This is a genomic window from Streptomyces sp. NBC_00005 (genome assembly GCF_045160215.1).
Taxonomy (GTDB): domain Bacteria; phylum Actinomycetota; class Actinomycetes; order Streptomycetales; family Streptomycetaceae; genus Streptomyces.
Window position 1 is genome coordinate 2,663,433 of the sequence record NZ_CP108316.1, and the last position, 230,686, is coordinate 2,894,118.

General features: G+C 71.3%; 179 protein-coding genes and 3 pseudogenes (1 of these 182 running past the window's edge). 101 read left to right on the forward strand and 81 right to left on the reverse strand.

Annotated elements, in window-relative coordinates; genetic code table 11:
* Positions 1-1,473 carry the 5' portion of a glyoxylate carboligase gene (gene gcl / locus OG303_RS12630; protein ID WP_405867898.1) on the reverse strand. The gene continues 312 nt to the left of window position 1, outside the view, so 1,473 of the gene's 1,785 nt are visible here — the first part of the coding sequence; the start codon lies at positions 1,471-1,473; its stop codon lies off the left edge, out of view.
* A gap of 205 nt (positions 1,474-1,678) precedes the next feature.
* Between gcl and OG303_RS12635 the strand changes: the two genes are divergently transcribed.
* Positions 1,679-2,371 (forward strand): hypothetical protein, encoded by a 693-nt coding sequence (locus OG303_RS12635; protein WP_405867899.1) that lies wholly within the window; start codon positions 1,679-1,681, stop codon positions 2,369-2,371.
* A 28-nt stretch (positions 2,372-2,399) separates the two neighbouring features.
* Here the strand turns inward: OG303_RS12635 and OG303_RS12640 are convergent, their stop codons facing one another.
* Entirely contained in the window at positions 2,400-3,992 is a 1,593-nt protein-coding gene (locus OG303_RS12640) for an AMP-binding protein (RefSeq protein ID WP_405867901.1), read from the reverse strand.
* A complete protein-coding gene (locus OG303_RS12645; RefSeq protein ID WP_405867903.1) occupies positions 3,989-5,662 on the reverse strand; it encodes an AMP-binding protein in 1,674 nt (557 codons plus the stop codon). The genes OG303_RS12640 and OG303_RS12645 overlap by 4 nt, the downstream gene beginning before the upstream one ends.
* A gap of 112 nt (positions 5,663-5,774) precedes the next feature.
* On the opposite strand from OG303_RS12645, the gene OG303_RS12650 reads away from it, so the two are divergent.
* From OG303_RS12650 to OG303_RS12660, 3 genes are all read left to right on the forward strand, one after another.
* Positions 5,775-6,608: a response regulator transcription factor gene (locus OG303_RS12650; protein WP_405867905.1), complete on the forward strand. Its 834-nt coding sequence runs from the start codon at positions 5,775-5,777 to the stop codon at positions 6,606-6,608.
* A 177-nt stretch (positions 6,609-6,785) separates the two neighbouring features.
* The gene (locus OG303_RS12655; protein WP_405867906.1) at positions 6,786-9,593 is read left to right on the forward strand and encodes a helix-turn-helix transcriptional regulator; all 2,808 of its coding nucleotides are present in this window, start codon (positions 6,786-6,788) and stop codon (positions 9,591-9,593) included.
* A 206-nt stretch (positions 9,594-9,799) separates the two neighbouring features.
* Positions 9,800-10,591: a S1 family peptidase gene (locus OG303_RS12660; RefSeq protein WP_405867908.1), complete on the forward strand. Its 792-nt coding sequence runs from the start codon at positions 9,800-9,802 to the stop codon at positions 10,589-10,591.
* Positions 10,592-10,718: 127 nt separating this feature from the next.
* Here OG303_RS12660 and dmpI read toward each other — a convergent pair whose 3' ends face one another.
* Positions 10,719-10,901, reverse strand: a complete 183-nt coding sequence (gene dmpI, locus OG303_RS12665) for a 4-oxalocrotonate tautomerase DmpI (RefSeq protein WP_405867910.1) — start codon at positions 10,899-10,901, stop codon at positions 10,719-10,721.
* A gap of 103 nt (positions 10,902-11,004) precedes the next feature.
* Complete coding sequence (locus OG303_RS12670) at positions 11,005-11,871, reverse strand: LysR substrate-binding domain-containing protein (protein WP_405867912.1); 867 nt, start codon at positions 11,869-11,871, stop codon at positions 11,005-11,007.
* A 64-nt stretch (positions 11,872-11,935) separates the two neighbouring features.
* Between OG303_RS12670 and OG303_RS12675 the strand changes: the two genes are divergently transcribed.
* Entirely contained in the window at positions 11,936-12,583 is a 648-nt protein-coding gene (locus OG303_RS12675; protein WP_405867913.1) for a LysE family translocator, read from the forward strand.
* A 16-nt stretch (positions 12,584-12,599) separates the two neighbouring features.
* Here the strand turns inward: OG303_RS12675 and OG303_RS12680 are convergent, their stop codons facing one another.
* The gene (locus OG303_RS12680) at positions 12,600-13,721 is read right to left on the reverse strand and encodes a winged helix DNA-binding domain-containing protein (protein ID WP_405877225.1); all 1,122 of its coding nucleotides are present in this window, start codon (positions 13,719-13,721) and stop codon (positions 12,600-12,602) included.
* A gap of 280 nt (positions 13,722-14,001) precedes the next feature.
* Here OG303_RS12680 and OG303_RS12685 point away from each other — a divergent pair, with 280 nt between their 5' ends.
* Positions 14,002-15,162, forward strand: coding sequence for a magnesium and cobalt transport protein CorA (locus OG303_RS12685; protein ID WP_405867914.1), 1,161 nt, complete (start codon positions 14,002-14,004; stop codon positions 15,160-15,162).
* A 150-nt stretch (positions 15,163-15,312) separates the two neighbouring features.
* Here the strand turns inward: OG303_RS12685 and OG303_RS12690 are convergent, their stop codons facing one another.
* On the reverse strand, positions 15,313-16,371 hold the full coding sequence (locus tag OG303_RS12690; protein ID WP_405867916.1) for a cation diffusion facilitator family transporter: 1,059 nt from the start codon (positions 16,369-16,371) through the stop codon (positions 15,313-15,315).
* Between the two features lie 324 nt (positions 16,372-16,695).
* Between OG303_RS12690 and OG303_RS12695 the strand changes: the two genes are divergently transcribed.
* Together OG303_RS12695 and OG303_RS12700 are read left to right on the forward strand one after the other, a co-directional pair.
* Positions 16,696-17,520, forward strand: a complete 825-nt coding sequence (locus OG303_RS12695) for a hypothetical protein (protein ID WP_405867918.1) — start codon at positions 16,696-16,698, stop codon at positions 17,518-17,520.
* Positions 17,451-18,188: a DUF1775 domain-containing protein gene (locus OG303_RS12700; protein ID WP_405867920.1), complete on the forward strand. Its 738-nt coding sequence runs from the start codon at positions 17,451-17,453 to the stop codon at positions 18,186-18,188. Before OG303_RS12695 ends, OG303_RS12700 begins: the two co-directional genes overlap by 70 nt.
* 112 nt (positions 18,189-18,300) lie before the next feature.
* On the opposite strand, the gene OG303_RS12705 is transcribed toward OG303_RS12700, so the two are convergent.
* A complete protein-coding gene (locus OG303_RS12705) occupies positions 18,301-18,816 on the reverse strand; it encodes a hypothetical protein (RefSeq protein WP_405867921.1) in 516 nt (171 codons plus the stop codon).
* 227 nt (positions 18,817-19,043) lie between these two features.
* Between OG303_RS12705 and OG303_RS12710 the strand changes: the two are divergent.
* A pseudogene (locus tag OG303_RS12710) lies at positions 19,044-19,301 on the forward strand (ATP-binding protein); the annotation flags it as partial.
* Between the two features lie 116 nt (positions 19,302-19,417).
* Here the strand turns inward: OG303_RS12710 and OG303_RS12715 are convergent.
* The 5 genes from OG303_RS12715 to OG303_RS12735 form a co-directional block, all read right to left on the reverse strand.
* A complete protein-coding gene (locus tag OG303_RS12715) occupies positions 19,418-20,155 on the reverse strand; it encodes a DUF1963 domain-containing protein (protein WP_405867922.1) in 738 nt (245 codons plus the stop codon).
* Between the two features lie 197 nt (positions 20,156-20,352).
* A complete protein-coding gene (locus tag OG303_RS12720; RefSeq protein ID WP_405867924.1) occupies positions 20,353-21,135 on the reverse strand; it encodes an ABC transporter permease in 783 nt (260 codons plus the stop codon).
* Positions 21,132-22,124: an ATP-binding cassette domain-containing protein gene (locus OG303_RS12725; RefSeq protein WP_405877227.1), complete on the reverse strand. Its 993-nt coding sequence runs from the start codon at positions 22,122-22,124 to the stop codon at positions 21,132-21,134. Before OG303_RS12725 ends, OG303_RS12720 begins: the two co-directional genes overlap by 4 nt.
* 105 nt (positions 22,125-22,229) lie before the next feature.
* A complete protein-coding gene (locus OG303_RS12730; protein ID WP_405867926.1) occupies positions 22,230-23,087 on the reverse strand; it encodes a DUF4097 family beta strand repeat-containing protein in 858 nt (285 codons plus the stop codon).
* A gap of 65 nt (positions 23,088-23,152) precedes the next feature.
* Positions 23,153-23,683, reverse strand: coding sequence for a hypothetical protein (locus OG303_RS12735; protein WP_405867927.1), 531 nt, complete (start codon positions 23,681-23,683; stop codon positions 23,153-23,155).
* A gap of 278 nt (positions 23,684-23,961) precedes the next feature.
* On the opposite strand from OG303_RS12735, the gene OG303_RS12740 reads away from it, so the two are divergent.
* Positions 23,962-24,588, forward strand: a complete 627-nt coding sequence (locus OG303_RS12740; RefSeq protein ID WP_405867929.1) for a thiol:disulfide interchange protein DsbA/DsbL — start codon at positions 23,962-23,964, stop codon at positions 24,586-24,588.
* Positions 24,589-24,654: 66 nt separating this feature from the next.
* On the opposite strand, the gene OG303_RS12745 is transcribed toward OG303_RS12740, so the two are convergent.
* Positions 24,655-25,797, reverse strand: a complete 1,143-nt coding sequence (locus OG303_RS12745; protein ID WP_405867931.1) for a helix-turn-helix domain-containing protein — start codon at positions 25,795-25,797, stop codon at positions 24,655-24,657.
* Positions 25,798-26,145: 348 nt separating this feature from the next.
* Between OG303_RS12745 and OG303_RS12750 the strand changes: the two genes are divergently transcribed.
* The gene (locus OG303_RS12750) at positions 26,146-27,930 is read left to right on the forward strand and encodes an FAD-binding dehydrogenase (RefSeq protein WP_405867932.1); all 1,785 of its coding nucleotides are present in this window, start codon (positions 26,146-26,148) and stop codon (positions 27,928-27,930) included.
* Between the two features lie 27 nt (positions 27,931-27,957).
* Here OG303_RS12750 and OG303_RS12755 read toward each other — a convergent pair whose 3' ends face one another.
* Positions 27,958-28,623 (reverse strand): histidine phosphatase family protein, encoded by a 666-nt coding sequence (locus OG303_RS12755; RefSeq protein ID WP_405867933.1) that lies wholly within the window; start codon positions 28,621-28,623, stop codon positions 27,958-27,960.
* Positions 28,624-28,881: 258 nt separating this feature from the next.
* Here OG303_RS12755 and OG303_RS12760 point away from each other — a divergent pair, with 258 nt between their 5' ends.
* Positions 28,882-30,381 (forward strand): family 43 glycosylhydrolase, encoded by a 1,500-nt coding sequence (locus OG303_RS12760; RefSeq protein WP_405867935.1) that lies wholly within the window; start codon positions 28,882-28,884, stop codon positions 30,379-30,381.
* A 54-nt stretch (positions 30,382-30,435) separates the two neighbouring features.
* Positions 30,436-31,884, forward strand: coding sequence for a family 43 glycosylhydrolase (locus tag OG303_RS12765; RefSeq protein WP_405867937.1), 1,449 nt, complete (start codon positions 30,436-30,438; stop codon positions 31,882-31,884).
* A gap of 25 nt (positions 31,885-31,909) precedes the next feature.
* On the opposite strand, the gene OG303_RS12770 is transcribed toward OG303_RS12765, so the two are convergent.
* Positions 31,910-33,130, reverse strand: coding sequence for a cytochrome P450 (locus OG303_RS12770; protein ID WP_405867939.1), 1,221 nt, complete (start codon positions 33,128-33,130; stop codon positions 31,910-31,912).
* A 307-nt stretch (positions 33,131-33,437) separates the two neighbouring features.
* Here OG303_RS12770 and OG303_RS12775 point away from each other — a divergent pair, with 307 nt between their 5' ends.
* The 4 genes from OG303_RS12775 to OG303_RS12790 all read left to right on the forward strand — a co-directional run bounded on the left by OG303_RS12775 (position 33,438) and on the right by OG303_RS12790 (position 38,298).
* A complete protein-coding gene (locus tag OG303_RS12775) occupies positions 33,438-33,878 on the forward strand; it encodes an SRPBCC family protein (protein WP_405867941.1) in 441 nt (146 codons plus the stop codon).
* Positions 33,878-34,462, forward strand: coding sequence for a class I SAM-dependent methyltransferase (locus tag OG303_RS12780; RefSeq protein WP_405867943.1), 585 nt, complete (start codon positions 33,878-33,880; stop codon positions 34,460-34,462). The genes OG303_RS12775 and OG303_RS12780 overlap by 1 nt, the downstream gene beginning before the upstream one ends.
* A 50-nt stretch (positions 34,463-34,512) precedes the next feature.
* The gene (locus tag OG303_RS12785; RefSeq protein ID WP_405867945.1) at positions 34,513-35,796 is read left to right on the forward strand and encodes a lanthionine synthetase LanC family protein; all 1,284 of its coding nucleotides are present in this window, start codon (positions 34,513-34,515) and stop codon (positions 35,794-35,796) included.
* A gap of 180 nt (positions 35,797-35,976) precedes the next feature.
* Positions 35,977-38,298 carry a protein kinase domain-containing protein gene (locus OG303_RS12790; RefSeq protein ID WP_405867947.1) on the forward strand — a complete coding sequence of 774 codons (2,322 nt, stop codon included), beginning with the start codon at positions 35,977-35,979 and terminating at the stop codon, positions 38,296-38,298.
* Positions 38,299-38,310: 12 nt separating this feature from the next.
* On the opposite strand, the gene OG303_RS12795 is transcribed toward OG303_RS12790, so the two are convergent.
* The 5 genes from OG303_RS12795 to OG303_RS12815 form a co-directional block, all read right to left on the reverse strand.
* A complete protein-coding gene (locus OG303_RS12795; RefSeq protein ID WP_405867949.1) occupies positions 38,311-39,462 on the reverse strand; it encodes an XdhC family protein in 1,152 nt (383 codons plus the stop codon).
* Between the two features lie 49 nt (positions 39,463-39,511).
* Complete coding sequence (locus tag OG303_RS12800; RefSeq protein WP_405867951.1) at positions 39,512-40,969, reverse strand: NCS2 family permease; 1,458 nt, start codon at positions 40,967-40,969, stop codon at positions 39,512-39,514.
* A gap of 156 nt (positions 40,970-41,125) precedes the next feature.
* Positions 41,126-43,519 (reverse strand): xanthine dehydrogenase family protein molybdopterin-binding subunit, encoded by a 2,394-nt coding sequence (locus OG303_RS12805; RefSeq protein WP_405867953.1) that lies wholly within the window; start codon positions 43,517-43,519, stop codon positions 41,126-41,128.
* A 2-nt stretch (positions 43,520-43,521) separates the two neighbouring features.
* On the reverse strand, positions 43,522-44,106 hold the full coding sequence (locus OG303_RS12810; protein ID WP_405867955.1) for a (2Fe-2S)-binding protein: 585 nt from the start codon (positions 44,104-44,106) through the stop codon (positions 43,522-43,524).
* Positions 44,106-44,996 carry an FAD binding domain-containing protein gene (locus OG303_RS12815; RefSeq protein WP_405867957.1) on the reverse strand — a complete coding sequence of 297 codons (891 nt, stop codon included), beginning with the start codon at positions 44,994-44,996 and terminating at the stop codon, positions 44,106-44,108. Before OG303_RS12815 ends, OG303_RS12810 begins: the two co-directional genes overlap by 1 nt.
* Positions 44,997-45,340: 344 nt before the next feature.
* Here OG303_RS12815 and OG303_RS12820 point away from each other — a divergent pair, with 344 nt between their 5' ends.
* Both OG303_RS12820 and OG303_RS12825 read left to right on the forward strand, forming a co-directional pair.
* The gene (locus tag OG303_RS12820) at positions 45,341-47,014 is read left to right on the forward strand and encodes a PucR family transcriptional regulator (RefSeq protein WP_405867959.1); all 1,674 of its coding nucleotides are present in this window, start codon (positions 45,341-45,343) and stop codon (positions 47,012-47,014) included.
* Positions 47,015-47,244: 230 nt separating this feature from the next.
* A complete protein-coding gene (locus OG303_RS12825; protein WP_405867961.1) occupies positions 47,245-48,027 on the forward strand; it encodes a hypothetical protein in 783 nt (260 codons plus the stop codon).
* 87 nt (positions 48,028-48,114) lie between these two features.
* On the opposite strand, the gene OG303_RS12830 is transcribed toward OG303_RS12825, so the two are convergent.
* Positions 48,115-48,912 carry a GntR family transcriptional regulator gene (locus OG303_RS12830; protein WP_405867963.1) on the reverse strand — a complete coding sequence of 266 codons (798 nt, stop codon included), beginning with the start codon at positions 48,910-48,912 and terminating at the stop codon, positions 48,115-48,117.
* A 167-nt stretch (positions 48,913-49,079) separates the two neighbouring features.
* On the opposite strand from OG303_RS12830, the gene OG303_RS12835 reads away from it, so the two are divergent.
* The gene (locus OG303_RS12835; protein ID WP_405867965.1) at positions 49,080-49,928 is read left to right on the forward strand and encodes a (2Fe-2S)-binding protein; all 849 of its coding nucleotides are present in this window, start codon (positions 49,080-49,082) and stop codon (positions 49,926-49,928) included.
* Positions 49,929-50,242: 314 nt separating this feature from the next.
* Positions 50,243-51,286: a DUF2637 domain-containing protein gene (locus OG303_RS12840; protein ID WP_405867967.1), complete on the forward strand. Its 1,044-nt coding sequence runs from the start codon at positions 50,243-50,245 to the stop codon at positions 51,284-51,286.
* Between the two features lie 54 nt (positions 51,287-51,340).
* Here OG303_RS12840 and OG303_RS12845 read toward each other — a convergent pair whose 3' ends face one another.
* Complete coding sequence (locus OG303_RS12845; protein WP_405877229.1) at positions 51,341-51,793, reverse strand: ATP-binding protein; 453 nt, start codon at positions 51,791-51,793, stop codon at positions 51,341-51,343.
* 215 nt (positions 51,794-52,008) lie between these two features.
* On the opposite strand from OG303_RS12845, the gene OG303_RS12850 reads away from it, so the two are divergent.
* Positions 52,009-55,026: an alpha-mannosidase gene (locus tag OG303_RS12850; protein WP_405867969.1), complete on the forward strand. Its 3,018-nt coding sequence runs from the start codon at positions 52,009-52,011 to the stop codon at positions 55,024-55,026.
* A 21-nt stretch (positions 55,027-55,047) separates the two neighbouring features.
* On the opposite strand, the gene OG303_RS12855 is transcribed toward OG303_RS12850, so the two are convergent.
* A complete protein-coding gene (locus OG303_RS12855; RefSeq protein ID WP_405867971.1) occupies positions 55,048-55,506 on the reverse strand; it encodes a hypothetical protein in 459 nt (152 codons plus the stop codon).
* Positions 55,507-55,605: 99 nt separating this feature from the next.
* Complete coding sequence (locus OG303_RS12860) at positions 55,606-56,226, reverse strand: hypothetical protein (protein WP_405867973.1); 621 nt, start codon at positions 56,224-56,226, stop codon at positions 55,606-55,608.
* A gap of 214 nt (positions 56,227-56,440) precedes the next feature.
* Here OG303_RS12860 and OG303_RS12865 point away from each other — a divergent pair, with 214 nt between their 5' ends.
* Entirely contained in the window at positions 56,441-57,787 is a 1,347-nt protein-coding gene (locus OG303_RS12865; RefSeq protein WP_405867975.1) for a helix-turn-helix domain-containing protein, read from the forward strand.
* Between the two features lie 12 nt (positions 57,788-57,799).
* On the opposite strand, the gene OG303_RS12870 is transcribed toward OG303_RS12865, so the two are convergent.
* Together OG303_RS12870 and OG303_RS12875 are read right to left on the reverse strand one after the other, a co-directional pair.
* Positions 57,800-59,542, reverse strand: coding sequence for a pyruvate dehydrogenase (locus OG303_RS12870; RefSeq protein ID WP_405867977.1), 1,743 nt, complete (start codon positions 59,540-59,542; stop codon positions 57,800-57,802).
* Positions 59,543-59,606: 64 nt separating this feature from the next.
* The gene (locus tag OG303_RS12875; protein WP_405867979.1) at positions 59,607-61,298 is read right to left on the reverse strand and encodes a protein phosphatase 2C domain-containing protein; all 1,692 of its coding nucleotides are present in this window, start codon (positions 61,296-61,298) and stop codon (positions 59,607-59,609) included.
* Positions 61,299-61,818: 520 nt separating this feature from the next.
* Between OG303_RS12875 and OG303_RS12880 the strand changes: the two are divergent.
* The 3 genes and pseudogenes from OG303_RS12880 to OG303_RS12890 all read left to right on the forward strand — a co-directional run.
* A pseudogene (locus tag OG303_RS12880) lies at positions 61,819-62,082 on the forward strand (helix-turn-helix transcriptional regulator); the annotation flags it as partial.
* Between the two features lie 47 nt (positions 62,083-62,129).
* On the forward strand, positions 62,130-62,612 hold the full coding sequence (locus tag OG303_RS12885) for a DUF456 domain-containing protein (protein ID WP_405867981.1): 483 nt from the start codon (positions 62,130-62,132) through the stop codon (positions 62,610-62,612).
* A 76-nt stretch (positions 62,613-62,688) separates the two neighbouring features.
* Positions 62,689-63,057 carry a PPOX class F420-dependent oxidoreductase gene (locus tag OG303_RS12890; RefSeq protein WP_405867983.1) on the forward strand — a complete coding sequence of 123 codons (369 nt, stop codon included), beginning with the start codon at positions 62,689-62,691 and terminating at the stop codon, positions 63,055-63,057.
* Positions 63,058-63,270: 213 nt separating this feature from the next.
* Here the strand turns inward: OG303_RS12890 and OG303_RS12895 are convergent, their stop codons facing one another.
* The 7 genes from OG303_RS12895 to OG303_RS12925 all read right to left on the reverse strand — a co-directional run bounded on the left by OG303_RS12895 (position 63,271) and on the right by OG303_RS12925 (position 71,724).
* Positions 63,271-63,759 carry a methylated-DNA--[protein]-cysteine S-methyltransferase gene (locus OG303_RS12895; protein ID WP_405867985.1) on the reverse strand — a complete coding sequence of 163 codons (489 nt, stop codon included), beginning with the start codon at positions 63,757-63,759 and terminating at the stop codon, positions 63,271-63,273.
* Complete coding sequence (locus OG303_RS12900) at positions 63,756-65,162, reverse strand: DNA-3-methyladenine glycosylase 2 family protein (RefSeq protein ID WP_405877231.1); 1,407 nt, start codon at positions 65,160-65,162, stop codon at positions 63,756-63,758. The genes OG303_RS12895 and OG303_RS12900 overlap by 4 nt, the downstream gene beginning before the upstream one ends.
* Before the next feature lie 213 nt (positions 65,163-65,375).
* Positions 65,376-66,497, reverse strand: a complete 1,122-nt coding sequence (gene rsgA, locus OG303_RS12905; protein WP_405867987.1) for a ribosome small subunit-dependent GTPase A — start codon at positions 66,495-66,497, stop codon at positions 65,376-65,378.
* 207 nt (positions 66,498-66,704) lie between these two features.
* A complete protein-coding gene (locus OG303_RS12910) occupies positions 66,705-68,177 on the reverse strand; it encodes a cellulose binding domain-containing protein (protein ID WP_405867989.1) in 1,473 nt (490 codons plus the stop codon).
* A 362-nt stretch (positions 68,178-68,539) separates the two neighbouring features.
* Positions 68,540-69,874 (reverse strand): radical SAM protein, encoded by a 1,335-nt coding sequence (locus OG303_RS12915; protein WP_405867991.1) that lies wholly within the window; start codon positions 69,872-69,874, stop codon positions 68,540-68,542.
* A gap of 58 nt (positions 69,875-69,932) precedes the next feature.
* Positions 69,933-70,607, reverse strand: coding sequence for a pyridoxamine 5'-phosphate oxidase family protein (locus OG303_RS12920; RefSeq protein WP_405867993.1), 675 nt, complete (start codon positions 70,605-70,607; stop codon positions 69,933-69,935).
* 109 nt (positions 70,608-70,716) lie between these two features.
* Entirely contained in the window at positions 70,717-71,724 is a 1,008-nt protein-coding gene (locus tag OG303_RS12925) for a hydroxyacid dehydrogenase (RefSeq protein ID WP_405867995.1), read from the reverse strand.
* A 122-nt stretch (positions 71,725-71,846) separates the two neighbouring features.
* On the opposite strand from OG303_RS12925, the gene OG303_RS12930 reads away from it, so the two are divergent.
* The 13 genes from OG303_RS12930 to OG303_RS12990 all read left to right on the forward strand — a co-directional run bounded on the left by OG303_RS12930 (position 71,847) and on the right by OG303_RS12990 (position 88,132).
* Complete coding sequence (locus OG303_RS12930; RefSeq protein ID WP_405877233.1) at positions 71,847-73,100, forward strand: D-arabinono-1,4-lactone oxidase; 1,254 nt, start codon at positions 71,847-71,849, stop codon at positions 73,098-73,100.
* Positions 73,101-73,228: 128 nt separating this feature from the next.
* The gene (locus tag OG303_RS12935; RefSeq protein ID WP_405867997.1) at positions 73,229-74,476 is read left to right on the forward strand and encodes an ROK family transcriptional regulator; all 1,248 of its coding nucleotides are present in this window, start codon (positions 73,229-73,231) and stop codon (positions 74,474-74,476) included.
* Positions 74,477-74,487: 11 nt separating this feature from the next.
* Positions 74,488-76,332, forward strand: coding sequence for a glycoside hydrolase (locus OG303_RS12940; RefSeq protein ID WP_405867999.1), 1,845 nt, complete (start codon positions 74,488-74,490; stop codon positions 76,330-76,332).
* Between the two features lie 256 nt (positions 76,333-76,588).
* Positions 76,589-77,854 carry an ABC transporter substrate-binding protein gene (locus OG303_RS12945; RefSeq protein WP_405868001.1) on the forward strand — a complete coding sequence of 422 codons (1,266 nt, stop codon included), beginning with the start codon at positions 76,589-76,591 and terminating at the stop codon, positions 77,852-77,854.
* 20 nt (positions 77,855-77,874) lie between these two features.
* A complete protein-coding gene (locus OG303_RS12950) occupies positions 77,875-78,843 on the forward strand; it encodes a carbohydrate ABC transporter permease (RefSeq protein ID WP_405868003.1) in 969 nt (322 codons plus the stop codon).
* A complete protein-coding gene (locus OG303_RS12955) occupies positions 78,840-79,706 on the forward strand; it encodes a carbohydrate ABC transporter permease (RefSeq protein WP_405868005.1) in 867 nt (288 codons plus the stop codon). Before OG303_RS12950 ends, OG303_RS12955 begins: the two co-directional genes overlap by 4 nt.
* A gap of 25 nt (positions 79,707-79,731) precedes the next feature.
* Positions 79,732-82,602, forward strand: coding sequence for a glycoside hydrolase family 2 TIM barrel-domain containing protein (locus OG303_RS12960; RefSeq protein WP_405868007.1), 2,871 nt, complete (start codon positions 79,732-79,734; stop codon positions 82,600-82,602).
* Between the two features lie 89 nt (positions 82,603-82,691).
* Entirely contained in the window at positions 82,692-83,771 is a 1,080-nt protein-coding gene (locus tag OG303_RS12965) for an MFS transporter (RefSeq protein ID WP_405877235.1), read from the forward strand.
* Entirely contained in the window at positions 83,768-84,775 is a 1,008-nt protein-coding gene (locus OG303_RS12970; protein ID WP_405868009.1) for an ATP-binding cassette domain-containing protein, read from the forward strand. The genes OG303_RS12965 and OG303_RS12970 overlap by 4 nt, the downstream gene beginning before the upstream one ends.
* 1 nt (position 84,776) lies before the next feature.
* Positions 84,777-85,580 carry an ABC transporter permease gene (locus OG303_RS12975; RefSeq protein WP_405868011.1) on the forward strand — a complete coding sequence of 268 codons (804 nt, stop codon included), beginning with the start codon at positions 84,777-84,779 and terminating at the stop codon, positions 85,578-85,580.
* A 5-nt stretch (positions 85,581-85,585) separates the two neighbouring features.
* Complete coding sequence (locus tag OG303_RS12980) at positions 85,586-86,386, forward strand: ABC transporter permease (protein ID WP_405868013.1); 801 nt, start codon at positions 85,586-85,588, stop codon at positions 86,384-86,386.
* Positions 86,383-87,546 (forward strand): MFS transporter, encoded by a 1,164-nt coding sequence (locus OG303_RS12985; protein ID WP_405868015.1) that lies wholly within the window; start codon positions 86,383-86,385, stop codon positions 87,544-87,546. The genes OG303_RS12980 and OG303_RS12985 overlap by 4 nt, the downstream gene beginning before the upstream one ends.
* Before the next feature lie 16 nt (positions 87,547-87,562).
* A complete protein-coding gene (locus OG303_RS12990) occupies positions 87,563-88,132 on the forward strand; it encodes a hypothetical protein (protein WP_405868017.1) in 570 nt (189 codons plus the stop codon).
* Between the two features lie 5 nt (positions 88,133-88,137).
* On the opposite strand, the gene OG303_RS12995 is transcribed toward OG303_RS12990, so the two are convergent.
* Positions 88,138-89,409: an MFS transporter gene (locus OG303_RS12995; protein WP_405868019.1), complete on the reverse strand. Its 1,272-nt coding sequence runs from the start codon at positions 89,407-89,409 to the stop codon at positions 88,138-88,140.
* Positions 89,410-89,524: 115 nt separating this feature from the next.
* Between OG303_RS12995 and OG303_RS13000 the strand changes: the two genes are divergently transcribed.
* A complete protein-coding gene (locus tag OG303_RS13000) occupies positions 89,525-90,607 on the forward strand; it encodes an endo-1,4-beta-xylanase (protein WP_405868021.1) in 1,083 nt (360 codons plus the stop codon).
* Positions 90,608-90,944: 337 nt separating this feature from the next.
* The gene (locus OG303_RS13005) at positions 90,945-92,273 is read left to right on the forward strand and encodes a jacalin-like lectin (protein WP_405868023.1); all 1,329 of its coding nucleotides are present in this window, start codon (positions 90,945-90,947) and stop codon (positions 92,271-92,273) included.
* 97 nt (positions 92,274-92,370) lie between these two features.
* Here the strand turns inward: OG303_RS13005 and OG303_RS13010 are convergent, their stop codons facing one another.
* Positions 92,371-92,904: a kinase gene (locus tag OG303_RS13010; protein ID WP_405877237.1), complete on the reverse strand. Its 534-nt coding sequence runs from the start codon at positions 92,902-92,904 to the stop codon at positions 92,371-92,373.
* A 96-nt stretch (positions 92,905-93,000) separates the two neighbouring features.
* Between OG303_RS13010 and OG303_RS13015 the strand changes: the two genes are divergently transcribed.
* The 3 genes from OG303_RS13015 (at position 93,001) to OG303_RS13025 (ending at position 95,870) form a co-directional block, all read left to right on the forward strand.
* Positions 93,001-93,588, forward strand: a complete 588-nt coding sequence (locus tag OG303_RS13015; RefSeq protein ID WP_405868025.1) for a TetR/AcrR family transcriptional regulator — start codon at positions 93,001-93,003, stop codon at positions 93,586-93,588.
* Positions 93,581-94,384, forward strand: coding sequence for an alpha/beta fold hydrolase (locus OG303_RS13020; RefSeq protein ID WP_405868027.1), 804 nt, complete (start codon positions 93,581-93,583; stop codon positions 94,382-94,384). The genes OG303_RS13015 and OG303_RS13020 overlap by 8 nt, the downstream gene beginning before the upstream one ends.
* Positions 94,385-94,481: 97 nt before the next feature.
* On the forward strand, positions 94,482-95,870 hold the full coding sequence (locus OG303_RS13025) for a hypothetical protein (protein ID WP_405868029.1): 1,389 nt from the start codon (positions 94,482-94,484) through the stop codon (positions 95,868-95,870).
* A 14-nt stretch (positions 95,871-95,884) separates the two neighbouring features.
* On the opposite strand, the gene OG303_RS13030 is transcribed toward OG303_RS13025, so the two are convergent.
* From OG303_RS13030 to OG303_RS13040, 3 genes are all read right to left on the reverse strand, one after another.
* The gene (locus OG303_RS13030; RefSeq protein WP_405868031.1) at positions 95,885-97,837 is read right to left on the reverse strand and encodes a PE-PGRS family protein; all 1,953 of its coding nucleotides are present in this window, start codon (positions 97,835-97,837) and stop codon (positions 95,885-95,887) included.
* Between the two features lie 6 nt (positions 97,838-97,843).
* Positions 97,844-99,550, reverse strand: a complete 1,707-nt coding sequence (locus OG303_RS13035; RefSeq protein WP_405868033.1) for a DUF2264 domain-containing protein — start codon at positions 99,548-99,550, stop codon at positions 97,844-97,846.
* A 105-nt stretch (positions 99,551-99,655) separates the two neighbouring features.
* Positions 99,656-100,702 (reverse strand): rhamnogalacturonan acetylesterase, encoded by a 1,047-nt coding sequence (locus OG303_RS13040; RefSeq protein WP_405868035.1) that lies wholly within the window; start codon positions 100,700-100,702, stop codon positions 99,656-99,658.
* Positions 100,703-100,903: 201 nt separating this feature from the next.
* Between OG303_RS13040 and OG303_RS13045 the strand changes: the two genes are divergently transcribed.
* Complete coding sequence (locus OG303_RS13045; protein WP_405868037.1) at positions 100,904-102,583, forward strand: rhamnogalacturonan lyase B N-terminal domain-containing protein; 1,680 nt, start codon at positions 100,904-100,906, stop codon at positions 102,581-102,583.
* A 27-nt stretch (positions 102,584-102,610) separates the two neighbouring features.
* Here the strand turns inward: OG303_RS13045 and OG303_RS13050 are convergent, their stop codons facing one another.
* Complete coding sequence (locus OG303_RS13050; RefSeq protein WP_405868039.1) at positions 102,611-104,023, reverse strand: RICIN domain-containing protein; 1,413 nt, start codon at positions 104,021-104,023, stop codon at positions 102,611-102,613.
* 1 nt (position 104,024) lies between these two features.
* The gene (locus OG303_RS13055) at positions 104,025-105,134 is read right to left on the reverse strand and encodes a family 43 glycosylhydrolase (RefSeq protein ID WP_405868041.1); all 1,110 of its coding nucleotides are present in this window, start codon (positions 105,132-105,134) and stop codon (positions 104,025-104,027) included.
* A gap of 205 nt (positions 105,135-105,339) precedes the next feature.
* Between OG303_RS13055 and OG303_RS13060 the strand changes: the two genes are divergently transcribed.
* From OG303_RS13060 to OG303_RS13075, 4 genes are all read left to right on the forward strand, one after another.
* Positions 105,340-107,454 (forward strand): autotransporter, encoded by a 2,115-nt coding sequence (locus OG303_RS13060; RefSeq protein WP_405877239.1) that lies wholly within the window; start codon positions 105,340-105,342, stop codon positions 107,452-107,454.
* Between the two features lie 92 nt (positions 107,455-107,546).
* The gene (locus OG303_RS13065; RefSeq protein ID WP_405868043.1) at positions 107,547-108,506 is read left to right on the forward strand and encodes a DnaJ C-terminal domain-containing protein; all 960 of its coding nucleotides are present in this window, start codon (positions 107,547-107,549) and stop codon (positions 108,504-108,506) included.
* Positions 108,507-108,621: 115 nt separating this feature from the next.
* Entirely contained in the window at positions 108,622-109,542 is a 921-nt protein-coding gene (mmuM, locus tag OG303_RS13070; RefSeq protein ID WP_405868044.1) for a homocysteine S-methyltransferase, read from the forward strand.
* 115 nt (positions 109,543-109,657) lie between these two features.
* A complete protein-coding gene (locus OG303_RS13075) occupies positions 109,658-110,713 on the forward strand; it encodes a LacI family DNA-binding transcriptional regulator (RefSeq protein ID WP_405868046.1) in 1,056 nt (351 codons plus the stop codon).
* A gap of 25 nt (positions 110,714-110,738) precedes the next feature.
* Here the strand turns inward: OG303_RS13075 and OG303_RS13080 are convergent, their stop codons facing one another.
* The 7 genes from OG303_RS13080 to OG303_RS13110 all read right to left on the reverse strand — a co-directional run bounded on the left by OG303_RS13080 (position 110,739) and on the right by OG303_RS13110 (position 121,858).
* The gene (locus tag OG303_RS13080) at positions 110,739-112,325 is read right to left on the reverse strand and encodes a carboxylesterase/lipase family protein (protein WP_405868048.1); all 1,587 of its coding nucleotides are present in this window, start codon (positions 112,323-112,325) and stop codon (positions 110,739-110,741) included.
* A 110-nt stretch (positions 112,326-112,435) separates the two neighbouring features.
* Complete coding sequence (locus tag OG303_RS13085) at positions 112,436-113,704, reverse strand: alginate lyase family protein (protein WP_405868050.1); 1,269 nt, start codon at positions 113,702-113,704, stop codon at positions 112,436-112,438.
* Positions 113,705-113,732: 28 nt separating this feature from the next.
* Complete coding sequence (locus OG303_RS13090; RefSeq protein ID WP_405868052.1) at positions 113,733-117,077, reverse strand: alginate lyase family protein; 3,345 nt, start codon at positions 117,075-117,077, stop codon at positions 113,733-113,735.
* On the reverse strand, positions 117,074-118,606 hold the full coding sequence (locus tag OG303_RS13095) for a glycosyl hydrolase family 28 protein (RefSeq protein WP_405868054.1): 1,533 nt from the start codon (positions 118,604-118,606) through the stop codon (positions 117,074-117,076). Before OG303_RS13095 ends, OG303_RS13090 begins: the two co-directional genes overlap by 4 nt.
* Positions 118,607-118,656: 50 nt before the next feature.
* The gene (locus OG303_RS13100) at positions 118,657-119,517 is read right to left on the reverse strand and encodes a carbohydrate ABC transporter permease (protein WP_405868056.1); all 861 of its coding nucleotides are present in this window, start codon (positions 119,515-119,517) and stop codon (positions 118,657-118,659) included.
* Entirely contained in the window at positions 119,514-120,512 is a 999-nt protein-coding gene (locus tag OG303_RS13105) for a carbohydrate ABC transporter permease (RefSeq protein WP_405868058.1), read from the reverse strand. The genes OG303_RS13100 and OG303_RS13105 overlap by 4 nt, the downstream gene beginning before the upstream one ends.
* A complete protein-coding gene (locus OG303_RS13110) occupies positions 120,509-121,858 on the reverse strand; it encodes an ABC transporter substrate-binding protein (protein WP_405868060.1) in 1,350 nt (449 codons plus the stop codon). Before OG303_RS13110 ends, OG303_RS13105 begins: the two co-directional genes overlap by 4 nt.
* A gap of 498 nt (positions 121,859-122,356) precedes the next feature.
* Here OG303_RS13110 and OG303_RS13115 point away from each other — a divergent pair, with 498 nt between their 5' ends.
* From OG303_RS13115 to OG303_RS13155, 9 genes are all read left to right on the forward strand, one after another.
* Positions 122,357-123,370, forward strand: a complete 1,014-nt coding sequence (locus OG303_RS13115; protein ID WP_405868062.1) for a hydroxyacid dehydrogenase — start codon at positions 122,357-122,359, stop codon at positions 123,368-123,370.
* 165 nt (positions 123,371-123,535) lie between these two features.
* Positions 123,536-124,621: a LacI family DNA-binding transcriptional regulator gene (locus OG303_RS13120; protein ID WP_405868064.1), complete on the forward strand. Its 1,086-nt coding sequence runs from the start codon at positions 123,536-123,538 to the stop codon at positions 124,619-124,621.
* 263 nt (positions 124,622-124,884) lie between these two features.
* Positions 124,885-126,219: an ABC transporter substrate-binding protein gene (locus tag OG303_RS13125; protein WP_405868066.1), complete on the forward strand. Its 1,335-nt coding sequence runs from the start codon at positions 124,885-124,887 to the stop codon at positions 126,217-126,219.
* Between the two features lie 19 nt (positions 126,220-126,238).
* On the forward strand, positions 126,239-127,123 hold the full coding sequence (locus tag OG303_RS13130; RefSeq protein WP_405868068.1) for a carbohydrate ABC transporter permease: 885 nt from the start codon (positions 126,239-126,241) through the stop codon (positions 127,121-127,123).
* Entirely contained in the window at positions 127,120-128,034 is a 915-nt protein-coding gene (locus OG303_RS13135) for a carbohydrate ABC transporter permease (protein ID WP_405877241.1), read from the forward strand. The genes OG303_RS13130 and OG303_RS13135 overlap by 4 nt, the downstream gene beginning before the upstream one ends.
* On the forward strand, positions 128,031-129,620 hold the full coding sequence (locus OG303_RS13140; protein ID WP_405868070.1) for a family 43 glycosylhydrolase: 1,590 nt from the start codon (positions 128,031-128,033) through the stop codon (positions 129,618-129,620). The genes OG303_RS13135 and OG303_RS13140 overlap by 4 nt, the downstream gene beginning before the upstream one ends.
* A gap of 164 nt (positions 129,621-129,784) precedes the next feature.
* Entirely contained in the window at positions 129,785-130,828 is a 1,044-nt protein-coding gene (locus OG303_RS13145) for a LacI family DNA-binding transcriptional regulator (protein WP_405868072.1), read from the forward strand.
* Between the two features lie 227 nt (positions 130,829-131,055).
* Positions 131,056-131,688: a VOC family protein gene (locus OG303_RS13150; protein WP_405868074.1), complete on the forward strand. Its 633-nt coding sequence runs from the start codon at positions 131,056-131,058 to the stop codon at positions 131,686-131,688.
* A 124-nt stretch (positions 131,689-131,812) separates the two neighbouring features.
* The gene (locus tag OG303_RS13155) at positions 131,813-132,214 is read left to right on the forward strand and encodes a VOC family protein (RefSeq protein WP_405868076.1); all 402 of its coding nucleotides are present in this window, start codon (positions 131,813-131,815) and stop codon (positions 132,212-132,214) included.
* On the opposite strand, the gene OG303_RS13160 is transcribed toward OG303_RS13155, so the two are convergent.
* Both OG303_RS13160 and OG303_RS13165 read right to left on the reverse strand, forming a co-directional pair.
* On the reverse strand, positions 132,197-132,883 hold the full coding sequence (locus OG303_RS13160) for a DUF6597 domain-containing transcriptional factor (RefSeq protein WP_405868078.1): 687 nt from the start codon (positions 132,881-132,883) through the stop codon (positions 132,197-132,199). The genes OG303_RS13155 and OG303_RS13160 overlap by 18 nt on opposite strands.
* Before the next feature lie 10 nt (positions 132,884-132,893).
* A complete protein-coding gene (locus OG303_RS13165; RefSeq protein WP_405868080.1) occupies positions 132,894-133,868 on the reverse strand; it encodes an AraC family transcriptional regulator in 975 nt (324 codons plus the stop codon).
* Between the two features lie 80 nt (positions 133,869-133,948).
* On the opposite strand from OG303_RS13165, the gene OG303_RS13170 reads away from it, so the two are divergent.
* A complete protein-coding gene (locus tag OG303_RS13170) occupies positions 133,949-134,791 on the forward strand; it encodes an NAD(P)H-binding protein (protein WP_405868082.1) in 843 nt (280 codons plus the stop codon).
* A gap of 11 nt (positions 134,792-134,802) precedes the next feature.
* Here OG303_RS13170 and OG303_RS13175 read toward each other — a convergent pair whose 3' ends face one another.
* Positions 134,803-135,939 carry a YihY/virulence factor BrkB family protein gene (locus OG303_RS13175; RefSeq protein WP_405868084.1) on the reverse strand — a complete coding sequence of 379 codons (1,137 nt, stop codon included), beginning with the start codon at positions 135,937-135,939 and terminating at the stop codon, positions 134,803-134,805.
* 674 nt (positions 135,940-136,613) lie between these two features.
* On the opposite strand from OG303_RS13175, the gene OG303_RS13180 reads away from it, so the two are divergent.
* The 21 genes from OG303_RS13180 (at position 136,614) to OG303_RS13280 (ending at position 159,699) form a co-directional block, all read left to right on the forward strand.
* Complete coding sequence (locus OG303_RS13180) at positions 136,614-136,880, forward strand: hypothetical protein (protein WP_405868086.1); 267 nt, start codon at positions 136,614-136,616, stop codon at positions 136,878-136,880.
* Between the two features lie 38 nt (positions 136,881-136,918).
* Positions 136,919-139,357, forward strand: coding sequence for a Pls/PosA family non-ribosomal peptide synthetase (locus OG303_RS13185; RefSeq protein WP_405877243.1), 2,439 nt, complete (start codon positions 136,919-136,921; stop codon positions 139,355-139,357).
* A gap of 32 nt (positions 139,358-139,389) precedes the next feature.
* Positions 139,390-141,492 carry a non-ribosomal peptide synthetase gene (locus OG303_RS13190; protein WP_405868088.1) on the forward strand — a complete coding sequence of 701 codons (2,103 nt, stop codon included), beginning with the start codon at positions 139,390-139,392 and terminating at the stop codon, positions 141,490-141,492.
* A gap of 14 nt (positions 141,493-141,506) precedes the next feature.
* Positions 141,507-142,514, forward strand: a complete 1,008-nt coding sequence (locus OG303_RS13195) for a TauD/TfdA family dioxygenase (protein WP_405868090.1) — start codon at positions 141,507-141,509, stop codon at positions 142,512-142,514.
* Positions 142,511-143,566 (forward strand): 2,3-diaminopropionate biosynthesis protein SbnB, encoded by a 1,056-nt coding sequence (sbnB, locus tag OG303_RS13200; protein WP_405868092.1) that lies wholly within the window; start codon positions 142,511-142,513, stop codon positions 143,564-143,566. Before OG303_RS13195 ends, sbnB begins: the two co-directional genes overlap by 4 nt.
* A 36-nt stretch (positions 143,567-143,602) precedes the next feature.
* On the forward strand, positions 143,603-144,574 hold the full coding sequence (sbnA, locus tag OG303_RS13205) for a 2,3-diaminopropionate biosynthesis protein SbnA (protein ID WP_405868094.1): 972 nt from the start codon (positions 143,603-143,605) through the stop codon (positions 144,572-144,574).
* A 193-nt stretch (positions 144,575-144,767) separates the two neighbouring features.
* A complete protein-coding gene (locus OG303_RS13210) occupies positions 144,768-146,402 on the forward strand; it encodes an acyl-CoA dehydrogenase family protein (protein ID WP_405868096.1) in 1,635 nt (544 codons plus the stop codon).
* 401 nt (positions 146,403-146,803) lie between these two features.
* A complete protein-coding gene (locus tag OG303_RS13215; protein ID WP_405868098.1) occupies positions 146,804-148,093 on the forward strand; it encodes a GAF domain-containing protein in 1,290 nt (429 codons plus the stop codon).
* A 174-nt stretch (positions 148,094-148,267) separates the two neighbouring features.
* Complete coding sequence (locus tag OG303_RS13220) at positions 148,268-149,542, forward strand: hypothetical protein (RefSeq protein ID WP_405868100.1); 1,275 nt, start codon at positions 148,268-148,270, stop codon at positions 149,540-149,542.
* 17 nt (positions 149,543-149,559) lie between these two features.
* Positions 149,560-150,132, forward strand: coding sequence for a GNAT family N-acetyltransferase (locus OG303_RS13225; protein ID WP_405868102.1), 573 nt, complete (start codon positions 149,560-149,562; stop codon positions 150,130-150,132).
* A gap of 127 nt (positions 150,133-150,259) precedes the next feature.
* The gene (locus tag OG303_RS13230; RefSeq protein WP_309486338.1) at positions 150,260-150,343 is read left to right on the forward strand and encodes a putative leader peptide; all 84 of its coding nucleotides are present in this window, start codon (positions 150,260-150,262) and stop codon (positions 150,341-150,343) included.
* Between the two features lie 147 nt (positions 150,344-150,490).
* A complete protein-coding gene (locus OG303_RS13235; RefSeq protein WP_405868104.1) occupies positions 150,491-152,188 on the forward strand; it encodes a nitrite/sulfite reductase in 1,698 nt (565 codons plus the stop codon).
* On the forward strand, positions 152,185-152,373 hold the full coding sequence (locus OG303_RS13240; RefSeq protein WP_405868106.1) for a hypothetical protein: 189 nt from the start codon (positions 152,185-152,187) through the stop codon (positions 152,371-152,373). Before OG303_RS13235 ends, OG303_RS13240 begins: the two co-directional genes overlap by 4 nt.
* A complete protein-coding gene (locus OG303_RS13245; protein ID WP_405868108.1) occupies positions 152,370-153,077 on the forward strand; it encodes a phosphoadenylyl-sulfate reductase in 708 nt (235 codons plus the stop codon). Before OG303_RS13240 ends, OG303_RS13245 begins: the two co-directional genes overlap by 4 nt.
* On the forward strand, positions 153,077-153,652 hold the full coding sequence (gene cysC / locus OG303_RS13250) for an adenylyl-sulfate kinase (RefSeq protein WP_405868110.1): 576 nt from the start codon (positions 153,077-153,079) through the stop codon (positions 153,650-153,652). Before OG303_RS13245 ends, cysC begins: the two co-directional genes overlap by 1 nt.
* A complete protein-coding gene (cysD, locus tag OG303_RS13255; RefSeq protein WP_405868112.1) occupies positions 153,649-154,587 on the forward strand; it encodes a sulfate adenylyltransferase subunit CysD in 939 nt (312 codons plus the stop codon). Before cysC ends, cysD begins: the two co-directional genes overlap by 4 nt.
* Positions 154,588-154,589: 2 nt before the next feature.
* Entirely contained in the window at positions 154,590-155,924 is a 1,335-nt protein-coding gene (locus tag OG303_RS13260) for a sulfate adenylyltransferase subunit 1 (protein WP_405868114.1), read from the forward strand.
* A 231-nt stretch (positions 155,925-156,155) separates the two neighbouring features.
* Positions 156,156-157,268, forward strand: a complete 1,113-nt coding sequence (locus tag OG303_RS13265) for an aliphatic sulfonate ABC transporter substrate-binding protein (RefSeq protein ID WP_405868116.1) — start codon at positions 156,156-156,158, stop codon at positions 157,266-157,268.
* Positions 157,269-157,302: 34 nt separating this feature from the next.
* Positions 157,303-158,088, forward strand: coding sequence for an ABC transporter ATP-binding protein (locus OG303_RS13270; protein ID WP_405868118.1), 786 nt, complete (start codon positions 157,303-157,305; stop codon positions 158,086-158,088).
* Positions 158,075-158,953 carry an ABC transporter permease gene (locus tag OG303_RS13275; protein WP_405868120.1) on the forward strand — a complete coding sequence of 293 codons (879 nt, stop codon included), beginning with the start codon at positions 158,075-158,077 and terminating at the stop codon, positions 158,951-158,953. Before OG303_RS13270 ends, OG303_RS13275 begins: the two co-directional genes overlap by 14 nt.
* Before the next feature lie 5 nt (positions 158,954-158,958).
* The gene (locus tag OG303_RS13280; RefSeq protein WP_405868122.1) at positions 158,959-159,699 is read left to right on the forward strand and encodes a sirohydrochlorin chelatase; all 741 of its coding nucleotides are present in this window, start codon (positions 158,959-158,961) and stop codon (positions 159,697-159,699) included.
* Here OG303_RS13280 and OG303_RS13285 read toward each other — a convergent pair whose 3' ends face one another.
* On the reverse strand, positions 159,700-160,632 hold the full coding sequence (locus tag OG303_RS13285) for a phosphotransferase family protein (protein ID WP_405868124.1): 933 nt from the start codon (positions 160,630-160,632) through the stop codon (positions 159,700-159,702).
* An 11-nt stretch (positions 160,633-160,643) separates the two neighbouring features.
* A complete protein-coding gene (locus tag OG303_RS13290) occupies positions 160,644-161,633 on the reverse strand; it encodes an ArsR family transcriptional regulator (RefSeq protein WP_405868126.1) in 990 nt (329 codons plus the stop codon).
* 56 nt (positions 161,634-161,689) lie between these two features.
* Between OG303_RS13290 and OG303_RS13295 the strand changes: the two genes are divergently transcribed.
* Positions 161,690-163,009, forward strand: a complete 1,320-nt coding sequence (locus OG303_RS13295) for an MFS transporter (RefSeq protein WP_405868128.1) — start codon at positions 161,690-161,692, stop codon at positions 163,007-163,009.
* A gap of 7 nt (positions 163,010-163,016) precedes the next feature.
* Here OG303_RS13295 and OG303_RS13300 read toward each other — a convergent pair whose 3' ends face one another.
* From OG303_RS13300 to OG303_RS13315, 4 genes are all read right to left on the reverse strand, one after another.
* A complete protein-coding gene (locus OG303_RS13300) occupies positions 163,017-165,632 on the reverse strand; it encodes a fibronectin type III domain-containing protein (protein ID WP_405868130.1) in 2,616 nt (871 codons plus the stop codon).
* Between the two features lie 187 nt (positions 165,633-165,819).
* The gene (locus OG303_RS13305; RefSeq protein ID WP_405868132.1) at positions 165,820-166,446 is read right to left on the reverse strand and encodes a DsbA family protein; all 627 of its coding nucleotides are present in this window, start codon (positions 166,444-166,446) and stop codon (positions 165,820-165,822) included.
* A 55-nt stretch (positions 166,447-166,501) separates the two neighbouring features.
* Entirely contained in the window at positions 166,502-167,128 is a 627-nt protein-coding gene (locus tag OG303_RS13310) for a TIGR03086 family metal-binding protein (RefSeq protein ID WP_405868134.1), read from the reverse strand.
* A 25-nt stretch (positions 167,129-167,153) separates the two neighbouring features.
* Positions 167,154-168,173 carry a ketopantoate reductase family protein gene (locus OG303_RS13315; RefSeq protein WP_405868136.1) on the reverse strand — a complete coding sequence of 340 codons (1,020 nt, stop codon included), beginning with the start codon at positions 168,171-168,173 and terminating at the stop codon, positions 167,154-167,156.
* Between the two features lie 84 nt (positions 168,174-168,257).
* On the opposite strand from OG303_RS13315, the gene OG303_RS13320 reads away from it, so the two are divergent.
* Positions 168,258-169,118: a transglutaminase-like domain-containing protein gene (locus OG303_RS13320; RefSeq protein ID WP_405868138.1), complete on the forward strand. Its 861-nt coding sequence runs from the start codon at positions 168,258-168,260 to the stop codon at positions 169,116-169,118.
* Here OG303_RS13320 and OG303_RS13325 read toward each other — a convergent pair.
* On the reverse strand, positions 169,099-169,653 hold the full coding sequence (locus OG303_RS13325; RefSeq protein ID WP_405868140.1) for a DUF1697 domain-containing protein: 555 nt from the start codon (positions 169,651-169,653) through the stop codon (positions 169,099-169,101). The two genes, OG303_RS13320 and OG303_RS13325, sit on opposite strands and share 20 nt — an antisense overlap.
* A gap of 438 nt (positions 169,654-170,091) precedes the next feature.
* On the opposite strand from OG303_RS13325, the gene OG303_RS13330 reads away from it, so the two are divergent.
* A complete protein-coding gene (locus tag OG303_RS13330; RefSeq protein WP_405868142.1) occupies positions 170,092-172,347 on the forward strand; it encodes an MMPL family transporter in 2,256 nt (751 codons plus the stop codon).
* Between the two features lie 154 nt (positions 172,348-172,501).
* Here the strand turns inward: OG303_RS13330 and mgt are convergent.
* From mgt to OG303_RS13355, 5 genes and pseudogenes are all read right to left on the reverse strand, one after another.
* A pseudogene (mgt, locus tag OG303_RS13335) lies at positions 172,502-173,777 on the reverse strand (macrolide-inactivating glycosyltransferase).
* A 4-nt stretch (positions 173,778-173,781) separates the two neighbouring features.
* Positions 173,782-174,561 carry an ErmE/ErmH/ErmO/ErmR family 23S rRNA (adenine(2058)-N(6))-methyltransferase gene (erm, locus tag OG303_RS13340; protein WP_405868144.1) on the reverse strand — a complete coding sequence of 260 codons (780 nt, stop codon included), beginning with the start codon at positions 174,559-174,561 and terminating at the stop codon, positions 173,782-173,784.
* Positions 174,562-175,221: 660 nt separating this feature from the next.
* Positions 175,222-176,508 (reverse strand): ABC transporter substrate-binding protein, encoded by a 1,287-nt coding sequence (locus OG303_RS13345; protein WP_405868146.1) that lies wholly within the window; start codon positions 176,506-176,508, stop codon positions 175,222-175,224.
* Positions 176,508-177,341 (reverse strand): carbohydrate ABC transporter permease, encoded by an 834-nt coding sequence (locus OG303_RS13350; RefSeq protein WP_405868148.1) that lies wholly within the window; start codon positions 177,339-177,341, stop codon positions 176,508-176,510. The genes OG303_RS13345 and OG303_RS13350 overlap by 1 nt, the downstream gene beginning before the upstream one ends.
* Positions 177,338-178,273: a carbohydrate ABC transporter permease gene (locus OG303_RS13355; RefSeq protein ID WP_405868150.1), complete on the reverse strand. Its 936-nt coding sequence runs from the start codon at positions 178,271-178,273 to the stop codon at positions 177,338-177,340. Before OG303_RS13355 ends, OG303_RS13350 begins: the two co-directional genes overlap by 4 nt.
* A 280-nt stretch (positions 178,274-178,553) precedes the next feature.
* On the opposite strand from OG303_RS13355, the gene OG303_RS13360 reads away from it, so the two are divergent.
* Positions 178,554-179,426 carry a phosphotransferase enzyme family protein gene (locus tag OG303_RS13360; RefSeq protein ID WP_405868152.1) on the forward strand — a complete coding sequence of 291 codons (873 nt, stop codon included), beginning with the start codon at positions 178,554-178,556 and terminating at the stop codon, positions 179,424-179,426.
* Positions 179,427-179,448: 22 nt separating this feature from the next.
* Here OG303_RS13360 and OG303_RS13365 read toward each other — a convergent pair whose 3' ends face one another.
* The 4 genes from OG303_RS13365 to OG303_RS13380 form a co-directional block, all read right to left on the reverse strand.
* On the reverse strand, positions 179,449-180,174 hold the full coding sequence (locus OG303_RS13365; RefSeq protein WP_405868154.1) for a 3'-5' exonuclease: 726 nt from the start codon (positions 180,172-180,174) through the stop codon (positions 179,449-179,451).
* Positions 180,175-180,276: 102 nt separating this feature from the next.
* A complete protein-coding gene (locus OG303_RS13370; protein WP_405868156.1) occupies positions 180,277-181,515 on the reverse strand; it encodes an SAV2148 family HEPN domain-containing protein in 1,239 nt (412 codons plus the stop codon).
* A 103-nt stretch (positions 181,516-181,618) separates the two neighbouring features.
* Positions 181,619-182,938, reverse strand: a complete 1,320-nt coding sequence (locus OG303_RS13375) for a copper amine oxidase (RefSeq protein ID WP_405868158.1) — start codon at positions 182,936-182,938, stop codon at positions 181,619-181,621.
* A 54-nt stretch (positions 182,939-182,992) separates the two neighbouring features.
* Positions 182,993-183,802 carry a Tat pathway signal sequence domain protein gene (locus OG303_RS13380; RefSeq protein WP_405868160.1) on the reverse strand — a complete coding sequence of 270 codons (810 nt, stop codon included), beginning with the start codon at positions 183,800-183,802 and terminating at the stop codon, positions 182,993-182,995.
* A gap of 180 nt (positions 183,803-183,982) precedes the next feature.
* On the opposite strand from OG303_RS13380, the gene glgX reads away from it, so the two are divergent.
* Positions 183,983-186,112: a glycogen debranching protein GlgX gene (gene glgX / locus OG303_RS13385; protein ID WP_405868162.1), complete on the forward strand. Its 2,130-nt coding sequence runs from the start codon at positions 183,983-183,985 to the stop codon at positions 186,110-186,112.
* On the opposite strand, the gene OG303_RS13390 is transcribed toward glgX, so the two are convergent.
* On the reverse strand, positions 186,109-187,413 hold the full coding sequence (locus OG303_RS13390) for an MFS transporter (RefSeq protein WP_405868164.1): 1,305 nt from the start codon (positions 187,411-187,413) through the stop codon (positions 186,109-186,111). The two genes, glgX and OG303_RS13390, sit on opposite strands and share 4 nt — an antisense overlap.
* Positions 187,414-187,494: 81 nt before the next feature.
* On the opposite strand from OG303_RS13390, the gene treY reads away from it, so the two are divergent.
* Entirely contained in the window at positions 187,495-189,888 is a 2,394-nt protein-coding gene (gene treY / locus OG303_RS13395; RefSeq protein WP_405868166.1) for a malto-oligosyltrehalose synthase, read from the forward strand.
* A 231-nt stretch (positions 189,889-190,119) separates the two neighbouring features.
* Positions 190,120-191,370 carry a M14 family zinc carboxypeptidase gene (locus tag OG303_RS13400; RefSeq protein WP_405877245.1) on the forward strand — a complete coding sequence of 417 codons (1,251 nt, stop codon included), beginning with the start codon at positions 190,120-190,122 and terminating at the stop codon, positions 191,368-191,370.
* A 46-nt stretch (positions 191,371-191,416) separates the two neighbouring features.
* On the opposite strand, the gene OG303_RS13405 is transcribed toward OG303_RS13400, so the two are convergent.
* The 3 genes from OG303_RS13405 to OG303_RS13415 all read right to left on the reverse strand — a co-directional run bounded on the left by OG303_RS13405 (position 191,417) and on the right by OG303_RS13415 (position 193,906).
* Positions 191,417-191,833: an SSI family serine proteinase inhibitor gene (locus OG303_RS13405; RefSeq protein ID WP_405868168.1), complete on the reverse strand. Its 417-nt coding sequence runs from the start codon at positions 191,831-191,833 to the stop codon at positions 191,417-191,419.
* Positions 191,830-193,194, reverse strand: a complete 1,365-nt coding sequence (locus tag OG303_RS13410; RefSeq protein ID WP_405868170.1) for a M14 family zinc carboxypeptidase — start codon at positions 193,192-193,194, stop codon at positions 191,830-191,832. The genes OG303_RS13405 and OG303_RS13410 overlap by 4 nt, the downstream gene beginning before the upstream one ends.
* Before the next feature lie 160 nt (positions 193,195-193,354).
* Positions 193,355-193,906, reverse strand: a complete 552-nt coding sequence (locus OG303_RS13415; RefSeq protein ID WP_405868172.1) for an FHA domain-containing protein — start codon at positions 193,904-193,906, stop codon at positions 193,355-193,357.
* A 172-nt stretch (positions 193,907-194,078) separates the two neighbouring features.
* Between OG303_RS13415 and treZ the strand changes: the two genes are divergently transcribed.
* Positions 194,079-195,824, forward strand: a complete 1,746-nt coding sequence (gene treZ / locus OG303_RS13420; RefSeq protein WP_405868174.1) for a malto-oligosyltrehalose trehalohydrolase — start codon at positions 194,079-194,081, stop codon at positions 195,822-195,824.
* 76 nt (positions 195,825-195,900) lie between these two features.
* Positions 195,901-197,073, forward strand: coding sequence for an IS4 family transposase (locus OG303_RS13425; protein WP_405868176.1), 1,173 nt, complete (start codon positions 195,901-195,903; stop codon positions 197,071-197,073).
* 224 nt (positions 197,074-197,297) lie between these two features.
* On the opposite strand, the gene OG303_RS13430 is transcribed toward OG303_RS13425, so the two are convergent.
* From OG303_RS13430 to OG303_RS13450, 5 genes are all read right to left on the reverse strand, one after another.
* Complete coding sequence (locus tag OG303_RS13430; protein ID WP_405868178.1) at positions 197,298-198,239, reverse strand: aminoglycoside phosphotransferase family protein; 942 nt, start codon at positions 198,237-198,239, stop codon at positions 197,298-197,300.
* Between the two features lie 49 nt (positions 198,240-198,288).
* Positions 198,289-199,416: a M24 family metallopeptidase gene (locus OG303_RS13435; RefSeq protein ID WP_405868180.1), complete on the reverse strand. Its 1,128-nt coding sequence runs from the start codon at positions 199,414-199,416 to the stop codon at positions 198,289-198,291.
* Between the two features lie 126 nt (positions 199,417-199,542).
* Positions 199,543-200,160 (reverse strand): LysE family translocator, encoded by a 618-nt coding sequence (locus tag OG303_RS13440; protein WP_405868182.1) that lies wholly within the window; start codon positions 200,158-200,160, stop codon positions 199,543-199,545.
* 77 nt (positions 200,161-200,237) lie between these two features.
* The gene (locus OG303_RS13445) at positions 200,238-200,828 is read right to left on the reverse strand and encodes a PDZ domain-containing protein (RefSeq protein WP_405868184.1); all 591 of its coding nucleotides are present in this window, start codon (positions 200,826-200,828) and stop codon (positions 200,238-200,240) included.
* Positions 200,829-200,946: 118 nt separating this feature from the next.
* Positions 200,947-201,813, reverse strand: coding sequence for a LysR family transcriptional regulator (locus OG303_RS13450; protein ID WP_405868186.1), 867 nt, complete (start codon positions 201,811-201,813; stop codon positions 200,947-200,949).
* An 87-nt stretch (positions 201,814-201,900) separates the two neighbouring features.
* Here OG303_RS13450 and OG303_RS13455 point away from each other — a divergent pair, with 87 nt between their 5' ends.
* The gene (locus OG303_RS13455; RefSeq protein WP_405868188.1) at positions 201,901-202,635 is read left to right on the forward strand and encodes a glutamine amidotransferase-related protein; all 735 of its coding nucleotides are present in this window, start codon (positions 201,901-201,903) and stop codon (positions 202,633-202,635) included.
* 29 nt (positions 202,636-202,664) lie between these two features.
* On the opposite strand, the gene cyc2 is transcribed toward OG303_RS13455, so the two are convergent.
* Positions 202,665-204,824 (reverse strand): germacradienol/geosmin synthase Cyc2, encoded by a 2,160-nt coding sequence (gene cyc2 / locus OG303_RS13460; protein WP_405868190.1) that lies wholly within the window; start codon positions 204,822-204,824, stop codon positions 202,665-202,667.
* A 166-nt stretch (positions 204,825-204,990) separates the two neighbouring features.
* Here cyc2 and OG303_RS13465 point away from each other — a divergent pair, with 166 nt between their 5' ends.
* From OG303_RS13465 to OG303_RS13515, 11 genes are all read left to right on the forward strand, one after another.
* Positions 204,991-206,253 (forward strand): endonuclease/exonuclease/phosphatase family protein, encoded by a 1,263-nt coding sequence (locus tag OG303_RS13465; RefSeq protein WP_405868192.1) that lies wholly within the window; start codon positions 204,991-204,993, stop codon positions 206,251-206,253.
* A 136-nt stretch (positions 206,254-206,389) separates the two neighbouring features.
* Positions 206,390-206,860 (forward strand): hypothetical protein, encoded by a 471-nt coding sequence (locus OG303_RS13470; RefSeq protein WP_405868194.1) that lies wholly within the window; start codon positions 206,390-206,392, stop codon positions 206,858-206,860.
* 59 nt (positions 206,861-206,919) lie between these two features.
* Positions 206,920-210,054, forward strand: a complete 3,135-nt coding sequence (locus OG303_RS13475) for a tetratricopeptide repeat protein (protein ID WP_405868196.1) — start codon at positions 206,920-206,922, stop codon at positions 210,052-210,054.
* Positions 210,054-215,804: a CHAT domain-containing protein gene (locus OG303_RS13480; RefSeq protein ID WP_405868198.1), complete on the forward strand. Its 5,751-nt coding sequence runs from the start codon at positions 210,054-210,056 to the stop codon at positions 215,802-215,804. Before OG303_RS13475 ends, OG303_RS13480 begins: the two co-directional genes overlap by 1 nt.
* A complete protein-coding gene (locus OG303_RS13485) occupies positions 215,801-216,139 on the forward strand; it encodes a hypothetical protein (protein WP_405868200.1) in 339 nt (112 codons plus the stop codon). The genes OG303_RS13480 and OG303_RS13485 overlap by 4 nt, the downstream gene beginning before the upstream one ends.
* Positions 216,140-216,308: 169 nt before the next feature.
* Positions 216,309-216,779 (forward strand): nucleotide exchange factor GrpE, encoded by a 471-nt coding sequence (locus OG303_RS13490; RefSeq protein ID WP_405868202.1) that lies wholly within the window; start codon positions 216,309-216,311, stop codon positions 216,777-216,779.
* A complete protein-coding gene (locus tag OG303_RS13495; protein ID WP_405868204.1) occupies positions 216,776-218,920 on the forward strand; it encodes an Hsp70 family protein in 2,145 nt (714 codons plus the stop codon). Before OG303_RS13490 ends, OG303_RS13495 begins: the two co-directional genes overlap by 4 nt.
* Positions 218,917-220,845, forward strand: a complete 1,929-nt coding sequence (locus OG303_RS13500; RefSeq protein ID WP_405868206.1) for an Hsp70 family protein — start codon at positions 218,917-218,919, stop codon at positions 220,843-220,845. The genes OG303_RS13495 and OG303_RS13500 overlap by 4 nt, the downstream gene beginning before the upstream one ends.
* A gap of 58 nt (positions 220,846-220,903) precedes the next feature.
* Positions 220,904-222,280, forward strand: a complete 1,377-nt coding sequence (locus tag OG303_RS13505; RefSeq protein WP_405868208.1) for a hypothetical protein — start codon at positions 220,904-220,906, stop codon at positions 222,278-222,280.
* A complete protein-coding gene (locus tag OG303_RS13510) occupies positions 222,277-222,774 on the forward strand; it encodes a hypothetical protein (protein ID WP_405868210.1) in 498 nt (165 codons plus the stop codon). Before OG303_RS13505 ends, OG303_RS13510 begins: the two co-directional genes overlap by 4 nt.
* Before the next feature lie 48 nt (positions 222,775-222,822).
* Positions 222,823-224,931, forward strand: coding sequence for a hypothetical protein (locus OG303_RS13515; protein WP_405868212.1), 2,109 nt, complete (start codon positions 222,823-222,825; stop codon positions 224,929-224,931).
* 36 nt (positions 224,932-224,967) lie between these two features.
* Here OG303_RS13515 and OG303_RS13520 read toward each other — a convergent pair whose 3' ends face one another.
* The 4 genes from OG303_RS13520 to OG303_RS13535 form a co-directional block, all read right to left on the reverse strand.
* The gene (locus OG303_RS13520; RefSeq protein ID WP_405868214.1) at positions 224,968-226,326 is read right to left on the reverse strand and encodes a protein kinase domain-containing protein; all 1,359 of its coding nucleotides are present in this window, start codon (positions 226,324-226,326) and stop codon (positions 224,968-224,970) included.
* Positions 226,327-226,343: 17 nt separating this feature from the next.
* Positions 226,344-227,237 (reverse strand): protein phosphatase 2C domain-containing protein, encoded by an 894-nt coding sequence (locus OG303_RS13525; RefSeq protein WP_405868216.1) that lies wholly within the window; start codon positions 227,235-227,237, stop codon positions 226,344-226,346.
* Positions 227,234-227,893: a vWA domain-containing protein gene (locus tag OG303_RS13530; protein WP_405877247.1), complete on the reverse strand. Its 660-nt coding sequence runs from the start codon at positions 227,891-227,893 to the stop codon at positions 227,234-227,236. The genes OG303_RS13525 and OG303_RS13530 overlap by 4 nt, the downstream gene beginning before the upstream one ends.
* Before the next feature lie 191 nt (positions 227,894-228,084).
* Positions 228,085-230,577: a GTPase-associated protein 1-related protein gene (locus OG303_RS13535; RefSeq protein ID WP_405868218.1), complete on the reverse strand. Its 2,493-nt coding sequence runs from the start codon at positions 230,575-230,577 to the stop codon at positions 228,085-228,087.
* Positions 230,578-230,686 lie beyond the last annotated feature (109 nt).

Genomic DNA, 230,686 nt, shown 5'->3' on the forward strand with positions numbered 1-230,686 from the left:
CTGGAAGTCGATGTCGAACGCCCGCTGCGCCTGGCGGATCAGGCCGAGGTAGGAGTTGTTCACCAGGACGTGGACGTACGGGATCCTGTGCTGCGCCCCGACGGCCAGTTCCTCGATCATGAACTGGAAGTCGTAGTCGCCGGAGAGGGCGACCACCTGCGCCTGCGGATCGGCCTTCGCGACGCCCAGCGCGGCCGGGATCGTCCAGCCGAGGGGGCCCGCCTGGCCGCAGTTGATCCAGTGGCGCGGCCGGTAGACGTGCAGCATCTGGGCGCCGGCGATCTGCGAGAGGCCGATGGTGGAGACGTACCGGGTCTCCGGGCCGAAGGCCTTGTTCATCTCCTCGTAGACGCGCTGCGGCTTGATCGGGATGTCGTCGAAGTGGGTACGGCGCTGGAGCGTCGCCTTCCTCTCCTGCGCCGAGGCCGCCCACGCCGAGCGGTCGGGCAGCCTGCCCTGAGCCTTCAACTCCCTTGCCACCTCGACGAAGAGCTCCAGCGCGGCCTTGGCGTCCGACGCGATGCCGTAGTCGGGCGCGAAGATCTTGCCGATCTGGGTCGGCTCGATGTCGACGTGGACGAACTTCCGGCCGGCCGTGTAGACGTCGAGCTTGCCGGTGTGACGGTTGGCCCAGCGGTTGCCGATGCCGAGGACGAAGTCGGACTCCAGGAAGGTCGCGTTGCCGTAGCGGTGCGAGGTCTGCAGGCCGACCATGCCGGCGTTCAGCTCGTGGTCGTCGGGCAGGATGCCCCAGCCCATGAGGGTCGGGACCACCGGAGTGCCGGTCAACTCGGCGAACTCGACGAGGAGTTCGGCCGCGTCGGCGTTGATGACACCGCCGCCGGCGACGATCAGTGGGCGCTCGGACTCGACCAGGAGCGCGATCGCCTTCTCGATCTGGGCGCGGGTCGCGGCCGGCTTGTAGACCGGCAGGGGCTCGTACGTCTCCGGGTCGAACTCGATCTCGGTGAGCTGGACGTCGATCGGCAGGTCGATGAGGACCGGGCCGGGCCGGGCGGAGCGCATGAGGTGGAAGGCCTGCTGGAAGACGCCGGGAACCTGGGCGGCCTCCAGCACGGTGATCGCCATCTTCGCGACCGGCTTGGCGATCGAGGCGATGTCGACGGCCTGGAAGTCCTCTTTGTGGATCACGGCGGTCGGGGCCTGGCCCGTGATGCACAGGATCGGGATGGAGTCACCGGTGGCGGAGTACAGCCCGGTGATCATGTCGGTGCCGGCGGGACCGGAGGTGCCGATGCAGACACCGATGTTGCCCGGGTGGGTACGGGTGTAGCCCTCGGCCATGTGCGAGGCGCCCTCGACATGGCGGGCGAGGGTGTGGTTGATGCCGCCGGAGGCCTTGAGCGCCGCGTAGAAGGGGTTGATCGCCGCGCCGGGCACACCGAACGCGTTGGTGACGCCCTCGCGCTTGAGGATCTCAACTGCCGCGCGGGCAGCGGTCATACGTGCCATCGAGTACTCCTGCTTCGGCTGTCGGATTCGCACTCCCGTCGCGCCCCGCGGTGAGCTCTTCCGTGTCGACTTCCCTGACTGTCTCCGCCTCGAATACTTCCGTATTGCGGAAACTGTTTTCTACTATCTGGAAGCAATGTAAGTGGGTGGAGGAAGGCCGTCAAGAGACGGACAAGCGGGGGGCGGCTGGGGGACGATGTGAGCCATGTCCGAGAGCGTCTCGGTGCGCTGTCCGGCCTGCCGGCGCGAGCACCTCTACGCGGCGCCGTCGTATCCGTGCACCTGCGGGGCGCCCGTCGCGCCGCCGCTCGACCGGCACGGGACGGCGACGGCCGTCACCCATCGGGCCTGGGCGGAGGACTGGGTCACCCTGCGGTGCGGCTCCTGCGGCCGCCGGGACCAGTGGCCGCACCCGGAGCTGGGCTGCCCGTGCGGGACGGTGCTGCGGATAGCGGTGGCCGGGCAGACCGCCGCGGCGGCGGGGGGCACCAAGGTCGCCCAGGCCCCGCCGAGACGTCGCCCGCCCTTCCAGCCCGTCACCATCCGCACCGCCCGGGACGCGGTGACGGCCGCCGCCCTCTATCTGCGCTGGCTCGGCTACCGGGACATCCGACGGGCCGACCAGCGGCCCCCGTCCGGCATCGGCATCGCAGCCCGCGGCCTGCTGGCCCAGGTCGACCCGACCGTGCGCCCGGCCTCGCTGCGGGACGTGGAGTGCCTGTGGCTGACGGCCATGACGGAGTCGTCGGCCTGTGTCTACTTCTCCCTCGCGGGCTACGCCACCGACGCCCGCACCCGCGCGGACACCCTCGGCATGCCCCTGTTCGTCCTCGACCTCACGGGCACCCCGCAGCCGGTCAACCGCCTGGCGGACGAACTGGACGCCACCGGCGTCTGAACCCCGGTGGCGTCACGCACGGTCGCCCTCAGACGCCGTACTTCTCCCGCAGTTCGATCTTGCGCACCTTCCCGGACACCGTCATGGGGAAGGCCTCCAGGATCTGCAGCCTGCTCGGCACCTTGTAGTGGGCCAGCCTCCCCGCGCAGAAGGCGCGCACGTCCTCCAGCGTCGGCGGGTCGGCCGGGTCGCCGGGGATGACACAGGCGAGGACCTCCTCGCCGTAGCGCTCGTGCGGTACGCCCACGACCTGGACGTCCCTGATCTTCGGGTGGCCGTAGAGGAACTCCTCGATCTCGCGCGGGTAGATGTTCTCGCCGCCCCGGATGATCATGTCCTTGATGCGGCCGACGATCTCGACGTACCCGTCCTCGCGCATCAGGGCCAGGTCCCCGGTGTGCATCCAGCGGCCGGGGTCGACTGCCTCGGCGGTCTTCTCGGGCTCGTTCCAGTAGCCGAGCATCACGCTGTAGCCGCGGGTGCACAACTCCCCTGCGGCGCCCCGCGGTTGGGTCACGCCGGTCGCCGGATCGACGACCTTCACCTCGATGTGCGGCAGAACGCGCCCGACCGTTCCGGTCCGGTGCTCCAGGTCGTCGTCCCTGCGGGTCTGGAGGGAGACCGGCGACGTCTCGGTCATGCCGTAGCAGATGGAGACCTCCTCCATGTGCATCTCGGCGACCACCCGCTTCATCACCTCGACCGGGCAGGGCGAGCCCGCCATGATGCCGGTGCGCAGGGAGGACAGGTCGTAGGTGGCGAAGTCGGCGAGGTTCAGCTCCGCGATGAACATGGTCGGGACGCCGTACAGCGAGGTGCAGCGCTCCTGTTGGACGGCCTCCAGGGTGGCCTTCGCGTCGAAGGACGGGGCCGGGATCACCATGCACGCGCCGTGCGAGGTGGCGGCGAGGTTGCCCATCACCATGCCGAAGCAGTGGTAGAAGGGCACCGGGATGCAGACCCGGTCCTGCTCGCTGTAGGCGATCGACTCCCCCACGAAATAGCCGTTGTTGAGGATGTTGTGGTGGGAGAGGGTGGCCCCCTTGGGGAAGCCCGTCGTGCCCGACGTGTACTGGATGTTGATGGGGTCGTCGCAGGACAGTTCCTCGTACGGGACATCGGCGGCCCCTCGCCCGAGCAACGCCTCCCAGCTCGGGTCCCCGATGTAGACGGTCTCCCTCAACTGCGGGCACTTGCCCCGCACTTGCTCGACCATCGTCCGGTAGTCGCTCGTCTTGTGACTCAGGGAGGCGAACAGCAGGGAGATTCCTGCCTGGCCCAGGACGTACTCGACCTCGTGCGTGCGGTACGCCGGGTTGATGTTCACCATGATCGCGCCGATGCGGGCGGTGGCGTACTGGACCAGGACCCACTCCGGACAGTTGATCGCCCAGACGCCCACCCGGTCGCCCTTTGCTACCCCGCTCGCGAGCAGCGCAGACGCCAACCGGTCGACGTCCACGGCGAATTGAGCGTACGTCCAGCGGCGTCCGGACGGTACGTCGACGAGCGCCTCGCGGTCCGGCCAGGCGGCTACCGCCCGGTCCAGGTTGGCGCCGATCGTGTCGCCGAGCAGGGTCGTGCCGCTCGTGCCGTGCGTGTACGACGATTCAGAGGTCACCGGAAGTCCTCCTCGCGGTACTCCTGGTCCGAGCCCGCGGCCGTCGCCTCGCGCAGCTCGATACGGCGGATCTTGCCGGAGACGGTCTTGGGGAGGGAGCCGAACTCCAGGCGGCGGACGCGCTTGTAGGGGGCGAGGACCTCGCGGGAGTGCTCGAACAGGACCTTCGCGGTGTCGGGGCCCGGCTGCCAGCCCTCGGCGAGGACGACGTACGCCTTCGGGACGGCCAGGCGCAGTGCGTCGGGGGCGGGCACGACGGCGGCCTCGGCCACCGCCTCGTGCTCCAGCAGCGCGCTCTCCAGCTCGAAGGGGCTGATCTTGTAGTCGGAGGCCTTGAAGACGTCGTCGCTCCGGCCGATGTACGTCAGATAGCCGTCCGCGTCCCGCGACGCGACGTCGCCCGTGCGGTAGTAGCCACCGGCCATCGCCTCCGCCGTACGGTCCGGGTCGCCGTGGTAGCCGGTCATCAGGCCGACGGGCCGCGCCGACAGGTCGAGGGCGATCTCGCCCTCGGCGGCACCGGGCGCGCCGGTCACCGGGTCGAGCAGCTCGACCTTGTATCCCGGGCTCGGCCGCCCCATCGAGCCGGTCTTGAGCTCCTGCCCCGGGCTGTTGGCGACCTGGACCGCGGTCTCGGTCTGCCCGAAGCCGTCCCGGATGGTGACGCCCCAGGCACGCCGGACCTGTTCGATGACCTCGGGGTTCAGGGGCTCCCCCGCGGCCACGACCTCCCGCGGCGGCGTGCCCAGTTGGGTGAGGTCGGCCTGGATGAGCATGCGCCACACGGTCGGCGGGGCGCAGAAGGTCGTCACTCCCGCGCGGTCCATCTCGGACATCAGGCGGGCCGCGTCGAAGCGCGTGTAGTTGTGGATGAAGACGGTCGCTTCCGCGTTCCACGGGGCGAACAGGTTCGACCAGGCGTGCTTGGCCCAGCCGGGCGAGGAGATGTTCAGGTGCACGTCGCCGGGCTGGAGGCCGATCCAGTACAGGGTCGCCAGGTGGCCGATCGGATACGAGGTGTGGGTGTGCTCGACCAGCTTGGGCCGGGCGGTGGTGCCCGAGGTGAAGTACAGCATCAGCGGGTCGTCGGCGAGCGTGGGGCCGTCCGGCAGGAACTCGGCGGAGGCGGCGTACGCGTCCTCGTACGGCTCCCAGCCCTCCTCGGGCAGTCCGCCGACGGAGATGCGGGTGTAGGTGCCGGGGACGTCGTCGAACTTCGCGGTGTCCTCGGCCCGCACGATCACGTGCTTGACCCGGCCCCGCTCGACGCGGTCGCGCAGGTCGGCGGGTCCGAGCAGCGGGGTGGCCGGGATGACGACGGCGCGCAGCTTCATCGCCGCGAGGGCCGTCTCCCACAGCTCGGCCTGGTTGCCGAGCATGACGAGGATCCGCTCCTCGGCCTGCACGCCCAGGTCGCGCAGCCAGTTCGCCACGCGGTCGGAGCGGTCGGACATCTCCGCGAAGGAGACGCGGACCTCGCTGCCGTCCTCCTCGACGATGTGCAGGGCGGTCCGGTCGTTGCCGTCGGCGACGACGTCGAACCAGTCGAGCGCCCAGTTGAAGCGCTCGGGCCGGGGCCAGCGGAAACCCTCGTATGCCTGCGCGTAGTCCTCGCGGTGCTCCAGCAGGAAGTCCCGTGCACTGCGGAAGAGCTCCGTCGCCGTCGTCATCTGTCCTCCTCGTCACCGGACCTTGCCGGGCGGCTCTCTGCCATCGTGTAATCCGTGATGCAGGTCTCACTACCCCCGAACGGGGGTGTGCCCTGCAGGAAAGGGCAAGCAGGTGACAGCAGACGCGACCGGGGCGGTCGAGATACGCAACGCGTTGGTACGGCTGCGGCGCACGACCGGGCTCCCGGTCGCGTTCGGCGGGCTGGTGGAGCCGGGGCGGCAGCACGTGCGCATCAGCGAACTCAGCGGCACCGCGACACCCGCACTGAGCGGACTCCCGGTGACCTCGGGCAACGGCCTGGGCGGCCGGGCGGTCGCGCTCGCCCGGCCGTGCGCCGTGACGGACTACTCCTCGGCGCGGCAGATCAGCCACGAGTACGACATCCCGGTCGCCACGGAGGGGCTGCGTTCGATCCTCGCGGTGCCGGTCGTCGTACGACGTCGCGTGCGGGGTGTTCTGTACGGCGCCCTGCGCACCGCCCGGCCGCTCGGCGACCGCACTCTGGACGCGGCGATGGAGGCCGCGCGGGACGTGGAGCAGTCGCTGGCCGTCGGGGACGAGGCGCAGAGCCTGGTGGCGGCCGCCCGCGCCGAGCCGGCCCGGGATCCCTCGACGGGGGCCGCCTGGGAGCAGGTGCGGGAGGCCCACGCGGCCCTGCGGGCGCTGGCGCCGCGGATCGCCGACCCGGCGCTGCGGACGGAACTGCTCGGCGTGTGCGGGCTGTTGACCCCGAACACGCGGGCCGACGGGATCGGCCTGGCACCCCGTGAGCTGGATGTGCTCGCCTGTGTGGCCGCGGGCGCCACGAACGCGGTGGCCGCGGAACGGCTCGGCGTACGGGCCGAGACGGTCAAGGGATACCTGCGGTCCGCCATGCGGAAACTGGGGGCGCACACGCGCGGGGAGGCGGTGGTCGCGGCGCGCCGGGCGGGGCTGTTGCCTTAGCTGCCGGGGGGTCACAGCGGTGGCCATGGGGGCGCCTTGTCGGCGATCTATTCATTCATCAGCGCTTTGAATTTCCCCATGCCTAGCCGTTGTTATATCCCTCACGACGTCGTCCGTCCGAATTTCAAAGAGACATTGCCTAGAATTTGGCCCGGACACGACACTTGAAGGGGAGGGGTGACCGTGCGAGGGGACTTCAAGGAGCCCGCCAGATGCCGCCCCGACCTGGTCATCGGCCGGGAGGAGTTGTTCAGCGCGGCGCGCGAGCAGCTCGCCCGCGGCGGCAGTGTGCTGCTCCACGGCCCCGCCGGAATAGGAAAGTCGACCGCTCTGCGGGCATTGGTATCCGAATACGGGACAGCCACCCACACCGTGTTGCGCTGCTCGGCGACCGAGTCCGAATCCCATCTTCCGTTCCTGGCCCTCGCCGACCTGCTCGGCCTGGTCGTGGACGAGGTGTCCGACCGGCTGCCCGCCGCGCAGCGCACGGCACTGGAGTCGGCGCTCACGGGCCGCGGCGAGTCCACCCTCCAGCGGGACGGCCTCGCCCTGCGCCTGGCCGTCCTGTCCACGCTGCGCGCACTCGCCGCCGACGGGCCCGTCCTCGTCGTGGCGGACGACCTGCAGTGGCTGGACCCGGCGAGCGCGGAGCTCCTCGGGTTCGCCGCCCGCCGCCTGGGCGACACCGCGGTGCAACTGCTGTGCGCGGTACGCACGGAGGGGCAGGAGTACGACCGTCACCTACGCGCGTCGCCGCCCGACACCCTGGCCGTACGGCTCGGCGCGCTCTCCCGCGCCCAGGTGTCCACGCTGCTCGACCACCGCGGCTACACCGGCCTGCCGCGTTCCATCGTCCGCGACATCCACCGCACCAGCGGCGGCAATCCGCTCTTCGCCCTCGAACTGGGCCGCGCCCTGGCCGAGAACCCGACCCCGCCGAGACCCGGCGAGCCGCTGCCGGTGCCCACCTCGCTGCGCGCCTTGGTCCTCAACCGCCTGGAGATGCTGTCCGACGAGGCCCGCCGCACCCTCCTGGTGGCCAGCGCGGGCGCCCGCCCCACGCTGGCCCTGCTGCACGAGGCCGGCCGGGAGAACGCCGAGGCCGAGACGGCGCAGGCGGCCGAACTCGGGCTGCTGGCGACCGAGCCGGAGGGCCCCGCCGTACGGTTCGCGCATCCGCTGATCTCGGCCGCGCTGTACGCGGAGGCGCCCGCGCAGGAGCGGCGCGCCGCGCACGCCGCCCTGTCCACCGCGGCCTCCGACCCGATCGAGCGCGCCCGCCACCTCGCCCTCGCGACCACCGGCACCGACCCGGAGGCCGCGGCCCGTCTCGCCGAGGCCGCCGCCCTGGCCCGGGACCGCGGGGCCCCCTCGGTCGCCGCGTCGCTCGGGCTGCTCGCCGCCCGGCACACCCCGCCCGAGGACGAACCGGCCCCGGACCGGCGCCGGCTGGAGGCCGCGGAGGACGCGATCACCGCCGGCGAGGTGGACCTCGCCCGGGACATCGCCCGCGAGGTGCTGACCCGGGCCACCGCACCCGCGGACCGGGTGCGGGCCTGGATGGTGGTCATCGAGGCGGCCGGTCAGGCCCTCGGCGAGGTCGACACCGTCTACCCGCAGGCGCTGGCCGACGCCGGCGACGACCCGCGGCTGCTCGCCCTGGTCCACTACCAGCTGGCCTGGCGCGGACTGGTCGTGGAGGGCGACTTCGCGGAGGGCCGGGAGGAGGCCACGCACGCGGCGGAGCTGGCCGCCCGGGCCGGCGACCGCCGCACCGAGCTCCTCGCGCTCGCCTTCCAGGCGCAGACCGAGACCCTGATGGGCCATCCGGACGCACCCGCGACCATCAAACGCGCGCTGAAGGAGCCGCAGGACCCGGAGGTGGCCTGTCACCACAACGGGGCGGGCGCGACCCGCTACCGCTGGCTGATCATGAGTGACCAGCTGCCCGAGGCCCGCAGCACCGTCAACGCTCTGCTGCGCGAGGTGCGCAGGCGCGGCATGGTCGAGAGCGAGGTGCACTTCGTGCGCCTGCTCGCCGAGACCGAACTGCGCTCCGGACACTGCGGCCGCGCCCTCGACCTGGCCCGGGAGAGCATGCGGCTGGCCCGCGACTCCGGGATCGGCGAGATCCCGTCCGCCGTGCTCAACTCCCTCGCCGAGGCCTCGGGCGGGGACACGGACCGGGCGCTGGCGCTGGCGCGGGAAGCGGTGGAGCAGGCCGAGCAGGTCGGCGACCAGATGTACGTCTCCCGCGGGCTGACCGCGCTCGGCCACGCGCAGTTGGTCGCCGGGAACGCGGAGGCCGCGGTGCAGTCCCTGCGCCGGGTGCGCGAGCTGGAGCAGGGCCTCGGCATCACCGACCCGGCGCGCGGCCGCTGGCACGGCGACCTCGCCGAGGCCCTCGTCCGGATCGGTGCGACCGACGAGGCGCGGCAACTCCTCGACGTGGCGCGCGCACACGCGCTGCGGCTGGGGCGCGAGAGCGTGCTGGCCGTCCTGGACCGGGCCGAGGCACTGCTGCGGGCCGCGCGCGGGGAGCACGAGGCGGCCCTCGCCCAGCTGACGTCGGCACAGGACCGGCTCGCCAAGCTGGGGTACGGCCTGGAGGAGGCGCGCGCCGCGTTCGCGCTGGCGTCGCTGGGCACCGGCAGGCCGGGACCGACGTCGTACGACGAGGCGGCCCGGCTGTTCCGGCGGTGCCGGGCGCTGCCGTGGGTACGTCAGGTGGAGGCGGCCGCCGTCGTGAACCCGGTGGAACCGATCACCCCCACCGCCGCGTCAGAGGGCCTGGAGGGCCTCGCCGCGATGGAACGCCAGGTCGCCGCGCTCGTCATGGAGGGCGCGACCAACCGGGAGATCGCCGCGCGACTGTTCATCAGTGTGAAGACGGTCGAGGCGACCTTGACCCGGGTCTACCGCAAGCTGGGGATCCGATCGCGCGTGGACATCGTCCGTTTGGCGGCGGCACGGCGCGCGAAGTGACGACGCGCCAGGTTAACTGAACCCGACCGAGGGTTTTCCCTCACCCAACCCCCTAGGGGGTTCCCTCATTGGGAGCCGGGGGTTCCGGGTCCTAGCGTGAAGGGCGTGCCGCTCGCCCGGGCATACGGGGGTCGGTCCCGCGACCCCCGTGCACCACCCCCCACACCCGCGCGACCCCCCACCGGCAACCCCCACTGAGGAGACTCATGTTCGGGCTTACCCGTGCCAAGAAGACCGCCGCAGTAGTCGTGTCGACCGCAGCCGCGGCCGCCACCGCGCTGCTCGGCGCCCCCTCCGCGGCAGCCGCGCCCCAGCCCATCGTGGGCGGCACGACCACCACCACGACGGCCTACCCGTTCGTCATGCAGATCACCGACGCCTCGCAGAACCAGTTCTGCGGCGGCACCCTCGTCTCGGCCACCAAGGTGGTCACCGCCGCGCACTGCATGGTCGGCGAGAGCACCAGCGGCGTCAGAGTCGTCGGCGGCAGAACCTACCTGAACGGCACGAACGGCACCGTCGCCAAGGTCAGCAAGATCTGGATCAACCCGGCCTACACGGACGCCACCAACGGCGACGACGTGGCCGTGCTGACGCTGTCGACGTCCATGCCGTACACGACGGCGAAGTACGTCTCGTCCTCGGACACCTCGGTGTACGCGGCCGGCACCACGGCCCGCATCCTCGGATGGGGCACCACCTCGGAGAACGGCAGCTCCTCCAACCAGCTGCGGACCGCGACCGTCCCGATCGTGGCCGACTCCAGCTGCAAGAGCTCCTACGGTTCGGACTTCGTCCAGACCGACATGGTTTGCGCCGGATACTCATCCGGCGGCGTAGACACCTGCCAGGGCGACAGCGGCGGTCCCCTGCTCATCGGGGGCGTCCTGGCAGGGATCACTTCATGGGGCGAGGGCTGCGCGGAGGCCGGTTACCCGGGTGTGTACTCCCGGCTGACCACCTTCTCGAGCCTGGTGACCGCACAGGTCAACTCGTAGGACGAGTGCCCCGGAAGATCTCCTGAGTACCTCTCAGGTGAGAGACAAGGGGGCGTTGCGAGCTACCACGAGCAGCTCGCAGCGCCCCCTTTCCATGCACCGGCTTCCATGGACCGGCTTCCGTGCGCTACTTGTCGGCGGTCAGCTTGCCCGCGGCGCCCCAGCTGTCCGCGGGCACCTCGTGGATCCACACCTGCACGGTCTCGGCCGGGATCTTGTACGCGTCGACGAAGGCGTCGGTGACGCGCTTGACGAGGTCCCGCTTGAGCTCGGTGTCGCGGGGACCCTGCTGGACGGTGACGATCGGCATGACTGAACTCCCTTGAGTCGCAAGGCTCTTCGGTTCCTTGTCGGTGGGTCCAGTCCATCGCGTCGGGCCTTCGCGACCAAGAAGCAGACCGCGACCTCAGCGATCAGCTCTCGTGATCGCCGCAGGCCAGCAGCAGGGTGTCCAGGTGCGGCGGCGGGGTGTTGACGGGCACGGCCAGGCCCGTCGAGAGGGCGAGGCCCGGCGCGCGGAACGGCACGAAGGCGACGCGGGGGCTGTGCAGCAGGTGCGCGTGGGACGCGTAGATGACCGTCCACATGGGGCGGGTGCCGATCGTGGCGAGGGTGTCCTGCAGGGAGCCGCTCGCCGGTCCCGGCGGCGGCTCGAACCCGGCCTCATGACAGGCGCCCACCACCAGGTCGACCAGCGCCGGGTTGTTGCGGCGCTCCGTGAGGCTCAGGGGCAGCCCGGCCAGTTCCTCGACGCCGATCTCCGGCCGATCGGCCAGCGGGTGCGTGGCGGGGAGGGCGGCGACCAGGGGGTCGGGCCACAGGGGCAGCACGCGTACGCCGGCTACCGGCTCGACGGCCCGTACGAACGCGGCGTCCAGCTGCCCGCCCGCGACCCGGGCCAGGCGCTCGGGGGCCGGGAGCGAGAACAGCTCGACGGGCACGTCCGGCGCACGGCGGGCGAACGCGGCGAGCACACGGTCGAGATGGCTGCCGAGTCCCGTACTGGTGCCGATGCGCAGGCCGGGCGGCGGGGCGACGGCGGCACGGGCCCGATCGGCCGCCGCCAGCACCGCGCGCGCCTCGGGCAGCAGTCGCTCCCCCGCCGCCGTGAGCCGCACCCGGCGCGGAGTGCGGTCGAACAGCTCGGCGCCCAGCTCCCGCTCCAGACGCTGTATCTGCATGCTCACCGCGGACTGCACGATGTGCAGCCGCTCGGCCGCCCGTCCGAAGTGCAGCTCCTCGGCGACCGTCACGAAATAGGTGAGCTGCCGCAGTTCCATGACCCGACTCTAGAGGGGAGTCCCGGGCGGCTGTTTCAATGAGCGCCCGAGGGGAGTGATACGCATGGTGTCCACGGACCGGTACCTCGCCTTCGCCGCGATGTCCCTGCTGGTGATCGTGATTCCGGGGCCCAGTGTCCTGTTCGTCATCGGCCGGGCGCTCGCCCACGGCCGCCGCACGGCGGTGGCGACGGCGATCGGCAACGTCTTCGGCTCGTATCTGCTGGTGGTGGCGGTCGCGATCGGCATCGGCTCCCTGGTGGAGCGGTCGGTGGCGCTCTACCTGGTCGTCAAGCTGGCCGGCGCCGCCTACCTGCTGTACCTGGGCGTGCAGGCCGTCCGGCACCGCAAGGACCTCAAGGCATCGGCCATTCGGACACAGCCCACGGGACCGGCCCGCGGCGATCTGCGCACGGTGCTCGACGGCGCGCTCGTCGGGGTGACCAACCCGAAGGGCGTGGTCTTCTTCGCCGCCGTACTCCCCCAGTTCGTGGACCACTCGGCGGGCCACCTACCGCTGCAGATGCTGCTGCTCGGCCTGATCCCGATCTCGATCGGCCTGGTCACGGACACTCTGTGGGGCCTGACCGCCTCGGCCGCCCGCACCTGGTTCGCCCGCTCGGACCGCCGGCTGTCGATGATCGGCGGCGCGGGCGGGTTCGCGATGATCGGCCTGGGAGTGACGGTCGCGGTGACGGGCCGGGCGGACTGAGGGCCGGCGCGGCCTGCTACCGGATCACGGTCCCGAAGCGGATGTCGTACGACGTCCCCGGGTGCATGGTGGCGAGCATCCGCTCCCCTTCTTCTACGACCTCTGCCCGCCGGCCCTTCGTCAACGCATCGAAGGGCTCGATGACGAGCGCACCCTCTTCCAGCTTCCACACCCCCGCCAGGAAGCCGTCGACCAGGAAGGTGCAGTAGAGCATGTTGCCCACCCAGCTGCGGCCCCTGTACTCGGGCGGTACGACCCGGGTGCGGTCGGCGTGGGAGAGGAGCAGGTTGTCGAACTCGGGGAGGAAGCGGGGCGGGGCGGGGGTGTCGGCGTCGGGGCGGGGTGCGTCCGGCAGGTCGAAGAGTTCGACGCCGTTCTCGTCGCGGAAGGTGACGAGCTGCGGGCGGAGCCGCTCGAAGGCGTCACGCAGCCGGGTCAGGCCGGCCCAGGTCTGCATGTCCTTGACGGAGGCGGGACCGAAGGCGGCGAGGTAGCGCAGGACGGTCGCGTCCGGGGCCGGGGTCGGTTCGGCGGGGCGGCCCAGCCAGTGCTCGGCGGTGGTCAGGGCGACCTGGCCACTCCTGCCCCACAGTCCGCGCGGGGTGACCTGGACGAGCGGGAGCCTGCAGCGGGCGGCGATGCCGAGGGACTGCGGGTCGGCGTCCGGCCACTCGGCGATCAGCGCCTCGCGCAACTGCTTCATGGTGCGCGGCTCTGCCTCGACCAGCTCCCGTGCGAGCGTGGCGAGCCGGTCGAGGTCCACGCCGGCAAGTCCCGTACGGAAGTTGGTGAGTTCGCGGTCGCGGGCGGGCTGGACGAGCGGGCGCAGGATGAGGCAGTCGTCGGCGGTGTGGGTGTGGATGGTCGAGCGCATGGAGACGATGCGGACGACCTCGCGGTCCGCCATCAGCCCGGACAGCTCCTCGGGGCCGAAGCCGTCGAGGCGGGCGGCGAGCGCGTAGTACGGCGGCTTGACGTTCTGCGCCTGGAGCCCGAGAAGATGCCCGACGGCGGCCTTCGCGCCGAGCGACGACCGCTGCAGCAGCAGCTGCCGTTCGAGGGTGGCGCGGTTGAGGTCGCGGGTACTGAGCACGGGACCGCTCGCGGCCGCCTTCCTGGTCGTGCCCCGCTTGGTCATGCCCTGCTCGGTCGTGCCCCGCTCGGTCGTGCCCTGCTCGGTCGTGCCCCGCTCGGTCGTGCCCCGCTCGGTCGTGCCCCGCTCGGTCGTGCCCCGCTCGGTCGTACTCCGCTTGCTCGCACTCCGCTTCGTCATGCTGTGCACGCTAGCGAGGCTCGCGGACACCTTCTGTCCGCAACCCGCGCCGAATCCCGGACCCGCCCGCCGCCCCGCCACCGTTTGCCCCGTATATCCTGCCCGGGATCACGCCAGCCGCAGGTTCGACCCGGGAGGCAGCCGCATGTCGGAGCGACGCGCCCGTCCGGCCTCCAAGAACGCGAGGAAGTCCGCCTGGCGCCGCGCGCTGACCCCACCGCAGCCGCCGGCGTCGAAGAACCCGCCGCCCGCGGCCGACCCGGCGCCCCCGGAACCGGCGGAGGTGGCCAGCGTCGTCCAGGCGGCGCTGTACCGGGACGGCGTCCGCGTCTCCGCCCCGGCCACCCTCGCCGAGACCTTCCGCGAACTGCGCGACCAGCCGTCCGGGATGGCATGGATCGGCCTCGCCCGCCCCACCGAGAGCGAACTCCTCTCCCTGGCCGCCGAGTTCGACCTGCACCCGCTGGCGGTCGAGGACGCGATGGAGGCCCACCAGCGTCCGAAACTGGAACGCTACGGCGACACGCTGTTCGTCGTCCTGCGGGCAGCCCGGTATCTCGACGCCCCGGAGGAGGTCGACTTCGGTGAGCTGCACGTGTTCGTGGGACGCGACTTCGTCATCACGGTCCGCCACGGAGCCGCCCCCGACCTCTCCGCGGTCCGCCGCCGCATGGAGGAGTCGCCGGAGCTGCTGAAGCTGGGCCCGGAGGCGGTCCTGTACGCCATCCTCGACGCGGTGGTCGACGGGTACGTACCGGTGGTCTCCGGCGTCCAGAACGACATCGACGAGATCGAGACCGAGGTCTTCCGCGGCGACCCGGAGGTCTCCCGCCGCATCTACGAACTCTCCCGCGAAATGGTCGAGTTCCAGCGCGCCACCCGTCCCCTGGTCGGCATGCTGCACGGCCTGATCGCCGGGTTCTCCAAGTACGGCACGGACGAGGAACTCCAACGCTACCTGCGGGACGTCGCCGACCACGTGACCCACACCAGCGAACGCGTGGACGTCTTCCGCCAGGCCCTCACCGACATCCTCACGGTGAACGCGACCCTGGTCACCCAGCAGCAGAACGCGGAGATGCGGGCGCTGGCGGAGGCGGGGTTCGAGCAGAACGAGGAGATCAAGAAAATCTCCAGCTGGGCGGCAATTCTCTTTGCTCCCACGCTCGTCGGAACCATCTACGGCATGAACTTCGAGCACATGCCCGAGCTGGGTTGGAGCTTCGGATACCCCTTCGCCATCGGCCTGATGGGGGTTGTCTGCATCACCTTGTACGTCATCTTCAAGCGGCGGGACTGGCTCTAGATTCCTCGCACCTCGCTCAGCCCTCTGTCTTCGCCCGCATGAAGGCATCGTCCGGCCGGCATGACCGACTTCCGCCACCGCACAAGAGCGTGCACCCGCACGTCGATCACCGGGCGGCCACTTCCCTGGCAGGGGGCAACACCTGGCCCCTCAGTGTTCGTGCGGCTCGTCCCGGTGGACCGGGCCGTGGGGCTCCTCGCAGTGCCCCGCGTCCTCGGTGGGCAGGAGGTCGCGGTCACCGGGCAGGGCCACCTGCAGGACCGGAGCCGGAGCGTGGTCGACCTGGAGGGTGGTGTGGGTGATGCCGTAGTCGTGGCGCAGGAGTTCCTCGAGGTCGCGGCGGACCGCGTGGCAGTCGCCGCCGGGCTCGCCCAGGATGTGCGCGGAGAGGGCAGCCTGGCCGGAGGTGATCTGCCAGACGTGCAGGTCGTGGACCTCGACGACCGTCGGTTCGGCGACCAGCTTGTCGCCGAGGGCGTCCGGGTCGACGTTGGCCGGGGCCGCCTCGAGGAAGATCCGGCCGGACTCGCGCAGCAGCCCGTAACCGGCCTTGACCATCAGGGCGACGACCACGAGGGTGGCGATCGCGTCGGCGCGGGCGAAGCCGGTCAGGACGACGATCAGCGCGGCGATCGCGGTGCCGATGAAGGCGAACAGGTCGTTGAGGATGTGCTGGTAGGCGCCCTCGACGTTGAGGGAGGAGCGGTTGGCCCTGGAGAGGCACCAGGTCGCCACCACGTTCACGACGATGCCGGCGAGCGCGGTGGCGAGCATCAGGCCGCCCTCGACCTGGGGCGGGGAGACCAGCCGGCGCACCGCCTCGTACGCCAGCCAGGTGCCCAGCAGGAGCAGGCTCAGGCCGTTCGCCTGGGCGGAGAGGATCTCGGCGCGCTTGAGGCCGTAGGTGTAACCGCCCTTGGCCGGGCGGGCGGCCAGCCGCATCGCGATCAGCGCGAGGACGATCGAGGCGGCGTCGGTGAGCATGTGCGCCGCGTCCGAGATCAGGGCCAGGGAAGCGGCGATGACACCGATGACGACCTCGACGGCCATGAAGGCGGTGATGAGGGTGAGGGCGATGGCCAGCCAGCGGCGGTCGGCATCGGCCGAGACGCCGTGGGAGTGTCCTGCGTGTCCGCCGGCGCCGTGGTCGTGGCCGGACCCGTGGTCGTGTCCCGGACCAGCCTCGTGCTCGTGGCCGTGATCGCTCATGCTGACGCCTTCCCCCTGATCTCCTGCGACGGTGTGCTGCTCGCAGTGAAACGCACGGACACGCCCATCACCAAAGGCTGCACCGGTCACCGTTGTCATGTGCGATAACGGGTCTCTGACCTGGAGGAACGCGAGGAACTCGGTGGGTCCCGGACATCGCCGTCCGCGGCCACCCGTACGGCGACGTCGTCGCCGCTGCGACGCACGACAACCTGGCCGTCTCCGGCATCGAGGACCAGGGCGGGGACGCGGCTCCGCCGACCGGAGACCTCACCCCGGTGAACGGCCCCACCCACCCCGACGTATACGACAAGGTGAATGCCCGTGCCCTCCGCGACCGTGCCGCCTGATCACCTGACCGGGCACGAGCGACGTGCCGGAGCAGGCCGGGCCGGCCACGCGGGAGCATACGCGCGGGCCGGTCTGTTCGCCGGGCTCGGCACCGTGCTCGCGACCTTCGGGCACCACGCGGTCGTCGAAGGCACGGTGCCCTGGCGGCTGGTGGCCGTGTTGATCCTGGCGCAGTTCGCGGCGGTCTGGCCGCTGGCACGACGCCGCTACGCGTCGGTCGCCACCATCGCCTTCACCCTGGCGATGCAGGGGGTACTGCACCTCGCGCTGTCCTATACGGACGGCGACACCTCGATGGCCGTGCCACAGCACGCGATGCACACCGGGCGCATGGCCGCTGCCACCGGCGACGGCCACGCCTGGCATCACGCCGGGGCGGCAATGACGACGGTGCACACCGCTGCCGCGCTGATCGTGGCCTGGCTGCTGCACCGGGCGGACGTACGGATGAGGGCCGCGCTCGGCACACTGCGCACGCTGGCCGGGGCCGCCGCAGCAGCCGTGGCACAGGTGCTGCCGCGGCCGGTGGCCGACCCGGACCGCGCGTTGCCCCGGCTGCCCGAGCGTCGTCCGGGCGGGTTGTCGGCGGTGGCGGCGCAGGCACGGGAGGAGGTACTGGAGCACGCGGTGGTGCGCAGGGGACCACCGCGACGGGAGCACCTTCCGGTCCTTCACCGGTCCCGGCATCTGCCGGACCGGAATCTCCCGTACCAGCAAGGAGTTCCCCTGTGTCCACGTCCACCCACTCGCCGGCGCGTGCCGGCCGCCGTGTCGCTCTCGCCGGTGCCGTCGCCCTGACGGCCACGCTCGCCCTGGCCGCGCCGGCCGCCGCGCACGCGGAGGTCGAGGCCGACCGTCCCCAGGCCCTCGCCGAGAACGTCACCCTCAGCTTCGTCTCCGAGGCGGAGTCCGACTCGGCCGGCTTCGGCAAGCTGCGCGTCGTGCTCCCCGAGGGCATAGCCCCAGGGGACATCACACTCGACGAGGCCCCGAAGGGATGGAAGCTGGCGGCTACGAACGACGGTTACACGCTTGGCGGTCCGGCCCTGAAGGCCGGCGTCGACGCCGAGCACAAGATCAAGGTCCGGCAACTGCCGGACGAGAAGGAACTGGTCTTCAAGACCGTCGAGACCTACAGCGACGGAGAAGTCTCCCGCTGGATCGAACTGCCCACCGGCGGCAAGGAACCCGAGCAGCCCGCTCCGGTCCTGAAGCTGAAGGCCGCGGCCGCGGGCGCCAAGACGGTCAGCCCCGGTCCGACCGTGAGCGCGACGCTCAGCCCGGCCCCGTCGGCCACCGAGTCGGACGTCGCCGCCGCTGCCTCCGACACGGACGCCAGGACCGCGGAGGCGGACGACAACAGCTCGACGGGCGTCCTCATCGGCGGTGTCCTCGCGGCGCTGGCCGTCCTCCTCGGCGGGGCATGGTGGCTGGTGCAGCGCCGCAAGGCGTCGTCGCAGAGCTGACGTCTTCGCTACGTGTCCGCCGCCACGCCGGTCGGGGGACACAAACGGCGGGGTCTACCGGGGCGCGCCCGGCGGGCCCCGCCGTTTTCCGCTTCCGGTGAAGACGACGACGCTACGACGCGCTCGGGGACGCGGCGGGGCCGAAGCCCCTCAACTGCCGGATGGTTCCGCCGAGTTTGGAGCGGAACCCCTCGAGCATCTCGGGCTGGGCACTGACGATCCAGCGGGGCCCGACGAGGTACTTGCCCCCGTATCCGCTGGCGCTGTCCAGCCAGAGTTCCTTGTACTGGTCCTCGGGGAAGGTGGTGATGAGGTAGTCGACCTTCTTCGTATGGCACACGCCCTGGCGCAGTTCCACCGCGTTGATGCGGATCTTGGGCTTGCAGCCGGTCAGGTTGGCGATCACCTCGACCTTCGCGGGCGCCACAACCCCGGCCTCGGGAGCGGCCGTCACGGACATCTTCGCCTGCTTGCGCTCCGCGGCGGTGTCGTCCTCGCCTCCGCTGCACGCGCTGGCCAGTGGGAGCAGGGCCAGGCCACCGACGAGCGCGGCGCCACGCGCCAGGCGGGAAGTGGTCCGAGTGCGTCCGGTACGTCCGCCACGCCCGCGTGACTGCTGCTGAAGCACGTGCCTCTCCGTCTCCGTGTGTCCGCGCTGCTCTGCCCGCTTCGACGGACAGGCGTACGGCAAGGGGTACGGGTGAACGCCGGTGGCTGTTCACGCCGTATGGCACTGGCGGGCGGCACGATGCGAGGCGCCGGGGCTGATGCCACAGGTCACTGCTGCGGGGTCAGGTGCAGCAACTGATCCCGGATTCAGGGGTGTTCGACGCCGAGCAGGTGGGCGAGACACTCATGGACATCACGCCGGGGCTGCCCGGGCCCGGGACGGACAACTTCCAGCGCTGGCCGCCGTGGCGGCCACTCGTCGTGGAGATCGCCCGCCGCGTACTCGACTGCACCGGCGGCACTCTGGTGATGCCCATGACCGTCCTGGTCGGGCAGTACTGGTGCGAGATCAGCACGGGCCTCGCCCAACATGCCATTCCGGTACCGCACTTCGTCCTCCACGCCGACCAGGACACCCTCCGCGGGCGCATCGCGGGCGACTCTGCGGAGGCCGTCAGGAGCTGAGGTCGACCCGGTGAGGTGCGCACAGTCCAGCAGGCCGGCACGGAGTGGGTCACCGAAGGTCGCTCCCGAGGGGATGCGTTTCGGCTGAAGTCGCGTCAGCCGACCATGTCGTAACAGGCCCGGGCCTCGGTGAAGCGGCCGGCGGCCAGGTCGTCCCGGCGGATCACCCAGTAGACGATGCCCTGGTCGCCTTCGGTCAGATTCTCGCCGCCGACTTCCGCGAGCAGCACCCAGTCGCCCGGGCCGCGGTCGCGATCGTTGACGGGATCGTCGTTCCACTGCCAGGGGTAGCCGCCCAACTGCACCACTCCGCCCGTCTGCATCTCGCTGCCGGTATACCACCACACGGTGCCCAGCGCGCTGCCGTGCGGGAACTCCTCCGTGTCCGAGCCGCGGTTGGGCAACGAGGGGTCGAGCGTCACATGGAGGTCTCGGGCCGGGTGGACCTGCGGCGGCCACTCGCCGCCCGCGGCGCGTTCGGACACGGGCGTGCCGGCCGGGACGTAGACGAGCCGGGACCACTCGCGATCGTCGCCCCACGGGTCGTCGTCCGTGTCCGCGAAGAAGAGCAGCGTGCCGTCCTTCGGCAGCGGGAGGTCCGTCGCGTCGGGCGGGATGGCCGCGAAGTCGACCATGACGAGGAACGGCAGGTCCGGCACGGGCTCGTCCTCGGGCAACGGCGGCAGCCCGCCGATCCGCCCGGCCGGCGGGCTGCCGGGCGGCACGCATTCGGCGGTGTCCAGCGACACGCAGGGGCGGACCGTGCCGAGCCACCGCTCGACCTCGTCCTCCGGAAGCCCGTCGCTGCGGGCTCGGTCACGGAACGGTGTCATCGAATTCATTGCGCTCATTTCGCAGAAGCGTGCGGCTACCTCGGTGACGACTGTCGTGGCTTCGGCTCACATCGAACACCGAGTTGAGCGCCAGAGTAGCCAACTGGCCCGCCGATTCACGGAGTTCGCCGACTCAAGGGCGGGGTGCCCACTTCACCGTCGGTGAGTGGGCACCCCGCCCTTGAGCGTTCCGGTGTTCAGCGCTTGGTGGTGCTGTTGAAGAGCGAGCGCGACCAGACGTAGCCGACCAGGGCGATACCGACGCACCAGGCGAGCGAGATCCAGCCGTCGTTGCCGATCTCCGAGCCGGAGAGCAGGCCGCGCAGGGTCTCGGTCATCGGCGTGAACGGCTGGTACTCGGCGAACCAGCGCAGGCCCGGCGCCATCGAGTCGGCCGGCACGAAGGCGGAGCCGAGGAACGGCAGGAACTGGATCAGCAGCGGCTTGTTGCTCGCGGACTCGACGGTCTTGGAGATCAGGCCGAGCGCCACGGACAGCCAGGTCACCGCGAAGGCGATGGCCGCGAGGAGGCCGGCCGCCGCGAGCCACTCCACCGGGTTCGCGTCGGGCCGGAAGCCGATCGCGAGCGCGACCCCCACGACGAGCACCATGCTCACCATGGTCGTGATGACGCTGCCGATGACATGACCCGTCATGAACGACGAGCGCGTGATGTTCATGGTGCGGAAGCGGTTGATGATGCCCTCGGTCATGTCGGTGCAGACCGCGATCGAGGTCGACATCGAGCCGGCGGCCACCCCCATGATGATGACGCCGGGCGTCAGATAGTTCAGATACGCGTCCCGGCCGCCGCCCATCCCGGCGCCGATCGAGTCCCCGAAGGCGTACACGAACAGCAGCAGCATCATGATGGGCATCATGGAGGCGCCCAGCGACACGGCCGGATAGCGCAGCGCGTGCTTGATGTTGCGCCGCAGCATCGTCGCCGAGTCGTGCACGGCGTAGGTGAGGGTGCTCATCGCAGGGTCTCCTTCATGTGCAGTGCGGTGTCGGTGGCGCCGTCGCCGGTCAGGGCGAGGAACACGTCGTCGAGGTCGGGGGTGTGCACGGAGAAGTCGGCGGCGCGGATGCCGGCGGCGTCGAGCCGGTCGATCAGGGCGCGCAGCGCGTCGAGACCGCCGTCGCCCGCGACCCGCAGAGCGAGTTCCTCGTCGTCACGGGCCGCGCCGGGGAAGGCGGCGGCCGCGCGCTCGTACTCGGCGGGCTCGGTGAACCGCAGCCGTACGTGGCTGCCGGGGATCTGCGCCTTGAGTTCGTCGGCGGTGCCCTCGGCGACGATCCGGCCGCCATCGAGGACGGCGATCCGGTCCGCCAACTGGTCGGCCTCGTCGAGGTATTGCGTGGTGAGGAAGACGGTGACGCCGCCCGCTACCAGCGAGCGCACGGTCTCCCACATGGTGCGGCGGCTGCGCGGGTCGAGCCCGGTCGTCGGCTCGTCGAGGAAGATCACCTGCGGGTCGCCGACCAGGGTCATGGCGAGGTCGAGGCGGCGGCGCATACCGCCGGAGAAGGTCGCAGCACGGTTGTGCGCCACGTCCGCGATGTCGAACCGCTCCAGCAACTCCTCGGCCCGCCTGCGTCCTTCGCGCTTGCCGAGGCGCAGCAGGTCGGCCATGAGGAGCAGGTTCTCCTCGGCGGTGAGCAGGTCGTCGAGTGCGGAGAACTGCCCGGTGACGCCGATCGCGGCGCGCACACCGTCCGGTGACGTGGCGACATCGTGGCCCGCGACCTGGGCCTGGCCGCCGTCGGCCGCGATGAGCGTGGACAGGATCTGCACGGTGGTGGTCTTGCCGGCGCCGTTCGGCCCGAGCAGCGCGAACACGGTGCCGACGGGGATGCGCAGATCGATGCCGTCGAGGACGGTCTTGTCGCCGTACGACTTGCGCAGATCGGCGGTGGAGACGGCGGCGGGTGGCTGCTGACCGTTGGCCCGCCTGGGCGTGGGCATGACAGATGAAGGCATGGGGCCCTCCCGTTCGAAGGCTGAGGTGACTGGGGAATCGGAAGAGGTGAGGCGCCCTCCCGGGGGAGGGAGGGGGAGAGACGAGGTGACTCAGGCCTTGGCGCGGAGGACGTCGATGTTGCCCCAGTTGGTCCGTGCCCGTACCCGGACGGTGTCCTCGGTCTGCTCCGGGGCCTCGGACGTGGCGAGCCTGTTGCGCACCTGCCCGCGGTTGGAGCTGACCTCGAGCCAGGCGGCGGTGCCCTCGCGGATGCCGATCTCGATGGAGCCGTTGGAGGTCTCCAACTGGACGGTTCCCCGGGCGACTTCGGCGAGGCGCAGGAGGCCGTTGGTCGTGGTGCCGGTGACCGACGCCTCGGCGCGCGCGATGTCCATGGGGCCGTTGGCGCCGCTCATCCGCAGCTCGCCGGTCACGGTGCCGACGGTCGTGGTGCCGTGCGAGTTCTTCAGGACGGCGGGGCCGTCGACGATGCCGACGCGCACATTGCCGGTGCTGCTGGTGATCTCGGCCGTGCCCTCGACCCGGTCCACGGTGATCGAGGCGTGCGACGCGGTCAGCTTCAGCGGGCCGGTGGTGTCGAGGCGGACGTCGCCGGCCGTCACCTTCACACGGACCTCGCCGAGCCGGCCCTCGCCGATCACACTGGCCGCGGCGCCGGCCACGTCCACCTGCGAGCCCGTGGGCAGTTCGACCGTCACGTCGACGGCTCCGGAGGGCCCGATGAGACGGCGCCCCTTGGGCGTCCTGATGGTCAACAGACCGCTCGCGTACCGCACTTCGGTCTGTTCGGCCGCCCGTACGTCCTGGTCCTTCTTCGGGTCGCGGGGCTGCACCTCGACGAGGGTGTCGAGCCGGTCGGCGGCGATGAACCGGATGGATCCCGCGTCCACCTGGGCGGTGGCCGAGATCGGTTCGGGAGTGTCGAAGGGAGCGTCGAAAGAAGGCATGGCTGTCCCGTCCTCTTGGGTCTCAGGTGAAATTCCGGGTGAATTCGGGCGGGCGGGGCGCGCGGCTAGCGCACCCAGCCCGTGAAGCTCTGTCCGACGGTGCGGGTCTTCTCCGCCGTACGTGCCGTACGCGGCGCGGCACCGCCGTCGACCGCCGCCGACACGGCCCGCACCAGCCACGCGTTGACCGACAGGCCCTCGCGGCTCGCGGCCTCCTCGGCGCGCGTCTTGAGGTGGGCGGGCAGGCGCAGGTTGACGCGGGCGGTGCCGCCGTCGTCGCCGTCGGCGGGTGCCGGGGCCGGCGCCATGAGCGGCTCGGCGGGCCCGCTCACACCCTCGTACGCCTCGTCGGCCGCCGGCCGTGTCACCACGAAGTCGGGGTCGAGCCCGCGCAGCCGTACGTCGACGGAGCCCGGGGCGAGTTCACGGGTGATCTCGTCCATCGCGGCGGAGAGCACATTGAGCATCGTCAGTCGGGTCGCCGACTCCAGCGGAGCGGTGAGCCGCTCGGCCAGCTCGCGGGCTTCCTCGCCACCGGCTTCGGCGGCCACCGCGAGTTCGCGGCGGAGGTTGTCGACATAGGGCGTGAGGTCCATGTGCGCCATAGTGGCACCACTCTGGCGCCATACGCAAGCCCGTAAGGAGAGCAATCACGAACCGGGATCGCCATATACGTCTCGACCTGCGAAAACACGCCGACACCGAGTTGCGTCAACACGGTGCCACATGGAGCCTCTCCCCCCTCTGGCACACCCGGTGGCACCACGTGATGCCACTGTGGCCCATCCGTCGGACCGGAGCCGGGCGGGCCGATCGAGGGACATTGCGTGTGTCACCGGGGTCGGCCGAGACGCGGAGCGCAAGGGTGGCCGCCATGAAGAAGATGATTCGCCTGCTCGCGTTGTCGACCGTTCTCACCTGCCTGCTCGGCGCCGCCGCCACGGGACCGAAGGAGGGGGAGCAGTACTTCCGGCTCAAGCACCGGGTCACCGGCGTGGACGCCCGGCAGGTGGTGGAGGTGTTCTGGTACGACTGCCCGGACTCGTACAAGTTCGAGAAGCCGCTGGAGGCCTGGGCCGCACGGCAGAGTCCCGCGGTGAAGGTGGTGCGGATCCCCGCCGCCTGGACCGACCAGCCCGACCAACTCGCCTACGCCCGCCTGTACTACACGCTGGACCGGCTCGGCCTCGCGGAGCGGGAGGCCCTTCCGGTCTTCCATGCCGTGCGGGACCAGCACCGCAAGCTCACCACCGAGAAGAACGTCCTGGCATGGGCGGCCACACAGGGGCTCGACGTGAGCAGGGTCCGAGCCGCCTACAGGTCCAAGCAGGTCACCGATGCCGTCAAGGCGGCACCCGCTCTCCGTGAGCGCTACCAGGTGGTCGAAGAGCCCACCGTGGTAGTCGGCGGGCGCTTCCGCACTTCGCCGCTCCAGGTCGGCAGTGCTGCCGACACCCTCTCGGTGATGGACCACCTCTATCGCACCGCGGCGCACCGCTGAGCGATCGGCTGAGTGATCGGCTGAGCGATTGGCTGTGCGATTGGCGGCAAGGAGCAGGCGGACGGGTCAACCGTCCGCCTGCAGCCATGTGGTGAGGGCCCACCACCAGTGCAGGGTGTGCAGGGGGCCCGAAGCCCCGTCCGTGGGCAGGTCGGTGGGGGCGCCGCCGGTGATCTGCTGGAGGCGGCCGAGGCGGTAGCGCACGGTGTTGGGGTGGGTGGACAGGGCCGCCGCCGTCTGGTCGAGGCGACGGCCGGTGTCGAGGAACGTCCGTGCGGTGAGAGCTAGTTGGCGGTGGAAGTCGTCCGCCGGGTCCAGAGTGTCCAGCAGGCGGCGGCTCAAGTAGGCGCCCAGGAGCGGCTGTTCGGCCAGGGCGAGTTCGGCGGCGAGGTCCGTGAGGTCGTACAGACCGACCCGGCCTCCCGCCCTGCCGAGGTCGACAGCCCGCACGCACAGCCGGTACAGCGCGCGCAGTTCCGCCGCGGGAGCCGCCGGTGCCACGACGACCAGGGCGCCGGGCGCGATCGGCTCGGGCCCGGGCGGGCGGGGACAGAGCCCGGCGACGTGGCCGTCGAGGAGGGCCGAGACCGGCAGGGCGCCCGGGTGGGCCACGGTCGCGGCGAAGCAGTGGTGCAGGCCGTCGGCGCTCGGCCGGATGCCGGCCCGGGTCAACTCCTCGGCGGGCGGGACGACTCCGCCGAGGAGCAGTTGCCGCAGCAGCCGTCCGCGGCTTCCGTCCGGCTCACGCGGGGTGTTCTGTTCCGCGGCCCGGTAGCCGTTGACCACATGGCGCTCGACCGCGTCGCCGTACTCCTTCATGCGCAGGACCACCGAGAGGAGTGCCCCGTCGGGGACTCCGGCGGTGCGGCAGCGGTCCACGGCGATCTCCACGGCGCGGGTGAGCGCGGCCTGCACGCCCCGCAGCACGGCGGTCACCGTGACCCCCTGGACGGCACGGTCGGCGCCCAGCAACAGGGCGGCGGTGAAGTCCTGTTCGTCGACGGACTCGACGCGGTCGAGGGAGGTGAACCACGGGCCGGCCGCCAGGATCAGCGCGGTGACGTGCGAACGGGTCTCCGCCTCGCCGAGCAGGCCCAGTTCGGGTGACCGGGTCCGGGCGGCGCGGACGAGTTCCCCGCAGACGTCCGCGTCGTCGGCCATGTGCCGCAGGATGTCGGCGACCGGCTCGGGTCCGTGCACGACGGTCATGGGCCCCCTCCTGGCGTCCCCGCATGTCGCCGGGCCACAACGCGGCGGCCCTCGCGTTGACGCCCGGCCACTACCGCAAGGGCGTGACGAGCTGGTTTCCTGTGGGCTACCGACGGTAACAGCGCGGTTCTCGCAGGAACACCTTTGCACTCCCTTGACTTCTCCCTGTCCCTGCCCGCCCCGCCCCTCCTGCCCCGTCCTCTCTCGCCCCTCTCGACCTTCCCGTCCTCTCTCGCCGCTCTCACCTCTCTCGACCTTCCCGTCCCTCTCGCCTCTCTGTTCTCCCCTTTCTCCTTTCTCCGTCCCCTCCCATCCCATCCCCTCCCGTCCCCTCGCGGAAGGCAGTCCATGGACAACTCCGTTCCCCCTGCCGGGATCACCCGCCGCCGCGCGCTGACCGTGGCCGGCGGGGTGCTGGCCACGGCCGCCCTCGCCCAGACCTTTCCCGCCTCCGCCGCCGAGTCCCAGGACGCGGACGCGATCGTGGTGGGCCATGGTCTCGCCGGGCTCGTCGCGACCGCCGAACTCGCCGCCGCGGGACGCAAGGTGCTGCTCCTGGACCAGGAGCCCGAGGCGAGCCTGGGCGGGCAGGCGTTCTGGTCGTTCGGCGGGCTGTTCTTCGTCGACTCCGACGAACAGCGCCTGATGGGCATCAAGGACTCGAAGGAACTCGCCTGGCAGGACTGGCTCGGCGCGGCCGGCTTCGACCGCGGCATCGACGACGCGGGCGGGCAGGACCACTGGGCGTACAAGTGGGCCGAGGCGTATGTGGACTTCGCCTCCGGGGAGAAGCGGTCCTGGCTCGCAGGGCTCGGCGTGCAGTGGTTCCCCATCGTGGGCTGGGCCGAGCGCGGCGGCGGCCTCGCGGACGGGCACGGCAACTCGGTGCCGCGCTTCCACGTCACCTGGGGCACCGGACCGGCCGTGGTCGAGCCCTTCGAGAAGAAGGTCAGGGCCGCGGTGTCCGCCGGGAACGTCACCTTCAAATTCCGGCACCGCGTCGACGAGTTGGTGACGACCGGCGGTGCGGTCACCGGCGTGCGCGGCGCGGTCCTGGAGCCGAGCAGCGCCGCCCGCGGCAAGCCGAGTTCCCGTACGGTCGTCGGCGACTTCGAGCTGCGCGCCCCGGTGGTGGTCGTCACCTCGGGCGGCATCGGCGCCAACCACGATCTCGTACGGCAGAACTGGCCGGCCCGGCTCGGCACCCCGCCCAAGTTCATGGTCACCGGAGTGCCCGCGCACGTGGACGGCCGCATGCTCGCGATCACCGAGAAGGCGGGCGGGCGGATCGTCAACCCCGACCGGATGTGGCACTACACCGAGGGCCTGCGCAACTACGACCCGATCTGGCCGAACCACGGCATCCGGATCCTGCCGGGTCCGTCGTCGATGTGGTTCGACGCGAAGGGCCGCCGCTTCAACACGCCCGACATTCCCGGGTACGACACCCTGCACACCCTGAAGTCGATCACCGACTCCGGTTACGACTACTCCTGGTTCGTCACCACCCAGAAGATCATCGCCAAGGAGTTCGCGCTCTCCGGGTCGGAACAGAACCCGGACCTGACCAACAAGGACATCTGGAAGCTGCTCTCCCGGATCTGGCAGACGCCGGAGCCGATCGAGCGGTTCAAGGAGAAGGGCGAGGACTTCGTCGTCGCCTCCACCCTGTCCGAACTCGTCGCCGGGATGAACAAGTTGACGGGTGACGGCCTGATCGACCTCGCCGACTTCAAGCGGCAGATCGACGCCCGCGACCGGGAGATCGACAACCCGTACACCAAGGACGTCCAGGTGATGGGCATCCGCAACGCGCTCAACTACCCCGGGGACTCCCTCAGTCGTACGGCGTCGGCGCACAAGATCCTCGACACGAGCGCCGGTCCGCTGATCGCCGTACGTCTCAACGTCCTCACCCGCAAGACGCTGGGCGGCCTCCAGACCGACCTGTCCGGACGGGTGCTGGACTCCTCCGGGTCGCCCGTGCCCGGTCTGTACGCGGCCGGGGAGGTCGCCGGCTTCGGCGGCGGCGGAGTCCACGGCTACCGCTCCCTGGAGGGCACCTTCCTGGGCGGCTGCCTTTTCTCCGGCCGCCGGGCGGGACGCGCGGCGGCGGAGGCGACGGCGACGTGAACCGGGTGCCGGGCGGATTGCGGGAGCTCAGCGGTAGGTGAGCAGCCGGCGTCGGTCGCCGGTGAAGTGGGCGTGGTCGTTGAAGGTCAGCAGGCTGGTCCCGGAGCCGCCCATGACGAGGGTCGTGACGGAGGCGTTGACGACGACACGGTTGAGGGCGACCACTCCGGCGGCCGGCAGGGACAGCAGCGTGCCGCAGAGCGCGGCGAGCACGCCGCCCGAGGTGACGACGACCGCGTCGCGGCCCTTGCCGAGGGCCGCGGACAACTCGGCCAGCGCCGTGGCCGCCCCGCCCGCGAATGCCGTCCAGCCGGTGGGGCCCGTGTCGGTGGTGTCCTCGATCCACAACCCCAGGGCGCGGTCCAGGACTTCCTGCACGGCACGGGAGTCCGCCCGGCCGACCGGCGCGGAGTGAGGGTGCGGGTAGCGGGACGTCAGGGCATCGGGGTCGTACTCGTTCCAGCGCGGGTCCTCCAGCGAGGGCTTCTCGAAACCGGCGGCGTCGGCGAGGAGTTGGGCGGTGTCGCGCTGGCGGACGAGAGTGCCGGAGACGAAGTGCGGGTCGCGCAGACCGCGGCGGGCCAGTTCGCGGCCGACGGCGGTGGCCTGTTCGCGGCCGAGGGCCGACAGGACGTCGTAGTCCTGCGCGCCGAAAGAGGCCTGCCCATGGCGGACGAGGCAGATGAGCGGCATACGGATGTTCCTGCTTCCCGGCATGTCGGCGGCTGGTGCGGTGGATCGTCGAACGGCGATGTCGATCACGGTAGTTGACGGCGCCGCGACGTCGCGGTCGGCATCGTCCCCTCCATCAAACAGCCAAGCGCGTGCAAAGCGCGGATGACGAAACCGTTGACGGGGGCATGCCCGCACTTTTATCTTCTGGCCGGAATCACGAACTGCGTTCGAAATCACGAACGTCTAGTCGGGAAATACGGACAGGGACGGTCTCGTATGCCTCAGACCCACGCCAGCACGCGCCGCAGACCGCTCCTCCTCTGCGTGCTCGCCGTACTCATCTCGCTGGTGGCGGCGACGCAACCCGCGTCCGCGGCGGACGGCCGCCCGTACACCAACCCGCTCAAGTCGTCCAAGGGCGCCGACCCCTGGCTGGAGTACTACGACGGCAACTACTACCTGATCACCACGACGTTCACCGGCATCCTCGGCATGCGCAAGTCGCCGACGCTCGCCGGGCTCGCCACCGCGCCCAACGTCCAGGTGTGGTCGGACACCACCTCGACGCGCAACACCAACATCTGGGCGCCGGAGATCCACTTCATCGACGGCCACTGGTACCTGTACTACTCGGCCGGCCAGAGCGGCGTGGCCTGCTGCGACTCGCAGCGCACCCATGTCCTTCAGAGCGCGGGCACCGACCCGCTGGGCCCGTACACGTACAAGAACACGCTGACCGGGTCCAACCTCTCCCCGAACGGCTGGTTGATCGACGCGAGCGTGCTGCAGACGGGCGGCAAGCTGTACCTGGTCGGCAGCGGGTTCGTGAACGGCGGTACGCAGAGCCTGGTCATCGCGCCGATGAGCAACCCGTACACGCTTTCCAGCAGCACCTTCACCGTCATCTCCAGTCCGACGCTGGACTGGGAGAAGTCGGGCGCGCCGGTCAACGAGGGCCCGGAGCCGCTGTATCACAACGGCCGGACCTTCCTGAGCTACTCGGCGAGCTACTGCCAGACCGCCGACTACAAGCTGGGCCAGCTGGAGTTGACGGGTTCGGACCCGCTCAGCGCTTCGTCGTGGACGAAGAAGTCGACGCCGGTCTTCCAGCGCAGTGACGCCAACGGCGTGTACGGGCCCGGGCACAACGGCTTCTTCACCTCGCCCGACGGCACCGAGAGCTGGATCGTCTACCACGCCAACTCGTCCTCCTCCGGCGGCTGCGGCAACGGACGGACCACTCGCGCGCAGAAGTTCACCTGGAACTCGGACGGCACCCCGAACTTCGGCACCCCGGTCGCGCTCGGCACCTCGCTGCCCGGCCCGTCCGGCGAGGCGGCGGCGACCCCGACCTCGTACACCCTCGTCAACCGCAACAGCGGCAAGTGCCTGGACGTCGCGGGCGGTGCCACCGCCGACGGCACCAACGTCCAGCAGTGGACCTGCAACGGCGGCACCAACCAGAAGTGGAAGGTGGAGGATCTGGCCGACGACACCAACCGGCTGGTGAACGTGGCCACCGGCAAGGTGCTGGACACCGCCGACTGCTCCGCCGCGGACGGGGCCGACATCCGGCAGTGGTCCTGGCTGAACAACAAGTGCCAGCGCTCCCGGCTCGTCTTCACGGCGACCGGTGACTACGTCCGGATCGTGAACGAGAACAGCGGCAAGGTCGCGGACGTGGCCGACTGCTCCACCGCGAACGGCGCCGACGTACGCCAGTGGACCTGGCTGAACAACACCTGCCAGCAGTGGCGGCTCGTCCCCACCACCTGACCGTCCACGCGTATCCCCCTCGTTCCGAAACCTCGGAAAACTCGGAGAACTCCCTTGAGACGCAACGCCGTTCGCCTGCTGCTGGCCGCGCTCATGGCCGTCGCGGGCTGCCTCGCCGGACCGGGCTCCGCCGCCCACGCGGCCGTGCCCGACTCCCCCGCCGTGACGTACACCAACCCGATCGCGGAGAAGCGCGCCGACCCGCACATCTACAAACACACCGACGGCTACTACTACTTCACCGCGACGGTCCCCGAGTACGACCGCATCGTGCTGCGCCGGGCCACCACCATCCAGGGCCTGTCGACGGCCCCCGAGACCACGATCTGGACCAAGCACGCCAGCGGCGTGATGGGCGCGCACATCTGGGCGCCGGAGATCCACTACATCGACGGCAAGTGGTACGTGTACTTCGCCGCCGGGTCGACCAGTGACCAGTGGGCGATCCGGATGTACGTCCTCGAGGGCACCGGCGCCAACCCGCTCACCGCCACCTGGGCGGAGAAGGGCCAGATCAAGACCACCTGGGAGAGCTTCTCGCTCGACGCCACCACTTTCGTGGTGAACGGCGTCCGCTATCTCGCCTGGGCCCAGCGCAACCCGTCCGAGAGCAACAACACCAGCCTGTTCATCGCCAAGTTGGCCAACCCCTGGACGATTCAAGGGACTCCGGCCGAGATCTCCCAGCCCACGCTGTCCTGGGAGACCGTCGGCTACAAGGTCAACGAGGGCCCCGCGGTCATCCAGCACGGCGGCAAGGTGTTCATGACGTACTCGGCGAGCGCCACGGACGCCAACTACTGCCTGGGGATGCTCACCGCCTCCGCGACCGCCGACCTGACCGACCCGGCGTCCTGGTCGAAGGGTGCGCAGCCGGTCTTCACGTCGAACGACTCGACCTCGCAGTACGGCCCGGGCCACAACTCCTTCACCGTCTCCGAGGACGGAAAGTCGGACATCCTCGTCTACCACGACCGCAGCTACAAGGACATCACCGGTGACCCGCTCAACGACCCCAACCGCCGCACCCGCGTCCAGAAGGTCTACTGGAAGGCGGACGGCACCCCCGACTTCGGCATCCCCGTCGCCGACGGGGTCACCCCGCAGCGCTTCTCGTCGTACAACTACCCGGACCGGTTCATCCGCCACTACGACTTCCGCGCCCGCATCGAGGCGAACACCAGCCCGCTCGCGGACTCGCAGTTCCGGGTCGTGACGGGCCTGGCCGGCAGCGGCACCGTGTCGCTGGAGTCGGCCAACTACCCCGGCTACTACCTGCGTCACAAGAACTTCGAGGTCTGGGTGGAGAAGAACGACGGCACGTCGACGTTCGCCTCCGACGCCACCTTCTACCAGCGGGCGGGTCTCGCCGACTCGGCGGGCGTCTCCTACGAGTCGTACGGCTACGCGGGCCGTTACGTCCGCCACTACAACTACCTGCTGTACGTGCAGACTCCGAGCACGGCGACGGACAAGGGGGACGCCACCTTCTACCGGCAGTAGGAGGAACGCGCCCCGGCGGCCTTCCTCACCAAGTGAGGTGCAGGCTCTGCGGAGAACGGTGGATCATCGTCGGCCGCATGGTGACCGGACGGTCGTCCGCCAGGCGCAGGCCCGGCAGCCGGCGGGTCAACTCCTCCAGAGTCAGGCGGAGTTGCTCGCGGGCCGACTGGGAGCCGGGGCAGCCGTGCACGCCGAGGCCGAAGGCCAGGTGGCGTTCGGGGGTGCGGGTGATGTCGAACTCGTGGGGGCGCGGGTGGCGGGAGGAATCCCGGTTGGCCGCGCCGAAGGCGACGAACAGCGTTGCCCCGGCGGGGAGTTCGGTACCGGCGAGGGTGACCGGGCCGGTGGTGACCCGGCGGAAGCCCTGCAGGGCGCTGTCGTAGCGGGCGGCCTCCTCGACGGCCGCCGGGATCCGCTCCGGCTCCGCGCACAGCAGCTCCCACTGGCGCGGATGCCGGAGCAGGTGCAGAACGGTCGTGCCGATCAGGGCGGTCGTGGTCAGATGCCCGGCGATCAGCAGGTTCTGGAGATGGGCGACGAGTTCGTGGCGCTGTTCCAGGGTGAGTTCGCCCTCGCCCTCGCCTGCGACGGACCTGACGAGCTCCGTGCACAGGTCGTCGCCGGGCTGCGCGTGCCGTTCGCGTACGTACCGGTCGAGGATGCGCTGCATCGCGACCACGTCCTCGGCCGCGGCGACCTGTGCGTCCTCCTCCAGGGGGCGGAACAGGAGCTCCTCGGCGCGGTACCCGCCGTGCACGACGGCGGGCACATCGGCGGGGTCGAGGCCGACGATCCGGCCGATGACCTCACCGGGGAGCTGCTCCGCGTACGCCGACATCAGCTCCACCCGGCCGTCCTTGGCGAACGCGTCGACCAGGGCGGCTGCGCGCTCGGCGGCGTACGGCAGGATCGCCGTGACACGCGCCGGTGAGAGCCCGCGGACGATGGGCGCGCGCAGCTGCTGGTGGCGTGCGCCGTCGGCGGTGACGACGACGGGTCCTCCGCCGAACCCACCGCCGAGGACGGCGAGCGCCGCGGGTGCGGGCAGGACGTCGGGAGTCAATGAATTCGCGGACGAGAAGTCCTCGGTACGGCGCAGGACTTCTCGTACGTCGGCGTCGCGGGCGACCAGCCAGGCGTCGAGTTCGGCGACGTACGTCAAGCCTTCGGTGACTCGCGCCCGCTCGTAGTGCGGGTAGGGGTCGCGCTGCAACTCGTCGAGCCTGTCGTGCAGTTGACGGTCCACGGGACACCTTCCCGGCCGGCGGTGGTGCGGGGTCGGGCTCATGGTGCCGTACAGGTGTGCGGATGCGGTAGGGGGCTTCCGGGTGCGGTCGGAACACCTTGGACCCGCCTTCGCGGGCCGCTGTCCCTGCGATGACCTCGCGCCGGATACCGACCGCGCCCACGGCGTTCCGCACCCGCCGATCCGTATACGGCGGCCACCATCCGCCGTCCGGTATACGTCTCCTCGTGCAGGCCCGGCTGCGCCAAGTGCGTGACGCGCAGGTGAACACCCTTCTGAGCAGCCCGGATTCCCTACGATTCGTCACGTGGTCAACTTCCTGCTCGAACGCACGGCACCGCTCCCCCTCGACGAGGCGTGGCGCCGCCTCACGGACTGGCCCCGCCATGGCGCGGTGGTCCCGCTGACCCGCGTGAGAGTGGTCACGCCCCCGCCGACGCAGGAGGGCACGGTCTTCGTGGCCCGTTCGGGACTCGGGCCGCTCGCCTTCGAGGACCCGATGGAGGTCACCGTGTGGCGACCGCCGACGGACACCGAGGCCGGCCTGTGCCGGCTGGAGAAGCGGGGGCGGGTCGTCACGGGGTGGGCCGAGATCGAGGTGCGGCCGGGGCCGGGCGGGCGCAGCCGGGTGGTCTGGCGGGAGGAGCTGCGGGTCCGGCTGCTGCCGGGACTCTTCGATCCGCTCCTCGCCGGGGCCGCCCGGTACATGTTCGGACGTGCGGCGAACCGCCTTCTCCGGATGCCGTGATGCCCGTCGGCCGGGACCACTGGGAGGAACACTTCGCCGCCGGCAACGGCTTCCACCGCGCCGACGACCACGAGATCCGGCTGCTCGCCGAGGCCGTGCGCCCACCCGCCGGGGCCCGGGCCCTGGACGTCGGCTGCGGCCTCGGCACATACGCGGCGGCCCTGGCGGGTCTCGGCCTTCGCACCCTCGCGGTCGACTGGGCCGAGTCGGCGGTGGCGGCCACGCGGGACCGGTACGCGGACCTGGAGCCGCGGTTGGAGGTGGTCCGGCTGGACTTCGAGGACGCGGCGGCCGTGCTGCCGCGGGCGGCCTTCGACCTGGTGACGATGCGGCTCGTCCTCGCGTTCATGGCGGACAAGGAGGCGGTCTCGGAGCGCGTGCGCGGACTGCTGAGGCCCGGCGGTGCATGGGCGGTGACAACCCCCCTGGCCACGCGCCTGCCCGAGGAACGCCGGCGCATCGGGCTGACGGCGGCCGAGGTCGGCGGACTCCTGGACGGCTGGAGCCGGGGGCACTGGTACGACCTGGAGCCGGGCGGGCTGCGCGTCCTGGTGCTGCGGGTACCGGCCGACGGGTCCGGGTGACCCGCGGGGCGACCTGGGCGGGTGCTTCGGATCATGCAACAGTGAGCTCCATGACGGCAGTTGAAGGCACGGTCGTGCCGGTGGACGAGGTCGAGGCGCTCGCGGTGGACGGGCTGCACTGGCTGCTCGGGACGGCCCGGGAGACGGAGGGCGGCGGCCTCGGCTGGCCGACCCGGCCCTCGGACGACGAACTCAACCCGATGTTCTACAGCGGCACGGCCGGTGTGGTGCCGGTGCTGCTGGAGGCTCGACGGCACTTCGGCGACGACTCCTACGGCGACATGGCCGTGCGCGCGGCCCGCAGTCTGGCCGCGGCCGTCGACGACCACGACGACGACTCCCTGTACTTCGGCCGTACCGGAATCGCTCTCGTACTGCGGGCCGTCCATGACGAACTCGGCGACAGCGGTGCCGGTGCCGCCGCGGACCGGGCCCTTCGGATCGTGCGGTCGCGCTTCGACGGGACGCGCTGGGGCACGTTGTTCGAGCTGATGGGCGGCAACGCGGGGATCGGGCTCGGTGCTTCGACACTGGGCGATGCCGAACTCGCCGTACTCGCTCTGGAGCCTTATCTGCGGACGGCCGAGAAGACCCCGTCGGGCGTGCAGTGGGCGCACCGCCCGAACGTGGAGTCGCGTCTGCACCACGTCTCGCACGGCACGCTCGGCATCGTGTCCGCGCTGGCCCGGGTGGGCCGGGCGACCGGCCGCGCGGACTTCGTCGAAGCGGCACTGGCCGGTGCCGCGGACGTCGTGGCCCGCGACGAGGCCGGCCCGGACGGCTTCCTGGTCCCGCACTCCGACCCGCCGTGGCGCCCCGACCTGACGCAGCGCATCAGTTACGGGTGGTGTCACGGCCCGGCCGGCGACGCCCAGGCCTTCCGGGTGCTCCGGGACGTCACCGCCGATCCCGTCTGGACGTCCCTCGCCGACCGCTGCTGGCACACCGTGACCCGCTCCGGTCTCCCGCAGCGGCTGCGCCCCGGCTTCTGGGACAACAACGGCCGTTGCTGCGGCACGGCCGGTGTCCTCGCCCTGGCCTGCGACCGGCTGGCCGAGCAGCACGACGCCGCCGCCGACGCCGGCTTCACCCACGTCCTCGTGGCCGACCTCGCCGCCCGGTCGACCCGGGACGGCGAGGGCGCCCGCTGGTCGAATGTCGAGCACCGGGCCACTCCGAGCGCCCTCGAACCCTGCACCGGGTGGGCGATGGGGAACGCGGGCATCGTGCGGGAACTGCTGCGCTTCGTACGGCTGAGCCGCGGGGGCGACCCGGCGTACGCGTTCGACTGGCCGGACCAGCCGTCGGTTCGGCGGGCGGCCGGGGCGGCCTGAGTCGCGGGGCGGTGTGCCGGTCGGTGTCAGGGCGGGCGATCAGACGGCCTAGTCTGATGCCCCTGAAGCTGACGCCTCTGAAGGCCGGTGGCTTTGAGGGCATTTGAAGGCAGATGTCCTTGATCGCCGATCTCCGTGAACGGTCCGGCCGGTCGAGGCAATGGGGAGGGTGACCGGCGCATGTCGCTGAGCGGCGGGACAGCCGGGGAAGCCGGGTCCATAGGCGGTTACACGCTGATCGACCGGCTCGGCAGCGGCGGGATGGGCGTCGTCCATCTGGGGCTGTCGGCATCGGGGCGACAGGTCGCGATCAAGGTCGTGCACGCGCAGTACGCGCTGGACGAGGAGTTCCGGGCCCGTTTCCGCCAGGAGGTCGCGGCGGCACGGCGGGTGAGCGGGGCGTTCACCGCGCCCGTGGTGGACGCCGATCCGGACGCAGAGCTGCCGTGGATGGCGACGTTGTACGTGCCCGGCCGGACGCTCGCCGAAATCGTGGCCGAGCAAGGTCCGTTGGGCGGGCGCAGGCTGCGCACGCTGGCGTTGGGTCTCGTCGAGGCGCTGCGGGACATCCACCGGGCCGGCGTCGTGCACCGGGACCTGAAGCCGAGCAACGTCCTGATGGCCGAGGACGGCCCGCGCGTGATCGACTTCGGCATCTCGCGCGCCGCCGACAACGAGGACCTCACCGTGACCGGCCGGCTGATCGGCACTCCGCCCTTCATGTCTCCGGAGCAGTTCGCCGCGCCGAAGGACGTGACCCCCGCCTCGGACGTGTTCTCGCTGGGCTCGCTGCTGGTGTACGCGGCGACCGGGAACCGTCCCTTCGACGGCGGCAGCCCGTACTTGACGGGCTATCAGGTGATGCACGAGCAGCCGCGCCTGGACGACGTCCCGGAGCCGCTGCGGGGCATCGCCGGGCGCTGCCTGGAGAAGGACCCGGCAGCCCGGCCCCAACTGGCCGAGCTGCACCGGCTGTTCAGGGCGCTGCCCGACACGGCCGCCGCCCCGGCCGCATCGGGGCCGCCGACCGTTCCGGCAGGCGGCAGGGCCGCCTCACGGCGATCCGGTGACACGACGTCCGCGACCGGCGTCGGGCGACGCGGCCGCGGGCGCGGGCGCCGGGTGAACCGCCTCGCCGTCCTCGGCGCAGCCGTCGCCGTGACCGTGGCGGGCGTGTTGGTGTCCCACATGGCCTCGAGCGCGAACCACACCGGCGAAACACCCGCCGCCGGCGCCTCCGCCTCAGCCGCCCCCGCGCTCCCCACCGGCTTCAAACCCTGGCTGGCCAAGCTCCGTCGAGATGTGCCGGACGACTCCGTCGTCGTCAACGTGGACTCCGTGGATTCCGGCTGTGTCTCCGCCCGGTCCTCCCTGTACTGCGCGGGGACCGGCTTCACGGTCGCCCGGATCGCAGCCGCCTCCGGTCGCGTCGAGTGGCACTTCGGCAGCAGCGCGCAGGCCGCCGAGCGGCCCCTCGGCGTCAGGGACGGGATCGTGTACACGGTCGTGCAGCCGAATGTGGACACGGTGTCCTCGACCCAGCAGCTGGTCGCCCTCGACGCGGCCACCGGAAATCGGGTGTGGACCCGGACGATCGACGCGGGCCAGGCCCCTGCCCTGTTCAGCCGCGGGGTCGTGGCGATGCCGGACGGGGCGAAGGAGTTCGTCGCCTTCGACGCGAAGTCGGGACAGGAACTGTGGCGGACACCGGCGAAGACGTCGGCCGGCACGGCCTGCGCCCCGGTGGTCCTGGACGGCGCGCCCTACGGCGTGTGCACCGACGCGACCGATCCCTTCAAGGGGGCGGCCGGCTTCCTGCGCCTCGACCCGGCCGACGGCACGGGGCACGAGCTCGGCACCCTGCCCCTGACGGCGCAACCGCTCGGCGCGGTCCACGGGCAGCCGCTGTTCGCGGTGAGACAGAGCACGGACTCCGAGTCGAACGACGGGCGGGACGAGCCGTACACGGCCCTGCTGCGGGTGAACCCGGCCGCCGGCAGCGTCGCCCGGATCCCCCTCGACGACACCCGGCGCGGCACGCCCACGCTCGTCGGCGGCGTCGTGTACTTCGTCCGGCCCGACGGGACGGTCACCGCCACCAGGGTCTCCGACGGCGGACTGCTGTGGAACAAGGGGACACAGATCGAGAACCTGTCGGCGCCGGCGCTGTCGACGAAGTACGACACCCTCTACTTCGCCAACCGCTACGGCCGGCTGTTGGCCCTCGACCGCGCGACGGGTGCCGTGCGCTGGACCACGGACAAACTGGCGGATCCGGGGAACTCGGCGCAGGACACGATCCCGAGCCTGCTGCTCGTCAAGGACGCGATCGTGGCCGTCGCGGGCGACAAGGCCTTCTCGGTACGGCCGGACCGGCCCACGGTGCTGCCGTCGTCGGGTTCGGCGACACCGAGTCGGTCGGCGAGCCCCGCCACCCTGGCGCCGACGTCGAGCGCGACCACCGACGCGCCGACGCCGTCCGCGGCCAAGGCCTCGGGCTGACCGCCGCACCGGTCAGGCCACCGACCCGATCCGCCGGGCGGACACCGCCGTCGCATCGTGATGGATCGGCGTAGGCGCCCCGGTAAGTGAAATGCCGCTGCCGCCACGCCTGTTGGCGACGATCTCCGAGGCGATCGACAGGGCCGTCTCCTCGGGCGTACGAGCGCCGAGGTCGAGGCCGATCGGGGACCGCAGCCGTGCCAACTCCAGCTCGGTGACGCCGACTTCACGCAGGCGCTCGTTGCGGTCGAGGTGGGTGCGGCGGGAGCCCATCGCGCCGACGTAGGCCACCGGGAGCCGCAGCGCCAGTTGCAGCAGCGGTACGTCGAACTTGGCGTCGTGGGTGAGGACGCACAGGACGGTACGGGCGTCCACGGACGTCCGCTCCAGGTACTTGTGGGGCCACTCGACGACGATCTCGTCGGCGTCCGGGAAGCGCGTCCTCGTCGCGAAGACGGGACGGGCGTCGCACACCGTCACGTGGTAGTTCAGGAACTTGCCGATCCGCACCAGCGCCGACGCGAAGTCGATCGCGCCGAAGACGATCATCCGGGGCGGCGGCACGGACGACTCCACCAGGACCGTGAGCGGGGCTCCGCAGCGTGAGCCCTGTTCGCCGATCTCGACGGTGCCGGTGCGGCCGGCGTCCAGGAAGGCGCCCGCCTCTCCCACGACCGTGCGGTCCAGTTCCGGATGGGCGCCGAAGCCGCCCTCGTACGAGCCGTCGGGGCGGACCACCAGCGCCCGGCCCAGCAGCTGGGCCGGTCCCGACACGATCCGCGCGACCGCCGCCGCCTCCCCAAGGGCGGCGGCGGCCAGCGCGGACGCGACCACCGGGCGGGCCGGATCCGCGGCCCGTACCGGAGTGACGAGGATGTCGATGATGCCGCCGCAGGTCAGGCCGACCGCGAAGGCGTCCTCGTCGCTGTACCCGAACCGCTCCAGGACGGTTTCGCCGTCCTCCAGGGCCTGTTGGCACAGGTCGTACACGGCGCCCTCCACACAGCCGCCGGAGACCGAGCCGATCGCCGTGCCGTCGGCGTCCACCGCGAGGGCGGCGCCCGGCTGGCGGGGTGCGCTGCCGCCGACGGCCACCACGGTGGCCACGGCGAAGTCGCGTCCCTGCTCGACCCACCGGTTCAGCTCCTCGGCGATGTCCAGCATCTCTCGGCCTCCTTCACAGCGGTTGTGTGGAGGGTAGTTGGGCGAGCCGCTAGTGCACGCCCATCCAGCTCTCAATGGGGTTGAGGGCGAAATAGACGAGGAAGATCACTGTCAGGCCCCACATGAAGGCACCGATCTCCCGCGCCTTGCCCTGGGCGATCTTGATGGCGACGTAGGAGATGACTCCGGCCGCGACGCCCGCCGTGATGGAGTACGTGAACGGCATGATCACGACGGTCAGGAAGACCGGGATCGCGGTGGCGCGGTCGGCCCAGTCCACGTGGCGGGCGTTCATCATCATCATGGCGCCGATGACCACGAGGGCCGCGGCCGCGACCTCGCCGGGGACGATCGCCGTGAGCGGGGTGAAGAACAGACAGGCCGCGAAGAACAGGCCGGTGACGACGGAGGAGAGACCGGTTCGGGCTCCCTCGCCGACGCCCGTCGCGGACTCGACGAACACCGTCTGGCCCGAGGCGCCCGCGACACCGCCGATCGCGCCGCCCGCGCCGTCGATGAACAGCGCCTTGGACAGGCCCGGCATCCGGCCCTGCTCGTCGGCGAGCTTGGCCTCGGTGCCGACGCCGATGATGGTGGCCATGGCGTCGAAGAAGCCGGCGAGCACGAGCGTGAACACGATCATGCCGACCGTCATCGCGCCGACGTGGCCCCAGCCGCCGAACTCGACCTTGCCGAAGATGGAGAAGTCCGGCATGGACACCGCGCTGCCGTGCAGTTCGGGTGCGCCGCTCGCCCACTGCTTGGGGTCGATGACGTCAAATGCGTTGAGAATCACCGCGAGTACGGTGCCGCCGACGATGCCGATCAGGATGGCGCCGGGGACGCCGCGCGCCTGGAGCATGAAGATGACGAGGAGGGTGGCGGCGAAGAGCAGGACCGGCCAGCCGGCGAGTTCACCGGTCGGGCCGAGGGTGACCGGGGTCGCCTTGCCCTGGTGCACGAAGCCGGCCTTCACCAGACCGATCAGGGCGATGAACAGGCCGATGCCCATGGTGATCGCGTGCTTGAGCGCGAGCGGGATCGCGTTCATGATCATCTCGCGCAGGCCGGTGACGACCAGCAGCATGATGACGACGCCGTACATCACGCACATGCCCATGGCCTGCGGCCAGGTCATCTGCGGGACGACCTGCGAGGACAGGACGCCGGACACGGAGAGGCCGGCGGCGAGGGCGAGGGGGACCTTGCCCACGAAACCCATCAGCAGCGTGGTGAGGGCAGCCGCGAACGCGGTCGCGGTGATCAGGGCCTTCTGGCCGAGCATGTCCCCCGCCACGTCCTTGCCGGACAGGATCAGGGGGTTGAGCAGGAGGATGTACGCCATCGCCATGAAGGTGGTGACGCCGCCGCGCACCTCGCGCGCGACGGTGGATCCCCTGTTGGTTATGTGGAAGTACCGGTCGAGCCAGGACCGTCCTGCCGGGACGCGGGTGCCTTCTCCCGCGTCTTCGGCAGTGGTCCTGGGCTCCACTGACTGCTGGGTCATGGGCCATCTCCCAAGGTTCAAAGGTGCACCCGCGCATGCCTTCGGCTGTCGGCGGGATTTGGGATGTGGACGACCCGGGGGACGGCCCGAGACGAACAACGGGGCCTGGGAGGACGGCGTCCCCCCAGGGAACTTCACCTGCTCAACCCCGGGGGGTCACGTTCCGGTGAGGTGTTCCGGACGTACAGGTGTGCGGTTGAGCTCCAGCCCGGTCGCGTTCCGGATCGCCGCGAGGACGGCCGGGGTCGAGGACAGGGTGGGTGCCTCGCCGACGCCACGCAGCCCGTACGGGGCGTGGTCGTCGGCGAGTTCGAGCACATCGACGGGGATGGTCGGTGTGTCGAGAATCGTGGGGATCAGGTAGTCCGTGAAGGAGGGGTTCCTGACCTTCGCCGTCTTCGGGTCGACGATGATCTCCTCCATCACCGCGACGCCCAGACCCTGGGTCGTACCGCCCTGGATCTGGCCGATGACGGACAGCGGGTTGAGCGCCTTGCCGACGTCCTGGGCGCAGGCCAGCTCGATGACCTTCACCAGGCCGAGCTCGGTGTCGACCTCGACGACGGCGCGGTGCGCGGCGAAGGAGTACTGGACGTGGCCGTTGCCCTGGCCGGTGCGCAGGTCGAAGGGCACGGTCGGGCGGTGTCGCCACTCGGCCTCGACCTCGACGGACTCGCCTTCGAGCACGTCGACCAGGTCGGCGAGGACCTCGCCGCCGTCGGTCACGACCTTGCCGCCCTCCAGGAGCAGTTCGGCGGTGGCCCAGGCGGGGTGGTACGTGCCCAGCTTGCGGCGGCCCAGCTCCAGGACCTTCTCCCGGACGAGCTCGCAGGAGTTCTTGACGGCGCCACCGGTGACGTAGGTCTGCCGCGAGGCGGAGGTGGAGCCGGCGGAACCGATCTGGGTGTCCGCCGGGTGGATCGTCACCTGCGCGACGCCCAGCTCGGTGCGGGCGATCTGCGCGTGGACGGTGACTCCGCCCTGCCCGACCTCCGCCATGGCCGTGTGGACGGTCGCGACGGGCTCGCCGCCGACAACCTCCATACGCACCTTGGCCGTTGAGTAGTCGTCGAAGCCCTCGGAGAAGCCGACGTTCTTGATGCCGACCGCGTAGCCGATGCCGCGGACGACGCCTTCGCCGTGCGTGGTGTTGGACAGACCGCCGGGCAGCTGTCGTACGTCCGAGCCCTCGCTGCTCTCCCACTGGCGCTCCGGCGGCAGCGGCATCGCCCTGACGCGGCGCAGGAGTTCGGCGACCGGGGCCGGGGAGTCGACGGGCTGACCGGTCGGCAGCAGCGTGCCCTGCTCCATCGCGTTGAGCTGACGGAACTCGATCCGGTCCATGCCCACCTTGTCGGCGAGCTTGTCCATCTGCGCCTCGTAGGCGAAGCACGCCTGGACCGCGCCGAAGCCGCGCATGGCGCCGCAGGGCGGGTTGTTGGTGTAGAGCGCGATGGCCTCGATGTCGACGTCGTCGATGACGTACGGGCCCGCGCCCAGCGAGGAGGCGTTGCCGACGACCGCCGGGGAGGTCGACGCGTAGGCGCCGCCGTCCAGGACGATCCGGCACTTCAGGTGCGTGAGCTTGCCGTCCTTGGTGGCGCCGTGCTCGTAGTGGAGCTTGGCCGGGTGGCGGTGGACGTGTCCGAAGAAGGACTCGAAGCGGTTGTAGACGATCTTGACGGGCTTGCCCGTGCGCAGTGCCAGCAGACAGGCGTGGATCTGCATCGACAGGTCCTCGCGGCCGCCGAACGCGCCGCCGACGCCGGACAGCGTCATCCGCACCTTGTCCTCGGGCAGGCCGAGCACGGGCGCGATCTGCTTGAGGTCCGAGTGCAGCCACTGGGTGGCGACGTAGAGGTCGACGCCGCCGTCCTCGGACGGTACGGCGAGACCGGACTCGGGGCCGAGGAAGGCCTGGTCCTGCATGCCGAAGGTGTACTCGCCCTTGACGACGAAGTCGGCCTTCTTGGCGGCCTCTTCGACGTTGCCGCGGATGATCGGCTGGCGGTGCACGATGTTCGGGTGCGGGACGTGGCCGATGTGGTGGTCGTCGCGGTTCTCGTGGATGAGGATCGCGTCCGGCGCGGTCGCGGAGGCCTCGTCGGTGATGACCGGGAGCTCGCGGTACTCGACCTTGATCTTGGCGGCCGCGCGGCGCGCGGTCTCCGGGTGGTCGGCGGCGACGATGGCGACCGGCTCGCCGTGGTGGCGGACCTTGCCGTGCGCGAGGACCGGGGTGTCCCGGATCTCCAGGCCGTACTTCTTCACCTCGGCCGGCAGGTCGTCGTACGTCATGACGGCGTGGACGCCCGGGGTGGCCAGGGCCTCGCCGGTGTCGATGGACACGATCTCGGCGTGCGCGACGGTCGACCGCAGGATCTGGCCCCAGAGCATGTCCTCGTGCCACATGTCGGACGAGTACGCGAACTCGCCGGTGACCTTGAGGGTGCCGTCCGGGCGGAGCGTGGACTCGCCGATGCCGCCCTTGGTCGGGGAACCCTGCGTGACCTTGGTGGGAGTGCCGAGGGGAGCACCGTTGCCGGTCATCGTCAGACCGCCTCTCCCTGCCGGGCGGCCGCCAGGCGGACCGCGTCCATGATCGTCTCGTAGCCCGTGCAGCGGCACAGGTTGCCCGACAGGGCCTCGCGGATGTCCGCGTCGGTCGGGGTGGGGTTGCGCTCCAGCATCTCGTCGGCGGCGACCAGCAGCCCCGGGGTGCAGAAGCCGCACTGGACGGCTCCGGCGTCGATGAACGCCTGCTGGATCGGGGAGAGTTCGGTGCCCTCGCCGGTGTGCGAGTCCTGGCCCTGGGCGCCCCACCGCTGGGCGTCCTGCAGGGACGTACCGCAGGCGCCGGTGGCGCAACCGCCCTGCTCCGCGCGCTGCTTGGCGTAGTCCGCCAGACCCTCGACGGTGACGACGTCACGGCCCTCGACCTGACCGGCCGCGACGAGGCAGGAACACACGGGCACGCCGTCCAGGCGGACCGTGCAGGAACCGCACTCGCCCTGCTCGCAGGCGTTCTTCGAACCCGGCAGACCCATCCGCTCTCGCAGCACGTACAGCAGGGACTCGCCCTCCCACACGTCGTCGGCTTCCTGCGGACGTCCGTTGACAGTGAAGTTGACGCGCATCAGGCGACTCCCTCCGAGCGGGCGGCGGTGCCGCGATACGACTCCCAGGTCCAGGTCAGCGTGCGGCGGGCCATGACGCCGACCGCGTGGCGGCGGTAGCTCGCGGTGCCCCGGACGTCGTCGATCGGGTTGCAGGCGCCGGAACACAGGTCCGCGAACTGCTTGGCGACCGACGGGGTGATGATCTTCCCGTTGTCCCAGAAGCCGCCCTCCTCGAGCGCCGCGTTCAGGAACTCCTCCGCGGTCTTCGCCCGGACCGGGGTGGGCGCCGCCGAACCGATGCCGGTGCGGACCGTGCGGGTCTCGGGATGCAGGGCGAGGCCGAACGCGCACACGGCGATGACCATGGCGTTGCGGGTGCCGACCTTCGAGTACTGCTGCGGGCCGTCGGCCTTCTTGATGTGTACGGCCCTGATGAGCTCGTCGGCGGCGAGCGCGTTGCGCTTCACACCTGTGAAGAACTCGTCGATCGGGATACGACGGCTGCCGCGCACCGACTCGGCCTCGACCTCGGCGCCCGCCGCGAGGAGCGCGGGGTGGGCGTCGCCGGCCGGGGAGGCGGTGCCGAGGTTGCCGCCGACGCCGCCGCGGTTGCGGATCTGCGGGGAGGCGACCGTGTGCGAGGCGAGGGCGAGACCCGGCAGCTCGGCGCGAAGGCTCTCCATGATCTTCGAGTACGGGACGGAGGCACCGAGCCGCACGCTCTCCTCGCCGACCTCCCACTCGTAGAGGTCGCCGATGCGGTTCAGGTCGAGCAGGTACTCGGGCCGGCGGTGGTCGAAGTTGATCTCGACCATCACATCGGTGCCGCCCGCAATGGGCACAGCGGTGGGGTGCTCGGCCTTCGCGGCGAGCGCCTCCTCCCAGCTGGCGGGGCGAAGGAAGTCCATGACCGACTCTCTTCTACGTCTCGTGGGTCGTACGGATCAAGCCATATCGGGTGCGGTGGGCCTGGCTCGTTCATGTGCTGTTTACGCGGATTGGAGTCAGTACACAGCGCCGTACTCCACCGGGGTCAGTCACGGAAACCATGAAGGAGTTGGCTGGCCAACCCCGGCATCTTGTAGATTCGTATGAACGGAGGTCATCAGCAACCTCTTCGTTTTCCTGTAGAAACGCAGGAAACAGCCTGGCAATCAAAGGATGCGCCTCGCGCACCGGTCGCCGGGGTCCTCCCACCGACCATCCTCACCACTCATCGTAGATTTCGAGACAAAGAACGGCGGCGACGAGAATGCGGCTGCGCGCACTGCTGGACACCGACGCGCTGGGCCTGCGGCTGCTCGGCGGCGAGGACGAGCTGGACCGCACCGTGCGCGGTGTGATGACCACCGATCTCAGGGATCCCAGCCGCTATCTCTCGGGCGGCGAGCTGGTCCTCACGGGGCTGGCCTGGCGCCGCGACGCCGACGACTCCGAGCCGTTCGTACGGATCCTCGCGCAGACCGGGGTGGCCGCGCTGGCCGCCGGTGAGGCGGAGCTCGGGGACATCCCGGAGGACCTCCTGGTCGCCTGCGCCCGCCACCGCCTCCCGCTCTTCGCGGTGCACGAGTCGGTGGCGTTCGCGACGATCACCGAGCACATCGTGCGGCAGGTGTCCGGCGAGCGCGCCGGGGACCTCGCGGCCGTCGTCGACCGGCACCGGCGGATGATGACCTCGGGCCCGGCGGGCGGCGGCCCGGACGTGGTCCTGGACCTGCTCGGCTCCGACCTCGACCTGCGGGCCTGGGTGCTCTCCCCCACCGGGCGGCTCATCGCGGGCTCGAAGGACGCCGGGCCCGCGCTGCCCGCCGACACCTGCGCCAAGCTGTCCGCCGAGCACCTCGCCGCCGCCCGCACGGGCCGGCGCGGCCCGCACCGGGTGACGCTCGGCCCGACCACGTACAGCCTCTTCCCGATCCGCAGCAGCGGGCGCTCTCCGCAGGCCTCCCGGGACGTGCGCGAGACGGTGCTGTCGGACTGGCTGCTCGCCGTCGAGGCGGACGCCGGGGACTGGCCCGCGGAGCGGCTCGACCTGCTCCAGGGCGTCACCCAGCTGATCTCGGTCGAGCGGGACCGCCGGGACGCGGCGCGCACGGTGCGCAGACGGCTGGCGCAGGAGGTCCTCGAGCTGGTGCAGACGGGCGCGGCGCCCGCCGAGATCGCCGCCCGGCTGCGGGTGGCCGCCCCGGTGCTGCTGCCCGGCCTCGGGGCCGCCCCGCACTGGCAGGTGGTCGTGGCCCGGGTCGAGTGGGCGGGCGGGGACATCGAGGCCGGGCCGGTCACCCAGTCGCTCCTGGAGGAGATCCTCGTCGACCCGCTCGCCACCGGGCCCGAGCCCTCCGACCGCATCGCCGTGGCCCACACGGGCGACGAGGCCATCGCGCTCGTACCGCTGCCGGCCGTCTCGTCCGAGCACGACGACTCCGAGACCGGGATCCTCGCCGAAGCGCTCCTGGAGGCCGTACGGGACCCGCTGTCGGCCGGCCTGGACGACGACGGGCAGGTCACGCTCGGAGTCAGCGCGGCCGTGCACTCGGCGGAGGGGCTGCGCGGGGCGCTGGAGGAAGCACGGCACGCGCGGCGGGTGGCGGCGGCACGGCCGGGGCGGGTGTGCGCGGCGGGCCACCAGGAACTGGCCTCGCACGTGCTGCTGCTGCCGTTCGTCCCGGACGACGTGCGGCGGGCCTTCACCGCGCGGCTGCTGGATCCGTTGCGCGACTACGACCGCCGCCACCGCGCCGAGTTGATCCCCACCCTGGAGGCGTTTCTCGACTGCGACGGCTCCTGGACGCGCTGCGCGACCCGGCTCCACCTGCACGTCAACACGCTGCGCTATCGGGTCGGGCGGATCGAGCAGTTGACGAGCCGTGACCTGTCCCGGCTGGAGGACAAGCTCGATTTCTTCTTGGCATTGCGCATGAGCTGAGGTCACCAGGGCATGGAACGTGGGTGGCACGAAGTGCCGTCGCTGTCCCACGACTTTGTGAAATCCTTCACCCACCCCCTTGGCCGGGCGCCGCGATTCGTGCTGAGATGCCGCCACCACTCAACAGCTCGATGGCGTGCTGGGCCTGTCCTCGGATCGGGTCGGTGTCAAGGCGCGGTGCCTTGCGACGCCGGAGCTGATCCGAAGGACAGGACCTTGGGGAGGGCAACGTGGCGCATACCGCCATGTCTGGTAACGGAACGACCGCTGGTGACGATCCCCTCCAGACCGCGGTATGGCGGCTGCGCTCGCGCGCCTGCTGGGCCGACGCGGCGGCACTGCTCCAGCCCGACGGCGCGGACGCCTCGCTGCAGCGGGCCGCGCTGCTGGTCGAGCGGTGTCTGTACACCGAGCAGGGCTGGCAGGACGCCGAGGACGCGCTGCGTACGGCCGAGGCGCTGGCCCACACCGACGAGGAGCGGGGCGCGGCCGCTTGTGAACGCGGGCAGCTTGCGTACGCGGCCACGTTGCACGGAGTGCGCGACCGGGCCGACGAGGCGCGGGCCGCGCTGGGGCGGGCGGCGGCGCTGATCGCTCCGGGGGCGGCGGGGCGGCCGTTGCTGGACTTCCGGCGGGGGCTGCTCGCCGAGAACCTCGCGCGTTCGCCGCAGGCCGCGCGGGCGGCGTATCGGCGGGCGCATGCGGGGGCCACGGCGCACTCCGATCCACTGCTGCTGTCGTTCACGTGGCGCCACCTTGCCGGACTCGCGCTGCGGGAAGGGGAGTTGGCCGAGGCGCGGCACGGGTTCGCCGAATCGCTGCGGATCCGGGAGGAGTTGGGGTACCTGGTGGGGACGGCGCCGGCGCTGGCGTCGTTGGCCGATGCGGAGGCCGAGCCGGAGGCTTCTCGGCTTCGGGAGGAGGCTGGGCGGCTGTTCCGGTTGCTGGGTGGTGTGCCCACGTGGCTGGCACGGCAGTTGGCTCCGCCGGCGGCGGGGGCGGCGACGGCCTAGCCGGCACCCTCCAGGGGGCTGAGCCCCCTGGACCCCCGTATCGGCCTGAACGGCCTCGTCCTCAAACGCCGGACCGGCTGAAAGAGTTCACGCCCCCGCGAAGTGCTCCCCCACCAACGCCCGCACCACGTCCAGGTCCCGGGCGATCAGTGCGTCCAGCAGGGCCGTGTGCTCGGCCGCGTCTGCCAGCAGGTCGGCGTGGCCGCGCGTGGGTGGGGCTCCGACCAGGGGCCACTGGGCGCGGCGGTGGAGGTCGTCGGCGATCTGGGTCAGTTGTTCGTTGCCGGACAGGGCGAGCAGGGCGCGGTGGAAGGTGCGGTCCGACTCGGCGTAGGTCGCGCGGCAGCCGGAGGCCGCGGCGCGGGCGGTCGCCTCGGCGAGGGGGCGCAGGCCGGCCCAGCGGTCGGCGGAGACCGTGCGGGCCAGGCGCAGCATCACGGGGATCTCGATCAGCGCGCGGACCTCGGCCAGCTCGGCCAGCTCCCGGGCGCCCCGCTCGATGACCCGGAACCCGCGATTGGGGACGACCTCGACGGCACCCTCGAGCGCGAGCTGCTGCATCGCCTCGCGCACCGGCGTCGCGGAGACCCCGAACCGGTCCCCCAGCGCTGGCGCCGAGTACACCTCGCCCGGTGTCAGCTCGCCCGCGACCAGCGCGGTGCGCAGCGCGTCGAGGATCTGCCCGCGCACGGAGGCCCGCTGGACCAGGCGCGGCCGGGGCATCGGCTGCTCGCTGTGCGTGTGCTCGCCTCGGGCGGCACCCGGGGCGACGCCTCGCTCCCGGTCCACGTCCTGGGCCCTGGGCTGCGGCGGCACCCGAGGTGCCGCGCCGGCCCGGACCTGCTCGATTCCCGTCTCCGCGGAGCCCTGCGCGCTCTGCTTCACAGGTCCTCCCGAGGACGTGTCGGTACTTGGGGTCATTACGGCGGGTTGTTACTCGTCCGTCAGCACCATAGGCGCAGATGCCACCAGTTCAAATCCCATGGATCTTGGGTAAGGTTAGGCTTACCTTCAAAATCGTCATGCACCCGTCGTGGATCGGTGGTCTCCGCATGCCCGTGCCCCACTCGGCACTCACGGATGCCTACGCCCGTCTGACCGGGGTCTTCCCGGGGCTGGCCGTCATGGAAACAGACGCCGCCGAGCAGGTCCCGACGGGGGACGGATGGATCTCCGCCGCCTCGCTCGCGGAGGGCGGCGCGGACCTCGAGGCGTTTCTCGCATGGGACGACGCACAGGTACTGCGCGACTACGGACTGCGGGCACGGCCGGACGTCGTGGCGAGCTTCGGACTGCACCGGTACGCCTGGCCCGCCTGCCTGTTGATCACCGTGCCGTGGTTCCTGAACCGCCGGGTGCCCCGCCTCCCCGTCACCCACGTCTCGTACGACCGCACCGCCCCCGGCCTCTCCATAGGCCGCATGGCCGTGCGCCCGGCCGGCTTCGCCTGCCTGCCCGGCGATCCGGCCGCCGCACTGCCCGGCGCCCGCGTGATCGCCGACGAGGAGGCGCTGCGGGCGGAGGTGCGGGCCGCGGTCGCCGAGCATCTCGAACCCGTCCTCGCCGGGTTCGGGCCGCGCATGCGGCGGCGCGGGCGGGCCCTGTGGGGCATGGCGACCGACGAGGTCGTGGAGGGTCTCTGGTACATCGCCCATCTGCTCGGCGAGGAACGGCGCGCCATGCGCGAGCTGGAGGCGCTGCTGCCGGGGGCCACCAAGCCGTACGCCGGATCCGCGGCCTTCCGGGAACTGACCGGACCCGACGGGGAGTCACTGCCCACCCGGGACCGGGCGAGCTGCTGCATGTTCTACACAGTGCGCCCCGAGGACACCTGCGCCACCTGCCCGCGCACCTGCGACGCGGACCGGGTCACCAAGCTGCTGGCCGCAGCCGCGAGTTGAGGCACCCTCAGACACCCCCGGCCACGTCGGCCGACGGCCGTCCCGCTAGGATCACCGGCGAACGAGACGCCCGCCCGGTTACAGACACTTCACAATTTCCTCACTTGGCGCAGGAACTTTCCGTGGAACCACCCGTACGGGTAGTCTTATTCGAACTCAACTCCCGCCCCTCAAGCGGCAGTTCGAGCAGAAAGCCGCCTTGGGCATCCCCTTGCACTTCCTTGGCGGCCTCTTGCCCCGAAACCCCCTGAGGGCCGGTGGGATTGGGCCACTATGGCGGGCGTTACGCCCTATCCCAATGCAAGGGACCCCAGATGAGATTGACCGACATATCGCTGAACTGGCTGCTTCCGGGCGCCGTACTGCTCCTGGGCATGCTGGCGGCGGTAGCGGTGCTCGCGCGCAGCAAGCGGTCGGGGGAGCACGCGAAGACGGACGACACGTGGGAGCGCAGCGAGGAGCGCCGCAGGCGCAAGGAGGCCATATACGGCACCGCCTCCTATGTCCTCCTGTTCTGCTGTGCGGCGGTGGCCGCCGCGCTCTCCTTCCACGGTCTGGTCGGCTTCGGGCAGCAGAACCTCGGCCTCACCAACGGCTGGGAATACCTGGTGCCGTTCGGCCTGGACGGTGCGGCCATGTTCTGCTCCGTGCTCGCGGTGCGCGAGGCCAGCCACGGTGACGCGGCCCTCGGCTCCCGGATACTGGTGTGGACGTTCGCGGGTGCCGCGGCCTGGTTCAACTGGGTGCACGCGCCCAGGGGCATGGGCCACGACGGCGCTCCGCAGTTCTTCTCGGGTATGTCCCTGTCGGCGGCCGTGCTGTTCGACCGCGCACTGAAGCAGACCCGCCGGGCCGCGCTGCGCGAGCAGGGTCTGGTGCCGCGTCCGCTGCCGCAGATCCGTATCGTCCGCTGGCTGCGGGCCCCGCGTGAGACGTACAAGGCCTGGTCGCTGATGCTGCTGGAGAACGTGCGCAGCCTGGACGAGGCGGTCGACGAGGTGCGCGAGGACCAGCGGCAGAAGGAGCAGAACCGGCTGCGCCGACGCGAGCACGACCGCCTGGAGCGCGCCCAGCTCAAGGCCATCAGCCGGGGCCACCGCGGGTTCATCGGCCGTGGCGGCGGACGTCAGCCGGAGCCCCAGGCCCTGGAGCGGGCCTCGGCCTCGGTCACCGCGGAGCCTGCCATATCGGCCCCGGAACCGCTGCCCGTGCGCTCTCGCCCGTCCCTGCAGCCCGTCCGCAAGAGTGGTACTGACCCGCTCACGGTCGACCTCACCGCGGAGGACGACACGATGGCCCTGCCGCGCCTCGACTCCCTGGAGCGCAAGCTCAAGGACCTGGAGCAGCAGTTCGGCTAGGAACAGCAGCATCGGGAAGGGGGCGTGACCTTCGGGTCACGCCCCCTTCCCGTGTTATGCGACTCCGGCGTCGAGTTCGAACCACACCACCTTCCCCACCCCGTGCGCCCGTACCCCCCACGCGTCCGCGAGGGACTGCACCAGGACCAGGCCTCTGCCGTGCGTACCGTCGTCGGCGTTCGGTACGCGCAGTCGCGGCCTGCGGGCCACGAAGTCCCTTACCTCCACCCGCAGTCCACGGGGTCCGACGGTGGCCGTCAGGACCGCGTCGTGGTCGGTGTGGATGAGTGCGTTGGTGACGAGTTCGCTGGTGAGCAGCTCCGCTATGTCGGACCGGCCGGGCCTGCCCCACTGCCGTAGCAGCTCGCGCAGCGCCCTGCGTGCCTCGGGCACCGCCTTCAGATCCGCCCGTCCGAGCCTCTGCCGTAACTGGGACGGCTGCTTCCCTTCCGTGCCTCCGTCGGCCGTTTCCTCCGCTGTCTTCGCCGAGAAGGCCCCGATCGCCATGGGACCGCCCCCTCGCGCCTGCCTCTTCATGACCCCCGCCCGCGTGCCGATGTCGGTCCCCTCCTTGTCGAACACGTTCACGGGATCCATGCCCCACAGGACCCGCGCCAGTCATGTCGAATCGTCAACGACCAGGTGTTCGGCCACGGGTGCGGAGGTTCCGGCCGGGTAGATGACCCCCTGGGACATGACACCCGAGCGCCGAGGGAGCCGCCGTGCACGACGACCGAACGCTGGTGGAGGCGCGACTCGAGCGCGCCATGGGGCAGTTCGTACGGCCCGCCCAGTACGCGGAGCGTGTGCCACTGGTCCTGTCCGTGTGGCATGTGCCCGGCGAACCGGTGCCGGTGGACCGGGCACTCGCCGCCGAATACGAGACCTTCACAACCGGAACGGTCTGGGGAAAGCCCTGGTCGACGAGTTGGTTCCGCTTGTCGGGCCGGGTGCCCGAGGAGTGGGCGGGCCGCCGCGTCGAGGCGGTGATCGACCCCGGATTCACCGGCGACGGCCCCGGTTTCCAGGCGGAGGGCCTGCTCTACGACGCAGCAGGCGTGCCCCTGAAGGGCATTCACCCGCGCAACCGTCACCTCACCGTCGGCGCCCCGGCGAGCGGAGGCGAACCGGTGCATCTGCTCCTGGAGGCGGCGGCCAATCCGGCCGTGCTGCACGGCTTCGAACCCACGCATCTGGGCGACGTCCTGACCGCCGGGGATCGGCCCGTCTACCGATTCCGCTCTGCCGACCTCGCCGTACTCGACGAAGCCGTGTGGCAGTTGGTCCTGGACGTGGAGGTGTTGTCGGAGCTGATGCACGAGCTGCCCATGGACCGGCCCCGGCGGCACGAGATCCTGCGGGCGCTGGAGGACATGCTCGACGCGCTCGACCTGCACGACGTGTCCGGGACGGCGCAGGCGGCCCGCGCCGCCCTGACGGACGTCCTGTCCCGGCCGGCCTCGGCGAGCGCGCACCGGATCTCCGCGACCGGGCACGCCCACATCGACTCGGCCTGGCTGTGGCCGCTGCGCGAGACCGTCCGCAAGGCCTCGCGCACCTTCGCCAACGTCACGGCGCTCGCCGCCGACTACCCGGAGCTGGTGTTCTCCTGCTCGCAGGCCCAGCAGTACGCCTGGGTGAAGGAGCACCAGCCGCACATCTGGGAGCGGATCAAGAAGGCAGTGCGGGACGGCAATTGGGCGCCCGTGGGTTCGATGTGGGTGGAGTCGGACGCCAACATGCCCGGCGGTGAGGCACTCGCCCGGCAGATCGTGCACGGCAAGCGGTTCTTCGCCGAGGAGCTGGGCGTGGAGACGGAGGAGATCTGGCTGCCGGACTCCTTCGGCTACACCGCCGCCTTCCCGCAGCTCGCGAAACTGGCCGGAATCCGCTGGTTCCTCACCCAGAAACTCAGCTGGAACCAGTCCAACAAGATGCCTCACCACACCTTCTGGTGGGAGGGCATCGACGGCACCCGCGTCTTCACCCACTTCCCGCCCGTCGACACCTACAACTCCCAGTTCCACGGCCGCGAACTCGCCCACGCGGAACGCAACTTCGCCGACAAGGGGCGGGCCACTCGGTCGTTGGTGCCCTTCGGCTGGGGTGACGGCGGCGGCGGTCCGACCCGCGAAATGCTGGAGAAGGCCCGGCGGTTGCGCTCCCTGGAGGGCTCACCGCGGGTCGAGATCGAGAAGCCGTCCGCCTTCTTCGCGGCCGCCGAGGAGGAGTACGGGCCTCATGCGCCGGCGTGGTCGGGCGAGATGTACCTGGAGCTGCACCGGGCGACGTACACCACACAGGCCAAGACCAAGCAGGGCAACCGGCGGTCCGAACACGCCCTGCGCGAGGCCGAGTTGTGGTGCGCGACAGCGTCGGTGCGCAATCCGTCGTACGCCTGTCCCCACGACGCCCTGGACCGGCTGTGGAAGACGGTGCTGCTGCACCAGTTCCACGACATCCTGCCCGGGTCGTCGATCGCCTGGGTGCACCGGGAGGCGCGGGACACGTACGCGCGGGTGCTGGCCGAGGTGGAGGAGATCACGGCGGGGGCGGTCGCGGCTCTCGGGACGGACGGACCGGCGGTGTTCAACGCCTCGCCGTACGAGCGGACGGAGGTCGTCGGGGACGGGCTGGTGACGGTGCCGGGGCTGGGCAGCGCTCCGGTCCCGGACACCGCGGACGAGGCCGTACGGGCGGAACGGGACGGCGACACCCACGTGTTGGAGAACTCCCGGCTGCGGGTGACCGTGGACGCGCGGGGTCTGCTCTCCTCCGTCCGCGACCTGGCCGCCGACCGCGAGGTCCTGTGCGGCCCCGGCAATCTCCTCCAGCTGCACCCCGACCATCCCAACGCCTGGGACGCCTGGGACATCGACCGGCACTACCGGCGCCGGCACACGGACCTCACGGACGTCGAATCGGTCGAGCTCGTGGAGGACGGGCCGCTGCGGGCGGTGGTGCGGGTGACGCGGACGTTCGGGAAGTCGCGGATCACTCAGGAACTCCGGCTGGCGGCCGGTGCCCGGCGCGTCGACATCGTCACGGACGTCGACTGGCAGGAGTCCGAGAAGGTGCTGAAGGCCGCCTTCCCGATCGACGTGCACGCCGAACGGTCCACGGCGGAGATCCAGTTCGGGCACGTCCACCGCCCGACGCACACCAACACGTCCTGGGACGCGGCCCGTTTCGAGATCTGCGCGCACCGCTGGCTCAGGATCGCGGAGGAGGGTTACGGCGTGGCGGTCCTCAACGACTCCACGTACGGCCACGACGTGACCCGCACCCCGTCCGAGGGCGGCCTCGGCACGACCGTACGCCTGACGCTGCTGCGCGCCCCGCACAGCCCCGACCCCGAAACGGACCTGGGCACGCACCGCTTCACCTACGCACTGCTGCCGGGCGCGGACGTCGGGCACGCGGTCGCGGAGGGGCTCGCGCTGAACCTGCCGCTGCGGGTGGCCGGGGCGCCGGTGGTGGAGCCACTGGTGCGGGTCGACCATCCCGGAGTGACCGTCGAGTCGGTCAAGCTGGCCGAGGACCGCAGCGGGGATGTGGTGGTACGGCTGTACGAGTCCCGGGGCGGGCGGGCGCGGGCCACGCTGACGCCCGGGTTCCCGGTCGGCCGCGCCGAGGTGACGGACCTGCTGGAACGGCCGCTGCACGAAAGCGACTTGAGCCCCTTGGCCTTCGAGCTGCGGCCGTTCCAGATCCTCACGGTGCGGTTGCGGCCGGCGTAGCGCCCCGCCCGCTCCCCCGGGCTACTTCCCGCCGATGCCCTTCTCCCCGATGTGGAAGATCTTGTGGGTGTCGCGGGTCATGTCGACGATCAGCTTGGTGCTGGTGTCGCGGCTCCAGGTGAGGGTGACGACGGCCTCCGTGTAGTCGGCGGTGCCGTTGTCGGTGACCTTCCAGGCGAGCGGGACGTTCTGGGCGCGCAGGACGCCGTCGGCGTGCTCCTTGTCCTCCCAGGCGTTCAGCTCCTTCTGGAAGTCGGCGGTGAGGTAGTGGCTGCGCAGGGCGTCCCGGAGGTCGCCGCTGCCCTCGTCGTTCACGGCGTCGATGTAGGTGCCGTAGAAGTCGGCGATGCGGGTGATGTTGTCGGACGGCTTGCCGCTGACGCTGCGCGGTGTGCCGGCGGAGGCCTGGGCGGTGGTGCCGAGGCCGAGGCCGAGGGCGAGGACACCGGCGGTCAGGACGGTGCGGGTCTTGCGGTTCATCTGAGTTCCCCGTTTTCGGTACGTGCTCGTGGTCGTCGATGGTCGGTCGCGGGCCGCCCTCCCGACCCCCGTGGCGGGAGGGCGGCCCTGGTCATGCGGTCAGTGGAGCTTGTTCACGGCCGTCGTGGTCGTCTTCCTGAAGGCCTTGACGGGCGCGTCCTTGAAGCCGCCCATCCGGCCCCAGTCGACGACGGTCACGGTCCTGCCGTCCCGTCCGACCGACAGGAGGCGGATGTCGGTCGCGCCCCAGGAGGTCTCGGTGTGCAGGCCGTAGACGTGGGCGCCCTCCTCGACGGGCAGCGTGCCGTAGTCCTTGAGCGTGGCCTCGGTCTCCGGGTCGGCCTTCTCGATCCGTGCCGCGCAGGACCTGATGTCCTGGTTCAGCCGCGCGAACCGGCCCTTCGCCGCGCTGACGCTGTTCAGTTCGACGCCGACCTGCCGGGCGCCCGCGTCGAGGTCGGTCCGGAAGTCGCGGTACCAGGAGTCCTGGCCGCCGCCCAGCGCCATGCCCAGACAGCGGTCCTGTTCCACTTCCTCCGGCACCCCGGCGGTGACCTTGCCGGCCGTCCAGGACGAGGTCGGGTGCGGCGGCAGGTCGCCGGCCGAGAGGAAGCCGGGCGCCTTCGGGGCTGCGGCGGCCGGTCCGGCGAGTGCCGCCGAGACGGCCAGGGCCGTGACGGCGAGTGCGGTGAGCGCGCCTGCTCTGGTGCGCTTGGGCATGGATGTCCCCCGTGAATGAGTGCATGGGTGTCGGATGTCGCCGCGACGCCGGTCGGTCGGTCCTGGTCGGTGCGACACCAAGAGCATCGGCCGTCCCGGGAGCCCGGCGCAACGGCTGACGCCCGATCGGCGACGGTGGAACCATCCCAGCCCATCTGACGTGCAGGTATATGGAGTGCCTGGGATACCGGATGCGGCGGACGACGGAGGAACGGTGGAGACACGGGACGACGTCGAGGAGTTCGCGGCCCTGCTGCGAAGACTGAAGGACCGTACGGACCGGAGCTACGGCTCGCTGGCCCGGCGCCTGAACATGAACACCTCGACGCTCCACCGTTACTGCGCGGGCGAAGCCGTACCGCAGGACTTCGCGCCCGTGGAGCGACTCGCGGCCTTCTGCTCGGCGACACCGGAGGAACGCCTCGAACTGCACCGGCTGTGGCTGCTCGCGGTGGCGGCACGGCAGCGGGTGCGAGCGGCGGCTTCGGCGGGCGGTCCGCCGGCTGCCGCGGAGGAGACGCGAGAGGCACAGGAGACGGGTGAGCCCGAGCCCACCCTGGCCGCCGAGCCCACCCCGGCTCCCGCCTCCACTTCCGCCTCCACCTCCTCCCCCGCTCCCGCGCCCCGCCCTTGGTACCGCCGCCGGCGGGTGCTGGCGTCCACCGGCGTCGCCTGCGCGCTGCTCGCCACCCTGGGCAGCCTCTCCGCCCTGTCGACCGACCGCTCCTCGGACGCCGCGGCCGACCCGCACTCGTCCGCCGGCCCGCGTACGACCGCTCCCACGGCACCCCACGGCTCGTCGAAGACGAAGCCGTCCGCGAGTTCCTCCCCCAGCGCCGCCGGCCACGGCTCGTCCTCACCCGGCGCCAACAAGGCCCCGGCCTCGTCCGCGCCGGGCACGGGCCCCACCGCCGCCGGGAAGCCGGCCACCGGCCTGCCCCTGACCTGGCACGCGGACTCCCAGGTCTGGCAGGGCGGCTGCGGCCACGACTACGTCATCGACAAGACGCCCGCGCAGGTCCCCCCGCCGCCCGTGCAGCAGGACGCCGGGAGTTGGGCGGCGACGCAGGGCGCGGTGCACGGACGCCAGACGATGGTGCAGATCTCGGTGCAGGGGCGGTCGTCCACGGCCGTGGTCCTGGAGGCGCTTCGCGTTCGTATCGTCAGCCGCGGCAATCCCGCCTCCGGCAGCGCGTACGCCATGGACCAGGGCTGCGGCGGTGAGCTCACCCCCCGCAGTTTCACCGTGAACCTCGATGCCGACCGCCCCATCGCCCGCCCCAAGGACGGCGCCGACAGCGAACACACCATCCCGGCCGTGCACTTCCCGTACCGCGTCTCCGCCGAGGATCCGGAGGTTCTGCTGGTCGACGCGACAACGCTGGCCCACGACGCCCGCTGGTACCTCGAACTCGACTGGTCCTCCCAGGGCCGCAGTGGCACGGTCCGCATCGACGACCACGGCCGCCCGTTCCGCACGAGCAGCATCAAGGGCCTGCCGCGCTACTGGTACGGCACGAACGGCTCCGGCGAGCGGCAGTGGGTCCCGTACGGCGACTAGGGTCTCTCGGCTCTAAGGGCGAGGCACGTTGCGGATGTTGGAGCGGGCCATCTGGAGCATCCGGCCGACCCCGCCGTCCAGCACGATCTTCGAGGCGGACAGGGCGAAGCCGGTCACCATCTCGGCGCTGATCTTCGGCGGGATGGACAGGGCGTTGGGGTCGGTGACGATGTCGACGAGAGCCGGGCCCTTGTGCTTGAAGGCAGCCTTCAGGGCACCGGCGAGGTCCTTGGGCTTCTCGACGCGCACGCCGTGGGCACCGCAGGCGCGGGCGACGGCGGCGAAGTCGGGGTTCTTGTTGGCGGTGCCGTAGGACGGCAGGCCCGCGACCAGCATCTCCAACTCGACCATGCCGAGGGAGGAGTTGTTGAAGAGGACGACCTTCACCGGGAGGTCGTGCTGCACCAGGGTCAGGAAGTCGCCCATCAGCATGGAGAACCCGCCGTCCCCCGACATCGACACGACCTGACGGCCGCGGTCGGTGAACTGGGCGCCGATCGCCATCGGCAGCGCGTTCGCCATCGAGCCGTGGGAGAAGGAACCGATGACGCGACGGCGGCCGTTGGGCGAGATGTAGCGCGCCGCCCAGACGTTGCACATCCCGGTGTCGACGGTGAACACCGCGTCCTCGTCGGCGAGTTCGTCGAGCACGGACGCCACGTACTCGGGGTGGATGGGGACGTGCTTCTCCACCTTGCGGGTGTAGGCCTTCACCACCCCCTCCAGCGCGTCCGCGTGCTTCTTGAGCATCCGGTCGAGGAAGCGCCGGTTCTCCTTGGGCTTCACCCGCGGGATCAGACAGCGCAGCGTCTCCCGTACGTCGCCCCACACGGCCAGGTCGAGCCGGGAGCGGCGGCCCAAACGCTCGGGCCTGACGTCGACTTGGGCGATCTTGACGTCGTCCGGGAGGAACGCGTTGTACGGGAAGTCGGTGCCGAGCAGGATCAACAGGTCGCATTCGTGGGTGGCTTCGTAGGCGGCGCCATAGCCGAGCAGCCCGCTCATGCCGACGTCGTACGGGTTGTCGTACTGAATCCACTCCTTGCCCCGCAGCGCGTGCCCGACCGGTGACTTGATCTTCCCGGCGAACTCCATGACCTCGGCGTGCGCGCCCGCCGTGCCGCTGCCGCAGAACAGGGTGACCTTGTCGGCCCGGTCGATCATCTCGACGAGCCGGTCGATCTCGGTGTCGCCGGGGCGGACGGTGGGCCGGGAGGTGACGAGGGCGGTCTCGGCGGCCTTGTCGGGGGCGGGCTGGTCGGCGATGTCGCCGGGGAGGGAGACGACGCTGACGCCGGACTGCCCGACGGCGTGCTGGATGGCGGTCTGCAGCAGCCGCGGCATCTGCTTCGGGTTGGAGATGAGTTCGCTGTAGTGACTGCACTCGCGGAACAGCTGGTCGGGGTGGGTCTCCTGGAAGTAGCCGAGGCCGATCTCGCTGGACGGGATCTGGGAGGCGAGGGCGAGCACGGGGGCCATGGAGCGGTGGGCGTCGTACAGGCCGTTGATGAGGTGGAGGTTGCCGGGCCCGCAGGAGCCGGCGCAGGCGGCCAGCTTCCCGGTGATCTGCGCCTCCGCACCGGCCGCGAACGCGGCCGTCTCCTCGTGGCGGACGTGCACCCAGTCGATGGCGGCGTTGCGGCGTACGGCGTCCACGACCGGGTTGAGGCTGTCGCCGACGACTCCGTAGAGGCGCTTGACTCCGGCGCGGACGAGGATGTCGACGAACTGTTCGGCGACGTTCTGCTTGGCCATGGCGCACTCATGCCCTTCGGTCTCCGCGGATCCCTGTGGGTCCATGAATTCACAGCCCCGGCCCTCACGCCTCCCAAACGGCGGCGGCCGTACGGTCGTCCGCGTAGCCCTTGACCCTGACCTGGGTGTCGGCGAGGAACGAGGCGAGGCCGGGCGGGGTGGCCCCGGACCACCGGGTGGTCAGGTACCGGCACAGGTCGGGTTCGCCGCGCAGCGGCTCCGCGAGGCCGCCGGTGCACATCAGGAGCGTGTCACCCGGGCGGGCCACGGAGGCACGGAACCGGAAGGGTTCGCGGGGCGGCTCGGGGGCGGGGTCGTACGGGCTGGGCGGGGTCGTGATGCCGAGGTCCATGGTGAGGCGGTCGCCCTCCGGCGTCTCGGCGGGCAGCGAGCCGAAGCCGACGACCGCTTCGCCGGTGACATCGGTGACGCGCGGCTCGATGTCCTGCCAGTCGCCGTCGCGCAGCCGGAACAGTCCGCCGGCGCCCACACCGAAGAAGACGCGGGTACGGCACTCCGGGTCGGCGGGCAGGAGCAGGCAGCGCAGGGTGGCGGAGTACTCCTCCGGTTCGATGCCCTGCTCGGCGGCGCCGGCGCGGAGTTTGCCGAGGCTGCGGTCGGTGAGGCGGTGCAGGCCCGACTTGAGGTCGCCGCGCCGGGCGGCCCTTATGTCCTCCGCGAGCCGTGCGTGACTGCGGCCGACGGCACGGCCGATCCAGTGGCAGGCCTCGGCGGCCGCCCGGTGCGCACCCGGCGTGGCGCGGGCGCCGGTGGCCATCGCCACCAGGATCAGCGCCTGTTCGCCGGTGCCGAAGCGGGCGGTGAGGAGGGAGTCGCGGCGCGGTTCACCCCGGTACCGCGCGGAGTCCCCGCGCAGGGAGACCGCCCTCATCGTCCAGGTCCCGTACTTCGCGCCGTCCAGCACGGTGTCCGCGACCAGGTCGTCGAGGTCGTCGGGGTCGGCGGGCGGGAGTGCGGTGGGTTCGGCGTCGTAGGTGGGCGGGCCCGAGCCGACGTAGTCGACCGGGGCCGGGGGGAGGGTGGGGAGGTCGAGGTGGGTGGCGGTACGGGTGGCGTGCGGGGCGCGCGCGGGGTCCTGGGCGGGGTCGGCCTCGGTGGGCTGCGGGGCGGGGGTGTCCGGGGTCGGCGTCGGGGGGGCGGCGGTGGGGGCCGGCGCCGACGCGGTGGCGTTCTCCTGCGGCACCGGCGCCGCATCGGCGGCACGATGGCGGCCCGTGGTGTGCGGGGCCGGGGCGGCGGCTTCTTCGACGGCAGCGGTCCGGGCGCCGTCCTGGCCGGGATCCGCATCCGCCCTGCCGCCGGGGCCGGCCGACGCCGGTGTGGCCGGCGGCGCAGGTGAGTCGGAGGGCATCCGCGAGGCGGCGACCGTCGTGGCGGGGTTCTCCCTGGATGTACGGCCGCCGGCCGGGGAAGCGAGGATCGCCGGGCCGTCGGGCGTGCCCGGCGGGGGTTCCCAGCGCGCCCGCTGCTGGGCGAACCCGGCGCGCGGCGGTGCCTGCGTCGCCTCGGCGTCCCCGGGGCGCTGCGCGGGAACTCCCGCCCCCGCGGCGACCCCCTCGTCCACCGCCTCCGCCCCGGCATCCGACTCGCCGTCCATGGCTCCCGCCACGGATGCGAACCGGTCGTCCAGGGTGTCGGGCGCGGGTGTCGGGCCCGTGTCCTCGGTCGACTCGTCGTACAGCTGACCCCACCAGTCGTCCTCGTGACCGGTGGGACTTCCCCCCTGCTGGCTCATGCCCCTAATTGTCCACCGCAAGGGCCGTATGAAAACGGGGCATCGGGAAAAACCGGCGCGGCACTGCGCGTCGAACGGCGCGTCGAGTGAGTCCTCGAACGGCGGTGCGCAAGAAGTCACCGGCCGAGGCTGCGCGAAAGCCGCCGGACGGTTCCACCCCCCACGGGAGAACCGCCCGGCGACGTCGGAGTGATCCGGGCCCGGATCCCCTCGTACCGCCGGGTGCGTCGACGGCACGACTCGGTCCCGGATCACGTTCTGGGTGACCGAAATCAGGCCCACTCCGGTCGGACCGGCCCTGAGTTTGACGCATCTTCCTGGAGATCGGCTGTGATTTCCCGGTTGGTTTCCTGCCCAGGCAGGTGCCGGTCCGACAGGGCTGTGGCGACACCTTGGCAGAGTGCCGGGTGGTACGGCGATGATGTGCCGAGGCGGGTTTGTGCCGTGGCTCCACGGGGCGGAGCCGCATATCAATACAGCCCGCCACCGCGCACCCCGCGGGGTCTTCGGGGAGGGGCGGCGGGAGGCGCTGCCGCTGCGGCTCGGCGCGTCCGGCGTCACCGAGCAGGGCCCGGACGGTCCCGACGGCACGGACCTGGAGATCCTGTCCCTGCTGCTGGCCGGCCTGACGGACGCGAGCGTCGCCAAACAGCTCGACCTGGGCCTGCGGACCGTGCAGCGCCGGGTGAAGCGGCTGATGGAACTGACCGGGGTGACGACCCGGCTGCAGCTGGGCCGGCATGCGTACGAGCGGGGCTGGGTGACCCGGGACCGAGCCGGATGATCACTCACTGACCTGCGCCTTCTCTCCTTCTCCTGCACTCTGGACAGATGGGAGTGTGGGACCTCCTGCTGGTCGGACTGGTCCTCCTGCTCGGCCTGTGCGGAGTTCTGGTGCCCGGGGTGCCGGGGTCGTGGCTCGTGTGGGCCGCGGTCCTGTGGTGGGCGCTGAAGGATCCGCAGCCCGTGTCCTGGTGGGTCCTGGTGGGCACGACCGTCGCGCTGTTCCTCTCCCAGGTGGTGCGCTGGGCGCTGCCGCCCAGACGGCTGCGCGAGAGCGGCGCGACCCCTCGCATGGCGGTGTACGCGGGGGCGGGCGCGTTCCTGGGCTTCGTCCTGATCCCCGTGCTCGGCGCGATCCCCGGCTTCATCGGCGGCATCTACCTCTACGAACGCCTGCGCCTGGGCCGGCACGGCGAGGCGATGGCGGCTCTGCGCACCGTGATGCGCTCGGGCGGCTCCAGCGTGCTGGCGGAGCTGTTCACCTGTCTGCTGATCGCCGGGGCATGGCTCGGCGCGGTCATCTGGGGCTGACGCGGCGGACGTAGGCCCGCGGCACTAGGCCGAGGAGACGATGTGCGCGGTGGACAGGCGTGTTTGGCTGACTGCCATGACCGCATTCAGCGAGGCCGAGCGCGCGTACCTGAAGTCGCAGCGGCTGGGACGGCTGGCCACCGTCGACCCGCAGGGCCAGCCGCAGGCCAACCCGGTCGGCTTCTTCCCGCAGGACGACGGCACGATCCTGATCGGCGGCTACGCGATGGGCCGCACCAAGAAGTGGCGCAACCTCCAGCAGAACCCCAGGGTCGCCCTGGTCGTCGACGACATCGCGAGCCTGCACCCGTGGAAGGTGCGCGGCGTCGACATCCGCGGCGAGGCCGAACTCCTCACTGGTCCGCACGAGTTGGGCCCGCACTTCAGCGAGGAGCTGATCCGCGTCCACCCGCGGCGGATCCACAGCTGGGGGCTGGAGGATTAGGGCCCTTCTGATGGATCTCCGTGGAAGAAGGAGCGGCGTTCGGTGCGTGCGCTCGGCGTGCGGCGCGAAGGGTCATGTGGCGGAGCCACCTGGCCCTTCGCACCGTGCGGCTGGGGGTCCCCCCACGCCCTTGAGGCAGTGGGGGAGTGCGTGCCGGGCGCCGCGACGCCGCGGAGATCCATCAGAAGGGCCCTAGGGACTCGTCGGGCGGTTTCAGACCTGGAGCACGCCTTCGAGGGTGAGCAGCCGCACCTTGCGCTCCAGGCCCCCCGCATACCCGGTCATCGAGCCGTCCGCACCGATCACCCGATGGCACGGCCGGACGATCAGCAGCGGGTTGGCCCCGATCGCACCCCCGACGGCCCGCACGGCGGCCCGCGACGCCCCGATCCGAGCGGCGATCTCGCCGTACGTCGTGGTGGCCCCGTAGGGAACCGTGTCCAGGGCGTCCCAGACCTTCTCCCGGAACTCACTCCCCTGCGTACTGAACTCCAGCCGGAATCCCTTGAGTTCACCGGCGAAGTAGGCGGCGAGCTGTTCCTCGGCCGCCCGGAAGAGGCCGGCGTCATGGAGCCAACCCTCCTGAACCGTGCGGCCGTTCTTCTGCCCGGGTACGGAGAGCGAGGTCAGCGCGCCGTCCGCGTCGGCGGTGAGGAGGAGCGGGCCGACGGGGCTGTCGACGTGGGTCCAGCGGGTGGTCATCGGAGATCATCCAACTCTCCTGCTGCGCGCAGGTGTTGCAGGGCGTAGGAGCGCCAGGGGCGCCAGCTGTCGGGTACGTCCAGGTCGGGCGGGGCGACGTCGGGGTCGCCGAGGGCCCGGGTACGGACCGCGGCGACCGTGCCGGCGTCCATGCCGGGCAGGGCGAGCAGCCCGGCCGCGGCGTCGTCGCGGTCGGCGCCCGGATCCAGGCGTACGGCGCCGTCGGCGAGGGCGGCGGTGAGCGCGCCCAGGGTGCCGTGCGGTTCGGCCTCCGCGAGGACGGCGGGCTCGGGGAACAGGTGGGTGAGACTGCCGCAGGGCGCGTCGAGCGCCTTGCCGTACCTCCGCACCAGCCGCTCGGCCTCCGCCCGCCCGGCCACCGCTCGCACCGCCAGCTCGTCCGGATCGGCGGTGCCGGGCGACCGCAGCCCCGGCCGGGCGGCGACCAGCGGCGCGAGCCGTTCGTCACCGCCGAGCCGCTCGTCGACGGCGTAGGGGTCGGCGTCGAGATCGAAGAGTCGCCGCAGCCGCCCCACGGCGGTGGTCAGGTCGCGGGGGTCGGTGAGGTGCAGCCGGGCGTCCAGCCAGCCGCCGGGATGGGCGCCGCCCGCGGACTTCGGGCTGCCGGCGCGCTCGTCGACGGCGACGATGCCGGTGCCGTGCGGGAGGCGCAGAGTACGGCGGTACGTGCGCCGCCCGCGCGCCCCGCTCACCTCCTCCACGCCGGGCACGGCCTCCTCCGCCAGTAGGTCGAAGACGGCACCCGCCTGGTACGGCCCCCGGTACGCGAGCCGCAGCGGGATCCCGGCGGCCGGGGTGGCCGCCCGCCGGGGAGCCCGGTCCCCCTTGGGTGCGGCGGCCCGCAGCTCGCTCGGCGTCGACGCGTACACGTCCCGGATCGTGTCGTTGAACTGCCGCACACTGGCGAATCCGGACGCGAACGCGATCTCCGTGATCGGCAGTTCCGTCGTCTGCACCAGCACGCGCGCGGTGTGCGCACGCTGGGCCCGGGCGAGGGCGACCGGCCCGGCACCGAGCTCGCCGGTGAGTTGCCGCTGCACCTGCCGGGCGCTGTAGCCGAGCCGCGTGGCGAGCCCGGCGACGCCCTCCCGGTCGACGACCCCGTCGCCGATCAGCCGCATGGCCCGCCCCACGACATCCGCGCGCACGTTCCAGTCGGCCGACCCCGGCACCGCGTCCGGCCGGCACCGCCGGCAGGCCCGGAAACCCGAGCCCTGCGCGGCGGCGGCCGTGGCGAAGAACCGGACGTTGCGCCGCTTGGGCGTCACCGCCGGGCAACTGGGCCGGCAGTAGATCCCGGTCGTCTCGACGGCGAAGAAGAACTCCCCGTCGAACCGGCCGTCCCGACTCCGCACGGCTTCGTACCTGCTGTCTTCGTCCATCACACGGTCCAGTCTCCGCCGGGAAGGGAGGCAGAGCTAGCGGAAATCGGACGGGGAGCTGAACCGCCGGTCCAGCAATTTCAGCCCGTCTGGGGGCACCCCCTCCGGGGGAGTTTGAGGACGAGGCCGTTCAGGCCGACAGCGGGGGCCTGGGGGCGGCAGCCCCCGGGCACGGCACCGAAACCATCGGCGCCCTCCGCACCGCCGGCACTCTCAGCGCCGCCCCCGCTTCACCTCCATCGCCGCCCTCCCCTCGGCACCACGCCGCTTCCACTCCCGCCGAAGCTCCGCACGGACCCGCGCATCGGTCTTCGCCACGATGCGCTGGTTCTCACGGATGAGCTTCCGGTAGCTGTCCAACCGGCGCTCCGCCAGCTCGCCGGAGGCAATCGCGGCAAGCACCGCGCACCCCGGCTCCGCCTCGTGCGCGCAGTCGTGGAACCGGCACCGCTCGGCCAGCTCCTCGATCTCGGAGAAGACCTGTCCGACCCCGGTCTCGGCGTCCCAGAGGCCGACGCCCCTGAGCCCCGGGGTGTCGATCAGTACGCCCCCGCCCGGCAGCGCGAGGAGGTTGCGCGTGGTCGTCGTATGACGACCCTTGCCGTCGACGTCCCGCGCGGCCTGTACCTCCATCACGTCGGCGCCGAGGAGCGCGTTCGCGAGGGTCGACTTGCCCGCGCCGGACTGGCCGAGGAGCACCGACGTACCGCCACGGACGAGGGCGACGAGCATGTCGAGCCCGTCCCCGTCGAGGGCGCTGAGGGGTACGACGGAGACTCCCGGCGCGGACAGCTCGACGTCCTGGACGAGGTGCGCGCGCGTCACCGGGTCCGGGACCAGGTCGGCCTTGGTGAGCACGACCAGCGGCTGTGCGCCCGACTCCCAGGCCAGGGCCAGGAAGCGTTCGATGCGGCCGAGGTCGAGTTCGAGGGCGAGCGACACGGTGACGATCGCGTGGTCGACGTTGGCGGCGAGGATCTGCCCCTCGGACCGCTTGGAGGAGGTGGAGCGCACGAAGGCGGTACGGCGCGGCAGATACGTCCGTACGTAGCGGGGGTGGCCGCCGGGTTCGACGGCGACCCAGTCGCCGGTGCACACGACCCGCATCGGGTCGTTCGGGGTGACGAACGCGGTGTCGGCCCGTACGAGCCCGTCGGCGGTGACCACGTCGCACTGACCGCGGTCGACACGGATCACCCGCCCGGGCAGCAGCCCCTCGGGCTCGTAGGGGGCGAACTCGTCCGCCCATGCGTCGTCCCAGCCGTAGGGAGCGAGCGCGGAGAAAGCAGAAGAAGCAGAGGAAGCGGAACTGAAAGCAGCAGAGCTGGAAGTCAAGACAGACCCTTCACAGGGCGGCCCCGGCGAGGTGTGAGGTCGTCAGCCGGCGGCCACGGAGGTGGACTTGATGAACTGGATGCGGGCAGCGCTCGTCGCAAAGACAGCCATCGGTCGACACCTCCTCGTCCATGCTCGCTTCGGATACGGCAGCCGTCGGCAGCCGTATGAACCGCCGCAACAGTAGCCCGCTGCGGCGGCGGTGCGTCAACTGGTTTTCGTGCAGACGTGGCCGTTGAGATAGAAGTCGTACGGCGGGGAGTTCTTGCCGCTCCAGGAGGCGATGAAGCCGAAGGAGAGGCTGCCGCCGGCGGCGACGGACTTGTTGTAGTCGGCCGCGGTGGCGGTGACGCGGGAGCCGTTCTGCGCGAAGCTCGCGTCCCACATCTGACCGACCTGCTGCCCGTCCCGGAACGACCAGGCGACCCGCCAGGTGTCGAGGGCGTCGGGGGACGTGACGGAGACGGTGGCCTGGAAGCCGTCGGGCCACTGGTTGACCAGCTTGTACGCGACCTCGCAGGCGGCCGGCTCGCTCTTGTCGGGCACCGGTTTGCCGGCGGCCGTGGACTGGGAGGTGCCCTGGGGTTCCGGGTCGGAGTCCTTCTTGTCGCCGGTCTTCGTCGCGGTGGCGGACGTCGTCGGGGAGGCGGGCGGCGACGAGGTGGCGGGAGGCAGGGACGGGCGGGGGGCCGCCACCGGTGAACTGTCCGTCGGGGCATCGTCCTTGGCGGCATTGTCGTCCATGCCGCCGAACGGCATCATCGACACGGCCAGCGCGAGCAGCGACACGAGGACGGCGGCTACGAGGAGGCCGTTGCGCACGACGCGCGCACGGTTCGTACCGGTCCTGGGCTCCCGCTCCCCGTCGGCCGAGTCGGGTCGCCCGGCGCCGAGGCGCACCTCGGCCGCCCGGCGGCGGCGCTCCAGGTAGGCGAGGCCGCCCCAGCCGATGACGCCGCCGGCGAGCGCCACGGGCAGCCCGCCGCCCTGCGCACGCAGACAGGCGGCGGCCTCCGCGCAGTCCACGCACGTGGCGAGGTGGCGCGAGAGGTCCGGCGGGATGTCGGCGGCGGGCGACCTGGTGATCGCGTCGAGCAGGCGCGCGTAGCTGCGGCACTGCGCGTCCATCGGTGTGTCGAGGTGGGCGCGGTGGCAGCGGTCCCTGAACAGGCCCCGTACCTGGGCGAGTTCGTCGCCGACGAGGGCCGGGTCGAGGCCGAGCCGACGGGCCACCGCGGGCAGCGGCAGCGCCTCCACCTCGGCCAGCCACAGCAGAGCGGCGTCCGGTTCCTGCAGGTCGCGCAGGCCGCGCAGGGCGAGCGGGCGCCGCAGCGGAAGTCCGGTATAGCGGGCGGCCTTGTCCGAGTTGAGCCACAGGCGCAGGTCGGGGTCGAGGTCGTCGCCCTGTCCGCCTGCCTCCCAGGCCGCCGCCGTGGTGCGTACGGCGGTCAACAGCAGGGGGATCACGGGGAGTCGGGGCGAGCGGCGGCCGGTGCTCCGGGCACTTTCGGTCTCGTCGGCTCGGGCCTCGCGTATCCCGAGCGCGAACGCCTCCGTGGCCAGCTGTGTGGCCGCGGCGGCGCCGGCGGTGCACAGATCGGCGTAGGAAAGGACCGCGTCCCAGCACTCGGAGAACATCGCGGCCTCGGCGGCGTCCTTCGGGGTCGGCAGGTCGGGCATGAGTCTCCTGCATCCACATGCGAGGTCAACTCGCCTTATTGGCAACGGAGTTGTGGGGAACCTCGCGGCAGGGCCCGAGCCTTTCACGGCTTCCACACAACTGACAAGCACCCTATTCAAATTCGGTTACCGGCAGTGCCGCGACGGTGGCCGCGGGTGGGTGGGCGGCCGGTCCCCCCGACCCGGCCGCCCATCCTTTGCCGCGGTTGCCCGTCTTACCGGTTGGAGTACTCGCCCGCCACGACCCGACCATGTACGTCGAGGGCTTCGGTCGCGTACTCCTGCATCCACTCCTCGGTGCTACGAGAGTTATACGGAAGGAACGGCCCGACGTATCGATCGCGGCCGCATCAATCCGTCGGTCACGCCTTGGCCGGCTCCTCGGCGGAGGGCTCCCGTGCCGGAAGGCTGTCCATGAAGGAGCTGACGGAGAAGACCGCGCGGCCGGGTCCGGGCGGGCCGTATCCAGGCGGGGAGTTGAGGCCGAAGTCGTCCATGGTGGCGCGGTAGGCCTCCAGCAGACGGATGTGGTACTCGAGCGGGGCGCCCTGCGGGTTGGCCTTGCCGAGCGGGGTCGTGGGCTCGGGGCACCAGGTGGTGAAACGGGGCGTGATGCCGTGCGACATGAAGAAGCGCAGGCCCTCGGTGGTCGACGCGATGGCCTCGTCGACGGTCGTGAAGCCGAAGGGCTCGGCCATCTCCACGCCCGCCACGAAGTTGGGGATGACGTTGCGCGCGCCGAAGACCTCCGCCGAGTCGAGGATCCGCTTGTGCCACTCGTCGCGGCCGACGTAGCGCTCCTTGCCCGGGCAGTACAGCTCGAACAGACGGCGGTCCCACACCTCGTAGTTGGGGTGGTAGATCTGCACGCCGTAGTCCTTGAACCGCTGCACGTCGTCCTTGGGCAGCGCCTGGGCGACGACCTTGCCGATCCAGCGGTTCGGGAAGTGCTCCTCGATGGCCTTGGCGTACATGCCGTAGAAGTCGGCCTCGTCGCGGCCCTGGAGCTTGGACGTGATGGCGCCGCCGGTCAGCGTGTACGCGGTCGACACCTTCGCGGTGTCGTACCGGTCGATGATCTCCAGCGCCTCGAGGACCTCATCGACGTCCTTGACGCCCGTGTACGGCCGCCCGGCGGCCTTGTGCTGGCGCCAGTTGTGGTTGATGTCGCAGTACTGGCACTCCTCCTTGGCGCCGAAGTACTGGCAGACGCGGAAGACGGTGAGGTAGATCAGGTAGCCCCACTGGATGGTGGGGGCCACCTCCATCACGGACTTCCCGTTGGAGAGCGTGTGCCGGTAGTACTCCGGCATGGGCGGCACACCGACGTCGGCGATGCGCTTCCCATCGAGGTACAGCCCGAGCACGCCCTCGTCGTCGGCGGCGACGCGGTAGGGCGAGGTCGGGTTCACGCGCACGGAGACGACGGTCCGGCGCAGGTCGTACGGCCCACCGGTGAGGATGATCTCCTCCGGCGGCCGCCTGAGCGCGGCCTCGCCCAGCTCCGGCAGGGTGCCGTGGTCGAAGGAGAAGATGAAGTACGACTTCGGCTTGACCTCTCCGGATTCGTTGTCGCTGAGCGCGGACGGGTCGAAGGCCACCCCGCCGCGCAACAGGTCCTCTTTGAAAACGGCCTCCCGCGGTACGTGCGGGAACCGCTCCATCAGATCCTCGACCAGTGCGGTACGGCTGCCCATCCCCACTCTCCTTCCGGCTCAGGCGTTCGACTCCTCACGGTATGCCCCTGCGCAGGCGTCAGCCGTGCCGGGTCCCCTCGCGTCGCCCGATGTGTGCCGGCAGAGGGAGCTCGGACGACAGCTGGGGGTCGGGCACAGGCGCGCCCCAGGTGGTGGTGAGCGGCAGGGTGCCGGCCCACAGACCGAGTTCCCCGTCGGGGCCGTCACCGTCGTCGGGGGCGCCCGTGCGGATCTTGACCGAGGCCTCTTCGAGGGAGAGGGCCAGGAGGGTGGTTGCGGCGAGTTCCTTGCGGTTCGGGCTGCGGGCGTACGACCACTGCCCCGGCGCCGCGTGCTCGGTGACGCGGCGCAGGCCTTCGAGCTTCTCCTGCGGATCGGTGACCTTGCGGGCCTCGCCGTGGATCATCGCGCTGCGGTAGTTGACGCCGTGCTCGAACACGGAGCGGGCGAGGACCAGGCCGTCGACGTGCGTGACGGTGACGCAGACCGGCGTCCCGCCCGCGAGACTGCGGCTGGCCACGGAGCCGTGCAGGTAGAGCTGCCGCTCGTCCCGCCCGTAGACCGTCGGCACGACCAGCGGCCGCCCTTCGACCACCACGCCCAGATGACACACGAACCCGGCGTCGAGGATCGCCTCCAGATCGGCCCGCTCGACGCTGCCCTGCTCGCGAAGACGGCGATGGCGGGTGCGATCGGTCTGCGGGAGGGTGGCGGGCAGCGGCTCGTGGCTCATAACGTCGCAGGCTACTGATATCGCGAAGAAATCACCACGGGCTTACGGGATCGATATTCGGCACACTTCAGGACGACGAAATCCGCAGCGATCGAAGGTCGAGCGACGCTCACGCCTCCCTCTCCAGCGCCGCCGGATCCACCCCGTACGCCAGCCCCTCCCCCGCCACCCACCGCGCCGCCTCCTCAGCGACCGTGCGGCCGAGGCGGGCCACCTCGTTGCCCTGGGAGCCCGCGAGGTGCGGGGTGACGAAGGCGTTCGGGAGGTCGTAGAGGGGCGAGTCCGCGGGTAAGGGCTCCGGGTCGGTGACGTCGAGGACCGCGGAAAGGCGCCCGGTGCGCAGTTCGGCGATCAGCGCCTCGTGGTCGACCAGGCCGCCGCGCGCCGTGTTGATCAGCACCGCCCCGTCGGGCATCAGGGCCAGCTCGCGCCGGCCGATCAGGTGCCGGGTCTCAGGGGTCTCGGGCGCGTGCAGCGTCACGATGTCCGAGGTGCGCAGCAGGTCGTCCAGCGGGAGGAGCGGTACGCCGAGCGCGGCGGCCTGCGCCTCGGTGACATACGGGTCGGTGAGGCCGGGACGCAGCTCGAAGGGGCGGAGCAGGTCCAGGAGACGGCGGCCGATGCGCGAGGCCCCGACCACGCCCACGCGGCGGCCGTGGTTGCCGATGCCGGGGACGAACTCCCAGCCGGGGAAGGCGCGTTCGGTGCGCAGCCGGTCGCGGGCGGCGAGGACCTCCTTGCCGGCGAGGAGGATCATCGCGAGGGTGTACTCGGCGACGGGGATCGCGTTGGCGGCGGCCGCCGAGGAGACCGCGATGCCGCGCCGCCAGACCTCGGGGGTGACGAAGCCCTTGACCGAGCCCGCCGAGTGCAGCACCGCGCGCAGTTCGGGCGCCGCGTCGAGGGCGGCCGCGTCCAGGCGGGGGCAGCCCCAGCCGGTGACGAGGATCTCGGTGCGGGCCAGCGTGTCCCGGACGCGGGGGTCGGTGAAATCCTGGGCCACCCGGGTGGGGTCGATCCGCACGGATTCCCGCAGCTGCGCGAGCACCTGGGGCGGGAAGACCTGCGGAACGTTCTGTGCGGTCATGGCGAACAGCGCCTGGGGACGCTCGGGCAACGAAGTGACCTTCCGGCTGGGCCGCGCAGAATCGAAGTGGAAACCGCTCTCTACGGTAGGCGGCGGCGAATGAGAGGGTCAACGCACATGCACACGCCGGAGGGACGACAGGGATGACAGGGATGCCGGAGACGGTCACCAACTGGGCGGGCAACATCACCTACACGGCCAAGGAGCTGCACCGCCCCCACTCGCTCGACGCGCTCACAACCCTCGTGGCCGACAGCGCGAAGGTGCGCGTCCTGGGCAGCGGGCACTCTTTCAACGAGATCGCCGAGCCGGGCCCGGAGGGCGTCCTGCTCTCGATCGCCGGGCTGCCGCCGGTGATCGACGTGGACACCACGGCCCGTACGGTACGGGTCTCGGGCGGCGTCCGGTACGCGGAACTGGCCCGCGTGGTGGACGCGCACGGGCTCGCGCTGCCCAACATGGCGTCGCTGCCGCACATCTCCGTGGCCGGTTCGGTCGCGACCGGCACGCACGGCTCGGGGGTCGCCAACGGGTCGCTGGCGTCGGCCGTGCGCGAGGTGGAGCTGATCACGGCGGACGGGCGGACGGTGCGGATCGCGCGGGGCGACGAGCGCTTCGAGGGTGCGGTCACTTCGCTGGGCGCCCTCGGTGTCGTCACTACCCTCACGCTCGACCTGGAGCCGTCCTTCGAGGTCGAGCAGTACGTGTTCACCGAACTCCCCCTCGCCGGGCTGGACTTCGAGACGTTCGAGACGATCGCGGCGGCGGCGTACAGCGTGAGCCTGTTCACCGACTGGCGGGAGCCCGGCTTCCGGCAGGTGTGGCTCAAGCGGCGCACCGACCGGCCGCTCCCGGACTTCCCGTGGGCGGCACCGGCCACGGAGGCCCTGCACCCGGTGCCGGGGATGCCGGCCGTGAACTGCACCGAGCAGTTCGGTGCGCCGGGGCCGTGGCACGAGCGACTGCCGCACTTCCGGGCCGAGTTCACGCCGAGCAGCGGCGCCGAGCTGCAGTCCGAGTACCTGCTGCCGAGGCACTGCGCCCTCGACGCGCTGCACGCGCTCGACGCGATCCGCACGACGGTCGCGCCCGTGCTGCAGATCTGCGAGGTGCGGACCGTGGCCGCCGACGCGCAGTGGCTGAGCCCGGCGTACGGTCGGGACACGGTGGCGCTGCACTTCACCTGGGTCGAGGACACCGAGGTCGCGCTGCCGGTGGTGCGGCGGGTGGAGGAGGCACTGGACGCCTTCGACGCGCGCCCGCACTGGGGGAAGGTGTTCACGGTGCCGGCCGAGGTGCTGCGGGAGCGGTATCCGCGGCTGGGCGACTTCCGGGCACTGGCGCGGACGCTGGATCCTGACGGAAAATTCGCCAACCCCTTCGTGCGGACGGTGCTGGTCGACTGAGGCCCGGGAGACTTTATAAAGCCCCTTTCCTAACCCCTTGTCGAAAGCCCCTCGCAGGCCATAGCCTTGCGCCGCGCCGGTGCCGACGTGCCCTGGCCATGAGCCGTAGGGGCAGCGAGGGGAGTTCGATGAAGCGCGGCACATCACGTGACATCCGCACCGCGAACCGCTACGAGGTGCTGCGCCAGATCATCGCCGCGTCACCCACCTCCCGGCAGGAGCTGGCGGCCGCCACGGGGCTGAGCCTCGCCACGGTCGCCACGCTCGTCGGGGAACTCCTCGAGCTGCGGATGATCACCGAGGTCGGGTTCGAGGACTCGGCGGGCGGCCGCCCCCGGGGCCTCGTGGCCGTCAACGCGTCGGGAGGTGCGTTGATCGGCGTCGACATAGCGGAGACGTACGTCCATGTCGAGCTGTTCGACCTCGCGCTGAACGTCCTGGCCCGCGCCGACGAGGACGTCCGCCCCGGTGAGAGCCGCCCCGAGCAGATGGTGGGCCATGTCGCCGCCGCCGTCGGGTCCGTGGTCATGCAGGCCGGGATCGAGGGCGCGCGCGTGCTCGGCGTCGGCGTGAGCGTGCCGGGGCAGGTGGACCGCGCGACCGGCATCTCGGAGTACGCGCCCAACTGGGACTGGCACGACGTGCCCCTGCTCGACCTGCTCACCGAGCACATCGCCTACCCCCTCTACCTGGACAACCCGCTGCGCGCCGTCGCGGTGGCCGAGCTGTGGTTCGGGGCCGCGCGCGGGCGCGGGGACACCGTGGTCGTCAACCTCGGCACCGGTGTGGGCGCCGGACTCCTGCTGGGCGGCGGGCTGCACCGGGGCGTCAGCAACAGCGCCGGCGAGTGGGGCCACAACACCATCGTCCTGGACGGACGCCTGTGCCACTGCGGCAACCACGGCTGCGTGGAGACGTACGTCGGCGCTCCCGGCATCATGCTCAACCTGCAAGAGCTCAGCCCCGACAGCGCACTGCTGCACCCGGAGGACCAGACGGCCACCATCGACGCGCTGGCCAGGGGGCTGCGGGAGCAGGACCCGGTGGCGCTCAAGGTGGTCCGGGACACCGCCCGCTACCTCGGTGCCGGCATCGCCGACCTGGTCAATCTGTTCAACCCCGAGGTGGTCGTGCTCAGCAGCTGGGTCGCGGCCACGCTCGGCGAGCCGCTGCTCGCCGAGGTGCGCGAGGCCGTCGCCCGGCACGCGCTGCCGCGGCCGATGGCCGCCACCGAGATCGTCCTCTCCACGATCCCCACCGACCCGGCATGCCTGGGCGCGGCGACGTTCGCGCTCGAAGGGGCGCTGCAGTCCGTCGGGCAGAGGAATGCGAAACGCACCACCCCCGCAAGGAGCCGTACCGCACCACCTTCATGACGACGGAAGGGATGCACGTGACTCACCCCCAGCCGAGAAGATCGGTCCTGTTGACGGCCGCAGCCGCGCTCGCCGTCGCGGGACCGCTCATATCCGCTCCGCCCTCCTCGGCCGCCACCCCCACGGCGGCCGAAGTCTCCCCGCACGCCGCCCAGACCATCGACGACATCGGTGCCTCGGGCGCCTGGTGGGTCAACGACCTCCAGCACTTCAAGCCGCAGGTGCAGGCCCAGGTCGCGAACCTGCTGTTCTCCCAGCAGGGCCTGGACCTCAGCTCGTACCGCTACAACATCGGCGGTGGCGGCACCGCGGTCACCACCCCCGCCCGCGCCGCCCAGGACTTCCTGAACTCCGACGGCTCCTACGACTGGACCAAGGACAAGGGCGGCCGGACGTTCCTCAAGTACGCCGCGCAGTACGGCGTCGAGGACCTGATCGGCTTCGTCAACAGCGCGCCCGCCGAGTGGACGACCAACGGCCAGAGCTGCGGCGGCCAGTTGAAGACGGAGAACGAGTCGGACTACGCCAAGTACGTGGCGGACGTGACCGACCACTTCGCCCGGCAGGGCGCGAGGTTCGACTACATCAGCCCCTTCAACGAGCCGGACAACGACTTCGGTGACTGCGGGCAGGAGGGCATGAAGGTCACGCCCGACCAGCGCGACGACATCGTGCGGGCGCTGGGTGCCGAGCAGAAGGCCCGGCACCAGAAGACATCGGTCATCGCCGACGAGTCCAGCCAGACGACCCAGTTCGTGTCCGAGGTCCCGCAGTGGATCTCGCAGCCGGGCACCGCGCAGTACGTGTCCGCGCTCGCCCACCACACGTACAACAACCCGAACGACGGGCAGTTGGGCAACGTCTACGAGACGTCGAGGACGGTCGGCAAGAAGTCCTGGGCCACCGAGATCTGCTGCTTCGGCAAGGGCAGTACGGGCTGGAACCAGGAGTACGACCCCACGATCGACAACGCCCTGCTGATGTCGCGGATCGTCTACAAGGACTTCGCGAGCTCCCACGACTCGGCGTTCCAGTGGTGGGTGGCGCTCGCGAGCGGCTACGGCACCTCGCCGACCGAGAAGAACGACGTGGGCTGGAACGACGGCCTGATCTACTACGACCCCGACTACGCGACGAACGGCAACCAGAAGCTGTACTTCACCAAGCGGTACTACGCGCTCGGGCAGTACAGCAAGTTCGTCCGGCCGGGCTCGGTCGCGCACAACGTGACCGGGGCGCCGGACGGGGTCGAGGTGTCCAGCTATGACCGGGACGGCAAGTGGGTGGTCGTGGTCAACAACCACAACACCACTGACACTCCGCTGAGTCTGCACTTCAACAACAAGGCGCCGGTGCGGGCCTCGCAGGCCGTACGGACGTCGGCCACCGAGGACTGGGCCAAGGTGGCCAAGCCGTCGGTGAGTTCGGCAACGGCCTCGACGACCCTCGCGGCCCGCTCCATCACGACGTACGTCTTCGACCAGAAGGGCCACGGCAGTTCGGCCGTCACGGGCGCGCTGCAGGGCAAGCAGTCCGGCAAGTGCCTGACCGCGGACACGTCCGGTGCCGCCATCGGCACCTGCACGGGCGGGGCCGAGCAGTCGTGGTCGTACGACGCGAAGGGCGCGCTGAAGGGCGTGAACGGCTATCTGACGGCCGGGAGTTCGGGCCTGACGACGACCCCCGACTACACCGGTGACGCCGGCCAGCGCTGGCTGCTCAACGCCAACGGCCAGATCCTCAGCGAGGCGTCCGGCAAGTGCCTGGACGTCAGCGGCCAGTCGACCGCCGACGGCAGCAAAGTGATCCTGTACAGCTGCAACGGCGGGACCAACGAGGTCTGGAACAGAAGCTAGCCACCCTCACATCGAGGGCCGCCGGCCACACCCTGACCCGGCGGCCCTCACCCCACGCACCACCCCCTGCGCACCACCCCTGCGTTCGGAATTCCGAACCGGATTTAACGCTTCGAACAGACTTCGTCCAACCCCTTGCCGAAGCCTTAGCCGAAGGTTAACGTCCCCGCACCGCAACGCAATTTGAGCCACCTACGCGCTGAAGCAGTGGAGCCGCAGCCTCAGCCGCAGCCGGAATCGAGACAAGGACGTCAGCATGTCGGCAATGAGCAACAACAACTGGTCCCGCCGATCAATCTTCCGGGCCGCCGCGGGCATGGCCGCAGCAGGCACCCTCGCCGCGTGCGGCAGCAACAACGGGCGTGGGGGCGGGTCCGGTTCGGGCAAGCAGCTCGTCCAGTACTTCCACGCCTACGGCGAGGCAGGTACGGAGCAGGCCATCAAGCGGTACGCGAAGGCGTACTCCAAGGCCAACGTGACCACCAACTGGATCACGGGCAACAACTTCGAGGCCAAGCTCTTCTCGTCCCTGCTCACCAAGCAGGCGCCCGACGTCTTCGAGTTCCACCCGCAGCTGCAGATGGTCAAGAGCGGCCAGGTGGCCGACCTGAGCGACATCATCGACCCGGTCAAGGACGACTTCAACCCGGCCGACATCAAGTCGCACACGGTCGACGGGAAGATCTACGGGATACGGATGATCGACGACCCGCAGTTCTTCTACTACCGCAAGTCGATGCTGGAGAAGGCCAAGGTCGACGTCCCCACCACCCTCGACGAGCTGCTCGAGGCCGCCGCCAAGCTCACCACCAGCAAGGTCAAGGGCGTCTTCCTCGGCAACGACTTCACCGCGATCCAGAACCCCATCATCTTCTCGGCCGGCGCCGACACCATCGACGCAAACAACAAGATCGCCTACCACACGGACGGCGTCGTCGAGGGCCTCAAGCAGCTCCGCAAGCTGTTCACCAGCGGCAATGTGCTCCTCGACGCCCCGACCGACTTCTGGGACCCGTCCTCGCTCGACCAGGGCCTGTGTGCCATCCAGTGGGGCGGCATGTGGTCCATGCCGGTCATGCAGAAGGCGCTCGGCGACGACCTGGGCATCTTCCCGTTCCCGAAGATCGGCAGCAGCGGCAAGCTGTCGGTCTACAACGGCGGCTGGTCGATGTTCGTCAACGCCAAGGGCAAGAACGTCGACGCGGCCAAGGAGTACGTCAAGTGGCTGTGGATCGACCAGAAGAAGTACCAGGAGGACTGGGCGCTGTCCTACGGCTTCCACATCCCGCCGCGCACCTCGATAGCCAACGGGGCCACGAAGCTCAAGTCCGGCCTGCCCGCCGAGGCCGTGAAGCTCTTCACCGACTACGGCCACTTCGACAACATCTCCTACGACCAGACCATGCAGACCGCGTTCGCCGACGTGATCGCGTCCTCCGTCCGTAAGGGCGGCAACCCGGAGGCCGCACTCGACACGTGCGACAAGAAGGTCAACGTCGAACTCAAGAAGCTGTTCGGATAGGCCGCCGGGAAGACTACGACATGTCGACCACCACCACGCGCGGGGTCGCCCAGCCCGCCCCGGCCAAGGCCTCCAAGGCCCGGCCGCGGCGGGGCCTGCGGGGCAACGCCACCCTGAACTTCTGGCTCTTCACCGGGCCGTTCCTCATCGGCCTGGTGATCTTCGTCTTCGTCCCCATCGGATGGAGCATCTGGCTCAGCTTCTTCAACGCCCGCTACACCGTCACGCCGAGCACCTTCGTCGGCTTCGACAACTACAAGCAGATCCTGACCAACAGCAACTTCCCCGACTCGCTGCTGACGTTCACCGTGTTCGCCGCGTTCATCGTGCCGACCACCTGGGCGCTGTCGCTGGGTCTGGCGCTGCTGGTGAACCGGCTGCGGTTCATGCGGGCGTTCTTCCGGTCGGTGTTCTTCCTCCCGACCGCCTGCTCCTATGTCGCGGCCTCGCTGATCTGGAAGATGTCCATCTTCAGCGGCGTCCGCTTCGGCCTGGCGAACACGGTCCTCGGCTGGTTCGGCGTCGACAACATCGCCTATCTGGCCGACCCCAGCCCGCCCTGGTACTGGCTGGTCATCCTGACCCTGCGTCTGTGGCTGCAGGCCGGCTTCTACATGATCCTGTTCCTGGCGGCGCTGCAGAACATCCCGGCGGAGCTGTACGAGGCCGCCGCCATCGACGGCGCCAAACCGGGCTGGCAGACCTTCCGGTACATCACGCTGCCCCAGCTGCGGGCCACCACGACCGCGGTGATCCTGCTCCTGCTGGTTGCCGCCTATCAGGCCTTCGACGAGTTCTTCAACATCATCGGGACCAAGGCGACCTGGGCCCAGACACCCCTCATGGAGCTCTACAAGACGGCCCTCGGCACGAGCCAGGACTACGGCGCCGGCAGCGCCGGCGCGGTCATCCTGTCGCTGCTGATCTGCATCGTCACCCTGGCCCAGGGCAAGATCATGGGCTTCGGAAGGGGGGAGGAGTCCAAGTGACCACCACCGCACCGCAGGTTGCCAAGAACAGCAGTAAGCGCGGGAGGATCTTCAGCAACACGGGCCTGTACGTGGCCGTCAGTGCGGCCGCCGCGTTCTTCCTGGTCCCGTTCTATCTGATCGTCCGCAACTCCCTCTCCACGGACCAGGAGATCACGGGCGAGAACTGGAAGCTGCTCCCCTCGTTCCAGTGGGCCAACATCTCCGAACTCTTCGACGACCCGACGGTCGAGTTCGGCCGCTCCCTGTGGAACTCCTTCGTCGTCGCCACCCTGATGACCGTCGGCACCCTCCTGGTCTGCTCGCTCGCCGGCTACGGCCTGGCCCGCATCCCCTACCGGCACGCCAACAAGGTCTTCTACGCCGTCCTGGCGACCCTGATGGTCCCGACGGCCGTCACCTTCGTACCGAGCTTCGTACTGGTCTCGTCCCTCGGCTGGGTGGACACGTACCGTGGCCTCATCATTCCTGGCCTGTTCAGTGGTTTCACCTGCTTCCTGTTCCGGCAGTACTTCTTGGGGTTCCCCAAAGAGCTGGAGGAGGCGGCACGCGTGGACGGGCTCGGCTACTGGGGCGCGTACTGGCGGATCGTCGTACCCAACTCACTGAACTTCTTCGCGGCGATCGCCACGATCACGTTCATCAGCGGCTGGAACGCCTTCCTGTGGCCGCTGGTCATCGGCCAGGACCCGAGCTCGTGGACCGTCCAGATCGCGCTCTCCTCCTTCATGACCAACCAGACCGTCAACTTCCATCTGATCTTCATGGCCACCGCCATTTCCATCCTGCCCCTGGTGTTCGTCTTCCTCTTCCTCCAGCGCTGGCTGGTCCAGGGGATCGCACAGACCGGCATCAAGGGCTGACCCTCCTCTCACGACCTGGAGACCGATGTCTTTCCGCACGACCCCGGCCATCGACTACGTCGAGGACGTCTCACCGGGCAGCGGGGCCCTCCCGCCCCGCGCCTGGTACGCGTCCTCGGACGCGGCGTCGCTTTCCCTGAACGGCAGTTGGCGGCTTCGTGTGTCGCCGACCGCCGACGCCGAGGACGACTCGTTCGCCGAGGAGGGCTACGACGCCGGGGACTGGGCCGAGGTCGCGGTCCCCGGCCACTGGGTGCTCCAGGGCGACGGCGCGTTCGGCCTGCCCATCTACACGAACCACCTCTACCCCTTCCCGGTCGACCCGCCGCACGTCCCGACGGAGAACCCGACCGGCGACCACCTGCACGTCTTCGACCTGCCCGCGGACTGGCCGGCCGACGGCGGTGCGGTGATCCGCTTCGACGGCGTGGAGTCCTGCGCCCGCGTCTGGCTCAACGGCACGGACATCGGCGAGTTCAAGGGCTCCCGGCTGCCGCACGAGTTCGCGGTCGGGCACCTGCTGAAGCCGAGCGGCAACGTGCTGGCCGTCCGCGTGCACCAGTGGTCGGCGGGCTCGTACCTGGAGGACCAGGACCAGTGGTGGCTGCCCGGCATCTTCCGTGACGTGACGCTGCTGCACCGCCCGGCGGGCAGCGCCCTGGACTTCTTCGTGCACGCCTCCTACGACCACGTCACGGGCGAGGGCACCCTGCGCGTCGACTCCGACGTCGACGGGCGGGTGTCCGTGCCCGCCCTGGACATCGATGTCGCGACCGGCGAGTCCGTGACGGTCCCGGTCGAGGCGTGGACGGCCGAGACGCCGAAGCTGTACGACGGTGTGCTGGTCACCGAGGGCGAGCGCGTGCCGCTGCGTATCGGTTTCCGTACGGTGGAGCTGGCCGACGGCCTGATCAAGGTCAACGGCACGCCCCTCCTGTTCAAGGGCGTCAACCGGCACGAGTGGCACCCGGAGAAGGGCCGCGCGCTCGACCTGGAGACCATGCGCGAGGACGTGCTGCTGATGAAGCGGCACAACATCAACTCCGTCCGCACCTCGCACTACCCGCCGCACCCGGCCTTCCTCGACCTGTGCGACGAGTACGGCCTGTGGGTCATCGACGAGTGCGACCTGGAGACCCACGGCTTCACCGAGCAGGCCTGGCGGGACAACCCCGTCGACGACGACCGCTGGACCCCGGCCCTCCTCGACCGTGCGGCCCGCATGGTCGAGCGCGACAAGAACCACCCGTCGGTGGTCATCTGGTCGCTGGGCAACGAGGCCGGCACCGGCCGCGGCCTGACCGCCATGGCCGAGTGGATCCACGGCCGGGACTCCTCGCGCCTCGTGCACTACGAGGGCGACTGGGACTGCCGCGACACCGACATGTACTCGCGGATGTACGCCTCGCACGCCGAGGTCGAGGCGATCGGCCGGGACCTGGACGGCGGCACCCACAAGCGACGTGCACTCCCCTTCATCCTGTGCGAGTACGCGCACGCCATGGGCAACGGCCCCGGTGGACTGGCCGACTACCAGCAGCTGTTCGAGACGTACGACCGCCTCCAGGGCGCCTTCGTCTGGGAGTGGATCGACCACGGCGTCAAGCATCCCGAGCTGGGCTACGCCTACGGCGGCGACTTCGGCGAGGAGCTGCACGACGGGAACTTCGTCTGCGACGGACTGCTGTTCCCGGACCGGGCTCCGTCGCCGGGGCTCGTGGAGTTCAAGAAGGTGATCGAGCCCGTCTCCTTCGACGGCTCCGACACCGCCGTGCGGGTCACGAACAAGCAGGACTTCGCCGACCTGTCCGCATTCGCCTTCGAGTGGTCCTACCAAGTGGACGGCGAGACCGCCGAGTCGGGCTCCCTGTCGGTGCCCGCGCTCGCCCCGGGCGAGTCGGCCGACGTGAAGCTGCCCGAGCCGCCCGCCGATCACAGCGGTGGCGAGGCGCAGTGGACGGTGCGGGCCTCGCTGGCGACCGACACTGCGTGGGCGCCCAAGGGCCATGAGGTTGCATGGGGCCAAGTCCCGGTGGCAGCACGGCAGTTGCCGACGGTCCCGGCGACCGACGGCCCCGTCCTGAGCGAGCGTGTCATCACCCTCGGCCCGGCCTCCTTCGACACCCGCACCGGTGCGCTGAAGACGATCGGCGGGGTCGAGGTGGACGGCCTGCGGCTGGACGTGTGGCGGGCGACCACCGACAACGACGAGGGCGCGGAGTGGCTGACCGGCACTCGCTACGCGGAACTGTGGCGCAAGTACGGCCTGCACCGCATGCGGCACCGGATCGACTCCGTGGAGCTGGAGGACGACGCGCTGACGGTACGGACCCGGGTGGCGCCCGCCGCCTGGGAGGTGGGCCTCGCCACGGTGTACCGCTGGACCTCGGACGGCAACCGGCTGAAGCTGACGGTGTCCGTGAACCCGGAGGGCGACTGGTCCGCGCTTCCACTGCCGCGGCTCGGCATCCGCTTCGGGCTCGACGCGAGCGCCGACCGTGTGCGCTGGTTCGGCGGCGGTCCCAGTGAGGCCTACCCCGACACCAAGTCGGCTTCCCGGCTGGGCCGTTGGGAGTCCACGGTCGACGGGCTGCAGACGCCGTACCTCCGCCCGCAGGAGAACGGCGCGCGTGCCGACGTCCGTTGGGCGGAGATCGGCGGGCTGCGGATCGAGGGCGGCCCGGAGTTCTTCCTCAGCGCCCGCCGCTGGACGACCGAGCAGCTGGACGCGGCCACCCACCTCACCGACCTCACGGCCGGCGACACGGTCTGGGTGAACCTCGACCACGGCCTGCACGGCATCGGCACGGGCTCCTGCGGCCCGGGTGTGCTGCCGCAGTACACCCTGCGCGCCGAACCGGCCGAGTTCTCCTTCGTCTTCTCGGAGCTCCATTGACGGACACGGACATAGGGTCCCGCGCGGCCGACCGACTCTTCAGCCGGTCGGCCGCGGTCGCGTCCTGTGTGGGGTTCGTCCTCATCGGCATGCTCCAGGCGCTCTACGGCCCCGCGGTGCCGGGCCTGCGCGAGGAGTTCGGTCTGTCCCCCTCGGGCGCCGGCCTCGGCCTGAGCCTGCACTTCACGGGTGGCGTCGCGGGCGTCCTGGCCTTCAACGCGATCCACTCCCGGATCAGCAACAGGACGCTGCTGGCGGCGAGTTACGGCCTGATGGCGCTGGGCGCCGCGGGCTTCGCGCTCGCCCCTAACTGGCCGCTCGCCCTGGCGGCCGCGTTCCTCGGCGGTCTCGGCTTCGGCGGTATCGACTACGGCCTCAACCAGCTGTTCGCCGTCGGCTTCGGCGACCGCTCCACGGCCATGCTCAACGTTCTCAACGCCCACTTCGGCATCGGAGCGGTGCTCGGCCCGGCGGTGGTGGCGTGGCTTGGCCCGAACAAGTACCCGTACGCCTTCGGGGCGTGCGCGATGCTGGCGGTGCTCTTGGTCCCGCTGGGCTCAAGTGGCGTACGTACGAAGAGATCTGACGGTGCGCCGGCTCCTCCCGCCGAACGCGGTCTCGGGCTCTCCCGCATCCTCGTCGGCTTCCTCGTCCTCTACATCCTCAATGTCGCGGTGGAGGCGGGCGTGGGCGGCTGGGAGCCCACCCATCTCGAGACCGTCGGCTACAGCGCGACCGTGGCCGCCTCGGCGACCTCGGTGTACTGGCTGATGATGACGGCGGGCCGTTTCCTCGTCGTGCCGCTCACTCTGAAGCACTCCCCCGAGCGCATCCTGACGATCTGCGCGGCCGGCATGACCGTGTGTCTGCTGTTGGCACGTGTAAAAGGAGTGGCGCCGGTGGCGTACGCCGGTGTTGGGTTGTTCATCGCGCCGGTCTTCCCGACCGGTCTGCCCTGGCTGAACAGGGCACTTCCCCAGGCGAAGCGCGCCGGTGCCTGGGTCATCGCCGCGTCGATGATCGGCGGAGTGGCGGCTCCCCCGCTGTTGGGGGTGGGCATCGAGGCCTCGGGCATCCACGCGGTCCCCTGGCTGCTCACCGTGCTCTCCGCCGCCTCGCTCGCGGCGACCGTCTGGCTGATGCGACTCACCCGGAGGTACGTCGATTGATCGGCAGCATCGAGGTCCGTGGCCTGTCCCGCACCTTCCACACCACCGTCCGGCGCCCGGGCCTCACCGGCGCGCTCCGCTCTCTCGTCAACCCGGAGCGGGCCGCCAAGCATGCCGTCTCCGACATCAGCTTCGATGTGGCGCAGGGCGAACTCCTCGCCCTGCTGGGCCCGAACGGTGCCGGCAAGTCCACCACCATCAAGATGCTCACCGGCATCCTGACGCCCACCTCCGGCGAGGCGCGGGTCGCGGGCGTGGTGCCGTACGAGGACCGGCAGCGCAACGCCCTGAACATCGGCGCGGTGTTCGGACAGCGCACCCAGTTGTGGTGGGACCTGCCGGTGCGGGAGTCGTTCGCGATCCTGCGGGACATCTACGACGTGCCGAAGGCCGAACACGCCGACCGGCTGCGGGAGTTCGACGGCATCCTCGAACTGTCCGCCTTCTGGGACACCCGCGTCCGCCACCTCTCCCTGGGCCAGCGCGTGCGCTGCGACCTGGCCGCGGCCCTGCTGCACGACCCGCCGGTCGTCTTCCTCGACGAGCCGACCATCGGCATGGACGTGGTGGTCAAGGAGCAGGTCCGCGAGTTCCTGCGCCACCAGGTGGAGCAGCGCGGGCGTACGGTCCTGCTGACCACGCACGACATGACGGAGGTCGAGCGGCTCGCCGAGCGCGTCGTCCTGATCAATCACGGGCAGCTCGTCCTCGACGGCACCCTCGACGAGATCCGCCGCAGGTTCGGCTCGACGTGGCAGGTGCGGGCGACGCTCGCCGACGGGCACGCCGACGTCGTACCGCCGCCGGGCATCGCGGTACTGCGGCACGACGGCCCGCGGGTGGTCTTCGGCCCGGACGGGCCCGACGCGCCGACCGTGCACCAGGCGCTCAAGGCGGTCATCGAGCGCTACGAGGTGACCGACATCGCCATAGACGAGGCGGAGTTGGAGGACGTGATGCGGGCCGCGTACGCGCATGCTGGGCCCGCGGCGGAGGGGGTCTGAGATGGCGGTCCTGCACGCGTGGCGCACCGCCCGCGTCACGCCGCTCGGCGAGTTGCACTCCCCGCCCCGGATGACGGCCGTCCTGGTCCGGCTGACCGTCCAGGTGGTCCTGGTCGCCTCCCTGTGGAACGGCCTGTACGCGCACACCGGATCCACCGCGGGACTCAGCCGCGAACAGGCGATCACGTACGCCGTGCTGGCCGTACTGGCGTCCCGGCTGAGGGAGTTGGACCAGTACGCGGGCCGGGACACCGTCATCCAGCACATGCACTTCGGCACCATCGTCTACTGGTATCTGCGCCCGCTGCCGCCCGCCCGCTACCACGCGCTGCGCGCCCTCGGCGAACAGGTCTACGGCGCCGCGTGGGCGCTCGCCGGTTACGCGGTGTGCCTGGCGGCCGGGGTGATCGAACCGCCCGCATCGGCCGTCGTCGCCGGGGTGTTCGTGGTCAGCCTGCTGCTCGGACAGCTGGTCCTGTACTTCGTGATGCTCCTGCTGGACCAGCTGTGCTTCTGGACCATCCGCAACAACTCCGCGATGCTGATCCTGATCTTCGCGCAGAACCTGCTGTCCGGGGTCTACGCCCCGCTGTGGTTCTTTCCCGGCTGGTTCCGCACCATGAGCACCTTCCTGCCCTTCCAGGCGACGCTGAGCGTGCCGCTGTCGCTGTACGTGGGCCGGATCCAACTGTCGGACGCGGCCGGTCAGTTGGCGCTTCAGGCCGTCTGGGTGGTGCTGCTCTTCCTGTTCACCCGGTTCCTGTGGCGGCGGGCCGCCCAGCGAGTCATCTCCCAAGGAGGCTGATGCCTATGAATGCCGTCCGGATCGCCTGGCGCATCACGCGTCTCAACATCCGTGCCCAGATGGAGTATCGGGTCGAGTTCCTGCTGAACATCGCGATCGGCGCGATCTGGCAGGTGTCGGTGATCGTGTTCGCCACCGTGCTGCTGGCCCGGTTCACCGGCATGGGCGGCTGGGACAGCTCGGAGGTGCTCCTGATCCCGGCGACACGGATGCTGGCGCACGGGCTGTTCGTGCTGTTCCTGGGCCGGATGCACGGGCTGGGCCGGTTCATCCAGGAGGGGCGGATCGACATCTACCTGATGCGGCCGATGCCGGTCCACCGTCAGGTGCAGCTGCAGTTCTTCCCCACCAACGCGATCGGCGACATGACCGTGGCCGTCGGTCTGATGATCGGCGCCCTGTCCCGCAGTCAACTCGACTGGTCGGCAGGGCGGATCACCTATCTCGTCGCCTGCCTCATCGGCGGCATGCTCCTGGAGGCCGCCCTGTTCACGGCGGTGGCCTGCGCGGCGCTGCGCTTCCCCGCCGCCGACTACTGGGGCCGCTGGCTGGAGGAGCTGCTCGGCACCTTCGGCAGCTATCCGCTGAACGTGCTGCCGAGGGCGGTGGGCGGCTTCCTCACCTTCGGCCTCCCGCTCGCGTTCGTCGCCTACTTCCCCGCCGCGGTGCTCACCGGGCACGGCCACGACACCGGAGTCCCGTACTGGCTGGCGGCGGCCTCCCCGCTGCTCGGCGTCCTCGCGTATCTCGGGGCACGACTCCTGTGGCGCTGGAGCCTGAACCACTACACGGGGGTGAACGGATGACCGGCACCGCGACGGCATCCGCCGATTTACGGACGCGTCTCGCAGTACGCCTGGTGTTCGTCATCCTCGGCGGTACGCAAGGCGGTTGGATGGCCCGGATCCCGGCGATCCGGGACCAGGTCGGCGTGGACACGGCCCGGTGGGGTCTGCTCAGCAGCTCCTCGGCGGCCGGTGACCTGGTCGCGATCGTCCTGATCACGGTACTGATCGGCCGCGTGAGCACCCGCCTGCTCGCCCTCGCGGCCTCGACCGTCGTACTCCTCAACGCGCCTGTGCTGGCCGGGGCTTCGTCCGTCCCCGCCCTGGTGCTGGGCCTGACGGTGTGGGGCGTCGGGGCGACCTTCCTGGCCACGCCGGTCAACGCGCTCGCGGTCGCGGTGGAGCGCGCCCACGGCCGGCCTCTCATGTCCGGCTTCCACGCCTGCTACAGCGTCGGCGTGCTGGCGGGCGGCACCCTCGGCACACTCGCCGCGGCAACGGACGTCCCACCGGGGGTCCAGATGGCGATCAGCAGCGGTGTCCTCGGGACGCTCCTGCTGATCCTGGGCGCCCGGCTGCCGGAGGATGCTGCGGTCCACACGGAACAACGCCGACCGCTGCGTGAGCGCTTCACCCCCCACCTGGTGCTGCTCGCCGGCATCGCGTTCCTGGGTTCCTTCGTCGAGGGGGCGGCCTCCCAGTGGAGTTCGGTGTACACGGCCGACTTCCTCGACGAGGGGGCGGCGCTGGGCGCGGCGACGTACACCTGCTTCTCGGTGGCGATCCTCGTCGGGCGGCTGCTGGGCGACCGGTTCGTGGCCCGGCTGGGGCGGCGGGTGTTCCTGCGCGCCTCGCTGCTGACGGTGGCGCTGGGCGTGACGGTGGTCGTCGCACACCCCGCGCTGTGGATGTCGCTGACCGGCTTCACGGTCGTCGGCCTGGGTATCGCCTGCGTACTCCCGTCGGCGATCGCCCTGGCCGGCCGCCAACCGGGCGTCCCACCCGGCGAGGGCGTCTCGGTCATCACCATCGGCCAGTGGCCGGGCTTCCTGCTGGCGGGCCCGGCGGTGGGCCTGCTCGCGGGGGCGACGAGCCTTCGGGGGGCACTGGGGGCGCTGGTGGTGGCGGGGGTGGGGGCCGCGGTGTTGGTCAGGTGGGTGGTGGTACCCGACGGCAACTGATCTACCCTCGGCGTCCATGGACGACCGACGTGCAAGGGCCTACGCAGCCGAAGGCGCCGTCTGGTCCCGGCTCGCCGCACTGCTGCCGACCGCCGAGGACGTGGACGAGGTGCAGGCGTGCTGGGACATCGGCGAGCAGGAGGGCGGGCTCGATGCGCTGGTGGGCAGGCTGCTCGAACTCGGGCTCCCCATCGGCGGGTTGGAGCGGGCCGAGCTCGCGGTGATGGCCGGGCAGTGGGGGATGTGGGATCCACTCGGGGCGCGGATCGTGGCGTGTGCGGGTGAGCCCGGGCTGCTGCGGGTGTTCGAGGACGGGGCCCGGAAGACGTTGGACGTACGATCCGTCGTCCCGGGGCGTCCGTCCGCCGGGTCGGTCCTCGTGCCGTGGATCGGTTGCGTCGGGTGCGGGGTCTGCCTGGGCCGGGTCCATACGCGCGAGAAGTGGGGAGGCCTGTCGTTCGTCGCCGAGTCGTACGTGGTGTTCGGCACCGAACGGCCCCCTGAGCCGAGGGTGTTCGACCGGGAGGAGCACGGTGCCGTGTGGTCGGCGCTGGACGCGGTGCGGGGCGGCTGCGCGTGCAGGTGAGCCCGTCAGGAGCGGCGCCCTGACCGCCGTATCGGCGTGAACAGCGCCGCCACCGCGATCAGTACGCAGCAGGCGCCCGCCACCAGGCCCACCGGTGCCGTGCCCCGGCGTTCCGCCGCCCAGGTCAGGACGGCCGCGCCGGCGGGGGCCGCAGAGTAGTGGAGGGTCCAGAAGGCCGAGGTGACGCGGCCGAGCAGGGGTTCCGGCGTCACCTCCTGGCGCAGGGACATGGAGCAGGTGCCCGCGATGCCGACGCCGGCCAGGAAGACCGCGCTCAGGGCGGCCACCACGGGCACCTCCCGCGCCCAGCCGAGCCCGGCGAACGCCACGCCGCACATCGCGACCGCGCCGGTCCAGGTGCGCCCGAAGCCCAGGCGGCGGCGGATGCGCGCGACGAGCAGCGCGCCGGTGATCGTGCCGAGCGCGCCCAGCCCCATGACCGTGCCGACCGTGCGGTCGTCGTGGCCGAGGTCGTGCTTGAGGTGGTAGATGACCAGGTCGCTCAGGCCGAAGGTGAGGAAGCTGAAGACGAAGAGGAGGGCGGTGAGGGTCCGCAGGACCGGGTGGCCGTAGAGGAACGAGACCCCGGCCCGCAGGTCCCGCCACAGGCCGGTGGGCTGCGCCGGGCCGCCGTCGTCGTCCGCGGGGCGGGCGCGGAAGCGTACGAGGAGCAGGCAGGTCGCCGACACCCCGAAGCTGGCCGCGTCCACGCCGACGGCGGCGGCCGCGCCCGCCCAGCCGGCGACCAGTCCCGCGCACAGCGGGCCCAGCACCCCGGCCGCGGCGGCCGTGGCGTTCAACCGTCCGTTGGCCTCCGTCAGTTGCTCGGTGCCGACCAGGCTGCGCACGACGGTCACATAGCCGACGGCGAAGAAGGTGCCGACGGCCTCGCACAGCGGCAGCACCGCGTACAGCAGCCAGATCCGCGGGCCGAACAGCCACACCAGCGGGATCGACCCGTACAGCACCATGCGTACGAGGTCGCAGGTGATCAGCAGTCGGCGGCGGTCGACCCGGTCCACCAGCACCCCGGCGAACACCCCCGCCGCCACCGCCGCGGCGCCGCCCACCGCCGTCAGCAGACCCATGCGCGCGACCGAGCCCGTGGCCTGAAGGACCAGCAGGGGCAACGCGATCAGGGCGAAGGAGTCACCGAGGACGGAAAGGGTCTGGGCGGCCCAGAAGACACCGAAGTCCCGCTGCCGCCAAAGGGGTTGACCGGTGGGAGGAGTGACGTCCTGAGCGCGGCTGCCGTCCTTCTGCGCTTCGTACGACACCCGCACCTCCCCCGAATCCCCGGCAACCTTACGGCTCCCGGCGGCAACTGGCGACTGAGATATCCACGCACCCCGCACCCCCACCGCCACACCTCCCCCGCTACGAGGAGCAGCCGTGCCGGACACCCCCCGCACCCACCGCCGCCGTCGCGTCTTCCGCCCCCTGCCGCTCGCCGCCGCGGGCGCGTTGCTCGCCACCGCAGTCGTCACCCTCCCCCAACTCACCCCGGACGCCTCGGCCGCGAGCACCCTGCGCGGGTACGCCGACGGCCGCGGCGTGAAGATCGGCGCGGCCGTCGGCGACACCCCGCTGACCTCCGACTCGTCGTACACCACCGTCCTGGACCGGGAGTTCAACTCGGTGACGGCCGAGAACGCGATGAAGTGGGACGCGGTGGAGCCGACCCGGGGCAGCTTCAACTGGGCCGCGGCGGACCGTCTGGTGGCGCATGCCACCGCCCACCACCAGGGCGTACGCGGACACACCCTGGCCTGGTACGCACAGCTGCCGTCCTGGCTCAAGAACGGCAACTTCTCCGCCTCCGAGCTGAGTTCGATCCTCAAGAGCCACATCGACACCGAGGTCGGCCGCTACAAGGGCAAGGTGTACGCCTGGGACGTCGTCAACGAGGCGTTCAACGAGGACGGTTCGATGCGCGGTTCGCTGTGGCAGGACAAGCTCGGCACCGGCTACATCGCGAACGCGCTGAAGTGGGCCCACGCCGCCGACCCGGCGGCCAAGCTGTACATCAACGACTACAACATCGAGGCGGACAACGCGAAGAGCGACGCCCTGTACGCCCTCGCCAAGCAACTCCTCGCCGCCGGCGTCCCGTTGAACGGCATCGGCTTCCAGTCCCACTTCGTGGTCGGCGGCGTCCCCTCGTCGATGAAGGCCAACCTCAAGCGCTTCTCCGACCTCGGCCTCGAGGTCTCGGTCACCGAACTCGACATCCGCATCCCCCTCCCGGCCTCCTCCACCGAACTCGCCCAACAGTCCACCGACTACAAGACAGCAAGCGAGAACTGCCTGGGCGTACCCCGCTGCGCCGGCATCACGGTATGGGGCATCACCGACAAGTACTCCTGGATACCGGGAACGTTCAGCGGTTACGGCGCGGCACTGCCGTACAACGAGAGCTATGGGACGAAGCCGGCTTATACGGGGTTGTCTAACGGGCTCAATCCGAGTGTGTGAGCTTTTGACGTCGGAGACCGGTGGCGGGGACATGGCGCTGCGGTTGCTCGGGGAGGGCGAGTGTGCAACCAGCTCTGGCACGGCTCCGCCGACTCACCCCGCGCCGCGCTCGCCGCTGCGCGGAGGCGGCGCAGGACACCGTCACGTGCCGGCGGCCGTGGGCGAACTCGACGCGCCGCACCGGCCGCACCGCCCCCGCCGCAAACGGCCGCGGTGAACTCGCCCTTCAATGTTTCCACGAAAGCCCTTTCCGGCCACACTAGTCGACACCGAACCTGAGCATCGTTCATGTTCGGTGTCGACCTCCTCCATCCCCCCGACCGGAGACACCCCCACCATGAGACGACTGATCGGCACCCTCGCGGCCGCCGCGCTGGCCCTCACCGGCCTGGCCGCCACCGGCAGTTCACCCGCCGCCGCGGCCACGAGCGCCACCACCGGCTCGTTCGACGTGCTCACCTACAACGTCGCCGGCCTCCCCGAAGGCCTCAGCTCCAGCCATCCGGCGACCAACACCCCGCTGATCTCACCGCGGTTGGCGCCGTACGACATCGTGAACGTCCAGGAGGACTTCAACTACCACGCGGCGCTGTACGCGGACGACAACCACCCGTACCGCACCGCGACCAGCGGCGGGGCAGGCATAGGCGACGGCCTCAACACCCTCTCGAACTACCCCTTCGAGGACTTCGAGCGGGTGAAGTGGAACGACTGCACCGGCACCAACTGCCTGACCCCGAAGGGCTTCACGCTCGCCCGGGTGCGGCTGGCCGAGGGCGTCTTCCTCGACCTGTACAACGCCCACCCCAACGCGGACGACACCGACGACGCGCTCGCCGCCCGCCGCGCCAACATCGAGCAGCTCTCGGACTTCATCCAGGCGAACTCGGCGGGCAACGCGGTGATCGTCATGGGTGACACGAACACCCGCTACACGCGCACCGGCGACAACATCCGCACCCTGGTGGACGACAACGGCCTGACCGACGCGTGGGTGAAGCTGGTGAAGGGCGGTACGGCACCGGCCCAGGGCGCGGACCCGCTGCTCTGCCCGACGACGGCCCCGACGAACGACTGCGAGGTCGTGGACAAGGTCCTCTACCGCGGCAGCAAGCTGCTCTCCCTGAATGCCACGCGCTACAACAACGAGTGGGCGTCGTTCCTGGACTCCTCCGGCGGCAACCTCTCCGACCACTTCCCGCACACCGTCGACTTCTCGTACGCCCTCAACTCCTCCCTGAAGGCAAGCGACTTCTTCGGCGGCCCGCACGGCACGGCCTTCAACGACGCGGACGACCTGCCGGCCACCGTCGCCCCCCGCACCCTCACCCTGCGCGGCGGCGCCCGCCTGGACGCGGTTTCCCTGACCCACGACGGCCCCGCGACCCTGACCCACGGCGGAACGGGCGGCACGGCGACCTCCCTGACGCTCGCGTCCGGCGAACACCTCACGTCGGTGAAGCTGACGCAGGGTCAGAAGGATGACCGCACACGGATCTTCTCGGCGGCGTTCACCACGGACAAGGGCCGCACCCTGTCGTCCGGCACGGCGACCTCGGACACGGCGACCTTCACGGCACCCTCGGGCTGGCAGATCGTCGGCTTCACGGGACGGGCCGGGGACGAGATCGACAAGCTCGGCGTGCTGTACGCGCCGATCAACTGACCTACCGGCCATGTCTAGTTGAAGCTCACGGGACGGGACATGATGGCGGCGATCGCAACGACCGCCGCCATCACGTCCTCCTGCCGGTCCCGCCGAGTCAGCGCGCGTCTGCAGACAGACCGGCCAGGCCCGTGGCCCGCATGATGCGGTCGACGGTCTCCGCAAGCGCGCTGCCGGCACCGATCACCGTCTCCACACCCCCCGGCAGAAGGTCCAGCGGCCGGTACCAGGAGCGCAGCTCCGCCTCCCCGAATTCTTTCGCCTGTGGCTTGGTGGCGTGGCGGGCGAGGGTCTCCTCGAACGGGACGTCCAGGTAGTAGGCGTGCGTCGCGCCGCGGTGGTCGGCGCGCAGTCGGGCGAGCATGTCGCCGTAGCGGTCGGCGTAGAGGAGGCCTTCGACCACCACGTGGTAGCCGGCGTCGAGGGCGTATCGGGCGACGGTGTCGATCAGGCCGATGTTCGGCGCTCCGGGGCGGTCGCGTTCGCGCAGGACGACACGGCGCAGGTTGTCCTGACCGACCAGCGCCACCCCCCTCCCGAACCGGTCACGGATGCCGGCCGCGACCGACGACTTCCCCGAGGCACTGTTTCCGCGCAGGACGACCAGTCTGGTCTCTTCGGTGCCCACCATCATCCGGGCACTTTATCGACTGCGGACGGCAACCTGTGTGGGCTAGGGTGTTACCTAGGAGTCCTAGGTTTCTCTCGTCGGAGATCGCGTACACCCATGGTCAGAGCCGGTCTCACCGCCGACCGCATCGTCGCCACCGCGGCGGATCTCGCCGACGACGTCGGCTTCGAGAACGTCACGCTCTCCGCCCTGGCCCGCCACTTCGGCGTGAAGGACGCGAGTCTCTACTCGCACGTCAAGAACCTCCGGGACCTGCGCACCCGCCTCGCGCTGTCGGCCGGTGCCGAGATGATCGACCGGATCGCCGCCGCCGTGGCGGGACGGGCGGGCAAGGACGCGCTCGCCGCCTTCGCCGGCGCCTACCGGGAGTTCGCGCTGGAGCGGCCGGGACGGTACGCCGCCACCCAGATCCGTATCGACCAGTCCCTGATCGTCGACTCCCCCGTCTTCCGCCGCACCGCCGAGATCACCTACGGCATGCTCCGCGCCTACGGCCTCGAAGAGCCCGACCTCACCGACGCCGTACGCCTGTTGCGCAGCACGTTCCACGGCTACTGCGCCCTGGAGGCCGCGGGCGGCTTCGGCGCCCCGCGCGACGTACAGAGGTCGTGGGACAAGGTCGTCGACGCCCTGCACATCACGCTCGAACACTGGCCACGGGAAGGAAAGCAGGACCATGACTGACCTCCACTACGACGTACGGGGCAGCGGACCCGTCCTCCTGGTCGTCCCCGGTGGTGCCGGCCACCCCATGGGGTTCGACCCGATGACGGACGTACTCGCCGACCGCTTCACCGTCGTGACGTACGACCCCCTCGGGCTCGCCCACGGGCGGCTCGGAGAGCCCGTCGGCGACCAGCGGGTGGAGGAGTGGAGCGACGGGGCGCGCCGGGTGCTCGACGAGGTCCTCGCCGAGGGCGATTCCGCTTACGTCCTCGGGACCAGTTCCGGCGGTATCGCCGTCCTCGACCTGCTCGCCCGGCATCCGGAGCGGCTGCACCACGTCGTCGCGCACGAGCCGCCGTGCGTGGGGGTCCTGCCCGACGGAGCGCGGCAGCAGGCCATGTTCCAGGAGGTGTACGACACCTATCGCGCGGCCGGTCTGCAGGCGGCCGCCGCCCGGCTGGGCGCAGGGCTGACCGGGCAGGAGCCGGAGGAGCAGGAGAGGCGTCCGGTGGGTCAACCCCTGTCGCGGGACCAGGAGTTGGCCAAGCCCATGGCCCTCTTCCTCGCTCACGTGCTCAGGCAGTTCAGCTCGTACCGGCCCGAACTCGCCTCACTCACCGCCGCCTCCGCTCGCCTCACCCTCGCCGCCGGCTCCGACTCCCGAGGTCAACTCCTGCACCGCACGGCCGAGTTCCTCGCCGAGCGCACCGGCAGCCGCTTCGTGGAGTTCCCCGGCGGGCACGTCGGAGTGGCCGAGCATCCCGTCGCCTTCGCCGAGCGGCTCGCCAAGACGCTGGTTCCGGTCGGCGACTGACATGCCCCGCTGACCACTTGGACTTGAAGCTTCGCGGACGTCACGTGTCCGGGAACACGTGCGGCAACCTTTGATCGACCGGCGGCGACCAGGGGACATGACATCTGCAAGACGCACGACAACTCACCGCCGGGTCCGGGCCGCCCGTAGGCCCCTCATCGCCGGACTCGCCGCGACGGCAGCGCTCGGCGGCGCCTGGTACGCCACGGCCGGTGCCGCGACGACCGCCACGAGCAGCCTCGCGGTCACCACGAACACGGTGAGTCTGTCGGCCAAGTTCCCCTATCTGTCAGCCGGTTACAACAACGAGCGCGAGTGGACGCGGACGGCGACCGCGGTCGCCCCGAACGGCACCCTGCGCGTGGCCTGGCCGGCCTCCGACGGCGTCCACGTCACCCCGCTGACCTCCGCGGGCAAGCGCTCGGGTGCGGACACCGTCGTCAAGGGCACCAAGGAGGTCGGCGGTCTGGTCGCGCACAACAACGGCTTCGCGCTGCTGACCCGGGTCTCCGACACCAACAAGTGGAAGGAGACCGCGGCCGCGATCGTCCGCTACACGAACGGCAAGCAGACCTTCCGCACCAAGCTCACCAGCACGGCCACCCACGACACCTCCCCGGGACTCGACGGCCAACTCACCTGGAACGGCTCCAAGTACGGCGCGTACTTCGTCGTGCACGGCGCGGGCGGCTTCGCCGACGGGCACTTCGGCGACAAGCTGTCGTACATCAGCGCCAAGGGCTCGAAGCTGAGCGGCGGTTGGAGCTGGGGCTGCAGCCACAACGAGGGCATCGCGCTGCACGCCGAGAAGTCCGGCGCCTTCACCTCCCTCTGCTTCGACGACTGGCGCTCCGGCCTGTTCGTGTCGACGGGCATCGGCGCCCCGGACGTGGCCCCGGTGGTGCAGCGCGAGCAGTGCTGGGCGGGGTACTGCGGCGGCACGTTCCCGAGCCGTACCGGCGACCTGGTGAAGTCCTCCACCGGCCGTTACGCCACCGCCTTCGCCTCCCGCGGCGCCGCCTCCGCCAAGAAGAACCCCGCCGACTCCTCCGGCCGCGGCTGGTCGGTCACGCCGCAGACCAGCACCCACCAGGTGGCGGTCGCCTTCCTCAAGAACCGCAACTCCGGCCCCGGCAAGGCGATCCGCCTGTCCAACACCAAGGGCACGGAACACGTCAACGTGCACCTCGCCCCGTACGGCAAGGACAAGCTCCTGCTGTCCTGGGAGTCGCTGAAGAACGCCAAGTGCAAGGCCGGCACCTGCACCGGCACCTTCACGGGCACGCATCTGCGGCTCATCGACTGGAACGGGAAGTTCCAGAGTGCGGACAAGGTCGTGCAGGCGCGGATCACCGGTGACATCGCCGTCTCCGCGAACGGCACGCTGACCTGGGCGTACGTCCCGGTCACGCCGTCGTACGGTTCGGCGCTGAACGGTGCCTCCCCGACCTCGAAGACGCTGAGGATCGCCCGCCTCACGCCCTGATGCCCACAACCGGGTTAGGACAGCCGCCCGGCCATCCAGCGCAGCACCTCGACGGGCAGCGCGGGATGGCCGGCGGCCGTCCGTGCCGTGTCGGGGTTGCGCAGCAGGCCGGTCAGGACGTGGGCCGGCAGGTCCGGGTGCCGGACGACTCTGTGCCGAATATGGTCGACGGGATCGTCGAGGAGCCGTACCGCGGAGGCGGCCGTGAGCCGTGGGTCGCTCGCGGCGCGGTAGCGAACCTCGGTGTCGGGGTCCCGGCTCAGCCGCTCGACCAGCCCGGGTGTCGACTCCGGGTCGTCCAGGGCCAGTTGGCGCAGGCGCGGGTCCGGGTCTTCGGCGTACCGCAGCAGACCGGCGCGGGGGAAGTTCGGGTGGCCGCGCGGACGGTCGGGGCGGGTGAGGCTGCCGGTCCACCACTGCCACACCCCGAGCAGCACGTCGGCGGGCGCGTCGTCGCAGGACTCGGCGAGGAAGAGGTGGACGACCCGGTCCTCGTCCTTGGCCAGGCGTTCGACGACGTCCGGCGGCAGGCGGCGGGCCCGGGCCACGCTTCTGCGCACGAGCGGGTGCGAGGAGGCGGCCAGGCGGCGCATGGCGTCGGGGTCGTCGTGCAGGGCCAGCACCCAGTCGAGCTCGTGATGGCGGACACCCGGATCGAAGTCGATCGGGATGGCGGTGCGCTGTTCCTCGGTGATGTCGGGGCGGACGGACACCGCGAAACGGACCCGGGGATCGCTGTCCTGGGCGAGCAGGGCGACCAGGTCCGGGGGCAGGTGCGGACTGCGGCCGAGGGCGCGGCGCTCGGGCTGCTCCCCGTGCCGCGCCAGGTGCTCGGCGAGGTCGCGCTCCAGGCGATGGCTGCTCAGCATGTCCGTGCCGAGATCCTCGGTCTCGAAGACCGACAACGGCAGCGGGTGCTCCCGGTGGTGCTCGTGCCGGGCCGCCTTGCGCACCTTCGGCTCGGAGTCGGTGAGGAGCGCCTCCCGTGCCGGGACGTCCAGGTGCGGCCAGGCCGCCGTGCAGGCCATGGCCCGTACGGCGGGTTCGGGGTCGGTGGTCAGTTCGGCCGCCACGGACGCGGGCAGGCCCCGCAGCCGGGTGGCCTCCGCGCGGACCCGGGCGGACGGGTCGGCGGCGAGCCGACGGCAGACGTCCTCGGCGAGCTCGGCGCGCCGGTCCCCGGCCATCAGGGTGAGCGCCCAGCGGCGGCGCTCCTCCTGCTCCCCGAGGATCAGGCGGGCCCACTGCTCGGGTGTCATGACCTGCATGTCGGCCGCCGACGACCGGACCTTCCAGTCCGGGTGGTCGATGACCGCGTCCACGTCGGCCGGTGGCAGGTTGCGGTACAGGAAGTACGGCGACTTGCCCAGCAGACCGGACCGTACGTCCTTGGGCGTGGACCGGTTGTCCACGAGTCCGTGCGCCCACTGCTCGCCGGTCCGCGCATCGGGGCCGGGCTCCCGCAGCAGCGCCGCCCAGGCCTCGGCCCGCTCCTCGGGCGTCTCCCGTACGGCCGCCCGCGCGGCCTCCTCCTGCCGTTCCCGGATCCGGTCGACGGCGACCAACCGGACGGAGTCCTCCTCTGCCGTGACGCCCACCAGGGCGTCCCCGTCCACCGCCACCGTGACGAACTCCGTACCCAGCACACCGGCAAGGTCCCAGTCACCGCCGAGCCGAACCCGCGTCCAGGACCGATGCCGCCCCGTGCGGGCGCAGTCCTCGGCCACGTCGATCAGGAACACCCCGTCCGCGGCCAGGATCCCGGTCGCGGTGGCCAGTCGATACCACTCGGCGTTCACCGCGGCCGACGGGTCCCCCGCCACGGTCACCGTCGGTCCGGCCTCCGCTGCCACCACCTCACGCCAGGCGGCCCAGGGCGGCAGCACCGCCTCGCCCCGGCCGTCCCCCACGATCTCCAGCCCGGCCCGCCGCAACAGCTCCGCGAGCTCGTCTCTCCCCGTCGTCATGAGGCCTCATCCTGCCGGACGGGACTCCTCCACGACGATCTCGGTTCGGGATCCGCCGAGCAGGACCCGCACCTCGGGCCCTTCGCTCCAGCGCACGGTCAGCTCCCCGGCCCCGTCGACCCGCACGGTCACCGTCTCCTCCAGCGGCACGGGATCCGTCTCACCGGTGAGCCGGGCCAGCGCGACGAAGAGCGTGTCCCCGTCGCCGGTGACCCCGGTGAGCGCGTCCGACAGGCCGACCGCGGGCAGCAGTTCGGCCCTCAGCCCCTCTCCCGCCGCCCACCCGGTCACCCGCACCGGCGTCCCGGGATCCGCACCCGCGACCAGATGGGCCCGCACCTCCACAGCCCCCCGCGCCAGCACCGCACTGGTCACCCGCGCACCCCCGCCCGCCGTGTGCCGCGAAGCCACCCACCCGTCCCCCACGCCCAACGGCACGATCTCCGTCCGGCTCGGATCGTCGCCCACGATCACGCTGTTGTCGTACGACGAAGCGGGCTCCGTCACCGTCGAATAGGCGAGGCGCGTGTAGTACGGGTCGTAACGGACGTCCTCGCTGCCGTGGTTGTGGAGGCGGACGACACCGTCCGAACTCGTCGACTGCAACAGCCAGTTGGGAGGAGCGAGCGCCGTGAGCGCGTCGGAGCGCTCGGCCGGGCCCGGTTCCTCCCGCGCCGTCCACACCGGGTGGTCCGGCGGCAGGAGGAGGCCGAGGAAGCCCTTGCTCGCCCAGTACGGGGACGCGGGGCCCGAATAGCCTTGCAGAACAGCCGGGTTGGGGCCGTGCCAGCCGAGCGTGAGCAGGCCGCGGGAATCCACCGCGTCCCGCTCCAGGAAGTACTTCAGCGCCCCGGAGGCCAGCCTGCGCGTCTCCCCCGGCGACAGCGGCGTGTGTCCGGTCAGCGCACCCAGCCACAGCGGGACCGTCGTCGCGAACCGGTAGGTGAGGCTGCGGCCCTGGTGCATCGGGGCGCCGTCGCCGCCGAACAGGCGGGCGTAGTCGTCCAGATGACGGGAGAGCCGGCCGCCGTACAGGTCGAGCAGCCCGGCGTCGTCCGCCAGCCACGCGTGCAGCACCGGGTAGAGGTGCATCGCCCAGCCGTTGTAGTAGTCGAACTTGCGGCCGTCTCCGTCGGTGTACCAGCCCTCGCCGACGTACCACTCCTCGATCCGCGTGAGGCCCCGCTCGATCGCCTTGCGGGCGGCCTCGGTCTCGTAACCGATCTCGTCGAGGAATCCGCCCACCGTCACCGGGAACAACTCCCAGTTGCAGGGCCAGGCTTCGGCGGTCAGCGCGTCCCCGAGCCAGGCGGCCGCCCGCTGTCGTACGCCTTCGTCCAGCCGGTCCCACAGCAGCGGGCGGGTCAGTCGCAGCGCGAGGGCGATCGAGGCCGCCTCGACCAGGGGCTGACTGCGGTCCTCGATCCGGGGCCAGACGCCCGCGACGCCGGCCGCGAGTCCCTCGGCGTACCGCTGCAGCGCGGTCTCGTCGCGCCGGAAGGCCGCGGCGAGCAGCGTACGGGCGTAGCCCTCCAGGCCGTCGGAGAGCCGGCCGGACCAGCTCGCCCGGTCGCCGGGGAGGTGGTAGAGCGCGCCGCCCTCCGCGGCGTACGGCTCGACCGCGGCGAGCAGGGCGTCGGCGGCCGCCTCCCAGTGGGCGCGGGTGCAGCCGCTGTGCGGGCTCAGGGTGCGGTCGTCGGAGGGCAGGTGCATCGGCTCACTTTCAGGGCTTGCGGCCACGCGCGAAGCGTGGGACCCGGCAACGGACGAAGGGGGGAACCTGGGGCGCCCCGGTTCCGGTCGAGACGCCCCAGGAGTTCATCCCACCCGCACCAGGCCCTTCGGCACCAGATGCTGGGCGACAAGTGCGTCGCGGACAAGTCCTGCGTACACCGTGGCGCCGTGGACGGAGGTGTGGGTGTTGTCCTTCTTCTCGTTGTACAGATAGATCGCCTTGGAGCCCTCGACTCCCAGGGACTCCACCAGCGCCTTCGTCTTCGCCGTCAGGTCGATCAGCGGAACGTGCCGTGCCGCGGCGACCGAGCGGATGACAGCAGGATGGTCCACGCCGAGGCTGTTGACCAGCAGCGCGGTGTCGTTGTTCAGGGTGCCGTCGGCATTGAACCAGCGCCGCACGATGGGAGTCACCAGCACCGGCCTCCCGCCCTTCTCCCGTACACCCGCCACCAGTGTCTCCACATTGGCGCGGTACGTCGCCTCGTCGGTGGTCTTGTCATTGTGGGCGAGCTGGATCAGGACCAGGTCGCCGGGGCGGATCAGCGGCTGGACGGTGGCCCAGAGCTGAGGATTCTGCAGATACGTCACCGTACTCTCGCCGGAGTCCGCGTAGTTGGCGACGGACAGGCCCTTGCGGAGGTACTGCGGCAGTTGCTGGCCCCAGCCGGAGTACGGGGCGGCGGGCTGGTCGCACACCGTGGAGTCGCTGACCAGGAAGATCTGCCGGGTGTGGGCCGCGGCCGGGGTGACGCGGATGTCGGCGAGCGCGGGGGCCGAGCCGCCGAGCACCAGGTCGAGGCCGGGGGTCCCGTCCGGGCCGGTCGGCTCCCCTTCCGGCGTGCGGACGTTCACGGTGAAGCTGCGGGCCACCCGCTCGCCGGCCGCGGCGGGCGTCTCGGGGAGCAGGGAGCGCCGGGTCTCGCCACTGACGGCGGTGCTCGACGCGGTCTCGCCGCCGAGGAGGACCCGCACGTCGTAGGTGCCGGGCGGGACGTCGAAGTGGCAGGCGCCGGCGGTGCAGTTGTCGATGCCCAGGGGCGTCGCTCCCGCGTGGGCCTGGGCCGGTACGGCGGTCAGGCCGGCGCTCAGCGTCAGCGCCGCCAGCACGGCGAGGTTGAAACGTCTCATTCGCGAATCCCTCCGAGGAAACGAGCGGACGACAAGGCCTGGCGGCTGGGACCGTACCGCTGTTGGCAAGCGCTTTCTAGCCCTTGCGCCAATTTCACAAGATTGCCAACCTCCAGCGCGCGAAAGCCCTTTCGCGAAATCGATTCAACTGTCACTCTCACAACCACTCGCACCCCCACAGCTTCCGAAGGAGGCACCCCCATGTCCGACACCGCGAACAGAGCGGTCGGCCGCCGTACCTTCGTCCTCGGTTCCGCTGCCGCCGCCGGGACGGCCGCCCTCGCCGGGCCGCTCGCCGCCCCGGCGTCGGCCGCGACCTTCGGCTGGAGCGACGACGGGTCGAACTACGTCGTCGACACCGGCGCAAGCCTGGTCTTCAAGGTCAGCAAGACCAACGGCGACCTGACCTCGCTGGTCTACAAGGGCACGGAGTACCAGGGCTACGGCGGTAAGAACTCGCACATCGAATCCGGCCTGGGCACCTCCACGGTGAGCCTCAAGCAGTCCGGTTCGACGATCCTGATCTCCGTCGCCCACGGCACGCTTCGGCACTACTACGCGGCCCGCAGCGGCGAGAACAACGTCTACCTGTGGACCAACAAGGCCGACACCTCGGTCAGCGCGACCCGCTACATCGTGCGCGTCCAAGCGGGCAAGTTCCTCAACGACGAGCCCGACTCGTACACCTACGCGCCGACCACCATCGAGGCCTCGGACGTGTTCGAGAAGTCCGACGGCCAGACCCGCTCGAAGCACTACTCCAAGGTGCGGGTCATCGACTACGACTACACCGGCTGGACGACGGGGAGCGTTGGCCTGTACGTCGTGCGCTCCAACCACGAGAAGGCCTCCGGCGGCCCCTTCTACCGCTCCCTGCTGCGGCACCAGAGCGCCGACGGCGGCGGCCTGTACGAGATCCTCTACTACGGCGAGAACCAGACGGAGTCCCAGCGCTTCGGCCTGCAGGGCCCGTACGTCATCGCCTTCACGGACGGCGGCGCGCCCTCCTCCGCGCTGTACCACGGGAACCTCACCACCTCGTGGGCGGACTCGCTCGGCATGTCCGGGTACGTCGCGGCGAGCGGCCGGGGCAAGGTCGCCGGCGTCGGGATCACCGGGCGCAACACGGCGTTCCCTTACACCGTCGGGCTCGCCAACTCGGCCGCGCAGTACTGGGGTTCGGCCCGCTCCTCCGACGGCTACTTCTCCGTCGAGGGCATCCTGCCGGGGACGTACACACTCACCGTCTTCAAGGGTGAACTGGCCGTCCACACCACCTCGGTGACGGTCACCGCGGGCGGCACGACCACGCTCAACACCCTCGCGATCCCGTCCTCCAACGACCCGGGCAACGCGAGCGCGATCTGGCGGATCGGCGACTGGAACGGCTCGCCGAGCGGGTTCAAGAACGCGGACCTGATGACGTACGCGCATCCGTCCGACAGCCGGGCCGCGTCCTGGACCGGCAACGTCGTCATCGGCAGCGGCTCCGAGACCTCGGCCTTCCCCTGCTATCTGTGGAAGGACGTCAACAGCGGCATCATCGTCTACTTCAAGCTGACCGCCGCCCAGGCCGCCGCCGCGCACACCCTGCGCATCGGCGTGACGACGGCCTACGCGAACGGCAGGCCGCAGGTCGTCGTCAACGACACCTGGACCTCCGCCGTCCCCTCGCCGCCCTCCCAGCCGAGCACCCGGTCGCTGACCGTGGGCTCTTACCGGGGCAACAACTACACGTTCACCTACAGCGTGCCGGCGTCCGCCTGGCTGACGGACACCGGCGCGTACAACACGCTGAAGATCTATGTGGCGAGCGGTTCGGGGACGACGTCCTTCCTCAGCGCGGGCACCTCGATCGACGCGATCGACCTGCTGCCCTGATCGGTTCCCACCCCATGTGATCCGACGTCAGGTTCCGCGCGTCCACTGCTGGTTGGTCGCTCCGCTGCAGGTGTACGTGATGATCGCGGCGGAGTTGGCGGTGGACGCGCCGGACACGTCCAGGCACTCGCCGCTCGCGCGGGAGACGACGTTGACGTAGGAGCCGGACGTGGTCAGCGACCACTGCTGGGTGGTGGCCGTGCTGCTGCAGTTCTCCTGGGTGACCGTGCTCGCGTTCTCCTGCACGCACAGGGAGCTGTTCCTGACCACCAGTTGGTAGTAGCCGCTGCCGAGGGACTTGAACCAGTACTTCTGGTTGGTGCCACCGTTGCAGTCGTACTGCTTGATCTGCGCGCCCTGCCACAGCGACTGACTGGTCACGTCGGCACACTTGCCGCTGTGCCGGGCGATCAGCGTGTTGTACGTGGCGCTCGTGCCGGAGACGGTCCCGGCGGCCGTGTCGACGGTGACCTCCGGGTACCAGGACATGGACATCGAGGTCGAGCTCGGGAAGGTCAGCGGCAGCCAGACGTAGCGCGAGTCGTTGACGGTCCCGCCGAAGGAGTTGCCCCAGCGGTCGCCCATGTAGAGGTACGAGGTGCCCGAAGTCCCGGTGACCGGGAGGACGTACGCGGTCTGCGAGTTGTACGCCGTGGAGTCGCCGACGTTGGTCCACGACGTCCAGGGGCCGGACAGGGAGGTCGCGGTGGCGTACTGCTGCTGGTTGGCGCTCCAGCCGGTGGCGCCCGAAGTCAGCATGAAATAGACGCCGTTGCGCTTGAACAGCGCCGGTGCCTCGCGATGGCCGCCCGGCCAGGGGTTGGCGACCAGGCTGTCGATGGCGGTGTAGTCGGCGGTGAGCTTGTAGATGTGCAGGTCGTAGTTCTCGTTGGCCGCCGAGACCATGTAGCCGGTGCCGTCGGTGTCGACGAAGGTCGTGATGTCCCGGGACATGTACTGGCCGAGCGGCTGGAAGCTGCCCTGGTACGTGTAGTTCCCGTCGATCGTGGAGGAGACGGCGACGGCGGCGCGGGCCTGGCTGTAGTCGGTGCCGTTCTCCTTGTGCATCCACATCACGAACTTGCCGGTGGAGGCGTTGTAGATGACCTTGGGCCGCTCGATGTAGGCGGTGCCCAGCTCGGAGGCGCTGGACTGGGTCAGGACGTGGTTCCTGAACTCCCAGTTCTTCAGGTCGGTGGAGCGGTAGGCGTCCACGTACTTGAAGGTGTTGTCGGAGTTGCGGTCCTCACCGAACCAGTAGTAGTACGAGCCGACCTTGATGACCCCGCCGCCGTGGGCGTGGACGACGTTGCCCGAAGTGTCGCTGAACTGGACGCCGTTGGTGACGGTCTGGGCGGCGGCCTGCGCCGGGCCCGCGGTCACGAGGGCGGCGGCCAGCGCCAGACAGAGGGCGAGCAGTACCGCGTACGCACGTCTCATCTCAGACACTCTCCTTCACCGAGTCGGCGGCGGTGTCCGTCGCCGTGTCTGCCACGGGGATGCCGAAGTCGGGGCTGCCGTCCCGGTTCCAGCCCAGCTTCTGGATCCGGGTGTGGCGGTTGGGGTCGTTCAGGGGGTCGCCGGTGATCTCCTTGTACTGGCGGGCGTGGTAGACGAGGACGTCGCTGCGACCGTCCTCGGCGACCGTGAAGCAGTTGTGGCCGGGACCGTACTGCTTGGTGGTGTCGCTGCTGGTGAAGACGGGGGTCGGCGACTTGGACCAGTTCGCGGGGTCCATCGGGTCGGCGTTCGCGTCGGCGGTCAGCAGGCCCATGCAGTAGTGGTGGTCGGTGGCGCTGGCCGAGTAGGACAGGAAGAGCCGACCGCCCCGGGCGAGGACCGCGGGGCCCTCGTTGACCTTGTAGCCGATGCACTCCCAGTCGTACTCCGGTGTGGAGAGCCGGACTTGAGGACCCGTCAGGGTCCACGGGTTCGCCATCCTCGAGATCCAGAGGGCGGTGTTGTTGTCCATGCCGGGCTCGTGCTGGGCCCAGACGAGGTAGCGGCTGCCCCGGTGGGCGAAGGTGGTGGCGTCGAGCGAGAAGGTCTCCCAGGCCGTTCTGACCTGTCCCTTCTCCACCCAAGTCCCCTTGAACGGGTCGGGGTTGGCGTTCTCCAGGACCCAGATGCGGATGTCCCACACGCTCTCGGCGGGCGCGGAGGCGAAGTAGACGTACCACTTGCCGCCGATGCGGTGGATCTCCGGCGCCCAGATGTGCGCGCCCATCGAACCGGTGGCGTGCTTCGTCCAGACGACGGACTCGGCGGCGGTCGCAAGACCGTTCAGGGTGCGGGAGCGGCGCAGGACGATGCGGTCGTACTCGGGGACGGTGGCCGTGAAGTAGTAGTGGCCGTCGGCGTGCCGGTGGATGTACGGGTCGGCACGCTGACGGACGAGCGGGTTCACGAACGGCGCTGCCTTCCGGGTCGGGGCGGCGGTGGCCACGGCCGGTGTGGCTGCCAGGGCGCCCGCGGCCAGGGCGGCTCCCTTGAGCATCAGGCGGCGGCTGGGGACGGGGAGGACCTTGGGGAGGTCGTCATCGCGGCTCATACGGTTGCCTCTCAGAGGCGTTCGGGATAACGAACAAGATCTGTCATTACGAACGCTGGAAAGGTAAGGGTGTGGAACGAGGAGGTCAACGGGTCGGACGGGACATTTAGAGAGCGCTTTCCAACGCGTCCGTCCTGGGCACCGCTTTTCCGTATCGGCCGTGCTTTTTCTGTTATCGACGCCGCACCCGGCCGTCTCCACTCTCGTGCACAGCCATACCCACAAGACAGCAGCCGTCGCCGGAGCCCTCGCGGCGGTAGCCGCCCTGCTCGCCACCGCTCCCCCGGCAGCGGCGGCCGGCGCCCGCGATGTCACCGCCGACGTACTCGCCGACCGGGACGTGACGCTCACCGGCGACACGGTGGTCACCGTGCCGTCCGGGACGACGACGTACGACGGGGTGTTCCGCGGCGAGGGCACGCTCACCGTGCGCGGCGGCGGGACGCTGGTCCTCACCAAGGACAGTGACTTCACGCTCCCGAAGGCGCGGCAGCACCAGGTCGTGAAGACGCAGGGCGGCAACCACCCGTACACCACGGTGACCAACCCCGACGCGGCCGCGATCACGGTCGAGCGCGGGACGACCCTGCAGTACGGCACCGGCGGCGGCACCGGCCTGATCGGCCACTTCCCGTACAGCACGCCGGGCTACCAGCTCAACCAACTCAACGTCCGGGTCGACGGCACGCTCCGCCTCTCCCTCACCCGCACGTTCAACATCGGCACCATCAGCGGCTCGGGCCTGGTCACCCAGCCCCGCAACATGTGGGGCACCCTCGACCTGGCCGGCACCCACCCCTTCTCCGGTGTGATCGACAACGGCACGGGGATGGCGGTCGGCCGCCCCGAGTACCCGGTCGCCCTCCCCCACGCGCGTGCGATCCTCAACCAGGGCTCCTGGATCATCGACACCCCGCTCTACCAGACGATCACGCTGCGCCAGAACTTCTACCAGCGCGCGTACGGCAGCGACGTCAACGTGCACACCCGGCCAGGCAGCAAGGTCGTGCTCACCGGCCAGTACAGCTACAGCGACCGGGGCGGTGACACGAACCCCTCGCTCAGCGACCGGAACCTCAACTGGCGTGCGATCGCCCACCAGTTGAACAAGCGGGGCACCAACATCGAGGGCGCGGACGTGCAGTGGGGTGACGGCACGACCCACCAGATCTTCATGCCGGGCACCAAGGACACCGTCTACATCAACATGCACGAGAAGAGCGGCCGCCGCTCGAAGCTGACCTTCGCCTACGACGGCCCCGTCACCCTCGGCGCCCCGATCGGCGGCGGCAGGTACCACGACACCCTCGCCGCGCCCGGCGCCGGGGACGTCGTCATCGCGGGGACGCGCGGGAACGACGTGACGTTCGCGGCGAAGCAGTACTACGACGGCTCCACGACGATTCGCAAGGGCGCGGTGCTGCGGCTGGGCCTGGGGGCGGGCAGCGGCGACGGCTCGCTGATGACGGGAACGGCACGCCGCCGGGTGCTGAACGACGGGACGCTCGTCGTGCAGAACGCCTCGACTCCCGTGTCGCTGTCCCGGATCAGCGGCTCGGGCGCGCTCGTCCAGTCGGGCGCCGCGACGGCGACGCTGACGGGGAGCGCGGTGACGTACACCGGGACGACGACCGTCAGGAAGGGCACGCTGGCGCTCCGGGACGGCGCAACTCTCGTACGGAGCAAGGCGATTCGGCTGACCTCGGCGGGGTCGCGGCTGGACGTGGGGGCGGCCGGCCTGCGGGTGGCCACCGCTCTGACCGGCAAGGGCACCGTGAAGGGAGCGGTGACCAACGAAGGCGTGGTCGCGGGCTGCGTCACCGTCTCCGGCGCCTACACGCAGCACGCGAAGGGCGAACTCGTCCTGGGCGAACGGCCGTTGAAGGTCGGCGGGGCGGTCCGGCTGGCGGGGGACCTCGACCTGTCGGCCGCCGGGACGAAGCCTGCCCGCAAGATCACCGTCCTCGATCACGCGGGGAAGTCGAAGACCACGGGCACGTTCAAGGGGCTCGCGGAAGGCGCCCGCCTGAAGCTCGCCGACACCACGTACCGCATCTCCTACCGCGGCGGCGACGGCAACGACGTCACCCTGACCGCGACCACCGCGAGCCACTCCCCCGCCGCCGCCCCGGACCCGTCCACGTCCGGCACGGCGGCGGCCGCCGACCCCCGCACATCGAACACGGCGAGCAGCGGCCTGGGTTGGTGGCCGTACGTTCTGGCCGTGGGACTGCTCATCGGTCTCGTGATACCGGCGGTCAGGCGGGGGCGGAGCGGGCGGCGGAGGGGTGGGCGGCATTCGGCGCACGGGCGGCCGTAACTCCCTTGAGTGACCGGGGGTTTGCAACCGTGACCCGGCCGGGGAACGTCACCGGAGTGAGGGGGCGTCTTCGGCGGTGAGAGGGCGGGGTCATGGGCAACGGGTCGAGCCGGGCGGTGCGGCACGCGGTCGTGGCCGTCGGGTCCCTGGTGTTCACCCTAGGTGCCGTGGCGCCGCTCGTCGTTCGGCGGAGTGCCGGGATGTGGTTCCTGGGCGGCGTCGGCATGCTCGTCGGCACGGCTCTCGTCGTCGGAGCCCGTGTGCTGGACAGCCGTGACGCGCGGCTGCGGCAGCCCCGGAGCGTGGACGCCGTCGTACGACTGACCTCCGACCAGGCGCTGCGGGGTGTGACCGCCAGAGTCCCGCTGACCGCACGGCCGCTGTGCCCCGGATGCGGCGGCGGGGGCCGGCGCCGACGCAGGGCGTGTTGGAGGTGCCTGGGCACCGGGCTCGGTGCGGTCGGCCGGCTGACCCGTGAGATCAAGGTCCCGGCAGGCGTGCGGCACGGGGCCACCCTGACGGTGCCCGGGAGCGGAGCCCCCGGAGGACGGGGCCGTTCGGACGGAGACCTCCGGCTGTCCTTCCGGGTCGGGAACGAGGGAACTCCCCCGCACGACCGGGAACCGCACCTGCCGGATCGACCGAGGCCGACGCCACAGCGGACGCCGTATCGCAGCGAAGCGCAACCGCCGTCTGGGAACCCGGTCACCGTCCGCACCCGCAAGCGGGACACCGAGTTCACCGTGGCCGCGTCCGGCATCGTCGTGCGGGACGAGATGCGCAGCCACACCGGCGCCCGCTGGCGGACCCGTCTGGCCCTCCGCTGGGAGGAGATCGCCGACCTGGGCTTCGACTACGGCAGCCACGACTCCGTCGTCTCGCTCTGGGCGGTGTGCACGGACGGCAGCCCACGCAGGCCCGTCGCCGACGCTCGTGCGCTCACCGGCGCGCAGTGGGAGGAACTGGCTCTCGCGGCCCGCGCGTTGAGCAACGGGCGGATCCGCATCGACCTCACCCGGCTCGACGCCACCGGCATTCTGCGCGACACCTGAACGGCCGACCGCACCTCACCGCCCGCTGCTCCACAGGGCCTGCGTGGACGTCTCGGCCGCAGGCCGAGGCGGCTCCGGCGTGGTGACCGGCTCCGGCTCGACTACCGTCGACCCCATGACCCGCACCATCACCCTCGCCGCAGCCCTCGCCACCCGCACCGTCGTGCTCGACGGCGGTATGTCCAACCAGCTCGAGGCCGCCGGGCACGATCTGAGTGACGAGCTGTGGTCGGCGCGGCTGCTCGCCGAGCGGCCCGAGGCGATCACCGAGGCGCACCTCGCCTACTTCGAGGCGGGTGCGGACGTGGCGATCACGTCGAGCTACCAGGCCACGTTCGAAGGCTTCACCAAGCGCGGCATCAGCCGGGAGAGGGCTGCCGAACTCCTCGCCCTGAGCGTGGAGTCGGCCCGCGAGGCGGCGCGGCAGGCGCAGGCGAAGGGGGTCGTACGGCCGCTGTGGGTGGCGGCGTCCGCCGGCCCGTACGGGGCGATGCTCGCGGACGGTTCCGAGTACCGGGGGCGGTACGGACTGAGCGTCGACGAGCTGGAGCGCTTCCACCGGCCCCGCCTGGAGGTGCTGGCCGCGGCCGGTCCCGACGTGCTGGCGCTGGAGACGGTGCCCGACACCGACGAGGCGGCGGCGCTGCTGCGGGCGGTCCGCGGACTGGGGGTACCCGCCTGGCTGTCGTACACGGTCGACGGTGGGCGGACACGGGCCGGTCAGCCGCTGGACGAGGCCTTCGCCCTCGCCGCCGACGCGGACGAGGTGATCGCGGTCGGCGTCAACTGCTGCGCCCCCGAGGACGTCGAGGGTGCCGTCGAGACCGCTGCCCGCGTCACCGGCAAGCCGGTCGTCGTCTACCCCAACAGCGGCGAGGCCTGGGACGCCGGGGCCCGCGCCTGGACCGGCCGCTCCTCCTTCACGCCCGAGCAGGTGACGGGCTGGCGGACGTCCGGGGCCCGGCTGATCGGCGGGTGCTGCCGGGTGGGCCCGGAGGCGATCGCCGGGATCGCGCGGACGCTGACGGCGGCGTAACTCCTGTCGGCTCCCCCGTGCCGCTGCTAGCCTCCGGATCGGGAACCGGTTGCCGTCGCGTTGCCGCAGTTCCCGAGGGGTGGGCGTCGGTGCCCGGGAGAGGGGCGAGGCAGGTATGACGAGAAAGAGCGAGGACGCGAGCCGCGGCACGATCCGGGATGTGGCGGCCCGCGCGGGGGTGTCCGCGTCGACGGTGTCGCGCGTGCTCGGCGGGGTGTATCCGGTGAGCGCGGCGACGCGTACGCGCGTGATGCAGGCCGTGCGCGAGATGGACTACGTCGCCGACGCGCGCGCCAAGGCGGTCGCGGGCGTCGGGACCCCCACCCTCGCCTTCGTCCTTGAGGACATCACCGGACCCTCGTTCGCGCACATGGCGCACGGCGTGGAGCGCGAGGCGACCCGGCTCGGGCATCTGTGCCTGGTGTGCAGCACGGAGGGGGACGTCCGGCACGAGCTGGAGTTCGTCGAGATGATGCGCGCCCAGCGCGCCGCCGCCGTGATCCTGGTGGGCGGCGCCGCCGACACCCCGGAGTACCGCGAGCGCACCCGCCGTATGGCCGACTCGCTGGCGTCGGCCGGTTCGCGCCTGGTGCTGTGCGGCCGGCCGCCGCTCGGCCCCGACGCCCCGGTGACGGTCATCGAGTACGACAACGAGGGCGGCGCCTTCGCCCTGGTCGCCCATGTCCTCGCCCAGGGGCACCGCCGTGTCCTGTTCCTCGGCGGCAAACCGGACCACACGACGGCCCAGGGCCGCGAGCGCGGCTACCTCGCCGCACACCGCGCCCGCGGCCTCGAACCCGACCCGGCCCTTCTCCTGCACGGCGACTTCACCCGCGACGCCGGGCACCGCCTGATGCGCGAGGCTCTGAAGGAGGGGGTGGAGTTCACGGCCGTGGTCGCCGCCACGGACATGGTCGCGGCCGGCGCGCTGACCGCCCTGCACGAGGCGGGCCTGGACGTCCCGGGTGACGTCTCACTGGCCGGTTACGACGACATCCCGTTCGCCCGCGACCTGCACCCCGCCCTGACCACGGTGCACGTCCCGTACGAGGAACTGGGCCGCCTCGCCGTCCGTACGGCCCTGGGCCGCACCGCGGAGACGCCCGCCGAGCATCTGCTACTGGGGACGCATGTGGTGGTGCGGGACTCGGTGGCCGCGGTGAAGGAGTAGCGGCCCCGGGTCCTGGTGCTCGTGGTCACTGCCGGCGGACCGAGCCGGGCAGACGCAGACGCCGTACGACGGACCGCAGCTCCGTAGCGCGCGTGGGCGAACCGTCGAGAAGGGCCGACGCGGGGGTGGAATCCGCGGGGGTGAGGGCGTCGGCGGCCCACAGGGCGAGCTCGGCGTCCCGTGGCCCGTGGGCGGTGTGCTCCTCGCCCGCGACGAAGATCCGTACGGGATGCGCGTCGCTCCACCGCTCCCAGCCGGGGTCCCCGTCGACCGCGAACCGCACCCATGCCCCGTGCATCGCGTCGGCCAGCTCCTGCGGGGCCCCCTCGCCCGCCAGCTTGCGGGACTCGGGGACGTCGCCCGTGTCGAAGACGAAGCCGAGCTCCAGGGCGTGGCAGGCACCGAGGTCGGGGACGGTCGAGGGCCAGGCGAACTCGTAGACGTACGAGGAGTCGGGGCGGGCGTCGGCCAGGCGGTGCAGCGGGAGGCGCAGCAGGTGGTCGGTGACGAGCTGGCCGACGATCTCGGCGGTGCCGGCCTCCGGGTGCAGGGCGCGGTAGCCGCGGGGCACCTCGGTGCCGCAGTGGCAGCGGGCCATGGCGCCGGCGAGGGCAACCGCGCCGAGCCGGTCGACGCGTTCCAGCAGGCCGCCGGGTACCAGCCAGAGGCGGTACTCGTCGCTGGTCCAGCCCATCATCAGGTCGACGTCCTTCGCCACGTCACCGTCGACGAGCGCCTCCAGCGGATCGCGGGGGACGAGGTCGCCGTCGACGACGATCCCGAAGGACGGTCCGCCGAGCACCGGGCTGCTGAGCCGGCCCACCTCGGCCTGGGTGCGCAGCAGCAGCTCGCGGTCGACGTCGGCGAAGGCCGCGGCGGTGGCGGGGATCTTCAGCCGGGTCGCCATGCGGCGCACCATGCGCCGCACCTTGTCCCGTTCGAACGCCTCGGGCGGCCCGCTCTGCAGGACCGCCCGTCGTACCAGCCCCTGCGCCTGCGGGGCGGCGAGCAGGGCGCCGATGCTGATCGCCCCCGCCGACTGGCCGAAGAGGGTGATCCGGTCCGGGTCGCCGCCGAAGGCCGCGACCGACTCGTGCACCCAGTGCAGCGCGGCGAGCTGGTCGCGCAGGCCGGGGTTGGCGGGGACGTCCGGGAACAGGCCGTAGCCCTCCACTCCCAGCCGGTAGTTGACCGAGACGAAGACGACGCCGTCCCGGGCGAAGGTCCGCCCGTCGTACACGGGCACGGCGGAGGATCCCCTGGTCAGGGCGCCGCCGTGCAGCCATATCAGGACCGGGAGCCGGGCCCCTGGGTCCGGCTGCGGCGTCCACACGTTCAGGTTCAGGCAGTCGTCACCCGGCACGACCGGGTCGGACAGCAGCCGCGCGAAGGCCTCGGAGTACGGCGGCTTCGGCGGCGTCGGCCCGAACGCGCCCGCGTCGCGTACGCCGTCCCAGGGCTCGGGCGGCGCGGGCGGCCGGAACCGGCGGGGGCCGAAGGGGGGCGCGGCGTACGGAATGCCCCGGAACACCGCGATCCCGTGCTCGTACCGGCCGCGTACGGCCCCGTACGGCGTGCTCACCACGGGGTCTGCCTGGACTGCTGCCGTCATGTGCCCACCAGCCTCCTCACCGCGCTACTGCACCGTGAACAACAGAGCACCACAGGACGCCCGGGTATTCCGGTGCAGAGCGCGATTTGGCGGCTACATGGGGTACACGACTACTTTGCGTACATCAGAGTGCCGAAGCCGAGCTGGTCGTAGCCGCCGCTGTCGGAGCCGTAGTCACCTCCCCCGCCCTCGGTGCCGACGAGGTTGTAGTACATGGACGAGATGTACTTGTCGTCCAGCGACAGACGCCGGTTGTAGTGGAAGTGGAGCATCGCCCACACGGGGCGGATCTGGCCGCGGGAGGCGGAGGAGATCACCGTCTGGGACGAGCTGGCGCAGCTCTGCCCGGTGCCCCAGGTGTAGGTGGTGAAGGGCACGTCGCTGCCGGAGTTGTACTTCGCGACGTACTGGGCGGCCTTCATGAAGCGACGGCTGTCGTACGAGTACAGGTCGTCGCCCTGGTTCCAGGCCATCTCGCAGAGCGCGCCCATCTGGCCCATGCCCATGACGGTGTGGCCCTGGTCGCGGCCGGACTCCTGCCACTGGCCCAGCGCGTAGCCGTCGGAGTCGGTGTACAGGTACGGCACCGCGTGCGCGATGGAGCCGTTGCCCGCACCGGACTTGAAGTACGTGACGGCCTGGTCGTACTTGGCGCTGTCCTCGTTGAGGATCCCGATGGCCAGGATCGAGGCCGTGTTGCACAGGTCCCAGTTGGCCCAGTAGTTGGTGATGCAGGCGTCGTTGTGGTTGGTCAGGAAGCTGTTGTTGAGCGGGTAGAAGACCTTGGCCATCATCTCCTGGGCGGCGGCGAGGTCGAAGTCGCCGTAGTCCCGCATCAGTTCGCAGGCGTTCGCGAACTGCCAGCCGTAGAGACCGGAGGCGAGGAAGCGGTCGGCGTTGCCGGTGACCGAGGTCAGTGTCGTGGACCAGGCGTTGAGGATCTTGGCGGCGCAGGCCGCGTTGGCCTCGGTGCCGCCGACCTTCCAGCGCAGGGCGTTCTGGTAGGCGGCGGCGATGTCGTTGTAGAGCAGGCTGTAGTTCTGTCCGGTGCCTCCGCGGATGATCGTGGCCGTGGCCCGGTTGGTCCAGGTGGACGCCGAGTGGGAGTTGGCGGTGAGCTTGTTCCAGCCGGACAGCCAGGGGTCGGTTCCCGCCGCGACCCTGACCTTGGCGCGGTTGATGTCGCCGGCGTTGTGCAGCATGCCGGGGTGGGTCCAGGTCGACGGTGCCGCGCTGGCGGTGCTGCCCGCCAGCGCGGCCGCCGAGCCCCCGAGGGCGAGTGCGGCTGTGAGACCGCCGGCGGTCTTCAGCAGACCGCGGCGGCTCAACTCGCCTTGTTCGGGGGACTGGTGGGGGGAAATGCGGCTCTTGCGGCTCATTTTTGTGCGACTCCAATCCGTGGGGGGATCAGTCGGGGGTAATGCTCACCTCTTCGAACTGGGCGGTGCCGAGGGCCAGGGGGCTGCGCGAGCAGACCACCAGACCCACGTGGTAGGGGGCGTCACCGAAGCCGGGGATCTCGCCGGAGGCGAGGGCGGTCCAGGTGGCGCCGTCATCGGTGGAGACGGCCGCGGCGAAGGCGGTCCCGGTGCGCTTCAGCCGCAGCAGCAGAGGCAGTTGGAGGGTGGCGGTGCCGGAGAAGGCGGAGGCACCGGCCACTGTCTTGCGCAGCATGAGCTGTGCGCTGGTCCCGCCGGAGACGATCGCTCCGGCGGCCTGGTCGAACGGTGACAGCGACTTGGCCATCAGCAGGCCGACCCGGTCGGCACTGGCTCCGCTGCGGGAGACCAGCCGGGCGGTGACCTCGCAGTCGCCGGTGACGGGCTGTCGTACGAACTGGCCTGTCATTCCCTGGTTGTTGACGGTGAGGTCGACACCCGCGCCCCGCACGGTGAACGTCCCGTCGTCGTACGAGGTGCTGCCCGGCGTACTGATCGCCACGACGCCGAGGGTCCCGAACTCCCGGTCGTCGAGGACGGTGTCGCCGAGGTCGCCGTAGGTCCAGGGGGCGGGCGCGGGTGTGCCGACGGTGAGGGTGAGCGTGCCGGTTCCGTTGCCCGCCGCGTTGCCCGCGGTGGTCGTGATCGTGAACTCGCCCGTCTTGAGCGGCGTTCCGGAGATCAGGCCGGTGCGCCTGTCGACGCGCAGACCGTCGGGGAGCCCGTCCGCGGCGAACCTCACGGGCTCGTGCGAGGCGCGCAGGAGGTGGCGGAACGGAGCGCCCTTGTTGGTGAACGCCGTTGTGGCGGAGGTGAGTTGGGGCGTGGAGGGGGTCGGCATCTGTGCGGCCGAGGGCTGCGAGAGCGGGCCGCGGCCACCGGAGTTCGTCTTCGCGACGACGTAGTGGTACGTCGTGCCGGGTGTGCCGGTGGCGTCCGCGTACCGGATACGGGTGCCGAAGCCGACGGCCCCGATGGCGGTCGCGACGGTGTGGAACGGGCCGTCGGCGTCCGTGGCCCGCAGCACCTTGAAGCGGGCGGACGGGTCCGGGTCGGTCCAGGCCAGTTCCACGGCGTCGGCGCCGCCGGTCGCCTGCAGACCGGTCGCGGCGCCGGCGGGTCGGGCCGTGGACCAGACGTCTCCCGAGGCCGAGGCCACGGTGACGTTGTCGAAGGCGCCGGTGCCGGTCTCGGCGTAGTCCTCGTCGACGCCGAGGCAGGAGGTGAGGACGAGACCGGCGTACGCGGTGTTCCCCATGCCGTCGACCTCGGTCGTACCGACCTCCGTCCACCGGATGCCGTCCGCGGAGATCGCGCCGGTGCAGCGTCGGCCCTTCCGCGTCACCCGCACCCAGTAGGGCGCCCGCAGCCGGTAGCCGTCGCCCGCGCCCTCGACGTACGGGGCCTCGAGCGGGGTCGCGGACTCCGGGAGGCTCCCGAGGTTGGAGATCGGGAAGGCGGCGTTGGTGGTGATGGCGTCCTGCTGGGCGGGCGGCACGGGCGTGCTGCCGGTGGCGGAGATGTCCGCTCCGTCCGAGGCCCGCACGCTCCACACGCCGCTCCAGGTGTGCAGCGGCAGCCCCTGGATCAGGGTCGAGGCATGCGCCGCCTCGGCGTCGAGGGAGGCGCGGAGGGTGACGCCGATCTTGGAGTACTGCGAGCTGAGCGGGAACACGATCCGCGCGGTGACCGTGCCGTCGCCGCGCAACGGCAGGTGCGCGAGGCGGTAGGTGTCGGCGGTGCCGCTCGCCTCCAGGACGAAGCGTTCGCCGTCGAAGGCGGCGGAACCGGGGATCCGCACGTCGCCGAGGTCGCGGGTGGACCAGGGGGCGGGAAGACCGGCCGTGGCGGAGGCGGTGCTCGAATCGCCGCTTCCGCCTTGGGAGTTGGTGGCGGTGACGGTGTAGTAGTACGTACGTCCTGTGCGCGCGTCGCCGTCGCCGTACGTCGGCTTGTCGACCCCCTTGGCGATCACCTCGTACGGACCCTCGGGCTTGGTGGCCCGCCGGACGGTGTACGTGCTCGCCCAGGCGGACGGCAGCCACCTCACGGTGACGGCCTGGTCGGTGCCGACCGCGGTGACGCCCGCCGGAGCCGCCGGCACGGACTGTGCGGGGGCCGTCGTGCCGGCGTAGGCGAAGGTGCCCCAGCTGGGCAGGTCGTCGTTGCTGCCCTCGACTACGCGGGCGCCGCCGGAACCGCGGAAGACCGCGGCCTTGGTGTACGGGGTGTCGAGGCCGCGTACGCCTGCGTAGTGGGCGTACGCCATCTCGTAGATCGGCGGCAGGGTGCCGCGGCCGGTCGCGGAGACGGCGGTCTTGATGTACTTGCCGGTGCGGTCGAGGTCGGGGGTGAAGGGGACGTCGCCGCCGAGGTTGTAGCGGGCGGCGTACTCGAAGTTGGCGAGGACGCGGTCGTCGTCGTGGCCCCACAGGTCGATGCCCTGGTTCCAGGCGACCTGGGCGATGTCGCCCATCAGGCCGACGGCGAGCTGTTCGTGGCCCTGGTCGCGGCCGGACTCCTGGCCCTGGCCGGCGTCGGTGACGATGCGGTGCGGAACGCTGCCGTTGCCGGCGCCGGCCGCGACGAAGCGCAGGGCGTCCTCGAAGAGGACCGGCTCCTCGCAGAACACGCCGATGGCCAGGATGGTCTGAAGGGCCGTCAGGTCCCAGTTGCCGTTGGCGTAGAGCGTGTAGCCGGACACCGCCGGATACCAGACGTCGAGGAACGACCGCTCGCAGCGGGCGATGTCCGAGTCCGTCCAGCCGTCGTAGTCGCCGTGACGGAGGAGCTCGGCCGCGTTGACGAACTTGAAGGCCTGGAGGCCTGCGCCGAGCGGACCGTCCGCGCCGGTGACCTTCGTCAGGGACGCCGACCAGGCGTTGAGGATGTCCCGGGCCTTGTCCGCGTGGGCCCGGTCGCCCGTGACGGCCCACATCAGGGCGTTCTGGTAGGCGGCGGCCGAGTCCGCGACGGCCTGGTTCTGGAAGTTGGTGGGCCCGCGGCCCCAGGTGGTGATCTGGCCGGTGTTCTGGACGGTGTACGAGGACGAGGAGCGGGCGTGTGCCGCGAACGCCGCGTAACCGTCGTAGATCGGGGACTGCTTGGCGGCGACGGCGGCTTTCATCCGCGCGATGTCGTCGGCCGTGTGCAGGAGACCGGGATGTGCGAACCGTATGCGGCGGGTCCGGCTGCCGGCCGCCTCGGCCGCCCGGGCCGGGCCGGCCGCGAGCAGTCCGCTCGCACCCGACACCAGCAACAGGGCCGCCGAACTGCCGAGGAAACCCCGGCGACTCGGTGCGGGAGTGATCATGACGCGGCGGCCGCCTCTGCCTCGGCGGTCGTGAGGAACTTCAGGTTCGTCACGTGCTCGTTGGAGAACCACTGGATGGTGTCCGTGGTGTAGTACCAGCTCGGCTTCTTCATCGAGTCGGCGACGACGACGCCGTTGATCACCAGGTTCTCGAAGGTGACGTTGTTGATGGCGTGGTCGGCGTCGTAGCCGAGGAAGAGCGACGGGTTGGCATGGGTGCCCGTGTAGCTGAGGTTCTTGACGTAGACGTCCTCGATACCGCGGCCGACCGAGGTGTTGTACTTCGTGTTGTACATGACCTTCATGTAGATGACCTGGCCCCAGCGGAAATCCTCGATCCGTACGTCCTCGATACGGACGTTCTTGATCAGGTTGGAGTCGCCCGGGTTCAGGGCGATGCAGCCCTGGTAGTTCATCTGCGGTTCGCGGTGGTCGAGGATGTCGATGTTCTTGATGAGCAGGTTCTCGATCGTCTCGGGGGCGTCGGTGTTGCCGTGCGTGCCGACGTTGATGGGGTGCGCGACGTCCGCCCACAGGGTGCAGTTCTGCACGGTGATGTCGCGGGTGTCGCCGTAGTAGTCCCAGCGGTGGGCGTAGATGGCGATGCAGTCGTCGGAGTTGCGCAGGAAGCAGCCGTCGAGGACGACGTTGCTGGAGGAGAAGATGTCGATGCCGTCGCCGTTGCCCTTGGAGCTGAAGCCTCGGACCTTCTTCATGCGGACGTTCTCGGCCTCACCGAGGGTGGCGATGTAGTTCCCCGGGTTCATGATGATGACGTCCTCGACCCGGATGTTCTTGCTGCCCTCGCACAGCACACCCTGGCCGGCGCCGGCCCAGATCATGCCGTGCCCCTTGAGGGCCGCCTTCTCCACGTCCTTGAAGTAGACCGTCGCCTTCAGGACGGCGCCGCCCGCGAGGTACACGGTCTTGCCGCTGGGGACGGTGAGGGTGCCACCGGTGACGGTCTGCACGCCGGGGCCGAAGTAGATGACGTCCGGGTCGTCCGCGGAGCACGGGGCGTGGTCGACGTGGTTGGTGATGACGTGCAGACAGTCGAAGATCTCGTCGTTGATCTGCACGACGACGTCCTTCGGCTCGTCGAGGGTGAACACCAGGGTGTCGCCGCCGAGTTCGGGCGTGATGCCGAGCGCGTCCGGCCGCACCCGGGCCTTGGTGGTACCGCCCTTGAGGTAGGTGACCTCGATCTCGACGGAGCCCTGGAAGTCGAAGTACACCATCGAGGAGTTGTAGACCTTGCCGGACCCGGTGGTGGCGTTGATCTCCTCCAGCTGCGGCCGGTAGATGTCGAGCGTCTGCCAGTCGCCGTCGGGGGCGGTGCGCACTCTCACCTTGAAGCTGGTGTTCGTCGGCACCGCGGACGGGCGGGGGTAGGTCACCAGCTTCGGGGCGGACGTGCCGCTCGCCGTGTCGGCCCGGGCCGCCGTGGCCGTCAGGTTGGTGAGGCCGGCGGCGAGCACGGTGGCACCGGCCGCCTGGAGGGCGCTGCGGCGGGACAGGGGCGTGTTCATACGGAACTCCTTGCCAAAGTGAGAGGGGAGCAACTGCCGGAAACCACGGGCTACTTGAGGCCCGAGGTGGACATCCCGCTGACGAAACCGCGCTGGGCGACGAGGAAGATCAGCAGGATCGGCACGACGTACATCACCGAGCCGGCGGCCTGGAGGTTGGTGATGGGAGTGCCGGCCGAGGAGACGTAGGTGGTCATCACGGCGACGGCGAGCGTGGAACGGTCGGTGGACAGCAGGAGTTGGGGCGCGATGTAGTCGCCCCAGGTCCAGGTGAAGGCGATGACGAAGCCGGCGGACAGGACCGGCCAGGACTGCGGCAGGAAGATCCGCCAGAAGATGCCGGCGTATCCGCAGCCGTCGACGATCGCCGCCTCCTCCAGCTCCCGGGGCAGGCCGGCGAAGAACTGCCGGAAGAGGAAGACCAGATACGGCGCGGATGCCAGCCCCCACAGCACCCACGGCCAGTACGTGTCGACCATCCCGAGCTTGGCGAAGATCAGGTAGGTCGGCAGCAGGGTGATCATCTGGGGCAGCATCATCGAGCCGAGGAGGATGCCGAACAGCGTCTTCTTGCCGGGTGCGGTCAGCCGGGCGAAGCCGAAGCCGACCCAGGCCGAGCTGAGGGTGACCAGGGTGGCGTAGATGGTGGAGATGATCAGGGAGTTGCGGGCGTAGCCGAGGAAGTCGATGAGCTTGTAGGCGTCGGCGAAGTTGTGCCACTGGATGTGCGCGGGCAGCCAGTGCACGGGGGCGGCGGCCAGTTCGGCCGGGGCCTTCAGACCGGTGAGGATCAGCCACCCGAAGGGGCCGAGGAACAGGCCGGTGACGGCTACCAGGACCGTGTAGAGGACGAGGCGGTTGACACGGACCCGGACGCGGGGCGACTTGGGGCTCAGGCTGGTCGCGGTCACTTCTTCGCCTCCGGGTCGACGTTGTAGAACACCACTCCGGACGTGAACTTGAAGATGAGTCCGGTCGCGATGAGGATCAGGACGAAGAGCACCCACAGCAGTGCGGAGGCGTATCCGTAGCGGCCGAGCGCGAAGTACTCCGAGAACACGTGGATCATGTACGTGTAGTTGGACTGCGGGATCGTGGTGAGGCCGCCGGTGGTGGAGAGGGGCGCCAGCAGCATCGGCATGATGGTCTGCACCGAGGCGATCACCCCGGTCACGGTCTGGAACAGCAGCACCGGCGACAGCAGCGGCACGGTGATGCTGCGGAAGGTCCGCCAGGCGCTCGCGCCGTCGATGCGGGCGGCCTCGTGGAGTTCGCGCGGCACGTCCTGGAGCCCGGCCAGCGAGATGATCATGATGTTCCCGGCGGTCCAGAGCACCGTCATGATGAGCACGTACCGGGCGTAGGGGTCGGCCAGCCAGCCGATCGCGTCGAAGCCGAAGAAGGTCAGGACACCGTTGGCGGCACCGGAGTTCTGGTCGAAGAGGTTCTTGAAGGCGATGCCCGCGCCGACCGGCGGCACCACGGCCGGCAGATACAGCAGCGTACGGAACAGTCCGCGCCCCTTGACCGGCCGGTTGACCAGGACGGCGAGCCCGAGCCCCGCGACGATCGACAGCGGCACCGAGATCAGCGCGAACAGGCCCGCGCGGCCCAGGGAGTCCCAGGTCTGCGAGTCGTGCAGCAGCTCGCGGTAGTTGCCGAGGCCGACGAAGTGCCAGTTCGGCGAGATGCCGTCGTACGTGGTGAAGCTCAGCCAGAGGGCATACGCCATGGGCGCGATGGTCAGCAGCGAGAACCCGATGATCCACGGCGAGGTGAACATGTAGAACGCGCGGTGCCTGCGCGTGGTCATCGAGGGCCCGGTGCGGTCGGTAGACCGGGCCCGGCCGGCGTTCGCGGTCGAGCCGGGCCGGTCCGCGACGGAGGAAATCTGATCGACCGTCATCCCACTTGCTCCTTACCGCGCTTGAGCTGCTCATTGATGATCGAGTTCAGGCGCCCCGCGAGGGTGTCGACGGAGATCTCGCCCTTCATCGCGGCCGGGGTGACCTGGTTGTACAGGGACTCGAAGGCGTCGCCCGTGATGTAGGGGGTGAGGGAGACCACCGAGAAGTGCTTGAGCTCGTCCTCCTGAGCCTTCAACGTCCGCTCCTGGTAGTCCTCCTGATGAGGCATCAGCGGCCGCAGGGACTTCAGGGTGGGGATGCCCCAGCCGCCGGAGGCGCGCGCCTTGGCCGGCGCCTCACCGAAGAACCACTCGAAGATCCGCCATGCGGCGTCCTTGTTCTTCGCCTTCCGCGGCATCCACAGGCCGGTACCGCCCTGGCAGGCGCTGATGCGCGGGCCGCCCGCGAAGACCGGGGCGGGAGCGAGGCGGGAGACCTGCGCCAGCTTCTTGTCGGTGCCGATCATCCCGCCCATCCAGTAGCCGGCGTTCGACATGGCCAGCCGTCCGGCCTGGTAGGTCGGACCGTCCCAGCCGTTGGGGTCGGGCTGGATGAGGCTGGGCCCGACCTTGAGCTTGCAGTAGTCGATGTACCAGGCCAGCGCCTTGCGGGCCTCGGGGGTGGTGAAGTCGACGCGGGAGAAGTCGTCGCTGAACAGGCTGCCGCCGGCCGAGGCCGTCATGGTCGCCATGAGCGTGAGCTTCGTCAGTCCGTTGTAGCTGCCGCCGGAGACGGTCGTCTGGCCCTTCGAACGCTGCACGAGGTGCCGGGCGTGGTCCATCCACTCCTCGAACGTGACGGGCTCGGTCTCCGACGGGTAGTCGACGCCCTTCTTGTCGAAGGCCGCCGTGTTGTACCAGTACATGGAGTCCTGGGAGAAGTCCTTGGCCATGCCGTAGCGCGGGCCCTTGCCCTGGACCTTGCCGTCGTAGCGCCACAGGTCGTTGACCGGGTCCAGGTCGTCGAGCTTGAGGACGCCGCTCTTGGCGAAGTACGGGTCGAGGTCCTGCATCACGTCCCGTGCGGCGAAGTACGCCGCGTCCGTGGCGCCGACGCCGCGCACCAGGTCCGGCGGGCTGCCGCTGGTGAGCATCGCGATCAGCTTGGTGATGTCGTAGTCGACCCGCTTGATCGTGACGCCGGTTTCCTTCTTGGCCTGCTTGACCAGGTCAGGTGTGATGTCGTCGGCCTTGACCATCACGGTCACGGTCTCGCCCGAGCTGCTGACCCCGGTGGACACCGGCAGAGCACAGCCGCCGAGTGATGCCGCACCGACCGCGGTACCGGCTGCCGAGAGGGCGAGAAAGCGGCGGCGGCTCACGTGAGCACCGGCCTGGGAGTGCATGAACTACCCACTCTCTTCGCTGAGATGGATGACGGGACTCGGGCACGCGGCGGGGGATGGATGCGACGTGCGAATGTTTCGGGAACCGGTTGCTACGCGGTGGAGGGAGCTTCCGTCGGGGAGCACCGCACGTCAAGAGGCGTGACAAGTTTTCGAAAACAGTGGTCTTGGCGGGCGGGACGGGCTTGAGTGACTACGGTGCTGGTCAGCCCGGCAACCGGTTGCCTATAGGGAGCAGGTGACATGGCACCGCCCCGGAAACCGCAGTAACCGATTTCGCCCCAGAGCGGGACCAAGGGCCGTACCTTCCGGAGACAAGCCGCCCGCACGCCACCCCTCCCGCCGATTGACCACCGCTTCACGGCAGATCTACGGTAGAAGACGCTTTCTGAAACTGTTTCCGTCAAGCAAGTGGTTCCAGCAAGCCGTTCCTGCAAGCCCGTCCCACCAAGTCGTTCCACGTGCATTCCACGTGTCATCCAGCGTGTCAGGAGAGCCATGCCAAGCCCCCAGCCGCCGAGGGTCGTGTTCGCGATGGATCCGGTGCACCTCCCGCTGCTCTTCCCGCCGCCGCTCATGGCCCGGCTGAGGCAGGCGTCCGACCTCGACCCCGCCTTCGTCGTACGGGACTTCGCCGATCCGGCGGCCGCGCAGACCCTCGCCCGGACGGACGTCCTGATCACCGGGTGGGGCTGCCCCGCCCTCGACGCCGGTGTGCTGACCGCCGCGCCCCGTCTGCGCGCCGTCCTGCACGCGGCGGGCTCGGTCCGTTCGCTGGTCGGCGAGGCCCTGTGGGAGCGCGGGATCACGGTCTCCAGCGCGGTGACCGGCAACGCCCTGCCGGTCGCGGAGTACACACTGGCCATGATCCTGCTCGCCGGAAAGGACACCTTCGCCCACCGCGAGCGCTTCCGCGCCAGCCACCTCTACCCGACCGAGGCCGAGACCGCGCACACGGGCAACGTCGGCCGCCGGATCGGAGTCATCGGCGCCTCGCGGGTGGGCCGCCGGCTGCTCGAACTGCTGCGGCCGTTCGACTTCACGGTCCTGCTCTACGACCCCTATGTCAGCCCCGCCGAGGCCGCCGCCCTCGGTGCCGAACTCCTGCCGCTGGAGGACCTGTTGCGGCACAGCGACATCGTGTCGCTGCACGCCCCCGACATCCCCGAGACCTACCGCATGCTCGACGCCGGCCGGCTCGCGCTCATCCGGGACGGTGGCGTCCTGATCAACACCTCGCGCGGCGCCCTGGTCGACCCCGACGCACTCACCGACGAGCTGGTCTCCGGCCGGCTGCACGCGATCCTCGACGTCACCGAACCCGAGCCGCTGCCCGCCGGCTCCCCGCTCTACCGCCTGCCCAACGTCTTCCTCACCCCGCACATCGCGGGCTCGCTCGGCAACGAGCTGGAGCGCCTCGGCCGTATCGTCGTGGAGGAACTGGAACGCCTGGCCGCGGGCCTGCCGCCGGCCCACGAGGTGCAGCACTCGGACCTGGCCCATGTCGCATGAGCCCGGCCTCGACGAGCGCCCTCCCTCCCCCGCGAGCGCGACCGGTCACCCCGGAGAAACAATGGGATACGGTTTCCGCACCGGCGAGAGGCGTGGCCTCTGGCCGTCCGGCGAGGGGCCGCATCCCCCGGCCGAGGGGGCGTTAAGGATGAAGGAGCCGCAACGGTGAGTCAGCGCAAGGCGTCCGGGGACGCCGGTCGGGCCACCATCCGCGACGTGGCGGAGCGGGCGGGCGTCTCCGTGGCGAGCGTGTCGCGCGTCCTGTCCGGCAACTACCCGGTGTCGGACGACCTGCGCCGCCGGGTGATGAAGGTCGTCCGGGACCTGGACTACGTCACCAACGCCCACGCCCGCTCCCTGGCCGGCGGCGGTACGCCGACGGTCGCCATCCTCATCAACAACATCACCGGCGCCGCGTTCGCCCACGTGGCCAAGGGAGTTGAGGGCGCCGCGACCCTGCGCGGCTGGCTCTCCCTGGTCGGCACCACCGGTGACGACCCCGAGCGGGAGCTCGCGCTGGTCAACCTCATGCGCCAGCAGGGCGTGGCCGCGGTGGTGCTGCTCGGCGGTGCCTACGACTACGCCGAGTACCAGCTGCGCATGGCCCGCTTCGCCCGTTCCCTCGACGCGGCCGGATCCCGTCTCGTCCTGGTGGGCAGGCCGCCGCTGGAGGGCGACGTACCGGCCACCACGGTCGACTACGACAACGAGGGCGGCGCCTACGCGATGGCCAGCCACCTGCTGTCGGCCGGACACCGCAGGGTTCTGGTGCTGCCGGGTCCCGCGGAACTCACCACGGCCCAGGACCGGTTGAAGGGCGCGAAGCGCGCCTTCGAGGCGTACGGCGTGCCCTTCGACCCGGGCATGGTGCGACACGGGCCCTACGACGACGAGCACGGGTCCAGCGCGGTGGAGACGGCGCTGCACGAGACACCGGACTTCACCGCGGTGCTCGCCGGCACGGACGTGGTCGCCGCGGGCGCCATGCAGGCCCTGCGCGCGGCCGGGCTGCGGGTGCCGGAGGACGTGTCGATCGTCGGCTACGACGACATCCCGCTCGCCTCCCAGCTCACGCCCCAACTGACCACCGTGCACGTGCCGTACGAGGAGATGGGCCGGGTGGCCCTGCGCGCGGTGGCCGACCGCCGTGAGGGCGGTTCGGGCCGCCGCAAGAGCACCGACGGCGACCACCTCGTGCTGGGCACCCATGTCGTCGTACGCAACTCCGTGAAGCCCCCCACCAGGCACTGACATGCTCTCTGGGAAGCGATCGTTTCGTAACCGGTTTCCTTCGCTGACCAGCAGTTTCCTCAGCCTGGCGCAATAAATTCCCGCATACCTCTTGCTACGGCCGGACCTGTCGGCCTACCTTCACGGCAACCGCTTACTACAGCTTCCGCCTGGCCGACCCCCCGCAACCGCAGCCGACGGATTCCCGGCCGCCGTTTCCCGGCCCGCACCGAGCCGCCGTTCTCTCGTTCAGAGACGCCCAACTTCCGAAGGAACACGGTCAGATGAACTTCACCAGCCCCCGGAGAAGGTTCGCCCACGCCGCTGTCGCGGGACTCGCACTCACCGGTCTGCTCACCGCCTGCGGCGGATCGGACTCCGGGGACGACACCAAGTCGTCGGGCCCGGTCACCCTCCCCTTCTGGGGCTGGGCCAACGGTCAGGACAAGGTCGCCGACGCGTTCAACGCCTCGCACAAGGACGTCAAGCTCAAGTACACCAAGGTCACCGACCAGCTGACCATGCAGAAGCAGCTGACCAACGCGGTCAAGGCCGGCAACGCGCCCTGCCTGGTGCAGAACACCGCCGAGTACGTGACGAGCTGGGTCGCGCAGGGCGCCCTCGCCGACATCTCGCAGTACGTCTCGTCCAGCAAGGACAAGTTCAACGCGGGCTCCTGGGCGAGCGCACAGGTGCAGGGCAAGAGCTACGGCGTCCCGACCAGCTCCTCGCCGAACTTCACGATCTACCGCACCGACATCTTCGCCAAGTACGGCATCAAGCCCCCCACCACCTGGGACGACTTCATCGCCGCGGGCAAGGTCCTGAAGAAGCACGGCGTCAAGATCACCAACTTCGCCGGTGAGGACCCGAGCACCCTGGAGGTGCTCGCCATGCAGGCCGGGGCGCACTGGTACGCGATCGACGGCAACTCCTGGAAGGTCGACTTCCAGGACGCGGGCAGCCTGAAGGCCGCGAAGGTGATCCAGGAGATCATCGACAACGACCTCAACTCCAAGCTGTCCTTCGCCGACTACGCGGCCGTGCAGCGCAACTACGACAACGGCGGCACGGCGACCCGGCAGATCTCCACCTGGCAGATGGCGGGCATGGTGCAGAACTTCACCAAGTCCTTCGGCAAGTGGGCGCTGTCGCCGTGGCCGACGTACCAGGGCGAGGCGGCCAAGACCCCGGCGGGCACCAACCTGACCGGCAGCGTGACGCTGGTGACCAAGCAGTGCAAGAGTCAGAAGCAGGCCGCCGAGGCCGCGCTGTGGATGTCCACCAACACCGGCGCGGTCAAGACCATGGCGAGCCCGACGACCGGCAACGGCGTGATGCCCGCCCTCGCGGACAGCAACTCGTACGTCGGCGATGCGATCTCCGACAAGCTGCTCGGCAAGAACTACGAGCCGGCCCAGAAGGTCGTCACGGACAGCCTGGACAAGGTCACCACCGACTGGACCTTCGGCCCGGACTGGACCGCGATGTTCACCGAGATGCAGGCCGGCTGGGCCAAGGTCGTCAACAAGCAGGAGAAGGTCACCGATCTGCTGGCGCACATGCAGGAGTGGACGGTCAAGGACCTGAAGTCCCGCGGCATCAGCGCCAAGGGCTAGAGGCTGAAGGCAACCACTGATGATTCGCTCACTGCGCTGGAAGGGTGCCGCCTTCACGGTGCCCTTCCAGCTCGGCTTCGTCTTCCTCTATCTGCTGCCGATCGGCTACGCGATCTACCAGTCGCTGTACAAGGAGCAGCAGTCCGGGCTCGGGCTCGGCGGCTCCACGGAGAAGTTCGCCGGGCTGGACAACTACCAACAGGGCCTGACCGACCCGGCGTTCATGGGTTCCGTGCTGCGGGTGGTGCTGTTCGCCTGCCTGCAGATTCCCGTGATGCTGCTCATCAGCCTGGCCCTGGCACTGTTCCTGGACATGCTGACCTCGAAGGTGGCCGGCCGGTTCCGGATCCTCCTGCTGGTGCCGTACATGATCCCCGGCGTGGTCGCCGCGCTCGTGTGGATCAACCTGTACAGCCCGGACGTGGGTCCGCTCACCCCGTTCGGCAAGGTCTTCGGCTTCGACTGGAACTTCTTCGCGCCGTCGATGGTGTGGCCCTCCATCGGCAACCTGCTGACCTGGCACGGCGTCGGCTACAACATGGTGATCATCTACTCGGCGCTGCAGGGCGTCCCGCGTGAGCTGTTCGAGGCCGCGCGGCTCGACGGCGCCTCCGAGCGGCGGATCGCGCTGAGCATCAAGATCCCGTTCGTGCGGGGCGCGTTGGTACTGACCGGCATGCTCTCGATCATCCAGATGCTGCAGATCTTCAACGAGCCCGCGCTGTTCAGGAACATCACCCCGCAGACGGTCGGCGACGACTTCGCGCCGATCATGATCATCTACAACCAGGCGTTCAACGCCGGCAACTACCACTACGCCGCGGCTCTTTCGGTGCTGCTCGCCCTCATCCTCGGCGTCGCCTCCTTCCTCTTCTACCGGCTGACTTCAAAGGAGGCGGACTGATGCTCACCAAGGACAACGGCACCCGGCAGGCGCCCGCCACGGTACGGCGTATCAACCGCCCTGATCCCGCGGCCCGTTCGCGCGGTGGCCAGCGTTTCCTGCTCGTCGGCCTGACGCTGGCGAGCATGTACAGCCTGTTCCCGGTGTGGTGGCTGATCGTCGCCGCCACCAAGGACCGTGTCGGCCTCTACCAGAGCAACGGCCTGTGGTTCTCCGGCTGGCACCTGTGGGACAACCTGCACCAGCTGTTCACCTACGAGCACGGCATCTTCCTGCGCTGGACCGCCAACTCGTTCCTGTACGCGGGAGTCGGCTCCCTCGGCGGCACGCTGCTCGCCCTGCTGACGGGCTACGGCCTCGCCCGCTTCCAATTCCCGGGCCGCAACCTGGTGTTCGCGTGCGTGGTCGGCTCGTTCCTGATCCCGATCGCCCTGCTGACCCTGCCGCTGTATCTGCTGTTCTCCGAGATCGGCATGGTCGACACGCCCTGGGCGATGCTGATCCCCTGCCTGATCAACCCGTTCAGCGTCTACCTCGCGAAGGTCTACACCGAGGCCACCATCCCGTACGAGCTGCTGGAGGCGGCCCGTATCGACGGCGCCGGTGAACTGCGCATCTTCTTCAGCATCGTGCTGCGGATGATGACGACGGGCGGTGCCACGGTGTTCCTGCTCGCCTTCGTGAACACCTGGAACGCCTTCTTCCTCCCGCTGACCGTGCTGCGCGGCGAGGAGAACTGGACCCTCAACCTGGGCCTGTACAACTGGTCCGGCAAACGCCTGGAGTCGGGCGTCGACCTCACCAGCCTCGTCCTGACCGGCGCCCTGCTGTCCATCGTGCCGATGGCGATCATGATGGTGGCGATGCGGCGCTACTGGCGCACCGGCGTCACGCTGGGAGCCCTCAAGTGACCTTGCTGAACAACCCCGTTGTCCGCGGCTTCGCTCCCGACCCCTCACTGGTCCGGGTCGGCGACTGGTACTACGTGGCGACGAGTTCCTTCGAGTGGTTCCCGACCATCCCGATCCACCGTTCGCGCGACCTTGCCCACTGGCAGTACGCGGGCCACGTGCGCGGTGCCGCCCCCGGGGACTCGCTGGCCGGGGTGCCGGACTCGGGCGGCATCTGGGCACCGTCGCTGAGCTGGGACGGTGAGCGGTTCTGGGTGGTGTACTCCGTCGTGCGCTCGGTCGGGACGCCGTACTTCGACGTGGACACGTATGTCAGTACGGCCACGGAGGCGGGCGGGAAGTGGACGCCGCCGCGCCAGGTGGCCGGCCACGGCTTCGACCCCGCGCTCTTCCACCACGAGGGCCGGCTGTGGCTGCTCAACCTGCAGAACGACCACCGACCGGGTGGACGCCGGTTCGCCGGGATCGTCCTGACCGAGCTGGACCGGGAGACGCTGAGCCCGGTCGGTGGTACCCACTTGCTGCTCCAGCACGAACGGCTCGTCGAGGGACCGAAGTTGCTGTGGCGGGAGGGCTGGTTCCACCTGGTGCTGGCGGAGGGCGGCACCGGCTTCGAGCACGGGGTGCGGGTGGCGCGCAGCCGTGCACTCACCGGCCCCTACGAGCTCGACGACCGGCCGCTGCTGACGTCGCGGGACGACCCGTCGCTGCCCTTGCAGAAGGCGGGGCACGGCGAGCTGGTGCAAACCCCGGACGGGGACTGGGTGTTGAGCCACCTGACGGCCCGTCCGCTGCGGACGCCGGACGGGCCGCGTTGCACGCTCGGCCGCGAGACGGCGATCCAGACGGTGGCTTGGGACGAGGACGGCTGGCCGAGGATGCCGCACGGGGGTTGGCATCCGGCCGTCGAGGTCGACGTACCGACGCGTCCCGAGCCACTGCCACCCCGACTCGCCGACGCCGACGAGCCGTTGGGCTGGCCGTGGAGCACGCTGCGTGCGGCCCCGGATCCGTCCTGGGCCGACACCACGAGCCGTCCTGGCTGGATCCGGCTGCGCGGCCGGCACGGGCCCGAGTCGTGGTGGGCGCACAGTCTGCTGGCCCAGCGGATCACGGAACACCGGGCGGAGGCCGAGGTCACCGTGGAGGCGCGGCCGGACACCTTCACGCAGGCCGCGGGGCTGGTGCTCCGGTACAACACCGAGGCGTATCTGACCCTGGACCTGACCTGGGCGGAGCCCGAGGGCGAAGGGCAGCACGGGCAGCAGTGGCGCGGCGGCGGCCGTACCGTGCTCCGGCTGGTGGAGCGCGACGAGGCGGGCACGCGGACGGTGGCGGTCGTGGACGTCGACGCGGACGCGCCGGTGACACTGGGGGTGACGGTCGACGGCGCCGCGGCGCGGTTCTGGTACGTGCGGAGCGGGGTGCGTTCGCCGGTCGGGGAGCCGCTGGACTTCGGCAAGCTCTCCGACGACTTCGGATCCAAGCTCCGTTTCACCGGGTCGATGGCCGGCATCCATGCCGTGGACCTGGTGGACGCGGCGTTCACGGCCGGGTTCACCGGATTCAGGCTCACCTGCTGGTAGCCGTCACCACGTTCGAAGTTTCGAAAGTTCGGGACCGTGAAGACCTGCGAAGCCCTGCCTCTTCCCGACGTCACTCGGTGTACTTAGGGTAGGAAGCGCTTACTGTTTCCGCGCTGGTCGAAAACTTTTCATGGCCCTCGGGCGGGCCGGAGAGGTGGTTCCCGATGGTCCGCACCGGGAGTGCGAGCGTGGCGGCCGGGCCGACGCTCGCCGTCGTGGCGCGCGAGGCGGGGGTCTCCGTGCCGACCGCCTCCAAGGTGGTCAACGGCCGGGAGGACGTGGCACCGGAAACGCGCCGCCGCGTCACCGAGGCCCTGGACCGGCTCGGCTATGTCCGCAGACCCCGGTTCGACGCGGCGAAGGTGCCGGGGCTGGTCGACCTGGTCGTGCACTCGCTGGAGAGTTCCTGGTCGGGGGCGGTGCTGCAGGGCGTGGAGGCGGCGGCGCACGACGCGGGTCTGGAGGTGGTCGTCTCGGCCGGGCTCACCCGGACCCGCGGCGGGCGCCCGGAGCGCGGCTGGCTGGACAAGCTCATCGCGCGCGGTTCGTCCGGGGTGCTGTTCAACCTGGCCGAGCTGACGGTGTCGCAGTACGCCTGGCTGGACCAGCACCGCATCCCGTACGTCCTGATCGACCCGGTCCTCGAACCGCCGCCGGGTGTGGCGTCGGTGGGCGCGGCGAACTGGCAGGGCGGGGTCACCGCGACCGAGCACCTGCTGTCCCTCGGCCACGAGCGCATCGCCGTCATCGCCGGCCACCAGCGCAAGATGTGCAGCACCGCCCGGGTCGCCGGGTACCGCTCGGCGCTGGCATCGGCGGGCATCCGCCATCGCCCGGAGTACGTCCGGCACGCCGGCTTCGACGAGACCGTCGCGCACCGCCGCATGCTGGACCTCCTCGACCTGCGCGAGCCGCCGACGGCGGTCTTCGTCTGCTCCGACCACATGGCCCTGGGCGTGTACGAGGCCCTGGCCGAGCGGGGCCTGCGGGTCCCCGACGACATGAGCGTGGTCGGGTTCGACGATCTGCCCGAGTCCCGCTGGGTCGCTCCCGCTCTGACCACGATCCGGCAACCGCTGGCGGAGATGGCGGCGACGGCGCTGCACCTGCTGGTGCGGATGATGGAGGGGGATCGGCCGGAGAGCACGCGTACGGAGCTGTCGACGCGGCTGGTGGAACGGGCCAGTACGAGGCGCTCCGCCGGGTGAGCCGTCTGTCGTCCGTTGTGTGTCGTCTGCGGCGGCGTGGCTGGTCGCGCCCACGCGGTGGAGCCGCATATCGATACAGCCCCGCGCCCCTGAAGGCAATCCCGCGCCCCCTGGTCCCATGAAGATGCATCCACCCATGGACGAGGACGGCACCCTCGCCTACGGCCAGTGACGGCTGCCGCACAGGTGTTCCATTGCAGGGTTGGCGTTGCGTAGCCTCGGCTGCGATGAACGTCATTCCCGCGCGTCTGGACCATCTCGTCCTCGCCACCCCCGAACTGGCGGCGACGGTCGCCGACTTCGCACGGCGTACCGGTGTGACGCCCGCACCCGGCGGTGCGCATGTCGGCTTCGGCACCCGCAACCACCTGGTGTCGCTGGGCGGTTCCAGCTATCTGGAGATCATCGGCCCCGATCCGGAGCAGTCCGAGCCGGACGGGCCCCGGCCCTTCGACGTCGACGAGCTGGCCTCCGCGCGCACGGTGACCTGGGCGATCAGCCCACCCGACCTGGACGCGGCGGTCGCGGCGGCACGGGCGCGGGGGTACGACCCCGGTCCGGTCCGCCCGATGAGCCGCCGCCGGCCGGACGGCATCCTCCTGGAGTGGCGCCTGACCGACGGCGACACCGCGCACCCCTCCGGGCTCGTCCCCTTCCTCATCGACTGGGGGTCCTCGGCCCACCCGACCTCGACGGGACTGCCGGTCACTCCCCTGCTCCACCTGTCCGCCACCGCCCCGGACCCCGACGAGATACGGCCCCTGCTGTCCGCCGTCGGAGCCGAACTCGTCGTGGCGGAAGGCCCGGTGGGCCTCTCGTTCACGGTGGACACGCCTCGGGGGCCGGTGACCTTCGGGTGAGCGGGTGGGCGGATCCGATTCCGCCCGAGTCCGATTCCGCCTGAGTCCGATTCCGCCTGAGTCCGATTCCGTCGTGTCCGATTCCTTCAAGACCGGGCGGCCGGGCGCTGCCTACGGTGACGGCATGACTCCACAATTCGCCGTGGTCGGCATGGTCGCCTCCGACATGGCCGCCTCACTCGCCTTCTACCGTCGCCTCGGGCTCGTCTTCCCCGAGGGTTCCGAGGACCAGCCGCACGTCGAGGCCGAACTGCCCGGCGGGCTGACCCTCGCTCTGGACACCGAGGAGACCATCCGTTCCTTCCACCCCGCGTGGCAGTCGCCGGCCGGTGGCGGCCGGATGTCGCTCGCCTTCAAGTGCGGGACGCCCGCCGAGGTCGACTCCGTGTACGAGGACCTCGTGGGCGCCGGGCACCACGGCGAGCTCAAGCCGTGGGACGCGTTCTGGGGGATGCGGTACGCCGTGGTGCAGGACCCGGACGGCAACGGCGTCGACCTGTTCGCGCAGCTACCCTCGGCCGAGTAGCTCCCCGAGCGGCATGCCCGCCAACTCCCTTACATCCCGCGCCAGATGGGCCTGGTCGGCGAACCCCGCCCGGGCCGCCGTCTCCGCGAACGGCACCCCGTCCCGGGCCAGCCCCAGCGCCCGCTGCAGCCGCAGCACCCGGGCCAGCGTCTTGGGGCCGTAGCCGAAGGCGGTCAGGGAGCGTCGGTGCAACTGCCGGGCGCCGAGGCCGAGTTCGTCGGCGGTGGCGGCTACCGGGCGGCCCTCGTCGAGGGCCGCCACGAGGTGTCGTAGCAGCGGGTCGGGGGGTTCGGTCTCCGCGGCCAGCCGCAGCGCCAACTCCTCGAGCGCGCCTGCCGGTTCGGCGGCCGCGTTCATGTGGGCGGTGAGGCGGCGGACCTCCGCGGCGGGCCGCAGCTCGGCGAGCGTCACGCGCCGGTCGCGCAGTTCGTGCGCGGGCACGCCCAGGAGGGCGGGCGCGGTCCCGGGGTAGAAGCGGACGCCCACCCATACTCCAGGCGGGCCCTCGGTGACGTACGCGCGCGTGTCGGGACCCGCGACCAGCAGTCGCCCCTGGTGCCACAGCAGGTCCATGCAGCCGTCGGGCAGCACGCGTCCGACACCGGCCTCGGACGGGGTGTTCGTCCACACGACTGCCCCGGCCAGCCGGGACGCCCTCTGCGTGTACACGTACGAAAGGCTACGCCGCGCGCGTGCGGTGTTCCTGCGGGCTGACCCCGTACACCCTCTTGAAGGCGCTGGACAGGGCGAACGCGCTGCCGTACCCGACCTGCCGGGCGATCGCCTCCAAGGTGTCACCGGTGTCGCGCAGCGCATCCGCGGCGAGGGCGAGGCGCCAGCCCGTCAGGTACGTCATCGGGGGCTCGCCCACGAGTTCGGTGAAGCGGCGGGCGAGGGCCGCGCGGGACACCCCGGCCTTGGTGGCGAGGGAGGCCACCGTCCAGGGGTGCGCGGGGTCGTCCTGGAGCAGGCGCAGCACGCGGCCCACCACGGGGTCCGCGAGCGCCCGGTACCAGGCGGGTGCCGCCGCCTCGGGGCGGGAGAACCAGGCCCTGAGCGCGGCGATGACCAGCAGGTCGAGGAGGCGGTCGAGGACCACCTCCTGGCCCGGTTCGTCCCGCACGATCTCCTCCATGAGGAACGGCGTGAGCGGGCAGTCCCACACCTCGGAGGTGAGGGTCAGCAGCGGCGGCAGGGCGTCCAGCAGGCGCCCGCTGACCTCGCCCTGCCACAGATACGTGCCGATCAGCATCACGGCCGAGCCGTCGAGCCGGTCGCCCCAGGTGCGCACGCCCAGGTCCATGGAGCCGTTCAGCGCCCGCCCGTCGGGGTAACTGCACTCGGCGCCCGGCAGGATCAGCGCCTGCGGCGCCGTGCCGGGGTCGTCGGCGCAGGTGTACGGGTCCGGGCCGCGTGCGATGGCGAGGTCGCCCGGCCGCAGCCGCACCCGCTCCCCGTTGTCCGGCATGATCCACGCCTCGCCGCGCACCATCAGCATGACGGTGAGCGGGGCGCGGTCCTCGATGCGCACGGACCAGGGCGGTTCGAAACACGCCCGGATCATGAAGGCGCCCCGCGCGCGGGGGCCCTCGAGGAGGCCTGCAAGGGGGTCCCCCCGCGTGAGCGGCGGGTTCGAGCGTGGGGGCGCGTCCATGCGGTCAGCGTAGACGTCCGCACATGGGAATGAGCCGTTCAGCGATGGGGTCTTGGGGCGCACGGCCGTTGACTGGAGGCATGGCAGACAACGCAGCGAACACGCAGATCATGACGGTTGTGGTGACCGGTGCCTCGGGGCGTACCGGGAGCCGGGTGGCGCAGGCGGCGCGGGCGGCGGGGCTCACGGTGCGGGCCGCGTCGCGTGCTCAGGGCTTCGACTGGGAGGACCCGACGACGTGGGCCCGGACCTTGCGGGACGCCGACGCGGCGTACCTCATGTACCCGTCCGACGTCGGCTCGCCCGCGGCGGTGGAGGGCATCGGGGCGCTCGCCCGGGAGGCGGTCGGGCTCGGGGTGCGGCGGCTGGTGATGCTGTCGGCGCGCGGTGAGGAACAGGCGCTGGCGACGGAGGAGGCGCTGAAGGCGTCGGGTGCGGACTGGACGGTCGTACGGGCCACCTGGTTCGCGCAGAACTTCAGCGAGGGGCCGCTCGTGGAGGGGCTGAGCCACGGGGAGCTGGTGTTCCCGGCCGGTGAGGTGAAGGAGCCGTTCGTCGACGTGCGGGACATCGCGGATGTGGTGGTGGCGGTGCTGACGGCCGGGGAGCGGTACGTCGGGCGGACGGTGGAGCTCACCGGGCCGCGGCTGCTGTCCTTCCGGGAGGCCGTCGCGGAGATCTCCGCGGCGACCGGCACGAAGCTGACGTACACGCCGGTCCCGGCGCGCGCCTACGGCGAGACACTGACCGGGTTCGGGGTGCCGCCCGAGGAGGCGGAGTTCCTCGTGGAGGTCTTCGAGGGGCTGCTCGACGGGCGCAACGCGCACCTCACGGACGGCGTCCGCCAGGTGCTGGGACGCGAGCCGCGCGACTTCGCGGACTTCGTGCGGGAGGCTGCCGCGGCGGGCACCTGGAAAGGGTGAACGGCCGCCTCTCAGGAGTCCTCGGGCTTGTGCGGCGGGTGGGTGCTCTTCACATGGGTGCGCAGGCGGGACGTCACGTCCTCCGGCGGCAGGAAGCGGGACCAGCGCTCGGGGAACTCGGAGGGCATGTCCGGGTCGTCCGGGTCGGGGTCGTGGCCCGCGGCGGCGCGGGCCACGTGCTCGGCCAGCTGCACCTCGCGCAGCCGCTCGTTCGCGGCGCGGGCCGCGGCGGTCGCGGCGGCCGGCCAGACCCGGTCGATCGCGGCGTTGACCGCGGCCCCGACGAGGACGGCGAAGGCGGACACACCGATCCACAGCAGCACGGCGACGGGCGCGGCCAGCGAGCCGTAGATGGTGGGGCCCTCGACCGTGCTGGTCAGGTAGATACGCAGCAGGAAGCTGCCGAGCACCCACATCCCGAGGGCGACCAGGGCGCCGGGCACGTCCTCGATCCACGGGGATCGGACGGGGACGGACACGTGGTACAGCGTGGTCAGGAAGGCGACCGACAGGACGAGGACGACCGGCCAGTACAGCACCTGCACGACGGTCGTCGACCACGGCACGATGTTCACCACCGCGTCCGGCCCGGCCACCATCAGCGGCAGCGCGACCGAGCCGATCAGCAGCGCCACGATGAACAGCGCGAAGGCGAGCAGGCGGGTCTTGACGATGCCGCGGACGCCGTCGAGGCCGTACATGACGGTGATGGTGTCGATGAAGACGTTCACGGCGCGGGAGCCGGACCACAGGGCGAACAGGAAGCCGATGGAGATGACGTCGGGCCTGCCGCCCTTCATCACGTCGTGCAGGATCGGCTGCGCGATCTCGTTGACGCCCTTGTCGGACAGGACCGTGCGCGAGGCCTCCAGGAGGTTGGTCTCCAGGCTCGCGATGGTGTCGGCGCCGGTCCAGGCGTCGGCGTAGCCGAGCAGGCCGATCATGCTGAGCAGCAGGGGCGGCACGGACAGCAGCGTGAAGAACGCGGCCTCGGCCGCGAGGCCCAGGATGCGGTACTCCATGCACGAGTTGACGGTGTCCTTCAGCAGCAGCCAGGCAGTCCTGCGCTTCGAGACGTTCCGGTAGAGGGCACGCGCCCGGTGGAGACGCCCGGAGGGGCTCGGCGAGGGTTCACTTGCTGGCTGCACGACCTAAAGGTATCCGCCGTGGCTGAGTGCACTCATCCCCCGGCTGCCTAGCCTGTCGAATCACCGGAGCGGAAACCGGGCGGCAACAGAGCAGTAACCATCGAGGAATCCTACGTATTTTCCTGTCATGTCCGCGTTGGCCTAATTGTTCTGCCGCACAACCGGAATCGCCACCGGCACATGCACCGCCGGTTCGGCGAGTTCCCCGGTCACGCACCTGAACACCGATTATCCCGCGCGCGATCAATGAACTCCGCAGCGGCGGTAATGCGCCAATGGCCGAAACGCCCTTGAACCGTTCATGAACTCTCCGAAAGAATCCGCATTGCATTCGTTGCGCACGCTGAGGACGACTCAGGCGCACACGACACGGGGGACATCGAGGGTCCATGACCAGGGCCCTATCCAGTCGCGTTACCCGTGATCCGCATGGGATCCATGTGGGTCGCGCCGTGCTGCCCTGCGACATTTTCACGCGGCCACTTCACACACTTCCGCAACATTCTGAACTCTTATCCCAGTGTTATTGAATTCCGCCCCGCACTGAACAGCAGGCGGAGTTCGAGCGTATTTCTCTCGGGGGAATTTTCATGTCGGCTCAGCAACCTTTGACGCGTACACCGTCACAGATCCATGGGGACGGTGCGCGTCGGGCTGCGCCACGAGTCGTCGGCGTGGACACGGCGCGCGGGCTGGCGCTGATCGGGATGTTCTCCGTACATGTGTACGGCGCGTTCGCGGCGGACGGCTCGCCGACCCCGGCGTGGATGTTCGCGGGCGGCCGGTCGGCGTCGACCTTCGCGCTGATGGCGGGCATGGGGCTGGCGTTCACGACGGGCCGTGGTCGCGGCCGGGGCCCGGCATGCGCGCCGGTCACCGAATGCCACGAGCCCGTAACTGCGGGGCCGTCGACGGAACCGATCGACACCAAAAACCCGTAAACGTGTAAAACCTGCAAAATCCGTAAGGAGCTCCCGTGGTGGGAAAAATCGACACCGTCACCGAAAATGTCCTCGCCGAGGTGCTGGCCGGTGTCGTGCGCAAGGAACACGTACCGGTCGACAGTCATTTCTTCGACGATCTCGGCGCCAACTCCCTGGTGATGGCTCACTTCTGCGCCCGGGTGAGGAAGCGGGACGACCTGCCGTCGGTGTCGATGAAGGACGTCTACGGCAATCCGACGATCCGCAGCCTGGCGGCGGCCCTCGACACGGCCCCGGCGCCCGCGCCGGTCCGCATACCCGAGCCGGCCGCCCCGCAGCCCGGCAGCACCCCGCGCTATCTCCTGTGCGCCGTGCTCCAGTTCCTGGTGTTCGCCACGTACAGCCTGCTCGCCGGGATCGTCATGGGCCAGGGCTACGAGTGGATCTCCGCCGTGGACGGGATCGTCGACATCTACCTGCGGTCGCTCGTCTTCGGCGCCTCGGTGTTCGCGGGCGTCTGTGTCGTCCCGGTCGTCGCCAAGTGGCTGTTGATCGGCCGGTGGAAGGAGACCGAGTTCCCGGTCTGGAGCCTCGCCTACGTCCGCTTCTGGACCGTCAAGTCGCTGCTGCACGCCAACCCGATGATCCTCTTCACGGGCAGCCCGCTGTACGTGATGTACCTGCGGGCCCTGGGCGCCCGGATCGGCAAGGGCGTGACGATCCTGTCCCACTCGGTGCCGGTCTGCACCGACCTGCTGACCATCGGCGAGGGCACGGTGATCCGCAAGGACTCCTACTTCCTCGGCTACCAGGCCCACGCGGGCCGTATCCGCACCGGCAGGGTGACGCTGGGCAGCGAGGTGTTCGTCGGCGAGAAGACCGTCCTGGAGATCGGCACGACGATGGGTGACGGCGCCCAGCTCGGCCACTCCTCCGCCCTGTACGGCGGCGCCTCGGTCCCGGCGGGGCAGCGGTGGCACGGCTCCCCCGCCGAGCGCACGGACGTCGACTACGTCCGCGTGCCGCCGGCCCGCACCTCCACCCTGCGCCGGGCCGCGTACGGTCTCGGTGGACTCGTGCAGACCCTGGTCGTCACCGTCCCCTTCGCGGTCGGCGGTGCCTACCTGCTGCTGACGCTGGTTCCCGCCCTCGACACCCTGCTCGACCCGAACTCCAAGGACCTGGGGTCGGCCGAGTTCTACGGCGAGGCACTGGGCTTCTCCCTGGCCGCGTACGCCGGCTTCATGGTCCTCGGCCTCGCCGCCGTGTCCCTGCTGCCGCGCCTGCTGAGCCCGCTGCTGCGCCCGGACCGGGTCTACCCGCTGCACGGCTTCCACTACTCGGTGCAGCGCACGATCGCCCGCATGACCAACATCAAGTTCTTCAAGTGGCTGTGCGGCGACAGCTCGTACATCGTCCCCTACCTGCGGGCCATCGGTTACGACCTCTCGCAGGTCGAGCAGACCGGCTCCAACTTCGGCACGGAGGTCCAGCACGAGACGCCGTACCTGGTCACCGTGGGCAGCGGCACGATGGTCGCCGACGGACTGTCCATCGTGAACGCCGACTTCTCCGGTACATCCTTCCGCGTCTCGCCCGCGGCGATCGGACCGCACAACTTCCTCGGCAACAACATCGCCTACCCCAGCGGCGGCCGCACCGGCGACAACGTCCTGCTGGCGACCAAGGTGATGGTCCCGCTGGAAGGTGAACTGCGCGAGAACGTGGGCCTGTTGGGCTCGCCCTGCTTCGAGATCCCGCGCTCGGTGGAGCGCGACCACCGCTTCGACCATCTGCGCGAGGGCGACGAACTGCACCACCGGCTGGCCGCGAAGAACCGCTACAACCTGCGCTCGATGGGCCTGTTCCTGTTCGTGCGCTGGCTGCACTGGTTCGCCCTGACCCTGCTCGGCTTCGCCGCTCTCGACCTGTACGGGGCGAGCGGCACCGTCGGCGGTCTGCTGATCGGCGCGACCCTGATCCTGAGCCTCCTGTTCAGCACCGGCTACTACGTGCTGGTGGAGCGGCTGATCGGACGCTTCCGGTCGCTGGAGCCGAAGCTGTGCTCGATCTACGACCCGTACTTCTGGGGGATCGAGCGTCTGTGGAAGGTGCCCGACAACCACCTCGTGGTGTTCAACGGGACGCCGTTCAAGAACCTCGTCTGGCGCCTGCTGGGCGTCCGGCTCGGCCGCCGGGTCTTCGACGACGGCTGCTACATCACCGAGCGCACGCTCGCCTCGATCGGCGACGACTGCACGCTCGCCGCACACACCAAGGTGCAGGCCCACTCGCAGGAGGACGGCACCTTCAAGTCCGACCGGATCACCATCGGCGCCGGCTGCACGGTCGGCACCGGAGCCCTCGTGCACTACGGCGTCTCGATGGGCGACGGCGCGGTCCTCGCGCCCGACTCCTTCCTGATGAAGGGCGAGGAGATGGCGCCGGGGGCGCACTGGGGCGGGAACCCGGCGGTCGCGCCGCGGCACGGATGACAGGACAGGCAGGAAACAGGGGGGAACGACCGATGGAATCAGTACCGCGATGGACTCTCGACCCGGTTGTGGGCATCGCCACATACGAAGTCCCGCTGCCGGAGGGCCTGTCGAGCACGCCGTCCGAACTGGCGACCGCACACACCAGGGTGCTGTCCGCACTGTCCGGCGAACCCGCGGGGACGGCCGGTCCCGACGACGGCGCCCTGCAGGTGGGGCTCACGGACCGCACGCTGCGCCTGCGCTACCGCACCGACGTCCTCGACGCGGAGGCCGCCGCCCGCATCGCGGGCTACCACCTCACCGCGCTCGCCGATCCCGAGCGGACGAGCCTGCTGTCCGAGGAGGAACTCCGTTTCCAGCTGGACGAGTTGGCGGGTCCCGAGCGTGAGCTGCCGGACCGGCGGGTGCACGAGCTGTTCGAGCAGCGGGTGACGCTGCATCCGGACACGGTGGCCGCCGTGCAGGACGAACGGCAGTGGACGTACCGCGAGCTCAACTCCCGGGCGAACCGCATCGGCCGGGCGCTGCTCGCCCGCGGCCTGCGGCGCGAGGGCGTGGTCGCGGTGGTGATGGAGCGGAACCTCGACTGGCTGGCCTCCGTGCTCGGCGTCCTCAAGGCGGGCGGCGTGTATCTGCCGATCGAGCCGCACTTTCCCACGGACCGCATTGCGACCACGCTCACCCGCGCCGGCTGCGAACTCGTCCTGACCGAGCACGGGAGCGCCGGCAACGTCGGCCGGGCGGCCCGCACGCTGTTCGTGGACGCCGCCTACGCCGAGGACCACGCCGACGACGACCTCGGCGTGTCCGTCCCGGCCGGCCAACTCGCCTACATCTACTTCACGTCCGGCTCCACCGGCGAGCCCAAGGGCGCGATGTGCGAGCACGCCGGCTTCCTCAACCATGTCCTCGCCAAGATCGGCGACCTGGGGATCGGTGCAGGGCGGACGGTCGCGCAGACCGCGCCCCAGTGCTTCGACATCTCCCTGTGGCAGTTGGTCTCCGCGCTGCTCGTCGGCGGGCGGACGCTGCTGGTCGGGCAGGAGACGATCCTGGACGTACCGCGGTTCGTGGACACGATCGTGCGGGGCCGGGTGAACGTGCTGCAGATCGTGCCGTCGTATCTGGAGGTCGTGCTGGCCGAGTTGGAGCAGCGGCCGCGTGAACTGCCCGACCTGCGCTGTGTGTCGGTCACCGGCGAGGCGGTCAAGAAGGAGCTGGTGCAGCGCTGGTTCGACGCCGAGCCCGGGATCCGGCTCGTCAACGCCTATGGCCTGACGGAGACTTCGGACGACACCAACCACGAGGTCATGGACCGGGTGCCGGACGAGGAGCGGGTGCCGCTCGGACCGCCGATCGCGAACGTGCGGGTGTACGTCGTCGACGAGGACCTGGTGCCCGTACCGCTGGGCGCGCCCGGCGAGATCGTCTTCTCCGGGGTGTGCGTCGGGCGGGGTTACGTCAACGACCCCGAGCGGACGAAGGCGGCCTTCGGCGACGACCCGTACCGGCCCGGCGAGCGGCTGTACCGCAGCGGTGACCACGGGCGCTGGCTGCCGGACGGGAAGCTGGAGTTCCTCGGCCGCCGGGACAGCCAGGTGAAGATCCGCGGGTTCCGCGTCGAGATCGGCGAGATCGAGAACGCGCTGCTGCGGGTGCCCGGCGTGCGGGACGGTGCCGTGGTCGTCGTGCGGGGTGCGCAGCTGGTGGCGTTCTGCACCGGTGCCGAGCCGGTGGGCGCCGACGAGGTACGCAACAAGCTGGCCGCGTCGCTGCCCTCGTACATGGTCCCGGCCGTCGTGCACTGGCGGGAGACGCTGCCGCTGACCGCCAACGGCAAGACCGACCGCAAGACACTGACCGCGCTCGCCGAGGAGCTCGATCCCGACCAGACGGGCGTCTCCGGTGCGCCGGACACGCCCACCGAGCGGCGGATGGCCGCCGCCTGGGCCGAGGTGCTCGGCATCCCCGCCGACCGGATCGGCCGCCTGGACCACTTCTTCGACCGCGGCGGCACCTCGCTGTCCGCCGTGAAGCTCGCGATCGCCCTGGACCGGGCGATCACCCTCAAGGACGTCACCCGCCTCCCGGTCCTCGCCGACCTGGCGGGGCTGCTCGACGCGCGCCACTGAAAGGAACCTGTGCAATGTCGCACACGTACCAGACTTTCCTGCCGGACATCGACCAGGCCCCGGGCCGCCCGCCGCTTCTGCACGCCAAGTCCGACGGTGACGCGGCGAGTTGGGCCGCCGAGCACCGCAACGCGCTGCGTGCCGCAGTCGCCGAACACGGCAGCCTCCTGGTCCGCGGACTGGGCCTGAGCGAACCCGCCGCGACCGAGGCCGTGTTCCGGCACCTCTCCAGCGGCCGCCTGATGGCCGACCGGGAGCCCTTCGCCCCCCGCCGCTCCTACGCCGAGGGCGTGTACTCCTCCTCCAAGTGGCCGAACAACCAGCAGATGTGCATGCACCACGAGCTGAGTTACGCCCTTCAGTTCCCGGGCCTGCTGCTCTTCGCCTGTCTGGTGGCACCGGAGACGGGCGGCGCGACCGCGGTCGCCGACGCGCCGACGGTGCTTCAGGCGCTGCCCGCCGAGCTGGTCGAGCGGTTCGAGCGGGAGGGCTGGCTACTGACCCGGACGTACAACGACGAGATCGGGGCGTCGGTCGCCGAGGCGTTCGGCACCGCCGACCGGGCCGCCGTGGAGCGCTACTGCCGGGCGAACGGCATCGAGTTCGCCTGGGAGGGCGACGGCTCCCTGCACACCCGGCAGCACCGCAGCGCGGTCGTCCGCCACCCGGTGACGGGCCGGCGCTGCTGGTTCAACCAGATCGCCTTCCTCAACGAGTGGACGATGGACCCCGAGGTGCGCGAGTACCTGGTGGACGTCTACGGATCCGACGGGCTGCCCTTCAACACCCGCTTCGGGAACGGCGATCCGCTCGACGAGGACATCGTCCGCGCCATCAACGAGGTCTACGAGACCCACACCCTGCGCGAGCCGTGGCACTCCGGTGACCTGCTGCTCGTCGACAACATCCGCACCTCGCACAGCAGGGAGCCCTTCGACGGGCCCCGCGAGGTGCTGGCCGCGCTCGGCGACCCGGTGCGGCTGACGGACTGCGCGCCGACCATCGAAGTGAGGACCGCATGACCACCACCGAAAGTGGAGCCGAAAGCGCCCTGGGCGCACCGCCGTTCGCGGTGATCTCCGGCGAGCAGGTCCAGGAGGCACTGCACGGCCGGGAGCCGGAGATCGGCGAACTCGTCGAGGCCGTCTACCGGCTGCACGGGGCGGGCGACTCGGTGAACCCGCCGTCGTACTTCCTGCGCTTCCCGGACCGCCCGTCGTCCCGGATCATCGCGCTGCCCGCCTCGCTCGGCGGACCGCAGCGGGTGGACGGACTGAAGTGGATCTCCAGTTTCCCGGAGAACACGAAGTCCGGGCTGCCGCGGGCCTCCGCCGTGCTGATCCTCAACGACCCGGCCACGGGCTACCCGTTCGCATGCCTGGAGAGCTCGGTCATCAGCGCGACGCGCACGGCGTCCTCGGCGGCGCTGGCCGCCGACCGCCTGAGCCGGACGCGCCGGCGCCCCACCCGGGTCGGCTTCATCGGAACGGGCCTGATCGCCCGCTACATCCACACCCATCTCGCGGCCACGGGCTGGGAGTTCGAGGAGACGGGGGTGTACGACCTGTCGGCGGACAGCGCGGCGGGCTTCCGCGGCTATCTGGAACGTACGGATGCGACGGGCAAGGTCACGGTGCACGACGACCCCGAGTCCCTCGTCCGTTCCAGCGACCTGCTGGTGTTCGCCACGGTCGCGTCCGCACCACACATCCACGATCCGTCGTGGTTCACGCACCACCCGCTGGTACTGCACGTCTCGCTGCGCGACCTGGACCCGAGGATCCTGCTCGCGTCGGCCAACTACGTCGACGACGTCGAGCACTGCCTCAAGGCGGAGACCTCGCCGCACCTGGCCGAACAGCTCACGGGGAGCCGGGAGTTCCTCGACGGCACGCTGAACGACGTAATGACCGGGCGGGCGACCGTTCCGGGTGACCGGACGGTGGTGTTCTCCCCGTTCGGACTGGGGGTTCTCGACCTCGCGGTCGGCAAGTTCGTCCACGACGAAGTGGCCCGTAGGGGCGGGCTGCACGTCGTGGACGGGTTCTTCCACGAGCTACGCCGGCACGGCTGACCTGCCGGTCATCGTGGCGCATGAGGAGGGGGCATCATGCCCGTCATTTCTGATCCCGTTCAATTCAACGAGGAGGAGCTCTATGTCGACCTTCGGGCCGCACTGGGGCTACCGCTGTACCTGAAGTGCGAGGGGTTCAACTTCGCCGGTTCGATCAAGCTCAAGGCGGCCACCGAGATGGTGAACGCCGCCGAGCGCGACGGGCTGCTGCGGCCGGGCTCGGTCCTGGTCGAGTCGTCGTCGGGGAACCTGGGCGTGGCCCTGAGTGTGATCGCGGCGAGCCGGGGCTACCGGTTCCTGTGCGTGACCGACTCGCGCTGCAACCAGCCGACGATCCGGCTGATGGAGTCGCTCGGCACGCGCGTGCACGTCATCGAGGAACCGGACGCGCGTAGCGGCTTCCTGGGGGCGCGGATGTCGTACGTGGGCGCGCTGTGTGCGTCCGACGACAGATACGTGTGGCTCAACCAGTACAAGAACCAGGGCAACTGGCGGGCGCACTTCCGTACGACCGCTCCGGAGATCGCCCGCCGCTTCCCGGAGCTGGACGTCCTGTTCGTCGGGGCCGGCACGACCGGGACCCTGATGGGCTGCGCCCGCTGGTTCTGGCAGTGGCGGCGCCCGGTGCGCATCGTGGCCATCGACACCGTCGGCTCGGTGAGCTTCGGCATGACACCGGGACGCCGGATGATCCCGGGGCTCGGCATGAGCGTGCCTCCGTCGTTCCTGGACGAGTCGTACGTGGACGACCTGGTCCGCGTCGAGGAGACCGACGCCATCCTCGCCTGCCGCCGTCTGGCCGCCCGCGGCTTCATGTTCGGCGGCTCGACGGGCACGGTGATCAGCGGCGCCGGCCAGTGGCTGGCCGAACACGGCCGCCAGGGTCTCACCTCGGTGGCCATCGCCCCGGACCTCGGCGAACGCTACCTGGACACGGTCTACCGCGAGGGCTGGCCGGCCGACGCGCTCGAGCAGGAGGTCCCGGCAGCGGTGGCACAACTGGCCTGACGGCCCATCTCAAGACGTCGGGTCCGGCTGTTTCAGCCCGCCCCGGGGTGCCCCCTCCGGGGGAGTTCGAGGACGAGGCCGTTCAGGCCGAAAAGGGGGGTCCAGGGGGCACAGCCCCCTGGTGGCCCACCACACCGCCGAGTGCCGTGTCCATGGCGTGACCACCCCCCGCCCCCGGGGTACTTTCGCAGGCATGGCACGCAGCACCCACCCCGTGACCAACCAGCCCCCACCCCTGACCGGCTACGACGTCTACGGCACCGACCGCGCCCTGACCGCAGCCGTCGAACGGCACCTCGACCCGGGCCTGCTCGACGAGGCCCGCGGCGAGCTGTCCGCGCTCGGCCGGGCCTCCGGATCGGCACAGGTGCAGGAGTGGGGCGTCCAGGCCAACGAGCACCCGCCCCGGCTGCGCACCCACGACCGCTACGGTCACCGCGTCGACGAGGTCGACTTCCATCCCGCCTGGCACCGCCTGCTCGGCAAGGGCGTCGCGGCGGGGCTGACCGCGGCCTGGGTCCGGCCCGGCGGCCACGTCCGCAGAGCCGCCGCGTTCCTGGTGTGGACGCAGGTCGAGGCCGGGAACCTCTGTCCCCAGTCGATGACCCACGCGGCCGTACCCGCGCTCCGCACCGACCCCGCTCTCGCCGCCGAGTGGGAGCCCCGGCTCACGTCCATGGTCTACGACCGCGAGCTGCGGCCCGCCCGCCTCAAGGCCGGGGCCCTGTTCGGGATGGGCATGACCGAGAAGCAGGGCGGCAGCGACGTACGCGCCAATACGACGTCCGCGAGTCCGCTCGCTCAGGACGGGACGTACGAGCTCACCGGCCACAAGTGGTTCTGCTCGGCTCCGATGTCCGACGGGTTCCTGGTGCTCGCCCAGGCTCCGGACGGGCTCACCTGCTTCCTCGTGCCGCGCGTGCTGGAGGACGGTTCCCGCAACGTCTTCATGCTCCAGCGCCTCAAGGACAAGCTCGGCAACCGCGCCAACGCCTCCAGCGAGGTCGAGTTCGACGGGACGTGGGCGCGCCGGGTCGGCGAGGAGGGGCGCGGGGTGCGGACCATCATCGACATGGTCGCGGCGACGCGCCTGGACTGCGTGCTGGGGGCGGCGGGCCTCATGCGGCAGGCGGTCGCGCAGGCGGTGCACCACTGCACGTACCGGGAGGCGTTCGGCGCGAAGCTGGTCGACCAGCCGCTGATGCGCAACGTCCTGGCCGACCTGGCGCTGGAGTCCGAGGCGGCGACCACCCTCGCGCTGCGGCTGGCCGCCGCCTACGACGACGGCGGGGAGCAGGAGCGGGCGCTGCTGCGGATCGCCGTACCGACTGCCAAGTACTGGGTGACCAAGCGCTGTACACCGGTCGTGGTCGAGGCCGCCGAGTGTCTGGGCGGCAACGGGTATGTCGAGGAGTCGGGGCTGCCCCGGCTGGTGCGCGAGTCGCCACTCAACTCGGTCTGGGAGGGCGCGGGCAACGTCCAGGCGCTGGACGTGCTGCGCGCACTGCAGCGGGAGCCGCAGGCGCTGAACGCCTACCTGCAGGAGGTCGGAAAGTCGCGCGGGGCCGACCACCGTCTCGACGGTGCGATCAAGGACCTGCTGACCGAACTGGCCGATCTGGAAGGCATCGAGGCGCGGGCCCGGCGGGTGACGGAACGGCTCGCGCTGGTGCTCCAGGGTTCGCTGCTCGTCAGGTTCGCGCCACCGGAGGTGGCCGATGCCTTCTGTGCCTCGCGGCTGGGCGGTGACGGGGGCTCCGCTTTCGGGACGCTGCCCCACACCCTGGATCTGGGATCGGTGGTGGAACGAGCCCGACCAGTGAACTGACCTCGGTCGAGCCGGTCTCAGGGGCGCGGGGAACCGCGTGCCGAGCCACAACGCACCCGCAGCCGCCGACGCACATCGGGCCGCGCCCCTGCCGCGAACACCGCCGAACCGCCGGAGGCAATGCGCGGGGGTGGTGCTGCGCCGACACGGCACCACCCCCGCTCCCCTGGCCCGTTCGAGGCCACGAACGCCGCTCGGGACGGCGTTGCTCAATATTCGGACACGCCGGGGACGATTCACCAGGGTTGCAAGGGGTTGCAACTTGCTGCTGTCTGTGGCTGGACTGTCTCCGTCCGTCAGGGACGAACGGCACTATGAGACGAACAGTGCGGACGACTCCGACGCCGTGGCCGAAACGCGACGAGAAACCGGTTGTCCGAGCTCTTCTTCCGGGAGGACCAGTGGCGCACCCGCCGACCGACCTGACGCAGCTCGCCGTGGTCGACGCCGCGCGTGCGGCGCGGGTACTCAGCGAGGTCCGCTCCGCCAGGCTCTCCGGGCAGCGCGCGCCCGTCGCGCCGCGCCCGGTGATCGAGCAGTCCTGGGGGCGCATGCTGCGCAGCGGCATCGACCCCGAGCGCGACCACCGGTCCGGGCTGCTGTCCGCCGACGAGGTGCGGCGGCGCCGGGAGACCACGACGCTGCGGCACGTCCTGCCGGTACTGCGGGAGGGCCTGCTGTCGGTGGCGGACATCGCCCACCACATCATGGTCGTCGCCGACGACGACGGCCGGGTGCTGTGGCGCGAGGGCAGCCCGGCCGTCCTGCGCAGAGCGGACGGGCTCGGCTTCGAACTCGGCGCCGACTGGCGGGAGGACGTCGTCGGGACGAACGGCGTGGGCACCCCGGCGGTGGTGCGCCGGCCCGTGCAGGTCTTCGCCTCCGAACACTTCGTGCGCTCGCAGACGACCTGGACCTGTACCGGCGCGCCCATCACCGACCCGCGCGACGGCCGGCTGATCGGTGTCGTGGACGTCAGCGGGCCCCTGGAGACGATGCATCCGGCCACGCTCGCCTGGGTCGACTCGGTGGCCAAGCTCGCCGAGGCCCGGCTGCGCGAGCTGCACCAGACCTCGCTGGAGCGGCTGCGCGCGGTCGCCGCACCGGTGCTGGCCTCAGTGGGCGGCCGGGCCCTGGCCGTGGACCGGGACGGCTGGACCGCGGCGGTGACCGGGATTCCGTACACCAACCGGATCGCCCTGCCCAAGTCCCTGTCGGCGGGCCGCCGCTGGCTGCCGATGCTCGGTCTGTGCTCGGTGGAGCCGCTGGCGGAGGGCTGGTTGATCCGGCCCTCGGACGAGCCGGTGCCGCGCGGCGCCACCCGCATCGTGCTGGATTTGACGCAGCCGCGCCGCTGGTCGGTGACGGTGTCCGGATGCGCGGGCTCCTGGAGTCACGAACTGAGCCCCCGGCACGCCGAGTTGCTCTATCTGCTCGCCCTGCACCGCGGCGGACGCAGCGCGGCGGGCCTGGCCGAGGAGGTGTTCGGCGACCCGGCCCGCAGGGTGACGGTGCGCGCCGAGATGTCCCGAGTGCGCCGCTATCTCGGGGGATTGCTGGAGCATCGGCCGTACCGCTTCGCCGAGGTCGCGGAGGTCGAACTGCTCCTGCCGGCCGACCCGCGCGATCTGCTGCCACAGTCGACGGCACCGGCGGTGACCAACGTGCGGGAGCCGGTCGAGTTGCCCTGAGCGTGTCCGGTACGTGTCCCTGAGTCACCTTGCAGCCACATCTTCCGCATATTTGCAGGGTCTTCGTCCCCGATCGCGCCGGACTGCCGTAGCATCCCTCTACGGGCCGCCCCACCTGCTTCTTTGGTCAACACACGGACCAATAACCGCAGTTGGCCCGCCTCGGGAGGACGTATGACGCAACGTGGCCGACACCGCAGGCAGCAGCGGGGCCGTGCGCTGCGCGCCGTCCTGGCCGGGACCGCCCTCGCGCTCACCGCCGCCGCCACCATGATCAGCGCCTCACAGGCCACGGTCGGTAACCGGCCCGGCGCCCTGAAGGCGCTCGCCTCCTCCGACCGGACCACCGGGTTGCGGCTCCAGGAGCGTCAGGTGCCGCAGAGCACGCTCGACCGGCTCGCCTCCGCGATGGGCAGGCCCGTCGGTGTGAGCACCGTCCTCGCCGACGCCGACCACTCCCTGCGCAGAGCGGCCGACTGCACGTCCACCGATCGCGCGACGCTGCCCGTCGAGCCGGCGGCCACCCGCGCGTACTGCTGGGACGCCGCCGACACCCGCGGCTGGCGGGCCGGCGCGGTCACCACCTCCGGGGACGCGGACGACGACGGCCACTGGGGCGAGAACCGTGTGATCCTCTCCGGCTGGACCCACCACACCGGCAGCTCGGCCAGGTCCGGCCTCGCCCGGATCGCCGTCGTCGACGCCGACGACCCCGGCCGCCTCACCTACACCTGGGCGGCGCTCGTCGTCCCGGTCGACGGCGGCCGCGACTACCGCGGGCTCTCCTCCCCCGTCACCGGCATGGTCTGGTACCAGGGCAAGCTGCTGGTCACCGCCGCCGACGGCCTGTACGTGTACGACATGCACCGCATCCAGCGGGCCACCGTCGACCGCCGCACGGTCGGCAAGGTGCACGGCGGCTGGGCGGCGTACGGCTCGCGGTACGTCCTGCCGGCCGTCGGCTCGTACCGGCTCACCGGCAAGGCCGCGCACCCGGCGGCGATCTCCCTCGACCGCAGCACCGCGCCCGACAGCCTGGTCGCGAGCGAGAAGGTGTCCGCGGACAGCGGACGGCACACCCGGCTGTGGCGCTACGCGTTCAGCAGCGATCCGGCCCGCGCCGGACTGCTGGCCACCGACTCCGCCGGTCGCGCGGTCGCGACCGAGGCGTACGAGACGAAGACGGCCGGCATCGGCGGGGTCCTGTCGTACGGCTCGCAGTGGTACCTCGCCCGCGCGGCGGACACCCCGGACGGCCACGGCACCCTCTGGCGGCAGAACGAGCGGGCCGCGAAGGCCACCCGGTGCGGGTCGGACGAGTCGAACCGCTGCTGGACCGGACAGGCCGGATCCCTGTCCTACTGGGAGGAGACCGGCGAGGTCTGGTCCCAGACGGGGCAGATGCTCTACACGCTGCCGCTGGCCTCGATCGACAGATCTCTGGGATAGATGATTCCCTGACGGGCATGACCAACATCCCCGTGACCACCTGGTCCCTGGAGCAGACCGCCCCGACCGACCTGCTTCCGGCCGCCGCGCCGGAGGGGGACGTACGGATCGTCCGCTCCGAGGTCCCCTCACCCGAGTTCAGCCGCTTCCTGTACGCGTCCGTCGGCGGCGACATCCGCTGGATCGACCGGCTGGGCTGGACGTACGCGCGGTGGCGGCAGCACCTGGACCGGCCGGGCGTGGAGACATGGGTCGCCCACGACCGCGGGACACCCGCCGGGTACGTGGAGCTGGAGCCGCAGGACGACGGGGTCGTGGAGATCGTCTACTTCGGACTCGTCCCGGCCTTCCGGGCCCGGCGGATCGGCGGGCACCTGCTGTCGCACGGCGCCGCCCGCGCCTGGGACCTCGCGGAGCGCTGGCCGGGGCTGGCGCAGACCAAGCGGGTCTGGCTGCATACGTGCAGCCTGGACGGGGAGCACGCCATGGACAACTATCTGCGCCGGGGGTTCAAGCTCTTCGACACCAAGGTCGAGGAGGAGGCGGAGGTGTCCGCGCCCGGTCCCTGGCCCGGTGCCTACCCGGCCTGACCTGCGCGGACAAGGTCTGCCGCAGAGGATGTGACCGACAACACCCACGTCTCACATTCCGGGACAAGGGTGTCCGCATCGCGGACGAAGCTGGACTGTGTCCAGATCGCCGTGACACGCTTCCGTCATGTCTGGAACTGGAATTGCCTTGGTGAGTCGGCGGCACGTCGACCTCGGCCGCATGTCCAGCGCCATCTGTCCGGCGAGCTGACGTACCCATCAGTGGCCTTCGGCCACGGGACCAGCACCGCCGACATCTCCCCCAGTTCGATCCCGCGCAACGACGCGCACGTATACCCATGCGCCCGTACGCGCAGGTCAGAGCCGCTTTCCCGCCTGTCCCGAAGGACGTAGAACCATGGCCGCCAACCCGCAGAAGCCTGCCGCCGCGACTCCCCGCCGCAAGGTGAGCCGTCACCGCGGTGAAGGTCAGTGGGCCGCGGGGCACTTCACCCCGCTAAACGGCAACGAGCAGTTCAAGAAGGACGACGACGGTCTCAATGTGCGGACACGCATTGAGACGATCTACTCGAAGCGGGGCTTCGACTCCATCGACCCCAACGACCTGCGCGGCCGTATGCGCTGGTGGGGTCTGTACACCCAGCGCAAGCCCGGGATCGACGGCGGCAAGACCGCGATCCTGGAGCCGGAGGAGCTGGACGACAAGTACTTCATGCTGCGCGTCCGCGTCGACGGCGGCCGGCTGACCACGCAGCAGCTGCGGGTGATCGGCGAGATCTCGCAGGAGTTCGCGCGCGGCAGCGCCGACATCACCGACCGGCAGAACATCCAGCTGCACTGGATCCGCATCGAGGACGTCCCGGAGATCTGGAACCGCCTGGAGGCGGTCGGTCTGTCCACCACCGAGGCCTGCGGCGACTGCCCGCGCGTCATCATCGGCTCGCCGGTCGCCGGTATCGCCGAGGACGAGATCATCGACGGCACCTGGGCCATCGACGAGATCCACGAGCGCTACATCGGCAGCAAGGAATTCTCCAACCTGCCCCGCAAGTTCAAGACGGCCATCTCGGGTTCCCCGCTCCTCGACGTCGTCCACGAGATCAACGACGTGGCGTTCGTCGGTGTCGAGCACCCCGAGCACGGCCCCGGCTTCGACCTGTGGGTCGGCGGCGGCCTGTCCACCAACCCGAAGATCGGTGTCCGGCTCGGCGCCTGGGTCCCGCTGGAGGAGGTACCGGACGCCTGGGCGGGCGTGATCGGCATCTTCCGCGACTACGGCTACCGGCGCCTGCGCACCCGCGCCCGTCTGAAGTTCCTGGTCGCCGACTGGGGCCCGGAGAAGTTCCGCCAGATCCTCGAGGACGAGTACCTGGGGCGCAAGCTCGTCGACGGCCCCGCGCCCGCCGAGCCCACGTCGCGCTGGCGCGACCACGTCGGCGTCCACCGGCAGAAGGACGGCCGTTTCTACGTCGGTTTCGCCCCGCGGGTCGGCCGCGTCGACGGTGCCACGCTCACGAAGATCGCCGAGCTGGCCGAGGCGCACGGCTCGGGCCGGGTCCGGACCACCGTCGAGCAGAAGATGATCGTGCTCGACGTCGAGGAGGGCCAGGTCGACTCGCTGGTCGAGGCCCTGGAGGCGCTGGACCTGACCGCCAGGCCCTCTCCCTTCCGGCGCGGCACCATGGCCTGCACCGGCATCGAGTACTGCAAGCTCGCGATCGTCGAGACCAAGGCGCGCGGTGCCGCCCTGATCGACGAACTGGAGCGCCGGATCCCGCAGTTCGACGAGCCGATCACCATCAACCTCAACGGCTGCCCGAACGCCTGCGCCCGTATCCAGGTGGCGGACATCGGTCTCAAGGGGCAGCTGGTCCTCAACGACCAGGGCGAGCAGGTCGAGGGCTACCAGGTGCACCTGGGCGGCGCGCTCGGCCTGGAGGCCGGGTTCGGCCGCAAGGTCCGCGGCCTGAAGGTCACTTCCGACGACCTGACCGACTACGTCGAGCGCGTACTCAAGCGGTTCCAGGACGAGCGCGAGGACGGCGAGCGCTTCGCCGCCTGGGTCACCCGTGCGTCCGAGGAGGCCCTCTCATGAGCGAGCGGGCCGCCCCCTTCTACTGCCCCTACTGCGGCGACGAGGATCTCCGTCCCAGTGAAGCCCTGAACGGCAGCCATGGTGCGTGGGAATGCGCGGCATGCAACCGGGCCTTCCAGTTGAAGTTCCTCGGGCTGCTCGCCCGGGGCCTTCAGCACTCCGAAGCAGGGGGAGAACAGATATGACCGCCGTTCAGGAAGAACGCGCGACCGAGGATCTCAAGGCGCTCGCCGAGCAGGCGGGCCGTGACCTGGAGGACGCCTCCGCGCTGGAGATCCTCCAGTGGGCGGCCGACACGTTCGGCAAGCGCTTCTGCGTGACCTCCTCCATGGAGGACGCGGTCGTCGCACACCTCGCCTCCCGGGCCCTGCCCGGCGTGGACGTCGTGTTCCTCGACACCGGCTACCACTTCCCGGAGACCATCGGCACCCGCGACGCCGTCGAGGCCGTGATGGACGTCAACGTCATCACGCTCACCCCGCGCCAGACGGTCGCCGAGCAGGACGCCGAGTACGGCCCCAAGCTGCACGACCGCGACCCCGACCTGTGCTGCAAGCTGCGCAAGGTGCAGCCGCTGGAGCAGGGCCTGAAGAGCTATGTGGCCTGGGCGACGGGCCTGCGCCGCGACGAGTCCCCGACCCGGGCGAACACCCCGGTCGTCGGCTGGGACGAGAAGCGCCGGAAGGTCAAGATCTCCCCGATCGCCCGCTGGACCCAGGACGACGTGGACGCCTACGTCGCCGAACACGGCGTACTGACCAACCCGTTGCTGATGGACGGCTACGCCTCTGTCGGCTGCGCCCCCTGCACCCGCCGGGTCCTGGAGGGCGAGGACGCGCGGGCCGGCCGCTGGGCGGGCAACGCCAAGACCGAGTGCGGGCTGCACTGATGACCGCGCCCGCGCCTTCGACGAATCAGGAGAACCACGTGACGACCGGAGCCACCGTCTGGCTCACGGGTCTGCCGAGTGCCGGCAAGACCACCATCGCGTACGAGCTGGCAGGCCGGCTGCGCGAGGAGGGCCACCTCGTCGAGGTGCTCGACGGCGACGAGATCCGCGAGTTCATCTCGGCGGGCCTCGGCTTCAGTCGCGAGGACCGGCACACTAACGTGCAGCGCATCGGCTTCCTCGCCGAGCTGCTCGCCCGCAACGGCGTCAAGGCGCTCGTGCCGGTGATCGCGCCCTACGCGGACAGCCGCGAGGCGGTGCGGGGGCGCCACCAGGCGGGCGGGGCGGCGTACATCGAGGTACACGTGGCGACTCCGGTCGAGGTGTGCTCCGTACGTGATGTGAAGGGTCTGTACGCCAAGCAGGCGGCGGGCGAACTGTCCGGGCTCACCGGGGTGGACGACCCCTACGAGCAGCCCGAGACGCCCGACCTGCGCATCGAGTCGCAGCACCAGACCGTCCAGGAGTCCGCTGCCGCGGTCCACGCGCTGCTCACCGAAAGGGGACTGGCATGACGACGACCGTCGCCGAGGTCGAGGAGGGCACGGGTGCCCCGTACGCCCTTTCGCACCTGGACGCGCTGGAGTCCGAGGCGGTGCACATCTTCCGCGAGGTGGCGGGCGAGTTCGAGCGGCCGGTGATCCTCTTCTCCGGCGGCAAGGACTCCATCGTCATGCTGCACCTGGCACTGAAGGCCTTCGCTCCCGCGACCGTCCCCTTCTCGCTGCTGCACGTGGACACCGGACACAACTTCCCCGAGGTGCTGGAGTACCGCGACCGCGCGGTGGCCAGGCACGGCCTGCGGCTGCACGTCGCGTCCGTGCAGGACTACATCGACCGCGGTGTCCTCAAGGAACGCCCGGACGGGACCCGCAACCCGCTGCAGACCCTCCCGCTCACCGAGAAGATCCAGGCCGAGAAGTTCGACGCCGTCTTCGGCGGCGGACGCCGGGACGAGGAGAAGGCCCGCGCCAAGGAGCGGGTGTTCAGCCTCCGCGACGAGTTCTCGCAGTGGGACCCGCGCCGCCAGCGGCCGGAGCTGTGGAACCTCTACAACGGCCGGCACGCGCCCGGCGAGCACGTCCGCGTCTTCCCGCTGTCCAACTGGACCGAGCTGGACGTGTGGCAGTACATCGCCCGCGAGGGCATCGAGCTGCCGCAGATCTACTTCGCGCACGAGCGCGAGGTGTTCGCGCGCAGCGGGATGTGGCTGACCGCCGGTGAGTGGGGCGGGCCCAAGGACGGCGAGACCGTCGAGAAGCGGCTGGTCCGGTACCGGACCGTCGGTGACATGTCCTGCACGGGTGCGGTCGACTCCGACGCGACCTCGCTGGAGGCCGTCATCACCGAGATCGCCGCCTCCCGGCTGACCGAGCGCGGCGCCACGCGTGCCGACGACAAGATGTCCGAGGCCGCGATGGAAGACCGCAAGCGCGAGGGGTACTTCTAAGCATGAGCACGATCACGACCGAGGCGCTCTCGGAGACCACCCTGCTGCGGTTCGCCACCGCCGGCTCCGTCGACGACGGTAAGTCGACCCTGGTGGGGCGGCTGCTGCACGACTCCAAGTCGGTCCTCACCGACCAGTTGGAGGCCGTCGCGCACGCCTCCCGCAACCGCGGCCAGGACACCCCCGACCTCGCCCTCCTCACCGACGGCCTGCGGGCCGAGCGCGAGCAGGGCATCACCATCGACGTGGCCTACCGCTACTTCGCCACGCCCAAGCGCCGGTTCATCCTCGCCGACACGCCCGGCCACGTGCAGTACACCCGCAACATGGTGACGGGTGCCTCCACCGCCGAGCTGACGGTGATCCTCGTCGACGCCCGCAACGGCGTCGTGGAGCAGACGCGGCGCCACGCCGCGATCGCAGCGCTGCTGCGCGTCCCGCACGTGGTCCTCGCCGTCAACAAGATGGACCTGGTCGACTACCAGGAGCCGGTCTTCGCCGCCATCGCCGAGGAGTTCACGGCGTACGCGCTCGAGCTGGGCGTCCCGGAGATCACCGCGATCCCGATCTCGGCACTGGCCGGCGACAACGTGGTGGACCCGTCCGCGAACATGGACTGGTACGGCGGCCCGACCTTCCTGGAGCACCTGGAGACGGTCCCGGTCGCGCACGACCTGAGCCACTGCCACGCGCGTCTTCCCGTGCAGTACGTGATCCGTCCGCAGACCGCCGAGCACCCGGACTACCGGGGCTACGCGGGCCAGATCGCGGCCGGTTCCTTCCACGTCGGCGAGCCGGTCACGGTGCTGCCCTCGGGCCGTGCCTCGCGGATCTCCGGCATCGACCTGCTCGGCGAGCCGGTCGACATCGCCTGGACCACGCAGTCGGTGACCCTCCTGCTGGAGGACGACATCGACATCTCGCGCGGCGACCTGATCGTGCCCAGCAAGGATGCCCCGGCGACCACGCAGGACATCGAGGCGACCGTCTGCCACGTCGCCGACCAGGCGCTGACCATCAACCACCGGGTGCTGCTCAAGCACGGCACCCGCACGGTCAAGGCGATCGTCAAGGACATCCCGTCCCGTCTCACGCTCGACGACCTGTCCCTGCACCCGCACCCGGGACAGCTCGTCGCCAACGACATCGGCCGCGTGAAGATCCGCACCGCGGAGCCGCTGCCGGTCGACTCCTACGCCGACTCGCGGCGCACGGGCTCGTTCATCCTGATCGACCCGAACGACGGCACCACGCTCACCGCGGGCATGGTCGGCGAGTCGTTCGCGTCGCCGGAGCCCGTCAAGGACGAGTCCGAGGACGACGGGTGGGACTTCTGACATGAACTCCACCGACTACTACTCCACGTTCGCGAAGGAGGGCGGCCGCGTCGGCAGCGGCGCCCTCGGCAGCGGGCAGGGCGGGGTCGCGCGATGTGCGTGCTGACGTACGCGCACTGCTTGCGCGCCCCGTCCCCCCACCCGCCGTCCCGGAAGCGACGAAGACCTGCCGACCTCCCGGCCACGACCTGAGAGACCGTGACCGCCGGGCCTCCGAGAGGAACACCTCCCGTGCCTGTCAACCGCTCAACGCTCCTTCGCCGCGGCATCGCCGTGGCAGCCGCTCTCCCGCTCCTCACTCTCGCTGCCTGCAGCTACGGGTCCAAGTCCACGGCCGACAACGCCAAGGAGAAGGTCGCCGCCGGGTCGTCGAAGATCGACGGGCTCGACTCCGTCAAGATCGGATACTTCGGCAACCTGACCCACGGCACCGCGCTCGTCGCCCGCCAGCAGGGCCTCTTCCAGAAGGAACTGGGCGCCACCAAGGCGAACTACCAGATCTTCAACGCGGGTCCCTCGGAGATCGAGGCCCTCAACTCGAAGTCCCTCGACATCGGTTGGATCGGCCCGTCCCCCGCGATCAACGGTTACACCAAGGCCAACGGCACCAACCTGCGCATCATCGGCGGTTCGGCCTCCGGCGGCGTGAAGCTGGTCGTCAACCCGAAGAAGATCAAGTCCCTGAAGGACGTCAAGGGCAAGAAGATCGCGACCCCGCAGCTCGGCAACACCCAGGACGTGGCGTTCCTCAACTGGATCGCGGACCAGGGCTGGAAGGTCGACGCGGACACCGGCAAGGGCGATGTGTCGGTGATCCGCACCGACAACAAGATCACCCCGGATGCCTATGAGTCCGGTGCCATCGACGGCGCCTGGGTGCCGGAGCCGACCGCGTCCAAGCTGGTCGCGGAGGGCGGCAAGGTGCTGCTCGACGAGTCGACCCTGTGGCCCGACAAGAAGTTCGTGATCACGAACATCGTCGTACGGCAGGCGTTCCTCAAGGAGCACCCGAAGGCCGTCGAGGCCGTGCTGAAGGCCGCGGTCAAGGCCAACAAGTGGATCAACGCCAATCCTGACAAGGCGAAGGCCTCGGCGAACAAGCAGCTGGAGGCGGACTCGGGCAAGGCGCTCCCGGCGAACGTCCTGGACCCGGCCTGGAAGTCGATCCAGTTCACCGACGACCCGCTGGCAGCCACCCTCAACACCGAGGCGGCGCACGCGGTCAAGGCCGGTCTGCTGGAGAAGCCGAACCTGAAGGGCATCTACGACCTCACGCTCCTCAACAAGGTCCTCAAGGCCGAGGGCGCGAGCACGGTCGACGACGCCGGTCTCGGCGCCAGCTGATTCCCGCCCGACGAGTTCCCAGGAGGTGACGACCATGGCAACGACCACGACACTCGCCAAGGCCGAAGAGTCGGTGGAGTACGCCGCTCGGCTTGAGCATGTCTCGAAGTCCTTCGCAGGACCGGGCGGGCAGCAGCTCGTCCTGGACGACATCAGCCTCGATGTCGCGCCCGGCGAGTTCGTCACACTCCTGGGGGCCTCGGGCTGTGGCAAGTCCACCCTGCTGAACCTGGTGGCGGGACTGGACCGGCCGACCGTCGGTTCGATCGCGACCGACGGCCGCCCGGCCCTGATGTTCCAGGAGCACGCCCTCTTCCCGTGGCTGACCGCGGGCAAGAACATCGAACTCGCCCTCAAGCTCAGGGGAGTTGCGAAGAACGACCGGCGCGACAAGGCCGAGGAGCTGCTCGAGCTCGTCCGGCTGAAGGGCGCGCACGGCAAGCGCGTCCACGAGCTGTCGGGCGGTATGCGTCAGCGTGCGGCGCTGGCCCGCGCTCTTGCTCAGGAGAGCAATCTGCTCCTGATGGACGAGCCGTTCTCGGCCCTGGACGCCATCACCCGAGACGTGCTGCACGACGAGCTGACCCGTATCTGGGAGGAGACCGGCCTCTCCGTCCTGTTCGTCACGCACAACGTGCGCGAGGCGGTGCGGCTCGCCCAGCGCGTCATCCTGCTGTCGTCCCGCCCCGGCCGGATCGCCCGCGAGTGGACTGTCGGCATCCCGCAGCCGCGCCGTATCGAGGACGCGCCGGTTGCCGAACTGTCCCTTGAGATCACCGATGTACTGCGTGGGGAGATCCGCCGCCATGGCCAGCACTGAGACGACCGCAGCTCAGGATGTCGGGAGCGTCGAGGCCGGCCTCGACGCGCTGGAGACCTCGGCCAAGGTCCGTACTCCCTTCAGCCAGACCTTCAAGAACAAGATCCTGCCGCCGATCACCGCGATCGTCGTGGTCATCGTGGCCTGGTACCTCCTCTACCCGATCGTCGACAACCCGACGAAGCTGCCCTCCCCGGGCGATGTGTGGGCCGAGGTCGAGGACCTGTGGCTCAAGGGCACTCTGCTCAGTTACATCTGGGGCAGCGTCTCCCGCGGCCTGTTCGGCTTCCTGCTCGCCCTGGCCATCGGTACGCCGCTGGGTCTGGTGGTGGCGCGGGTGAAGTTCGTGCGCGCGGCGTTCGGCCCGATCCTCTCCGGTCTGCAGTCGCTGCCCTCGGTCGCCTGGGTCGCGCCCGCGGTGATCTGGCTGGGTCTGGACAGCTCGGTGATGTACACCGTGATCCTGCTCGGTGCCGTGCCCTCGATCGCCAACGGCCTGGTGTCGGGCGTCGACCAGGTGCCCCCGCTGTTCCTGCGCGCGGGCCGCACCCTGGGGGCGACCGGCCTGCGCGGCACGTGGCACATCGTGATGCCGGCGGCGCTGCCCGGCTATGTGGCCGGTCTGAAGCAGGGCTGGGCGTTCTCCTGGCGTTCCCTGATGGCCGCCGAGATCATCGCCCAGTCGCCGGACATGGGGATGGGGCTGGGCCAGCTGCTGGAGACCGGCCGCACCAACAGCAGCATGGCGACCGTCTTCCTCGCGATCCTGCTCATCCTGTTCGTCGGCATAGCCATCGACCTGCTGATCTTCAGCCCGCTGGAGCGGTGGGTGCTGCGCAGCCGCGGTCTGCTGGTGAAGAGCTGAGTCACATGTTCAAGAAGCCCGTTCTCCTTGTCATCGCCCACGGCAGCCGCGACCCGCGGCACGCCGCGACGGTGCACGCCCTCGTACGGCGGGTGCGCTCCCTGCGCCCCGGCGTACGGGTGGAGACCGGCTTCCTGGACTTCAACATCCCGTCCGTGCGAGGGGTGTTGGAGTCCCTGGCGGCGGAGGGCGTCCGTGACGTCGTGGCCCTCCCGCTCCTCCTTACGCGCGCGTTCCACGCGAAGGCGGACATCCCCGCGGTCCTCCGGGACGCGCCGCCGCAGCTGCGCATCCGCCAGGCGGAGGTGCTCGGCCCGGCGCCGCTGCTCCTGTCCGCCCTCGAACGGCGTTTGTACGAGGCCGGGTTGACGCCCGCCGACAAGTCCTCGACCGGGGTCGTCCTGGCCTCGGCGGGGTCCACCGACCCGGAGGCGATCGCGGTGATCGCAGAAATCGCGCGGGAGTGGCGGCACACCGGTTGGTGCGCCGTGCGACCCGCGTTCGCCTCCGCATCCCTTCCCCGCACCGAGGACGCGGTGCGGGAGCTCCGGGCGCTGGGCTGCGAGCGAGTGGCCGTCGCCCCGTACGTCCTGGCTCCCGGTTTCCTCCCGGACCGCATCGCGCGGGGCGCGGCTGAGGCCGACGTCCTGGCCGACGTGCTGGGCCCGGCGCCGGAGGTGGCCCGCGTGTTGCTGGAGCGGTACGACGCGGCACGGACGCCTCAACTGTCGGCTGTCAGCGCCTAACTAGTCGAGAAGCGCCAGAAGATATTCCTCCAGGCGCCCGGCCAGAACAGTCGGTGTCAGATCGGTCCGCCCCAGTTCCCGCCAGGGGACGGCGACCTTCTCCGCGTCGGGCGCGAAGGCCAAGGCGTCCAGGAGGCGCCAGTACAGGTGGGCCTCCGAGTCTTCGGCGAGGGTTCCGCCCGCCGCGAGGTAGTGGTCGGCGAACCGCAGGCCGACAGGCACTCCGTGCAGCAGGACCAGGGCAGTCGAGCAGTGGGCGACGTCCAGGTCGGCCGGGCCCCAGGACGTCTCCACCCAGTCGACGACGCCCGTGACGGCGAGGTCGGCTCCGTGTCCCGTGAAGAGGACGTTGCCGGGGTGGTAGTCGCGGTGCAGGAAGCAGGGCCGGTAGGGAGGGGCCGGGCGGCGGATCACGTCCACGGCGCGCCGCCACAGCTCGGGGCGCTTGGTCCCCTCCGGGATCTGCACCCGCTCGGGACCGGTCCACGCCTGGTACGTGCGCGGCCGGTCCTCTTCCGGCACGCGAAGCCCGTGAATCGCGGCCAACTGCCTGGCGAGCTGCTCGGTCTTCCGCTCGACGTCCTCCCCGTCCAGCCGCACGCTCCCCGAGAGCAGCGACATCACCAGCGACGGATGGTCGCAGTGCTCCGCCCTCGCGTCGACGGCGTGCAGCCGGGCGGCCGGCACCTGCGTGTCGGCCAGCAGGCGGAGGATGTCCGCCTCACGCGTGAGCAGCCCCAACGCGTGCTTCAGGAAGAAAGGTTGGACGAAGGACCGCAGCACGAGCGTGTACGGCTCCCCGGTGCCCTCGATGTCGAGGCGCCGCATCCGCGAGGTCCAGCCGCCCCGCAATTCCGCGACGGCACGGATGTGCTCGCCGGGGCGCAGGCTCCGCTCCACCCATACGCGGGTCCTCGACCAGTCCTCGGTCATGGAGACGGAGCCTACCGATCACGGCACAGGTCGTCGCCGAGCGGGGTGCGCCCGTACCGCACGATCCGGCCGCTCCGCGTGCGGCTCAGCAACCCCGCGCCGTGGAGTACCGCGAGGTGCTGGCTGACGGCTCCCGGGGTGACGTCCAGGCGGTGGGCGAGTTCCGTGGTGGAGGCGGGTTCCGCGAGGAGCAGGAGGAGGCGGGCCCTGGGGCGGCCGAGGAGGCGTACCAGGGCCGTGTCGGGGACCGGGGGCGGTGTCTCGGAGAGGGTGGCGCGGCCGTACGCCGGATAGATCAGGGTCGGCGGGCGCTGGGGGTCGATCAGGGGCTGGGCGCCCCTCGCGAACACGCTCGGCAGCAGTACCAGGCCGCGCCCGGCGATGCTCATGTCGGTCCACGGTGCCTGGACCATGAAGTCCCGTGTGGACAGGCGTAGTTGGCCGTCGGTCCAGGTGAGCCGGGCATCGAGTCCGGAGAACAGCGCGCCGGCGCCCTGTTCCGCCAACACCCTTGCCCGGTGGGCGAGATCGGCCTCCAGGACGCTCTGTGCACGGGGCCACCAGTCGGCGGCCAGGCAGGTGTGCCAGTAGGCGTCGAGGGCATCCGTCAGCCGGACGAGGAAGGCCTCGGGGTCGGCGAGGCCCTCGGCGACGACGGGCGGCAGTGCCTCCTGGGAGCGGTACGTGGCGTGGAAGTCGGCGACCACGACGTCCGGCGGGGTCGCCCGCAGCCGGTCCAGTTCGTCGGCGAAGGCCGGGCGGGCCCGTTCGGGGCGCGGGGTGAGGAAGTCCGGCACCCACAGCCAGGGGGCGACGAGGGCGGTGAGCAACTCACCGTCCAGGGCGTCGAGTCGGGGGCGGATGCGGTGCAGCCACGGCCGGTGGTGCGGGTAGCGGGTCGGGTCGTGCAGGCAGCGCAGCGAGAACACCGCCTCCTGGAGCGGCGAGTACGCGAAGGAGGTGGTGGCGAGGTCACCGACGGCGAAGCGGAACTCGATCATTGAGCCCCACGCTAAATCAATGTCGGCGTCCGTGGGTGGGCGGCTTGGCTGGGTGCATGACCACGACACCCGCGTCCGCGGCATCCGACCAGGACGGCGACAGTACGGTCGTTGCCCGCCCCGACCGCGCCACCCGGGCCGCCGGCCTCCTCCCGGCCGACTCCGCCCTGCGCCGCGCCACCCTGATCACGGTCTTCAACTCCCTCGGCAACGGCCTCTACTTCCCGCTCGGCGTCCTGTACTTCACCCGCATCGTCGGCCTGGACGCGACCGCGGTCGGGCTCGGGATGACGATGGCGGGGCTGGTCGGTGTGGCGGCGGGGGTGCCGGCCGGCCGGGCCGCCGACCGGTGGGGCGCCCGGCAGGTGGGGGCGCTGCTGTGGGGCGGGACCGGGGTGGCGACGGCCGCGTACGTGCTGGTGCACTCGTACGCCGGTTTCCTCGTCGCGGTCGTCTGCGCGACCGGGCTGCAGATGGCGAGCCGGGGTGTGCAGGGCGCGATCTACGCCGACGTGCTCCCGGCGGCGACCCGGGTGGAGGCGCGCGCGTATCTGCGGATGATCACCAACGTGGGCATGGGCGTGGGCGGTGCGTTCGGGGCGATCGCGCTGCAACTCGACACGCGGGGCGCCTATATGACGGTGATTCTGGTGAACGCGCTGTCGTTCCTGGCGCCCGCCTCGATGGTGCGCCGGCTGCCGTTGGCGGCGCACGTGGTGGAACGGGTGGCGGCCCAGAAGGAGCCTGCGGCCGTGAGCTCCTGGCGGGCGGTGCGGGATCTGCCGTTCCTTGCGGTGACCGTGCTGAACGCGGTGCTGGTCGTGCAGTACACCCTGTCCGAGGTCGGTCTGCCGCTGTGGATCGTCGAGCGGACCGAGGCGCCGCGCTGGACGGCGGCCCTGCTGATGATCGTGAACTGTGTCCTGGTGGCGCTGCTTCAGGTGCGGGTCGCCCGCCGGGCCTCCCAAGTGCCCAGCGCCGTACGGGCGATGGGCTGGTCGGGGCTGCTGCTGGCGGCGGCCTGCGCGGTGTACGCCGTATCGGCGGGCCTGTCCCCTGTGTGGGCCGTGCTGGCGCTGACCGTCGGCGCCGTGGTGCAGGTCTTCGCGGAGGTGCTGTCGGCGGCCGGCGGCTGGACCCTCGGCTACGAACTCGCCGACGCCCGCGCCCACGGTGTCTACCAGGGCGTCTTCGGCGCGGGCTTCTCCGCCGGAATGATGGCGGGCCCGGCCCTGGTCACGGTGACCGCGATCCAACACGGCGCGGTGGGCTGGGCGGTGCTGGGCGTGCTGTTCGCGGTCACGGGCCTCGCGGTCCGTCCCGCCGTGCGCTGGGCACGGCGGGACGGGGAGTGGCGCGGCGAGGCCGTCGCCTGAGCGGGGCTCAGGACCGGGTGGTCGCCGTGGCCGTGGCCGCGGGTCCGGTTCCGGCCGCCGTCACCGCGGCGACGGTCACGGTGTACGACGTCCCGGGCTTCAGCCCGCCGATCACCCGGAACATGCCCTTGACGGAGGGCTGGGTGACCAGGACGTCCCGGCCGGTGACGTCGATCGGGTCGCGTCCGTCGGAGACGGTCACCCGGTAGCCCACGATCTTCGCGTCCCCGGTCGCGGTCGGCGGGGTCCAGGCGAGGGTGGCCGCCGTGGACGCCGTACGCAGCTTGGGGCCGGTGGGCGCGCCCGGCAGGGTGCTCGCCGCCGTGGGCGTCAGAGGCAGCGAGGCGAGCGACGAGGCACTGCTCCCGTACGCGTTGCTTGCGGTGACCGTCACGGTGAACGGCCCTCCGCCAGAAGGCAGTTCGCCGATCCGCACGACCGCAGTCCGCTTGAACTCGGCCGCGGACACGCCCTGTTGGCCGACCAGCTTGCCCGTCGCGTCGTACGCCCGCGCCGTGTACGACGTCACCGGCGAACCGCCGTCCGCGAAGGTCGGGTTGAAGGTCACGTACAGGGCGTCCGTGCCTGCCGTGCTGGTGCCGACGCGGGACGGTGCCTCCGGGGCGGACGCGGCGCCGACACGGCGGTCGAGCAGGCCCTTGTAGGCGGGCTCGAGTCCGGCGTTGTCCAGGATCTGCGACGGTACGTCGGACGGGGCGGCCATGATCCGGTTGCCGGTCGTCACCAGCCCCTTGTTGTCGCCGTCGGCCGTGCCCTCCTCCCACCAGTTGTCCTTGATGAGCGTCGGGTCGTTGTTGCCGAGGTCGTCTCGGTAGTCGGTGTGCCGGGAGGAGACGTTGGCGTAGGAGGCGTTGTAGAGGACGTTGCCCTCGACGGTCTCGTAGGTGCAGCCGTTGTCGGTGTAGACGTTCTTGCCCAGGCCCCACTGGTCGTGGATGACGTTGCCGGTGACCTTCTCGCCGTCGGCCATGGAGGTGCCGGTCAGGCCCTGGGTGTAGATGCCGCCGCCGTCGTCGAGCATCTGCATGTAGTCGACGATCAGGTTGTCGCTGACGGCGTTGTCGTGGCTCGGGTTCGGGGTCGCCGGGTCGCCGATCTTGTCGGGCCAGCCGCCCCAGCCCATCGAGATCGCCGAGTAGCCGACGTGGTCGATCTGGTTGTGGGCGATGGTGTTGTGCTGGGTGTAGCCGTTGAGGATGGCGACTCCGCCGTGGTACTCGCGGGGCAGGCCGTAGAGGTGATTGTTCGTCACCTGGACGCCGGAGACCGGGGTTTGGCCGTCCGCTGCCCCCACGCCCCCGATCTCCATTCCGTTGCCGGAGATGTCGGTGAAGATGCTGCCGCTGACGGACGAGTCCTTGCTTCCGGTGCCCAAGTCCAGTCCGGACGCGCCGAGATGGGCGAAGACGTCGTCGGCGAACTCGATGCGCTGTCCGTACGCGAAGGACACGTTGCCGGGCATCTTCGTCCAGGACGCGAACGGACAGGTCCCGCCCTCGACGTACTGGCACAACCCCTGGGTGGCCCAGCCCTGTTGGCCGGTGACGGTGTAGCCGGCCTGGATCTCGGAGAAGCCCTCGGGCTGCGAGGGCGTCAGCCAGGTCGCGTAGCTGAACTGGATGCCGCGGAAGGCGATGTCGTGGACCGGCGCGGCCGCCGTGCCCCGCCCGTCGACCAGTTTCTCGGCCGCGGCGGCCTCGACGTCGGCGCGGCCGAGGTTCTCGCCCTTGCGGGGCAGGTAGTAGACCTCGTGCGCGCTCTTGTCGAGGTACCACTCGCCGGGCTGGTCGAGGAGTTCGTAGGCGTTCTCGACGTACGTCGCCCTGCCGCCGTTGGTGAGCTTGCCCGGGCCGACCATGCCGACCGTGCGGCCGGGGATGTCGGGGAACTCGACCCGCTTGTTGGAGTTGTCCCAGCAGGGCTGGACCATGGTGATCGTGGTGCCCTCGGCGGAGGCGATGCGGCAGCGCGGCTCGGTCCACTGACCCAGGCCGTTGCGCTCGATGTTCCACAGTGCCTCGCCGCTGGTGTAGACGAACTCGGCGTCGGACGGGTGTTTCCAGTGCGCGATGGCGTCCGAGGAGGCGGTGTAGCCGGTGGCGGTCTGGGTCAGCTGGACGGGCACGGCGCCGCGGGCCCGCTGGGCGCGCACCCCGTCTACGTACAACTGCCGTGTGTCGGTGAGCCCTTGGGGCGCCGGCGCGGTCCACAGCCCCGGCCGCCCGTGGACCGGGCGCCATCCGGTGACCTGGCGGCCGCCGCTGACGACGGTGGCGCCGGTGCCCTGCCAGATCACCCGGTGCCCGTTCGTGCCGGAGTCGCGGGCGTCGAGGACGAGGGGCTTCGACTGCCGGTAGGTGCCCGAGGCGAGGTGGACCGTCAGGTCGGACCTCAGATGCGCGGCCCGGGCACGGGCCAGGGTCTGGGCGCGTTGCAGGGTGCGGACGGGATGTCGTGCGGTGCCGTCGGCGTGGTCGTTGCCGGCGGGTGAGACATAGAGGTCCGAGGACGCGGCCTGGGCCGGGGCCGCGAGGCCCGGAATCCCGAGGGCGAGGACAGCGGTGACGAGGGTGACGAGGGCGGCTCTTCGGTGCGTGGGCATGTACCCCTCCCGTGGGATCAGCCTGTACCCAACGCCGGGAAAGGTAGGAGCACTTAGGTGCCTCGGTCAATGAAAGGGACAGAAATTGCCGAGATCCTCGATGAATCCGGTTGATTCATCGGATCAACCGGATCAGTTGGATCAGCTCGACCAGTTGGGTCGGATCAGCTGGGTCGGATCAGCTGGATCAGTCGAAGCTGAGTCCTCCCGTGCGGGTGCGCTTCAGCTCGAAGAAGTCCGGGTGGGAGGCCAGGACCCGGAAGCTGTCGAAGAGTTCGGCTGCCGTCGCGCCGCGCGGGATCGCCCGCAGCACGGGGCCGAACCACACCGTTTGGTCGACATGGATGGTGGGTGTGCCCACATAGCCGCCCGAGTCGGGTTCGACGCCGGCCTCATGACTACGCCGTACCCCCTCGTCGTACGACGGATCGTGCGCGGCGGCGGCGAGATCGGCCTCGAGGCCGACTTCGGCGAGCGAGTCGGCGACGACCGCGGCGAAGTTGTCGGCGGAGTCGGCCTTGCGCTCGTGGATGCGGGTGCCGAAGGCGGTGTACAGGTCGCGCAGGACCTTCTCCCCGTGCCGCTCCGCGGCCGCTGTGGCCACCCGCACCGGGCCGATCGACCTGTCGACCAACTCCCGGTACCAGTCCGGGAGTTCGTTGCCGATGTTGTGCAGATACAGGCTCATCGCGTGGAAGCGGAGGTCGAGCGGGCGCTCACGCTCGACCTCCAGCAGCCAGCGGGAGGTGATCCAGGCGAAAGGACAGGCGGGGTCGAACCAGAAGTCGACGCGGGTGGGCGATGCGTTCGTCATGCGGTCGACGCTACGCGCCGGTTGGTCCAGTATCCCGGCCCAATCAAGCGCTTTTCTACTGACCCAATTTCTCCCGGGCGAGCCTCGGGTCCCGTCCGCTGGCGGCGAGCGCGCGGTCGAACAGCGGCGCGTCGTCCGGCACGGGCACCGGGTCGGCGAAGCCGTCGTACTGCCGGTAGAGCTCGCCGTGCTTCTCGACCACGTCGAGGACGAACCGGGCCGCGTCGTCGCAGACGTGGAACTCCTGGCCGGTGGCGGTGGCGACGTCCCAGCCGTGCACCGCCATCTCCTTGATGACCATCGAGGCGATCTCGACGGCGGGCATCTTCGCCATGCCGAGGTCGACCTCGCCCTCCCACACCGCCGGGTCCGCCCAGGCCGCGACGGCGCGGTCCAGCTGGGCGGCGTACGCCTCGGCCCAGTCCGGGTCGGTGGTGAAGTCGCGGGCGGTCAGCTCCTCGGGGAGCTGCTTGCGCAGGGCACGGTGCTCCAGGCCGTGGGAGGTGTAGAGGACCCAGTGGTTGGTCAGGGCGCGGGTGTCCCAGTCCGTGCAGTGGGTGGGATCGGGGTTGCCGAGCTGTGCCGCCGTGACCCCGCGCGCGACGCGGGCCGCCTCGGCGGCGCATTCGCTCATGTACCGGTGCAGGTCGTCCGTGGTGGGGTGCAGATCGTCGTACGTCATGCACCCCACGCTAGGGAGGGCTCGCTCAGGACTCTTGAACAAACGCGACAGCCTCGTCGGCGAGGCGGAGGAGCTCCGGCACCGGCATCGATCCGGGGGCGCGGTGCTCGCGCGCGAAGGTGTTCGCGAGGTGCTGGAGCAGTTCGTTGAGCGGTGTCGGTACGCCGTGCAGGCGCCCGAGGAGCGCGATCTCGCCGTTGAGGTGGTCGGCCTCGATGCTGCCGGTGCCGCGGCTGAGGGACTGCCAGGAGGAGCCGCCGCCACGCGGGGCACCGTCGAGGGGGACCAGATCCACCTTGTGGCCGCGTACCGCCTTCTGCTCCTCGACGCTCGCGTACGCGATCCCGGCGGCGTCGAGCACGGCCTCGCCCTCGGCCCGCACGCGCGCGTAGAGCTCCTCGGATGCCTCGCCGACGCGACCGCTCACCGCCTCGATCGCGTTGCCGAGGTTGGACAGCAGCTTGGCGTACTGCCAGCGCGCCACGTCGGATGCGACCGGTGCCTCGAAGTGCGACTTCTCCAGGTCGGCGGCGACGAGGCGGAGGGTCTCGTCGGTGCCGTGGGGGTGGCGGCCGAGGTGGAGGATGCCGGTGAGCGGGGCCCCGCCCGCGGAGACGACGCCCGGTTCGATGAACGTCGAGGGCAGCCAGACGCAGACGCCGTACACATGCCGGAACACGCGCAGGGCGAGGCGCTGGCCCTCCACCCCGTTCTGCGCGCAGAACAGCGGCAGCCGCCCGGCCGCGGTGCCGCCGCCCGCGACCGGGACCGGGCCCCAGGTCTGCAGGGCGGCCGCGGTGTCCTGTGTCTTGACGGCGAGGACGAGCACGTCGTCGGGCCGCAGCTCGCCGAGCCCGGCCGGCCCGTCGACCGTCGGCAGCCGGTAGGTGAACGTGCCGTCCGGCACCGTGAGCCGCAGCCCGCCGTCCCGCAGCGCCGCGTAGTGTGCACCCCGCGCGACCAGAACCACCTCGTGCCCCGAACCCGCGAGACGCCCGCCGATCGAACCGCCGACGGCTCCCGCTCCGATGATGATGTAGCGCATGGGAGGAGCCTCGCACAGTTGTGTGTACCTTCCATGAAGCACCGGGTTGACCTTGCCCCTGGGACAGGGCCGAGCGTCCCGGGCATGGGCAGCCACCTGAAGCAGACGCCGTACAGCGATCCCGGGGACCTGGACCTCGGCGGGCTGCCGCGTGATCCCGGCCAACTCGCCCATGTCGTAAGAGATCTGATCCTCCATCGGCTGGAGGGAGAGCGCCTGGGGTTCGAGATTCCGGACCAACGGCTGCACCACGACGGCGAGTCGCGGTACCTGCGCGAGATCCTGCGGATCCTGCACGGCTCCGCGGGGCCGCTCACCGAACCCCGGGCGTACGGGGAGCGGTTCGTCGGAACATGCCGGGACTTCGCCCTGCTGCACGTCGCCCTGTTGCGGGCGACGGGCACGCCGGCCCGGGTGCGGGGCGGGTTCGGCACGTACTTCGTCGACGGGTTCCACGAGGACCACTGGGTCACCGAGTACCGCCTGCCGAACGGGAGTTGGCGGCTGGTCGACCCACAGGTCCTGCATCCGGCGTACGACGTGGACTTCGACCCGCTGGACGTGCCGCGGGACCGTTTCGTGAGGTCGGGCGAGGCCTGGCGGGCGTGCCGGGAAGGGCGGGCCGATCCGCGGACGTTCGGGGTCTGGGGCGTCGAGCGCTACCGGGGGACGGAGTTCGTCCGCCACAGCCTCGTTCTCGATCTGGCCTGCCGCAACGGCGTCGAGACGCTGCCGTGGGACGGCTGGCTTCCGCTGGCCGGACTCGACGACGACCCCGGCTCACTGTCCGCCGACGACCTCGCGCTCCTGGACACGGTGGCCGCCTGCAGCTCCGAGGACGAGGCCCGACGCCTGTACGCGGATCCCCGGCTGGCCCCGCCCCGCGAGATCCTCTCGCGGACGCCCTACCTCGGCCTGCGTGCGGTCACTCTCCCCCGGCCGTGAGCTCCACCAGCTTCAGCACGGTGTTCCAGTTGCGGGTGGTGGCGATCAGGCCCTTGTTGATACGGGGCTTGGAGAGGTGCACGGCGAGCTGGGAGCGGCCGAGGCCGTCCGGGGCGTACAGGTACAGCGCGCGGTCGCCGAGGCGGAACTCCTCGGGCAGGTACGCCTGTTGGTCGATCTGAGCGAACCGCTCGGCGTCGACCGGTACGGAGAAGTAGGTGACGTGGAGCTGCTTGGCCTCCAGCTCGGCGGCCGGGAAGGGGCAGGCCTCGGCGATCGCGGCGAGGTAGGCGTGGTCGCGCACGATCACGTCGACGGCGAAGCCGAAGTGCTTCTCGATCGCCTCGGCGAGCTCGGCGGCAAGGGACTCCTCGTCGCCGTGGTCGCTGACGAAGACGGCCTGGCCGCTCTGCAGATGGGTGCGTACGCCGTGGTGGCCGAGGCCGTCCATGAGCTGCCGCAGTTCGGCCATCGGGAGCTTCTTCTTGCCGCCCACGTTGATCCCGCGCAGCAGCGCCGCATACGTCGTCGTCATCCGCACACCATAGGACGGCCGTCGTGCCCCGTGGGGGTGGGCACGACGGCCGTGTCCGCACGAGCGGACTGCGCGAAACTCTGGCCGAACCGCGGGCCCGGATCAACACCTACACGCACCTGTGACTTGTTCAACAAGGTTTCGTAATAACAAAGGTGGAGCGATACCGACGGACCGGACACGGGCCGGACGTCGCTCGGCGGCGTCCGAGCGACGTCGCGGGGTGGAGGGGCTCCCCGATCTCCACCCCCGAGAGGTCCGGATAGATGTAAGGGGCCGACGTCCTCCCCAGCGGTGAGGCGCCGGGGTCCGAGCGGAGGAGTCGCGCCCGCCGCACCTCACCGGGCAGCACGACGAGATGGTCTTATCCCGCCCATACCTTCGAAACGAAAGGTGGCGGCAGGGGGCTGTCACCGCATATGAGGGGGCAAGCCCATCATGGGGAACGGAGATTTGCGGGTGCGGGGCATCGCCGCCCGGGCCGGCGGCTGGAGCGCCCGGCACCGATGGGCTGCCGTCGGAATATGGGTGCTGTTCGTCGTCCTGGCGATGGGGCTCGGTTCGGCCACGGGCCGGGTCGACGTCAAGGACAGCGACCAGCTCAAGGGCGAGACGCACACCGCCGCCAAGATCATCGAGGACGCGGGGATCGAGGAACCGGCGAGCGAGACGGTACTGATCCAGGCGAAGGGCAGCGGAGTCACGGCGACGGACGCCCGGTTCAGGGCCGCCGTCAGCGCGGTCGTCAAGGCCGTCGACGGGACCGGCAAGGTCACGGACGTGACGTCGCCGTACACCACGAAGACGATCTCCAAGGACGGGCGCAGCGCGCTGGTGCAGTTCGACATGCGCGGCGACGCCGAGACCGCGGGCGACCGGGTCGCGCCCGTGCTGAAGGCCGTCGACGGGGTGCAGAAGGACCACGAGACGCTGCGGATCGAGGAGATCGGCAGCGCCAGCATGCAGAAGACGTTCGACGACGCCTTCGGGGACGACTTCGAGAAGGCCGAGCTCTCCGCGGTGCCGGTGGCCCTCGGCATCCTGCTCATCGCCTTCGGCGCGCTGGTGGCGGCACTGCTGCCGGTGGCGCTCGCGGTGACCGCGATCATGGCGACGATGGGTCTGATGGGCGTCGTCAGCCATGTGATGCCGATGAGTGACACCGCCAACTCCGTGATGCTGCTCGTGGGTCTGGCCGTCGGTGTCGACTACTGCCTGTTCTATCTGCGCCGCGAGCGCGAGGAGCGCGAGGCGGGCCGGGACGCCCAGACGGCCCTGCGGATCGCCGCCGCCACCAGTGGCCGCGCGATCATCGTCTCCGGTGTCACGGTGTGCGTGGCGATGGCCGGCATGCTGTTCACCGGGCTCGCCGAGTTCGAGGCGATGGGTCTGGCCTCGCTGATGGTCGTGGCCGTCGCCATGGTCGGGTCGGTGACCGTACTGCCCGCGCTGCTCTCGCTGTTGGGCGAGCGGGTCGAGAAGGGGCGGATTCCGTTCCTGCGCAGGGCCATGGAGCGCCGCACCGCCCGCACGGGCGGGGAGAGCCCCTTCTGGGCCGCCGTCCTGCGCGGCGTACTCGCCAAGCCCCTCGTCTCCGTCCTCGTCGCGGCCGGTGCACTGCTGGCCATCGCGGCTCCCGCCGTCGGCATGAAGACCCAGAACCTCACGCTGGACCAGGAGTTCGGGAACTCGCTGCCGATCGTGCAGACGTACAACCGCGTCAACGACGCCTTCCCGGGCGGCTCCGAGCCGGCCGAGGTGGTCGTCAAGGCCAAGGACATCAACGCACCCGACGTGAAGTCCGCCCTCGCCGACTTCAAGGCGCGGGCGATCAGTTCGGGCGCCTCGCGCGGCCCGGTCGAGATCAAGCTGCACGACGCGCAGAACATCGCCTACGTGTACGTCCCGCTGGTCGGCGGCTCCGACCTGGACAAGGCGGGCGCCAGCCTGGACAAGCTGCGCGACGAGGTGCGGCCCGCCACGCTCGGCAGGATCGACGGCGTCCAGGCGCCGATCACCGGACAGGTCGCCGGCTCGCACGACTTCAACGACCAGCTCGGCGGCGCGGTCATCCCGGTGTTCGCGTTCGTGGTGGTCTTCGCCTTCCTGCTGATGCTGCTGTCGTTCCGCTCGCTGACGGTCGCGATCACGTCGATCCTGCTGAACCTGCTGTCGGTGGGCGCGGCCTACGGCGTCCTCGTCGCCGTGTTCCAACACGGCTGGGGCGCCTCGCTGGTGGGCGCGGAGGGCGTCGGAGCCATCATCACCTGGCTGCCGCTGTTCCTGTTCGTGATCCTGTTCGGCCTGAGCATGGACTACCACGTGTTCGTGGTCTCCCGGATCCGCGAGGCGCGCCTGCGGGGCCGTACGACGAAGGACGCGATCCAGCACGGTGTGGTCACCACGGCCGGTGTCGTCACCAGCGCCGCGGTCATCATGGTCGCCGTGTTCGCGATCTTCGGGACGCTGTCCATGCAGTCCATGAAGCAGATGGGTGTGGGCCTCGCGGTCGCGGTGCTCATCGACGCGACGATCATCCGGGGTGTGCTGCTCCCGGCGGTCATGGCACTGCTGGGCGAGCGCAACTGGTACCTGCCCAAGTGGCTGAACCGGCTGCCCGACCTCACGCACGACGAGGCGTCGGAGGCGGTCGTGGCGTCGGCGCCGGAGGAGAACGCGCCGCTGAGGGTCTGAGCCCTCCTGCAAGCAGAGGGCCCGTTGGTCTCCCGGGGGAGCCAACGGGCCCTCGTACGCCCTCCGAACGGCGTCGGCGAGATCCCGTTCACCGTGACGGGCACACCGCCCGGCGGCAGGGCGCGCATCCATCGGCGTGGATCGACATCACGGCCTACTCCCGGTCCCTGCTGGGCAGTTCGGCCTCGATCAGGTCGGCCGCCCGGCGCGTCCCGCCCTCCTGGGCCATCTCGGCCTGGATCTGCTTGAGGCGCCGGGTGACCTCGGGGTCGTCGACCAGGGCGAGGGCGGTCGCGCGCAGGGTGTCGGCAGTGGCCTCCTGAGTGGGGACGTGGCGGGCCACGCCCAGGGCCTGGAGGACGTCCGCGTTGCCGAACTGGTCGACGGCCTGCGGTACGGCGATCATCGGCGTGGCGGTGGCCAGTCCCTCCTGGCTGCCGCCCGCCCCGGCGTGTGTGACGAACAGGTCGGCCTGCTTGAGGATCGCCAACTGCGGTACCCAGGAGTGCACTTCGACGTTGGCAGGTACGTCCCCGAGCTCGGCCGGGTCCACTCGACGGCCGATCTGCAGCACCAGGTGCCAGCCCGGCAGACCGCCGAAGGCCTCGACGCACTCCCGGTAGAAGCCCGGCTGGTCGGTGAAGGTCGAGCCCAGCGACACCAGCACCACCTTCCCGGCGCCGGCCGGCCGCTGCCAGTCGCCCTGCGCCTTCCGGTCGCCCTGGCAGGCGCCGACGAAGCTGTACACGGTCTCGTCGACCCGGTCGGCGTTCGGCTGCAGCGCCTTGGGGATCAGGACCAGTGAGCGCGCGGGGCGGCCCATGAAGGGGTCCGGGTGCTGGGTGATCCCGTTCTCCTCCAGCCAGGCGTGGAAGCGGGCGTAGTAGGCCTGCCCGCGTTCCGTGCTCTTCGGCTCCGCCCACATCGGCTCGGCGACCTCCTCCTCGTAGCCCTCCCAGGCCACGAGGTTCGGCGAGAGCGAGACCGCGGGGACGCCCCAGCGGTGGGCGAGGACCCGGGCGGGGTACGAGGTGATGTCGTGCAGGACGAGGTCGGGGACGTCCCCCCGACCCCCCTCGTACGCCTCGATCAGCTGGGGAAGGGCCTGGATCGCGTCGGCCAGAAAGAGCTCCACGTGGTCCAGCAGGGTGCTGCCCCAGGCCGCCGGATCGTCCTCCGGCGAGGGCAGTGTCGACTTCCATGTCTTCACCTCGGCACCGGTCTCGGCGACCTTCTCGGCGAACACGGGCGGAATGGCGTACGTGACCCGGTGCCCGCGGGCGACGAGCTCGCGGATCACCTCGAGGCTGGGGTTCACGTGGCCGTGGGCGGCGATGGAGAACATGGCGATATGAGCGCGAGTGGTCATGATCTCGACGCTAAACGAGACGATACGTCTCGTGCAACTGATTACGGTCTCGTGGCTCCAAGGCCTCACCCGCCCAGCACCTCGTGCAGCCTCAGCCACCGCCCCGGCGGCACCTCCCCCACGAGCACCCGTGGATCCAGGCCCGCGGTGCGGAACGCCGCGTCCACCCGGCGCCTGGGATGCGCGCGCCGCAGCGAGGCGTGCAGCGAGCCGCCGACACCCGAGAAGCCCAGCTCGACGAGGTGCCGCCAGCTGTCGTACGCGGCCGGTTCGAGCAACGGGGTGCGGCGTCGCTCGATGCGTACGATCCCGGCGTCGACGCGCGGCACGGGCCGGAACCGTGTCCTGGCGACCCGGCCGACCAGCCGCCACTCGTACCGGGGCCAGCTGCGGACGGTGACCAGGGTCCAACTCCCGTAGTCCCCGGTGCGCTTACGGGCGTACTCGAGCTGGGTGAGCAGGGTCGCGTCGGTGAGGGCGTGGGCCCGCAGGCACCAGTCGACGATGGCCGCGGTACGGGAGAAGGGCACGTTTCCGGCGACGGAGAAGGGGGTGCGGGGAGGGCGTACGGCGAGGAAGTCGCCGCCGATGACGCGCACATGGGCAGTGCTCGAGAAACGGCTGCGCAGCTCGGGGACCAGCCGTCGGTCGATCTCGTACGCGCGCAGCTCCCGGCAGCGCGGGGCGAGCCGGTCGGTCAACGCGCCCTTGCCCGGGCCCACTTCGAGCAGCAGGGGTGCCTGCCGTCCGTGGGGGACGGCGAGACGGGCGAGGTGTTCGGCCGTCTGACGGTCGGCGAGGAAGTTCTGCGAGAGCGCGCGGGAGGTAGCGGTGGGGCGGGCCATGGCCAGCGGTCCTTGTCTTCCGTGGAAAGGGGAGAGGGCAGCCGAAGGCCCTGACCGGAAGACAGGAAGGAAGAAGAACGGAGCGCGAGGCGAGCCGCGAGGGAATCAGCGGGCGTGGCTCTCCGAGCCGGTCAGGGCACCGGGACCACGACGCATCCGAATGGAGTGCGTGCAGCCCCGGCCGAGACCGGAGATCGAGATCGCGTTGAACGCTGCCACGGACGCCACGCTAGGCGGGCGCCCGTGGCGCGGGCAACGGAATTTCGGCGCGACGCTCGGCGACCACGCCCGCGGGCGCCCGGCGTGGGCGTTGGCGCGGGCGTTCGGCGCGGGCGTCGGCGTTGGCGCTCGGTGTGGGCGTGGATGCTCGGCGCGGGCATGGGCGCTCGACCTGGGCGCTCGGCGCGGGCGCGGATACTCGGCGCGGACATGGGCGCTCGACCTGGGCGCGGGCGTCGGCGCGGGCGCTCGGCGCGGGCATGGGCGTTCGGCGCGGGCGCTCGGGCGCGGGCGTGGGCAAGGGCGTTCGGCGCGGACGTGGGCATGGACGCTCGGCGCGGGCGCTGATACTCAGCGTGGGCATGGGCGCTCGGCGTCGGCGCGGGGCGGACGCGCGGGCGGGCGTGGGCGCTGGCGCTGGCGCTGGGCGGACGTGGGCGCTCAGCGCTGGTAGCGGGCCAGTACCAGGTTTCCGTCCTTCTCCAGACGGTGGCGCAGTTCGTCGAGCCCGATCGCCCCGCTGTAGTACTCCTGGAAGGCGGGGGTTGCCACCTTGTCCTTCCACTCGGGGTAGCCGCGGACGGACTGCGCGGGTGCCGAGATGAGGTGTTGTGCCAGGGCCGTGCCCGTGGCCCAGTCGTCCTTGGTCGTGTTCAGGGCCGGGTCCTGGAGCGCCTCGGTGCCCGTCGGCAGCATCCAGTCCCCCAGGGCCAGCCGCACCATGTTCCTGGGCCGCAGCAGGAAGTCGACGAACTCGGCGGCCTCCTTCTTGTGCGGGCTGTCCTCGGCGATGGACAGCGTCTGCGGGCTGACGCCCTGGGTGAGTCCGTCGGCGCCGGCCGGGGCGGGCAGCACCTGCCAGTCGAAGCCCTTCGGCGCCTGCTGCACGATCTGCTGACGGTAGGAGAAGCCGAGCGGCACCATCGCGTACCTGCCGCCGAAGAAGCCGGGCAGGGTGTCGGAGCCGCCGCTGCCCAGGGTGGTGGGCGAGGCGCTGCGGTCGGTGCCGGCCTGGTCGTGGATCGTGCGCGGCACCACCTGGTCGGCCGCCTCGAAACGGATCGTCACCTTGCCGTCCGCACCCCGGTGGAAGAGCTGACCGCCCGTCGACAGGGACAGGTTGAGGGTGGCGGAAACGGGCTCCTTGAGCGGCCAGGCGACGCCGTACTTCCCCTTGCCGCTCAGCCGCTTCGTCACCTGCCGGAACTCCGCCCAGCTCCACGGCCGTTCGGGCGTCGGGATCCGTACGCCCGACTGCTTCAGCCAGGTCGCATTGGCGATGAGCACGCGCGGCTCCTGGAGGAAGGGCACGCCGTAGACGCCGTCACCGAAGGTCGCCGTCCGCCAACTCCGCTGCGGGATGTCCGACTTGAGCCGCCGGGGCAGCAGGTCGGTCAGATCGGCGAGGTAGCCGCCGTACGCGAAGTCCGCGAGGTCGTCCGAGGCGTCGTGGATGATGTCCGGTGCCTCACCGCCCTCGAAGGAGGTGAGGAGCTGGTCGTGGACGCTGTCCCAACTCCCCTGCACATACTCGACCTTGACGTCCGGATGGCTCGCGTTCCACTCCTTCACCAGCTCCTTGTTGGCCTCGACGGACTCCTCCTGCCAGGCCAGGGACTGGAAGCGGAGGGTGATCCGTCCGCCTGCCGAACCGCTGCCGTTCCCGCCGCTGGTGCAGCCGGCCAGCAGCAGGGCGAGGGCAAGGAGGCAGAGCATTCTGCTGCGCATCAGTTCTTCACCGCCCCGGTGAGCATGCCGCCCGTGATCCGCCGCTGGACGACCGCGAAGACGACCAGCGAGGGAAGGGTGGCGAGGAACGCGGCCGCCGCCAGCGGACCGAGGTCCGCGACGCCCTCCGCGCCGATGAAATGGCTGAGCACGACCGGCAGGGTCTGTCGGTCCGGGGTCTTCAGCAGAACCAGCGCGAAGAAGAACTCGTTCCACGCGGTGACGAAGGCGAACAGTCCCGTCGCCACGATCCCCGGCGCGAGCAGCGGCGCCACCACCGACACCAGTGTCCGCACCCGACCGGCCCCGTCGACCGCCGCCGCCTCCTCGATCTCGGCCGGCACCGCGCGTACGTAACCGGCCAGCATCCACAGCGCGAACGGCAGCGCCCACACCACGTACACCAGCGTCAGCCCCGCCAGCGAGTTGATCAGCCGCAGGTTCTTCAGCACGAGGAACAGCGGGATGATCACCAGGACCAGCGGGAACGCCTGGCTGACGACCACCCATCCGGTGGCGGCCCGCGTCAGCGGGGAGCGGTGCCGCGCCATGACGTACGCCAGCGGCGTCGCGATCAGTACGGCGATCACCGCCGCCCCGGCCGCCGCGAGCAGGGAGTTGAGCGCGGCGTGCAGCAGTGGCTGCTCGTCGAAGGCCTGTCGGAAGTTGTCGAGGGTGGGCTGCCGGGGGATCCAGGTGGGGTGCAGACTGCCCAGCTCGCGCGGTGACTTGAACGCGGTGGAGACCAGCCAGAGGAAGGGGAAGGCGAGGAAGACGAGATACGCGAGCAGTGCGGCGTACTGGCCGACGCGGGTGCCGGGCCTGGTCCTCATGTGTCGTCCCCTCCCCTGAGCCGGCCCGCCAGGAAGACGGCGAGGAGCACCGAGATCAGCGCGACCATCACGCATCCCATCGCCGCCGCGTAGCCGAACTGCCCGTAGCGGAAGGCCTCTTCGTAGGCGAACAGCATGGGCAGGCGGGTGCGGCCGCCGGGGCCGCCGTTGGTCAGCACGTAGACCAGGGCGAAGGAGTTGAAGTTCCAGATGAGGTTGAGGGCGGTGATGGCGAGGGCGACCGGTCTGAGGGCGGGCCAGGTGACCGTGCGGAAGCGGCGCCAGGCGCCCGCCCCGTCGACGGCCGCCGCCTCGTGGAGTTCGCGCGGAGTGTTCTGCAGTCCGGCGAGCAGGGCGACCGTGGTCTGCGGCATGCCCGCCCAGATGCCGACGACGATCACCGCGGGCAGCGCGGTCCCGAGGCCACTGAGCCAGTCCCGGCCGTCGCCGAGACCGAGGTCGCGCAGGGTCTCGTTGAGGACGCCGGCGTCCGTGTTGTAAACCAGGCGCCACATGATGCCGACCACGACCTCGGGCATGGCCCAGGGGATGATCGCGAGGGCGCGGGCGAGCCATCTCAGCCGCAGGTCCTGGTTGAGCAGCAGGGCGAGGCCGAGCGCGAGCAGGAACTGTGGCACGGTCACGCCGACCGCCCACACCAGCCCGATCCGGAACGACTCCCAGAACAGCGTGTCGTGCAACAGGTCCTGGAAGTTGAGACCGCCGATCCACCGGGTGGACTGGGTCCGGCCCGACTGCGCGTCGGTGAAGGCCAGCAGGATCCCGTAGAACAGCGGTCCGACGCTCAGCACGAGGATCGGGATCAGCGCGGGCAGCACCAGGAACCAGGCCCCGCGGTCGGGAAGCCGGCGTTCCCCGGCGGTGCGTGGCGTGCCCTGCGCCGACCGCCTCGTCGCGGTCACCAGTGTCACGTGATCGGCTCCTTCGCGCGGCTCGCGACGGTGTGGGTCGTGACTGTGCGGTCCTGACTGTGCGGGTCGTGACGGAGTGGGTCGTGACGGAGAGCAGGCCGGGTCGGGGTGGGCCGGGTCGGCCTCCGTCATGGTCGTGAAGGCGTTCTGCCTCGTCAAGACACCGCGCACACCGCCCGACCTGTGCGAATGCGAGACTGGCCGCAAGGTGGCGGGAACTCGCTGCCACCGGTGCGGATACATGTGAACAGACCGGGCGGACAGGACACGGAGGCGGACGATGGACGAGGCACGCGCGCGGGACGTACTGGCCGCGGCGGGGGTACTGCCCGGTCCGGCGCGGGACGCGCGGCTTCTCGCCCTGGGTGAGAACGCGGTGTTCGCCGCCGGCGACCTGGTCGTCAAGGTGGGCCGCGACGCCGAACTCCTGGACCGGGCGCGCCGAGAACTGGACATCGCCCTGTGGCTCGCCGAGGCGGACGTGACCGCGGTGCGGGCGGCCGAGCCCAAGCCGCTTCTCGTGGAGGGCCACCCGGTGACCGTGTGGCACCGGATGCCCGATCCCGTACGGCCCGCCGAGCCACGGGATCTGGCCGAACTGCTACGGGTCGTCCACGCACTGCCCACTCCCCCTGTCGATGCCTTCGAACTGCCGCCCCGCGAGCTGCTGGGCGGAGTGGAACGCTGGCTGCGGCTCGCGGGCAACGCCGTCGACCCCGCGGACGCGGCCTATCTGCGCGAGCGCCGCGACGGCTTCGCGACGGCCGCCGCCGCACTCATCCCGCAACTGCCGCCCGGCCCCATCCACGGCGACGCGCTGCCCCGCAACGTCCATGTCGGCCCGGACGGCCCGGTCCTGGTCGACCTGGAGACTTTCTCCGCCGACCTGCGCGAGCACGACCTGGTCGTCATGGCCCTCTCCCGCGACCGCTACGGCATGCCGGCCGAGGCCTACGACTCCTTCACCGGGACGTACGGCTGGGACGTACGCGAGTGGGAGGGCTGCGGTGTGCTGCGCGGCGCCCGCGAGACGGCGAGCTGCGCGTGGGTCGCCCAGCATGCGCCGAGCAACCCCAAGGCGCTGGCCGAGTTCGAGCGGCGGGTGGCGTCGCTGCGGGACGGGGACGAGACGGTGCGCTGGTATCCGTTCTGACGGACCGCTGCCGACGCCGGCGTCAGATCACCGGCTCGTCGGCCGGCTCCCGCAGCGGCCACGTCCCGTCGACCACCGCGCTCGCGTCCCCCTTGCGGCGCAGGAAACTCTGGAAGTCCGCCGCCCATTCGGCATACCACTCGATCTGGCGGCGATGCAGCTCCGCCGGGCCGAGCGCCGCGATCTTGGGGTGGCGGTCGGCTATCGCACAGGCCAGGCCGGCGGCGGCGAGAGCGTCGGCCGACGCGTCGTGGGCGGCGTCGAGCGGGACGCCGTACTCCGTGCAGACCGCTTCGAGGTTGCGCTTGCCGCGGCGGTAGCGGTCGACCCAGCGGTCGATCGTGTACGGGTCGATGACCGGGGCCGGGTCGATGCCGCCCAGGCGCTCGCGCAGGGACGGCAGTCCGTGCCGCCGCAGTTCGGCGGCGAGCAGGCTCAGGTCGAAGGCCGCGTTGTAGGCGACGACCGGGACGCCCGTCTTCCAGTACCCCACGAGGACGTCCGCGATGGCGTCCGCCACCCGGTCGGCCGGACGTCCTTCCGCCATCGCGCGCTCATTGCTGATCCCGTGCACCGCCACCGCGTCCGCCGGGATCTCCACTCCCGGATCCGCGAGCCACTCCCGGCGCCCTATGGGCTGCCCGCCCCTGACCTCGATCACGGCCCCAGTGACGATGCGCGCCTCGCGCGGATCGGTCCCGGTCGTCTCCAGGTCGAAGCCGATCAGCAGCTCCCGGTGCCAGCCCATGGGCTGCCCCCCTTCTTGGTGGTGCTTTCCCCCAGTGGTCTCCACCTTCCCATGTGCCACTGACAATCCGAGGACCGCATTCCGCTTACGGCCGGGGACGGTTCAGGACACGGGCCGCGAATCCACCCAAGCCGTTTCGAACTCCTCGCGGTAGGTCGGGAAGAGCCCGCTGTCGTCGACGTCGCCCGGCTTGACCACCTTGTTCCCGTTGCGCAGGACGAGCACCGGCGCCTCCATGCCCCGGGACCGCCGCAGATAGGACTGCACGACGGCGATGCCGTCCGCGCCGTCCCCGTCGACCAGGTAGGCCGTGCAGCGCGGCGTCTCGTCGTAGACCTGGATCTCGAAGGCGTCCGGGTCGCGCAGTCTGGATCGCACGCGGCGCATGTGCAGGATGTTCATCTCGACGGCGCGGCTCAACTCCCCGCGTTTCATGCTCAGTTCGCGCTCGCGCCGCTTGACCGCGCTGGAGGCCGGGTTGAGGAACAGCAGCCGGACGCGGCAGCCGGCCTCGGCGAGGCGGACGAGCCTGCGTCCGGAGAAGTTCTGCACGAGCAGGTTGAGGCCGATGCCGACGGCGTCGAGGCGGCGGGCACCGCCGAAGATGTCCTCGGCGGGGAACTGGCGCAGCAGCCGCACCCGGTCGGGGTGCACGGCGACCACGTCCGCGTACCGGTCGCCGACCAGGTCCTCCACCGCGTCCACGGGCAGCCGACGGGCGGAGGGCACGTCGCCGCCCGCGCCGAGTACGTCCAGGAGCTTGGCCGAGGCCCGCTCGGCCTGGTTGAGGACCGCCTCGGACAGGGCCCGGTTGCGGGAGACGACGTTGCGGGTGACCTCGAGCTCGTCCAGGGCGAGTTCGACGTCGCGGCGGTCGTCGACGTACGGCTCGAAGCACGGCCAGTGCTGCACCATCAGCTCACGCAGCTGGGGCAGGGTGAGGAAGCTGAGGACGTTGTCGTCGGCCGGGTCGAGCAAGTAGCCCTTGCGGCGGCTGACTTCGCGCACGGCGACCGCGCGCTGCACCCATTCCTGGCCGGCCGGTCCGGCGGCGGCGACCACCCAGTCGTCGCCGTGGACGGGTTCGTAGATGGGCCGCAGAACGGCCGCCACGACCGCGCGCAGCCGCTGTTCGACCAGGTTCAGCCAGATGTAGGCCCGGCCCGCTCGCTGGGTGCGCGTACGCACCTCGCGCCAGGCGTCGGCGTCCCAGTCCAGCTCCGGCCCTATGGAACTCGTCGCCATGGGCCTGGCCAGGGACACCGTGCCGGGCGGGACGTCTGCGGAGTTCCCCTCGTGACCCTCGTCACCAGGGGGCAACTCCAGCCCTCCCGAGCCCACCCAAGCACCGCCTTCCGCTCCCCCGAGCACTCCCCGTCTCAACGATCAAGGAAGGGTACTCCGGGAGTGGTCGGCGGTGCAGCCGGATGGACAGGGTCGTTTCTCAACTACTCGGCTGCCAGTGGCCGTTCTGCGACGCGAGGGCGTCGGGAGTGAGCGGATTCATAGCGGTGACGTCCCTCGGGGCGATGGAGAAGCCCTGCCAGTGGACCGGCATGGGCTGCTGGTCCTCGTCCCGGGCTATGTGGTGGAAGCCCACGTTCATCCAGACGATCGGATGCGTGAGGGTCTGGCCGTTCACCCACTTGTCGACGGACTTGCCCGCTGCGGCAGGGCAGTTGCCGGTGTTGTTGCTCGCGAACTGCTCGCACTTGTTGTACTCGGTGAAGTACACGTCGTGCTTGGTGAAGCTGCGGCCCGGGTACCTGGTGGTCGCGCCGGGGACGATCTCGTACGAGCGCGCGTGCCCGTCCTTGTTCTTGCCCGTCGCACTGACCAGCCGCCACCAGCGGTAGGTCTTGGCGTCGCCCGCGAGTTCCTTGGTGACCTTGGTGCGGGTGGTCTTGTTGGTCGGGGCCTCCTGGCCGTGCGCGGGCGCGCTGACGGCCGAGTCGTACTGCTCGACCTTCGTCTTGGAGGAGCCGTCGAGGCCGAAGTCCAGCCGCCAGAAGACGTTGTGGCTGTGGCTGGTGGCGTAGGCCTTGGCACCCTTGCCGATGGGCCAGCCGCGGCCGTCGCCGGCGTCGTAGTCGTCGAAGGAGAGGCTGCCGGTCGCGCCGACGTTCATGTTGACCGTGCCGTCGTCCTGGAAGCGCCACTCGGTCATGTACTCGTACCAGCCGACCTGGTTGACCGTGTAGACGAGGAGGTCCTTGCCCTGGGCCTGGTAGACCTTGTTCGCGGTGTCGCCCTGCATGCGGTAGGCGTGGCCGCGGGAACGGGTGGTGGTGCACAGGCCGTTGACGTTCGGGTGGGCCGGGTCGATGGCGTCCGGCACCTTGACGGCCTTGATGGTGCCGCCGGGACACTCGCCCGGCGCCAGGTTCATCAGCCCCTGGGCGAAGCCGAAGCCGGTGAGGTCGTCGTACTCGACACTGCCGTCGTCATAGGGGACGTCGATCTGGGCGAGCCGGGCGCTGTTGAGGACCTTGATCGGCTTGGTCTCGCCCTTGGGCTGGTAGGAAACGTTGTCGAGGACGAGCCCGGCCTTGCTGTCGTAGCGCCAGCACATCCGCCAGGTCGTACCGGTGGAGAGCTTCTGCTCGATCTTGTAGGCGGCGCTGCAGTCGGCGGCCGGCGCGGCGGCGGCCTTCGGCTGGGCGGTGGCCGGTCCGGCACCGGTGGTCGCGCCGGCGGCCAGCGCGGCCACCGACAGACCCACGGCCGCGCGCGTGCGGGCACGACTGATTCTGTTGACGCGCATGAAGAAGTGACTCCCTTACAGGAGGAGCAAGTTGGAAAAGCGAACGGAGGCGGCTCAGCCGCGGTCGAGCTTGGCGACCTTGCCGGCGCTGAGGTCGACGATCAGCGACCTGGCGTCGATCCACGGTCCGTTGACGACCTTCGGGAACAGCCGCACGCACCGGTGCTCGCCGCATTTGTCCAAGGCGGCGGGCTGGGCGCCCGGCGTGGCCCGGTACACGGCGCCGTTGAGCAACAGCTGGTCCGGGGACGTGAGTTCCTTGCCGGTGGCGTCCTTGTAGTCCGCCTTCAGGCCCGCACCGAGCGGGTCGGCGATCAGGAGCTTGGCGGCCTCCGCGTTCTCGGCGCGGCTCAGCGGCGGCTGTACGCCGTGCTGCGTGCCGGTCTCCTCGACCTTTCCGGTGTCCAGGTTGACCGTCTTGGTGACGAGGGCGTCGTTCTTGTAGTCGTAGAACGTCACGTCGGCGCGGCGCGGCGCGCTCGGGTCGTCCGTCTCGTCGTTGTCCGGGTCGGCGAGGTCGACGGTGAGGCGCTGTGGCCCGCGCTCGCCCTCCACGTTCTCAGCGGAGTTGAGCAACTGTCGGTTCGCCGCGATCTGCTCGGCCCGCTTGGTCTCGTCGTCGGTGAGCGGGTCGCTGCCCTTGCCCTTGTCGCCGTCGGCCGGCGCCTGCTGGACGACGCCGGGCCGGACCGCTGCGTCCGCCCCCTGGCCCGCCTGCTGCGCCGCCTGGCTGCCGCTGCCGCCCGACTCGTCGGCCCCCGCCGTCCCCGGCAGGGTGATGGCGATCATCACGGCGGTTCCCGCCACCGCGATGCCCGCTCCGGCCACCACCTTGCCCAGATGGCGGTGCACTATCTCGCGCACATTTCCCCCTACTCCCCCTTCATCCCCGGGAGTACGTTTTTGCCCCACTGGTTGGCATAACGATGTATGCACTGGTCGCTCGGTAAGAGGGACGTAAGTCATAGGTGGTTCCATCACTTTCGGGGACACTCGACGCGAAGGCGCCCCCGGCGGCGCGCCCCACCTGAAAGAGTCGTATCCATGCAGGTCTGGCCTGGCGAGGCGTATCCGCTCGGTGCCACGTACGACGGCGCCGGCACCAACTTCGCGGTCTTCTCGGAGACCGCGGACCGAGTAGAGCTGTGTCTGCTGCACGACGACGGCTCGGAGACGGCGGTGGAACTGCGCGAGAGCGACGCGTTCGTGCGGCACGCGTACCTGCCCGGCATCATGCCGGGACAGCGCTACGGCTTCCGCATGCACGGGCCGTACGCCCCCGAGCGCGGCCTGCGCTGCAACTCGGCGAAGCTGCTGCTCGACCCGTACGCGCGCGCGATCAGCGGTTCCATCACCTGGGGCGAGGAGGTCTACGGCTACCACTTCGACGCACCCGACAGGCGCAACGACCTGGACTCGGCGCCGCACACCATGACATCCGTCGTGGTCAACCCCTACTTCGACTGGGGCGACGACCGGCGGCCACGGCGCGGATACCACGAGACGGTGATCTACGAGGCCCATGTGAAGGGCCTCACGATGCAGCACCCGGGGCTGCCCGAGGAACTGCGCGGCACCTACGCGGCGCTCGCCCACCCGGTGATCATCGAGCATCTGGTGGAGCTGGGCGTGACGACGCTGGAGCTGATGCCGGTCCACCAGTTCGTGAACGACCACCGGCTGGTCGACATGGGCCTGAACAACTACTGGGGCTACAACACGATCGGCTTCTTCGCCCCGCACAACGCGTACGCCTCCTGGGGCGACCGCGGCCAGCAGGTCCTGGAGTTCAAGTCGGCGATCAAGGCGCTGCACGAGGCCGGCATCGAGGTCATCCTGGACGTGGTCTACAACCACACTGCCGAGGGCAACCACCTGGGCCCGACGCTGTCCTTCCGGGGCATCGACAACCCCTCCTACTACCGCCTGACCGACGACCCCCGCTACTACATGGACACCACGGGCACCGGGAACTCCCTGCTCATGCGGTCCCCACACGTCCTGCAGCTGATCATGGACTCGCTGCGCTACTGGGTCACCGAGATGCACGTCGACGGCTTCCGCTTCGACCTCGCGGCCACGCTGGCGCGGCAGTTCCACGAGGTGGACCGGCTGTCGTCGTTCTTCGACCTGGTGCAGCAGGACCCGGTGGTCTCCCAGGTGAAGCTGATCGCCGAGCCCTGGGACGTCGGCGAGGGCGGCTACCAGGTGGGCAACTTCCCGCCGCTGTGGACCGAGTGGAACGGCAAGTACCGCGACACGGTGCGGGACATGTGGCGGGGTGAGCAGCGCGCGCTCGCGGAGTTCGCGTCCCGGCTGACCGGGTCGTCGGACCTCTACCAGGACGACGGCCGCCGCCCGCTCGCCTCGATCAACTTCGTGACCTGCCACGACGGTTTCACCCTGCACGACCTCGTCTCGTACAACCAGAAGCGCAACACGGCCAACGGCGAGGACAACCGCGACGGCGAGAGCCACAACCGCTCCTGGAACTGCGGTGCGGAGGGCGAGACCGAGGACGCCGACGTGCTGCGGCTGCGGGCGCGCCAGATGCGGAACTTCGTCGCCACGCTGATGCTGTCCCAGGGCGTGCCGATGATCAGCCACGGCGACGAGTTCGCGCGCAGCCAGCGCGGCAACAACAACGCGTACTGCCAGGACAACGAGCTGGCCTGGGTGAAGTGGCTGGACCCCGACGCGGAGGAGGACGCGGCCGACAGCGAGTTGCTGGACTTCACGCGCGCGATGGTGTGGCTGCGCAAGGACCATCCGGTCTTCCGCAGGCGCCGCTTCTTCCACGGGCGGCCCGTGGAGGGCACCCATGACGAGCTCTCGGACATCGCCTGGTTCACACCGGAGGGCAAGGAGATGACCCAGCGGGACTGGGACACGGCACCGGCCTCCGCGCTGTCGGTGTTCCTCAACGGCAACGCGATCTCCGAGCCGGGCCCGCGCGGGGAGCGGATCACCGACGACTCGTTCCTGCTGATGTTCAACGCTTCGCCCAGGACGCTGGACTTCGTGGTGCCCGTCAACCACGGCCGCCAGTGGCAGGTCGTGGTCGACACCGCCCGCTCGGACGGGGCGACGCCGGACACGGGCCCGAAGGTGCAGGCCGGGGACCGGCTGACTCTGGTGGACCGGAGCCTGACGGTGTTGCAGCGGCCCGTCTAGGGTTCGGTCCGCGCCTCTGCCCGGTCCGGTGTGATCGGCTGCCGGCCGGGTACGCGCGCGTGGAGGGGCGCGTCGGTGGTGGGCCCGGAGTACGAGGCCGGGCGCGCCGTCAGCGCGATCACGCAGGCGAGTGCGGCGACCACGCTCGCCGCCACGAAGGCGGCAGTGGGCCCGTAGGTCTCGGCCAGGCGGCCGGTGACGGCGACCGCGAGGGCCTGCCCGCCGACGATCGCACTCGTCGCGAACGCCATCGCCTCGGCGAGCCGCGCGGGCGGCACCGCGCGCTCGGTGAGCCCGAACACCGTGATCAGGTGCGGGGCGTAGGCGACACCGAGGACGGTGACCACCGCGTAGAGGCCGCCCAGGCTGTGTGTCCACAAGAGGGGCAGGGAGAGCACGAACGCGGCCACGGTCGCCGCCCGCCAGCGGACCGTGAGGGCGATGCGTGCGGGCACGGCGGCCATGGAGAGCCCCGCGACGGCACTCATCACCCCCATGGCGGCGTACACGAGCCCGGCCTGATCCGCCTGCCCGAGCCGCTCGGTGAGCGCCGTGATCCCGGCCTGACAGGCACCGAACATCGCCCCCTGGAGGGCGAGGGCACCACGGAGGGGGTGGACTGAGCGGGGCATGTACCGGCGGGGGTGTGGGGCGGGTGGGGCGGTCGGTGGCGTCGCGACGGCATCGGGTCGTGTCGCCCCGGCCGTCGGGTGCAGTGCGAAGCCGCTGCCGCACAGGGCCACCAGGAGCGCGGCCGCGCCCAGGGCGTTGGCCGGGTGGGACAGGACGGCGGCCAGGCCGACCAGGGCCGGGCCGAGGACGAAGGAGATCTCGTCGAGGGTGCTCTCGAAGGAGAGGGCGGTGCCGACCACGTCGTCGGGGGCGCCGGAGCGGCGGGCCAGGGCGACCAGGCGGGCGCGGGCCAGAGGGCCGATCAGCGGTACGGTCGCGCCCGCCGCCGCTCCGAGGAGAGCCACCAGCGGGGTCGGCAGCCCGGCGAGCGCCCCGGCGACGAGCGCGGCGATCGCGACGGCGTTGGCGAGGGAGAAGACGAGCACGACCGTCCGCTGGCCGTGCCGGTCGGCGAGCCTGCCCACCAGCGGGCCGCAGCTCACCTGTCCGATCGCGAGCGCCCCGCCGGTCAGCCCTGCGGCGGCCAGTGAGCCGCTCGTGCGGGCGACGAGCAGCACGCTGCCGAACTGGATCGTGGCGGTCGGCAGCCGCCCAAGGAAGGACACCGCCGGCAGCAGCGGCCCGGTCAGACCGATGACGTCTTTGTACGTTCTCCCCATGGTCCCCATCGCTCAACGCTAGCCACGCGCGCGTGCACCCGTGGAGGGGACGATGACACGAAGGGCGGCAGGGCGGGTACGTAGGTTTGCATGACACCTGAGCGACTCGACCCCGTGGTGCCCACGGCCACCTATCGGCTGCAGCTGCAGCCCGAGTTCCCGTTCGCCGCCGCCGCGGCCGCCGTGCCGTACCTGGCCTCGCTCGGCGTCTCGCACCTGCACCTGTCCCCGGTCCTGGAGGCCGTGCCGGGCTCGGCGCACGGGTACGACGTCGTGGACCACGCGCGCGTGCGTGCGGAACTGGGCGGCGAGGAGGGCCTGCGCGCGCTGGCGCGCACCGCGCGGGAGCACGGTCTGGGCCTGGTGGTGGACATCGTGCCGAACCACATGGCCATGGCACCGCGCCACAACCGCGCCCTGTGGGAGGTGCTGCGGGAGGGCCCCAAGTCGCCGTACGCGCGCTGGTTCGACATCGACTGGCAGGCGCAGGGCGGGCAGGTGCTGCTGCCGGTGCTCGGGCAGCCGCTCGGCTCGGTGATCGGCGACCTGCGGATCGACGGTGACGTCCTGCGCTACCACGACCACGAGTTCCCGCTGCGCGAGGGCACCGAGAAGCTGCCGCTGCCGCAGCTCCTGGACGCGCAGTGGTACCGCCCGGTGTGGTGGCGGCTGGCCCGAACGGAGCTCAACTATCGGCGTTTCTTCAGCATTTCGGAGCTCATCGGGGTGCGGGTCGAGGACCCGGAGGTGTTCGAGGCCACGCACGCGAAGATCCTGCGGCTGCTGCACGAGGGCGTGGTCGACGGTCTGCGCGTCGACCATCCCGACGGGCTCGCCGACCCCGACGCGTATCTGCTGCGGCTGCACGAGGCGACCGGCGGCCGCTGGACGGTCGTGGAGAAGATCCTCTCGGACGGGGAACCCCTGCCGGCCGCCTGGCCCGTCGCGGGCACCACCGGCTACGACGCCCTGCGTCACATCGACGGCCTCTTCACCGACCCGGCCGGGTTCGGGGAACTCCTCGGTCAGTACCGGCGGTTCGCGGCCCCGCAGACGGACCGGGGCGGGGACTGGGCGGCGACGGTGCGGCGGGCGGCGTACAAGGTGCTCACGCACGAGCTGGCCGCCGAGGTCGACCGGCTGACCCGGGTGGCGAGCGCACTCTGCACCGCCGCACCGGACCCCGGGCTGCGCGACCGCGCTCCCTGGGCGCTGCGCACGGCGCTGCAGGAGCTGCTGGTCCGCCTGGAGGTGTACCGGCCGTACACCTCCGGGGACGCGGCAGCCGTGGTCACCGAGGAGGCCGCGGCCGAGGCGCGGCTCGCCTTCGTCGTCCCGGAGGAGTCCGGCGCGGTCGACGTGGTGCGCGACCTTGTGCTGGGGCGGGGCGGTGACGGGCCCGACCACCCCGACCACACAGAGTTCCGGGCGCGGTTCGCGCAGACCGCGTCGGCGCTGCGTGCCAAGTCCGTGGAGGACACGGCGTTCTACCGCTATGTCCCGCTGCTGTCGGCGACCGAGGTGGGTGGCAACCCGGGGAGCCCGGCGGTGTCCCCCGAGGACTTCCACGCCTACTGCGCGCGCGTGCAGCGCGACTGGCCGGCGACGGGGACGGTGGCGTCGACGCACGACACCAAGCGCAGTGCCGACGTACGGGCGGCGCTGGCCGTGCTCACCGAATGCCCGCAGCGCTGGGCGGACGTACTGGCGGAGGTGACGCGCGCGGGTGAGGGCGTGCCGGACGCGCAGCTGGCGTGGGCGGCGTGGCAGACGGTGTTCGGGCTCGGCGAGGCGGCCGAAGAGCGCGTTCAGCAGGCCCTGTTGAAGCATGTGCGTGAGGCGGGCCTTTTCACGAGCTGGACGGAGCAGGAGCCCGCCTACGAGGAGGCGGTGGCGGCGTTCGTCGCGGCGGGTCCGTGTGGGGTGCCGGGCGAGCACGTGGTCGCCCTCCGGCGGGCGCTGGAGCCCCACATCCGGGCGAACGTGCTGGGCACCGCCCTGGTCCATCTGACGATGCCGGGCGTGCCGGACATCTATCAGGGCACCGAGGGCGAGTACCTGGCACTGGTGGACCCGGACAACCGGCGACCGGTTCGCTTCCCGCCCTCGCAGGACCCCGGCGAGAAGGGCACGGTGACCACGGCGGCGGTCCGGCTGCGTGCGCGGCGGCCCGGCGCCTTCGGGGACGCGGCTACTTACGCGCCGTTGGCCGCCGAGGGCCCGGCGGCGGCCCACTGCGCGGCGTTCGTGCGCTCAGGAGAGGTCGTCACGGCTGTGACGCGGCTGTCGCTGCGGCTGAAGGAGGCGGGCGGCTGGCGGGACACACGGCTTCCGCTGCCGCCCGGGCGCTGGTCCGATGTGCTGTCCCCGGAGCGGGAGTTCACGGGGCACGCGCGCGTGGAGGAGCTTTTCGAGCTGCTGCCGGTGGCGCTGCTGGAGCGCGTCGGCGAAGCCGCAGCGGAAGGGTCCGAGGAGGGCCGCTGACCGGTCGACCGTGCGGCCGCGCCCCGGGTGACCCCATGCCTCTGGCTGCGACGGGATAGGGCATGCCCTCGGACGTGGCCCGGCACATCCGCCCGCACCCCGGCGCAACCGCCCCCTACGGCTGGCGGTAAATGCATCTGGGCGCCCCCAGGAGCCTCCCCCACGATGTCCTTGACAGTTCACAGAGGGCGTGGGGTACTGCGGATTGCGAAGCCGGGCGACGTGACGGGGGTGAGTCTCCTGCCGCAGCTGCGCTACCCCACCGTGACCCAACTTGTGGCGTCCGCACGGGCGTTGGCTGCTCTCAGGCCCGGCCTGTGCGTGCTGCGGCAAGTGGGCGTCTCCCGGGCGGGCAGGCCTCTGCACCTGCTGTCCGTGGGCCGTGCGCCGCGTGCCGTGCTCGTAGTCGCGGGCGCCCACGCCAATGAGCCGACCGGCGGTTCCACGCTTCTCGCGCTCGCCGAACGGGTGCTGTGCGAGCGGGGGTTGCGTGCGGACACGTCCTGGCACTTCCTGTTGTGCGCGGACCCCGACGGGGCGAGCCTGCACGTCACCCCGGCACCGCGCAGCCTCTTCGACTACCACCTCGGGTTCTTCCGGCCGGCGGCCGAGGAACAGCCCGAGTGGTCGCCGTCCGTGCTACCGCCGCACCTGCTGCCGCCCGAGACGCGCGCGCTGACCCGGGTCATCGACGAGCTGCGCCCCTACCTCCAGGCGACCCTGCACGGCACCGATCTGGGCGGCAGCTGGGTCCAGTTGACCAAGGACATACCGGGTCTCGCCGAGCCGTTCGCCAAGTCCGCGGCGCAGCTGCACATCCCGGTGGAGACGGGCGCCTCGGACGCCGCGGGCTGGGCCGCGTCCGGGCCCGGGGTGCATGTGATGCCCTCCCCCGGTGCGGGCGCCGCGTACCCGAGCATGCCGGACGACGCACGCCACAGCACCTGGTACGACACCCACCGGTACGGCGGTCTGACGGCGGTGGTCGAGGTGCCGATGTGGGCGAGCGATCTGGTGGACGACCCGGCTCCGCATCCCGCGCCGGCCGCGGCGATACGACGGCTGGCGCGCCGGCTGCTGCGGGACGCGCTGGAGGTGGAGCGGGTGCTCGCCGAGGCGCTGCCGCGGCTGGAGGGGATCGACGGGCCGCTGCTGCGGGCGGCCCGGTGGGCGCTGGAGCTGGTTCCGGGCCTGGCCACGGACTGGATCCACACACCTCCCGCCGACAACACGATGGCGTACGTCGGCAGTGTGGACGCGTTCGGCCGCCGCCTGCCGCTGCGGGCGGCGGCCATGCTGCTGCGGGTCCTGCAGGAGACCGGCGACCGTGCGGCACCGCGTCTGGAACGGCTCGTGGCGACCTGGAGCGACGCCTTCGCGATGCGCTTCCGCGCCCGCTGGGTGCCGTTGGAGCACCAGGTCGAGCACCAGTCCCGGACGGTCGTCACGGCCGCGCTGTACGCGCGCGACCAGGCGGCGTGAGGGGGCCGAGCGGCCACGTGCGCGAGAGGCGGCCGCGATGCCGGTGTCAGCCGTCCAGTGCGAACACCGACCCCGTGTGTGCGCCCATGAAGCACGAGCTGGAGAACGTCTGGGTGTACTCGATCTTCCGGCCGCTCCACTCCCCGCGCGCGTGGACGGCCACGGGCGCGTAGATCATCGGGCAGTAGAGGTCCTTCGGCGGGATGCGGGAGATGTCGCCGTCGGCCGCGGCCAGCTCCGTGCACGCCTCGGCCGCTCGCGTGTGCCCCTCGGGCGGGTCGCACATCAGCAGGGTGTCATGGGTGTGCTGGGACCGGGCGTCGCCCTTGGTGACCGTGAGATAGAGCCAGTTGCCCGGCGGGAAGTCCTGGGCCGCGGCCTGCGCCGGGGCCGCGCCCGCGACGAGGAGGGCGGCCGCCAGCAGACCGCCCCGTACCGCTTTCGCTGTGGTGCTGATCGTCATTCCAGATGCATCGGCACGGCGGCCTGGGAACCCCACCCCGACTCACTCGAACGGGAGCACGCGGGCGCGTGCTGCACGGCCAGCTCGAAGGCGGCGAGCACCACGCTCGACTGGTACTCCACCTGACGCGCGATCGGTATCCAGCGTGCCCCGATGCCGTCGCGGTAGTCGGCGCACCACTGCTCGACGAGGCGGTCCAGGTCCGGCAGCACGCCGGCCGGGTCGCGGCCGGCGCTCGTCACGAGCTGGTGCAGCAGCCCCGCCGTCCGCAGCGCCAGCCGCCGTCCGGCGATGCGCAGGGCGGCCAGGTGGGCGGTGCTGAGCGGCGGGAGCGGGCGTATCCCGTCGGCGATGTCGGGGTCCCAGGTGTCGGCGAGCCCGGGGCAGACCAGTAAATAGTCGTCCACGGGCGCGAGCAGGGCGGCCGCGTCCGGCGTGCCCGCGAGGTGGGGCCTCAGTCGCGCGAGGAGCACCTCGAGGAGCCGTGTGTCGTCGCGCAGTGTGTGACTGACGGTGCGCAGCACGGCGGCCGCGTCGGCGGGCGGGGAGCCGTCCTCCACGGCCGCCACGCCCCACATGGGCGCCTCCACGACCGCCGTCACCGTGCCGTGCCGGTACGGGTGGAACCAGGTCGACTCGACGGCGGCCTCGGTGATGGCCGCGGCCAGGTCGCCGATGCGGGGCGGCGGGATGCGGTAGACGGCGGGGCCCAGACTCGGCCAGTACAGGGTGTCGTACGGGCCTAATTCACGCGGAATGCCGAGCCGGGCGGCGGTGTGGGCGACGCGCCCGGCGAGGCCCGGCAGGTCGTGGGTGAGCTCGACGAAGCCGCCTCCGACGTCGACGCCGTGCAGGGAGCACTGCAGGAAGGGCCGCAGTTCGTCCTGGAGGTCGAGCAGGGTGCGGGTCTCCGGCAGCGCGGCGCCCGCCGCGCCGTCGGGCAGCCACTCGGGCTGTTCGAGGAAGCCGGGCCTGAAGAAGTTCCGGAAGTACCGGCCGAGGGTGTACGGGCCCGTCAGCCAGCCCTCGTTGCGGCGCAGACCGTCGGGGTCGAGGGAGAGCAGCAGGTTCAGGGTGGCGTCGGCGCCCTCGGTGAACCGCGGGTCGGCGACGGCCCGTTCGGCGAGGCGCAGCACGGTGGCGCCGCCGACGGGTTCGTTGGCGTGCGGTCCGGCGACGACGAGGGCCTGGCGGCTGCCGTGACCGACGGAAAGCAGCCACATGGGGGTGCCCGCGCGCGAGGTGCCGACGCGGCGCAGGCGGGCGTCACGGGGACGCCTGGCGACGAGTGCTGCCGCCCGCGCGCCGAGTTCGTCGACGGTCGGGTAGCGGAGGAGGGGCGGCAGGGCACACCTCCACAATGTGGTGCCGTCGGTTCACCTGATGTACATGGCGTACGCACAGTCAGTCACGACTTGAGGGGTACGTCAACACCGCGGAGGGGAAAGCGATTTGGGCCATCACAGCACGTCAACGCCGTGTCATGCTCAGGCCAAAGCTAAGGCGTGACTCAGTCAGGTCTCAGTCGACAGCGAGCCGGAACGACATCCGTCCGAAGCCGATCTGATCGCCCTCGCGCACGACGGCGGCACCGATGACCCGCCGCCCGTTCACCGTCGTGCCGTTGGTCGAGCCGAGGTCGCGCAGCACCCACATGCCGCCCTGACGGCTGAGTTCGGCGTGCACGCGGGACACGGTTTCATGGGTGAGGCGCAGGCCGTTGGCCGGATCGCGTCCGATGCGCAGGGGGTGACCGCCCGCCGGGTGCGGCAGCAGCAGCTTGGGGAGACGCTCGGCCTGCCAGGCCCTGCGCAGCCGTACGGTGAACCCGGAGACAGCCTCCACGGTGCCGAACACCGCGCGCGAGAAACGGCCTTCCTGGGGAAGGTCGGCGGTGAGCGCGGCGAGTTCGTCGGAGCGGCGGGCGGAGAGAGCCAGCTCCATCCGGCGGATGAACGTGTCGTGCGAAAGCCGTCCCATGGCGACGCCGTCACGCAGCACCTTCAGCGCCTTGTCGCGCTCCACGTCGGAGAGCCGCGCCGGGTACGTGTTGAACTCGAATGACGACGTCACGTTCGTGATTGTCGGTCAGCGAACTCCGGGTGTCCAGAAAACGAGAAAAGGGTCGCCACGCGTGCGTGCCCGACGACACCTGCCGCAAAAGGGAAGATTCAAAAGCGGATTGATCTCGTTTGAAGCACCATGGACGGGCTACATCACGGTGAGCAGACGAAGGGGACCGTCCGTGCAGTTCGAGGTGTGGGCACCGCAGGCCGACCGTGTGACGCTCCAGTGCGAGGACGCCACGCGCGCGTTGGAGCGCGATCCGGAGCGGGAGGGCTGGTGGCGGGCAGAGGCCGAGGCGCGGGACGGCTCGCGGTACGGGTTCGCGGTGGACGACGGTCCCGTGCGGCCCGACCCGCGTTCGCGCCGGCAGCCGGACGGCCCGGACGGGCTGAGCGCGGTCGTCGACCACGAGCGGTACGCGTGGCGCACGGAATGGGCCGGACGTCCGCTGCCCGGGGCGGTGCTGTACGAGCTGCATGTGGGCACGTACACGCGTGAGGGCACCCTGGACGCGGCCGCCGAGCGGCTCGGACATCTCGTCGAACTGGGCGTCACACACGTCGAGTTGATGCCGCTGTGCCCCTTCCCGGGGCGGCACGGCTGGGGGTACGAGGGCGTCTCGCTGTGGGCCGTGCACGAGCCCTACGGCGGCCCCGAGGCGCTGAAACGGTTCGTCGACCGGGCGCACGAACTCGGCCTGGGTGTGGTCCTGGACGTCGTGCACAACCACCTCGGCCCCTCGGGCAACTATCTGCCCGTGTTCGGCCCGTACTTCACGGACACGCATCACACACCCTGGGGCTCCGCCGTCAACCTGGACGCTCCCGGCTCGGACGAGGTCCGGGCCTATCTGGTGGGCAGCACGCTGGCCTGGCTGCGTGACTACCGGATCGACGGGCTGCGCCTGGACGCGGTGCACGCGCTGGCGGACACGCGCGCGTGCCACTTCCTGGAGGAGCTGTCGACGGCCGTGGACACCCTCGCCGCCGACCTGGACCGGCCGCTGTTCCTGATCGCCGAGTCCGACCTGAACGACCCGCGGCTGATCACTGCCCGCGAGGAGGGCGGCCTCGGCCTGCACGCGCAGTGGAACGACGACTTCCACCACGCCCTGCACACCGCGCTGACCGGCGAGTCCCAGGGCTACTACGGCGACTTCGCGCGCGCTTCCTTCGCCGCCCTCGCCAAGACGCTCACCGGCGGCTACTTCCACGACGGCACGTACTCGAGCTTCCGCGGCCGCCACCACGGGCGCCCCCTGGACCGTACGCGCGTGGCGGCGCACCGGCTCCTCGGCTACGCGCAGACGCACGACCAGGTGGGCAACCGCGCCCTGGGCGACCGGCTCTCGGCGTCCCTCTCCCCCGGTCTGCTCGCCTGCGCGGCCACGCTCACGCTGACGGCGCCCTTCACGCCGATGCTGTTCATGGGCGAGGAGTGGGCGGCCGGTACGCCCTGGCAGTTCTTCACCGACCACACCGATCCGGAGCTCGCCGAGGCCGTACGGCGGGGCAGGCGGCGGGAGTTCACGCCGCACGGCTGGGCCGAGGAGGACGTACCGGATCCGCAGGACCCGGCGACCCGCGACCGCTCCTGCCTCGACTGGACAGAGCCCGAGAGCGAGCCCCACGCGCGCGTGCTGGACTGGTACCGCAGACTCATCGCACTCCGGCACGAGCAGGCCGACCTGACCGATCCCGACCTCGCCGACATCAAGGTGGCGTACGACGAGCGGGAACGCTGGCTCGCCTTCCGCCGCGGCGACGTCAGGGTGGTCGTGAACCTCGCCAAGGAGCCGGCGGCGATCCCCCTGGGCCCCCGCCACGCGCGCGTGCTCGCCGCGTGGGAGCCCGTCGAGGCGCCGGGGGCGGACGGGATGCTGCATGTGCCCGGGGAGTCGGGCGTGGTCCTGCTGCAGGAATGAACGGCTTCTAGAGCCAATGCCGTTGCGTTAGCTTGCGGGCGTACGCTGAAGTTCAGTGGTCCCGGGGGTGGTTCGGGTGGCTGCAAGCGTCTCTGAGTTATCGGGTTTAGGCCTGCTGACCTGGGTCTATCCGCCAGGTCTGGTGGATCGGGTGGTGGCTGCCTGTGGTCGTGTGGAGCAACGCAAGCGCCTGCTCCCGGCCCGGCTGGTGGTGTATTTCGTGCTGGGGCTGGCCCTGTTCTCGCCCGCTCCGTATCTGGACGTGATGCGGCATCTGGTCGAGGGACTGCGCGGCCTGCGCCTGCTGGGCACCTGGCATGTCCCGGCGAAGTCGTCGCTGTTTCGGGCCCGGCAGCGGCTGGGCCCGGAACCACTGCGGGTGCTGTTCACCACGACCGCGAAACCGATGGGCACCGAAGCCACCCCGGGCGCCTTCTGGCGCGGACTGCGGCTGCTGGCGGTGGACGGGACCTGCTGGGACGTCGCCGACAGCCCGGCCAATGAGGCTGCCTTCGCACGCCCCGGAAACACCCGCGGCCACGACAAAAGCGCCTTTCCCCAGGTGCGGATGGCCTGCCTGGTGGAGGTCGGCACGCACCTCGTACTGGACGCCGAACTCGCCGGCTGCCGCACCGGGGAAGTGACCTTGGTGAGCCGTCTGCCCCGTTCCTGCGGCCCCGGGCAACTGGTCCTGGCCGACCGCGAGTTCCTCGGTGTGCCGTTGTGGCGGTCCTTCACCGCCACCGGCGCTCAGCTGCTGTGGCGGGTGCCCGCCAACCGGGTCCTGCCTGTCGAGCGGCAGTTGCGGGACGGGTCCTGGCTTTCGCGCATCCACGCCCACACCGATCCGGCCCACACCGACCCGGTCACCGTGCGGGTAATGGCCTACCGGCTGAACGGCACCGGCCATGCTGCCGAGGGCTACCGGCTGGTGACCAGCCTGCTCGACGCCCGCCGCTATCCCGCCCGCCAGCTGGCCGCGCTCTACCAGGAGCGCTGGGAAGTAGAGAGCGTCTTCGCCGAGATCAAGACCCATCAACGCGGAGCCCACGTCGTCCTCAGCAGCAAAACCCCCGACGGCGCCCTGCAGCAGATCTGGGCACACCTGCTGGTCCACCACGCCCTGCGCGAACTGATGGTGAGAACGGCCGCGACCCGGGGCCTGGACCCCGACCGAATTTCCTTCACCGAAACTCTGCGCTCCGCCCGACGCAGTGTGACCGTCACGCCGGGCAGTTTTTCCCCCTGACCTCCTGGTCAGAACGCTCGTCCTGCTCCAGCACGACCTACTCGAACGACTCCTGCCGGCCAGACGCCTGCGCAGCCAGCCCCGCGTCATCAAACGCAAGATGTCCAACTACCGGCTCAAACGGGCCGAACACCACACCTGGCCCCAACCCACCCGAACCGGCACCCGAGCAATCACCATTCAACGACCCCAACCGGCAAACCCGTAACGCAACGGCATTGCTTCTAGAGCTCGTCCGCGTCGCCGTCCCGGAACTCCGTCACCCGCTCCAGGAGGATCGCCTCCCAGGCGCGTCGGAGTTGGATCCTGACCAGGGGCAGGGCGCCCGTGTCGCGGCCCTGGATGCGGTCGGCGAGGTGGACGACGGTGTCGCAGCGGGCCAGCCAGAGGCCGCGGAGGCAGGGGCGGGCGCCGTAGCCGGCGAGGGTCGCGGCACGGACGGCGGCCGGTGAGCCGACGGCGACGGCCAGTCCGGCGATGTCCTCGGCGGGGTCGCCCACGGCCGCGTCCGTCCAGTCGAGGATGCCGCGCACCCGGCCGTCGGCGCTGACCACGAGGTGCTCGCCCTTCAGGCCGTGGTGGACGAGGACCGCGGTGCCGGGCTGGGCGGCCAGCTGGACGGCGGCAGGACCGGTGAGCTGGTGCAGGCGGACCGGGTCGAACTCGTCGGCCGCGGCAAGTCGTTCGGCGGCGTGCTCGGCGGCCCGGCGCAGGCCCTCCAGGGAGCGCGGGGCGGTGCGCGGGACGCCGAGGGTCTCGGCCTGCCGTGCGGGCACCTCACGCAGTCCGGTGAGCAGCCCCGCGAGATCGGCCTCGCCGACGGCGGACACGTCGTGCTCCTCCGCCGTACCGCCGGGCAGTTTGGTGTCGAGCGTGTACGTCAGCCCGGGTGCCCACTCCCCGTGCGCCACGCTCGTCGGCACCGCGACCGGCAGGTGCGGGCGTACGAGGTCGCGCAGGCGCAGTTCGCGGCGCAGACGGACGGCGGCCTCGCGGTCGGGGGCGAGGCGCAGCACATGGCGGGCGCCGACCCACCAGGTCGAGTGCTCGCCGCCCTCGGCGACGGGCCGCACCTCGGGCCCGGCGGTGGTGGTCGCGCCGTCCTTGAGCAGGGAACTGACCAGTCGGCGGACGGTGTCCGCGGTGGGTGTCGGTGCCTGGGTCATGTTCGCGCCGTTGTCACTCGGGGGTGTGCTTGGGGCTCCTGGTGGTGGCTCAGTCCACCATGACCATCTCGCGGGTCGTGTCGTTGAGGCGGCGGCCGCCGTCCTCGGTGACGGTGACGATGTCCTCGATGCGCACGCCGAAGCGGCCGGGCAGATAGACGCCGGGCTCCACGGAGAAACACATGCCGGGCACCAGGGGCTGCCGCTCACCCTCGATCATGTACGGCGGCTCGTGCGTGGTGACGCCGATGCCGTGCCCGGTGCGGTGGATGAAGTACTCGCCGTACCCGGCGTCGGCGATCACCGCGCGGGCGGCCCGGTCGACCTCCTGGCAGGCGACACCGGGCTTGACCGCCCTGAAACCCGCCTCCTGGGCCTCGCGCACCAGGTCGTGGACCCGGCGTTCCTCGTCGGTGGGTTCGCCGACGTGGACCGTGCGGGAGGTGTCGGAGCCGTAGCCGTCCTTGAGTCCGCCGAAGTCGAGGACGACCATGTCGCCGTGTTCGATGACCCGCTCGCCCACCTCGTGGTGCGGGTTGGCGCCGTTCGGGCCGGAGGCGACGATGGTGAAGTCGACCTGGGAGTGGCCGAACCGGCGCAGCAGATCGGCGAGGTCGGCACCGACCTCGGACTCCCCGCGACCGGCGAAGGGAACCTTCCGGATCTCCTCGAACGCCGCGTCCGCAGCCGCGCCCGCGGCCGCCATCAGTTCCAGTTCCGCCTTGTCCTTGACGGCGCGGAGCATCGGCAGGGCGTCGGTGAGGGAGGCGTAGGTGGTGTCGGGCAGTGCTCTTTGCAGTCCGAGCAGGTGCATCGCCCAGGCGTTGTCGCTGATGCCGAAGCGGCCGGTGCTGGCGAGGAGCGCGGCGGTCGCGGCGTAGGGGTCCTTGCCGTCGGTCCAGTCGCGCAGGGCCAGGGCGGGCGCGCCGGCGGCCTGTGCGGCGTCCGGCGCCTCCAGCGTGGGGACGACCAGCACGGGGGCGCGTCCCTGGGCGAGGACCAGGAGGGTGAGCCGTTCGGTGGTCGCGGTGGGCGCGTAGCCGGTCAGCCAGACCAGGTCCGGCCCCGGTGCCACCAGGAGCCCGGCGAGACCTGCGTCGGCGGCTTCCCGCGCGGCGCGGTCCATGCGGGCCCGGTAGTCGTCGGCGGTGAAGGGCGCGCGCGTGCTGCCGGTCATCCGGGCCTCCCGGGGCAGGTGAAGGGACCACAAGGGACTACGGGCAGCATCCTGCCCGGACAGAGAGGGCCGCGCGACCGGTCTACGGGTCTTTCGGGCTGTTCGTCGGCCATGCCGTCCACGTCGTCAGCTCTCCAGGGCGAGGCGGACACCGAGGAGCAGCAGCACGCCCCCGGAGACCTGCTCCAGGCGCCGGCGCACCCCGGAGCGGGACAGAACCGCCCGCATCCGGCCGACGAACCACACGTACAGGCCGTAGTAGCCGACCTCGTAGAGCGCCCAGAGCGCGGCGAGGCCGACCATGGTGGGCAGGTGCGGGGCGCCCTCCGGCACGAACTGCGGCAGGAAGGACATGGCGAAGATCGCCGCCTTGGGGTTGGCCAGGTTGAGCAGCAGCCCGCCGCGGTAGGCGGCCCAGCCGCTCTTCTCGGCGCCCTCCCAGCCTTCCGTGGCCTCCTTGCCGCGCCGCGCCTGCCGGAGCGTCTGGATGCCGAAGCCGACGAGGACGACCGCCCCGACGATCCGCATCACGTCGTACGCCACCTCGGAGGCCGCCAGCAGCGCGGTCAGGCCGAGCGCGGCGACGAGGCCCCAGACGAAGACGCCGGTCTCGTTCCCGAGCACGGTGAGGAAGCCGGAGCGTCTGCTGCGCAGCGACTGCTTGATGATCAGCACCGTGCTGGGGCCGGGCGAGGCGGCGATCAGGGTGCAGGCGCCGAGGAAGGCGAGGAGGGTGCTCAGCATGGGGGTCATCGTGGCCCACGCCGCGGAGGCGGGCCAGTGATTTCCCACCGCGCCGACGAGTGCCCTTGTGCCGGTGGTCAGGTCACGAAGCCGGGCACCGCCGTCAACTGCTGGTAGCCGCCGCTTCGGTGACGGACCGTCAGAGTCACCTCGACACCGGGGCGGGCGTGGGCGACAGCGCGTGCGAGGTCGGCGGCCGAGCCGATACGGGCCTGGCCGAACGCCAGGAGCACGTCGCCGCGGACCAGGCCCGCCGTGTAGCCCGGGCCGGGGACGTGGACGCCGACGAGCAGGGCGCCGGCCTTCTCGGCGTCGACGGCCTCCAGGCCGAGCGTCGCGGCGGGGGGTGCCGGGGACGGGGGCGCGGTCGAGGCCGGGGTCGTGGGCGGCGTCGAGGGACTGGGGTGCGCCGTGGCCGCGGGGTCGCCCGGGGTCTGCGTCCGGCGTTGCAGGTCGGCGAGTTTGCTCATGCCGATCACCGTGGCGCCGACCGTGCCGAGACCGACCCCGGACAGCACCAGGACGGCCGCGACGAACAGGCCGAACAGCAGGGCCCTGAGCCGTCGGCCACGACGCCGCGCGGCGTGCGGGCGCCGGGCGGCGGGCTTGGTGCCGCCGCCGGGCTTCCGGCCGGGCATCGGCTTGGGACGCAACGCAGTCTGTTCCATGGATCGCCTCCGGCTGGAGCTCTACCCGGAGCCCCGGCCCACGACGAGCCACGAACGAGTGAGACTGACCCATGGTCAAGGGCGGGAAGCCATGGACCCCTTGAGGAGGAACGGGAGGTCACCCGGGTGCGCCCAGCACCTCCGCCAGCGTCGCCGCCGCCCCGCCGAGTGGGCCCGCGTACACCAGTTCCGTCCGGTGCACGACGCGCGGGTGCGTGAGGGGAACGGCCACCGCGCCCGGCACACCCGTCGCCGCCGAGTCGGGCAGCAGGGTCAGGCCGTGGCCCGCGGCGGCGAGGGCGGTCAGGGTGCGCACGTCGGTGCCCTCGTAGCGCAGGGAAGGACGGAAGCCGTGGCCGCCGTTCGCGGCGCGGAGGTGGGACAGCGGCAGGCCTGCGTCGGGGGCGTCCAGCCAGCGGGCGTCGGCGAGGTCGCCGAGGCGCAGGCCGGGGCGGCGGGCCAGTGGATGCGTGGCGGGCAGCAGGACACGTACGAGCTCCTCCCCCACGCCGCGCGTGGTCAGCGGCGCAACGTCGGGCAGCCGCAGCGGGTCGCTGAGGGCGGCCAGGCCGTCGACCAGGCCGAGGTCCGCCGCGCCGGTGGCCACGGCGGCCGGTACCTCCTCGCGGGGCAGCACCCGCAGGGTCACGCCCGCGGCCGGGAGTGCGGCGACGGCACGCGGGGTGAGCGCGGTGGGGGCCGCGGCGAGCGTCAGGCCGGGTGCGGGCGCGGCGGCCATCCGTACGACGTCCGCGCGGGCCGCGTCCAGGCGCAGCAACAGCGGACCCACGTGTTCGAGGAGCCGGTCGCCCGCCGCGGTGGGCGCGACGGGGCGGCGGGTGAGGAGCGGCGCGCCGAGGTCCTGCTCGAGCGCAGCGATGTGCTGGGACACCGCCGACTGGGTGTATCCGAGCTCACGTGCGGCCTCGGAGAAGGAGGCGAGGCGGGCGACGGTCGCGTACGTGCGCAGGAGGTGCGGGTCCATGCACACCAGGGTCTCATTAGGCATGCTTATCGGGGATGCAGAAATCATCGTTGGACGTGATCCTCCGGTCGCACCCACGATGAGTCCATGACGAACACCGCAGCCCGGACCGCCCGTATCGCCCTGGTCGGCGACCGCTCGCCCAACGTCGTGTCCCACACCCGCATCCCGCTCCTGCTCAACGCCCTCGCCGAACGCGACCGGATCGTCCTGGACGCCTACTGGATCCCGTCCGAGGACGCCGGGGACGAGGACGCCGTACATGGCTTCGACGCCGTGTGGGTGGTGCCCGGCAGCCCGTACCGCAGCGAGGCCGGCGTGCTCGCCGCGATCCGTACCGCGCGCACGGAGGGCATTCCGTTCCTCGGCACCTGTGCCGGCTTCCAGCACGCGCTGCTGGAGTACGCCCGTGACGTCTGCGGGCTCAGGCACGTGGCGCACGCCGAGAGCGACCCCGATGCCGACGATCCGCTCATCGAGCCGCTGGCCTGCTCCCTCGTGGGTCACGAGGCCACGGTCCACGTCGAGCCGGGCTCCCTCGCCCAGTCCGTGCTCGGTTCGGAGCGCACGGTCGAGCGGTACTTCTGCGCCTACGGCCCCTCCCGCCACCTCGACACCCTGCGCGCGCACGGCATCCGCTTCTCCGGGCACGACGAGGACGGCCACGTCCGGATCGCCGAACTCCCCGGCCACCCCTTCTTCCTGGCCTCGCTCTTCCAGCCGGAGCTGGCCGGCGACGGCTCGCACCCGCACCCGATGGTCCGGGCGCTGGCGCGAGCCGCGGTGAAGCACTCCGAGCAGGCTCAGGATCAGCCCGTGTGACCCTTCCCGTCGGCGCCGTGCGCCCCGGTTCAGTGGGCGGACACGACGGCGGGTCGATCCGGCAGGAAGCCGTGCGTGCGGCGCGCCAGGTAGGCGGGCTTGTAACGGTCCACCGCGCGGTGCCAGTTGAGGATGCCCGCCATCCAGTTCTGGAGGTCCGCCACATGGCCCCGCATGACCTCGCGCGCCTCGGCCGATAGGTCGAAGTCGTCGTAGACGACGGGTAGTTCGTGCGCGGCGACGTGTTCGAACTGCTGCATGCGCTGGGTCATCAGGTCGTGGACGACCGAGAGTGCGGTCGGGTAGTCGATGCCGAAGAAGTTCTGCACGACGAGGATCGCGTTGTGGATCTCGCCCTCGTACTCGATCTCCTTCTGGTACGAGAAGACGTCGTTGACGAGGCACGCGTAGTCGACGGCGGCGTTCTCCAGGGAGCGGACCGGGCCGCTGCGGTAGACCTCGGGCGGGACGGCGGGGCCGTGGCCCATCCGGCACAGGCTCATGGTGAGGTCGGCGCCGAAGGTGGAGCGGCGCATCTCCAGGTAGTCGACCGGGTCGGGGATGCGGTTCTGGAGATGGTTGGACAGCTCCCACACCCAGCTCTCGGTCATCACGTTCACCGAGTCCTTGACGGTGCGCCGTTGGTCGGGAGTCATCTCCGCCGTCGTGCGCGCCCACAGGTCGATCAGGCCGCGTTCCATGCCGTTGGCCGGGACGAGGACGGCCTCCTCGGCGTCGACGGGCATGCAGTCCGACAGGCGCTGTGTGGTCAGCCGGGCGGCGGCCAGGTCGCGGCGGTGGCCGAAGACGAGCGGGTAGTAGTCGTCCCCGTACGTGCCCCAGGCGAGCCACCGCGAGCTGAGGTCGAGGGCCTCGGGGGTCGCGTCGGGGTCCAGGCCCGCCGAGCACAGCGGAAGGTCGCCCGCGGCGAGTTTGTCCTCGTCCCAGACGCCCTCCTGGAGCATGCCCATGGCGTGCATCCAGGTGGTGAGACGGTGGCGGGCGCCCTCCAGGTGCGGGCTCAGCTCGACCTGGAAGGGCATGTGGAACTCGGGGAGCCGGGACGGGCCGACCTTCTGGAACGGCACGTGCGTGTACGCGCGCAGGCGCTCGGCGCCGGCCGCCGCGAGCAGGGCGCCGACGTCGGCGGCGGAGGTTCCGGGACCGGTCAGGCCGTGCCACGGATTCGTGGACTGCGCGCGGGCGTTCATGTACCGGCTGGAGCGCATGTGCCATTCGTGGCCGCCGGACTGCCAGTCCTGCAGGCCCTGCGTGTACTTGGCGACGGCGACGACCCCGTCCGGGGCGAGGCCCTTCTCCAGGGCCAGTGCGGGCACTTCGGTCAGGGCGGTGTGCTCGAACTGGTGGAGGCGGGCGGTGAGAACGTCGTTGACGGTGTCGGCGGCCTCCTGGGTGGTGCAGCCGAAGAAGGTCTCCAGGACGAGCACGCCGTTGCTGAGCTCGCCCTCGTCCTCGACCTCGCGCTGGTAGGAGAACAGGTCGTTGCGCAGATGGACGGCGTCGGAGAACGTCTCCATCAGCACCCTCAGAGGCCTCGACTCCGCGACGGCGGCGGGGACTTCGGCGGTCGCGTACTCCACGAGCCCCGCCGACCAGGGCGCGCCGCCCACCTTGCGGCGCATCTCGATGTACTCGAGGGGGTTGGCGATCCGCCCCTCGTTGATGTTGGACAGCTCCCACAGGGACTCGTTGAGGAGGTGCTCGGTGGCCACGGCGAAGCGGCGGCGCCAGTCCACCGACATCGACGGCACCGTGCGTGCCCACAGGTCGGCGAGTCCGGCCTCGACCGGGTTCCGCGGCTCCGGTACGGGAGTTGAGAGGTCCAGGGGCATGAACAAGGGCAGCCGGTCCAGATAGGCCTTGCCGCCGACACGGTCCTGGGTGCGCTTGAAGGTCTCCAGGAAGTGGTCGTCGAAGAAGAAGACCCACACGTACCAGTCGGTGATCAGCGAGAGGGCGGGGCCGTCGCAGTCCGGGTGGGTGTAGGCGCAGAGCAGACCGTAGTCGTGCGCGTCGAGGTCGGACTGCTCCCAGACCCCGGACCCCTCCAGCATGCCCATCTCGCGGGCCCACTCGGTCGAATGGGTCCGCGCCTCGTCGACATGTGGGTTCAGCCGCGCGGGATACGGCATGTAGAAGTGCGGGAGTTCGAAGGGCTGCTGCGTCATGGCCGGGCCCTACCCGTGGTCCTCCGGGGCCATCCGCCGGCCCGGACATGATCACACCATCGCGTGAATCAGGGGTGAATCCGGGAGTTCTGACGGGCTCTTGTGACGTTCACCTCTACGCGCGCAGACTACCGAAGTTCACGTTCCCTCCCGCACCGGAGTCCCGATGGACCACGACCCCAGAGCCTTCTCCCGATCCTTCTCCCGCCGCACCGCGCTCGCCTCGCTCGCCGGGGCCGCGCTGGCCGGCACCGCCGCCCTTCCCGCGGCCGCGGCCGACCGCCATGGCCGCACGGTGCGCTTCGCCACCTTCAACGCCTCGCTGAACCGCGGCACTCAGGGCGCCCTGGTCACCGACCTGTCCACCCCGGACAACGCCCAGGCGCGGAACGTCGCGGAGACCATCCAGCGCGTGAACCCGGACGTGCTGCTGATCAACGAGTTCGACTACGACGAGCACGGCACGGCGGTCCGGCTGTTCCTGCGCAACTACCTGGCGGTGGGGCACAACGGCTCCCGGCCGATCCACTTCCCGTACCACTTCACCGGCCCGGTGAACACGGGCGTCGCCTCCGGTGTGGACCTCGACGGCAAGAACGGCGCGGTGACGACGCCCGGTTCGGACGCGTACGGGCAGGACGCCTTCGGGTACGGCTTCTTCCCCGGGCAGTACGGCATGGTGGTGCTCTCCAAGTACCCGATCGACACGCGCGCGGTGCGTTCCTTCCAGCACTTCCTGTGGAAGGACATGCCGGGCCACGTGATGCCGCCGGGCTACTACAGCGACGAGGCCCGCGCGATCTTCCGGCTGTCCTCCAAGAGCCACTGGGACGTGCCCGTCCGCATCGGCCGCTCCGCGGCGGACACGGTGCACTTCCTGGTGTCGCACCCGACGCCGCCCACCTTCGACGGCACCGAGGACCGCAACGGCCGACGCAACCACGACGAGATCCGGCTCTGGGCCGACTACATCGGCGGGCGCCACCGCAGCTCCTATCTGTACGACGACAAGGGGGTGCGCGGCGGACTGCGGTCCGGGGCGCGGTTCGTGATCGCGGGCGACCAGAACGCGGATCCGCTCGACGGCGACAGCTACGACCACGCCATCCGGCAGTTGCTGGACCACCCCGAGATCTGCCTGCCGGCCACCCCGCCGGCCAGCGCGGGCGGCGTCGAGGCGGCGCGGCTGCAGGGCGGCGCGAACGTCGGCCAGACGGGCAACCCCGCCTACGACACGGGCGACTTCAGCGACACCGCGCCGGGCAACCTGCGGGTCGACCACATCCTCCCGTCGAAGGGGCTGACCCCGGGCGCGAACGGTGTGTTCTGGCCGACGTCGAACGATCCGCTGTACCGCCTCGTCGGCGACGGCACGACCGTGGTGACCTCGGACCACCGGATGGTGTGGCAGGAGGTGCGCGTGCACTGACCGGAGGCTGTGGCTGTACTGCCAAGTACGGGTGAAGGCAAGAGCGTTCCGGTGGCGGACGACGATCCGAGGGCCCTAGGCTCGGGCGCCACATGGAAGCCGACCGGCCGTAACGGCCCGGGGGAGGTAGGCCGTCATGACCGAGACACCGCTGCGCGCGGAACTGCTGCTCACCCACGACGTGTCCGCGGAGCTGGAGCGCGAACTGACGTCGGGGTTCCGTGAGCTGGGTGCGCCGGCGGTCCGCGTCCGGCGGACCGTCGACCACCGCGGCCCGGCCGAACTCCAGTGGCTGGTCCTGGCGTCGCTGCCCCTGCAGGCCTTCCTCAGCGGGCTGGGAGGCGAGGCCGTCAAGGACGGCTACCGGGCGTTCAAGGACCTCGTGGGGCGCCTGACGCAGCACGGGGCGCCGCCGGTGCAGGCGCCCCGGCCGCTGGTGCTCCAGGACGAGCGCAGCGGGCTGCGGATCGTCCTGGAGGCGGACCTCCCGCAGGGTGCGTACGAGCAGTTGGCGGTGCTCGATCTGAGCCGGTTCGCTGTCGGACCTCTCCACTACGACCGTGCGCACGGCAGGTGGCGGTCCGAGTTGGACGAGGCGGCGGGCTGAGGCGCGGCGACGAGGTGGCGTACGACGACGTGCACCACGGATCGGGGGCTGGGAGCCTGATGCGGCCCAGTGAACTGGACCGGGCCCGACGGCACTGCGAGGAGGGCGAAGCCCTCCTGGCCTCCGGGGACCTGGCGGGAGCGGGACGAGCCTTCCGGGCGGTGCTGGCGGGGGTCGGACCGCTGGAGGACGGCACTGCGGAGGCGGGCGGCGGGCCCACGGAGGATGCCGGCGACGGTGCGGTGACGGCTGACGGTACGACAACCGGTGCCGGTGCGGACGCGAGTGACAGTGCGACAGGTGACGTGGTCGCCGTCGCGGCGGACGGCGCATCGCATCCCGACGGTGCCACGCATGGTCCCGACTCCGACCCCGGCCCCGATGCCTCGCCCGACCGGCTGGCCGCCCGGGCGCATGTCGGGCTGGGGCGGCTGTTGCTCGACGCGGGGGAACCGGGGCGGGCCGAGAAGGAGTTCCGGCGGGCCGCGCGGTTGCGTCCGGTGGACCGGGACCCGCTGTACTGGCTGGGCTGCTCCGCCGCCCACCAGGCCGCACATCACCAAGGTGCTTACGAACTGGCCGAGTTGAGGTTCACGGAGGTCGTGGAGCGGTGGGCGGGGGACGGGCCGGGGCTCGTCCAGCGCGCCTACGTCCGCGTACGGCTCGGGCGCCCCGCGGACGCGCTCGCCGACTTACGGTCCGCGGAGCGCGCCGGTGCCCTGGACGCGGAGGCCCGCTGGGTGCTGGCCGCTTTGTCGGGCGCCACCGCGCGTGATGTCGCCCGGCGGCTGGGCGCGGCCGCGCGGTCCGCCATGGGGCGCGGCGGGGCCACCGGGCCGGAGGGTCGCTCGCGGGCGGCCGGGGACTGGAGCCGAGCCGTTGCCCTGCTCGACCGGGCGCGTCAACTCGACCCGGGTGAGCGCGAGTTCGCACTCCCCCATGCGGTCGCCCTGTGCCTGAGCGGGCGCCGCGAGGACGGCCTCGCGGTACTCGCCAACGCATCACGCTCCGCCCCCACCGACCGCCACCTCGCCCACACCATGGCGGTGATGGCCTGGCACGCGCTCACACCGACGGGGGGCACGGGTGGGGCAGCGGGTACGGGCACGGGCGGGGCAGTCGGAGCAGGCAGTACGGGCGACGCAAGCAGTGCGACCACACCGGGCGGGAGGCCCAGCGGAGGCAGGGCGCACGGAACGGCCGAGGTCGGCGTCAGGCCCGGCGCGGGCGCCACGGGCAACGCAAGCAATCCGACCACGCCAGGCGGCAGCCCTGGCGGAGCCGACGCGAACGGGACGGCCGGGGTCGGCGGCTCGGTCGGCACGAGCGGCGCAGCCGAGTTCGACCGTACGGCCGACCTGCCCGGCACAGGCAGCGCGAGCGGTGTGCACGAGGCGGGCCGGACGGCCGACGCGAGCGGTACGCCCGGCGGACGCGATGCCTACGGCAACGGCGGCACGGCCGGGTCCGACCATACGGTCGGCGCACCCGGCGCAGATGCCACAAATAGCGCGTCCCAACCAGACCACAGGCCCGGCGAAGCCGACACCACCAGCACGGCGGGATCCAGCCTCACGGCCGGCACAAGCGACGCGGCCCAGCCCGGCCACACGACAGGCGCGCCCGGCGCGAGCGCCACACACAGCGCAACCCAACCAGACAGTGCACCCAACGCAGTTGGCACCGCCACCGCAGCTCGGCAGAGTCGGCCCGCCGAACCCGGCGCCACAGGCGACACGACTGGCGGCTCGGCCGGGTTCGGCTTCACCGGCGGTGGCGTAGGTGTAGGCAGCGCAAGCCGTGGAACCGACGCGGGGCGGGCTGGCGGTGGTGGGTTCGGTGACGGTGGTGAGGGCGTGGCCCGTGGCTGGGCGCGGTGTGTCGCGCTGTGGGGTGGGCTGTTGCACGACGCCGGCTTCTGGGAGCGGCGGCGGGTCGAGGCGGCGGAGCGGTACGGAGTGGCCGTCGACGAGAAGGCTCTCGCCACGCTCCGTGCCGATGTGCAGTCCGGGCTCGAGGGCCTGATGCCCGAGAACGACGCCGGCGACCAGGTCTCTCCCGAGGCGCTGCTGCACCGCGAGATCGAGGCGGCGCGACTGCTGGCGGAGGCCGGAGGGCTGCCGCTCGCGACCAGTTCCGTGCCCCTGGTCTGCGGGCCTCTGCGGATCGTGGAGCTGGGCAGGGAACCGGAGTTGGGCGCGTTCGTCGGGGCGGCCGGCGACGCGGCACCGGCCCTGCGCCAGGCCTTCTCCCACCTCGGTTTCGGCCAGGCCCTGCTCCGCCTCGACCGTCCCGCGGACGCGCTCGCCGCCCTGTCGGGCCTGCGCTGCCCGAGTTGCCGCGCGCGCGGGGGGAGCAAGCAGCCCACGGGTGAGCAGGCGAACGGCTCCTCCGCCCACGACCAGGCACCGGGCCACTCCGCCGAGCCCGGGCCGACCCGCGCCGGGTCCTCCCGGCCACGTCGTGACCGTGCCGCGGTCTGCGACCGGGACTGTGTCCACTTCGACGCCCGTAACCCCGCGTACGCCGGACAGGGTGACAAGCACAACCTGCTGATGCGGGACGGGCGGGCGCTCGCGCTGGCGGCGCGGCTCGCGCAGGGGCGGGCCGCCCTGACGCCCGCCGGTCCCGATGTCCGTAGAGCCGCGGCGAGTTGGCAGAAGGCTCTCGTGCACGCCCGGGCCATCGGGCAGGGCGCGGAGGTCGAGGGGATCGTGGCCGACACGGCGCTCGGTGCGGCCAAGGCCTTGCACCGGGCCGGTGACATCGACGCCGCGGGGGCAACGCTTGAGGCCGCCTACGCACAGCTCGGTGAGGGCCAACACGACCGCCTGAAGGGGCAGTTGGCGCGGGTCCTGACCGACCGTGGCATCGCGCAGGCCAACCGTGACATGGACCGGCTGGAGGGCCCGGCCGCCGATCTGCGCCGCGCGGTCGAGCTCAACCCTCATCTGCATCGGGCCCAGGCCAACCTGGGCGTCGTCCTGCGCATCCTCGGGGCACGGATGCGGTGGTCGGGAAGCCTCGTGGGGTCCAGGAACAGGCTGCAGGAGGCGCTGGACCGCGTCACGGCCGCGTTGGCGCACTTTCCCGGGGATCCTGAGCTCTCTCAGCTACGAGATCTGGTGGAAGCCGATCTCGCCCTGGTTCACTCGGAGTTGGAACAGGGGCGGATCGGGGGACTGCCGGAGTGATGGAGTACGAGGAACTGCGTTTCCGGGTGCGCCCGGTCGGCCCGCAACGTCATGTGCTGACGGTGAGCGGAGCCGGCGGTGCCGCCGAGGTACTGGCGGTGGGCGACCGGCCCGAGGCGTACCGCGAGCGCCTGGAGCAGCTGATCGAGGCCGAGCTCGGCCTCGCGCCCCTGGGAGACCAGGATCCCGCGTCCCGGCTGCGTGACCTGGGCCGGGACGTCTTCGGTCTGCTGCTGGCCCAGCGGGCCGCAACGTGCCTGAGCACGGCGCACGCGCAGGTGCGGCGCATGCAGCCCGCGCGCGGGCTGCGGCTGCGCTTCGACCTGCCGCCGGCGCTGCGTTCGCTGCCGCTGGAGGCGCTGTGCGCGCCCGCCGCCGAACCCGGGCAGGCGACGGCGCTGCACGACAGTCTGTCGCTGGTGCGGTCGCTGCCCGGCGGGCCGATCGGCAGACGGCTGCCCGAGCCGGAGGACGCGCCGAGCAAGATCCGCCTCCTGGTCGTGCACGCCTCGCCCGAAAGCGAGGTACTACCGGTGGGCGAGAGTGAAGTCGCCTATCTGTTACGGGAGTTGCCGCAGGTCGCGGTGGAGACGACATTGGTGCGGTCGGCCACCCGCGAGCGTCTGGAGACCGCGCTGGGCGAGCGCTCGGACCTGCCCACGGCCGTCCTGCTGATCGCCCACGGTTCGTACGACACCGAGCTCGGCAAGGGCATGGTGCACCTCGAGACACCGGACGGCGGCATCGACCACGTGCCCGCCGACCTGCTCAGCGGCATGCTGCTGCGGGCGCCCCGGCTGCGCCTGGCGGTGCTCAACCTCTGTTCGGGGGCGGACAGTTCGCACACGGAGCCGTTGTCGGGGCTCGCCCAGGCGCTGATCGGGGGCGGGGTGCCGGCCGTGGTGGCGATGCACGGGCGGGTGAGCGACCGGTCGGCGGGGCTGTTCGGGCCCGCGCTGCTGAAGAAGATCGCGGCCAACCAGACGATCGACGAGGCGATGGCGTATGCCCGCCGCGCCATCTCCTACCAGTCCGGGCACACCACCACCGAGTGGGCGACCCCGGCGCTGTTCCTGCACGAGGAGTGCCGGCACGGCTGGCTGTTCAAGGTGCGCGGGGTGCGCGACGGCGAGCACGCCGCGCACGATCCGCTGCGGGAGGGCGCCGAGGCGCTCAAGGCCTTCAACAACCCGATCGGGGACGTCAATTCGGGTCAGCTGATCGAGGCGGCCCGCTTCCAGCGGCTGTGCAGGGAATGGGAGGACGTGCGCAGCATCCTCGCCACCGACACCCAGCTGTTCCGCAAGGAGCAGGAACTGCTGCGGGAGGAGTCCGCGTACGAGCTGGCCTGGGCGAAGGTGCAGGTCCTGTGCGAGCTGCTCGCCGCGGAGGAGACGTCGGCGGCGCAGAACGCGCTGCTCGGTGTCCGGGCCGCGCTGCCGCACGGCGAGCGGGCCTGGGTGCCCGTCCTGGACAAGGAGGTGCTGGACCTCTCCCGGCTCACCGGGCTGCTGAAGCAGGCGCACGCGGCCGAAGGGGAGGCGGACTGGGCCGGGGCCCTCGCGCTGTGCGAGCAGGTTCTCACCGAGCGGCCCGCCGGGTTCGGCGACACCGTACGGCTGCGCGACGCCGCCGCCGAGGAACTGACGCTGGCCGACGCCTGCGCAAGCGCGGACGCGGCGTGCGCCGCGGGCGACTGGGCCCTCGCGTCCACCGCCTACGGTCGGGCCCTCGGCCTGCGGCGCGACCACGGTCCGGCGCTGGCGGGCACGGCGTACGTGCACGGCCGTACCGCAGAGGGGGCCGGCGACTGGCCCACCGCGGCGGACGCCTACGGCCGCTGCCCGCAGCTGCACGACGCGGCGGCCCGCGCGGCCTACAGTCGAGGCCGGGCAGCCGCCGGGGCCGGCGACTGGAGGACGGCCCACAGCGCGTTCGAGGACGCCACCACGCGGTACGCAAGCACTGGCGCGACGCCTCCGGACGTACGGCAGGACGTGCCGGCCGGCCACACGAACGGACACCCGCGGCCCCCGCGCCCCCACTCCCCCGGCCTCCCGTGCTGGCTCGCCTACGCCGCCGCGCGCGTCGCCGAGGGGCAGGAGCGGTGGGAGGAGGCGGCCGAGCGGTTCTCCGCGGCCGACGGCTTCGACGACGCCGGTCTGCGGGCCCTGTACGCCCGTGGCCGCGCGGCCGCCAAGGCGGGTGCCTGGCCCGAGGCACTGGCGTCGATGCAGGCGGCCGCCGAGCTGAGCGTGCCGACCGATGAGGCGGCTCCCGAAGCGCTGCACGCCCCGGCGGCGGGTGGTGTCGCCGTCGCTGATCCGGAGCCCCAAGTCGCGGATTCTGCAGTCGCGTTGGCGGGCGACCTGCCCGATCCCGGGTCCTGGCTGCCGGAGTTGCGGGAGCGGGTGCGCGAAGGTGCGGGCGTCGCCGCGGAGTCGGGTGACTGGGCGCGGGCACTGGAGTGCCTGCAGCTGCTGCCGGACACGTACGAGGACACGCTGTCGCAGCGCCGGTTCGCCGAGGGCCGGGTGGCGGAGGCGGACGGGGAGTGGACCGCGGCAGCCGAGGCGTACGCCGACGCCCTGCACCCCGACGCTCCCGCCCGGCGGCAGTACGCCCTCGGCCGGGCCTCGGCGCTGTGCGAGGCGTGGGACGCGGCCCAGGAGCACTTCGCCGACGTGCCGGACCGTATCCACGACTTCCCGGAGCCGTCCGCCGCGCTGCGGCTGTACGCGCAGGGCCGGGCCGCCGCCGCGCGCGGCGACTGGAAGGCCGTCGTGGAGGACTTCGGGGGGCTGCCGGACAGCCACGCGGAGGGCGACGTCGGCCACCGGCGCAAGTACGCGCGCGCCCGGGTCGCCGAACAGCAGGACGCGGCCAGGCCGGACACCTGGACCTCGGTGCTCGGCCACCTGGACGACGTACCGGACGAGGCCCTGGACGGGGCGGTGGGGCTGCTTCGCCGCAAGGCGACGGGGCTGCACGCGCTGAGCCTGGCCGAACTGGAGCGGGCCCGGGGCCTGTTCGAGCCGTTCGCCGAGGACGACGAGGAGTTCGCGCTGCTGCACGGCTATGTCCTGGCGCGGCTGCACGAGCGCGACGGGGTGTGGGAGGAGGCCCTCGCCGCCTACCGGGAGCTCGCGGAGAGCCACGCCGACGTGGCGCCGCGCACCCGGTACGCCGAGGCGCGGGTCGCGGAGGCGGTCGCCGGGAGCGCCGAGCAGTGGCGTGCCGTCCGGGAGGCGTACACGAAGCTGGCCGACGCCTTCGCCGACGACGGCGGTTTCGCGGACACCACGGTGCGCGCCCAGTACGCGCGTGCCCGGCTCGCCGAGGCCGAGGGCGACTGGGAGGAGGCGTGCCGCAGCGCGGACGCGCTCCGCTCGCACGCCGACGCGCCCCGGGTGGCCGCCTATGCGCGGGGCCGGCTGACGGAGGCCCGGCGGGACTGGCACCGGGCCGTGGACGCCTTCCGCGCGAGCGGGCCGTACCGGGACGCCGAGGCGCGACTCGCCCACGGCGAAGGCCGGCTGCTGGAGGAGCAGGGCCGGTTCGCGGCGGCCGCCGAGGCCTACGAGCGGGCGGCCGGCGAGCACGAGGGGGCCCGGGCGCAGGCGGTGCGCCTGCGCGGGGTGCTGCGCCTGGCCTGGGTCGACGGGGCGATCGGCGAACCGCTGGTGGCGGATCCGTTCGCGCTACGGGACGAGACGTTCCCGTATCTGGCCCTGCGGGACGCGGGTGTGGGCCCCGGCTCGGCGATGGACGTGGTGAACGAGGTGTCGTTCACGCTGATGGAGCGCGAGGACACCAGGTGGACCTGGCCGGAGCGGGTGGCCTGGGACCGGCTGCGGGTGCCCGCGCGGCGGCTGGAGCTGGACGCGCTGCTGTACCGGTGGCACGCCCCGGCCGCGGTCCGCGAGGCAGTGGCGCACCTCGCGCCGGACGACGGGCCCGACCCCCTGGAGGCGCTGTGCGAGCGGTTCCCGAAGGACGCCCCGCTGCTGCTCCTGCTCGCCCGGGGCCGGGACGCGGCCGTGGCGGCCTGGAAGGAGCGGCTGGCGTCCGCGCCGGGCGACATGGCGGTGGTGCACGGGCTGGCCGTGGCCCGGCTGTGGCAGGCGCGGGAGCTGGAGCACAGCGGCGCCTGGGAGCACGCGGTGCGGGCCTGGGAGGAGGCGCTCGCGTACTGGGCCGCGGTGCTGAGCGACGAGGGCTACTGGGACGGCTGGCGCACCGAACGCGCGAGCTGCTACCAGCGGGCCGTGTCGCTCGACGACCTGGCGAGGCTGCGCCGGGACCTCAGCCTGCGTCTGTCCGACCGGCTGGCCGCGGGCGAGGAGACCCACACCGACCAGGACCGGCCCGAACAGGCCGAGGCCTACCGGCGGTTGACGGCGCTGTTCGAGGCGGAGCTCGGCGGGGCGCGGGTCCTCAAGGAGGTCGGCGGGCTGCCGACGGTGCCGGGCACGGCCGTCGCGCTCGCCTGCGGGCCCCAGTACCTGCACATGCTGCGGCTCGAGGTGCCGTTGGCCGAGCGGGTCGCCGAGCTGAGCGCGGCCGCCCAACAGGGCCAGGATCCCGGCGAGTTCGCCGTGCGCAAACTGCGCTGGGCGTTCTCCGCGCTGTCCGGCGCGTACGCGCTCGCCGAGGCACACCGCTTCGAGGAGGGGCTCGCGGCGCTGCCCGTGCTGCCCGCGCTGGCCGGACTTCCCGAGGACTGCGCGGGCCCAGGCGCGGAGCCGGAGACGCACCTCCAGGACTGCGGCCATTGCCAGGGCTTCGTGCGCCGTGACCCGGCCTATCTCCGACTGCCGCGGCGGCACGCCCGGTTCGTGCAGGACGGTGCGGCGCTCGCCGTGCACGCCCGGCTCTCCCTCGCGCAGGGCGCGCTCACCAGCGGCTCCGGCGGGCTGGACCGGGCGCTGGCGCACTGGTCGCAGGCGGTGCGGGCGTCGAAGAGAGCCGGCATGGAAGCACGCACCAACTGGGCGGTCGTACAAATGGTGTTGGGGCGTATCGAGGCGCTGATCGACGCGCTCGCCGAACAGCGGGACGCCGCCCTGGACGAGGCGGTGGCGCTGGCCGAGCAGGTCAAGCCGGTGCTGCAGCCGCTCGCCCGCGATCTGGCGGGCCAGGTGGACGCCCAGCTGTCGCTGGTGCTGTCGATGCGCGGCGTGTGGCGCGCCTCCTCACGCGCGCGGTACGGCCTGCCGCTGGACCTGCCGGCCGCCGAGGCCGACCTGCGGCGGGCCCTGGAGCTGAACCCGGAGTCGGGCCACGCCCGCGGCAACCTCGTCCGGGCCCTGGTGTACACGCTCGACGAGCGCACCGCCGATCCGGTGGAGCAGTTGGGGCTGCTGGAGGAGGCGATCGGCCTGCTGCACACCGGACTTCGGCAGGAGCTGGCGCACAACTACCGGGAGACGCTCCACGAGTCGCTGAACGCATTGGAGCGGCTGGTGGCCGCCCGGATCGGCATCGACGGACTGGCCGAGCTGATGCGGGCGATCTCCCACGAGGAGCCGGGCAACGAGACCGATCTCGGCGCGCTGGCAGGGAACCTGGCGGAGCGTGCGCGGCAGGCGCTGCAACAGGACGGCGACCCGCTGCGGGCCGTGCACCTGCTGATCCGCGCGGCCCGTACCGATCCGTCCTCGGAGCGGATCCGCGGCGTCCTGCTGGACGCGGTTCATCAATGGCGCGACACCCTGCGGGGCCCGGGGCACGAGGAGGACGACGCATGATGATCGAGGATCCGGCCGGCGGCCCGGGCCGGACGCCGCCCTACGCGGCACTGGCCCCGGTGGGCGTCACACCGTGGACGGCACACGAAGAGATGCAGGACGTGTCCTTCGAACTGCAGGCCCGGGGGCTGATGTCGCCCCTCACCCAGCAGGCGTGGAACGACCTGCGCAGCACGCGCCGCCGACTGCTCGCCGACCTGTTCCTGTACGACGTCGGCGACGGGCCCGGCGACGAGGAGGCGCCGGCCGGGACCGAGGATCCGGCGCGGCCCGCCGGACCGCCTCCGGTGTGGGCGGCCCGGCTGCTGGACGATCTGATCCGGTTCGACCGGTGAGGGGCGCTCCGCGGGAGGTGCGCGGGGTGTGGTCCTGTCGTCGATCGTCTGCGCGGCCGTCGTGGCCGGTCGCGCCCCGCGGCGGAGCCGCACAGCGATGCGGCCCCGCGCCCCTTCGGGGGCGCTGCAGAAACCGGCGCCGAGTACGTCCGACCTGCCGAGGAGTCCGATGACCGAACACGACACGTCGGCCGCCCGGCTCGGCTACGACCACGCCAGGGAGCTCGCGGCGCGCGAGGCCGCCCATCGGGCGCACCTGGAGCGGCTGTTGCTGCTGTGCGCCGACACGCTCGACGACTTCGACCGGCTGCTGGCCGACGGGCCGGTGCGGGACGGCGAGGCGTACCACGGCAGCCTGGGGCTGATCGCCGAGCGCTTCGAGACCGCGTTGCGCGGCGAGGGCCTGGAACCGATCGGCGTCACCGGCGAGCCCGCGGACCCGGCGACCCACCACGTGGTCGAGGTGCGGCCGTCCGCGTCGGCCGCCGAGGACGAGGTCGTCCAGGTGCTGCAGCGCGGGTACGGCCACGGCGGCCGGGTGCTGCGGCCGGCCCGCGTGGTGGTCGCCGTACCGGACGCCGAACAGGTCGCCGGGAATGGGCAGTTGAGCGGGAACGAACACAAGGGGGAGCAGGAATGACAGCAATCGGGATCGACCTCGGCACCACCAACAGTGTGGTCGCGCGCTACGACCCGGACCGCGGTGAGACGCAGGTCGTCCGCAACGGCGAGGCGAGCAACCTGACGCCGTCGGTGGTCGGGATGATGCGCCGGGAGGGCTCCGAGTCCCTGCTCGTCGGGCAGCACGCGCTCAACTGGGCGGACCGGCAGCCCCAGGACACCGTCCTGTCGGTGAAGCGGCTGATGGGCCGCGACTTCACGGACGTCAAGGTGGCCCGGGCCCGGGAGAAGCTCAACTACGGGATCGTGCCGGGCAAGGACGACGACCCGCGCGCCCATGTGGTGTTCGGCGGCCGCACCACCACTCCGGCGGAGGTCTCCAGCGCGATCCTCGGCAAGCTGGTCAAGGACGCCTCGCGCACTCTCAACGAGGACGTGACGCACGCTGTGATCACGGTCCCGGCGCACTTCGGTGACGCGCAGCGGGCCGCCACGCGGGAGGCGGCGGAGATCGCCGGCATCACCGTCAAGAAGATCATCGACGAGCCGACGGCGGCCGCGATCGCCTTCGGCATGGAGAAGCGGGACGGGGAGCGCAGCCGCATCCTCGTCTACGACCTGGGCGGGGGCACGTTCGACATCTCGGTCCTGGACTCGACCAAGGGCCGTGACGGAACAGCCCAGTTCGCGGTGCGGAAGTTCTCGGGCGACGACTGGCTGGGCGGCGACGACTTCGACCTGGCGGTCGTGGAGCGGATCGCCGAGTGGGTCAAGCAGGAGTGCGGCATCGACCCGTCCGACGACAAGCAGTTCCGGTTCACCGCGAAGAAGTACGCGGAGCAGGCCAAGCGGGAACTCAACGACATGCCCGAGACCGTCATCAACATCCCGGCCGGGTTCCGCGGCGACGGCGTGGTCGTCGACGTCTACATGCCGCTCACCCAGGCCGAGTTCAGGGAGCTGACGGACCCGCTGGTGCAGCGCACCATGGGCCTGGTCCGCGAGACCCTGGAGCAGGACGGGCTGACCACCGCGCAGATCACGGACGTACTGCTGGTCGGCGGCGGGACGCTGACGCGTTCGGTGTACGAGTCGGTGGAGGCGTTCTTCGGCCGGGAGAAGGTCCGCCGCAGCATCAACCCCATGGAGTGCGTGGCGCTCGGCGCGGGCATCCTGGCCGGGACGCTGGACGGGGTGGAGTGCCCGGCCGGGGACTGCCGGACCGTCAACGACGAGGCGGCGCAGACCTGTTCGGCCTGCGGCACGAGCCTGGCGAGCGGCCGCGCGGTGGGCTCGACGGGCCTGTACGAGGTGACCGGCTTCGCCATGGGCATCGCCGCCGTGCGGGGCTCGCAGCGCGACGTGTTCGTGCCGATCATCGAGAGCGGCAGGGCGTATCCGCTGCCGGAGCCGTGCACCAAGGTGTTCCAGGCGACCGACACCCGCGTCATCCGGGTGCCGGTGTACGAGGGCAACAGCCCGGTGGCGAGCAAGAACGAAGAGCAGGGCGTCGTGGAGTTCGAGCTGGAGCAGGAGATCGAACTCAACCAGCGCGTCGAGGTGTCGTTCAACTACGACGCCGACCGCACCATCACGGTGTCGATCAACGTGCCCGGCACCGACATGCGGATGCTGTCGGCCCGGCCCAAGCGCGAGAAGCCCCGCACCCAGCCGCCCGCCCCGACCTTCGAACCGGACAGCGCGACGCTGCGCCAGCGCCTGGAGTGGGCCAAGCGGGACGCGGAGAAGTTCCTGCAGCGCTACGGCGGTTTCGTCGAGGACCTGCAGGCGATGAAGGTGCGCCGGGACCTGCAGCAGGCCGAGCAGGTGCTCCGGCAGGGCGAGAGCGGCGAGTACAAGCGGCTCACCGAGCTGCTGGTCGACGACATGTACCACAACTGCGGGTACGCCAGTCAGTTCCTGCACGCCGAGGAGGCCGCGGACGGGGCGCCCCCGGAGACGGCGGGGCTGATCAACGAGGCGGTCGGCTATGTGAAGCAGGCGCACGCCGAGGGCAACCGCCTGATGGCCGCCCAGCAGGCCCGCAACCTCGCCAACCTGGTGGCGCAGGCGTACGACGCGCGCCGCGTCTCGGCGCTGCGCGACACGGAACGCTTCGACGGGATCCTGCGGGTCCCCGACGACGCGGCGGACACGTGACCGCGGCGCGCAGCCCGGACGGGCAGGGGCACGAGCTGGGGCTCGGGCTCGACTTCGGCAGTACGGGTCTGCGGGCGGCGTTCGGCCGGCCCGGTGGGCCGGTGCGGCGGTTCGCGCTGTCCGGCGCGCGCCGGCCGTTCCTGCTGTGCGAGCCGTCGGTGGCCGGACCGCTGCCGGTGGAGTTCCCGAGCCTCAAGAGCCGTCTGGGCAGCGGCCGGCCGGTCCTGGTCGGCGGGGTGCCGACGGCGCCGGAGGAGGTGGCGACCGGGCTGCTGCGGGAGGTGCGGGAGCGGGCCGAGGCGGAGGCCGGCGGTCGGGTCACGCTGACCGTCGTCAGCGTCCCCGTGAGCTACGGGTCGGCGCAGCGGACGGCGTTGCTGGACGCGGCGCGGGCGGCGGGGCTCGACTCGGTGCGGCTGATCGGGGACGCCATGGCCGCGGTCGTCGGGCACACGGAGGGGCGGGGCAGCACGACGTGCCTCGTCTACGGGCTGGGGTACGGCGGGTTCGAGCTCGGGCTGGTGCGCGGGGCGCGGGAGCGGTACCGGGCGCTGGGCCACGAGTCGGCGTCGTCGACCGGGGGGCGGGCGTTCGACGACGCGGCGCTGACCGGCATGCTGCGGGCGGCCCGGCGCCGGGCGAACCCGGACCGCCTGGACGAGACGGACTGGCTGCGGCTGCGGGCGCGGGTAGAGCTCATCCGGGAGGAGCTCTCCGCGTCCGAGGGCGTCGGCGACGGGCTCCTCGAACTGGACCTGGGCGGTGGCATACCCGCCCAACTGCAGTTCGACCGCGAGGTGTTGGAGGAATACCTGGAACGCCATGTGCGCCGTACCGTCGCTCGCGCGGGCACGCTGCTCGAACAGTCGGGGATGGACCGGCGGGACGTCGACACCCTGCTCCTGGTGGGCGGCGGAACCCGTCTCGAAGCGGTCAGGGCGGGGGTGCGGGGGCTGGGCCGCGACCTGGTCCGGGCCCCGGACGACCTGCTCGCCACGGGCGCGCTCCTGCACGCCTCGCAGCTCGCCGGCATTCCGCCCTCGGCCCTGGAGGGGCTGGCCGTGGAACCCCCGGACACCTCCGACGACACCCTGTCGGACGCCCCACGCCTGTCGGTCACCCTGCTGTCGCCGCCCGCACCCGAGGCGGCACCGTCGTCACCGCCGTCCGGCCCGGGCGTACCCCTGGACGTCGCCCTGGCACGCCAGTTGGCGGAAAACGGCCGGCTCGGGGAGGCCAGGGCACTGCTGGACACGATCCTGTCGGAGGCACGGGCACTGCTCGACTCACTGGAGACGACGGGGGCGGAGGGGCCGGGGGTGCCTGGGGCGCCGGGAACGCAGCGGGTGCCTGGGGCGCAGGCCTCAGAAATGACAAGCCCAACCACCGGCCCCCCGCCCCCCGCGACCAGCTCGGCAGGAACAGAAGCAGCCACCGAGACCGCCGAACCCGCCGAGACCGCCGACTCCGAGCACTGGGCCGACCTCAAGGCCGTGCGGCGGCTGGCCCTGGCGCGGGATCTGCTGACGGAGGGGCGGTACGAGGAGGCGGTGCAGACCGCGCATGCCGCATGGCAGGCCGCCAGGGACGGGACGTCGGGGGCGGATGTGCTGGACGCGATGATCGCCGTGCACAGTGCGGCGGCCATGGCCGACTTCTCGCCCGAGCACTTCACCGACGCCGAGCGCTGGCTGCGCTGTGCCTACGGCCACGACCCCACCAACGCCCGGGTGCGCGAGCTGCTCGCCGAGCGCACCTTCCGGCACGCGGAGCGGCTCGACGGACGCGGGCGGCGCGACGACGCCGTCGACGCGCTGCAGCAGTCTCTGACCTGGAACCCCGAACACCAGCCCGCACAGGCCCTGTTGGAGCGAATCAGCCGTCGCGGCAGGAACCACCGGGACAGAGGCGGCGTCCCCCGCTGAGGAGCCCGGCAGATCGCAGGAGCGCCGGACCCTCCGGTGCTGAGTCAGGAGAACGCGCTTGCCCACCGCAGCCAAACCCCTCGAACCGAGTTTCCTGGACCGCAAGGTGCTGAGCACGGAGTTGTCGGAGCTGCTCGACGCCCATCCCGACCGACTCGCCGCCCGCCGGCCCGAACTGAGAACCCTCGCCAACGACCTGAACCAGGGCAACCGCCTTCAGACCTGGGCCGAACTCGACCTCGTCGAGGCCTTCGTACGCCCGGAGAGTCTCACGGCCCCTCGGTCCGGTGCGCCGGCCGGCACACCGTGGTGGCGGCGGGCCCCGCGGGACGGCGTGCTGGAGGCCGTGCTCGGTGTGCTGGTGTTCGTGCCGCTGCTCGTCACCTGGTTCGGGCTGCGCGAAGCGGTGCGCGCCTACGGGGAGTTGAGCCGGGAGGACTCCAAGCAGGCGACGCGTCCGTTCCTGCAGCTGTGGCAGACCGGCTTCGGCGGGCACCTGGCGGCGGTGGGCCGGTTCGAGAACGTGGCCCTGATGGCCGTCGTACTGATCACGCTGCTGGTGCTGCTGTCGGTGTGGCACGCGCGCGCCCGGACCAGGGCCGACCGGGAGGAGGAGAACCGGCAGGCCGGCGACGAGCAGCTGCTGGGTTCACTGGCCTCGCTGCTGAGCCGGGTGCAGCTGTGCCTGTCCCCACACCGGGCCGCCTCCCCGGACCAGTTCTCCAAGGAACTCACCCGCGCCGCCCAGCAGTTGCAGAACCTTCTGCAGAAGGCCAACGGCAGCCACAAGCGGCTGTCGGACGGCGCGGACGCCGTCGCCAAGGCGACCGACGCGCTGCAGCAGGCGGCCGGGGCGCTGTCGACCGAGGTGCCGCGCCTCGCGGCGGCGGCCGGCCGCGTCGAGGCCGCCGTCACGGCCGGTACGAACGCCACGGACCAGGTACGGCAGGACAGCAAGGAGTCGGCCCGCGTCATCGCGGACAAGCTCCAGTCCGCCGCCGGCGAGGTGCAGTCCGCGTTCTCGTCACTGGTCGCCGAGCAGAAGGCGCTCGCGTCCAAGTCCGAGGCGGCGGCGCAGGCGGCCGAGCAGGCGGCCCGGGCCATCGCCGCGGGCGCGGGACGTACGAACGACGTCGTCGACGGCATGCGGGAGGCCACCGAGCGCTGGGACGCGGCGGCCGCCCACTGGCAGGACGCGGCGGCACGGCTGGACCGGGCGATCCACACCCTGTCCGCACGGCAGGCACCCCCCGCAGCCCCCGGGCTTCCGGGGCAGTCCAACGCCGGCCCCGGCCCGAACGGCACCCCGCCGGCCGCCCCGGTCCGGCACCCGAACGAGTACCCCGACGGCGGCAACGGCGCGCTCGGCACGCAGGGCACCATGCAGCTGCGGTACGGCGGCCGGGACGAGCGCTCCGACGGGAGTGACCTGTGAGCACACGCCCCGGGCGCCGTACCCGCCGTCCGGGCGTCGTGGTCCTCGCGGGCTGGCTCTTCGCCGACCTGCTGCTGGTCCTGGCGCTGGTGTCGATGGCCGACCGCCCGGACCCGCTGGCGGCCGCGCAGCCCAAGGCGTCCGCCAGCGCCTCCGCGTCGGCGAGCCCCTCGCCGAGCCCCTCGCCGACCGGGCCGCAGGGTGTGTCGCGCTCACCGATCAAGTTCAAGGTGCACGGCACGGACAAGGGCGGCCTGCAGCGCCAACTCCGCTCCGCCACGGCCAAGTGGAAGGGCCGTACGGCAGCCCTGGTGCTGACGTTCGGCGGCGGGAACGGCGGCACGGTCTACGCGCACCACGTCAACAGTCAGCTCACCAAGGCGCGTCCCGACATGTTCGGCAAGCGGATGGCGACGGACGACTTCCTCAACCTCGGCGAGGCGGCGAACACGGCGATCGTGCGTGTGTACTTCTACACGCAGCCCGCCGAGTAGCGGCACGTCGATTCGGCAGCGGCGGACACGAAGGAAGGACCAGGCGGCGTGGCACAGTGGCGGCCCGGGCAGCGGGCGGCATGGGGCGATGCGGGCGAGGGGGCGGCTGCCCGGCCGCCGTTGCCCGACCTGCCCCGCTTCCCCGCGATGCACGGCTACACCAAGCTGCGCGAGGGCCTCGACGCGCTGAAGTTCCGGCATGTGGCGGACGCCCTGCGTGCGCCCGCGGCGCCCGGGAACACGGCGTTCGGGTCGCTGCCGCGCCCCGAGAACGACGACGGCTTCCGGGTCCTGGACGGGCTGTGGTTCCGCGGCCGCGGCACGCGGTGGGCGCGGGTCGACGAGGAGTACGTCCGGCAGGCGCGGGCCGGCTGGCTGGCCTCCGGCGATCCGCGGGCCGACGGCGCGGCGGGCGTCGTGGACACGCTGGAGGCGTTCGTCCGGCACGACCCGATGGGGCTGCGCCGGCTGCTGCTGTGGCAGCTGGGCTGTCTGCTGCGCGACGGCTCCGAGGGGCCGACCGAGGAGGCGGCGGCCGCGCTCGGCGTGCACCGGGACGAGGCGGGGTATCTGGCGGCGGCGGTGGCGCTCGGGTTTCCCGACGCCGGGCCGGGCCGGGAGGCGGCCGAGCACCTGGGCGACGTATGGCCGGACCGGCGGCTGCACCGCGCCGAGAAGGTGGCCGCGCGGGTGCCCGGCACCGGACGCGACCATGTGCTGGCCAACCTCCTGGACGAGCTGCGCGCGCAGCGCACCGAGATCCATCAACTCATCGACAAGGCTGCCCGGTTGGAGGCCGGCGGTTCGCTACGGGCCGCCGCCAAGGCCCGGTTCGAGGCCGCCCGCAGGGCCGTGGACGACCCGGCGGTGCAGGCGGGCCTGCTCGGCGCGGCGGCGCGCGCGGCGGACGTGACCGGACCGGGCCCGGGTCCGCACCTGGACGCGGTCCTGGACGAGCGGACGGTCTGCCTCTCCTGGCCACCGGCACTGCCCGGCGCGACCCCGGTCACCTTCCGCGTGGTGCGCTTCCCGGACGGAGCGCCGTGGGACGTACGGGAGTTGGCCGTGCTGGGCGAGGAGGAGGGACGGCCGGGGGACCCCCTGCGCCACACCGACCCCGCCGCCCCCGTCGGCCGCCCCCTGCGCTACGCCGTCGTCCCGCTGCGTCAGGACGAGGTCGCCGGGGTGCCGCTGGTGTCGGCGGCCCTGGTGATCGCGCCGGACGTGGCCGACGTCGCCGTCTCGCTCGTGCCCGACGGGGTACGGCTGCGCTGGCGGGTGAACGCGGCCTGCACCGACGTGAAGGTGGAGCGCCGCGCGGAAGGGCCGTTGGCCGGCTGGCCCGTGCCGGTGGAGTGCGAGCGGGACGGGCTGCGGGACGAGCGGCTCCCCGCGGGCGCCTACACGTACGCGATCCGCTGCGGTTATCCGGGGCCGGCCGGTGAGACGGTCTGGTCCGAGGGAGTACGGGTGCCCGCCCGGGCCGAGGAGTGGCCCGATCAGGTGGAGGACCTGGCGGCGCGGCTCGTCGGCGACGGCGACCGGGTGGCCCTCACCTGGCGGCCGCCCCAGCAGGGGCTGAGCAGCGTGGTGTCCTGGCCGAGCGGGCCGGTGCTCCCGGGCACGGACGTCTCCCGCCGTACGGACCTGACGCCCCCTCGCTCTCCTTCTGTGCCGGAGCCGTCCCTGGAAGTGGCCGTCCCGGAGCGGTCCCGGGTGCGCATGACGGCGCTGAGCGCGCTGGGCGACCGGGCCCTGACCGGACCGGCCGTGCTGGTCGAACGGCCGGGCACAGTAAGGGATCTGACGGTTCACCGCATCAGTGCGGACCGCGCGGCCGTGCGGTTCGCGTGGCCGGAGCCCGCCGTGCTGGTGCTGGTCGCCTGGGAGGGCGGCGGCGGCCGCGAGGAGTGCCGGGTGGCCCGCAGCCGCTTCCTCGCCGACGACCGCGTGGAGTTCCCGGTGACCGCGGACGCCTACCGCGTGACGGTCTCGGCGGTGCCACGCCCCGACGCCCTCGCGGTCCCGGCGGACGCCGCGTCCGCGGACCTCCCCGCGGTCCTGGCACCGCCCCGCCTGCTGCCGCCCCCTCACCCGCTGTTCGCCCCCTACGCCTGGTGGGGCCGATGGCGCAGGTGGTGGCCGTTCAGCCGCTGAGGCTCCGATGTGCTCGGAGCCCGCGGCACCGGGCTCTCAGTCCCGTACGACCGCCTCGGCGCCGCCGCCGAACTCCAGCTGCAGGCCCGTGCTCAGGGCGACGGTCCGACCGGGGTCGACGTCGTGCACGGAGCCGTCGGAGCGGCGGGCCGTCCAGCTGTTCTGCGAGCGGTTGGTGATGCCGAACCGCCCACGCTGCTTGGGGTGTTCGGTCACCTGAGCGACCACGGCGGAGAAGTCGTGCCGCTCCGCCTCGACGGCCAGGTGGTGTGCGTAGAGACGGGCCTGCGGGCCGAGGCGGACGGAGCGGGGCTTGCTGCGCATCATCGCGGTGCCGGTGGTCAGTTGCAGGCGTGGCGGGAGGGTGAGGGGCCGGCGGCAGTTCTGACCCCAGCACTGGGGCGCGGGTCCGTCCGGCTCGGTGAGGTTCTGGCGGCCGCAGGAGGCGCAGGTGCAGATGGTGTCCAGGACCTCGCTGAGGGCCGTCAGCCACGTCCCTTCCCGCACCCGCCGGTTCGGGTCCTTGAGCCCCTCGGTGAACGTCTCGACGAACAGCTCGCGCAGCGTCGGCGGCAGCGCGCCCCACGTGGCCACGACGGTCTGCTGCTCCTCGGGCACCGGCCGGTTGCGCTTGTCGTTCGGGTCGTAGAGGAAGACGGGGTCGGTGCCGTAGAGCTTCTTCCGGGCGTTCTCGTCCATGCAGCGGATCTGCAACGCCTGTGCGCCCTCCAGCGGGTGATGGTTCATCAGGAGCAGGAAGAGCAGGACCGCGAGGGAGTGCAGGTCGCTCTGGATGCCGGGCTGGGCACCCCGCTCGCCGCGCACCAGCTCCGGCGCCATGAAGTCCATCGTGCCGGCGACTCCGGCGCTCTCGCCCTCGAAGACCGCGTTGTCGTTGTCGCACACCAGGACGTCGCCGGTGTGCGGGTCGAAGAAGATGTTGCCCCAGTTGATGTCCCGGTAGGCGATGCCCTTGCCGTGCAGGGCGCGGTAGGCCTCGACGGTGTGCAGGGCGGCCATGACGAGGGTGCGCTGGGTGGTCGCGGCGAGCGCCGGATCGCGGCGGAACAGCGCGGGCAGGTCGTGGAAGCGCTCGGGCCGTACGTCCATGAGGTAGCCGAAGCCCGGCAGCTTGCCGTCGGCGTCGACGACGACGGTCTGCGGCCACAGGAAGCGGTCGTCGCTCCAGCCGCAGCCGATGAGGCCTTCGAGGATCTGTCGCTGGCGGCCGTCCGCGAGCTGCGGGTAGTACCACTTCAGGGCGCGCTCGCCCTTGCGTGTCCGCACCCGGTAGACCTCGCCCTGGCCGCCGGAGCCGAACATGTCGGCGACCTTGAGCTTCTCGCCCTCCTCGGTCACCAGGGTCTGCCCGGGGGCGAGCATGCCGTTCACCATGCGGTTCCTCTCGTGGCTCAGGTGTGTGGCGCGTCGTGCGGCGGGGGCGCGGTCGGGCCGACGGGCTCGAAGGCGCCCACGAGTGTCGTGTCGTCGCCGGAGTACTGGGCGGCGTGGCTGAGCCACTCCTCCAGCCGGTTGCGCACCGCGGGCATCCCCAGGTCGTGGGCGCGGCCCTGCACGCCGGCCGCGAAGTCGAGGAAGCCCTGGTGGTCGGTGAAGCTCTTGGACAGCCCGTCGGTGGACAGCAGCACTCCCGAGGGGCCCTCGTTGGTCAGCGGCTGCCAGTGGCAGCGGGCACGGTGCCAGGACTCGGGCGCGCACAGGGAGTCCGTCTCGTCACCGAGGTCGGGGCCGGTGTAGAGCGGGGTGTAAGGGGTCCCGGCCGCGTCCAGGACGACGACGTCGCCGTCGCCCAGCTGCCAGCACACCAGCAGACGCCGGGTCAGGACGGCACCGACGAGGGTGGTGCCGTAGGCGGTGAGGTCGGGGCCCTTGGGCGTCTGCCGGTGCGCGCCGTGGGCCGGGGAGTTGCAGTCGTGCAGGGTGGCGCGCTCGTACCAGCGGTGGGCGACCAGCTGGGGCAACCGGCGGGCCTCGGCGCGCAGTTCGGCGAGCGCGTTCCACCACGGGCTGTCGTCCTCGTGCTGCTCGGCCTCCTCGTCGTAGCGCACTGCCGCGGTCGCGAACTCCTGGGCGCAGGCGGTGAATTCCCTGACGGCCCAGGCCGCGCCCTGGTCGCTGCGGAAGTGGGGTGCCGAGCCGTGTCCGTCGGCGACGGCGAGGACGACGGCGCGGCCCTGGGCCACCAGCCGCGCCTCGCAGCGGTCCTGGCTGTACTTCTTGGCCGCGCCCTTGACCTCGCCCCTGAGCAGTTCCCACCGCTCGGCCGGTGCCACGACGCCGGTCACCAGACGGGGTCTTCGTCCTCGTCCTTGCCCAGTGCGACGGGCGGCGGGGCCTGGACGGGGCCGCCGCCGTCGCCCTTGGGCGTGGAGGCCGCCTTCACGGCGGTGGACATCCAGCGGATGGCGGCGGCCAGTTGGCGCGGGTTCTTCGCCTGCAGCGGCTCCAGCTCCGGGTTGGCGAGGAACTCCTTGAGCATGCTCTTGTCCGCGTCGTCGCCGATGGCGAGGGCGACCCGCACCGCGCGCTTGCCCCAGGGCGTGTCGTCGATGGCGCGCAGTCCGGACCGCCAGTCGTCGGTGGGCTGGCCGTCGGAGACGAGCGCCAGCACCGGCGGCAGGGCGCGCTGCGGCATGGGCGGCGTCTGCAGCGCGCCGGCCGCCAGGCGGAACGCGGCGCCCATGTCGGTGCCGCCGTAGGTGTGCAGGTCCTCCCAGGTGAACTGGTCCACCGGGGTCGCGTCGTTGATGTGCCAGCTGGCCCCGCTGGCGAAGGAGACGGCGCGGACGAGCAGGGTGGCTCCGGGGTTGGACCGGGCGGCCGACTGCATCTCCGGGATCGCCTCGCGGATGGCGAAGTTCAGCTCGGCGATCTTTCCGTTCACACTCATCGAGCCGGAACAGTCCAGCAGCCAGATGAAGTGGACGGGGCGGCTCGCCATACTGCCGCCCGGCAGGTCGAAGGTGTCGCTCACGGTGGTCCTCTCCCCCGAGGCCGGGCCGCGCGGGGGCCCGTGGACTTCCTTGCGGACAAGCCTAGTTGAGAACAGGGACGAAGATCTGGTGCCTGGGACGATTGGCGGCGCACAAGGATGTTCACCGAGTTCACATGCGCCCCATGTGCGCCCCCCTGTCACCGCCTTCCGTTGCGCCAGTCGTTCCACGTCTGGACCCACCACTTGTCGACCTTCGACAGCACGGTGGCCACGGTGCTGAGGTCACGCTCGTCGAGGTGCTGCACCACGGCGCCGAGGACCTCGTACAGCAGCTCGTTGGACAGGTCGCGCCAGCGGCCCCTGGCGCCCCGGTGGGGTTGACCCCAGATGACGAACAGAGCGGCCAGGCGGCTCGGATCCCGCAGGGCCGCGGGTTCCAGCGTGCCGCCCTGGCGCTGGGCGTGCCGCACGGCCTTGCCGTACTCGTGGATGAGTCCCAGGCTGCCGGTGGCGACGTAGTGCAGGGCGTGGGTGCGGTACAGCTCGGCGGGCTCGGTGCGGGCCATGCCGCGGGCGATCCAGCAGTCGATGCGGTCCCGCACCACCTCGTCCAGGCGTCCGGCATCCCGCTCCAGCACGGGCAGGCGTTCCATGAAGGGGCCGACCGTCTCCTCTCCGCGCGCGAAGTCGCGTGCGAGGACGAGCAGTTGGGCGAGGGCCTGTTCGGATGGCGCGAGCCTGCGGGACCCGGAGACCGCGCGGGCGAAGTCGAAGTACTCCTGGGTGACCCGCCCCGGGTGCCTGAGCCAGTGGCTGAGGCGGCTCTCCCAGCCCGCCTCGACGATCAGCCGGGCGGGGCACACGTCGGTGACCCTGCCCTGCTCGTGCTTGGGCGGCACTCCGCTCTTCTCCGGCCAGGCCAGGGCCCAGAGGATCTTCAGGGTGGGTACGTCGGAGACCTGTCCGTCCAGGTGCAGCTTCGCCAGTTCCGCCCAGAGTTCCACACCGGTGCGGCCGTACGGGGCGCCGCCGAGGTTGGCCGCCGACGCGGCGATGCGTACGACGAAGGGCGCCCCGTCCAGGTGGTCGCGCAGCCAGACGCCGTGCGGCGAGGCCGCCAGGTCGCGAATGGCACCGATGCGGCGGCCCTCCGCTCCCTCGGCGAGCCGGTTCAGGACCCGGCGGGTGAACACGCGGTCCCCCAGGGCCGCGAGCAGCGCCACGGCGTCGGCGCAGGGCTGTCGGTCGTCTGGCCGGCTCAGGGCGCGAGCGAGTCCCAGCACCGCCTCGTCCACGGTGGAGCCGCGGTCGGCGCCGGGGGTGAGCAGGGCGCGCAGCGGCTTCTCCCAGGCGGGGGACGGCGGTTGACGCAGCAGCCTGCGCAGTTCGTCCTCGGGCGGCGGGCCGAACTCGGAGCGCACGGTGCGCCAGGTCCCGTCGTCGAGAGGCAGCTCGCCGCGGGCCGCTTCCAGCGCGGGGACGACGTCCTGCGGGTGCGCTGCCTTCGCCTGGCGCCGGAGCAGGGCGGCGACGAGCGGCTGGACCGCGTCCCGCCGGTGCGTCGCGATCCGCCGGGCGATCTCCGCGAGGTCCCGGGCGAGGGCGTCGTCGAGCGGGCCCTGTTCGGCGGCGCGGGTGGCGGCGGTCAGGATCTCGGACAGCAGGCTGCCGTCGGGGAGTGCCTCGAACGCGTCGTCGCTGCGGGCGGTGAGGGCTCGGCGGACGAGGGGAAGGAGGGCGAAGGGGTCCTGGGGGGCGGGAGGTTGGGGAGCCGGAGCCTGACCGGCCGCAGCGGCGCCGGGCGAGAGGCCGGAGTCGCGGGAGCCGCCGGAACCGTCGCGGCCTTCGGCGTCGCCAGCAGAACCGAAGGCGCCGGAGCCGTCCGCGGTCCCCTCCTCGGGCCCGCCGGGCCGTGGGACCACGCCCTCCCGCCAGAGCCAGGCGGCCGCCTCCGCCCAGGAGTCGGCCAGGGGCGGACTGCCCGGGCCGCCCAGGCCGTCGTGCACCCGGAAGAGATGGGTGATGGTCGGCAGGTCCTTCCGGTCGAAGACCTCGGGGTCCGTGTCCGGGTCGATGCCGAGGATCTGCTGCGGGGCGGCGCCCGGGTCGGCGGAATGGGTGGTGAACGTCAGCGCCCGCGCGTACGCCACGGGCAGCGAGGCGCAGGCGAGGGCGATCCAGCGCGCCACGGTCTCCTGGTCCTGCTCGGCCACGACGATCTGACGGCCCGCGGGGTCGGCGAACAGGCCGCGCACGTCGGCGAGGAACGGGGCGACGCGCCGGCCCTGGTCGGACGCGAACTTCACCAGCAGGGCGTCGTCCCACAGCCGGTCCTCCGGCGCGAACGCCTCGTCGCCTCGTGCGGCCAGGGCGCTCGGCCGCCAGGCGTCGACGGGCCAGCGCCGCCGGGTCCCGTCGGGGTCGCCGGCCTCGTAGCGCGCGTCGACGCGCAACCGCTCGGAGTCCTCGTCCAGGCGCGCGCTGCACAGGAGTCCGCCGCCCTCGCGGTGGGGCAGCCGGGTGTAGCTGAGCGCGGCCCCCGACGCGGGGGCGGCGCCGTGCGTGGCGGTGATGATCCGCTGCATCAGGTCGTCCGGCACGCCGTCGGGCACCGCGGTGACGGGGGTGAGCCGGTCGGCACCCGAGTCGGGATCGCGGAGGAGCACGTAGCTGAGTTCGCGGATGGCCATGCCCCGATTCTGGCGATCCGCGCCGAACACCGCAGGAGGACGGGCAAGTTGGCACGGGGCGCACAGAAGCGGACCGGATCACTCGGGCTGTCACGGTGGGCCCGCTCGT

Coding starts and splice junctions, on each gene's coding strand:
- OG303_RS13235 (WP_405868104.1), top strand. CDS start 150,491: ATGGCCGCCAACCCGCAGAAGCCTGCCGCCGCGACTCCCCGCCGCAAG.
- OG303_RS12840 (WP_405867967.1), top strand. CDS start 50,243: ATGAGATTGACCGACATATCGCTGAACTGGCTGCTTCCGGGCGCCGTA.
- OG303_RS13465 (WP_405868192.1), top strand. CDS start 204,991: ATGGACCACGACCCCAGAGCCTTCTCCCGATCCTTCTCCCGCCGCACC.
- OG303_RS13125 (WP_405868066.1), top strand. CDS start 124,885: ATGAACTTCACCAGCCCCCGGAGAAGGTTCGCCCACGCCGCTGTCGCG.
- OG303_RS12985 (WP_405868015.1), top strand. CDS start 86,383: ATGACCGGCACCGCGACGGCATCCGCCGATTTACGGACGCGTCTCGCA.
- OG303_RS13245 (WP_405868108.1), top strand. CDS start 152,370: ATGACCGCCGTTCAGGAAGAACGCGCGACCGAGGATCTCAAGGCGCTC.
- OG303_RS12780 (WP_405867943.1), top strand. CDS start 33,878: ATGCCCGTCGGCCGGGACCACTGGGAGGAACACTTCGCCGCCGGCAAC.
- OG303_RS12855 (WP_405867971.1), bottom strand. CDS start 55,506: ATGAACCGCAAGACCCGCACCGTCCTGACCGCCGGTGTCCTCGCCCTC.
- OG303_RS12900 (WP_405877231.1), bottom strand. CDS start 65,162: ATGGACGAAGACAGCAGGTACGAAGCCGTGCGGAGTCGGGACGGCCGG.
- sbnB (WP_405868092.1), top strand. CDS start 142,511: ATGACCACCACCGAAAGTGGAGCCGAAAGCGCCCTGGGCGCACCGCCG.
- OG303_RS13165 (WP_405868080.1), bottom strand. CDS start 133,868: ATGGACGCGCCCCCACGCTCGAACCCGCCGCTCACGCGGGGGGACCCC.
- OG303_RS13530 (WP_405877247.1), bottom strand. CDS start 227,893: ATGGCGAGCCGCCCCGTCCACTTCATCTGGCTGCTGGACTGTTCCGGC.
- OG303_RS12685 (WP_405867914.1), top strand. CDS start 14,002: ATGTCGGAGCGACGCGCCCGTCCGGCCTCCAAGAACGCGAGGAAGTCC.
- OG303_RS13350 (WP_405868148.1), bottom strand. CDS start 177,341: ATGAGGACCAGGCCCGGCACCCGCGTCGGCCAGTACGCCGCACTGCTC.
- OG303_RS12670 (WP_405867912.1), bottom strand. CDS start 11,871: ATGGAACTGCGGCAGCTCACCTATTTCGTGACGGTCGCCGAGGAGCTG.
- OG303_RS12635 (WP_405867899.1), top strand. CDS start 1,679: ATGTCCGAGAGCGTCTCGGTGCGCTGTCCGGCCTGCCGGCGCGAGCAC.
- OG303_RS13105 (WP_405868058.1), bottom strand. CDS start 120,512: ATGACGGTCGATCAGATTTCCTCCGTCGCGGACCGGCCCGGCTCGACC.
- OG303_RS13300 (WP_405868130.1), bottom strand. CDS start 165,632: ATGCCCACGCACCGAAGAGCCGCCCTCGTCACCCTCGTCACCGCTGTC.
- OG303_RS13025 (WP_405868029.1), top strand. CDS start 94,482: ATGACATCTGCAAGACGCACGACAACTCACCGCCGGGTCCGGGCCGCC.
- OG303_RS13330 (WP_405868142.1), top strand. CDS start 170,092: ATGGGGAACGGAGATTTGCGGGTGCGGGGCATCGCCGCCCGGGCCGGC.
- OG303_RS12935 (WP_405867997.1), top strand. CDS start 73,229: ATGAAGCGCGGCACATCACGTGACATCCGCACCGCGAACCGCTACGAG.
- OG303_RS13445 (WP_405868184.1), bottom strand. CDS start 200,828: ATGGAACAGACTGCGTTGCGTCCCAAGCCGATGCCCGGCCGGAAGCCC.
- OG303_RS12860 (WP_405867973.1), bottom strand. CDS start 56,226: ATGCCCAAGCGCACCAGAGCAGGCGCGCTCACCGCACTCGCCGTCACG.
- OG303_RS13275 (WP_405868120.1), top strand. CDS start 158,075: ATGGCCAGCACTGAGACGACCGCAGCTCAGGATGTCGGGAGCGTCGAG.
- OG303_RS13015 (WP_405868025.1), top strand. CDS start 93,001: ATGGTCAGAGCCGGTCTCACCGCCGACCGCATCGTCGCCACCGCGGCG.
- OG303_RS12895 (WP_405867985.1), bottom strand. CDS start 63,759: ATGACCACCCGCTGGACCCACGTCGACAGCCCCGTCGGCCCGCTCCTC.
- OG303_RS13315 (WP_405868136.1), bottom strand. CDS start 168,173: ATGCGCTACATCATCATCGGAGCGGGAGCCGTCGGCGGTTCGATCGGC.
- OG303_RS12885 (WP_405867981.1), top strand. CDS start 62,130: ATGGGAGTGTGGGACCTCCTGCTGGTCGGACTGGTCCTCCTGCTCGGC.
- OG303_RS12740 (WP_405867929.1), top strand. CDS start 23,962: ATGAAGAAGATGATTCGCCTGCTCGCGTTGTCGACCGTTCTCACCTGC.
- OG303_RS13455 (WP_405868188.1), top strand. CDS start 201,901: ATGACGAACACCGCAGCCCGGACCGCCCGTATCGCCCTGGTCGGCGAC.
- OG303_RS12715 (WP_405867922.1), bottom strand. CDS start 20,155: ATGACACCGTTCCGTGACCGAGCCCGCAGCGACGGGCTTCCGGAGGAC.
- OG303_RS13450 (WP_405868186.1), bottom strand. CDS start 201,813: ATGGACCCGCACCTCCTGCGCACGTACGCGACCGTCGCCCGCCTCGCC.
- OG303_RS13430 (WP_405868178.1), bottom strand. CDS start 198,239: ATGACCCAGGCACCGACACCCACCGCGGACACCGTCCGCCGACTGGTC.
- treY (WP_405868166.1), top strand. CDS start 187,495: ATGACACCTGAGCGACTCGACCCCGTGGTGCCCACGGCCACCTATCGG.
- OG303_RS13360 (WP_405868152.1), top strand. CDS start 178,554: ATGGACGAGGCACGCGCGCGGGACGTACTGGCCGCGGCGGGGGTACTG.
- OG303_RS13260 (WP_405868114.1), top strand. CDS start 154,590: ATGAGCACGATCACGACCGAGGCGCTCTCGGAGACCACCCTGCTGCGG.
- OG303_RS13325 (WP_405868140.1), bottom strand. CDS start 169,653: ATGACGACGACGTATGCGGCGCTGCTGCGCGGGATCAACGTGGGCGGC.
- OG303_RS13035 (WP_405868033.1), bottom strand. CDS start 99,550: ATGCACCTGCCCTCCGACGACCGCACCCTGAGCCCGCACAGCGGCTGC.
- OG303_RS13045 (WP_405868037.1), top strand. CDS start 100,904: ATGTCCGACACCGCGAACAGAGCGGTCGGCCGCCGTACCTTCGTCCTC.
- OG303_RS12875 (WP_405867979.1), bottom strand. CDS start 61,298: ATGAGCCAGCAGGGGGGAAGTCCCACCGGTCACGAGGACGACTGGTGG.
- OG303_RS13440 (WP_405868182.1), bottom strand. CDS start 200,160: ATGCTGAGCACCCTCCTCGCCTTCCTCGGCGCCTGCACCCTGATCGCC.
- OG303_RS13375 (WP_405868158.1), bottom strand. CDS start 182,938: ATGCGCGTCAACAGAATCAGTCGTGCCCGCACGCGCGCGGCCGTGGGT.
- OG303_RS12915 (WP_405867991.1), bottom strand. CDS start 69,874: ATGGGCAGCCGTACCGCACTGGTCGAGGATCTGATGGAGCGGTTCCCG.
- OG303_RS13305 (WP_405868132.1), bottom strand. CDS start 166,446: ATGACGAACGCATCGCCCACCCGCGTCGACTTCTGGTTCGACCCCGCC.
- OG303_RS13480 (WP_405868198.1), top strand. CDS start 210,054: ATGGAGTACGAGGAACTGCGTTTCCGGGTGCGCCCGGTCGGCCCGCAA.
- OG303_RS12745 (WP_405867931.1), bottom strand. CDS start 25,797: ATGACCGTCGTGCACGGACCCGAGCCGGTCGCCGACATCCTGCGGCAC.
- OG303_RS12660 (WP_405867908.1), top strand. CDS start 9,800: ATGTTCGGGCTTACCCGTGCCAAGAAGACCGCCGCAGTAGTCGTGTCG.
- OG303_RS13470 (WP_405868194.1), top strand. CDS start 206,390: ATGACCGAGACACCGCTGCGCGCGGAACTGCTGCTCACCCACGACGTG.
- OG303_RS13055 (WP_405868041.1), bottom strand. CDS start 105,134: ATGAGCCGCGATGACGACCTCCCCAAGGTCCTCCCCGTCCCCAGCCGC.
- OG303_RS13345 (WP_405868146.1), bottom strand. CDS start 176,508: ATGCGCAGCAGAATGCTCTGCCTCCTTGCCCTCGCCCTGCTGCTGGCC.
- OG303_RS13290 (WP_405868126.1), bottom strand. CDS start 161,633: ATGATCGAGTTCCGCTTCGCCGTCGGTGACCTCGCCACCACCTCCTTC.
- OG303_RS12930 (WP_405877233.1), top strand. CDS start 71,847: ATGCCGGAGACGGTCACCAACTGGGCGGGCAACATCACCTACACGGCC.
- OG303_RS12870 (WP_405867977.1), bottom strand. CDS start 59,542: ATGGCCAAGCAGAACGTCGCCGAACAGTTCGTCGACATCCTCGTCCGC.
- OG303_RS13195 (WP_405868090.1), top strand. CDS start 141,507: ATGTCGCACACGTACCAGACTTTCCTGCCGGACATCGACCAGGCCCCG.
- OG303_RS12820 (WP_405867959.1), top strand. CDS start 45,341: ATGCGGCTGCGCGCACTGCTGGACACCGACGCGCTGGGCCTGCGGCTG.
- OG303_RS12730 (WP_405867926.1), bottom strand. CDS start 23,087: ATGCCTTCTTTCGACGCTCCCTTCGACACTCCCGAACCGATCTCGGCC.
- OG303_RS12800 (WP_405867951.1), bottom strand. CDS start 40,969: ATGACCCAGCAGTCAGTGGAGCCCAGGACCACTGCCGAAGACGCGGGA.
- OG303_RS13090 (WP_405868052.1), bottom strand. CDS start 117,077: ATGATCACTCCCGCACCGAGTCGCCGGGGTTTCCTCGGCAGTTCGGCG.
- OG303_RS13405 (WP_405868168.1), bottom strand. CDS start 191,833: ATGACGATCAGCACCACAGCGAAAGCGGTACGGGGCGGTCTGCTGGCG.
- OG303_RS13030 (WP_405868031.1), bottom strand. CDS start 97,837: ATGACGACGGGGAGAGACGAGCTCGCGGAGCTGTTGCGGCGGGCCGGG.
- OG303_RS13490 (WP_405868202.1), top strand. CDS start 216,309: ATGACCGAACACGACACGTCGGCCGCCCGGCTCGGCTACGACCACGCC.
- OG303_RS12790 (WP_405867947.1), top strand. CDS start 35,977: ATGTCGCTGAGCGGCGGGACAGCCGGGGAAGCCGGGTCCATAGGCGGT.
- OG303_RS13230 (WP_309486338.1), top strand. CDS start 150,260: ATGTCTGGAACTGGAATTGCCTTGGTGAGTCGGCGGCACGTCGACCTC.
- OG303_RS13145 (WP_405868072.1), top strand. CDS start 129,785: ATGGTCCGCACCGGGAGTGCGAGCGTGGCGGCCGGGCCGACGCTCGCC.
- OG303_RS13005 (WP_405868023.1), top strand. CDS start 90,945: ATGAGACGACTGATCGGCACCCTCGCGGCCGCCGCGCTGGCCCTCACC.
- OG303_RS13040 (WP_405868035.1), bottom strand. CDS start 100,702: ATGAGACGTTTCAACCTCGCCGTGCTGGCGGCGCTGACGCTGAGCGCC.
- OG303_RS12735 (WP_405867927.1), bottom strand. CDS start 23,683: ATGGACCTCACGCCCTATGTCGACAACCTCCGCCGCGAACTCGCGGTG.
- OG303_RS13310 (WP_405868134.1), bottom strand. CDS start 167,128: ATGACGTACGACGATCTGCACCCCACCACGGACGACCTGCACCGGTAC.
- OG303_RS13095 (WP_405868054.1), bottom strand. CDS start 118,606: ATGAACACGCCCCTGTCCCGCCGCAGCGCCCTCCAGGCGGCCGGTGCC.
- OG303_RS13020 (WP_405868027.1), top strand. CDS start 93,581: ATGACTGACCTCCACTACGACGTACGGGGCAGCGGACCCGTCCTCCTG.
- OG303_RS12950 (WP_405868003.1), top strand. CDS start 77,875: ATGTCGACCACCACCACGCGCGGGGTCGCCCAGCCCGCCCCGGCCAAG.
- sbnA (WP_405868094.1), top strand. CDS start 143,603: ATGCCCGTCATTTCTGATCCCGTTCAATTCAACGAGGAGGAGCTCTAT.
- OG303_RS13475 (WP_405868196.1), top strand. CDS start 206,920: ATGCGGCCCAGTGAACTGGACCGGGCCCGACGGCACTGCGAGGAGGGC.
- OG303_RS12750 (WP_405867932.1), top strand. CDS start 26,146: ATGGACAACTCCGTTCCCCCTGCCGGGATCACCCGCCGCCGCGCGCTG.
- OG303_RS12645 (WP_405867903.1), bottom strand. CDS start 5,662: ATGACGACGGCGACGGAGCTCTTCCGCAGTGCACGGGACTTCCTGCTG.
- dmpI (WP_405867910.1), bottom strand. CDS start 10,901: ATGCCGATCGTCACCGTCCAGCAGGGTCCCCGCGACACCGAGCTCAAG.
- OG303_RS12720 (WP_405867924.1), bottom strand. CDS start 21,135: ATGAGCACCCTCACCTACGCCGTGCACGACTCGGCGACGATGCTGCGG.
- OG303_RS13225 (WP_405868102.1), top strand. CDS start 149,560: ATGACCAACATCCCCGTGACCACCTGGTCCCTGGAGCAGACCGCCCCG.
- OG303_RS12725 (WP_405877227.1), bottom strand. CDS start 22,124: ATGCCCACGCCCAGGCGGGCCAACGGTCAGCAGCCACCCGCCGCCGTC.
- OG303_RS13115 (WP_405868062.1), top strand. CDS start 122,357: ATGCCAAGCCCCCAGCCGCCGAGGGTCGTGTTCGCGATGGATCCGGTG.
- OG303_RS12690 (WP_405867916.1), bottom strand. CDS start 16,371: ATGAGCGATCACGGCCACGAGCACGAGGCTGGTCCGGGACACGACCAC.
- OG303_RS13075 (WP_405868046.1), top strand. CDS start 109,658: ATGACGAGAAAGAGCGAGGACGCGAGCCGCGGCACGATCCGGGATGTG.
- OG303_RS12805 (WP_405867953.1), bottom strand. CDS start 43,519: ATGACCGGCAACGGTGCTCCCCTCGGCACTCCCACCAAGGTCACGCAG.
- OG303_RS13280 (WP_405868122.1), top strand. CDS start 158,959: ATGTTCAAGAAGCCCGTTCTCCTTGTCATCGCCCACGGCAGCCGCGAC.
- OG303_RS13190 (WP_405868088.1), top strand. CDS start 139,390: ATGGAATCAGTACCGCGATGGACTCTCGACCCGGTTGTGGGCATCGCC.
- OG303_RS12810 (WP_405867955.1), bottom strand. CDS start 44,106: ATGCGCGTCAACTTCACTGTCAACGGACGTCCGCAGGAAGCCGACGAC.
- OG303_RS13010 (WP_405877237.1), bottom strand. CDS start 92,904: ATGGTGGGCACCGAAGAGACCAGACTGGTCGTCCTGCGCGGAAACAGT.
- OG303_RS12845 (WP_405877229.1), bottom strand. CDS start 51,793: ATGGCGATCGGGGCCTTCTCGGCGAAGACAGCGGAGGAAACGGCCGAC.
- OG303_RS13170 (WP_405868082.1), top strand. CDS start 133,949: ATGGCAGACAACGCAGCGAACACGCAGATCATGACGGTTGTGGTGACC.
- OG303_RS13050 (WP_405868039.1), bottom strand. CDS start 104,023: ATGAGACGTGCGTACGCGGTACTGCTCGCCCTCTGTCTGGCGCTGGCC.
- OG303_RS13295 (WP_405868128.1), top strand. CDS start 161,690: ATGACCACGACACCCGCGTCCGCGGCATCCGACCAGGACGGCGACAGT.
- OG303_RS13320 (WP_405868138.1), top strand. CDS start 168,258: ATGGGCAGCCACCTGAAGCAGACGCCGTACAGCGATCCCGGGGACCTG.
- OG303_RS13150 (WP_405868074.1), top strand. CDS start 131,056: ATGAACGTCATTCCCGCGCGTCTGGACCATCTCGTCCTCGCCACCCCC.
- glgX (WP_405868162.1), top strand. CDS start 183,983: ATGCAGGTCTGGCCTGGCGAGGCGTATCCGCTCGGTGCCACGTACGAC.
- OG303_RS12680 (WP_405877225.1), bottom strand. CDS start 13,721: ATGACCAAGCGGGGCACGACCAGGAAGGCGGCCGCGAGCGGTCCCGTG.
- OG303_RS12945 (WP_405868001.1), top strand. CDS start 76,589: ATGTCGGCAATGAGCAACAACAACTGGTCCCGCCGATCAATCTTCCGG.
- OG303_RS12675 (WP_405867913.1), top strand. CDS start 11,936: ATGGTGTCCACGGACCGGTACCTCGCCTTCGCCGCGATGTCCCTGCTG.
- OG303_RS12920 (WP_405867993.1), bottom strand. CDS start 70,607: ATGAGCCACGAGCCGCTGCCCGCCACCCTCCCGCAGACCGATCGCACC.
- OG303_RS13210 (WP_405868096.1), top strand. CDS start 144,768: ATGGCACGCAGCACCCACCCCGTGACCAACCAGCCCCCACCCCTGACC.
- mmuM (WP_405868044.1), top strand. CDS start 108,622: ATGACCCGCACCATCACCCTCGCCGCAGCCCTCGCCACCCGCACCGTC.
- OG303_RS13085 (WP_405868050.1), bottom strand. CDS start 113,704: ATGAGCCGCAAGAGCCGCATTTCCCCCCACCAGTCCCCCGAACAAGGC.
- OG303_RS13155 (WP_405868076.1), top strand. CDS start 131,813: ATGACTCCACAATTCGCCGTGGTCGGCATGGTCGCCTCCGACATGGCC.
- OG303_RS12975 (WP_405868011.1), top strand. CDS start 84,777: ATGGCGGTCCTGCACGCGTGGCGCACCGCCCGCGTCACGCCGCTCGGC.
- OG303_RS12890 (WP_405867983.1), top strand. CDS start 62,689: ATGACCGCATTCAGCGAGGCCGAGCGCGCGTACCTGAAGTCGCAGCGG.
- OG303_RS13495 (WP_405868204.1), top strand. CDS start 216,776: ATGACAGCAATCGGGATCGACCTCGGCACCACCAACAGTGTGGTCGCG.
- cysC (WP_405868110.1), top strand. CDS start 153,077: ATGACCGCGCCCGCGCCTTCGACGAATCAGGAGAACCACGTGACGACC.
- OG303_RS12965 (WP_405877235.1), top strand. CDS start 82,692: ATGCTCCAGGCGCTCTACGGCCCCGCGGTGCCGGGCCTGCGCGAGGAG.
- OG303_RS12795 (WP_405867949.1), bottom strand. CDS start 39,462: ATGCTGGACATCGCCGAGGAGCTGAACCGGTGGGTCGAGCAGGGACGC.
- OG303_RS13270 (WP_405868118.1), top strand. CDS start 157,303: ATGGCAACGACCACGACACTCGCCAAGGCCGAAGAGTCGGTGGAGTAC.
- OG303_RS13110 (WP_405868060.1), bottom strand. CDS start 121,858: ATGCACTCCCAGGCCGGTGCTCACGTGAGCCGCCGCCGCTTTCTCGCC.
- OG303_RS13240 (WP_405868106.1), top strand. CDS start 152,185: ATGAGCGAGCGGGCCGCCCCCTTCTACTGCCCCTACTGCGGCGACGAG.
- OG303_RS13285 (WP_405868124.1), bottom strand. CDS start 160,632: ATGACCGAGGACTGGTCGAGGACCCGCGTATGGGTGGAGCGGAGCCTG.
- erm (WP_405868144.1), bottom strand. CDS start 174,561: ATGGCCCGCCCCACCGCTACCTCCCGCGCGCTCTCGCAGAACTTCCTC.
- OG303_RS12835 (WP_405867965.1), top strand. CDS start 49,080: ATGCCCGTGCCCCACTCGGCACTCACGGATGCCTACGCCCGTCTGACC.
- OG303_RS12755 (WP_405867933.1), bottom strand. CDS start 28,623: ATGCCGCTCATCTGCCTCGTCCGCCATGGGCAGGCCTCTTTCGGCGCG.
- OG303_RS13435 (WP_405868180.1), bottom strand. CDS start 199,416: ATGACCGGCAGCACGCGCGCGCCCTTCACCGCCGACGACTACCGGGCC.
- OG303_RS12980 (WP_405868013.1), top strand. CDS start 85,586: ATGAATGCCGTCCGGATCGCCTGGCGCATCACGCGTCTCAACATCCGT.
- OG303_RS13485 (WP_405868200.1), top strand. CDS start 215,801: ATGATGATCGAGGATCCGGCCGGCGGCCCGGGCCGGACGCCGCCCTAC.
- OG303_RS12990 (WP_405868017.1), top strand. CDS start 87,563: ATGGACGACCGACGTGCAAGGGCCTACGCAGCCGAAGGCGCCGTCTGG.
- cyc2 (WP_405868190.1), bottom strand. CDS start 204,824: ATGACGCAGCAGCCCTTCGAACTCCCGCACTTCTACATGCCGTATCCC.
- OG303_RS12940 (WP_405867999.1), top strand. CDS start 74,488: ATGCACGTGACTCACCCCCAGCCGAGAAGATCGGTCCTGTTGACGGCC.
- OG303_RS13065 (WP_405868043.1), top strand. CDS start 107,547: ATGGGCAACGGGTCGAGCCGGGCGGTGCGGCACGCGGTCGTGGCCGTC.
- OG303_RS13130 (WP_405868068.1), top strand. CDS start 126,239: ATGATTCGCTCACTGCGCTGGAAGGGTGCCGCCTTCACGGTGCCCTTC.
- OG303_RS12815 (WP_405867957.1), bottom strand. CDS start 44,996: ATGGACTTCCTTCGCCCCGCCAGCTGGGAGGAGGCGCTCGCCGCGAAG.
- OG303_RS12910 (WP_405867989.1), bottom strand. CDS start 68,177: ATGCCCGACCTGCCGACCCCGAAGGACGCCGCCGAGGCCGCGATGTTC.
- OG303_RS13365 (WP_405868154.1), bottom strand. CDS start 180,174: ATGGGCTGGCACCGGGAGCTGCTGATCGGCTTCGACCTGGAGACGACC.
- OG303_RS12960 (WP_405868007.1), top strand. CDS start 79,732: ATGTCTTTCCGCACGACCCCGGCCATCGACTACGTCGAGGACGTCTCA.
- OG303_RS13520 (WP_405868214.1), bottom strand. CDS start 226,326: ATGGTGAACGGCATGCTCGCCCCCGGGCAGACCCTGGTGACCGAGGAG.
- OG303_RS13220 (WP_405868100.1), top strand. CDS start 148,268: ATGACGCAACGTGGCCGACACCGCAGGCAGCAGCGGGGCCGTGCGCTG.
- cysD (WP_405868112.1), top strand. CDS start 153,649: ATGACGACGACCGTCGCCGAGGTCGAGGAGGGCACGGGTGCCCCGTAC.
- OG303_RS13390 (WP_405868164.1), bottom strand. CDS start 187,413: ATGGGGACCATGGGGAGAACGTACAAAGACGTCATCGGTCTGACCGGG.
- OG303_RS12760 (WP_405867935.1), top strand. CDS start 28,882: ATGCCTCAGACCCACGCCAGCACGCGCCGCAGACCGCTCCTCCTCTGC.
- OG303_RS13080 (WP_405868048.1), bottom strand. CDS start 112,325: ATGACGGCAGCAGTCCAGGCAGACCCCGTGGTGAGCACGCCGTACGGG.
- OG303_RS13535 (WP_405868218.1), bottom strand. CDS start 230,577: ATGGCCATCCGCGAACTCAGCTACGTGCTCCTCCGCGATCCCGACTCG.
- OG303_RS12785 (WP_405867945.1), top strand. CDS start 34,513: ATGACGGCAGTTGAAGGCACGGTCGTGCCGGTGGACGAGGTCGAGGCG.